The sequence below is a fragment of the Ancylobacter oerskovii genome (assembly GCF_018390555.1).
Taxonomy (GTDB): domain Bacteria; phylum Pseudomonadota; class Alphaproteobacteria; order Rhizobiales; family Xanthobacteraceae; genus Ancylobacter; species Ancylobacter oerskovii.
Window position 1 is genome coordinate 1 of sequence record NZ_JAHBGB010000041.1, and the last position, 226258, is coordinate 226258.

The following is a 226258-nucleotide window of genomic DNA, read 5'->3' on the forward strand; positions in this document are numbered from 1 at the left end:
GGAAGGGCGCCCTCGGCGTTTGCGCACCCACCCCGCACCCATCGGACAAAACGCCCCGAAGCCGTTCCCATCGGACACCCCATCGGACAGAGGGGAGGGCGTGCTCGGACGGCCCCGCCAAGATGGAATGCGCGCTCCCGAAATTAATATTTGCGAAACCCTTCTCTTAACGAATTGAAAATGATCGAGGCCGCCGGGTTTTTCTTTGCATGTCCCGGTCATGCTTAACGCGCTGTCAACCAAACCCGTCCTAGCTTGCCGTCATGACGCGCGGCGTATCCTGGTTTATCGTAGCCCCGCTCGTCCTTCTGGGGCTCTCCGCTTGCAAGTTCTCGCCGTTCGAACGGCGGGAACCCTGGCGCTCGGAGGCTGAAGAACGGTGTCTGGCGGAAGGCTCGGTGAAGCCTTCCGCCACCATCGTGCCCATGCGCGCCATCAACGGCGCCGGCACGTGCGGGATGGATCATCCCTTCAAGATCAGTGGCTTGAACCAGAGTACGGTCGAGGTGGCGCCCAAGGCGACGCTGGCCTGCCCGATGACCGCCTCGCTCGATCGCTGGGTCGCCGAGGACATCCAGCCGGCCGCCTATGCGTGGTTCGGCCAGCCGGTCGCCAAGATCAAGCAGATGTCGTCCTATTCCTGCCGCAACATGAACGGCGCGGCGACCGGCAAGGTTTCCGAGCATGCCTTCGGCAACGGCTTCGATGTCGGTGGCTTTGTACTTGCCGATGGCCGGGAAATACTGGTGAAGACCGGCTGGAAAGGCCGGGAGGACGAGCGCGGCTTCCTGCGCACGGTGCAGGCCACCGCCTGCCAGCGCTTCACCGTGGTGCTGGCGCCCGGCTCCAACATCTATCACTACGACCACATCCATGTGGACCTGATGCGCAGCGCCTCCGGCCGCTCGACCTGCAAGCCGGCGCCGGTGATGCCGACCCCGCCGAATCTGCCGGTCTACAAGGCTCCGCCCATGGCGGCGGTGCCGCCGCAAGCCAGCCCGGCCTCCTATCCGCCGCCGGCCGCGGCGCCCGGTTCGGCACCGGAATCGGAGGAGATGGACATGCCGGCGGGCGAGCCGATGGTGCTGTCGCCGCAGCCGCCCGCGTCGCAGCCCTCGGCGTCCTATCCCGGCCCGGGAGCGCCGCAGCCGCTTGCCCAACCGGGCTATCCCGCGCCGATCCAGCCCTATGGCGCGCCGGCCCAGCCCTATCCCCCGCCAAACAACTATCCCGCCCAAACCCGGCCGGCCCAAGCCTACCCGGCGCCGACCTATCCGGCTCAGGCCTATCCTGCCCAGGCGGCTCCGGCCTATCCGGCTCCGGCCGCGCCGCCGTCCCGCCCGGATGGCGTGCCGCTGCCGCCGGCCGGCATACCGATGGTGATGCGCTGGTTCGGGCTCGACCCGACGGCGACAGGCTCGATCTCGCCGACCAAGCGCGCCTATGCGCCGGAACGGCAGATCGCGACGCCGATCCCGCCGCCACCCGCCATTTCCGGCGAAGACTGACGCTCCGTCACCATCGGCCGGCTCACGCGGGAACGGCGGCGATGACGTAGTCGTGGCCGTGGGAAAGCCCCCCGGATGCGGCCAATAACCCCTCGGCTCGCTCGTGCAGACGAATGATGCGGGCTGCTAGCGCCTCGGCGGTGAGGCGGTCGTCGATCAGCCCGGCGAGCCGCCGGCTGTCCTCCAGCTGTCGATTCACCCAGGCCATGTCGTAGCTGTTGGGAAAGCGGCGGGCGAAGGTGATCCGCAATCCGACCTGTTCCAGCCGCTGCATCACCCATTCCGCCGGGTATTCGCGGTAGGGCGTCACGCCGGCCAGCAGGGCGCAGGCGTCGCGCAGCCGGCCGATGGCTTGCACAAGCGCCCCGGGTGCGTCGTCGGCGGGCGCGACGACGTAGGGATCGACGCCGATGACATAGATGCGCCGTCCCACGAGCGGGCGTAGCCGTGCGAAAAGATCGCTCTGGAAATACGGCGCGTAGCTCTCCACGGCGCCGAGAAGATACTCGGCCAGCACGGTATCGTGGCTTTCGCCGGCGAGGAGCGCCGGATCCTGCCAGTTGCCGAGCACCAATCGGTCCTGCGGCCGCCGGGCCACCACCGCGTCCCCGGCCAGCCGCAGATGCTCGGCATCGGCGCTGACGGCGGTCCATCGGGAGGAGGGCAGTGTACTGATCCAGCGTGCCGAGCGCACGCCGGTCCCGGCGTCCAGCACGGCACCCCATGGCTCGCCGCCCTGCACATGCTCGACGACGCCGAACATGTCGAGCCTTGCCGGCGCCGGGTTCGCGCTCATCTGTCGCCTGTTCCGGGTACAAAGTCTGATGGGGCGGCGCGCCTCACCGCGGTTCAGTCCAGCAGCGTGTCGAGGCCGCGCCTCACCCCGGTCCAGCCGGCGACCTTCCTGGCCGCCAGCAGGGTGCCCGCCACATAGGGGGCGGCCGAGGAGCCGGCATCGTGGCGGATGGTGAGCCGCTCGTCCGGGGCGCCGAAGATGGTCTCGACGCCCAGCACGAAGGAGGGCAGCCGCAGCGCATGCACCTGCACGCGGGTCGCGCCCTCGCCGAAGCTGCCGCCGCGGGTGGCGGGCACGCCGCTCACCTCCTCGATCGGCCGGCTGGTGGCGGGGCGGCGCACCCCGGCCAGGGTTTCGGCGAGCTCGCGGGCGGTGCCGGACGGGGCATCCGGCTTGCCGGCCGAGGCGTAGTCGATGATCTCGACGTCGGAGACGTATTTGGCGGCTTCCAGCGTGAAGCGCTTCAGCAGCGTGGCGGTGATGGAGAAGTTGCCGGCCGCCAGCACGCCGACCCCTTTCGCCCGCGCCAGGGCGTCGAGCTCGGCATAGTCGTCCGCACCGAGCCCGGAGGTGCCTATGACCACATGCCGGCCGGCGGCGATGGCGGCGGCCGCATTCGCCTTCACCACATTCGGCTTGGTGTAGTCGATCAGCACGTCGGAGGGGACGGCGAGCGCCTCCTCGATGGAGGCGAAGACGGGGGCGTCACCGATCGCCGTGCCGGCGGCGGAACGGGAGACGCCGGCCACGAGTGCGAGATCGGCGGTGGCGGCGATGGCCGGCGCAAGGGCGCGGCCGACCCAGCCGGTCGCGCCGGCGAGCAGGATCCTGACGGGCATGCGGAGAACTCCGAACAGCTCAGATTCCTGCCGAATACACCCCGCGCCGCAGCGGGGAAAGTGCCAGCCGGCCTGTAAGCCGGGTTCTGTAAGGCGGGATCGCTCCCGCGTGGCGGCCATTCCTCTGGGACGCCGATTGCTCGGCGCCTCTAGCAGTCAACCCGGGCGGCGATCCGAAGACGGACCTGAGACCGGCGAACCGGCCTCGTGCCACCCCTATACGACTTTGCTCCCGGTGGGGTTTGCCGTGCCGCTTCCGTTGCCGGCCGCGCGGTGGGCTCTTACCCCACCGTTTCACCCTTGCCGCGGACGCATCCGCGGCGGTTTGATTTCTGTGGCACTTTCCCTGGGGTCGCCCCCGCCGGACGTTATCCGGCACCGTGTCTTCGTGGAGCCCGGACTTTCCTCGGCGCCCTTGCGGACGACGCGGCCGCCCGGCCGGCTGGCGAGGGAGCAATGGGGGAGACGCGCACGCCCGTCAAGGCTCGACGCACAACCGGAACCGCCCGGCAGGCATGCGCACCGCCGTCCTCAGTTCGATGCCATGATGGTGCGGGCCTTGCTGCAATAGCTGACGGCGATGCTCGACATGCGGGTGGCGCCGTGTCCGCCCTGGTACCGCATCACCGTGCCGCAGGTGTCGCCGCCGGCGAGCCGATAGGCGCCGGCAAGGTAGCGCATGCCCCATTTTACGTTGGTCTCGGGATCGTAGAGGGCCTTGCGGGTGCCCTGGTAGCCCATGGCGCGCGCCGTGGGATGCTTGATCTGCATGAGGCCCACTTCGCCGGCGCTTCCGGTGACGCCGGGATTCCAGTTGCTCTCGATGCGCACGACGGCGCGGGCAAGAGCGATTGGAATACCGTTGGCCCGGGCTTCGCGATCCACGAGGGCGACGAAGGATGAATTGAAACTAGGCGCCTCGTCAAAGCTTTTCAAATCAGTGATCGGGCGGGCGGTGGCAATGTTTATGCCGGAGGTGAAGGCTAATAGAGTGAAAAATGCCGTACGCAACGTGAGACTATGACGGGCCATTCGCGATATCAGTCTTTCCAGGTCGATGAAGGAGACCGGGAAATGCGATGGAAAATCTGTTTCCAATGAGGCTTCAATTGTCCACGAATTGGGAAATAGCTGGGCACTCGCCAGCTCATCGTCGCGGCTGTGGCCGATGGGCAACGAAAGCGCATGATCGTGTCGCGACGGGGTACTCCCGGGCAAGATCATGTCCCGTGCGGTGTGATGATAGGGTCGAAATTTCAGCCGTCTGCCGTTGCGGAGGCATCCGGTCGCGAGGTGCAGAGGGCGTATAGCGTGGCAAGTGTGGAGACATCCGCCACACCATCGACACGCTGTCGCCGGAAATGGCGCTGGAAGGCGCGCACGACGGCTTCGGTCCTGTCGCAATAGATGCCGGTGAGGGGTATCTCGTAGCCGTAGAAGCCCAGCATGGCCTGCAGCGCCTCGATGGGCTGGCCCGATTCACCGCGCATGAAATAGCGGCCATCGCTGATCGGCTCCTCCTCGACCAGATGGCCGATGCCGGCGCGATGCAGGATCTCCCAAGGGAATTTCTCGCCGGGGTCCTGCTTGCGCAGCGGCGCGACGTCGGAATGCGCGAGCACGCGGGTCGCGGGGATGGCGAGGCGGGTGACGATGTCCTTGGCCAGCGCCGTCACCGCCTCGATCTGGCGAGGGTGGAAGGGCGGATAGCCGAAATCATGGCCGGGATTGACGATCTCGATGCCGACCGACAGCGAGTTGATGTCGGTTGCGCCGGCCCATGAGGAGGCACCGGCATGCCAGGCCCGGCGGGATTCCGGCACCAGCTGCACGATGCGCCCGTCTTCATGCACCACATAGTGGCAGGACACGCCCCGCTCGGGCGAGCGCAGCCACGCCACCGCCTCATCGGCACTCTGCATGCCAGTGTAATGCAGCACCAGCATGTCCGGGACCACGACGCCGAGACGCTCTCCATGATTGGGCGAGGCCAGCACCTCGGCGGCCAGCGGGGAGTCGGCGGGGAAGGTCGGGGCGGTGTCCATGCAGCGAGCTAACCAGCTCCTGCGGCCGGTTCAACCGATTCTTAAGGTTCAGAGAGCGTTAATCGCGGATCGAAACCGGGGGATTCGGCGCGTCGCGTCGCAGTCCCGATCAGCGTCCTGCCGATGTTCCATAGTGTTGCATGTCTGAACCTGCTTGCCTCCAGCCTCGCCGCGACGATCCGGCCTGTGCGGCCGGGCCGCGTCGGCGCATGCGCGCGGGGCGGCATGGGCGATCGACGGCCGGCCGGAGACGCATGATGCCGCCCTCCCGACCTTCCGACACGGGACCGGACGCCGCGGAGCGCCATATTCCGGTGCTGCTCGCCGAGGTGCTGGCGCATCTTTCGCCCAAGGACGGCGAGGTTCATGTCGACGGTACCTTCGGTGCCGGCGGCTATAGCCGTGCGATCCTCGATGCGGCCGATTGCCGGGTGATCGCCATCGACCGCGACCCGACCGCGGTGGCGGCGAGCGCGCCGCTAGTGCTGGCCTATCCCGGCCGGCTGGCGGTGACGCAGGATCGCTTCGGCAATCTCGACCAGGTCGCGGCCATGCTCGGTGCGCCGCAGGTCGATGGGGTCGTGCTCGACATCGGCGTTTCGTCCATGCAGCTCGACGAGGGCGAGCGCGGCTTTTCCTTCCGCCGCGACGGGCCGCTCGACATGCGGATGTCGGGGGAGGGGCCGTCGGCGGCGGACTATGTCGCTCGCCTGCCCGAGGCGGAGCTCGCCAATCTGATCTACCGCTTCGGCGAGGAGCGCCAGTCGCGCGGGATCGCCCGTGCCATCGTCAGGGCGCGGGAAGAGGCGCCGATCGTCCGCACACTGCAACTCGCCGACATCATCGCCAAGGTGGTGCGCTCGAAGCCGCACGAGCCGCATCCGGCGACCCGCAGCTTTCAGGCGCTGCGCATCGCGGTGAATGACGAACTCGGCGAACTCGCCCGCGCCCTGGCGGCGGCCGAGCGCGTTCTCAAGCCTGGAGGTCGGCTGGTGGTCGTCACCTTCCATTCGCTGGAAGACCGGATCGTGAAGAATTTCCTCAATGCCCGCGCCAAGCCGGCGGCCGGCTCGCGCCACCTGCCGGCGGTGGAGAGCCTCCCGCCGAGCTTTCGCCTCGTCGCGAGGGGGGCGGTGGAGCCGACCGAGGCCGAGAGCCGCGCCAATCCGCGGGCGCGCTCCGCCAAGCTCCGGGCCGCGTCGCGCACCGAGGTGCCCGCGCATGATGCGAGCGACCTCGATGCCCTGCTGCCTCCGCTTCCCGATTTCGACGCCCGCCACCGCCCGCACTGAGGACCGAGATACATGTTCCGCATCCTCAATCTTGTCTCGGTGATCGCGCTGCTGGCGGCGGCGGGCGCGGTCTATCACGTCAAATATTCCTCGGCCTTCGAAGCGCAGAAGATTGCCAAGCTGCGCGACGAGATCCGCTGGGAGCGCGATCGCATCGCCACGTTGAATGCCGAGTGGGCGCGGCGTACCGCTCCCGACCGCATCCAGTCGCTGGCCGAGCATCACCTCGACATGCAGCCGCTCGACGTTACCCGCATGGATATGCTGGCCAGCCTGCCTTCCAAGTCTGATCAGGCCGGGGATGCGCTGGGCGGCATGATCGAGGCGCTGGTCGACAGCCCGACCGGCGCGGCGATTCCGGCGAGCCAGGCCAAGCCCGCGACGCCCAAGCCGGCGGTGCGGGCGTCGGCGCCGCCGGTGGCGGCCGCACCGCGTCCCAATGCGCCGCTGCCGCTCTCCGCCGTCCCTGCGGCCGGGGCCCTGGCGCCGGCCGGCGCGCGGGTGCTGGGCTCGCCGCTTCCCCCGCCGTCCGCCCGCCCGATGGCGACGGCCCCGATGATGTCGCCGATGCCGCTGCTGCCGCCGGCAGCGGTCGGCCAGTAATCCAGTGGAGGTCGTCTGGTGTTCGCGTCCGGCCTTTCCAAGCTGCGCTTCCCCAAACTCCGGCTGCCCGCGTTGCGCCTGGCGCGAATGCGGCTTTCGAAGCCGAGGCTGGCCGCGCTCCCGGCGTGGCTGTTCCGGCTGCCGGGCCGCGCGCTGCGGGCCCTGATCGGCGTGGTACGCAGTGCGGCGCGGCGCGGTCGGCCCGAGGCGCACGCCGTCGCCCGCGCGCGCATCATCCTGTGCATGCTGGTGTTCGGCACCGTTTATATCGCCATTGGCGGGCGTCTCGCCATGTTCGCCTCCTCGCCGGACGGTGCGCTCAGTCGGCGCGGCATGGCCTCGGATGCGGTGGCTTCCGCCCGCCCCGACATTCTCGACCGCAATGGCCGCATCCTCGCCACCGATGTGAGATCGGCCTCGCTGTTCGGCGAGCCCAAGCGCCTGATCGACGTCGATGAGGCGGTCGAGGCGCTCTCCGCCGTGCTGCCTGATCTGAACACCGATGAAATGCGCCAGCGCCTGGACAGCAAGCGCGGCTTCGTCTGGCTGAAGCGCGACATCACCCCGATGCAGCAGCGCGAGATCTACAATCTCGGCCTGCCCGGCATCGGCTTCATGACCGAGAACCGGCGCATCTATCCGGGCGGCAATCTTGCCGCGCATGCGCTCGGCTCGGTCAATATCGACAATCAGGGCATTGCCGGCCTGGAGAAGTGGATCGACAGCCGTGGGCTGTCGGAACTGCACCTCGCCGGCTTCGCCACCGATCGCCAGCAGGAGCCGGTGGAACTCTCCATCGACCTGCGGGTACAGCACGTATTGCGCGACGAACTGAACGCCGCCTTCCTGAAGTTCAAGGCCAAGGCGGCGGCCGGCGTGATCACCGACGTGCGCACCGGCGAAGTCATCGCCATGGCGTCGCTGCCGGATTTCGATGCCAATGATCCGGCCAAGGCGCTGGATCCCAAGGCGCTGAACCGCCTCTCGACCGGCGTGTTCGAGATGGGGTCGACCTTCAAGGCCCTGACCTTCGCCATGGCGCTCGACAGCGGCAAGTTCAACCTCAACTCAACGCTGGATGCGCGCGGGGCGCTGTCGTTCGGGCGATTCAAGATCCACGATTATCACGCCGAAAACCGCGTGCTGACGCTGCCGGAGGTGTTCCTCGTCTCGTCCAATATCGGCACGGCGCGCATGGCGCTGACGCTCGGCGTCGACGCCCACAAGGCTTTCCTGAAGAAGATGGGCCAGCTCGACCGGCTGCGCACCGAGCTGCCGGAAAGCGCGGCGCCGCTGGTGCCGAAGCGCTGGGGCGACCTCAATACCGCGACCATCGCCTTCGGCCATGGCCTCGCCGTGGCGCCGATCCAGGTGCTGATGGCAGAGAATGCGCTGGTGAACGGTGGCTGGCTGATTCCGCCGACCTTCCTCAAGCGCACGCCGGAAGAGGCCGCGCAGATCGCCACCCGGGTGATCAAGCCCGAGACCAGCACCAAGATGCGCTATCTCATGCGGCTCAACGCCGAGAAGGGCTCGGCGAAGAAGGCCGACAGCCCCGGCTATTATGTCGGCGGCAAGACCGGCACCGCCGAGAAGGTGATCAACGGGCGCTACTCCAAGACGCGGCTGCTCACCTCCTTCATCTCCGCCTTCCCCATGGACGACCCGCAATATCTGATGCTGGTGATGCTCGATGAGCCGCAGGCGGTGGAAGGCACCTATGGCTATGCGACGGCCGGCTGGAACGCTGCGCCGACGACGGCGCGCATCATCCAGCGCGTCGCCCCGCTGCTCGGGATCATGCCGCGCAAGGAAGTGCCGCCGGTCGAGAGCATCCTCTCCTCCAACAGGGTGGCGCAGGTGCAGTGATGGGGACGGGCCGATTTCCCATGCGTGACGGGTGCGAAATCGGCTATGGCACCGAGCGGGGCGCGGTCGACCGGGCGGGCCGGCTCCGCCGCTGGTTTAGGCGCAGTCATTCGGGACAACGAGCATGACTGATCTTCCCCATTCGCCCTCGCCCCGGATCCGCACACTTGGAACGCTGGTCGGCGAGGATGCCGACTACGACGCCGCCGATCCGATGATGGACGTGGCCGAGCCGGTGCTCGACAGCCGCAAGGCACGCTGCGGCGACGTGTTCTTCGCGCTCGCCGGCGCCAAGGCGGACGGCATGGCCTTTGCGCGGGAAGCGGTTTCGCGGGGTGCGGCGGCCGTGGTCGGCGAGACGGAAAGGCCTTCCGAACTGCCGCCCGACGTCTCCTATGTGCGGGTCGGCAATGCGCGCCGGGCGGTGGCGCTCGCGGCGGCGAACGCGTTTCCCCACCAGCCGGCAACCATTGCAGCTATAACGGGTACCTCGGGCAAGACCTCGGTGGCTGCCTTCACCCGGCAGATCTGGCAGAGCCTCGGCCATGCGAGCGCCAGCCTCGGCACGCTCGGCGTCGTCGCGCCGTCCGGTGAGGTGTACGGTGCGCTCACCACGCCCGATCCGATCGCCCTGCACCGCACGCTGGACCATCTGGCGAGCGAGGGGGTGACGCATCTGTGCCTGGAGGCCTCCTCGCACGGGCTCGACCAGCACCGCCTGGACGGGGTGCGGCTCGCGGCCGGCGGCTTCACCAATCTCTCGCGCGACCATCTCGACTATCATCCGACCATGGAGGCCTATCTCGAGGCCAAGCTGCGGCTGTTCCACCATCTCGTTCCGCGCGGCGGCGGCGCGGCGGTGTGGGTCGACAGCACCGAGGGCAGCCATGTGGCGCAGATCGCCGCCGATAGCGGGCTGGACGTGATCGGCATCGGCACCTCCGGCGCCGGCATCGCGCTGCTGTCGCGCCGCGACGACGGGCTGGGGCAGGTGATCGAGGTGGAGGCGGACGGCGTGCGGCGCCAGCTCCGCCTGCCGCTGGTCGGGGCCTTCCAGGTGGCCAACGCGCTGGTGGCCGCCGGGCTGGTCGCCGCCACCGGCAGCGCCGTCGAGGAGGCGCTCGCTCCGCTGGAGCGGCTGGAAGGCGTGCCCGGCCGCCTGGAACTGGTCGGTACCAAGGCATCGTCCGCCGGCACCGCCGGCGTCTTCGTCGACTACGCCCACAAGCCGGACGCGCTGGCCAATGCGCTCGACGCCCTCCGGCCCTATGCGACAGGCCGGCTCATCGCCGTGTTCGGCTGCGGCGGCGACCGCGACAAGGGCAAGCGGCCGCTGATGGGAGCCATCGCCGCGGAGAAGGCGGACGTGGTCATCGTCACCGACGACAACCCGCGCAGCGAAGACCCGGCGACCATCCGCGCCGCCATTCTCGCCGCGGCCCCGGGCGCCCGCGAGATCGGCGACCGCGCCGAGGCGATCGCGGCGGCCATCGGCATGGCCGAAGCTGGGGACGTGGTGCTGATCGCCGGCAAGGGTCACGAAACCGGCCAAATCGTGGGCGACCGCACCTTGCCGTTCTCCGACCGCGAGGTTGCCCGGGCGGCGCTCGGCAATTTTGGGGGGTAGTCATGGACGGGCAGGGCAAAGGCGTCGACGGGGCGCCGCTATGGACGCCGCTGGCACTGGCGCAGGCGACCGGCGGCACGCTGCGCGGCGTCGCCCCCGACGCCGCGATAGGCGGCGTCTCGATCGATTCGCGGACGCTGCAGCCGGGGGACGCCTTCTTCGCCATCACCGGCGAGCGCGACGGCCATGACTTCGCCGCCGCTGCCGCCGGGCGCGGCGCCGCCCTGTGCGTGGTGGCAGCGGCCAGGCTCGGCGAGTTGCCGGCTGACATGCCGGCGCTGGTCGTCGAGGACGTGCTGAAGGCGCTGGAAGATGCCGGCCGAGCGGCGCGGGCCCGCTCGGGCGCGCGCATCGTCGCCGTCACCGGCTCGGTCGGCAAGACCACGACCAAGGAGGCGCTGCTGCTGGCCCTCGGCGCCGACGGGCCGACCCATGCTTCCGCCGCCTCCTACAATAATCACTGGGGTGTGCCGCTGTCGCTCGCCCGGCTGCCGGCGAGCGTCGCCTATGGCGTGTTCGAGCTGGGCATGAACCATCCGGGCGAGATCGCGCCGCTTTCGGCGATGGTGCGCCCGCATGTGGCGGTCATCACCACCGTCGAGCCGGTGCATATCGCCCAGTTTCCCAATGTCGAGGCCATCGCCGACGCCAAGGCGGAGATCTTCACCGGGGTCGAGCCGGGCGGGGCGGTGGTGCTGAACCGCGACAATCCGCATTTCGACCGGTTGGCGGCAGCGGCGCGTGCCGCCGGGATCGGGACGATCATCGGCTTCGGCCAGTCGGTGGCGGCACAGGCCCGCCTGCTCAGCGTCGCGCTGCAGCCGCAGAGCTCGACGGCGCTTGCCGACATCCTCGGCGAGACGGTGAGCTTCAAGATCGGCCTGCCCGGCCGCCATATCGTGCAGAACGCCCTCGCGGTGCTGGCGGCGGCCAAGCTGGCCGGCGCCGATCTCTGCCTCGCCGGGCTGGCGCTCGCCTCGCTCGGCCCGCCGCCGGGGCGGGGCGTGCGCACCGCGCTGGCCGTCAAGGGTGGCGCGGCGCTGCTGATCGACGAGAGCTACAACGCCAACCCGGCCTCGATGCGCGCCGCCCTGGCCGTGCTGGCCGGCACCCCGGTCGAAGGGCGCGGGCGCCGCATCGCGGTGCTCGGCGACATGCTGGAACTCGGGCCCACCGGCGAGGAGCTCCATCGCGGCCTCGCTCCCGAGGCGGGACGGGCGGATCTCGTCTTCTCCGCCGGGCCACTGATGCGGGCGCTGCACGAGGCGCTGCCGGAGAACCGGCGCGGCGCCTGGGCCCCCGATGCCGCGACGCTGCTGCCGCTGCTCGCCGAACGGCTGCGCGGCGGCGACGTGCTCATGGTCAAAGGATCGAACGGCAGCCGCATGGGGCCGCTGGTGCGTGCGCTCGCCGAGCGCTTTCCTGTTCAAGACGACGCCTCGGCGGAAGGGTGAACCGATGCTTCAATGGCTGGCCCAGTTCCAGGAGAGCGTCCCGGCGCTCAACGTGTTCCGCTACATCACCTTCCGCACCGGCGGGGCGATCATCACCGCGCTGCTGTTCGTGTTCATGTTCGGGCCGGCGATCATCGCGCTGCTGCGGCTGAAGCAGGGCAAGGGCCAGCCGATCCGCACCGACGGGCCGCAGTCGCATCTGCTCACCAAGAAGGGCACGCCCACCATGGGCGGGCTGATGATCTTCTCCGGGCTGATGGTGGCGACGCTGCTCTGGGCCAATCTCGCCAATCCCTATGTCTGGGTGGTGCTGTTCGTCACCATCAGCTTCGGGCTGATCGGCTTCTATGACGATTATCTCAAGGTGACCAAGCAGACCCATGCCGGCCTGTCTGGCCGGGCCCGCCTTGCCCTCGAATTCCTGATCGGCGGCATCGCGGCGGTGGTGATCATGCATGTCGGCCGCGAGCCGCTGTCCTCCTCGCTGGCCTTCCCGTTCTTCAAGGACCTGCTGATCGACCTGTCCTGGTTCTTCGTCATCTTCGGCGCCTTCGTCGTCGTCGCGGCCGGCAATGCGGTGAACCTCACCGACGGCCTCGACGGCCTCGCCATCGTCCCGGTGATGGTGGCGGCCGGCAGCTTCGGACTGATCTCCTATCTCTCGGGCAACGTGCTGTTCGCCGACTACCTGCAGATCCACTATGTCGCCGGCGTCGGCGAACTGGCGGTGATCTGCGGCGCGCTGATCGGCGCCGGCATCGGCTTCCTGTGGTTCAACGCCCCGCCGGCGCAGATCTTCATGGGCGACACCGGCTCGCTGGCGCTGGGCGGGCTGCTTGGCACCATTGCGGTGGCCACCAAGCACGAGATCGTGCTCGCCGTGATCGGTGGGCTGTTCGTGCTGGAGGCGGTGTCGGTGATCGTGCAGGTGATCTCGTTCAAGCTCACTGGCAAGCGCGTGTTCAAGATGGCGCCGATCCACCATCATTTCGAGCAACTGGGCTGGACCGAGCCGCAGATCGTGATCCGCTTCTGGATCATCGCGGTGGTGCTGGCGCTGATCGGGCTCTCGACGCTGAAGCTGCGGTGAGGGGTGCTCGACGCGAGCATCCTTCGAGGCTCGCTAGCGCTCGCACCCCAGGATGAGGCGGTTCCCGGGGATCAAAGCCGTCCATCCTCATGCCGGGGTGCCGCCGCAGGCGGCCTCGAAGCACGCGGGCGTTCAGCGCACCGCCAGCACCTTCTTCACATTGTCGGCGTGCACCTGCTCATAGGGGGCGAAATAGCCGAGCACGCCGTCGGCGAGGTCGCCGGCGATGAAGGTGGAGAGGTCCTGGTCGGCCAGCGCCATGTCGACGTGAAGCCGCAGCAGCTTCTTCACATAGCGGATGGTCGCGTCGATCAGCCCCTCGCCGTAGCCGCCGGCGGCGATGATGTCCGGCGCGCCGTGGTTCGGCAGGATGCGCGGATAGCCCCACGCCTTGATGCGTTCGAGCTCGCCGACATGGACGGCGAGCCGCTCCGGCTCGGCGACATAGGTGATCGGCTCCTCCAGCGTGTCGCCGGCCAGCATGAGGCCGAGCTCGGGCAGCAGCAGGATCAGCCCGTCATGGCTGTGGATCTCCGCCGGCTCCAGCTTCACCTGCAGCCGCCCGACCGTCAGCACGGCGGGGCCGGCGATGATGCGGTTGGGCATGACGAGCGGCCGGATCGGCGGTTCGCCGCCCTCCAGCGCCGCGCGATGGGCGACGAGGGCCTTTTCGGTCGCCTCGAGGGCGATGATCTCGCAATCGGCAAACACCTCGTTGCCGGCGACGTGATCGTCGTGCCAGTGGCTCAGCACCACGCGGATCGAGGTGACGCCGGCCTCCTCCAGTGTGCGGCGCATCAGCCGCGCATGGGTGAGCGAGATATGGGTGTCGTAGAGAAGGGCCTCGGACCCGTCGACCACCGCATAGACGCAGACGCCCAGCGCATAGGCGCCGTCGTCGAGCCAGTTGGGGGCCGCCGAATGCGCCCGCGCGCCGTCGATCCGCCCGTCATAGAAGGCATAGAGATGCGGGTGGGGGCGCAGCACCCGCAGGGTGGAGCCGAGCGGGAGCAGGGTCGGGCGGGAAGCGGGCATAAGCGGGATTCTCGCGGTGGCGGCGGACGGCGCGATCTTTCCATCCGGCGCGGAAATGCGCTAGCCAGAGATGCCCGATCCGGGTGCCCGCCGTCCCAAGATTCCGCCCATCCGAGGTCCCGCCTGCCATGATTCCCGTCACTACCTTCCGCGACCGCCGCGTCGCGCTGTTCGGTCTCGGCGGTTCCGGCCGCGCCACCGCCCACGCGTTGATTGCCGGCGGCGCCGATGTCATCGCCTGGGACGATGCCATCGCCTCGGTCGAGGCGGCGGACGACGAGGACATCCCGACCGGCGACCTCCGGGCGCTGGAATGGGGGACGGTGGACGCGCTGGTGCTGGCGCCCGGCGTGCCGCTGACCCATCCCAAGCCGCATTGGAGCGTCGAGCTGGCGAAGGCCGCCGGCGTCGAGGTGATCGGCGACATCGAGCTGTTCGTGCGCGAGCGGCGAGCACATGCGCCGGGCGCGCCGATGGTGGCGATCACCGGCACCAACGGCAAGTCGACCACCACGGCGCTGATCAACCATCTGTTCAAGGCGAGCGGCCGGGATGCGCAGATCGGCGGCAATTTCGGTCCGGCGATCCTGTCGCTCGATCCGCCGGCGCCCGGGCGGGTGCATGTGGTCGAGTGCTCCTCCTACCAGATCGACCTCTCCCCGACACTCGATGCCAGCGTCGGTATCCTGCTGAACCTCTCCCCCGATCATCTCGACCGCCATGGCGACATGGCGCATTACGCGGCGGTGAAGGAACGGCTCGTCGCTGGCGTGGAGCCGGGCGGCACGGCGGTGGTGGGCGTCGACGACGAGTGGAGCCGCGCCATCGCCGACCGGCTGGAAGCCGCCGGCCGCACGCTGGTGCGCCTCTCCGTGCTGCACGCGCTCGACGACGGCATCTGCCGCGATGGCGACACGCTCACGGTGCGCGAGGGCGGGCGGACCGTCTTCACCGTGCCGCTCGCCGGCATCGGCTCGCTGCGCGGCGCCCACAATGCGCAGAACGCCGCCGCCGCCTTTGCCGCCGCGCGGGCGCTGGGGCTGGCGCCGGAGGTGATCGTCGCCGGGCTGAAGAGCTTCCCCGGCCTCGCCCATCGCATGGAGGAGGTGCGGACCCTCGGCAAGGTGTTGTTCGTCAACGATTCCAAGGCAACCAATGCCGATGCGGCGGAGCGGGCGCTGCTCAGCTTCGAGGACATCTACTGGATCCTCGGTGGCAAGCCGAAGGCCGGCGGCATCGAGCCGCTCCGCCCGCTGTTTTCCCGCGTGCGCAAGGCCTATCTCATCGGCGAGGCGGCCGCGGAATTCGCGGCGACGCTCGGCGACGCGGTACCGTTCGAGATGTGCGGCACGCTGGAGAACGCGATACCGGCCGCCGCCCGCGACGCCACGGCGTCGGATGCGGGCCATCCGGTGGTGCTGCTGTCGCCGGCCTGCGCCAGCTTCGACCAGTTCCCGAATTTCGAGGTGCGCGGCGACCGCTTCCGCACGCTGGTGCGGGCGCTGCCGTCGGGCTGATCCGGCGCGATATCCTCCTCGCCATTCATTCTTTCGTTGGATTTCGGCGCCTGTGGCTGTCGGGCGCGCAGATTTCCGTTGACCGGCCGATGGCTGCATTCAAACTATGCATGCCTATACGGGCGGCAATTCGCGCCGCCCTGGGCCCGAAGGGGTAAGCGGGGCGCTCGCGCAGCGGCGGTCAGCCGACGCGACGGCTCCCAGAAGGGGAACTGCAGCGTCATGACCATGGAAAGCACGGGAAGTGCGTCCTCCGCCAATGCGGCGGCCGGCGTCACCTATACGACGGTCGACACCGCCTATTTCGAGGCGCGTGGGCTGAAGCGCTATGCCGGGGTGGCCTCGCTATGGGCGCTCGGCGTCGGCGCGGTGATCTCCGGCCATTTCTCGGGCTGGAATCTCGGCCTCGCCACCGGCGGCTGGGGCGGCATGTTCATTGCCGCCATCATCATCGCCATCATGTATCTCGGCCTCACCCTCTCCATCGCCGAGATGTCGGCGGCGCTGCCGCATACCGGGGCGGCCTATTCCTTCGCCCGCACCGCCATGGGGCCGTGGGGCGGCTTCATCACCGGCCTGTGCGAGAACGTGGAATATGTCGTCACCCCGGCGGTGGTGGTGTTCTTCATCGGCTCCTATCTCGGCTCGATCTTTGGCACGCCGCCGGAGTTCCAGCCGGTCTACTGGGTGTTCGGCTACATCGTCTTCGTCGGGCTGAACGTCGTCGGCGTCGAACTGTCCTTCAAGGTCACGCTGATCGTGACGCTGGCGGCGCTCGCCTGCCTCGTCGCCTTCTGGGTGAGCGCGCTGCCGAATGTCGATTTCTCGCGCTGGGCGCTGAACGTCGCCGCCGACGGCACCGAGCTGCCCGATGGCGGCGGGCCGTTCCTGCCCTTCGGCTTCTACGGCATCCTCGCCTCGCTGCCTTTCGCGGTGTGGCTGTTCCTCGCCATCGAGCAATTGCCGCTGGCGGCGGAGGAGTCCATCGACCCGAAGCGCGACCTGCCGCGCGGCATCATCCTCGGCATCTCCACGCTGATCGTCTCGGCCTTCATGATCCTGTGGCTGAACGCCTCGGTGGCCAACGGCACCTTCGCGCTCGGCAAGTCCGGCGAGCCGCTGCTCGACGGCTTCCGCGCCATCTATGGCGACGGCGCCGCCAAGGTGCTGGCGCTGATCGCGGTGATCGGGCTGATCGCCTCGTTCCACACCATCATCTACGCGCAGAGCCGGCAGATCTATTCGCTGTCGCGCGCCGGCTACTTTCCGCGCTGGATGTCGATCACCCACGGCACCCGCAAGACCCCGCATCTGGCCATGCTGGTCGGCGCGGTGGTGGCGCTGCTGCTGATGCTGGTGATCTGGTTCAGCGTCGGCGCCGAGCAGGGCGCCTCGGTGATCGGCGGCACGCTGCTCAACATGGCGGTGTTCGGCGCCATGCTGTCCTATGTGATGCAGGCATTGTCCTACATCCTGTTGCGCAAGAACGCGCCGCAGATCGAGCGGCCCTACAGGAGCCCGTTCGGCATCGTCGGCGCGGGGCTCACCATCCTCATCGCGCTGGTGACGCTGTTCTTCCAGCTGTCGGATCCGGTCTACCGCGCCGGGGTGATCGGCGTCGTCATCTGGTTCGCGCTCGGCATCGTCTATTTCGCGCTCGCCGGCCGCCACAAGCTGGTGCTGTCGCCGGAGGAGGAGTTCGCGCTCTCCAAGGGGCAGTCTGAATACAAGACCCACTGACGTCGCCGCTTCAGCCTGGTCTTGCAGAGCACCCTCATCCTGAGGTGCGAGCGTCAGCGAGCTTCGAAGGAGGCTCGGTGACATGCACCCGGATGCGGATCCTTCGAGGCCCGGCCTGCGGCCGGCTACCTCGGGATGAGGTCGATCCCGGTTGCCAGGGTATTGTCACCCGAGGCCCGGCCGGATGCTCCGGCCGGGCCTTTTGCCGGCACCGACGCGCTGCCGCATTAAGCCGGCGTCAACCTTAACTGTCCGATACTGGCCACTAGCGCGTTTGCGGAGTGGCGTTGATGATTTCGCGTGCCGAGAGGACCGTGGTCGGCGAATGGTGGTGGACGGTGGACCGTCTGCTTCTCGGGGCGCTGGCGGCGCTGATGATCATCGGCATCGTGCTGGCGCTGGCGGCGAGTCCGCCGGTCGCCGCCCGGCTCGGCATCGCCGACCCGTTCCATTTCGTGAACCGGCAGGTGATGTTCCTGCTGCCGGCGCTGATCGTGCTGATCGGCACCTCCTTCCTGTCGCCGAAGCACATCCGCCGCGTCTCGCTGGTGCTGTTCGTGGTGTTTCTCGGCCTCATCTTCGCGACGCTCGTGTTCGGGCCGGAAGTGAAGGGCGCGCGCCGCTGGCTCAATATCGGCCCGGTCGCCCTCCAGCCGTCGGAATTCATCAAGCCGAGCTTCGTCATCATCGCCGCCTGGCTGTTCTCCGAAAGCGTGCGGCGCCCGGAAATGCCCGGCCAGATCATGGCGGTGGCGCTGCTGGGCAGCGTCATCACGCCCCTGGTGCTGCAGCCGGACTTCGGCCAGACCATGCTGATCTCGCTGGTGTGGGGCGGGCTGTTCTTCCTCGCCGGCCTCAGGATGATCTGGGTGTTCGGCCTCGGCGGCGTCGGCGCCACCGGGCTGTTCCTCGCCTATCAGCTGGTGCCGCATGTGACGAAGCGCATCGACCGCTTCCTCGACCCGGAATCCGGCGACACCTACCAGATCGACCTCGCCACCGATTCCTTCCTCAATGGCGGCTGGTTCGGCCAGGGGCCGGGCGAGGGCACCTTCAAGAAGATGCTGCCGGACGGGCATACCGACTTCATCTTCTCGGTGGCGGCGGAAGAGTTCGGCGCGGTGCTGTGCCTGATGATCGCCGCCCTGTTCGCCTTCATCGTGCTGCGGGCGCTGACCCGGGCGATGCATGACGAGGACCCGTTCGTCCGCTTCGCGGTAGCCGGGCTCGCCATGCTGTTCGGCCTGCAGTCCTGCATCAACATGATGGTCAACCTGCACATGATGCCGGCCAAGGGCATGACGCTGCCCTTCGTCTCCTATGGCGGCTCCTCGCTGATCTCGCTGGCCTTCGGCATGGGCATGCTGCTGGCGCTGACCCGCCGCCGCCCGCGCAGCGCCACGCTGGCCGAGCTGGAGCGGTTCGGCACGCGCCTGGGATCGCCGGCCTCGCCGGCCCCGGCTTCCGCGTGAGGCCGCGACGATGGCCGGCGGATCGGGCGATGCGCCCCTCGTTCTTCTTGCCGCCGGGGGCACCGGCGGCCATCTGTTTCCCGCCGAGGCGCTGGCGAACGCGCTGAGCCGGCGCGGCATCGTCGTCGATCTCGCCACCGACGAGCGGGCGGCGCGCTATGCCGGGCATTTCCCCGCCCGGCAACTGCATGTGCTGCCCGCCGACACCATGCGCGGCCGCTCGCCGGTGGCGCTGGCGAAGACCGCGCTGGCGCTCGGCACCGGGCTGGTGAAGGGGCTCGCGCTGGTGCGGCGGCTGAAGCCGGCGGCGATCGTCGGCTTCGGCGGCTATCCCACCGTGCCGCCGCTGCTCGCCGGTGCCTTTGCCGGCCGGCCGACACTGATCCACGAGGCGAATGGCGTGATGGGGCGGGCGAACCGGCTGCTGGCGCCGCGCGTGACCGCCATCGCGCTCGGCTATCCCGATGCGGTCGCCGGCAATGCCGCGCTGGCCGCCAAGGCCCACCACACCGGCAACCCGGTGCGCCCGGCCGTGCAGGCCGCCGCCCGCGTGCCCTTCGAGCCGCCGGCGACGGATGGCGCGTTCCGGCTGCTGGTGTTCGGCGGCAGCCAGGGCGCGCGCATCATGAGCGAGATCGTGCCGCCGGCGGTGGAGAAGCTGGCGCCGGAGTTGCTCGCCCGGCTGCACCTCACCCAGCAATGCCGGCCGGAGGACATCGAGGCCACCCGCGTCGTCTATGACCGGCTCGGCGTCGCTGCGGAGCTGGCGCCGTTCTTCGACGACCTGCCGGCGCGCATGGCGCTGGCGCATCTGGTCGTCGCCCGTTCCGGCGCCTCGACGGTGGCCGAACTGAGCGTGATCGGCCGCCCCTCGGTGCTGGTGCCGCTGCCCGGCGCGCTCGACCAGGACCAGCTCGTGAACGCCACCGCGCTCGCGCGCGCCGGCGGGGCCGCGCTGATGCCGCAGGCCGAGTTCACGCCGGAGCGCTTCGCCGCCGAGCTCGCCCGGCTGATGGGCGATCCCGCCGGGCTGACGGCGATGGCGCAGGCCGCCCACGCCACCGGCCGCGCGGATGCCGACCAGCGCCTCGCCGACCTCGTCCTGCGAATCGCCAAGATCGATGTTTAGGGGCCGGGGATGACGGCGCGCCGCGCCTCGTCTAATCCTGCCCGCCGCCGGACGGCCGATCGCCGTCCGGCTGAAAAGGACATAGCCGCATGAAGCTTCCGCTCTCCCTCGGTCCCATCCATTTCGTCGGCATCGGCGGCATCGGCATGAGCGGCATCGCCGAGGTGCTGCACAATCTCGGCTATACGGTGCAGGGCTCCGACGTCGCCGAGAGCGCCAATGTGAAGCGCCTGACCGAGAAGGGCATCAAGGTTCATGTCGGCCATGCCGCGGAGAATCTCGACGGCGCCGAGGTGCTGGTGGTCTCCTCCGCCATCCGGCGCGACAATCCCGAGCTGGTCGCCGCCCGTGCCAAGCGGTTGCCGGTGGTGCGCCGGGCGGAGATGCTGGCCGAGCTGATGCGGCTGAAGAGCTGCGTCGCCATCGCCGGCACCCATGGCAAGACGACGACGACCTCGCTGGTCGCCACCCTTCTCGATGCCGCGAACCTCGACCCCACCGTGATTAATGGTGGAATCATAAATGCTTACGGCACCAATGCGCGGCTGGGGGACGGCGAGTGGATGGTGGTGGAGGCCGATGAGAGCGACGGCACCTTCCTGAAGCTGCCGGCCGAGGTGGCTGTTGTCACCAATATCGATCCCGAGCATCTCGACCATTTCGGCACCTTCGAGGCGGTGCAGCAGGCGTTCCGCAGCTTCGTCGAGAACGTGCCGTTCTACGGCTTCGCGGTGATGTGCATCGACCATCCGGTGGTGCAGGCGATGGTCGGGCGGGTCGAGGACCGGCGCGTCATCACCTATGGCGAAAACCCGCAAGCCGATGTTCGGATTGTGGAAATCGACCTGAAGGGTGGCCGCTCGCGCTTCACCGTGCAGTTCCGCGACCGCGAGGGCACGGCGGTGCACGAGCTGCGCGACCTCGTGCTGCCGATGCCGGGTCGGCACAACGCGCTGAACGCCACCGCCGCCATCGCGGTGGCGCGGGAGCTCGCGGCGAGCGACGAGCAGATCCGCGCGGCGCTGGCCGGTTTCGGCGGGGTGAAACGCCGCTTCACCAAGACCGGTGAGGTGAACGGTGTGACCATTTTCGACGATTACGGCCACCACCCGGTGGAGATCACTGCGGTGCTCCGCGCCGCCCGCGCGTCGACCGAGGGGCAGGTGATCGCGGTGGTGCAGCCGCACCGCTATACCCGGCTCCACTCCCTGTTCGACCAGTTCGCCACCTGCTTCAACGACGCCGACCATGTCATCGTCGCCGATGTCTATGCCGCCGGCGAGGCGCCGATCGCCGGGGTGGACCGCGACCATCTCGTCGAGGCGCTGCGGGCGCGCGGCCACCGCTCGGTGCAGCCGCTGCCGGGGCCGGAGGCGCTGGCGGACATGGTGAAGGCGCTGGCGCGGCCGGGCGACTATGTGGTCTGCCTCGGCGCCGGCAACATCACCCAATGGGCCTATGCGCTGCCGGGCCAGCTCGAGGCGAAGGACATCGACGCGTGAGCTTTCCCGACCTGACCGCCGACCTCGCCGCCCGGATGCCGGAGCTGCGTGGCCGGCTGCTGCCCAACCAGATGCTGGCGCCGCTCACCTGGTTCCGCGTCGGCGGGCCGGCACAGCTGCTGTTCACGCCGGCGGATCAAGAGGATCTCGCCTATTTCCTCGCCCGCCTGCCGGCGGAGGTGCCGGTGACGGTGATCGGGCTCGGCTCCAACCTCATCGTGCGCGACGGCGGGGTGGAGGGCGTGGTCATCCGGCTCGCCCGCGGCTTCTCCGACATCGTCGTGGAGGAAGGGCACCGGCTGCGCGTCGGGGCCGCCGTGCCGGACGTGAAGCTGGCCCGCGCGGCGGCGGATGCCGGCATTGCCGGGCTCGCCTTCTATCGCGGCATTCCCGGCGGCATGGGCGGCGCGCTGCGCATGAATGCCGGCGCCCATCACGGCGAGACCCGGGACCGGCTGGTCGAGGCGCGGGCGGTCGACCGGCAGGGACGGGCGCATGTGCTCTCCAATGCCGATTTCGGCTTCTCCTATCGCCATTCCGGCGCGCCGGCGGACTTCATCTTCACCAGCGCCCTGTTCCAGGGCGAGCCGGGCGAGCCGGCGGAGATCCTCGCCGAGATGGACCGCATCACCCAGGCGCGTGAGGCGTCCCAGCCCATTCGCGAGAAGACCGGCGGCTCGACCTTCAAGAACCCGCCGGGCCACAAGGCCTGGCAGCTCGTCGACGCCGCCGGCTGCCGCGGGCTCACCCGCGGCGGGGCGCAGGTGTCGCAGATGCACTGCAACTTCCTCATCAACACCGGCGGCGCCACCGCCGCCGAGATCGAGGGACTGGGCGAGGAGGTGCGCCGGCGGGTGAAGGAGAGCTCGGGGGTCGAGCTCGACTGGGAGATCAAGCGGATCGGCATGGCCGCCCCGGCCGCCGCTCCGACCGGCTAGGGCGCCCGCGGAGGCCGCGGCGCGCGGGATGGCCGCATCCCGAGGACGGTCATGCGCGGCGCTGCGCCGGTGCGCGGGCCGGCACTGCGAATCGCACCGGCGCACCGTGCCGGCGCGGCGCGAAACCGGCATGGCGGGGGTCGCGGGGGCCGGAGGCGAGGGGGCCGGGTGCCCGCCGGGCTTCGCCGGCGCCCGATGCCGGCGCCGGCGCGTTGAAAGTTAACGCATCGGCTTCAAAAGTTAACGCCTTCGAAGGGCGGCCCCGCCAGGGCGCGGCGGGCTTAACGCAACCTTAACGGCCGGGATCCGCCGGCGCGGCGGTGGACGAAGCGCCTCTGCCTGCTACAGAAATTCTCATTTGCCTAAGGTTCTGCGATTGCGGTGCAAAACCGGCCGCGCGCCATCGGGGTGCCGTCCAGGCGGCCAGAATTTTACCGAATATTTACCAAAAGGTACGGATGCTATCCCCCACGGCGCATCGCGCGCTCGGCTGTCGGGGCATCAGCACGTCGGACCTCCCGCATGATCACCGGACCGGAAACCGATCCGGCCGGATCTAGCGGAAGTCGGCACGCCGCCCCGGAAAGCCGGGAGACGTCGGTGCCCGGACTGGCAGCCCATGCGGGTCATTCGTTCGGCGAGCTTGTGAGATGGATGGTGGAGGACGCGTTGCTCGATCGCTGAATCCGGGTCGAAAGCCCGGATACGGCACGAGCGCGGCCAGGGCGGATCAGGAACGCGGCGGCACGGCGAATCGCGCGGCGCCGACTCGCATGGCGACCGCTGCCGGCCCGGCGGGCGGCGGGCGCACGCGATTCGCGAATCGGGCGATCATCGGCGGCAAGCGCCTGCTGGTCGGCTTCGCCGCCTCGCGGGCGGCGAGCTGCGGCGCCGGCACCTGGCTGGTGGCGGCGCTGTTCGCCGCGACCGGCGCCTACGGGCTGCAGGTCGGCGGGCACATGCCGCAGGCCGCCGAGACCGTGCGCGACATGGCCGACAGCGTCGCCAACATCGCCGGCTTCAAGATCAAGACCGTGAACCTTTCCGGCCAGAACCACGTCAGCCCCGGCGACATCCTCGCCACCGCCGGCGTGAAGCCGACCTCCTCGCTGCTGACGCTCGACGCCGAAGAGGCGCGGATGCGGCTGGAACAGCTGGCCTGGATCAAGCGCGCCACGGTGCAGAAGCTCTATCCCGACCGCCTCGACATCCAGGTGGTCGAGCGCGAGGGCTTCGCGCTGTGGCAGAAGGACGGCAAGATCAACGTCATCGCCCGCGACGGCACGGTGATCGCCCCCTATTCCGACGATGCGCGCTACATCCGACTGCCGATCGTGGTGGGCGACGGGGCGCAGAACCATGTCACCGAGATCGTCGAGGCGCTCGGCCTGGTGCCGGGCGTGCGCGACAAGGTGCGCGCCGCCATCCGCGTCGCCGACCGGCGCTGGACGCTGAAGATGCGCAACGGCATCGACGTGCGCCTGCCCGAGACCGGCATGGCCGAGGCGCTGCAGGAGCTGGCGGTGCTCGACCGCGACAAGCAGCTGCTCACCCGCGACGTGACCATCATCGACCTGCGCCTCGCCGACCGCGTGTCGGTGCGCCTGTCCGACGCCGCCTACGAGGCGCGCCAGCCCGACCCCAAGGCCAAGAAGAAGGCGCCCAACACATGAGCGTGCGCGCGCCCTACGACATCGTTCCCAAGATGCGCCCGCTGTCGCCGCGCCGTTCCGGCGTGGTCGGCGTGCTGGAGATCGGCACCTCCAAGATCGTCTGCCTGATCGCCCGCCTGAAGCCGCGCGATTCCTCGATGACGCTGCGCCGCCGCAGCCACGCCATCGAGGTGCTCGGCGTCGGCCATACCAGCGCCCACGGCATCAAGGGCGGCACCGTCGCCGACATGGAGCGCGCCGAGCACGCCATCCGCCGCGCGGTGGACGCCGCCGAGCGCATGGCCGGCGCGCAGATCGCCTCGGTCATCGTCTCGATGGCCGGCGGCCGGCTGGGCTCCGAGCATTTCAATGCCGAGATCGAGCTGCCGGAGCCGGCGGTCGCCGAAGGCGACATCCGCCGCGTGCTCGACGCCGCCTCGACCTTCGCGGTGGGCGACGGCCGCGCCGTGCTGCACGCGCTGCCGGTGAGCTACACCATCGACGGCGTGACCGGCATCGCCGAGCCGCGCGGCATGCTGGGGCGCCGCCTCGGCGTCGACCTGCACGTCATATCCGCCGACGCCTCGGCGGTGCGCAACCTGCTGCTCTGCGTCGAGCGCTGCCATCTCGGCGTCGAGGCGATGGTGGCGGCCCCCTATGCGGCGGCGCTTTCGGCGCTGGCCGACGACGAATCCGAGCTCGGCACGGTGCTGATCGACTTCGGCGCCGGCACCACCACCGTCGCGGTGGTGGTCAACGGCCATTGCGTGCATGTCGACGGCATTGCGGTGGGCGGCCAGCACATCACCAACGACGTCGCGCGCGGCCTCTCGACCCGCCTCGCCGATGCCGAGCGGCTGAAGAGCCTGCATGGCGGCGTGATCGCGGTGAGCGCCGACGAGCGCGAGATGCTCACCGTGCCGGCGATCTCCGAGGACCAGCGCGACCTGCCGCGCGCGGTGCCGAAGTCGCGGCTTCTGCAGATCATCCGCCCGCGGGTGGAGGAGATCGTCGAACTGATCCGCGACCGGCTGGTGGCCTCCGGCCACGCCGCCGATGCGGGCCGGCGCATCGTCCTCACCGGCGGCGCCAGCCAGCTCACCGGCCATGCCGAGCTGGTCGGCCAGATCCTCGGGCCGCAGATCGGCTCGCTGGTGCGGGTCGGCCGTCCGCTCGGCATCTCGCGGCTGCCGGAGGCGGTGCGCGGCGCCTCCTTCGCGGTGGCCGCCGGGCTGCTCGTCTATCCGCAGGTGGCCGGCCTCGAGCATTTCGAGGCGCGGCGCCGCCGCGTCTCCCATGCCGGTTCCGACGGGTATTTCTCCCGCGTCGGCCACTGGCTGAGGGAGGCGTTCTGACCATGATCCATTCAATCCGCGCCGGCGGAACCGGCACCACAGAAATCGAGTCGGGACGCGTGCCCGCCGGCGTTAGGGGACAGATTCAATGACCATCAACCTCCAGGTGCCTGATATCCGCGAGCTGCGCCCCCGGATCACCGTGTTCGGCGTCGGCGGCGCCGGCGGCAATGCCGTCAACAACATGATCACCGCCGGCCTGTCGGGCGTGGACTTCGTGGTGGCCAACACCGACGCGCAGGCGCTGGCGCTCTCCAAGGCCGAGCGCATCGTGCAGATGGGCGTCGCCGTCACCGAGGGCCTCGGCGCCGGCTCGCAGCCGGAAGTCGGCCGCGCGGCGGCGGAAGAGGCGCTGGACGAGATCCGCGACCACCTCGCCGGCGCGCACATGGCGTTCATCACCGCCGGCATGGGCGGCGGCACCGGCACCGGCGCGGCTCCCGTCATCGCCCGCGCGGCCCGCGAGCTCGGCATCCTCACCGTCGGCGTGGTGACCAAGCCCTTCCATTTCGAGGGCCAGCGCCGCATGCGCATCGGCGAGATGGGCATCGCCGAGCTGCAGAAGAGCGTCGACACCCTCATCATCATCCCGAACCAGAACCTGTTCCGGGTGGCCAACGAGAAGACCACCTTCGCCGACGCCTTCGCGATGGCCGACCAGGTGCTGTATTCCGGCGTCGCCTGCATCACCGACCTGATGGTGAAGGAAGGCCTGATCAACCTCGACTTCGCCGACGTCCGCGCCGTGATGCGCGAGATGGGCAAGGCGATGATGGGTACCGGCGAGGCCTCCGGCGAGAAGCGCGCGCTGCACGCCGCCGAAGCCGCCATCGCCAACCCGCTGCTCGACGAGGTGTCGATGCGCGGCGCCCGCGGCCTCCTGATCTCGATCACCGGCGGCCGTGACCTCACCCTGTTCGAGGTGGACGAGGCGGCGACCCGCATCCGCGAGGAAGTCGACCCGGACGCCAACATCATCCTCGGCGCCACCTTCGACGAGACGCTGGAAGGCATCATCCGCGTGTCGGTGGTCGCCACCGGCATCGACCCGGCGGTGATCCCCGAGCAGATCCCGCACAGCCTGTCCAACCTCGCCGACATCGGCGGGCGCCGCATGTCCAATGCCGGCCGCGCCGCCGTCGAGGCCCGCCGCGACGCCGCCCTGCGCTCGGTCGCCTCGGCGCTGAGCGAGGAGCCCAGCACGCACCAGCAGGCCTATGAGCCGACCTTCGCCGCGCCGAGCGCCGGCGAGCACGTCTATGCCGCCGAGACCGGCTATGCGCCGCAGGCGCCGATGCCGGCCGCCGCCATCGACGACGTCACCATCCGCCAGCTGCCGCCCAAGCCGCAGCTCTATGTCGAGCCGGAGCAGCCGCAGGCCGGCTCGTACGACTATGAGGACGAGACGCACGAGCCCTTCATCCCGCCGCAGGCCGAGCGTCCCGAGCAGCGCGCGCCCCGCATGCCGCGGGTCGAGGAACTGCCGATGCCGGCGCAGAACCAGATCCGCGCCGCCCGCGGCGAGCCGACCGAGCAGCAATATGCCGAGAAGAAGCGCATGACGCTGCTGCAGCGCCTCGCTCATGTCGGCCTCGGCCGCCGCGACGAGGAGGAAGAGGTCGATCCGCCGGCGGAGATGCGTCCGGTGGTGCGCCGCGCGCCGCAGCAGGGCTATGCCGAGGAGCGCCCGCTCGCCGAGCGCCGCCCCGAGGCGTCGGAGTTCGCCAAGCGCCCGGCGCCGCAGCGCCCGATGGACCAGCATGGCCGTCCGCAGCAGGCCGCTCGCCCGGCCGAGGACGACCATCTCGACATCCCCGCCTTCCTGCGTCGGCAGGGCTGAGGAGGCGGTAACGGGATCACGGTAACGATCTGTTACCCATACCGTGACGCAATGCAGCGCCCGGACCTCGCGGTCCGGGCGTTTGCATTTGATTTTAAGGGTTTATTTCCCATGGCCGTCCTATTGCAGAACGGTAACAGACGGTAAGCAAGCGTGATTTGGCATGCCAGGGACCGCTGACTATGTTGCAGTCAACAAGCGTCGTCCGTGGATTCGTGCCTGCACGGAAATCTGGCGGCCGATTGTGACAGTCTCAGGGTCTTGAGGAGAAGCGGGCCGCCCCGGCGTGCTTCTGGGATGACGGAATGAACGCAGTAAGCCAGACCACTCTTGCCGACAGCGTCGCCTTCAGCGGCGTTGGCGTTCATTCCGGCAAGGCGGCGCGCATGACCGTTGCTCCCGCCCCCGCCGATGCCGGCATCGTCTTCCACCGTGCCGACGCCGCCCGCTCGGTGCGCGTCTCCCGCGACGCGGTGCGCGGCAGCGACCTCGCCACCGTGCTGCGCGACGCCGACGGCCCGGCCGTCTCCACGGTCGAGCATCTTCTCGCCTGCTTCGCCGGCCTCGGCATCGACAATGCCCGCGTCGAGATCGACGGGCCGGAAGTGCCGATCCTCGACGGCAGCGCCGACGAGTTCGTCGCCGCCATCGATGAGGCCGGCATCGTCGAGACCGCCCATGCCCGCCGCTATCTCAAGGTGCTGAAGACCGTCCGCGTCGAGACCGAGAGCGGTTTCGGCGAGCTCTCGCCCTATGACATGGGCTTCCGGCTCGAGGTCGAGATCGACTTCGCCCACGCGGCCATCGGCCGCCAGCGCTATGCCGCCACCCTGTCGCCGGACGTGTTCCGCCGCGACCTGGCTCCCGCCCGCACCTTCGGCTTCCTCAGCGACGTGAACCGCCTCTGGGAAGCCGGCTATGCGCTCGGCGCCTCGCTGGAGAACACCATCTGCATCAGCGAGGACGGCGTGGTGAACGAGGGCGGGCTGCGCTGGTCCGACGAGTTCGTCCGCCACAAGGCGCTCGACGCCGTGGGCGACCTCTCGCTCGGCGGCCTGCCGATGCTGGCGCGCTACCGCTCCTATCGCGGCGGCCACAAGCTCAACTTCGCCGTGGTGGACGCGCTGCTCGCCGACCGCTCGGCCTATGAGATCGTCGAGGCCCGGCTGCCCAGCCGCCGTGCCCTGCGCGGCACCGCCGGCCTCGGCGTCGCGGTGGCGATGCCGGCCCACGCGCCGGAGCTCTGAAACGGCTCGGACCGGACGCCGGCCGCCGCCGGCGCCGCGGGATTCGCTGCGGACAGCTTGCCCTTGGCATCCCAGCCGCCATAATCCCGACGGAAAGCGGCGCTAGCGGCTAGACAGGGACTTGTGTGCCGGGCAGGGGCCGCGGCAGGGGGCGATGGCTCCCGGATCGGGATCGAAAGCTGATGCGTCTTCTCCATCTCGCCGGCCGCAACATGCCGGCGCCGCGAACCGTTCGTGTCGCCCGCCTGTTCGCGCTGGCCTTCGCCGCCCTCCCGATGGCCGGCTGCGCCAATCTCTTCGATACCAAGGAAGAAGAGCTGGTCGTGCCCGACGTGCCGGCCGAGCAGCGCTACAATGAGGGGCTCACCCTCATGCAGAAGGAAGATTACGCCGGGGCGCTGACGCGCTTCGAGGACGTCGACCGCCAGCACCCCTATTCGGAGTGGGCGCGCAAGTCGATGCTGATGATCGCCTACATCAATTATTCCCAGGGCAAGTATGACGAGTGCATCGGCGCCGCCAAGCGCTACCTCGCTTTGCATCCCGGCTCGCCCGACGCCGCCTACGCCTCCTATCTGGTGGCGGCCTCGAATTTCGACCTCATCCCCGACATCTCCCGCGACCAGACCCGCACCCAGCGGGCGATGGACGCGCTCGACGAGGTGGTGCGCAAATATCCCGATACGGAATATGCGGTCAGCGCCAAGAAGAAGCTGGAGGTCGCCCGCGACCAGCTCGCCGGCAAGGAGATGATGATCGGGCGCTACTATCTCGAGCAGCGCAACTATGCCGGCGCGATCAACCGCTTCAAGGTGGTGGTCACGCGCTACCAGACCACCCGCCACGCCGAGGAGGCGCTCTACCGCCTGACCGAGGCCTATATGGCGCTCGGCGTCGTCAACGAGGCGCAGACCTCGGCGGCGGTTCTCGGCTACAACTTCCCGGAAAGCAGCTGGTACAAGGACGCCTACAAGCTGGTCGAATCGCGTGGCGTCAACCCGCAGATGAACCAGCAGTCCTGGATCGCCAAGGCCTTCCAGGGCTTCAAGCTGGGCTCCTGACGCCCCGCCCGGCTTGCGGTTTCCCCCGGCGATTTCTCGCCGGACGGCGTGAACACAACGCGAAAATGCTCTAGAACCTGCCTTGCGCCGGCGGCCCGCTTCGCCGGCGGGATTCGCTTCGGAGCTGACGCATGCTCGCTGCCCTGGCGATCAGGGACATCGTCCTCATCGAACGGCTCGACCTCGCCTTCGAGCCCGGCCTCACCGTGCTGACCGGCGAGACCGGCGCCGGCAAGTCGATCCTGCTCGACGCCTTCACGCTGGCGCTGGGCGGGCGCGGCGACGGCTCGCTGGTGCGCCACGGCACCGGCCAGGGCCAGGTGACGGCGGAGTTCGACCTCGCCCTCGACCATCCCGTGCGGGCGCTGCTGGCCGAGGCCGGCATCGCCGACGACGGCGCGCTGGTGCTGCGCCGCATCCAATATGCCGACGGGCGCACCCGCGCCTTCGTCAACGACCAGTCGGTGAGCGCGCAGATGCTGCGGGCGCTCGGGGCGGCGCTGGTGGAGATCCACGGCCAGCACGCCGACCGGGCGCTGGTCGATCCCTCTTCGCACCGGGTGCTGCTCGACGCCTTCGGCGGGCTCGCCGGCGCGGCGGCGGAGGTCGGCGTGCTCTGGCGGCGCTGGCGCGGGCTCGTCGAGGAGGCGAAGGCCGAGCAGGCGCGGCTCGACGAGGCGGCGCGCGAGGCCGATTTCATCCGCCACGCCGTCGAGGAACTGCAGGCGCTCGCCGCCGAGCCCAGCGAGGAGGAGCGCCTCGCCACCCGCCGCACCGAGATGATGCGCTACGAGAAGATCGCCTCCGACCTTTCCGAGGCGCAGGAGGCGGTGGGCGGCGCGGGCTCGCCGGTGCCGGCGCTGGCGAGCGCGGTGCGCCGGCTGGAACGCCGCGCCGGCGAAGCGGAGGCGCTGGTGCGCCCGGCGGTCGAGGCGATCGACCAGGCCCTGGCGGCGCTGGACCTCGCCGGGACGCTGCTGGACGAGGCGCTGCGCGCGGCGGATTTCGACCCGCGCGAGCTGGAGCGCATCGAGGAGCGGCTGTTCACCCTGCGCGCCGCCGCCCGCAAATATCACTGCACGGTCGACGACCTGCCGCTGGTGGCCGCCCGCTATGCCGACACGCTCGACGCGCTCGACCATGGCGCGCAGGTGCTGGCGGAGCTGCAGCGCCGCGCCGCCGAGGCGGAGGGCGCCTATCGCGCCGCCGCCCGCGACCTTTCCGAGCGCCGCCGCCGTGCCGGCGCCGAGCTCGACGCGGCGGTGAATGCCGAGCTGCCGCCGCTGAAGCTGGAGCGGGCGCAGTTCTCCACCGACATCCAGACCGATGAGGGGCATGGCCAGGCCGACGGCTATGACCGCATCGAATTCTGGGTTCGCACCAATCCCGGCACCCGCCCCGGGCCGATGATGAAGGTGGCGTCCGGCGGCGAGCTCGCCCGCTTCCTGCTGGCGCTGAAGGTGGTGCTGGCCGACAAGGGCTCGGCGCCGACGCTGGTGTTCGACGAGATCGACACCGGGGTCGGCGGCGCGGTGGCGGATGCCATCGGCGCCCGGCTGGCCCGGCTGGGCGCGCGGGCGCAGGTGATCGCCGTCACCCATGCGCCGCAGGTGGCGGCGCGGGCGGGCCATCACTATCGCATCGCCAAGGAGATGACCGCCGAGCGCGACCGCGTCGCCACTCATGTCGCCCCGCTGGCGCCCGACCGCCGCCGCGAGGAGATCGCCCGCATGCTGTCGGGCGCCGAGATCACCGCCGAGGCCCGTGCCGCCGCCGAGCGGCTGCTGAAGGGCGCCGGCACCGCCAAATCGCCCGCATGAAGTCCCCCGCATGAGCACGCTTGCCGGTACCGATGTCGAGAAGCTGACCGCCGACGAGGCGGCCAAGGAACATGCCCGGCTCGGCGAGGAGATCGCCGGCCACGACCGGCGCTACTACCAGGACGACGCGCCGACCGTCTCCGACGCGGAATATGACGCGCTGCGCCGCCGCTACGAGGCGATCGAGGCGGCCTTTCCCGAATTGCGCGGCATGGACAGCCTGTCGGAGAAGGTGGGGGCGGCGCCGTCGGCGAAATTCGCCAAGATCCGCCATGCGGTGCCGATGCTGTCGCTCGGCAACGCCTTCGCCGACGAGGAGGTGGAGGAGTTCGTGGCGCGCATCCGCCGCTTCCTCGGCCTGGCGGCCGATGCCGACCTCGTCTTCACCGCCGAGCCGAAGATCGACGGGCTGAGCTGCTCGCTGCGCTACGAGAAGGGCACGCTCGTCTCCGCCGCCACGCGCGGCGACGGCTTCGAGGGCGAGGACGTCACCAATAATGTGCGGACGATCGCCGAGATCCCCGAGCGGCTTGCCGGCCGCGACATGTTCGAGATCCCCGACGTGTTCGAGGTGCGCGGCGAGGTCTATATGGGCCATGCCGAGTTCGCGGCGCTGAACCTGCGCCAGCAGGAAGCGGGCAAACCGCTCTTCGCCAATCCGCGCAACGCCGCCGCCGGCAGCCTGCGCCAGCTCGACCCGAAGATCACCGCCGCGCGGCCGCTGCGCTTCTTCGCCTATGCCTGGGGCGAGGTGACGGCGGGCGGGCTGCCGGCGGATACCCAATCCGGCGTCATCGCGGCGTTCGCGCGCTGGGGGCTGCCGACCAACAAGCTGACCGTGCGCTGCCGTTCGGCTGCCGAGCTGCTCGCGCATTACCGCCTGATCGGCGAACGGCGGGCCGAGCTCGGCTACGACATTGACGGCGTCGTCTACAAGGTGGACCGGCTCGATTACCAGAGCGAGCTCGGCTTCATCTCGCGCTCGCCGCGCTGGGCCATCGCGCACAAATTCCCGGCCGAGCGGGCGGTGACGCAGCTTCTCGGCATCGATATCCAGGTCGGGCGCACCGGCGCGCTGACCCCGGTCGCCAAGCTGGCGCCGATCACGGTGGGCGGCGTGGTGGTCTCGAACGCCTCGCTGCACAATGAGGACTACATCGCCGGCATAGGCGGCGACGGCGAGCCGATCCGCGGCATCGCCGACGGTCGGCCGATCGACATCCGCATCGGCGATTTCGTCACCATCCAGCGGGCCGGCGACGTCATCCCGCAGGTGGTGGACGTGGTGCTGGACCGGCGGCCGGCGGGGGCGACGCCCTACGCCTTCCCCCATCTCTGCCCGGCCTGCAACTCGCATGCGGTGCGGGAGGAGGGCGAATCGGTGCGTCGCTGCACCGGCGGGCTGATCTGCCCGGCGCAGGCGGTGGAGCGCATCCGCCATTTCGTCGCCCGCGACGCCCTCGATATCGAGGGGCTCGGCGACGAGAACGTGCAGACGCTGTTCGAGGCCGGGCTGCTGCGCACGCCGGCCGACATCTTCCGGCTGCACGCGCGGGCGGAGGAGGTGCGGGCGGCCTTCTATGCCCAGCGCGAGGAGCGTGCCCGCCAGCGCGAGATCGAGACCGGGCAGGCGCGCAAAAAGGTGCTCAGCGAGGAGGAGCGGCAGTTCCTCGGCGTCGACAAGCTGTTCGCCTCCATCGACGAGCGCCGGGAGGTGCCGCTGGCCCGCTTCGTCTATGCGCTCGGCATCCGCCATGTCGGCGAGGTGACGGCGAAGGCGCTGGCGCGAACCTATCGCAGCATCGAGGCGCTGCGCGCCGCGCTGGAAGCCGCCATACCGTCGGTTCCCGGCGAGGCGTGGTTCCGGCTGCTCGGCCTGCACTCGGTCGGCAAAACCAAGGCGGAGGCGCTGGTCGAGGCGATGGCCGGGGTCGATCCGGGGACGGACGCCGCCGAGGCGGTCCTGCGCGATGTGATCGCCCGCGCGCGGCTGAACGCGCCGCAGCGCGTGGCGGTGCGTGCCGCCTATGGCACCGATGCCGAAATTCTCGCCGCGCTCGACGACGCCCGCCGGCAGATGCCGGGCCCGGACTTCCTCAAGCTCGCCGCCGTGCCGGATGTCGGCGAGGTGGCGGCGACCTCGCTGTGCGAATTCCATGCGGAAGCGCATAATCGCGGCCTGCTCGACGAATTGCTGGCCGAGATCCGGGTGATCCCCGCCGAGGCGCCGCCGGCGGCTTCCGGCGCGGTGGCCGGCAAGACGGTGGTGTTCACCGGCGCCTTGGAGAAGATGACCCGCGACGGGGCCAAGGCGATGGCCGAGCGCCTGGGCGCCAAGGTCGCCGGCTCGGTATCCAGGAAGACCGATTATGTGATCGCCGGCGCCGATGCCGGCTCCAAGCTCGCCAAGGCGCGCGAGCTCGGCGTCGCCGTGCTCACCGAGGACGAATGGCTGGCCCTGGCCGGCGGCTGAGCCGCCGGTCCGTCCGCCGCCGGGATTCATCACACCGAGGAACTTGCCATGGCCGATACCGCGCTGCTGCTGATCGACATCCAGAACGACTATTTCCCCGGCGGCAAATATCCGCTGGCGGGCATCGAGGAGGCGGCGACCGAAGCCGCCCGCCTGCTGGAGGCGGCGCGTCGCCAGGGACACGGCGTGGTGCATGTGCGGCACGAGGACCCTTCGCCGGATGCCGGCTTCTTCGGCTATGGCACCACCGGCGCGCAGATCAATCCCGCCGTCAGCCCGCGAGAAGGCGAGCCGGTGGTGGTCAAGCGGAACGTCAACGCCTTCCTCGACACCGGCCTCGACGCCACCCTGAAGGCGCAGGGAACCTCCCGGCTCGTCATCGTCGGGGCGATGAGCCATATGTGCGTGGATGCGGCGACGCGGGCGGCGCTCGATCTCGGCTACGAGGTCACGGTGGCGCATGATGCCACGGCGACGCGCGACCTCGATTTCGGCGGCACCGAGGTGCCGGCGGCGAGCGTGCAAGCGGCCCTGATGGCGGCGCTGGAATTCGCCGGGGCCCGGCTGAAGCGCGGCGCCGACGTGGCACAGGACTGGGGCGCCTGAGGAAGCTTCGGTCGGGCTATGCCGGCCCCGGTTTTCCGCTCCGCCCCCTGATCAACCTCATCCGGAGGTGCCCGGCCACGGGCCGGGCCTCGAAGGATGATCGCCCGGGTATGGGGTGCGCTTCGCCGAGCATCCTTCGAGGCTCGCTGCGCTCGCACCTCAGGATGAGGGGGCTTCGGCAATGCGCGGCGTTGTCGCGCCGGCCCGGCGAAGGCTCCACAACCAAAAGAAGGGCCGCGGCGCGGGGGAAGCGCGGCGGCCCTTCTCTTTTGGAGCGGCGGCCCGGCAGGGGCGGAGCGCTCCAGCTACGCGGCATCTCCTTCGGACGGCCGGTGCGTCACACGCGACCGGTGAGCATCATCACGATGAGAATAACCAGAAGAATCGTGACAAGTCCGCTCGGGCCGTAGCCCCAGCTGCGGCTGTATCCCCAGCTGGGCAGTGCGCCGACCAGGATGAGGATCAGGATGATCAGAAGAATAGTGGTCATGGTGGCGTCTCCATCGCGTCCCGTAGACTTGAGCCGTTCGGTCGGGTTGCGGGAAGAACGCCACTCCTTCACGATGGTTCCATTGAACCGTCATGGACACTATCAGCCGGCCCGCCGCGATTGCGGGCGCATGGCGGCCGCGCGCGCGAGGCGGCCGTAACGCATTCCGTGAGGCCCGGACCCGTTCCGGCCCGGCGCGCCCGGGGGCCGCTCAGCCCTGCAGCGGCGCGGTGGCCTCGATGAGCCAGCCGGCGACCTCGGCCTCGCCCTCGACCAGCGGCCCGATCAGTTCGCGCACCCGGGCATGGTAGTCGTCGAGCCAGGCGATCTCCTCGTCGGTGAGCAGCACCGGGTCGATCACCCGCCGGTCGAACGGGGCGAAGGTGATGGTCTCGAAGCCGAGGAGCTCGCGCTCGCCGCCCGGCGGGGTCGGCTCGGGGCGCACCACGACGAGGTTCTCCAGCCGGATGCCGAAGGCGCCCTCCTTGTAGAAGCCGGGCTCGTCGGACAGCACCATGCCGGCCTCCAGCGGCACGGTGCCGAGCTTGGAAATGCGCGCCGGCCCCTCATGCACCGAGAGATAGGCGCCGACGCCGTGGCCGGTGCCGTGATCGAAATCCAGCCCGGCCGCCCACAGGAACTGGCGGGCGAAGGGATCGAGCTGGGCGCCCGACGTGCCCTTGGGGAACACGGCGCGGGCCACCGCGATATGGCCCTTGAGCACGCGGGTGTAGCGGTCGCGCATCTCGTCGCTGGGCGCGCCCACCGGTAGGGTGCGGGTGACGTCGGTGGTGCCGTCCTCATATTGCGCGCCGGAATCGATGACGAACAGCTCGCCGGGGTTGAGCCGGCGGTTGCTCGCCTCGCTGACCCGGTAGTGCGGCAGCGCGCCGTTCGGCCCGGCGCCGGCGATGGAGGGGAAGGACAGGTCCTTCAACAGGCCGGTGTCGCGCCGGAAGGTTTCCAGCGCGGCGACGCAGCCGATCTCGGTGAGCGCGCCGCCCGGTGCCTCGCGGTCGAACCAGGCGAGGAAGCGCACCAGCGCGGCGCCGTCGCGCAGATGCGCGGCCCGCATGCCGGCGAGCTCCGCCTCGTTCTTCGCCGCCTGCATCAGCGCGACCGGGCTCGCCCCGCGCGAGATCTTGCCGCCCGCCGCCTCGATGCGGCTGGCGAGCTGCGCCGGGGCGGTGGCCTGGTCGAGACGGATGGTGGCGCCGCCGGCCGCCGCCAGATCGAGCGCGCGTTCCAGCATCACCGGCTCGGCAATCTCGGCATGGGCGGCCAGCGCGTCGCGCACCGCGTTGGAGAGCTTGCGGGCGTCGACGAACAGCGTCGGGCGGCCCTCCTGCGGCACGATGGCCCAGGAAAGCGGCAGCGGGGTGAACGACACGTCGCCGCCGCGGATGTTGAAGGTCCAGGCGACGCCGTGCGGATCCGACAGCACGACGGCGTCGAGCTTCTCCGCCGCGAGCTTCTCGCGGATGCGGGCGAGCTTCGACGCGGTGGTCTCGCCGGCAAGGGCGGGGTCGCGCAGCGTGACCGGGGCCGTCGGGGCGGCGGGGCGATCCGCCCACACCGCATCGATCGGGTTGCCGTCCACCGCCACCAGCGCGGCCTCCGCGCCGGCCGCCGCCTTGCGCAGCCGCTCCAGCGTCTCGGACGTGACCAGCCACGGGTCATAGCCCAGCCGGGCGCCGGCCGGCAGATGCGCGGCGAGCCAGGCCTCCGGGGTCTGCTGCGCCAGCGGCACTACCGTATAGGCGGAGGGATCGGTCTGGGCGGCGGCCTGGATGGTGTAGCGCCCGTCCACCACCAGGGCGGCCTCGTCGCGCAGCACCAGGGCGATGCCGGCCGAGCCGGTGAAGCCGGTGAGCCAGGCGAGCCGCTCGTCGCAGGGCGGCACATATTCGTTCTGGTGGGCGTCGGAGCGCGGCACCACGAAGCCGTCCAGCCCGCGCCGGCCGAGTTCGGCGCGCAACAGCGCGAGATGGGCGGCGCCAAGCTCGGGCGCGGCGGAATCGGCGAAGGACTGGAACCGGGATTCGAACATGACTGCACTCTTCGGGAAAAAGGGGCGCAACGGCCGTCAGGCGCGGCTTTGCATGGCGCGGCCGGCGTCCCACAGCGATTTGGCGCCGAAGGCGATGAACATCAACCCGACCAGCCGGGTGATGAAGGTGCCGTGGCGCATGAAGACCCGCCGCACCGGCGCGAGCCCGGCCGCCCAGACCAGGATGATGTCGGCGGCGATGAAGCCGAGGAAGGCGGCGGCCATCAGCACCGGCGCGTCGCTCCAGGCGAGCGAGGTGGCGTAGCTGGCGGTCAGCGCCGTGTACATGGCCACCGACACCGGATAGGCCTTGGGGTTGGTGAGGCCGAACAGGATGCCGGTGACGAGCGGCCGGCCCGCCCCGATGGGCGCGCCGCCGCCGCCCTTCGAGGTGAGCGCCCTGATGCCGAGCCAGCACAGGTAAAGGCCGCAGGCGATGCCGAGCAGATCGAACAAAGTCGGCCCGAGCTGGTTGACCCCGATGATGGCGGCGAAGGCCAGCGTACCCCAGAACAGGTCGCCCACCAGGTGCCCGCTGACGAAGCGCACCCCGGCGGCGCGGCCCTGCGCGGCGGAGAGCGAGAACAGCGCCAGGAAGGCGGGACCCGGCATCAGCACGTAGAGCGCGCCGGCGAGCGCCGTCATCGTAAAAAGTCCGTAGGACATGTTCGGGAAACCGGCTGGACGAGGAGAGAGCTTTGCGCCAGCATCGGCCCGATCCCTTGGTACGTCAATCTGACCGCCCGGCAATGGAGCCTCGCCACATGACCCGGACGGCTTCGCGCCGGCTGGCGCTCGCCGCACTCGGCCTTGTCGCCGCGCTTTTCTCGGCGCCGGCGCCGGCGGCCGCGCAGCTGACGGTCGGCGTGCACCATGACAACCGGCCGTGGGAATTCCGGGACGCTTCGGGCAACTTCGTCGGCTTCGACATCGACATGATGGAGGCGCTCGGCGAAAGGCTGGGCGTGGCGGTGGAACTGCGGCCGCTGGGCTTCGGCCAGCTCTTCGAGGAGCTGGAGGCCGGCCGGCTCGACGCGGTGGCCTCCAGCATCACCGCCACCCCGGAACGGAGGCTGCGCTTCGACTTCACCCAGCCCTATTACCGCACCTCGCAGGCGGTGGTGGTGCTGAAGAGCGCCGGCATCAAGGACCTGGCGGGCCTGTCGGGGAAGATCGTGGCGACGACCCCGAACTCCACCAATGCGCGGTGGCTGGAGGCCAATAAGGGGCACCAGGCGATTCGCGCCATCCGCTATGTCGACGGGCTGGACGAGGCGCTGGCCCTGCTGCGCGGCGGCGAGGTGGCGGCCTATTTCGGCGACGAGCCGGCGCTGCTCTATGCGCTGCTCGGCAGCCGCGACCTCGCCGTCGTCGCGCGGCTGCCGACCCAGGAGGCCTACGCCATCATGCTCGGCAAGGGCTCGCGCTGGAAAGCGCGGCTCGACGACGCGCTGGCGGCGCTCAAGGCGAACGGCCAGATGGTGACCATCCACCGCAAATGGTTCGGCAATCGCCCGTCGGTGGATTCGCCGATCTACCGCATCCTGCCGCGGGATTGACCGCGGAACGCGCTTCGGTCTCGCCAAACGGGCATGCCGATGCCATTTTGTTCTCCTAATGAATCGCTGGCGCCGGGCGGGTGAAGGCAGAGAGAGCTTTCGCGGACCCGGCCGCCAGCTTATTGAGGCGCATGCGCCTTCCGATCGGCCGGACGACAAGACCGGCCGGAAACCGCCCTGATGACGAGAACGAGCGGGCCCTTGGCCGACCCCTGGAACCGACCCGACGACGACATTCCCTTCGACCTGCCGGCGCACACGCCCCGCCCCGGCGGCATCGCCGCGCGTGCTCGCGCCGCCGCCGTGCCGGGCCCGGCGCGCAGCGGCGCTCCCTATCTCGACGGGCTGAACCCCGAGCAGCGCGAGGCGGTGGAGGCCACCGAGGGCCCGGTGCTGGTGCTGGCCGGCGCCGGCACCGGCAAGACCCGCGTGCTGACCACCCGCATCGCGCATATCCTCTCGCTCGGCCTCGCCTGGCCCTCGCAGATCCTCGCCGTCACCTTCACCAACAAGGCGGCGCGCGAGATGAAGGAGCGCATCGGCGCCATGGTCGGCGAGCAGGTGGAGGGCATGCCGTGGCTCGGCACCTTCCACTCGATCGGCGTGCGCATGCTACGCCGGCATGCCGAGCTGGTGGGGCTGAAATCCGGCTTCACCATCCTCGACACCGACGACCAGATCCGCCTGCTCAAGCAGCTCCTGCAGGCCGAGCAGATCGACGAGAAGCGCTGGCCGGCGCGGCTGCTGGCCAACACCATCGACGGCTGGAAGAACCGGGGCCTGACGCCGGACATGGTGTCGGCCGGCGAGGGCGCGGCCTTCGCCAATGGCCGTGGGCAGAAGCTCTATGCCGACTACCAGGCGCGGCTGAAGGCGCTGAACGCCGTCGATTTCGGCGACCTGCTGCTGGAAGGCATCCGGTTGCTGCGCGAGAACCCGGACGTGCTGGCGGAATATCACAAGCGCTTCCGCTACATCCTGGTCGACGAGTACCAAGACACCAACGTTGCGCAATATCTCTGGCTGCGGCTGCTGGCGCAGGGCTCGAAGAACGTCTGCTGCGTCGGCGACGACGACCAGTCGATCTATGGCTGGCGCGGCGCCGAGGTCGACAACATCCTGCGCTTCGAGACGGACTTCCCCGGCGCCAAGGTGGTGCGGCTGGAGCGCAACTACCGCTCCACCGGCCACATCCTCGGCGCCGCCGCTCATCTGATCGCCCACAACGAGGGCCGCCTCGGCAAGACGCTGTTCTCCGAGGGCGAGAGCGGCGAGAAGGTGACGGTGACCGGCGCCTGGGACAGCCAGGAGGAGGCCCGCGCCATCGGCGAGGAGATCGAGGCGCTGCAGCATCGCGGCCACTCGCTCGCGCAGATGGCCATCCTGGTGCGCGCCTCGTTCCAGATGCGCGAATTCGAAGACCGCTTCGTCACCATGGGGCTGAACTACCGGGTGATCGGCGGCCCGCGCTTCTATGAGCGGGCGGAAATCCGCGACGCGCTGGCCTATCTGCGCGTCATCGCCTCGCCGGCCGACGATCTCGCCTTCGAGCGCATCGTCAACGTGCCCAAGCGCGGGCTCGGCGACGCGGCGCTGCGGCAGATCCACGACCACGCCCGCGCGGTGGGCGTGCCGCTGGTGGAGGCGGCGCGGCAGCTGGTCGGCTCGGAAGAGCTGAAGCCCAAGGTGCGGCTCACGCTGCGCGACCTCGTCGCCTCCTTCGACCGCTGGCGCGAGCAGATGCCCAATCTGCCGCAGAGCCAGCTCGCCGAGATCGTGCTGGACGAGAGCGGCTATACCGAGATGTGGCAGAAGGACCGCTCGGCCGACGCCGCCGGCCGGCTGGAGAACCTCAAGGAACTCGTGCGCTCCATGGAGCCGTTCGAGAACCTCGTCGGCTTCCTCGAGCATATCTCGCTGGTGATGGACACCGAGGGCTCGGGCGCCGGCGAGGCGGTGAGCATCATGACGCTGCATTCCGCCAAGGGGCTGGAATTCGACGTGGTGTTCCTGCCCGGCTGGGAGGAGGGGCTGTTCCCGCACCAGCGCGCGCTCGACGAGCAGGGCCGCGCCGGGCTGGAGGAGGAGCGGCGGCTCGCCTATGTCGGCGTTACCCGCGCGCGGCGGCTCGCCAAGGTGTTCTTCGCCTCCAACCGGCGCATCCATGGCTCCTGGCAATCCAGCGTGCCTAGCCGCTTCCTCGACGAATTGCCGGAAGCGCATGTCGAGGTGACGGAATCGCGCGGCGGCCATGGCTGGGGCGGGGCGACCAGCGCCGGGCGCTACGGCTATGGCCCGAGCCGCTTCGACGAGGCGCAGACCTTCGGCTCCACCTATTCGACGCCGGGCTGGCAGCGGGCGCAAAGCCACGCGCAGACCCATGCGCAGGCCGGCGGGGCCAGCCGCCGCGAGGGGCAGTTCGGCGGCTTCTCGGATGGCGGGTCGCGCTACAATGCCGGGCGCGGCGGCTATTCCGGCGGCGGGCGGGTCATCGAGGGCCAACTGGTGGCGAGCTCGACCGGCGGGCCGTCGCGCTTTCCCATCGGCACGCGGGTGTTCCACCAGAAATTCGGCTATGGCGAGGTCGTGGCGGCGGAGGGCAACAAGCTCACCGTGCAGTTCGACAAGGCCGGCGAGAAGCGGGTGCTGGATACCTATGTCGAGGGGGTGTGAGGGGCGAGGGCTCCCGCTCGCTCGCGGCCGCTCGCCTTCCGCCTCAAGGGGGCCTCATCCTGAGGTGCCCGCCGAGAGGCGGGCCTCGCAGGATGGTCGTTCGAGCGCGCTTTCGCGAGCATCCTTCGAGGCTCGCCGACGTTCGCATCTCAGGATGGGGCGCCCTTTGGGGTGAAACGGCCGAGGCCGTCAGGAGGCTGCTTCCCGATCGGCTATTCTCATCCGGCAGGAGATGCCTCGGAGCGGTGCCTTCCGCGGGGTACGAGCGACGGGACGCCGTCATCCACGTCCCGATGCTTCAGGCCGGACAGCGACACGGCCTATGAGCGCGCCTGCGATCTCTGACGCGCCTCTGGCCTTCCGGCGCGCGCTTTCGTAAACAGCGCGCATTCTCTCATCCGCGAGGCCGGTCATGCTCGAAGGACTTCCGCCCAACGGCGCGTCGCATGTGATGCGCGTCGACGCGCCCGAAAACGAGGCGCGGGCGATCGCCGAGTTTCTCGGCGAGAGCTTCGATCCCGCCGAGGTGGCGACGTCGGCCTTCGAGGTCGAGGATCGCGCCGAGGGTTCCGGCTGGGCGGTCGAGGTCTATTTCGCCGAGGAGCCGGACGAGGAGAGCGTGCGCGAGCTGATCGCCCTCGTCTCGCCCGACGCCGCGAAGGCGGCGAGCTTCTCCACGCTCGACAAGAAGGATTGGGTGGCCGCCTCGCTGGAGGGACTGGCGCCGGTGGCGATCGGCCGCTTCGTGGTGCATGGCTCGCATGATCGCGAGCGGATCGGCAGCGGCAGCACCATCGGCATCGAGATCGAAGCGGCGCTCGCCTTCGGCACCGGCCACCACGGCACCACCAAGGGCTGCCTTGCGGCGATCGCGGCCTATGGCAAGCGCGGCCGGCCGGCGCGGACGCTCGATGTCGGCACCGGGACGGGGGTGCTGGGCATGGGGGCGGCGCTGCTGTTCCGCACGCCGGTGCTGGCGAGCGACATCGACCGGGTGGCGGTGGCGACGGCGAAGGAGAACGCCCGTGCCAACCACGCGGCGCCCTTCGTCCGCTTCCTGCACGCCCCCGGGCTGGGCGCGGGGGCGTTCAAGGCCGCAGGGCCCTATGACCTCATCCTCGCCAACATCCTGCTGGCGCCGCTGAAGGGCATCGCCCGGCCGCTGCGCCCGCTGCTGGCGAAGGGCGGCACGGTGGTGCTGTCCGGCCTGCTGCCCTCGCACGCCAATGCGGCGCTGGCCGCCTATCGTGCGCAGGGGCTCCATCTCAAGCGTCGCCGCACCATCGAGGGATGGACGACGCTGGAGCTGACCGCCGATGCCGGACGGCCCCGGCGCTAGCGGGCCGATGGGGCCGGGCCGGCCGGCCGAGGTCAGTCGCGGGCGAAGAGCTCGAGCGCGGCGACCTGACGGGCATCGAACCGGGCGACATGGGCATGCCGGGCCAGCTCGAGGCGGGCCTGGGCGGTGCGGGCTTCGATCAGCCGGTCGAGCAGGCGGCCGAACACGCCGCGCGCGGAAGCGCCGGCCTCCGGCTGGCGGGCGGCGGGGTCGGTGTGGATCGCAGCAATGGCAAAAGACGCGGCCATGAGTTGTCTCCATCGGAGCAAGGGTTTATGCCGCGCAACATAAACCTTTTGCGTCGCACAAAAAGCGACGCGAACTCATGGCTGGCCTGCAATTCACGCAAGGCCAAAAGTCAGGCAGGAGCGGCCGGCGTCGCCGAGGGCGATCCGGCCGCGTGGCGCCTCAGGAGAGGCGGATCGGCATGTTGACCGGCCGGCCCAGCCCTTCGGGCAGCGGCAGGGCCCCATGCGCGGCGCGCATCAGGGCGAGACGCTCCAGCACCTCGTCCGGGAAGGGCGAGGGCCGGCGGCTGCCGGCTTCCACATGCACAGCCACCAGTTCGCAGGTCGCCGCGGTCCACCCCTCGCGGGCGTGGTGCATCTCCTGGAAGAGGTGCATGCGCTTCTCGTCGTAGTTGACGAGGCGCAGAGTGACCCGCACCTCGTGGCCCGCGCGCAGCTCGCGCAGGAAGCGCTGGTGCGATTCAACGGTGAAGAAGGAGGAGCTGCGGGTTTCCGCCCGATGCGGCCCGAGCCCGACCAGGAACACCGCCTCGTCGACCGCGCGGTCGAACAGAAGGCTGTAATAGGCTGTATTCAGCTGCCCGTCGTAATCGACCCAAGCGGGCTCGACCGCCATCGCGGACGAGACGAATGGGGCGAAGAACACGGGTTCGAAATCGATCCCGTCCAGCATGACACCATTCCCGACTCTATGGAGCGCTGCCGTCCTTGGCGAACGTCACATCCGCGCGCTGCCTTATTGACAAGCATTGTGCCGACTTTCCGTGCAATCGTCACCTATCGAAATGGCTTTAGAAGGGCGGAAATCGTGAGTTTCCGCGGAATCTGCAGTCGGTTTTGCGAATCACCCGCCGCGGACACCTCGCCGAGGGCGCCCGGAGGGTATATGGCTCGCCCGCGCGCGGCGCGGCAGGGCAGGACGAAGAGGAGGCGGAGATGGCCGAGGTGATGGAAGCGACGACGGTGGAGCGGGCGCCGGAGGCGGCGGTGGCGGCGGCAATCGCCAGCCTTTCGAAGCACTTCGGCGATCGTCTCTCGACCGGCCGGACGATCCGCGAACAGCACGCCAACACGCTCACCTGGCTCGGCAACCAGGCGCCGGACGCGGTGGTGTTCGCCGAGAGCGAGGAAGAGGTTCAAATCATCGTGCGCAGCTGTGCCGCGCAGGGGGTACCGGTGATCCCGTTCGGCACCGGTTCCTCGCTCGAAGGGCAGATCAACGCGCCGAGAGGGGGCATCTCCATCGACCTGTCGCGGATGAACCGCATCCTCGCCGTCAACATGGAGGACCTCGACTGCGTGGTGGAGCCCGGCGTCACCCGCAAGCAGCTCAACGAGCATCTGCGCGATCTCGGCCTGTTCTTCCCCATCGATCCCGGCGCCGACGCCTCGCTGGGCGGCATGGCCTCGACCCGCGCCTCCGGCACCAATGCGGTGCGCTACGGCACCATGAAGGACAATGTCATCTCGCTGAACGCGGTGCTGGCCAATGGCGAGGTGATCACCACCGCGCGGCGCGCCCGCAAGTCGGCGGCCGGCTACGACCTCACCCGGCTGTTCGTCGGCGCCGAGGGCACGCTCGGGGTGATCACCCGGCTGACGCTGAAGCTCTCCGGCCAGCCGGAGGCGATCTCCGCCGGCGTCTGCCCGTTCCCGACCATCCGCTCGGCCTGCGATGCGGTGATCGCCACCATCCAGTCGGGCCTGCCGGTGGCGCGCATCGAGCTGCTGGACGAGGTGCAGGTAAAGGCTTGCAACGCCTATTCCAAGCTCGACCTCGCCGAGCAGCCGACGCTGTTCGTGGAGTTCCACGGCACCGAGGCGGGCGTGCATGAGCAGGCCGAGCGCTTCGGCGAGATCGCGGCGGATTTCGGCGGCGGCACGTTCGCCTGGGCGACGCGGCCGGAGGACCGATCCAAATTGTGGCAGGCGCGGCACGACGCCTATTGGGCCTGCCTGCCGCTGAAGCCCGGCGCCAAGGCGCTGGCCACCGATGTCTGCGTGCCGATCTCCCGCCTCGCCGAATGCGTGGACGAGACCAAGCGCGACATCGAGGAGATGGGCATGGTGGCGCCGATCGTCGGCCATGTCGGGGACGGCAACTTCCACACGGTGACGCTGGTCGACATGGATGACGAGCAGGACGTCGCGCGGACCAAGGATTTCCTCTCCCGCATGGTGAAGCGGGCGCTGGCCATGGGCGGCACCGCCACCGGCGAGCACGGGGTCGGCCAGGGCAAGCGGAAATACATGGAGGCCGAGCACGGCGAGGCGACGCTCGGCGCCATGCGGGCGATCAAGCAGGCGCTCGACCCGCAGGATCTCATGAATCCCGGCAAGATCCTGCCCTGACGGGCCGGATCGCCGCCGGAAGCGACCGCACGCCCCACCATCGTGCTGTTGCATCGATGTGGAGAATGCAAATAACGTCAACCGTCTAAGATGATCCGGCAGCCGGGTTTCCCCGCAAGCGGCGGAAGGCCGGCGGTCGGTGGCGGAGGAACCGGGTGCAGAATTTCCTGCTCACGCTCGCGGGCGCGGTGATCCTGGCGATCGCCGCCGCCTTCGCCGCGCCCTATGTGGTTGACTGGACGCAATGGCGGGCGAGCTTCGAGGCACAGGCGGCGCGGGCCATCGGCGCGCCGGTGGTGATCCGCGGGCCGATCGAGGCCCGGTTGCTGCCGACCCCTTCCGTGGTGCTGCGCGACGTGTCGGTCGGGGTCGATGCCGGCGGCACCGGGCTGACCGTGCGCGAGCTGGCCGCCAGCCTGACGCTCGGCGAGCTGATGCGCGGGCGGATCGCGGTGCAGAACCTCACCCTCGACGAACCCAGCGGCCGGCTGGTGCTGGACGCCACCGGCCGGGTGGCGCAGCCGACCGGCATCGGCACCCCGGCCGATCTCGGCATCGCCGCCTTCACCATCAACCGGGGACGGCTGGAACTGGTCGACCGCGCCAGCGGCCGCATGCTGCGCCTCGACGACATCGCCGCGACCGGGGCGCTGACCAGCCTCGCCGGCCCCCTGAAGCTCGATGGCGAGGTGACGGCGGCCGGCGCGCGGCAGAAGCTGAAGCTCGGCCTTGCCGCCTTCGCGCCGGACGGCAGCTCGCGGTTGCGGCTGTCGTTGCAGCAGCTGGATTCGCCCTTCCTGATCGATGCCGACGGCATGCTGAGCCTGGCCGGCGGCCGGCCGGCCTTCGCCGGCAAGGCGAGCGTTTCCACCACGCCGGCGGCGCAGGCGGGATTGCCGGGGGCGGGAGCTTCCGCCACCCGGGCCGGCTGGAGCCTGAGCGGCACGGTCAACGCCACCCCGGCCGGGCTGGACGCGAAAGACCTGACGCTGGCGCTCGGCGCCTCGGAGCGGCCGGTGGAACTCGCCGGCAGCGGCCGCCTGACGACGATGCCGGCCAGCCAGGGCCGCCCCGGCGCGGCGCGGCTGGAACTGAGCCTTGCCGCGCGGCAGGTCGACCTCAACGCCGCTACCGGCGGGGCGCCGCCGCTCGCGGCGCTGAACGAGGTGGCCCGGGCGGTCGCCCCGCTGGCCGGGATCACCGCGGCGGGTACGCTCGAGCTTGCCGCCGACAGCGTCCTGCTGGCCGGCGCGGCGATGCGCGAGGTGAAGGCCGGGCTCGACTGGTCCGGCGGCGGCTGGGCGGTGCGCACGCTGGAGGCCAAGCTGCCCGGCGGGGCGCGCGCGCGGCTGGCCGGCAAGGTGGCGGGCGCCTTTCCGGGCCCGGCGCCGGCGCCGGGCGGCGAGCCGGCGCTGTTCACCGGCACCGTGGCGGCGAGCGCCGAGGACCTGCCGGCCTTCCTCGCCTGGGCGGTGCCGCAGGCGGACGGCCTCGCCGCGGGCCTGCCCGCCGGGGCGGCGAAACTCGACGCCGGCATCGCGCTCGGGGCCGACAAGGTGGAGCTTTCGGCGATGACGCTGGCGACCGGCGGGCTGACGCTCACTGGCTCCGGCTCCTATGCCTTCGCCGCCGACGGCCGCCGCGGCCGGGTGGATGCGGCCCTCGCCGGGCGCGGGGTCGATCTCGACCCGCTCATCGTTCCGGCGCGGCGCCTGATGGCGGCGGGCGGCGAGGCGCTGGACATCGGTCTCACCTTCTCCGGCCGTACCGTGCGGCTCGCCGGCGTGGAGGCGGCGGGCATCGATCTCGCGCTGGCGACCGGGGTGCAGGGCATCGACATCGAGCGGCTGGCGCTCGCCAATTTCGGCGGCATCGATCTCAAGGGCGCCGGCCGGGTGGCGGCGGTCGGCAATCCCGATGGCGAGCTGCGCGCGACGCTGACCGGCGGGCGGGCCGACGGCCTCGCGGCGCTGGCACGGCTGGCCGGCTTCGAGCCGGCGCAGGAGATGCTGGCGACGCTCGGTCCCGATCTCGCGCCGGTGAATGTCGAGGCGACGCTGGCCTCGGCGGGCGGGCGCATGGACCTCTCCGTGGCCGGCCGCCTCGGCGCCTATGTCGGCAAGGGCACGCTCGGCTTCGGCGGCGATCGGGCGGCGACCGGATCGGTGGGGCTGGACATCGCCGATGGCAGCGTCTTCCTCGGCCGGCTCGGCGTGCCCGGCGTGCGGCCGAAGCTGGGGCCGGCGCGGCTGGAACTGACCGCCGCTCCCGATATCGACGCGACATTCGCCTTCGCCGGCGCCCGCCTCGCCGCCGAGGGCAAGGTGGCGCGCGCGGAGGACGGGCGCCTGTCCCCCGATCTGGCGGTGAGGCTGGAGGAGGCCGATCTCGCGCGGCTGCTGCCCGACCTCGCGGCGGGCGGCGTGGCCAGCCTGCCGGCGCGGCTCGGCGCGCGGCTGACCCGCGACGGCGACGGCTACCGCCTCGCCGGGCTGACCGGCACCCTTGCCGGCACGCCGCTCTCGGGCGGCCTGGTCTACCGGCCGGGGGCGCCGGAGCCGGTGGAGGCCGATCTCTCGCTGCCGGAATGGCGGCTGACCACCGCGCTGGCGCTGGTCGCCGGCCGCTCGGCGGGCGAGGGACGCTGGCCGACGACCGGCTTCGCGCCGGCGCCGCTGGCCAAAGTGGCCGGGCGGGTGCGGCTCGACATCGCAAGGCTGGCGCTGCCGGGCGGGCTGGTTCTCGAGCGGGCCCGGCTGCGCGCGCGCCTCGGCAATGGCCGGGCGACGGTGGAGGACATTGCGGGCGCCCTGGCGGGCGGCGAGCTCGCCGGGCGGCTCGACCTGGCGCGGAGCGGCGCCACCGTGCGGGCGGATGGCAGCCTCACCCTGAAGGGAGCTTCCTCGGCGCCGCTGCTCGCCGCCGCGGGCGTGGCGCGTCCGGCCGCCCGCGGGAGCGTCGACCTGTCGCTGGACTTTACCGGCGCCGGCACCTCGCCGCGCGGCCTCGTCGCCAGCCTTGCCGGCCAGGGCAGCCTGGCGCTGGACGGGGTGGAGGTGGCCGCCACCTCGCCGGCCGCCCTGCAATATGTGATGCTCGCCACCGAGCGCGGCCTGCCGCCCGAGCCGCGCCGGGTGAACGAGCTGTTCGAGGAAGGGCTCGCCCGGGGCACGCTGCGGCTGCCACGGGTCGAGACCACGCTCGGCCTCGTCGCCGGGGTGGCGCGCAGCGGGGTGGCGCGGCTGGCCATAGGCGATCAGCGCTTCGCGCTGTCCGGCGGCTTCGACCTGGCGAGCTTCGGCATCGAGGCGCTGCTGGAAATCGAGGAGACCAAGGCCAGCACGGCCGTGGCGGGGGCTTCGGCGGGCGGCACGGCGGCGTTGCCGGCGGCGGCCATACGCTGGACCGGGCCGCTCACGGGGCCGGAACGGCGCACCGACGTCACCGCGCTCGTCGCCGCCATCAACATGCGGGCGCTGGAGCGCGAGACCCGGCGGCTGGAGGCGGAATATGGCCGCACGCCGCTGACCAATGCCGGCCATGCCACCGATGCGCCGGAGCGGGGCGCGCCGGAACGCGCGGCGCCCTCGATCTCGCTGCCGCCGATCCCGTCTCCGCCGGGAGCCCAGCCGCCGGCGGCACCGGCGCCGCAGCCGCAATCGAACCCGCTTCCGGCCCTGCAGGCGCCGCCGCAACGGCAGGTGCAGCGCGATGTCTCCCGGGAGCCGCCGCGCGAGGCGCGGCCCGAGGTCCCGTCCGGGGCGCCGCCGGCGTCCCCGCCGCCGTTCCAGATGCAGCCCGGCTCGCCGGCGCCGCCCTTGCCGCCGCCGGTGGACATCCCGCCGGATGCGCTGCTCAACCCGATCATGCAGCCGCCGCTGGCGCCCTAGCGCGGGTGGATGGCTCAGCCGGCGACGAACTCGTCGCGCGCATAGCCCTGCAGATAGAGCAGGGCGGTGAGGTCGGCATGATCGATGCGCACCTGTGCCGCCGCCGCCACCGCCGGCTTGGCGTGATAGGCGACGCCGAGCCCGGCCTCGCCGAGCATGGCGAGGTCGTTGGCGCCGTCGCCGACCGCCATGGTCTCGTGCGGCGCGAGGCCGAGCGCCTCGCGATTCTCGATGAGCGCCGCCAGCTTGGCCTCGCGGCCGAGGATGGGCTCGGCGACCGTGCCGGCGAAGCCGTCCGCCTCGACGATCAGCTCGTTGGCGCTGTCGGCGTCGAAGCCGATCATCGCGGCGACGCGGCGGGTGAACAGGGTGAAGCCGCCGGAGACCAGCAGGGTGCGGGCGCCGTTGGCCCGCATGGTGCGCACCAGCTCGGTGCCGCCGGGGGTGAGGCGGATGCGCTCGGCGATCACCTCGTCGACCACCGCGACCGGCAGGCCCTTCAGCAGCGCCACGCGCTCGCGCAGCGCCGGCTCGAAGGCGATCTCCCCGCGCATCGCCCGCTCGGTGATCGCGGCGACAGGTGCCTTCATGCCGGCGAAATCGGCCAGCTCGTCGATGCATTCCTGGCCGATCATGGTGGAATCCATGTCGGCGAGGAACAGCTTCTTGCGCCGGCCTTCGGCGGGCACGAGGGCGACGTCGACCGGCGCCGGGGCGAGGGCGGCACGCAGCGCCTCGATATCGGCGGCACCGGTGAAGCCGATCTCGGCGGCGATCCCCTCGGCCAGCACGCGCGGCGCCTGTGCGGCCGGCAGCCGCGCGGCGGCGGCGGCGATCAGCGCGGCATCGACGGCGGGCGCGGAGGGAGCGGAGACGAGGACGGCGTAATGGCTCGGCATGATCGGCTCGTTCTGGGGTTGCCGGCGGGCCGGCGCCGGGCAACAAGGCTGCGCGGAATGTATTGCGCGGGAGGAGAGGCGTGACGAAGACCGGCGGGCACGACGAGCAGGCCCGGCTGCCCATCCGGCCGCGCGCGGTGCTTATCGCAGGGCCGACGGCGAGCGGCAAGTCGGCGCTGGCGCTCGATCTCGCCGAGCGCACCGGCGGCGTGGTGATCAATGCCGATTCCATGCAGGTCTATGCCGATCTGCGCGTGCTTTCCGCCCGGCCGAGCCCGGAGGAGGAGGCGCGCGCGCCGCACCGGCTCTACGGCCATGTCGACGGAGCGGCGGATTATTCGGTGGCGCATTGGGTGGAGGATGCGCGGCGGGCGATCGGTGCGGCCGAGGCCGAGGGACGGCTGCCGATCCTGATCGGCGGCACCGGGCTCTATTTCAAGGCGCTGACGCAAGGCCTGTCGCCCATGCCGCCGGTGTCGGACGAGGTGAAGGCGCTGGTGCGCGGGCGCGGGGAAGACGCGGCCGCGCTTCATGCCCGGCTGTCGCGCATCGATCCGCTCACCGCCGCCCGGCTGCGGCCGAGCGACACCCAGCGGCTCACCCGCGCCGTCGAGGTGTTCGAGGCGACCGGCCGGCCGCTGGCGCACTGGCAAAACGAGGCGACGGAGCCGCCGGTGCTGCGGCCGGAGGACGTGTTCGGCCTGTTCCTCGCCACCGACCGCGCGGCGCTGCGTCAGCGGATCGCCGCCCGTTTCCGGCAGATGATGGAGCAGGGCGCGCTGGAGGAGGTGCGGGTGCTGGCGGCGCGTCGCCTGCCGGCCGACCGCACCATCCTTAAGGCGCATGGCGTGCCCTGGCTCGTGCGCCACCTCGCCGGGGAGATCTCGCGCGAGGAGGCGATGGAGGGCGGCATCGCCGATACGCGGCGCTATGCCAAGCGGCAGGAGACCTGGTTCCGCCACCAGATGGACGGCTTCGCCTGGCAGGGCCCGGACGAGGCCCGGCACACCCTGGCCGCGCGTTTCGGCCGCGGCTGAGTCGGCCGGGGGCCGGGTTTTTGGGGCCGGGCGGTGGATGTGCCGCCCGGTGCGCCCCTTCAGAGATCGAGGTCCGACAGGCCGGGATGATCGGCCGGGCGGGGGCCGGAGCGGTCCCAGTGGAACTTGCGGTCGGCCGCGCGGATCGGCAGGTCGTTGATGCAGGCATAGCGCCGCACCATCAGGCCGTTCTCGTTGAATTCCCAATTCTCGTTTCCGTAGGAACGGAACCAGTTGCCGGAATCGTCGTGCCATTCATAGGCGAAGCGCACGGCGATGCGGTCGTCGGTGAAGGCCCAGAGTTCCTTGATCAGCCGGTAGTCGAGCTCCTTCGCCCATTTGCGGGTGAGGAACGCGACGATCTCCTCGCGGCCATTGATGAATTCGGCGCGGTTGCGCCATTTGCTGTCCGGGGAATAGACCAGCGAGACCCGCTGCGGATCGCAGGAATTCCAGCCATCCTCGGCGCCGCGCACCTTCTTGATGGCGCTCTCGCGGGTGAAGGGCGGCAGCGGCGGGCGTTGCTCGGTCATGGCGTGTTCCTCTCTCGGGCCGCGGACGATCGGGCGGCGATTGGTTGCAATGTAGCCGGCGGCCGCGGGGCGTGTACCGGGTTCGCCCGGCATTCGGCGGGAATCTACGCCGTCCCGGAGGCCCGCACCCGCCGCGCCGGCAGGGGGCGCAGGCGCAGCGCCACCTCGCTCGCCAACGCTACCGCGAGGCCGAGGCCGGCTACCCACCAGGCGGGCCGGATGGAATAGCCGAAGGCGAGATTGGCGGTGAGCACCCGCACGGGATCGATGCCGGTGGCGGCAAGGTACCAGCCGGCCTCGACGAGCGCGGTGGCGAGACCGGCGCCGAGGGCGAGCAGGACCAGCGGGGCGAGGCCGGTGCCGTATCCGTAGCGCTGCAGCACGCGCCAGCCCATCAGCCAGAGGAAGAAGCCGGCCATCAGCGTCGGCTCGGTGACGTCGAGCTTCTGCTGCATGAAGAAATGCAGGATGGCGAGCGCGGTGATCGGGTAGGCGAGCGCATGCAGCCGCCGCCAGCGCTCGGCGCCGAGGCGGGCGATGGCGCCGTCCCAGGAGGTCGCCGACAGGGCGAGCAGGCCGAGCAGCGCCACGAAGCCGATGGTGAGGTAGATGCGCAGCACGATCTCCCGCACCACCACCGACAGCGCGCCCATGTCGAGGCAGTAGAGGCCGAAATGCACCGCCACCAGCGCGGCGGCGCCGAGGCCGAGGGTGCGGCGGGCATGAAGGAGCTTCGGCCAGTTGAACAGCCGGCGCGCCGGGGTGACGGCGAGGGTGATCAGCAGCAGCCGCACCGCCCAGTCGCCGAGGAAGCGCAGGGTCTCGACCAGCGGGCGGGCGCCGAGGGCGGGGCCGCCGCCCAGCGCCCCCGAGGCGCCGCCGCCGAGGGCACCCGCGGCACCCGGGCCAAGGCCGGGCGCTCCCAATCCCGGGCCGCCCAATCCCGGAGCGCCGAGCCCGAGCGGATCGGTCGCGGCGAGGTCGCCGCGGATGATGCGGATGGCGAGCAGCGCGAAGGGCAGCAGCACCAGCAGGAGGGCGGCGATCTTCTCCGGGCTCCAGACACCCGGACGTTCGCGGAGGAAGGACATGGTGGCTCTCGGAGGTGAGGCTCGATGGCGTAATGTCTACAGTTACGCGCCCCATTCCGTCTTCATTTCAGCACGGCGTCGCACGTCTTCGTGAGGAGCGGCGAGCTTTCCGCACCCGCCGCCTGCAGCGGCGAGCCTCCGTGGGCTTGTTCGGGCGGGCAAGCCTGTGGGGCGCTTTGCTGCCCCGAGGCTTCCCCGGGCTGCCGCGTCAGTCGAACACCCGCGTCACATGGCCCATCTTGCGGCCGGGGCGGGCTTCCGCCTTGCCGTAGAGGCTGAGCATGGCGCCGGGCTCGGCCAGCACGGCGGGCCAGCCATCGGCCTCGTCGCCGATGAGATTGGTCATCTCGACGCGGGCGCCGAGCCGCTGCTTGGCGCCGAGCGGCCAGCCGGCAATGGCGCGCACATGCTGCTCGAACTGGCTGGTCTGGGCGCCCCCCAGCGTCCAGTGGCCGGAATTGTGCACCCGCGGGGCGATCTCGTTGACGACCAGCCGCTCGGCCTCGCCCGTGCCGACCACGAACAATTCGACCGCGAACACGCCGACATAGCCGAGCGCGTCGCCGATGCGACGGGCGATGTCGTCGGCCGCCGTCACCGAGGCGGCGCCGAGCGCGGCGGGGACGGTGGATTTGTGCAGGATGTGGTGGCGGTGCTCATTCTCGGTCACCTCATAGGCGGCCACCGTGCCGTCCTGCGCCCGGGCGGCGACCACCGACACCTCGCGCTCGAACGGCACGAAGCCTTCGAGCACCGCCGGATGCCGGCCGATGGTCTTGAACGCGGCGGCGGCGTCGTCGCCCGCGCGGATCATCACCTGGCCCTTGCCGTCATAGCCGAAGCGGCGGGTCTTCAGCACCGCCGGCCGGTCGATGCGGGCGAGCGCTTCCTCGAGCCCCGCCTCGTCGTCGATGGCCGCGAAGGGAGCGACCTCGATGCCGAGGGAGGCGACGAAGCTCTTCTCCGCAAGCCGGTCCTGGGTGATGCCGAGCGCCCTGGCGCCGGGATGCACCGGCACGAACTGCGCGAGGTGCTCGGCGGTTGCCACCGGCACGTTCTCGAACTCGTAGGTGACGACGTCGACGGCGCGGGCGAAGCGCTCCAGCGCCGCGAGGTCGTCATAGGCCGCCTGGGTGTGGGCGTCCGCCACCTGGAAGGCCGGGCTGCCGTCCTCCGGGGCATAGATATGCGCCTTCAGCCCCAGCGGGGCGGCGGCGAGGGCGATCATGCGGGCGAGCTGGCCGCCGCCGAGAATGCCGATGGTGGAGCCGGGCTTGAGCATCAGGCGGGCTCGCTGGAGGTCGGCTCGAAGGCGACCGAGGCGGTGCGGGCGGCGCGCCAGGCGGCGAGGCGGACCGACAGCGCCTCGTCGGACAGCGCCAGCACGGCGGCGGCGAGCAGGGCGGCGTTCACCGCCCCGGCCTTGCCGATGGCGAGGGTGCCGACGGGAATGCCGGCGGGCATCTGCACGATGGAATAGAGGCTGTCGACGCCCGACAGCGCCTTGGATTCCACCGGCACGCCGAGCACGGGCAGCGTGGTCAGCGACGCGACCATGCCGGGCAGATGGGCGGCGCCACCGGCGCCGGCGATGATCGCCTTGTAGCCCGATGCCTTGGCGCCCTTCGCGAAATCGAACATCCGCTCGGGGGTGCGGTGGGCGGAAACGATGCGGCAATCATGGGCGATGCCGAGCTCGTCCAGCGTCTGGGCGGCGTGGCGCATGGTCTCCCAGTCGGACTGGCTGCCCATGATGATGGCGATCGGCCGCGCATCGGCGGTCGTGACGGCGGACATGTACGGCCCTTCCCCCGGAAAAAGAAGGCGCGGATTATAGGAATCCGCCCCCGCGCGGCAAGGGGAAACCGCCCGTCGCCCGCGCGGGGCGGTGGAGGGATCCGGCACGAGGCGCGCGGGCGCGACACATGCTTAACACCGCCTTTACCGCGCGTGCCCACAGTGGCGCCGGCACACCGTTCCGCTCATCCGCGATGTGGCGCCCCGGAGACGGCTTCCGGCGCATCGATCTTTTTGTCGGCTTTGTGAGTTGAACGGTTAAGCTAAATGGCGAGAACAGGAGCGGGATACGCCCCTGTTCGGGTGACGCGAGGAGCGCAGAGCATGATGTCCGGGCGTATGGGTGGCGGCGCAAGATCCCGTCTCGCGGCGATGGCGCGCACCCTGCTGGCGGGTGCCGCGATATGGGTGGCCTTCCAGGCACCCGGCAGCCTCTCCGGCGGCGGCGTCGCCCTGGCGCAGGAGCGGGCGGGCGCCAGCGTCGAGCAGGGCATGCGGATCCAGTCGGGCATCCGCACCTCCGGCGTGCGGGCCGGCAACGGCACCGGCGATGTGGGGCGCGCCTTCGATCCGATCGCCGTGGGCATGCGCCGCACCGGGCAGGGCGCGTCGCTGCTGGCGGCGCTGAACGGCGATCCCGCCCCCTTTGACATGAACACGTTGCGCGGCCAGCCGCCGGCGGTCGAGGCCGTTCCCGCCGCGGAGCCTCCGGCCCAGCCGGCGGCCGCCCAGCCGGCGACACCCGCGGCCACGGATACGGCGCCGGCCGTCGGTGCCGGGGCGCCCGCCATGGGAGCCGGCACGCCCGGTGCCGCGCAGCCTGCCGCCGCGACGCCGGCGGCGGCGACCAATGTCTCGGCGACCGAGCCGGGCGCCTCCTCGGTGGTGGCGGCACGCATCGGCGAACTGCTCGCCGGACCGCAGGCGCGCTTCGGCGTGAAGCCGAACGAGCGCGAGGCGCTGGCGGCCTTCTATGCGGCGCGCCAGTACCAGCCGGTGTTCACCGCCGGCACGGCATGGTCGTCGCTCGGCACCGCGGTGCAGCAGCAAGTCGCCAATTCCTGGCAGGACGGGCTGCAGCCGGCCGATTACGAGGTGCCGGCGCTTTCCGCGCATCCGGGCGAGGTCGAGCTGGCCGAGGCCGAGCTCAAGCTCGCCTCGGCTCTGATGCTCTATGCCCGCCACGTACAGAGCGGGCGCTTCGATCCCAAGCGCATCTCGGCGAATGTCGATCCCTCGCCGACGGTGCCGGACCCGAACGCGGTGCTGGCCGGCGTGAGCGGCGCGGCCGATCCGCGCGCGGCGCTCGCCGCCTTCGCCCCGCAATATGACGAATACCGGCTGCTGAAGATGCAGCTCGCCGGCCTGGAGGGCGAGCGGCACGGGGTGGCGCCGCCGCATGTGCCGGCCGGCCCGACGCTGCGCCCCGGCGACGAGGATCCGCGCGTGCCGGCGCTGCGTGCCCGGCTCGGCCTGGTCGGCACGCCGGAGGACACTCTCTACGACCCGGACCTCGTGGAGGCGGTGCGCGCGTTCCAGCGCTCGGCCGGCGAGCGTCCCGACGGCGCCGTCGGCCCGGTGACGCTGGCGGCGCTGAACGGCGCCGGCGAGGACCGCACCGCCGACATCATCGCCAATATGGAGCGCTGGCGCTGGCTGCCGCACGAGGTGGCGCCCACCTATGTCATCGTCAACATTCCCGAATACATGGTGCGCATCGTCGTCGACGAGCAGACCATCCACGAGACGCGGGTGATCGTCGGCAAGCCGGAAAACCAGACGCCGGTGATGACCGAGAACATGCAGTACACGGTGTTCAACCCGTCCTGGAACGTGCCGCCGGGCATCATGCGCAACGAGATGCTGCCCAAGCTGCGCTCGGATCCCTATGCGCTGGCGCGGCAGGGCATCGACGTGGTGCGCAATGGCCGCGTCATCGATCCCGGCACGGTGGACTGGAGCCGCGGCTCGCAGGGCTATTCCTTCCGCCAGCCGCCCGGCGAGCGCAACGCGCTCGGCAACATGAAGTTCATGTTCCCCAACAAGCACTCGGTCTATCTGCACGACACGCCGAACCGCACGCTGTTCGCCCGCGACCAGCGGGCCCTGAGCCATGGCTGCGTGCGCGTGCACGAGCCGATGAAGTTCGCAGAGGTGCTGTTCTCGCTCGGCCTGCCCGGCGAGGGCTGGAACCAGCAGCGCATCTCCAAGCTGATCGGCGGCAAGGAGCGCTACCTCAACCTGAAGCAGCGCTTCCCGGTGCACCTCGCCTATTTCACCACCTATGTGGATGGCGAGGGACGGCTGGTGACGCGCCCGGACCTCTACGGCACCAACGCCGCCACCAAGGCGATTCTCGGCATTGGCGGCGCCGCCCAGGTGGCCGATGGCGGCAATGCGCCGCGCCGCCGCTGAGGTAATATTCGACGGTAGATCTGTGCCTGCTTGAACACGGAGGGCAGAAAAGTGGCCCTCCCGGGGTCGATTTGACGCATTTTTGTTGATGCGGCACTCTTTCGCCACAGTCGCTTCCTAGCCAGAGGGCCAATGAGTGCGGGGGTTGGGCCGTAAACGCGCCCTTAACCAAACCTGACAAGACTATGTTCACCATGTCCGATCCGGCGGCGACGCCGGCTCGTCTCAAGGAAACGTTCGCTTATCGGGTTTGGGGTTCGTGAGCATCCATCAACGCTTCCATCGCATCCGACTGCCGCGTCTTCCGTCATCCCGCCTTGTGAAGGCGGCGGCGCTGGCCGCCATGGTGACGGTATGCGGCACCGACATGCTGCAGGACGCCGTGGCGAATGGCGACACCCGCACGCTGACGCTGCATCACGTCCATTCCGGCGAGAGCGCCACCGTCACCTTCAAGCGCAACGGCCGCTACGATCCGGCTGCCTTGAAGCAGCTCAACGTCCTGCTGCAGGACTGGCGGCGCAAGCAGCCGACCAACATGGACCCGCAGCTGTTCGACATCGTGTGGGAGGTGTACCGCGAGACCGGCGCCACCCAGCCGATCCAGGTGATCGGCGGCTACCGCTCCCCCGAGACCAACGCCATGCTGCGCGCCCGCTCCCGCGGCGTCGCCCAGACCAGCCTGCACATGCAGGGCAAGGCGATGGACTTCTATATTCCCGGCGTGCCGCTGGCCAAGATCCGCGAGGCGGGCCTGCGCCTGCAGCGCGGCGGCGTCGGCTTCTACCCGACCTCCGGCTCGCCCTTCGTGCATCTCGACACCGGCGGCGTCCGCCACTGGCCGCGCATGAGCCGGCCGGAGCTCGCCCGCGTGTTCCCCAACGGCAAGACCGTGCATGTGCCGACCGACGGCAAGCCGATGTCCGGCTATGCGCTGGCGCTGGCCGAGGTCGAATCGCGCGGCAAGGAGCCGGGCGGGGCGGGTGCCGCCCTTGCCGGCCTCGGCGGCGGCAACAACCCGAAGCCGAAGAACCTGTTCGCGGCGCTGTTCGGCAAGAAGGATCCCGAGGAAGAGGCGGACGAGGCGCCGGCCGCGGTCGCCGCGGCGCCGGCCAAACCTGCTCCTGCCGCTCCCGCCGCCCCGGCGCCCGCGCCGGCCGCCGCTCCGGTGACGGTCGCCGCCGCCGCGCCGGCCGAGATCCCGCTGCCGCAGCCGGCGCCGCAGGCCCGCACGGTCGCACAGCCGCCTGAGGCCCCGGCGAATATACCCTTTGCGGTGGCTTCGGCCGCGCCGACCCCCGCCGTGCCGTTGCCCGCCGCGCGGCCGAGCGACGCGCCCAAGGCCGGCACCGTCGTCGCCTCGCTCGGGCCGGTGCCGCTGCCGACCGCGCGTCCTGCCGAGGCGGGACGCCTGCCCGAACTCTTCGTCAATGACGGCGGCGACGGCCAGGGACCGGCGCTCGCCTATGCGTCTGCCACCGCCGGGGTGTTCCCCTCCGGCCGGCTGCAGCCGGGCCGCGCGGCGCAGCCGGCGCAGGTTCCCGGCGTGAACGCGCCCGTTGCCGCCGCGCCCGTGCCGCATGCGCCGGCGCGCACCGCCGCCGCGGTACCGAAGGCCGCCGCGTCCTACACGCCGGAGATGCAGGCGGAGATTCGCGGCCTGTTCCTCAGCCCGACCGTGGCGACGCATGTGGTGATGCGCACGCCGGAGCTTCGCCGCTTCGCCGCCTTCGTCGCGCCGCCGCGCCAGGTGGTGGCGGCGGGCTTCGGCAAGGACGGCTCCAACGGCCTCTCCACCAACCGCTTCAGCGGCGCGGCGGTGGTGGCGGTGCCGGTCATCGCGGTGATCGACGGCCCGGCGCCGCTCGCCCGCAAGCTCTGACGCGCGGCGGCGGCCTGCGGCGTCGTCCTTGGCCGTTGGTCTCGCAGCCACGAGGACCTTCGATCACGAAAACGGCCCCGGCTTGTGCAAGCCGGGGCCGTTTTCATTGATGCCGGTCGTTCCGGCCGGTGCGCAACGGCGCTGGCGACAAGCAGGTGGCCCCGCCGTCCCGCTCAGCTCCCGACCATGCCCAGCGCCTGCAGATAGAGGTCGACGATCGCCTCGTGCTCGGCGCGCTGGTCGGCGTCCTGCTTGCGGATCTTCAGGATCTCGCGCAGCGCCTTGACGTCGAAGCCGGTGCCCTTGGCCTCGGCGAACACGTCCTTGATGTCCTCGGAAATGGTCTTCTTCTCCTCCTCGAGACGCTCGATGCGCTCGATGAAGGACTTCAGCTGCTCCTTGGCAAAGCCGGCGGCGGCATCGGAGAGGGGCTGGTCGTTGGGAATGTCGGACATGGTTTCTCCCGCCGGAGCGATCCGGCTCGTCGGGTGATCAAAATCGGGGGGCGATCAGGAGCGGATGCGTCCGCCGGCGTCAAGTTCGACGGTGGAAGGAACCGGCGGCTGCGCCCGCTATCCACCGCCATGCACAGGCCGGCCGCTTCCGGCGCGGTTAGTGGCCGGGGCCCTTGAAGGCGGCCTTCTGCCCGGGGCTGGCCTCGGCCTGGTGGGTTGCCTTCCATTCCTCATAGGGCATGCCGTAGACGATCTCGCGGCTCTGGTCCTTGGTCAGCTCCACCCCGCGCTCGGTCGCGGCGTCGAGATACCAGTTGGCGAGGCAGTTGCGGCAGAAGCCGGCGAGATTCATCAGGTCGATGTTCTGCACGTCGGTGCGCTCGCGCAGATGGCGGACGAGCCGGCGGAAGGCGGCGGCCTCCAGCTCGGTGCGGGTGGCCGCGTCGGGCGCGGGCGTGTCGTCGGACATGGGAGCCTCCGGTCGGGTTCTTCGCCGCGTCAGGCGGCGGTCGGTTCGGAAAGGTCGAGCGGCGCCACCGGCCCGGTGCGCGAGCCGAAGAAGCGCCGCTCATGCAGACCGGGCGCGGCGAGAATGCCGGGCAGGAGCCGCGCCAGCCGGTCCGCCCAGGCGATCTGGCCGGCGAGATCGGCGATCAGGTCCTGGCGGATCTCGATCAGCGCATGCGCAAGGCCGGTGGCGGTGCCGTGGCGATAGAGGCAGTCATTCTTCAGCGCGCCGTCATAGGGCTCGTTGTCGCCGACGATGAGGTCGCCCTCGGCTTCCAGCCCGTCGATCAGCGGGCGGGCGAGGCGAGGGTCGGCGTCCCATAGCAGCGCGACGTGCCAGGGGCGCGGCGAGCCGCGCCAGACCGGCGTGAAGGAATGCACGGAAAAGATCGCCGGCACCGTGCCGGTGGCGGTCATGCGGGCGATCTCGCCGGCGACGGCGCGGTGATAGGGGCGGTGGAAGCGGTCGAGACGGGAGGCGACCTCATCGGCGTCGGCATGGCGGTTGCCGGGCACGACGGCGCCGTCCGACAGCTTCATCACCAGCGTCGGGTCGTCCTCGCCGCGATTGGGATCGATCAGCAGCCGCGAAAAATGCGACAGCACCGCCGGGCAGCCCAGCGCGCTCGCCAGCGCCCGCGTCACCCCGGCGGCGCCGATATCGTAGCCGATGTGGCGCTCCAGCTCGGCGGGAGGCAGGCCGAGCGTGCCGTAGCGCGCCGGCAGGGCGTTGGAGGCATGGTCGCAGATCAGCAGCAGGCCGGCCGCGGCATTGCCGTCGATGCGCTCGAAGGTGTGGAAATCGTCGTCGCCCCCGCGAGGCTCGGCGGAGGGAAGGGCATCGGGAGGATCGGGCCGGCGCATAATGTCCCTATGCTACGAAAGTGGCGGCGAGGCTAGTGACGAGCGGGCTCTGGTGCCATAGGAATACGCCCGTTTCGCGTCGCGCGGGAACCGGATTCGACCGATCCGCGCGCAAGAATGAAAGCTCGGCAGGGCAAGGGTCAGGGGTTGCAATGACGGACGGATCGGCGCGCGCGTTTCTCGACAGGCTGTTCTCCGCGGCGGTGGCCGCTGCCCATCCTTCCACCTGCCTGCCGCCGGCGCTGCCGCCGCCGCCTGCCCATGGCCGGCTGATCCTGCTCGCCGCCGGCAAGGCCGCCGGTTCGATGCTGGAGGTGGCCGAGCGCTATTATCTCGACGAGAAGGACTTCGATCCCGCCCGTCTCGCCGGCATCGGCGTCGCCCGCCACGGCTATGGCCGCCCGACCCGGCTGCTGGAGATGGTGGAGGCCGGCCATCCGGTACCGGACGCCGCCGGGCTCGCCGGTGCGCAGAAGGCGATCGACCTCGCCGCCTCGGCGACCGCCGACGATCTGGTGCTGGTGCTGCTCTCGGGCGGCGCCTCGGCCAACTGGATCGCGCCGGCCTATGGCGTCGAACTCGACGACAAGCGGGCGCTGACCAAGGCGCTGCTGCGCTCCGGCGCCAACATCACCGAGATCAACACCGTGCGTAAGCACCTCTCGCGCATCAAGGGCGGGCGTCTCGCCGCGCTGGCCCAGCCGGCGCATGTGGTGACGCTGTCGATCTCCGACGTGCCGGGCGACGATCCGGCGGTGATCGGCTCCGGCCCGACCGTGCCCGATCCCTCGACGCTGGCCGAGGCGCGCGACGTGCTGGCCCGCTACCGCATCGATCCGCCGCCCTCGATCGCCGTGGCGCTGCGCGACACCGCGAACGAATCGCCCAAGCCCGGCGACGCGGCCTTCGCCAATGCCGAATACCACCTCATCTCCCGGCCGGCGGACTCATTCGTCGCCACCGAGAAGCTGGTGCGCGAGGCCGGCTACGAGCCGGTGCTGCTCGGCGACAATCTCGAGGGCGAGGCCCGCGAGGTGGCGGCGGCGCAGGCGGCGAAGGCCAAGGAGCTGAAGGCGGCCGGCCGCAAGGCGGTGCTGATGTCCGGCGGCGAGCTCACCGTCACCATGCGCGGCAACGGCCGGGGCGGCCCGAACCAGGAGTTCGCGCTGGCACTGGCGGTGGCGCTCGGCGGCGAGGCGAACATCTATGCGGTGGCCGGCGACACCGACGGTACCGATGGCGGCGGCGGCGACGCCACCGATCCGGCCGGCGCCTATGTGCTGCCCGATACGCTGAAGCGGGCGGCGGCGGCCGGTCTCGATCCTGCCGCCTTTCTCGCCAATAACGATTCGACGGGCTTCTTCGAGGCGATCGGCGACCTGCTGTCGCCGGGGCCCACCTGCACCAACGTCAATGATTTCCGTGCCGTTCTCGTCGATCCCTGACCTGCGAAAGCCGCGCCGGAGCGCGCGGCCGCTGCTGGCTGCGCTTGCGGTGCTTCCGGTGCTCGCGGCGCTGGTTCCGACGCCGGCGGCAGCGGATTTCCGCCTGTGCAACCGTTCGGGCAGCCGGGTCGGCATCGCGCTCGGCTACAAGGACGGAGAGGCCTGGGCGACCGAGGGCTGGTGGAACCTCGCCCCCAAAAGCTGCGAGACGCTGCTGCGCGGCGATCTGGTGGCGCGCTTCTATTATGTCTATGCCGTAGATTACGACCAGGGCGGGGAATGGGCCGGCAAGGCCTTCATGTGCACCCGCGACAAAGAATTCACCATTCGCGGCATCGAGAACTGCCTGGCGCGCGGCTTCGACCGCACCGGCTTCTTCGAGGTGGACACGCAGGAACAGAAAAGCTGGACGGTGCAGCTGACCGAAGGCGCTCAGAAGCCGACCGCCCAGGCCGGCGGCGCGGCGGGCGCACCGCCCCTGCCGCCGCAGAAGGCGCCCTAGAAGCGGGCGGCTCGCGCCCCCCGCGGCCTCGCATGAAAATCGATGATGGCGGTCATGCCGGGCGTCGGCGCCCGGCCCGGGAATTCATGGGTCCGCACGGCGTCCCGATTCCTCGCGCCTGCTCGCCTTCAAGAACCCCAGCCGCCGACCGGGCCTTGCAGATGGTTCTTCCCGCCAAGCCGCGAGGCCGTTCGGCCCCGCCGCATCCGTGTCGGCGGGTAGGCGTGCGCGCCGAGGAGGCACGGGATCGGGAAGCGTGACCCGCATCTCCGACCCGGGAGGCCGAGCGGCGATGTGGGGGAACGGGAGGGCCATCCGCGCGTTCGGCGGCGCGCCGACAGGGATGACGATGTGGGGCCACCGCTCTCCTCACCCGAACGCCGCCGATGCCGGGACGTCGGGTGTCGGGCATCGGTGGAGAGCTAGTGGGGCGCGAGGGGTATCCGGGGCGCATCGAGGAGCGCTTGCCCCGCCCCTCTCCCTGACAGGAAGAGGGGCCTGTTACTCCGGCGCGATGCCGTGACCGGGCAGGAACCGGAAAGGCAAGGCGGAACCTGCCCGCCCGCGCCGTGAGGTGGGACGCTCTCAGTCCACCGGCAGGGCGGTGAAACGCACTTGGCCGTCGGCGTCGGCGACCATCAAAAGCGCCGAGCGGCGGCCTTCCTTCTTGAGCGCCGCGATGCGGTTCTCCACATCCTTCGGGGTGGCGGTCGCCTCCTGGTTCACCTCGACGATGAGGTTGCCGGCGACGAGGCCGCGATCGGCGGCTGGGGTGTTGGGTTCCACCGCGACGACGACCACGCCCTTGGCGTCGTCCTTCAGCTTGAACCTGGTGCGCAGCTCGGGCGTGAGTCCGGCGATCTCCAGCCCCATCAGCTTGGTGGTGGCGGTGGCGTCGGGGGCCGGCTTGTCCGGCGTGGCGGGCGCCTCGGTATCGGCGGGCTTGTCGCTCTCGTCGAGGCGGCCGACGGTGAGCTTCAGCGTCTCCTCCTTGCCCTTGCGGACCACCACCACCTCGACCTCCTTGTCGACCGGGGTGTCGGCGACGACGATCGGCAGGGAGCGCATGTCCTTCACGTCCTTGCCGTCGAACTTGACGATGACGTCGCCGGCCTTGATGCCGCCCTTGGCGGCGGGGCCGTCCTCCGTCACCGAGCCGACGAGGGCGCCGCGCGCCTTGCCGAGCGACAGGCTTTCGGCGATCTCGTCGGTCACCTGCTGGATGCGCACGCCGATCCAGCCGCGCCGCGTCTCGCCGAACTCCTTCAGCTGCGCGATCACCGGCACGGCGGTGTTGGCCGGCACCGCGAAGCCGATGCCGATCGAGCCGCCCGACGGCGAGATGATCGCGGTGTTGATGCCGACGACGTTGCCGTCCATGTCGAACAGCGGGCCGCCGGAATTGCCGCGGTTGATGGCGGCGTCGGTCTGCAGGAAGTTGTCGTAGGGGCCGGAATTGATGTCGCGCTTCAGCGCCGAGATGACGCCGACCGTCAGCGTGCCGCCGAGCCCGAACGGGTTGCCGATCGCCATCACCCAGTCGCCGACGCGCAGCACGTCGGAATCGCCGAACTTCACCGAGGTGAGCGTCTTGCCTTCCGGCGGGGTGATCTTGAGCAGGGCGAGGTCGACCTTGGTGTCGCGCCCGACCAGTTCCGCCTTGATCTTCGAGCCGTCGGCGAAATTGGCGTAGATCTCGTCGGCGTCGGCGATCACATGGTTGTTGGTGACGATGAAGCCGGCCGGATCGATGACGAAGCCCGAGCCGAGGGAGGACACGCGCCGCGGGCGCCCGCCATTCTCCTCGCCCTGCTGCTGCCGGCGCTTGAAGAATTCCTCGAAGAATTCCTCGAAGGGCGAGCCGGGCGGCAGTTCCGGCGTCGGCACGCTGCGCGAGGCCGCCACGGTCTGCGAGGTGGAGATGTTGACCACCGCGTCCATCACCCGCGCGGCGGTGTCGGCGACCGTGTCCGGTCCCTTGGTGGCGGCGGCCGTGGCCGGGGCGGCCGCACCGAACAGCAGCGACAGGCCGAGCAGGGCGGCGAGCGGCAGGCTGGCGAGAGCGGCGCCTCGATGGGATGCGGTCATGGTGCCTCCTTAGCGTCCCGACGGGATCGGACCTTCCGCCGCGGCGCGGAACGGGTCCCTATCGGCGAACGCTTAACCGGGGGCGGGCGCGATGCAAGCCAAAACCGCGCGAGCCAAAACCGCACGCGTCAAAGCCGCGCCGTAGGGGCGGAGAAGCAGGATGCCGGATGCGGCGCGCGCATCCGGCGAGGGGATCAGCCGCGGATGAACCAGATCACCAACAGGCCGACGACCGCGCCGACCAGGCCGGCGATGCGCATCGGCATCTCCGGCGCCTTGTCGATGGCCTCCATGGCGCGGCGTACCGCGCCCGGAGCGGCTGCGAGCATCAATCCCTCGATGACCAGCACGAGGCCGAGGGCGACGATGAGGTCGGACATCGTCGCCCGGACTCAGTTGGCCGGCGCCGCGGGGGCGGCCGGCGCCGGCGCTGCCGGGTTGGGCGCGTTGAAGAAGCGGAAGAAATCCGAGGTCGGAGAGACGACCATGCGGGTGTCGGTGTTCTTCATCGCTTCCTCATAGGCCTGCATCGAGCGGTAGAAGTCGAAGAAGCCCTTATCCTGCCCATAGGCCTGCGCGAAGATCTCGTTGCGCTGGGCCTCGCCCTCGCCGCGCAGCTTGTCGGCGGCGGCGTTGGCCTCGGCGGTGATGATCGTCGAGTCGCGGTCGGCGCGGGCGCGGATGGTCTGCGCCTGCTCGCCGCCCTGGGCGCGGATCTCCGAGGCCTCGCGCTGGCGCTCGGTTTGCATGCGCTGGAACACCGCCTGGCTGTTGGCCTCCGGCAGGTCGGCGCGGCGGATGCGCACGTCGATGACGTTGATGCCGAAATTGGCCGCCTCGCGGTTCACCTGGTCGCGGATGCGGGTCATCAGCGTCTCGCGCTCGTCGCGCACCACCTGGGTGAAGGTCGATTCGCCGAGCACCCGGCGCAGCGACGAGTTGAGGATGGTGGCGAGGCGGGAATTGGCGCCCTCCACCGTGCCCACCGCCTGGTAGAAGCGCAGCGGGTTGGTGATGCGGTAGCGGGCGAAGGCGTCGACCACGAGGCGCTTCTGGTCGGCGGCGATCACTTCCTGCGAGGGATTCTCCAGGTCGAGGATGCGCTTGTCGATCAGGATCACGCTGTCGACCAGCGGGATCTTGGCGTTGAGGCCGGGCGTCTCGATGACGCGGATGGGTTCGCCGAAGCGCAGCACCAGCGCCTGCTGGGTCTGGTAGACGGTGAACAGCGCCGAGAACAGCGCGATGGCGGCGATCGCCGCCACGACGGCGATGACGAGACCGAGGCTGTTTCTCATTTCGCGGCTCCCTGCGCGGCCTGTCCCTGCGTGGCCTGGGTCGTCGGACGGGGCGAGGCCTGGCGCGACTCAAGGGCGCCGAGCGGCAGGTAGGGCACGACGCCCTGGCCGCCGGCACCGTTGGCCTGCGTATCGAGGATCACCTTGTCCATGCCGGCGAAGACGCGTTCCATGGTTTCGAGATAGAGGCGCTGGCGGGTCACGTCCGGCGCCTTCTGGTATTCGGCGAGCACGCTGAGGAAGCGCGAGGCCTGGCCGCGCGCTTCGATGATGGCGCGCTCCTTGTAGCCCTGCGCGCCCTGGGTGATGCGGGCGGCGTCGCCTCGGGCCTCGGGCACCACGCGGTTGGCGTAGGCCTGGGCCTCGTTCTGCAGGCGCTCGGCATCGGCGCGGGCGGCCTGCACGTCGCGGAAGGCGTCGATGACCTGCTGCGGCGGATCGACCTTCTGCAGCTGCACCTGGGTGACGAGGATGCCGGACTGGTATTCGTCGAGCGTCCGCTGCATCAGCTCATGCACCGCCGTCTCGATGGTCTGGCGGGCGCCGGTGAGGATCGGCTGGATGTTGGTGCGGCCGACCACCTCGCGCATGGCGCTTTCCGCCACCGCCTTGATGGTGCCTTCCGGGTTCTGGACGTTGAACAGGAAGTTGGCGGCGCCGATGTCCTCGGTCGAGCCGGGCGCGGCGGGCTTCACCATCCAGAACACCGCGAAGTCGACGTCGACGATGTTCTCGTCGCCGGTGAGCATCAGGCTCTCCTCCGGCACGTCGCGCATGGCGGTGCCGCGGCGCGGATCATCGCCGGAGCGGATGCCGATATCGATGCGGTTGACGCGGGTGACCTGCGGGGTCAGCACGGTCTCGATCGGGTAGGGGAGGTGGTAGTTCAGGCCGGGATTGGAGGTGGAGACGAACTTGCCGAAGCGCAGCACCACGCCCTGCTCGTCGGGCTCGACCCGGTAGAAGCCGGAGAGCAGCCACACGATCACCGCGATCGCCACGATGGCGAGGATGCCCTTGCCGCTGCCGAAGCCGCCGGGCACCACGGTGCGCAGCTTTTCCTGGCCGCGCCGGATCAGATCTTCGAGATCGGGAGAATTCGGGCCCGGCGATTGCGGGCCATTGCCCCAGGGACCACGCGGACCACCACCCCATGGTCCGCCGCTCTGGTTCTTCCACGGCATACGTGCCAACTCCCGTTTGCGTGCCCGATGGGTCCAGGCTCGCGAACGCAGAACCGTCAGACGCTATCGTGCTGAAAAGGACCCGCGTCCGTGCATGTGAAGACGCGACGACGGCGGTTATAGGTGACGCTGCACCGTGATACAACGCGCCGTCGCGTACGCAGATATGGGATGGCGGGATTGTTACGCAACGTTAGGACGGGAGGCGGCGCTGCGTTCGCTGGCGTCCGGGGCTTCGCGCCGCGCCGGCGCCGCGCGGTAATGGGCGAGCACGAAGAGGCGGATAGCCGAGGACAGGTTGCCCTGGTTCCGGCCGGAATCGATCGACGCGACGATGTCGGACAGCGTGCTGCGCTTTTCGGCGGCGATTTCCTTCAGCGCGTCCCAGAACTGGTCCTCGAGGCTGACGCTCGTCTTGTGTCCGGCAATGACGATCGACCGCTTCACCACGGGGCTCTTCATGTTTCGTCCTCTCGAATTCGCTTATGCCCATCCAAGGCCGCGTCGTTCCTGCGCCTGGCGTCGGCATCGGCGTTCTTCTGCGCCTTTGACACGCCAAACGCCAAACGCCGCTCCGCGGCGGTTTGTTCCGCGGCCTCGCGGGCTTTTTTCTTGCGGTAACGGTGCAGGTTCACGAGGTCGGCCATGCTGTCCTTCCACCGATCCGCATGGCCGCGTGGCGGGGCTGGCGGCCTTCGTGCCGCGTCCCGGTTCGGGCCATGAGGGGCCACGCTGAGTAAAAGGCGATTCTACATGAAACAGTCAGCGGAAAAACAGCCAGGACTATTGTAGAGGCAAGCAAGACACTCCCTATAGCGTCGACGTGTGGCGGAACTCTGTTCGCGTTGCCTTTCCCGTCGCGATGCCGGCCTGCCCGGCGGAAATCCCCGCCGGCGGCATGTTCACGTCTTCGTGAAAGGGGGCGGCCGCAACGGAGGGCGCGCGCCATGGCGGGGCGGGCGCAAACCCGTCCGAGGTCGCATTTGCCGCCCGGCGCGCGCGTGCTAAACCGGCGCCGCGTCGCGATCCGCCGCCATTTGGGCGACGGTGCCGGCCGGCGCAGGTAGCGCCCGATCCGAAAGGTTTCCCCATGACGACGACCCGTATCGAAACCGATACTTTCGGCCCCATCGACGTCGAGAGCGACAAGTATTGGGGCGCGCAGGCGCAGCGCTCGCTCGGCAATTTCAAGATCGGCTGGGAGAAGCAGCCGCTGCCGGTCGTCCGTGCGCTGGGTATCGTCAAGCGCGCGGCGGCGGAGACCAATCTCGAGCTCGGCCGGCTGGATCCCGCGCTCGCCAAGGCGATCATCGCCGCGGCGCAGGAAGTGATCGAGGGCAAGCTCGACGCGCATTTCCCGCTCGCCGTCTGGCAGACCGGCTCGGGCACCCAGTCGAACATGAACGCCAACGAGGTGATCTCCAACCGCGCCATCGAGATGCTGGGCGGCGAGATGGGCTCGAAGAAGCCGGTGCATCCCAACGACCACGTCAATATGAGCCAGTCGTCCAACGACACCTACCCGACGGCGATGCACATCGCCTGCGCGGAGGAGATCGTGCACCGCCTGCTGCCGGCGCTCTCGAGCCTGCGCAACGCGCTGAACGACAAGGCGCATCAGTGGAAGGACATCATCAAGATCGGCCGCACCCATACCCAGGATGCGACGCCGCTGACGCTGGGCCAGGAATTCTCCGGCTACACCGCCCAGGTGGAGAACGGCATTGCCCGCATCGAATCCACCCTGCCGGCGCTGATGCAGCTCGCCCAGGGCGGCACCGCGGTCGGCACCGGGCTCAATGCGCCGATCGGCTTCGCCGAGAAGGTGGCCGAGCACATCGCCGCCATCACCGGGCTGCCCTTCACCACCGCGCCGAACAAGTTCGAGGCGCTGGCTGCCCATGACGCCATGGTGTTCTCGCACGGGGCGATCAACACGGTGGCGGCCTCGCTGTTCAAGATCGCCAACGACATCCGCCTGCTCGGTTCCGGCCCGCGCTCGGGTCTCGGCGAATTGTCGCTGCCGGAGAACGAGCCCGGTTCCTCGATCATGCCGGGCAAGGTGAACCCCACCCAGTGCGAGGCGATGACCCAGGTCTGCGTGCAGATCTTCGGCAACAACGCCGCGCTCACCTTCGCCGGCAGCCAGGGCCATTTCGAGCTCAACGTCTACAACCCGGTGATGGCCTACAACTTCCTGCAGTCGGTGCGGCTGATGGCGGATGCGGCGACGAGCTTCACCGATCATTGCGTCGTCGGCATCGAGGCCCGCGAGGACAACATCAAGGCGGCGCTGGAGCGGTCGCTGATGCTGGTCACCGCGCTGGCCCCGAAGATCGGCTACGACAACGCCGCCAAGATCGCCAAGACCGCGCACAAGAACGGCACCACGCTGCGCGAGGAAGCGGTGGGCGGCGGCTACGTCACCAATGAAGAGTTCGATGCTGTCGTGCGCCCGGAGAAGATGATCTCGCCGGGCTGATCCGTTCATCTGCTGTTCATCTGACTGAATGAGCTGTTCATATAAGTAAACGAATAGTCTTCGTTCCACATTACCGAAGTTTCATTTGAGGCTTCGGGTCATTCGCGTCAACATCGGCCTCATCGAAATGGAGATGAGGCCGATGAAACGCACCATCCTCGCCGCTACCGCCGCCGCGCTGCTGGCCAGCGCCACTTTCGGCATCGCCGCGCCGAACTGGCGTGCCGGCGGTCCCGAGCGTCCTTCCCCCGAGCAGATGGCCGAAAACGCCGCCGCCATGTCGGATGCGCGCATCGCCGCGCTGAAGGCCGGGCTGAAGCTCACCCCCGAGCAGGAAAAGCTGTGGCCGGCGCTGGAGACGGCGCTGGGCGACTATTCCAAGCAGCGCATCGAGGCGCGCAAGGAATGGCGCGAAAAGCGCGAGGCCCAGCGCGCCCAGCGGGGCCCCGGCGCTCCCGGCCCGCAGGCCGATGCCGGCGCGCCTCCGCCGCCGCCGCCGGGCGGTGCCGCACCGCAGGCGAATGCCGGCAATCCCCCGCCGCCTCCCGGCGCCGACTCGGCCGCTCCCGACCGCGACTTCGTGAGCCGGCTGGAACAGCGGGCGGATCGCATGGTGGCGCGCGGCACCGCGCTCAAGCAACTCGCCGAGGCGGCCGCACCGCTGTACCAGAGCCTGGACGACGCGCAGAAGCACCGCTTCAACGTGCTGTTCCGCGAGGCGCAGGGTGAACGCATGGCGGAATGGCGCCATGACCGGCATCACGGCCCGCAGCGCGGCCACGGATGGGAGCGCGGCGAGCGTCGCGACTTCGGCCGCCCGCCGCATGGCGGCCCCGCCGGCGGCCCCGGCCTGCCTCCCGGCGGCTCGGATGCCGGCCCGCAGCGGCTCTGAGGCTGCACGATTCTTCCGATTGGATCCGGGTTCTCCCCCCGACACACTTGCCGCCGGCCTCGCGCCGGCGGCTTTTTCATGTGCCGGCCAGTGCCTTCAGCGCCTCGCCGCTGACGGATTGCAGCGTCCATTCCGATTTCGGCGTGGCGCCGAGCGCGCGGTAGACGCGCAGGGCCGGCTCGTTCCAGTTCAGCACCGACCATTCGAAGCGGCCGAGCCCTTCTTCGACGCAGCGTCCGGCCAGCCGCCGCATCAGGGCCTTGGCGATGCCGCGACCGCGGAAGTCGGGTCGCACGAACAGGTCTTCCAGATAGATGCCGTGGCGGCCGACGAAGCTCGAGAAGCTGTAGAACCACAGCGTGAACCCGGCCGGCGCCGCGTCCCATTCGGCGATGTCGCAAAACACCCGCGGATGCGGGCCGAACAGCGCTGCCGCGATGGCGGCCTCGTCCGCCTCGACCTCGTGCAGCAGCCGCTCATAGGCGGCGAGCTCGCGGATCAGCGAATGGACGAGGGCGGCGTCTTCCGGCCGTGCCGGACGAATGGCGAGGCTCATGACCGGCCGGCTCCGCGTCGCGAGGTCAGACCGCCACCGGCGCCTTGATGGCGGGATGGGGGTCGTAGCCCTCGATGGCGATATCCTCGAAGCGGAACGCGAAGAGATCGGTCACCGCCGGGTTCAGCTTCAGCACCGGCAGCGGGCGCGGCGCGCGCGAGAGCTGCTCGTGCGCCTGCTCGACATGGTTGGAATAGAGGTGCAGGTCGCCGAAGGAATGCACGAAATCGCCCGGCTTCAGCCCGGTGACCTGCGCCACCATGTGGGTGAGCAGCGCATAGGAGGCGATGTTGAACGGCACGCCGAGAAAGGCGTCGGCCGAGCGCTGGTAGAGCTGGCAGGACAATTTGCCGTCCAGCACGTAGAACTGGAACAGGCAGTGGCAGGGCGGCAGCGCCATCTGCGGCACGTCGGCCGGGTTCCAGGCCGAGACGATCAGCCGGCGCGAATCCGGGTTGCGGCGAATCTCGGCGACCACCTGCGCGATCTGGTCGATCACCCCGCCCCTGCCGTCCGGCCAGGAGCGCCATTGATGGCCGTAGACCGGGCCGAGATCGCCCTTCTCGTCCGCCCACTCATCCCAGATCGAGACGCCGTTGGCCTTGAGATAGGCGATGTTGGTGTCGCCGGCGAGGAACCACAGCAGCTCGTGGACTATCGACTTCAGGTGCAGCTTCTTGGTGGTGACCAGCGGAAAGCCCTCCGCGAGGTCGAACCGCATCTGATGGCCGAACACCGAGAGCGTTCCGGTGCCGGTGCGGTCTTCCTTGCGCGTGCCTTCGGCGAGAAGACGTTCGAGGAGCTCGTGATATTGCCGCATGTCGCGCCGCCTTCGGCTGTCGGGAGGCCGCCACTATAACAGCCTGCCCCCGGCAGCGCATGCGTCTGCCGGGGGCGAAACATCTAGATGATGTGGATAGATCGGGCGTCAGTCGCAATAGGTGTGCTGACGCAGCAGGCCGTCATCGTTCTCCACCTCGAGGGTACGGCACATGCGTCCACTCGGGCTGATGCGCACGCTGCTGGGATCGACGCGGGCGTCGTCGAAATTGGAGCGCACGCGGATGGCGGGGTAGGGCGCCGGCTCGGGCTGCGGCACCACCACGCGCTGGCGCGGCACCACCACCATGTTGCTGGCGGTATCGTCGACGATCACCCGGCCGTGCGGGCCGAGCACATAGGGATTGGACCCGTAGCGGTCATAGACGACCACCGGCTCGGGTTCGTAGACGGGTGCCGGTCCATAGGTCGGCGCGTCGCTGCGGGTCACATAGGTCTGCGCGGAAGCGGGCGTGGCGGCGAAGGCGCCGAGGGCCAGTGCGGCGGCGAGGCCGCCGGCGGCGAAACGGGTGAAGGTCATCCTTTCAACTCCTGTCTGTCCCCCCATGGACGTCCCCAGGGCTGAGAGGCAAACGGGCGAGCGCGCCGGTCGTTCCCATCGCGGCTCATTTCCTCTTGGCCTCGCGCCGGGCGACAACGGGTCGCAGCGGTAATCCGGGGAACCCCGCCGCTCCGCCGGGGTTATTGTGGAGAGCGCGCCGCGGGCGCCGACTCAAAGGTCGGGCGCCGCCGCGGGAGGGGGAGACGAGCCATGAGCATCCACGGACCGGAAGACCTGAAGATCGCCCTTCACCGGGCGCGCGTGCATCTGAGCCTTCTGGAGGGCGACCCGACGCATCCGCTGGATCTGTCGGTGGTCGGCGCCCGTTCCGGCACGCTGCTGATCCTGCGCGGCGACGAGGAGCTTCGCAGCGCCCATTCCGACGCGACGCTCAGCTACGCGCTGATGCGCGACCTGATGATGGCGGCCCTGCAGGCGCGGATCGAGGAACTGGCGGAACGGCTGGGCATCGGCGCGGGCGACATCCCGCTCGACAAGCTGCAATATGGCGACCAGACCGAGGCCTGAGCGGATCCGAGGCGGATTGCGCGCAAGCCCCCCTTTCAACGTCGGGCGGCTCCGCCTATATTCCTTTCGCCGGCGCAAGCCGGATATGGCGATAAACGGCCATCGGAATAAACCCTTCGGACCCGGGGGCAGTACCCGGCGCCTCCACCAGAGCCCAGCGTTCCCGCTGGGTTGCGGCGGGGGCGAAACAGGATCGACGAGGGCGTAAAGGGTGGGCTTTCGCTCGGCATGGTACCGCCGTCATCGGACCAAACATATAGTTGCCAACGACAACTATGCTCCGGTTGCTCAGGCCGCGTGAGCGGTTTGATCTCTGGGAAATAAGTCCTTGCGGGTAGCACTGTAAGGCGGGGTTCGGAGGCACCTGGCAACAGAAGCCTCCACTCACTCTCTCTGTGCGCCTGCCTGTTCAAATTTCGCCTTCATGTCCGGCGCGGGCTGGCAAGGACGGCCGGAATCGGGTTCATTGCCGTCATGACCGTCGACCTTATCCGCTACGATCTGCTGGTGCAGGACGCCCTGCGCGCCGTCGTCCGCCGCGTGCTGACCGATGTCGCGCGCGATGGCCTGCCGGGCGACCACCATCTCTATATTTCCTTCGATACGCAGGCGCCCGGCGTGCGGCTGTCGGCGCGGCTGAAGGAGCGCTATCCCGAGGAGATGACGATCGTCCTCCAGCACCAGTTCTGGGACCTCGTGGTCACCGAGCTGTTCTTCGAGGTCGGCCTGTCCTTCAACGGCATTCCCGAGCGCCTGCACATCCCGTTCGACGCGCTCAAGGGCTTCTTCGATCCGTCGGTGAAGTTCGGCCTGCAGTTCGAGCCGCCGTCGGAGGACGCCGCCGCACCCGAGGCGACGGAGGGTGCCGAGGTGACCAGCCTTTCGGATATCCGCCCGGCGGATCGCGAGACGTCCAAGGCGCCGGTTCCGGCCGCGCGCCCGCAGCCGCGCACCGCCCCCGCCGCCGCGAGCGAGCCAGCCAAGGCCGACGCGGCCGGTACCGCCGCCAAGGACAAGCCTTCGCCGGCGCCGAAGCCCGCGGCCGGCGCGGAAGCGCCGAAGGCCGGCGAGGCCAAGTCTACCGGCAGCAAGCCTGCCGCGTCCAAGGCCGGCGAAGCGGCGCCGTCCGGCGCCAAGGCCGGCGAGGCCGCCCCGGACGAGGCGAAGGAAGGCGGCGCGCAGGTGGTGCGGCTCGACGCCTTCCGCAAGAAGTGAACGCAGCCAGCCTGCCGGTGGGGCTCGGCCGCCGCCGCATGTCGCCCGATCGGGGAGCGGCGGTTTCATGAGTGACGATTACGACGTGCTGGTGGTCGGGGCCGGTGCCGCCGGCCTTGCGGCCGGGGCGCGGCTGCACCGGGCGGGTGCCCGGGTGCGGGTGCTGGAGGCGGCGGCCCGCACCGGCGGACGCGCCTTCACCGATACTGCGACCTTCGGCGTCGCCTGGGACCGCGGCTGCCACTGGCTGCATTCGGCGTCGGTCAATCCCCTGCGCACCGCGGCCGACGAGCTCGGCCTCGGCTATCTCGCGCGCGGCACCCGGCAGGCCCGTGACACCCATCTCGGCAATCGCTGGGCCGACGAAGCCGAACGCCACGCCATCTGGGAAGCGATCGACGGCACCTTCGCGGCGGTGAAGGCGGCGGGCGAGGCCGGCCGCGACATCGCCGCCGCCGATTGCCTCGATGCCGCAGATCCCTGGCTGCGGCTTTCCCGCCACTGGCTGACGCTGATGTCCGCCGCCGAGCCCGAGCGCATCTCCACGCTCGATTATGCCGCCTATTCCGATACGTCGGAGAACTATCCGGTCGTGCACGGCTACGGGGCGCTGGTGCAGGCGGTGGCCGCGCGGGCGGCTCCCGGGCTCGATATCCTCACCTCCTGCCCGGTCGAGGCGGTGGACTGGTCCGGCGCCGGCGTGACGGTGACCACCCCGCGCGGCACGCTCGCCGCGGGGCATGTCATCCTCGCCGTGCCGACCGGCGTGCTGGCCAGGGGGGCGATCCGCTTCCGTCCCGGCTTGCCGGTGGAGCTGGAGGAGGCCTTCGCGGCCCTGCCGCTCGGGGCGGCGGAGAAAGTGGCCTTCCTGTTCGACCGCGACGTGTTCGGCCTGCCGCCGACCACCTATGTCGACACGCTGGATCTGCGCGATCCCGCGCGCAAGCCGATCAACTTCACCCTGAACCCGTTCGGGGCGCCGATGGCGATCGGCCAGCTCGGCGGCGCCAATGCCGCCGCTCTCGTCGCCGCCGGGCCGCAGGCGATGGTCGACTTTGCCCTTGCGGCGCTGGTAGACGCCTTCGGCGCCGGGATCCGGGCGCGGGTGAAGGGAGCAGCCACCACCGGCTGGGTGGCCGACCCGCTGATCGGCGGCGCCTATAGCTGCGCGCTGCCGGGCCTCGCGCCCCTGCGCGCGCGCCTGTCGCCGGAGCATGTCGCGCCGCTCATGGGCGGGCGGGTGCTGTTCGCCGGTGAGGCGGTCTCCGCCCATGCCTATTCCACCGCGCATGGCGCGCATCTCACCGGACTGGCCGCCGCCGATGCGGTACTCGCCACGCGGAAGGGAGCGGCGGCATGAGCACCGATCTGGTGGTGATCGCGGCGCTGGGCGCCAACGGGGTGATCGGGCGCGGCGCCGAGCTGCCCTGGCGGCTTTCCGGCGACCTGAAGCGCTTCCGCGCCATCACCTGGGGCAAGCCGATTCTGATGGGGCGGCGCACCTTCGATTCCATCGGCAAGCCGCTGCCGGGGCGCACCAGCATCGTCATCAGCCGCGACACCGCCTTCCTGCCGGCCTCGGAAACGGTGCATGTGGTGCCCTCGCTCGAGGCGGCGCTCGACATGGGCGTGCGCGAGGCGGAGCGGATGGGCGTCGACGAGATGGCGGTGATCGGCGGCGCGCAGATCTATGCGCAGGCGCTGCCGCTGGCGGCGCGGCTGCGGCTCACCGAGGTGCATGGCGAGCCGGCGGGCGACGTGTTCTTCCCGGATGTCGACCGTGCGGCCTGGCGGGAGATCGGCCGCGAGGGGCCGTTCCAGACCGAGAAGGACGAATACGCCTTCAGCTTCGTGGATTACGTGCGGGCCTGAGCTTCGGCGTGCCGGCCGGGCCCGGCCTCAGATCGGCCGGCCCTCGACGGAGATCGACAGCGTCTTCTCCATTTCCTCGGCCTGCTCGAATTGCGGGTAGATGTCGCGCGCCTTGCGTACCGCTTCCAGCGCGCGCTTCTCGTCGCCGAGGTCCTTGGCGATCAGCGCGATGCCCATCCAGGCCGCATAGTGGCGCGGCTCGCGGGTGACCACCTGCCGGAGATCGGCGAGGGCATCGGCATAGTCCTCCTGCAGATAGAACACCGTCGCGCGCCGGTTCCAGGCGTCGAGATGGTCGGGATCGACGGTGAGGATGCCGTCGAGCAACTGGACGGCGAGGTCGTAATCCTTGGCCTGGGCGGCGGTGGCGGCCCGGCTCATCAGCAGGTCGACGGTGTCGCTGCCGGAAGGCGTCAGCGCGATGTCGATGCGGTCGGCGATGTCCTTGGCGGCGTCCTGCGTCGGTGCCGCCTTCAGCGCCGCGAACAGTGCATCGAGGCGCTTGTCGCGGTCGGGCTCGGTCGCCACGGAATTGGCCGGCTTCTGCTCGGGCCCCGGCTCGACCTTGGCCGCTGGCGGCACGGTCTCATGCGGCACAACCTCTTGCGGCGTGGTCTGCGCCAGCGCGGCGAGCGGCGAAAAGGCGAGGATCAGGACAGCAAAAAAGGCGCGCATGCCCCGAGTGTCGGGAAACATGGCGCCTTCGTCAATCGCCGGCACCGCGGCGCCGCAAAACGTGAAGGCGGCGCCGGGGAATGCGATGGCGGAAACGTCTCAGCCCTGGCGGGCCTTGAAGCGCTTCTGGGTCTTGTTGATGATGTAGACGCGGCCCTTGCGGCGCACCAGACGGTTGTCGCGGTGACGGCCGAGCAGCGACTTGAGCGAGTTACGGATCTTCATAATATTTCACCTTCGGATCGAGTGCGCCTGCGCATGAGACGGCGCCTCCATGGCCGCGCCCCGTCCGCCAGCTTGAATTCGAGGCCCGGCTGATAGCGGAGCCATGGGGTCTTTGTCAATCGGGTGAAGGCTTTTGATCCCCATCGGCCTGCGCCTTGCCGATGCGGCCGAGATGGGTCAGCCCGAAACCGCCGGGATATTTCAGGCCGTAGCCGAGCGCGCGGTCGATGCCGACATGCGCGATCCAGATCAATGCCACCGCCACCGGCCGTTCCCGGCCGAGCGCCAGGCCCGTGCCGGCGAGCAGCGCCGGGAGCAGGTAGGAATGGGCGGCATTGTAGAAGACGGCCCCGGCGCGCGGCCCGGCGAGATAGGCGAGCAGGCTGAGGTCGGGGGCGAGGAGGAGCGCCGCGAACATTCCCCAGCCCGCATCCATGTGCCGGTAGGCGAGGAGGGCCGCCGCGGCGATGGCGAGGCCCTCGAGCCGCAGCACGAGGCGGGGCGCGCCGGTGGCGGCTCCCGCCGAATCGACCGGGCGGGTCCCTCGACGCTGGCCCGGTCCGGCGCTCATCGGCCGGCCTTGTAGGGCGCCATGCCGGCGCGGGCCAGTTCGTCGGCGCGCTCGTTCATCGGGTCGCCGGCATGGCCCTTCACCCAGTGCCAGCGGATCTCGTGGGTGCCGAGCGCGGCGTCGAGCCGCTCCCAGAGGTCGACATTCTTCACCGGCTTCCGGTCCGCCGTCCGCCAGCCGTTCTTCTTCCAGCCGTGGATCCACTTGGTGACGCCGTTGCGCAGATATTCGCTGTCGGTGTGCAGGTCGACCGTGCAGGGGCGCTTCAGCGCCTCCAGCGCCGAGATCGCCGCCATCAGCTCCATGCGGTTGTTGGTGGTCGGCGATTCGCCGCCGGAGAGCTCGCGCGCATGCTCGCCATAGCGCAAGATCGCCCCCCAGCCGCCGGGGCCGGGATTGCCGGAGCAGGCGCCGTCGGTCCACACCTCGACGCCGCCGGCCGGGCGGCTCTCCTCGTCGGCGAAGATGCGGGCGGTGCCGGGCGCGGCCTTCACGACGCCACCCCGTAATCGGCGGGGCTCGTCACCGAGCGGTGGAAACGCAGCTTGCGCAGATATTCCTTGGGGTCGTGCGGGCGCACCAGCGCGCCGGGCGGCACGTTGAGCCAGTCGACGAGGCGGGTGAGCAAGAAGCGCAGCGCCGCGCCGCGGCACAGCATCGGCAGGGCGGCGATCTCTTGGTCCGATAGCGGCCGCACCGTCCGGTAGGCGGCGAGCAGCGCCCGTCCCTTGGTCTGGTTGTAGGCGCCGTCCGGCTCGAAGCACCAGGCGTTGAGGCAGATGGCGACGTCATAGGCGAGCAGGTCGTTGCAGGCGAAATAGAAGTCGATCAGCCCGGTGAGTTCCTCGCCGGTGAAGAACACGTTGTCGGGGAACAGGTCGGCATGGATGACGCCCGCCGGCAGGCCGCTCGGCCACGCGGGCTCCAGCACGGAGAGCTCGTCGGCGATCAGCGCCGAAAGCCCCGGCGCCACCGTGTCGGCGCGGTCCTTCGCCTGCTCGTAGAGCGGCCGCCAGCCGGGGACGGAGAGCGCGTTCACGCGGGAGGAGGCGGTGAAGTCGGCACCCGCCCTGTGCAGTCCGGCGAGGGCGGTGCCGAGCGCGGCGCAATTGGCGACGCTCGGGCGGCGCACTGAGGTGCCGTAGAGAAAGGTGGCGATCAGCGCCGGCCGGCCGGCCAGCGTGCCGAGCGCCACGCCCTCGCGGTTCTTTACCGGCTGCGGGCAATCGATGCCGCGCGCGGCGAGATGCTGCATCAGCCCGATGAAGAAGGGCAGGTCGGCCGGGTTCACCCGCTTCTCGTACAAGGTGAGGATGAAGCTGCCGGCCTCGGTCTGCAGGAGGAAGTTGGAATTCTCCACCCCTTCGGCGATGCCCTTGAAGGCGCGCAACCGGCCGAGATCATAGGTGGAGAGGAAGGCTTCGAGCTGTTCCGGCGAGACGTCGGTATAGACGGCCATGGAGGGGCGGACCTTGAGTGGCGGAATGCGGCGGCGGGATTCGGCGGCGGCGGTTCGGTGAGCGGGCAGGCGCGGGCCCGGCTATTCGGCGGCGGCGCCGGGCGCGTCGGGGCGCAGCTGCCGGGGCAGGGGGAAGAACACGTCCTCCTGCACGGTATGCACGGTCTCGACCCTGACGTCGAAGCGCTCGGCGAAGGCGTCGATGATCTCCTCGACGAGGATCTCCGGCGCCGAGGCGCCCGCCGTCACCGCCAGCGAGGAAATGGTGCCGAACATGTCCCAGTCGATCTCGCCGGCCCGCTGCACGAGGACGGCGATGCGGCAGCCGGCGCGCTCGGCCGCCTCGCGCAGGCGCTGCGAATTGGAGGAGTTGGGCGCGCCGACCACGATCATCGCGTCCACCTCCGGCGCCACCTTCTTCACCGCTTCCTGGCGGTTGGTGGTGGCGTAGCAGATGTCTTCCTTGTGCGGCGCCGTCATCGCCGGGAAGCGGGCGCGCAGGATGTCGACGATCTCGGCGGTGTCGTCGATCGAGAGGGTGGTCTGCGTCGTATAGGCGAGGTTCTGCGGATCGCGCGGCGTGAAGTGTCGCGCCTGTTCGGCGGTCTCGACCAGCGTCACCGCGCCCTCGGGCAGTTGCCCCATGGTGCCGATCACCTCCGGGTGGCCGGCATGGCCGATCAGCACCACCTCGCGTCCCTTCTTGAAGTGGACCGTCGCCTCGCGGTGCACCTTGGTCACCAGCGGGCAGGTGGCGTCGATGGCGTAGAAGTTGCGCCGCGCCGCGTCTTCCGGCACCGACTTCGCCACCCCGTGGGCGGAGAAGATCACCGGCGCGGTGGTGGCTTCCGGTATCTCGTCCAGTTCCTCGACGAAGATCGCGCCCTTCGCCTTCAGTCCCTCGACGACATATTTGTTGTGCACGATCTCGTGGCGCACATAGACCGGGGGCCCGTAGAGCGCCAGCGCCCGCTCCACCGCGTCGATCGCCCGCACCACGCCGGCGCAGAAGCCGCGCGGCGCGCAGAGCAGGACGCGCAGCGGGGGCTTTTCGGCAGTCGAGGCGGTCGGGCTCATCGCAGCTTCCGTCAGAGGGCCGCTGCGCCGGAGCATGGCGACGAGGCAGCCGTGAATTTCAAACCTTAAATGTGACTTTCGATCAGAAAGTGAAATTCACCTCACCTCATGGGTGGCGTGGCACGCAGTGTCAAGCGGCCCCGGCCGCCTCGCCGAAGCCGGGGGCCGGGCGGCAGGGCACCGCACCGGCGCGATGCGGTGTCTTTGGGTTTGCACGCGCGGGCCGGCGGGCCTATATTCATCACATCCCGGTCATCGCGAGACGGTCCGAGGCTCCGCCCCCGAGGGGGTGGCGGAGCGAGCGAGAGCCCGTACGTCCCGCATTCGCTGGCCGCAAGCCATTCAAGGAGCGCCCCATGGCGAACGCCCCTCTTATGCCGAAGGCCACCGCCGTGTGGCTGGTGGAAAACACCGCGCTGACGTTCGATCAGATCGCCGATTTCTGCAAGCTGCATGTGCTTGAGGTGAAGGGCATCGCCGATGGCGAGGTCGCGCAGGGCATCAAGGGCCTCGATCCGGTTTCCTCGGGCCAGCTGTCGCGCGAGGAGATCGAGCGGGCGGAGAAGAACCCGAACTACCGCCTGAAGCTGCTCGAATCCAAGGTGCGGCTGCCGGAGCCGAAGCGCCGCCGCGGCCCGCGCTACACCCCGGTCTCCAAGCGCCAGGACCGGCCGAACGCCATCCTCTGGCTGCTGCGCAACCACCCGGAGCTGAAGGACAGCCAGGTGATGCGGCTGGTCGGCACCACCAAGACCACCATCGAGTCGATCAAGGAGCGCACCCACTGGAATGCGCAGAACCTGACGCCGATGGACCCGGTGACGCTGGGCCTGTGCTCGCAGATCGACCTCGACATCGAGGTGCAGCGCTCCTCCAAGGACCGTCCGGCGGCGCTCGCCGAGGGCGGCGGCGCGACGCTGCTGCCGGCGGAGGTCACCACCTCCGGCGCGCCGCTCGACGAGCCCTATTCCCCGTCGCGCAAGCCGAAGGAAGAGGCGCTCGATCTCGAGACGGTGTTCGCCAAGCTCGGTGGCTCGCGCAAGAGCGAGGCCGGCGAGGAGGAGTGATCCTCGCCGCATCGGCAGAAACGATGAAAAAGGGGCGCTTCGGCGCCCCTTGCTTTTGGCGGGTGCTCAGGCGGCGCTCGGCTTGGCGCCGCGCTTGGCGTGGCCGCCTGCTTGGCCACCCGCGTGACTGCCCGTCTGGCCGGCGGCATGGCCGCGCTGCTTCAGCACCGCGGCGATCTCGTCCAGCACTGCGGGATCGTCGATGGTGGCCGGCATGTTCCACGGCGTGGCGTCGGCGATCTTCTTCATGGTGCCGCGCAGGATCTTGCCGGAGCGGGTCTTGGGCAGCCGGGCGACGGCGATGGCGATGCGGAACGCCGCTACCGGGCCGATGCGCTCGCGCACCAGGGCGACGATCTCGCCCTCGATGGCGGCCGGCGGGCGATCGACGCCGGATTTCAGCACCACGAAGCCGCAGGGCACCTCGCCCTTCAGCTCGTCCTGCACGCCGATCACCGCGCATTCGGCGACATCCGGGTGCGAGGCCAGCACCTCCTCCATGCCGCCGGTGGACAGGCGGTGGCCGGCGACATTGATGATGTCGTCGGTGCGGCCCATGATGAAGAGCTGTCCGTCGGCGTCGCGGAAGCCGGCATCCGCCGTCTTGTAGTAGCCGGGAAACTCCGCGAGGTAGCTCTCGACGAAGCGCTGGTCCTGCCGCCACAGCGTCGGCAGGCAGCCGGGCGGCAGTGGCAGCTTGATGGCGATCGAGCCCATCTTGCCGTCGGCGACCTCATGGCCCCCCTCGTCGAGTATGTCGATGCGGTAGCCGGGCATCGGCACGCCGGTCGAGCCGGGCTTCACCGGCAGCAGGCCGAGTCCCATCGGATTGCCGGCGATGGCCCAGCCGGTCTCGGTCTGCCACCAATGATCGACCACCGGCACCCCGAGCTTCTCGCCCGCCCATATCACCGTATCGGGATCCGCGCGCTCGCCGGCGAGGAACAGCGCCCGCAGGCTGGAGAGATCGTAGCCGCCGATCAGCCGGCCCCTGGGATCCTCTTTCTTGATCGCGCGCAGCGCGGTCGGGGCGGTGAACAGCACCGAGACGTTGTAGTCCTCGACCACCCGCCAGAAGGCGCCGGCATCGGGCGTGCCCACCGGCTTGCCCTCGTAGAGCACGGTGGTGCAGCCGGTGAGCAGCGGCGCGTAGACGATGTAGGAATGGCCGACCACCCAGCCGATGTCGGAGGCGGACCAGAACACCTCGCCGGGCTTCGCGCCGTAGAGGCCTTCCATCGACCAGCGCAGCGCCACCATGTAGCCGCCGGTGTCGCGGACGACCCCCTTCGGCTTGCCGGTGGTGCCGGAGGTGTAGAGGATGTAGAGCGGATCGGTGGCGCCCATCGGCACGCAGTCGACCCCGCGCCCGCCGGCGGCCGCCTTCTCGCGCAGGCTCGCCCAGTCGTGATCGCGCCCGGGGACGAGCTCGGCCTCCATTTGCGGGCGCTGCAGGATGACGCAGGCGTCCGGCCGGTGCTTCGCCATGGCGAGCGCCTGGTCGAGCAGCGGCTTGTAGGCGACGAAACGGGTCGGCTCGACGCCGCAGGAGGCGGAAAGCACGACTTTCGGCTGCGCATCGTCGATGCGGCTCGCCAGTTCCGCCGCGGCGAAGCCGCCGAACACCACCGAATGCACGGCGCCGATGCGGGCGCAGGCCAGCATGGCGATCACCGCCTCCGGTACCATCGGCATGTAGATGACCACGCGGTCGCCCTTCTCGATGCCGAGGTCGCGCAGCATGGCGCCGAGGGTGCGGGTCTCGGCCATGAGCTCGGCATAGGTGACGGTGCGCTGGCTGCCGGTCACCGGGCTGTCATAGAGAATGGCGGGCTGCAGGCCGCGCCCGGCGTCGACATGCCGGTCCACCGCATTGTGACAGACATTGGCGAGGCCGCCGACGAACCAGCGCCCATAGGCGCCGAGGGCGGGATCGAACACCTGCCGCGGCGGGGCGATCCAGTCGATGGCCTTGGCCGCCTTGCCCCAGAAGCTTTCGGGATCGCTCGTCGCGGCGTCATAGGCGGCACTGTAGCCGGAACGGGTCATATTCGGCGTCTCCCTGAACCGATGATGTTTTTCTTCAAGGAAACCGACGGCGGGTTTCGCCTGCAAGAACGCTCAAATGCTTACGACCTTGGTCGAGCCGCTTGGGTCGGGCCGCTTGCCGTCCCGGGCGGGGCGGGAAACGCGAACCGCCGGCCCGAGGGCCGGCGGCGAAAGACGCTGTACCTTCCACTCATCGATCCACAGCGCTTGAGCCTGCGGTATGTGGGTCCGGGTCCGAACCCGCTCTACGTCGGCCTGTCGGGCTGTGACCGGTTAATGCACCGTCTTCAACCGGGTGATTTCGTCCTTGAGGTGCAGCTTTCGCCGCTTCAATTCGGCAATTCTCTCTTCGCTTGATGCGGGGTGGGCCATTTCGGCCTTCAGTTCCTTGTCGAGCGCCTGGTGGCGCCTTTCGAGTTCCGCGACATGCGCCTGCATGGACATGGACTGTGATCTCCCTGTCTGGATAGGAACGTCATCAGTCTGTCACCGAAGATCGGCGCTGTCGACGAATCGATGCGCTGCGGCGCAGCATGTGCGTGCGGTGCAAAACGGGGGGTATGATCGCCGGCACGCGCGGGCCGGCATATTGCGGCCGGGGGCAAGCCCAGTGATAATCGCGCCGCCCGCCACGGCGCGGGGTTGAGCGAATCGGGTTGCGGGTCGGCGTTTTGGCACAGATGACGACGGATGAGGAACGCGAGCTGCAGGCGCTCCTCGAGCGTCTGCGGCAGGAGCATCGCGATCTCGACAGTGCGATCGAGGCGCTGCAGTCCATTCCGGGCTGCGACCAGCTTCAGCTTGCGCGGCTGAAGAAGCGCAAGCTGTCGCTCAAGGACCGCATCGGCTTCGTCGAGGACCAGATCCTGCCGGATATCATCGCCTGAGCCGTCGCCCCGGCAGCGTCGCCGCCGGGGCCGGTTCTCAGAACTGCGTCAGCAGCACGTCGGCATTGGTGGTGTCGGCCTTGCTCGGCACCGGCTCGACATTGAGGATCAGCACCTCGCCGTCGTCGACCAGCATCGAATAGCGCTTGGAGCGCAGGCCGAGCCCGGCGGCCGAGGCGTCGAAGTCGAGGCCCAGCGCCTTGGCGAACTCGCCATTGCCGTCGGAGAGGAACAGGATCTTGCCGTCGGCCCCGGAGGCCTTCTCCCAGGCTTCCAGCACGAACGGATCGTTGACCGCGGTCACGGCGATGGTGGTCACGCCCTTGGCGAAGAACTCGTCGGCGCGGGCGATGAAGCTCGGCAGGTGGTTCTTGTGGCAGGTCGGGGTGAAGGCGCCCGGCACGGCGAACAGCACGACCTTCTTGTTCTTGAAGACTTCCTCGGTGGACTTCGGCACGGGGCCGTCCGCGGTGGCGACGCGGAAGGTGGCGCTCGGCAGGGTGTCGCCGACCTTGATCGTCATGGGGAATTCCTTTCAACGGGCGTCAAATGATATGGCTGCCACGCGGAGCCATTCTGGCGCGGCCCCGGCACGGCGCCGGTAGCATAATCGGTTCCCGCCGGACGGAAAGCGTTTTCAGGGCGTGGAAAGCGGCGCCGTCACCTCGACCGCCGGCGCCGGCCCGGCACCGCTGCGGCCATCGACCAGGGTGAAGCGCAGCGGGACGTCGGCGAGGCTCGCCCCCTTCGGCACGCCGTCGACCGGCAGCACGAAGACGGTGCGGCCGTCGCGGCCGGCCTCCCGCTCGGGCAGCGGCAGCGCCCAGTCCTCGGTCGGGCCTTCGACGAACAGGTCGCCGGCCGCGGGATCGGCGAGACGGGCGGTCACCCGGATGCGGGCTGCATCGCCCGTGCCTTCGAGCCGGGCCTCCTCGATGGCCGGCGCGCCGGAAGCGGCGAGCGCGGCGGGGCGGGGCACCTGCGCCGCCGCCGTCTCCAGCTCCTGCGGCGTCGGGCCGGCGCCCCCGGCGGGAATGTCGAGCGCGAGGCTGGCGCTTGCCGGCTGGCAGACGGTGGAGCATACCGCGAAATCGAGCGCGAGGTCGAGCCGCACCGGCCGCGCCGGGTCCTTCGGCACCACCTTCAGGGGCAGCACCACGTCGCGCTTGTAGCCGATGGAGGTGGCGCCGCCTTCGTCGAAGCGGGCCGGCGCCGGCCAGTCGACCTCGACACGGTCGACATTGTCGGAATCGCTCCAGTCGAAATGCGGCGGGATGCCGGCGTCGCCCGGGTAGCGCCAATAGGTCTTCCAGCCGGGCGCCAGCCGGATCTCGACGCCGGCGCGATGGGCGTCGCCCTCGCGCGCGCCGGCGATCAGCCGCACCGCGGTTCCCTCCGGCGCCGACCACGGCGATTCGACCTCCGCGGTCGCGGGCAGCGACAGGGCGGCCACGACGGGAGCGGCGAGCAGCGGGGCGGCGAGGCGGAAGCGGGCGATCATGTCCAGCCCGATAGCCTGTCGCGGCAGCGGGGGAAAGCGGCAGCGCCCGCAATTTCGTGTGAGCCCCCGGCGGGAGGGCGGTGTCGGTCGCTGTGGCGGGCTTGAAAAAGCGCGGGTGGGGGCTAGGCTTCCCCTCATGTGGATCGGACAGACGGACAAAGGCGGCGATGACCGTGCCTCGGGCCCCAGCTTCCTCGACGGGCAGCTGCTGGTGGCGATGCCCGGCATGCGCGACGAGCGCTTCGCCCGCGCGGTGATCTATATGTGCGCCCATTCGCCGGAGGGGGCGATGGGCATCATCGTCAACCAGCCGGCCAGCCACATCAGCTTCCGCGATCTGCTCGTGCAGCTCGACGTGGTGCCGGAGGAGGAGCGCATCCACCTGCCGCGCGGCGCCGGCGAGGTGACGGTGCTGAAGGGCGGGCCGGTGGAGACCGGGCGCGGCTTCGTGCTGCACTCCTCGGATTTCTTCATCCAGGATTCGACGCTGACCATCGACAGCGGCATCTGCCTCACCGCGACCCTCGACATATTGAAGGCCATCGCCGCCGGCGGCGGACCGCACGATGCGGTGCTGGCGCTCGGCTATGCCGGCTGGGCGGCGGGGCAGCTCGAGAACGAGATCCAGCAGAATGGCTGGCTCAACTGCCCGGCCGACGCCTCGCTGGTGTTCGGCACTGACGCGGCCGGCAAATATGAGCGGGCCCTGCGCAAGCTCGGCATCGATCCCGGCATGCTCTCCGCCGAGGCCGGCCACGCCTGACGTTCTGTCCGCGCGCCCCCGCCGGAAGGCGGCTCGCGCACGTCTTCCGCGCATGTCCCCACCCATGGTCGCGCCGGTGGCCTCGTCGCAGGCGGCCGCGTGCCGTGATGGCCCCGACCGGTGGAATATCCGTCGGGAGCCGGCCGGTCAGGAGGCCTTGGCGGGAGCGGGGCCGGCCGGCCGGGACGGCTCGGTCGGCGGCGGGGCGGGCGGAGCCGCCGCCGGGCGTGCCGCTGCGGGGCGCGGCTGCGGCGACGCCGCCGGCCGGGCGGCGACCGGGCTCGCCGGGGCCGGCTTGTCGGCGGGCTTTTCCCCGGCCTTCGCTTCCGGCTTGCCGCCGCCGCGGCGCAGCAGGCGGCCGCGCTCCAGTAGCGAGGTGGGCGAGGCGTCGGGCTGCAGCAGCCGGCGCGCTTCCTCCGCCGTCATGGTCTCGCCGAACAGCGGCCCCAGTCCGAAGCGGCAGCCGAGCTTGGCGAGTGCGGCGGCGGTGGGCTCGGATTCCACGCCTTCCGCCACGATCTCCATGCCGAGATCGTGCGCCATGGTGACGATGGTGCGCAGGATGACCGGCCGCTGCGCCTTGTTGCCGTTGCGGCCCAGGGCTTTGACGAAGGTGCGGTCCACCTTGATGGTGTCGAAGGGGAAGCGCTGGAGATAGGCGAGCGAGGAATAGCCGGTGCCGAAATCGTCCAGCGTCAGCCCGGCGCCCAGCTCGCGCATGCGCAAGAGGATCTGCGCGGCATATTCCGGGTTTTCCATCGCCAGCGTCTCGGAGAGCTCCAGCTTCAGCGTGCCGGGCGCCACCACGTTGCGGGCGAGGATGGCCTTGAGGTCCTGCAGCAGGTCGTGCCGCAGCATCTGCCGCGAGGAAATATCGACGGTGACGAAGATCGGCTCGCCGCGCATCGCCCGCTGCCAGGCGCCGAGCTGGCGGGCCGCCGCATCGAGCACGAACAGGCCGATGTCGACGCTGAGGCCGCTATCCTCGGCCAGCGTCATGAAGTCGTCCGGCCCGAGCGTGCCGAGCGTGGGATGCTGCCAGCGCGTCGAGGCCTCGAAGCCGGCGAGCGCCCGGCTGTTCAGGTCCATGACCGGCCGGTAGACGACGCCGATCTCGCCCTTTTCCAGCGCGCTGCGCAGGTCGCTCTCCAGCGTCAGCCGGTCGAGCTTCTGGGTGCGCATGGAGGGGCGGAACACCTCGATGCGGTCGCCGCCGACGCGCTTGGCGAAGTACATCGCCAGCTCGGCATCCTTCAGCATTTCCTGCGGCGTGCGCTTCTGCTCGTCGGCGAGCAGCAGGCCGATGGAGGCGGTGATGAAGATCTCGCGGTCGCCGAAGGTGATCGGCGCGCGCAAGGTGCGCCGCAGCGTGTCGGCGAAGGCGGTGACGCGCTCGGGGTCCTTCTCGCTCATCAGGATCAGCGCGAAATGATCGCCACCGAGACGGGCGAGGGTGTCCTGCTGCTTGGCGAGGCGCATCAGCCGGCGCGCTACGGTGAGCAGGATGGAATCGCCGGCCGGCATGCCGAGGCTGGCGTTCACCTGCTTGAAGCGGTCGAGGTCGACCAGCATGATGGTCGGCTTCAGCGTGTCGTCCGAGCGGGAGAAGGACAGCGCCGAGTTCAGGCGATCGAGGAACAGCTCGCGATTGGGCAGGCCGGTGAGGTTGTCGTGCACGGCGTCGTGCAGCATCCGCTCCTCGGCGGTGCGGCTGTCGGTGACGTCGGAGAGCGTGCCGATGCAGCGCACCACCTCGCCGTCGGTGCCGACCACCGGCCGGGCGCGCAGGTTGAACCACAGATAGTGGCCGTCCTTGCTGCGCAGGCGGAAATCCTGGTCGATGCGCCCGCGCCGCTGGTCGAGCAGGCCGTCGAGGGTGGCGCGGAAGCGGTCGCGGTCGGCGGGATGGATGATCTCCAGCCAGCCGGTCGCCTCGGTGTCGAGCGCCCCCGCCTTCAGGCCCAGCAGCTGTTCGGCCTCGGGGCTGACATGGATGCGGTCGGCATCGACATCCCAGTCCCAGACGATGTCGCCGGAGCCGGCCACGGCGAGCGCCCGGCGCTCCAGCTCCTGCGCGCTGCCGGCCACCGAGCCGATGCCGGCGAAGGCGTGCTGCATCACCGTGAAGCCGATCAGCATGACGATCAGCACCAGGCCGCCGAGCAGCGCCGGGGCGACGAGGTCGTTGCCGATGCGCCCGGACACCGCCATGCCGGCGGTGATCACCCACACCATCAGCAGGAACAGCGTGGGGATGATCAGCACCGCGCGGTCGTAGCGGTGCAGCGACAGCCACACTACCACCGCGAAGCCCATCACCGAAACCACCAGCAGCGAGGGGCGGGCGATGCCGGCGGCGGCCGAGGGGTCGAGCAGCGCCAGCCCCACCAGCGCGACCAGGAACACCAGCCAGCCGGCGGTGATGTGCATGTAGCGCACATGCCAGCGGTTGAGGTTGAGATAGGCGAACAGGAACACCACCAGCGTGGCGGCGAGGATCGCCTCGCCGGCGGCGCGCCAGAATTGCTGGGCCAGCGGCGAGATGCCGAACACCTTCGACCAGAAGCCGAAATCGAGGCCGATATAGCCCAGCACCGCCCAGGCCAGCAGCGCGGCGGCCGGGAACATGGCGCTGCCCTTCACCACGAACAGGATGGTGAGGAACAAAGCGAGCAGGCCGGCAATGCCGATCACGATGCCGTTATAGAGGGTGAAGGAGTTGACCTTGTCCTTGAAGGTCTCCGGCTCCCACAGCTGCAGCTGCGGCAGGTTGCCGTCGGCGAGCTCGGCGACCAGCGTCACCGTGGTGCCGGGGTCGAGGGTGACGAGATAGACGTCGGCGTCCGAGGCGCTCTGCAGCTCCGGGCGGAAGCCCTGGCTGGGCGTCAGGTTGAGGATGCGCCGGTTGCCGAGGTCCGGCCAGAACACGCCGGAGCCGACCATGCGGTAATGCGGCGCCACGATCAGCCGGTCGACCTGCTCGTCGGTATTGTTGGCGAGGGCGAACACCGCCCATTTGCTGCCCTGGGCCGTCGGGGCGACGGCGCGCACCTCGAAGCGGCGCACGATGCCGTCGGCGCCCGGCACGGTGGAGACCGGGATGCTGTCGCCCTCGGTGTCGTGCCGTTCGATGGCGGGGGCGAGGTCGATCACCGGCGCGTCGAGCCGGATCGCCACCGCGTCGAGCGCATGCGCCATGCCCGGCATCAGCGTCGCCGCCGGCAGCAGCGCCAGCAGCAGCACGATGAGCGTATGGACGAGGGCCTGGGGCAGCAGTCGACGGGCAAGGACCAAAAACGGACTCTCCTGAGACGGCGCGGCGCGCCCTGCGAGCGCGGCGCGCCACGATGAGTAACGGCGCGAGACGGCGGGGGCAAGGCACGCTGGGGAAACCGGTCCCGCGCGTCCGTCCCGCCGGTTCCCTCAGCCCGAGGGGCCGCCCGCCCATTTGCGCAGGATCGCTTCCGCCTTCTGCCGCTCCTGCGGCGTCAGCGAGGCGATCAGCTTGTCGAGCTCGGCATCCTTCGCGCCGCCCTGCGACTGCGCGACCTTGTACCAGGCGGCGGCGAGCGGCTTGTCCTGCCCGACGCCGCGCCCGCTGGAGAGCATGCGCGCATAGCGGTTCTGGGCGATGGCGTTGCCGGCCAGCGCCGCCTTGCGGAACAGGGTGGCGGCACGCTCCTCGTCCTTGGGCATGCCGAAGCCGTTGAACACCGCAATGGCGTATTCGGTGGTGGCGACGACATGGCCGACCTCGTCGGCCCGCCGCAGCAGGCGCGCCGATTCGATGGCGTCGCGCGGCACGCCGCGGCCCTCGCGATAGAGGATGGCGAGGGCGTAGAGCGCGTCCGGCTCGTCCTTGTCCGCCGCCTTGCGGAACCAGTCGGCCGCCTTTGCCGGGTCCTTCGGCGCCGCCTCGCCCTCCAGATAGAGCAGGCCGAGATTATAGGCGGCGGGCGCGCTGCCCTTCTCGGCCGCCTCGCGCAGCTGCGGCACCGCCTCGCCCTTGAGCTGGGCGTTGTTGCCGGCTTCCTTGAGCTTCAGCGAGGCGATGGCGAACAGGGCGTCGGCATTGCCCCTGCTGGCGGCGGCCTCGTACCACTGGCGGGCGGCCGCCTTGTCCTCGAACACGCCGTAGCCCTGGGAGAGGATCTGCCCCGCCAGCACCATGGCGACCGGATCCTGGGCGGTGTTCGCCCGCTCGACCGCCAGCTTCAGCGCCGTGGCATAGTCGCCGCGCTGGAAGGCGCCATAGGCGGCGTCGAGCGGCGGACCGTTCTTGTCCGGTGCCGGCGCCGCAGCCGGTTGCTGCTGCTGCGGTGCCTGTGCGTGAGCGGGGCCGGCGGCGAGGGCGAGCGCCGCCACGGCCGCGAGGGCGGCGTGCCGCGCCCGCATCAGAACGCTCCCGCCGGCGCGAGCCGATCGGCGAGGGCGCGCGCGCCGTTCTCCGGGTCGTCGAGCAGCAGGTTGTCGACGGCGATGAAGTCGGCACCGACGGCCACCAGCACCTCGACCTCCTCCAGCGTGCGGGCATAGGCGACGCAGGGAGTCTCGAAGATCTCCGCCCACCACTGCGCCCGCTCGCGCGTGGTCTCGAAGGGCGAGCGGCGTCCCTGCGGGTCCGGTTCGCCGAACATCACGTAGTCGGCACCGCTCTCGCCGGCGCTCATGGCGTCGTGGCGGGTCCGAAGGTCGCCGACGCCGGCGATGCCGTCCGGCCGCATGGCGGCGAGCGCGCCCTTCAGCGCGGCGATGCCGGCGGCATGCACGCCATCCGCCTTTGTCGCGGCGACCAGTGCCGCATTGCCGTCGATGAGGCAGGCGGCGCCGGCCTCCTGGCCGGCGGCGACGAGGTCGCGCAGTCCGCTCGCGCCCGCCTCGCCGGGGCGGATCAGTACCGCGGCGAGATCGGCATGGGCGGTGACGTCGCGCAGCTGCGCCAGCAGCGGGCCGGGCTCGCCGGCGAGCGGCGGCAACAGCAGGTAAAGGCGCGGGGCGGGCGGAGCGGTGATGGTGTCGGATCGGGCCATGTTCGAGCCATGTCGCAGGATGGCGGCGAAAGCACGGCCGAAACGCGCGTCCCGGCCGGAGCCGAGTCCTAAAACAGTTCCGCGGAATTTGAAATGACTTCCCCCGGGCGGGCCGTCCCGATGCGGGCCGTCGCCGGCGCGGCGAGGGCTGATTCACCTTTGCGTATATAGACTTGTCATACTGCGCTTTTCCGTCGCCGCTGGGCTTGGGCGATGCTAAGCAAAGGGCAGCCGCACCTGCCGCACGGCGCCGGTCCATTGCCGGGAGCGTCCGTGGTCACGGCCCAATGCCGGTGGAGGAAACATGTCCGTCCCTTCGTCCCGTGCCTTTCGCGTCCCCCCGGTCGCGCTGCTGGCGCTTGCCGGCGGCCTTGCCGCGCTTCCGGCGGCGGTCGTCGCGCAGACCGCGCCGCCCGCCAGCCAGGCCCAGTCCCCCACGGCGGCCGTCGGCCTGTCCTGGCCGCGCAGCGTGACCATCGGCAGCGACGCCCTCGCCATCTACCAGCCGCTGGTCGAGAGCTGGGACGGCGACCGCATCAGCGGCCGCGCCGCCGTCGCCTATGGTCCTTCCTCGGGAACGCCGACCTACGGCATCGCGCATTTCACCGCCCGCGTCGCGGTCGACAAGCCGGCGCGGCTGGCGCAGCTGTCCAACATCTCCGTCACCAGCGTCGACGTGCCGACCAAGCCGGACCTCGACAGCCGCATCCTCTCGGCATTGCAGGCGCGCATCCCGGCCGAGGGCCTGACGGTGGCGCTCGACCATCTGCTGACCAGCTACGCCGCCAACAAGCAGCTCACCAAGGAGATGGAGCAGCCGGTCGAGAACACCGCGCCGAAGCTGCTGTTCGTCGACAAGCCGACCTTGCTGGTGCAGGTCGCCGGTTCGCCGGTGCTGCGGGCGGTGAACGGGGCGCAGGGCTTCCAGCGGGTCATCAACGCCCATCCGCTGCTGCTCGCGGACGGATCGGGCAATTTCTACCTGCAGGCGGCGGATTACTGGTACGAGGCCAAGGCGATCGAGGGGCCGTGGGCGGTGCTGGCCCAGCCTTCCGACGCGCTGCAGGCCGCCGGCTCGATGGCCAATTACGCGCAGCAGGCGGAAAGCCTGCTGCCGGCCGACGGCAAGAAGCCGCCGCAGCCGCCGGCGATCATCGTCTCCACCGCGCCGGCCGAGCTCGTCGTCACCGCCGGCGCCCCCACCATGGAGCCGGTGGGCGGCACCTCGCTGCTGCGCATGTCCAATGCCGACCATGCGGTGATCATGGACCCGGACAGCAACGCCTATTACGTGCTGGTTTCCGGCCGCTGGTTCCGCGGCGCCAGCCTCCAGGGTCCCTGGAGCTTCGTGGCGGGCGGCCAGCTGCCGGCGCAGTTCAAGAGCATCTCGGCCACCGATCCGGTGGCGAACGCGCTGGTCGCGGTGCCCGGCACGCCGCAGGCGAAGGAGGCGGTGATCTCCACCCTGGTGCCGCAGACCGCCAGCGTGGCGCGCACCACCCAGCTGACCATCCAGTATGACGGCGGCAGCCCGAAATTCGTGCCGATCCGGGGCACCGAGCTCAATTATGCCGAGAACACCCGCACCCCGGTGATCCAGCTCGACGCCACCCGCTACTACGCGCTGTTCCAGGGCGCCTGGTTCGTGGCGGCGGCGCCGACCGGCCCGTGGGTGATCACCGACGTGGTGCCGGCGGCGATCTACACCATCCCGGTCTCCTCGCCGCTGCATTACGTGACCTATGTCCGCGTCTACGCCTCGACCTCGGACGCGGTGACGGTCGGCTACACGCCCGGCTATCTCGGCGTGGTGGTGGCGCCGGGCGGCACCGTGGTCTACGGCACCGGCTATAGCTGCGTCGGCTATGTCGGCACCTACTGGTATGGCTGCCCGGACACCTATGGCTACAACGCCGCCTTCGCCTGGACCGAGGGCTTCGCCTTCGGCTTCGCCGCCGGCTATGCCTGGGGCGCCATGTCGCCGTGGTGGGGTCCCTATTGGGGCGTCGGGCCGTGGGGCGGGCCCTGGGCGGGCGTGAACGTCAACCAGACCAACATCTATGGCCGCTGGGGCGGCAGCGCTACCGTCACCCATGCCTGGGGCTACAATCCCTGGACCGGCAATGAATGGGCGGCCAACCGGTTCAACGGCGTCACCGCCCGCGGCACCGACTTCGCCGGCCGCTCGGGCGGCGCCTTCAATCCGTGGAACGGCAATTTCGCCGGCGGCCGCGAGGGCGGCTACTACAACCCGCACACCGGCGCCTTCGGCGGCGCCCGTGCCGGCGCGGTGGGCAACAGCTACACCGGCAATTTCGCCGCCGGCCGCCAGTCGGCGGGCTATAATCCCTCGACCGGCATCGGCCATGCCTCCGAGACCGGAGTCACCCGCGACAACGGGAAGGGGAACGTCGACAGCCGCGGCGTCGCCGGCAACGTCCATTCCGGCAATGCCGTCGCCTGGAACAACGGCCACGTCTACACCGACCATGACGGTTCCATCCACCAGTACTCGGACGGCAACTGGCAGCATCAGGCCTCCGACGGCAGCTGGCAGCGCGACACCGACGCCGGCCAGATCGGCCGGCTGAACGATCAGCGCCAGTTCCAGGGCTGGGGCGACCAGCGCGTCGACGACTTCGCCCGCGCCGGCGGCTGGGGCGGCGGCGATTTCGATCGCGGCGGCTTCGGTGGTGGCGGCTTCGACCGTGGCGGCTTTGGCGGCGGCGGTTTCGGCGGCGGTGGCTTCGACCGCGGCGGGTTCGGGGGAGGCGGCTTCGGCGGCTTCCATGGCGGCGGGTTCGGCGGCTTCCGCCGCTGAACGCGGATGCCTTTCCTTCCTCTCCCGCCCGAACTCGACGGGGTCTCTCGCTGATGACGTCATGCCCGGGCGCGTCCCGGGCATCCACGTCTGTCTTCGAACGCCGCCGCTGTCTTCGAACGCCGCCGCTCCGGTTGGGCCGAAAGGCGTGGATGGCCGGACCAGGTCCGGCCATGACGTCGCTCTGCCTTCCCCGGCGAAACCGCGACGCGCATGACGGTCGAGCGGCCGGCGGCGTCCTGTCGCGTCGAACTGCGATCTGCCCGTCTTCCCCCCGCTGGGGAGAGGGAGAGCCCCATCGCGGACCGGCCTCTGTCTTCACGAGCGATCTGGCAACGCCGGTCCCGCCGAATCCCCCAAGCGTCCCCCAAACGAAAACGCCGCCCCGAAGGGCGGCGTCCTGTCGCGATGCGTGGGGAAGACGGCGATCAGGCCGCCTTCTTCTCCTCGTCGGCGGCCCATTTACCCAGCGCGGCCAGATAGTTCATCTTGGCGCGGTGGGTGAAGGCGGCCTGGCCGGCGGCGACGTTCTCGGCCTTGCCCGACCACGCCTTCTGCGGCGCCGCCTGCAACGCGCGGCCATAGGAGAAGGTGAGGTTCCACGGCAGGTTGCCGATCTTGATCATCGCGTCGAGATGGCCGGTGGCCGCCTCGTCCGACTGGCCGCCGGAGAGGAAGGCGATGCCCGGCACGGCGGAGGGCACGCAGTTCTTCAGGCAGCGGATGGTCTTCTCCGCCACTTCCTCATAGGAGACCTGCTTGGGCGACTTCATGCCCGGCACGATCATGTTCGGCTTCAGCACCATGCCCTCGAGGCGGATGCGGGCATAGAACAGCTGCTGGAATACTTCCTTCAGCACCCATTCGGTGACGTCGTAGCAGCGGTCGATGTCGTGGTCGCCGTCCATCAGCACTTCCGGCTCGACGATCGGCACGATGTTGGCCTCCTGGCACAGCGCCGCATAGCGGGCGAGCGCCTGGGCGTTGGCGAGGATCGAGGTGTAGCTCGGAATATGCGGCCCGATGTCGATCACCGCGCGCCACTTCGCGAAGCGGGCGCCGAGGTCGTAATATTCCTTCAGGCGGCCGCCGAGGCCGTCGAGGCCCTCGGTGATGGTCTCGCCCGGGGCGCCCGGCTGCGGCTTGGCGCCGGCGTCGACCTTGATGCCGGGGATGGAGCCGGCCTTCTGGATCAGCTCGACCAGCGGCGTGCCGTCTTTGGCCTTCTGCCGGATGGTCTCGTCGAACAGGATGACGCCGGAGATGTACTTGGTCATCGCCTCGTCGGAGCGGAACAGCATCTCGCGATAGTCGCGGCGATTGTCGAAGGTGGATTCGACGCCGATGGCGTCGAAACGCTTCTTGATGGTGCTGGAGCTTTCATCCGCGGCAAGGATGCCCTTGCCGTTCGCGCACATCTTATACGCTACCTCGTCGAGGCTGGTCGTCATTCGTCTGTCTCCCGCAAAACGAACTCATGAAAATATCGCCGGCCGAAACCCGCGCGGCCGATCGGCGACGGTTATAGCATCGGCATCCGGCCTGTCCGCGCCTTGTCGCGCGCGACCGACTGCCGATGCGGCAGTTGGAGCAGGTTCCGCAGGGTTGAACGAGCCCTGCGACGCGAACCGGCCCCAGCATCGTGAAACTAGGCCGCCTTGTTGTCGATCAAGGGTGATCGGGGAGGCTCTAGTGGCTTTCAGGCCGGGCGCTGCCGCCCGACCCGACTATACGCCGGGACAATGCACCGGCGTGGTTAACGAAAGGCCGAACCCGCCTCAGCGCCGCAGCGCCTCGACGCCGGGCAGCGGCTTGCCTTCCAGCCATTCGAGGAAGGCGCCACCGGCGGTCGAGACATAGGTGAAGCCTTCGGCCGCGCCGGCATGGTTGAGCGCCGCCACCGTGTCGCCGCCGCCGGCCACCGAGAGCAGCTTGCCCTCGCCGGTCAGCGCCGCCGCCGCCTTGGCCACCGCCACGGTGGCGGCATCGAAGGGGGCGAGCTCGAAGGCGCCGAACGGGCCGTTCCACACCACGGTCCTGGCGGTCTTCAGCTTGGCGACGACGTTCGCCACCGAGGCCGGGCCGGCATCGAGGATCATCTCGTCGGCCGCCACGCCGTCGACGCCGACCGTGCGGTTGTCGGCATGCGCCTTGAATTCCCTGGCCACCACCGCGTCGACCGGCAGCACGATCTCGCAGCCGGCGGCCGCCGCCTTCTCGACGATCTCACGGGCGGTGTCGGCGAGGTCCTTCTCGCACAGCGACTTGCCGACATCCTTGCCCTGCGCGAACAGGAAGGTGTTGGCCATGCCGCCGCCGATGACCAGAAGGTCGACCTTGGCGACGAGATTGCCGAGCAGTTCCAGCTTCGACGACACCTTGGCGCCGCCGACCACCGCCATCACCGGGCGCTCGGGAGCTTCCAGTGCCTTGGCCAGCGCCTCGATCTCCACCTGCATGCAGCGTCCGGCATAGGCGGGGAGCAGGTGCGCCAGCCCTTCGGTCGAGGCATGGGCGCGGTGCGCGGTGGCGAAGGCGTCGTTGACGTAGAGGTCGCCCAGCTTCGCCAGCTCGGCGACGAAGTCGGGGTCGTTCTTCTCCTCGCGCGAGTCGAAGCGGGTGTTCTCCAGGAGCAGCACCCCGCCGGGCGCGAGCTTGGCGACCGCCGCCTCGGCCACCGCGCCGATGGTGGCGGGGGCGAAGGCGACCGGGCGGCCGAGGCGGGAGGCGACCTCGCCGGCGATCGGCTCCAGCGACAGCGTGGGATCGGCCCCCTTCGGCCGGCCGAAATGGGCGAGCAGGATCACCTTGCCGCCCTTGTCGGCGATTTCGCGGATGGTGGGCAGCACGGCCTGGATGCGGGTGTCGTCGGTGACGCGGCCGGCATCCGTGGGCACGTTGAGGTCGACGCGGACCAGCACGCGCTTATTGGCGACGTCGGCGTCGTCGAGGGTACGGAAGGCGGAGGGAGCGGTCATTGGCGTTCTGTCCGGCTCTGGCGCTTCGGCCTGGTTGCTGGCTCCCGGCGGGGCGCCGGGTTGTGGTGCCGCAAGGGCAATCGGGAGGCGCCCGCGCGCGCCCGCAAACGAAACGGCCGGGCGTCTCGCGACGACCCGGCCGGTTTGGCGTCAGATCAGCTTGCCGAGGGCGACCGCCGTGTCGGACATGCGGTTCGAGAAGCCCCACTCATTGTCGTACCAGGACAGCACCCGGACGAAATTGCCTTCCAGCACCTTGGTCTGGTCGAGGTGGAAGATCGAGGAGTGCGGGTCGTGGTTGAAGTCGGAGGAGACGTTGGGCTGGTCGGTGTAGCCGAGGATGCCCTTGAGCGGGCCGTCGGCGGCCGCCTTGATCGCCGCGTTGATCTCGTCCTTCGTCACCTTCTTCTTGGCGACGAACTTGAAGTCCACCACGGAGACGTTCGGGGTCGGCACGCGGATCGAGGTGCCGTCCAGCTTGCCGGCGAGGTCGGGCAGCACCAGGCCCACCGCCTTGGCGGCGCCGGTGGTGGTCGGGATCATCGACAGCGCCGCGGCGCGGGCGCGGTAGAGATCCTTGTGCATGGTGTCGAGCGTCGGCTGGTCGCCGGTATAGGAATGAATGGTGGTCATGAAGCCGTGGTCGATGCCCACGGCGTCGTTGAGCACCTTGGCGACCGGCGCCAGGCAGTTGGTGGTGCACGACGCGTTGGAGACGACCAGATGATCCTTGGTCAGCTTGTCGTGGTTCACGCCGTAGACCACGGTGAGGTCGGCGCCCTCGGCGGGGGCCGAGACCACCACGCGCTTGGCGCCGGCGGTCAGATGGGCGGCGGCCTTGTCGCGGGCGGTGAAGATGCCCGTGCATTCCAGCGCCACGTCGACGCCGAGCGCGGCATGCGGCAGCTCGGCCGGGTTGCGCACGGCGGTGACCTTGATCGGGCCGCGGCCGACGTCGATGGTGTCGCCGTCGACCGTCACCGTGCCGGGGAAGCGGCCATGCACGCTGTCGAAGCGCATCAGGTGGGCATTGGTCTCGACCGGGCCGAGATCGTTGATGGCGACCACCTCGATATCGGTGCGGCCCGATTCGATGATGGCGCGCAGCACGTTGCGGCCGATGCGTCCGAAGCCGTTGATGGCAACCTTGAGCGTCATGCGTCTACCCCCGAGTAATTGCTTCCTATTCAAACGAGCAGAAGGCTCATAGCGCGCCCAACCTTACGACACCAGACGCCTCCGCCGTCGTTATGGCTTGGGCGCAGGGCTCGCGACCGCCGCATGCGTCAAAGTCATGACTTCACTCATGACTTTGACGTGCGGCTAATCGTCGATCCGCGTGCTTCGGCCTGCGTTTCAGCCCTTCTTGAGCCGGGCCTTGGCGGTGGCGGCGACGTTCTCGGCGGTGATGCCGAAATGGGCGAACACCTTGGGGGCCGGGCCGGAGGCGCCGAAGCCGCTCATGCCGACGAAGGCGGCGTCGGAGCCGACGATGGCGTCCCAGCCCTGGCGGATCGCCGCCTCGACCGCGACCTTCACCGGCGCGGTGCCGATCACCTGCTTGCGGGTCTCTTCCGGCTGGTTGAGGAACAGTTCGAAGCTCGGCACCGAGACCACGCGGGTCGGGATGCCCTCGGCCTCGAGGATCTCGCGGGCGCTCGCGCAGAGCGAGACTTCCGAGCCGGAGGCGAACAGCGACACCTGCGCGTCGTCCGAGGCGGGGACGATCTCATAGGCGCCGCGCGAGGTCAGGCAGCGCTCGGTGCCGGCGTCGGTGCGCATCAGCGGCAGGTTCTGCCGGGTCAGCGCCAGCACGGCCGGGCCGTCCTTGTGCTCGAGGGCGAGCTTCCAGGCTTCCGCCGTCTCCACCGTGTCGCAGGGGCGGAACACGGTGAGGTTGGGGATGGCGCGCAGCGCGGCCAGCTGCTCCACCGGCTGGTGGGTGGGGCCGTCCTCGCCGACGCCGATCGAATCGTGGGTGAACACGTAGACTACGCGGATGCCCATCAGCGCCGCGAGGCGGATCGAGGGGCGGCAATAATCGGCGAACACCAGGAAGGTGCCGGCATAGGGAATGAAGCCGCCATGCAGGGCGATGCCGTTCAGCGCCGCCGCCATGCCATGCTCGCGGATGCCCCAGTTGACGTAGCGGCCGTCATATTTCGGCGGCTCGACATAGACCGAGGTGGCCTTGGTCTTGGTGTTGTTGGAATGGGTGAGGTCGGCCGAGCCGCCCACCATCTCCGGCAGCGCCGCGGTGAGCGCCTCCAGCACGATCTCGGAGGATTTGCGGGTGGCGACCGGGGTCTTGTCGGCCTGGGCCTTGGCGATGATGCCGGCGGCCACCTCGGCGAACTTGGCGGGCAGCTCGCCGCGCACCCGGCGCTCGAACTCGCCGCGCGTGTCGTGGTCGGTGCCCTTCAGCCGCTCGCCCCACGCCTTGTGGGCCTGGCGCGAGCGCAGCCCGGCGAGGCGCCAGGCGTCGAGCACGTCGGTGGGGATCACGAAGGGCTCCGCCTCCCAGCCGAGGGCGGCGCGGGTGGCGGCGATCTCCTCGGCGCCCAGCGGCGCGCCGTGCACGCCGTTCGAGCCGGCCTTGTTCGGGGCGCCGAAGCCGATGGTGGTGCGGCAGGCGATCAGCGAGGGCTTGTCGGAGGTCCTGGCGCGCTCGAGGGCGGCGAGGATGGCCTCGGGGTCGTGGCCGTCGATGCGGGTGGCGTTCCAGCCGGAGGCCTCGAAGCGGGCGAGCTGGTCGGTGGCCACCGAGAGCGAGGTCGGCCCGTCGATGGTGATGTGGTTGTCGTCCCACAGCACGATCAGCTTGTTCAGCTTCTGGCGGCCGGCGATCTCGATCGCCTCCTCCGAGATGCCTTCCATCAGGCAGCCGTCGCCGGCGATGACATAGGTGTGGTGGTCGACGAGGTCGCTGCCGAACTGGGCAGCCAGCATGCGCTCGGCGAGCGCGAAGCCCACGGCGTTGGCGATGCCCTGGCCGAGCGGGCCGGTGGTGGTCTCCACGCCGACCGTGTGGCCGTATTCCGGGTGGCCGGGGGTCTTGGAGCCGAGCTGGCGGAAATTCTTGATGTCCTCGATGCTCATGCCCTCATAGCCGGTGAGGTAGAGCAGCGAATAGATGAGCATCGAGCCGTGGCCGGCCGAGAGGATGAAGCGGTCGCGGTCCGGCCAGTGCGGGTCGGTCGGATCGTATTTCAGCACCTTGCCGAACAGCACCGTGGCGACGTCCGCCATGCCCATCGGCATGCCGGGGTGACCGGATTTGGCGGCCTCGACGGCGTCCATCGAGAGGAACCGGATGGCGTTGGCCATGCGATCGTGCTTTTCACGGGTCGACATGAGGTCTGGTGACTCCAGGGGTGCGTGTTTGGCGCGTGTGCGTTCGGGTGCGAGGCGGCGTCGGGGCATGCCGCGTCGTGGCGGCGATCGGCGTTCCGCGTGCGGTCGCCCCGGCCTGGCCGGGGCCTGCCGCACTGCGGCATGGACGGCGCGAGTGATAGCATCACGGTCCATCCTGTCAAAGGGCGGGCCGGTTGGGAACCGCTTCCGCCGGTTGACGCCCGGCGCGGGGCGGGACCAATCTAGTCGAATCACGCCTTTGGCGCATTCGTGGAGCGAGCCAGCATGACCGATCCGGCCCCGGTGGACGCCGCCGCGCGGCGCTTCAACGCCGCCATGGAGGCGCTGGAGGCGGCGGTGGAGCGGCGGCTCGAGGTCGAGCGCCAGGAAGCGGCGCTGGCCGAGCAGATCCATGTGCTGGGCGCCGACCGCTCGCGCCTCGCCGCCCAGCTCGACGGGGCGCAGGCGCGGGCCGAGCGGCTGATGGGGGCGAGCGACGAGGTCGCCCGCCGGCTCGGCGGCGCCATGGAAACCATCCGCGCGGTGCTCGCCGCGCAAGACCGCATCCACGAGCGCTGAGGGGCGGCGTCATGGCTCATGTCACCGTCACCATTGCCGGACGCGCCTATCGCATGGCCTGCGACGACGGCCAGGAGGAGCATCTCTCGCGCCTCGGCCAAGAGGTCGATGCCCGCATCGACGATCTGCGCAAGGCGTTCGGCGAGATCGGCGACCAGCGGCTCAGCGTCATGGCGGCGATCACCCTGGCCGACGAGCTCAGCGAACTGCGCCGCCGCCACCGGGCGGTCGAGCAGGAGCTGGCGTCGGAGCGGGCGCGGCTCGCGGTCGCCACCCAGCGCTCGGAGCTCGCCGAACGCACCGTGTCGGACGCCTTCACCAAGGCCGCCGAACGCATGGAGCGCCTCGCCCGCGAGCTCGGCACCAGCCCGTCCTCGGATATCGGCATGGGCTGAAGCGCCGGCCGGCGGGAAGGGCGCCGGCGGCCCTGCGGGGCGGCGCGCACTTGACGTACCCGCCCGCGACGGGCAGAGGAACGGGACACTCGCATCAGTCCCGCCAGTCGCTGTCGGGCGCCGGCGCCTGTCGCCGCCGCGCCCGTCCCCAGCCGGAACCGCCCGATGATCCGCTCTCCCCTGATGACCGTCATGGTCGCCGCCGTGCGCAAGGCCGGCCGCTCCCTCGTCCGCGACTTCGGCGAGGTCGAGAACCTGCAGGTCTCGCTGAAGGGCCCGGCCAACTTCGTCTCCAACGCCGACCGCAAGGCCGAGCGCATCCTGCACGAGGAGCTCTCCAAGGCGCGCCCGGCCTTCGGCTTCACCATGGAGGAGGGCGGCGAGCGCGAGGGCACCGACACGTCGCATCGCTGGATCATCGATCCGCTCGACGGCACCACCAATTTCCTGCACGGCATCCCGCTGTTCTGCGTCTCGGTGGCGCTGGCGCGCGACGGCGTGCCGGTGGCCGGCGTCATCTTCAATCCGGTCACCGACGAATTGTTCATCGCCGAGAAGGGCGCCGGCGCCTTCATGAACGACCGGCGCATCCGCGTCGCCGCCCGCCGGGCGCTGGCCGACAGCGTCATCTGCTGCGGCGTGCCGCATATGGGGCGCGGCGACCTCGCCGGCTTCGGGCGCGAATATGCCGCGCTCGCCCCGCGCGTCGCCGGCCTGCGCCGCACCGGCACCGCGGCGCTGGACCTCGCCTGGGTGGCGGCCGGCCGCTTCGACGGCTTCTGGGAGCGCAACCTGTCGGCCTGGGACATGGCGGCCGGCATCATCCTGGTGCGCGAGGCCGGCGGCTACGTCTCCGATCTCGAGGATGGCGACAAGATGCTGGCCAAGGGCGACATCGTCGCCGGCAATGAGAGCATCCGCCGCGATCTTCTCGCCGTGCTGCGCAAGGCCTGACAAATCCGCGCATTATCCCGCGAATTCCGTAGCAGCGCGTTCCATTTCGGGCGCGCTGTGGCATAGTCCGGGCCGTGATTTCGGCGGCCGCCTTCCCTTGCGTGCCGCCGCGCGCAGGAGACGGCTACCGCCCATGGACGCGAACGACCCCTACCTCAAGCTGTCTTCGCCCCGCATCTTCCTGGTGCGGATGTTCGTGTTCCTGCTTCTGTGCGCGGCGCTGGCCGCGGTGCTGCACGAGCACATCTGGCGGGCCTTCCTCTACAATCCCGGGCTGAACGGCGTCATCTTCGGCGTGCTGGCCATCGGCATCCTCTTCGCCTTCCGCCAGGTGGTCCGGCTGCTGCCGGAGGTCGCGTGGGTGAACGCGTTCCGCCTGATCGAGCCCGGCATCGAGGTGCGCCGCAGCCCGGTGCTGCTGGCGCCGATGGCGGCGCTGCTCGGCGATCGCGTCGGGCGCATGGCGATCTCGCAGATGACCATGCGCAGCATCATGGAATCGATCGGCACCCGCCTCGACGAGGGCCGCGACCTCCTGCGCTACCTCACCGGGCTCCTGGTCTTCCTCGGCCTGCTCGGCACCTTCTGGGGCCTGATCGAGACGGTGAGCTCGATCGGCGGGGTGATCGCCTCGCTGGATGTCGGGCCGAATTCCGGCTCGGTGTTCGACGCGATGAAGACCGGCCTCGCCGCGCCGCTCTCCGGCATGGGCATCTCCTTCTCGTCCTCGCTGTTCGGCCTCGCCGGCTCGCTGGTGCTCGGCTTCCTCGACCTGCAGGCCGGGCAGGCGCAGAACCGCTTCTACACCGATCTCGAGGACTGGCTCGCCACCACGGTTGATGATCTCGACCTCGACAAGGTGAAGCCGGTGCCGGTTCCCGCGCCGCTCCCCGCGTCCCCGGCGCCGGCCACGCCGCTCGGCCCGGTGCCGCTGCCGCCGCCGTCGGCCTTCCTGTCGCAGGGCCTTTCCCAACTCGACCTCAACCAGCTCACCGAGGCGGTCGCCAAGCTGGACCGCACCATGACCGAGGCCGGCTCGCAGCGCGTCACCACCGCCATGGCGCATCTCGCCGAAAGCCTGCAGGGGCTGGTGCAGCACATGCGCTCGGAGCAGCAGATGGTGCGTGACTGGGTCGAGGCGCAGGCGGAGCAGCAGAAGGACATCAAGAAGCTTCTGGAACGCCTCGCCCGCGAGAGCGATCGCGAGCGGGCCTGAGGAGGCTCACATGGCGCTGGGACGCTCCCGCGGTCGCGATCGGACCATCGATTACTGGCCCGGCTTCGTCGACGCCCTGTCGACGCTGCTGCTGGTCTTCATCTTCCTTTTGTCGGTCTTCGTGCTGGCGCAGTTCTTCCTCACCCAGGAGATCTCCGGCCGCGACGACGCGCTGGCGCGGCTGCAGGCGCAGATCCGCGCGCTCACCGACCAGCTCTCGCTGGAGCGCGCCGGCCAGGACGAGGCCTCCTCGCAGATCGGCAGCCTGCGCGCCAGCCTCGCGGCGCTGGAGAAGGAGCGTTCCGATCTGCTCGATGCCGTCGAGGCAGGGGCCTCGGCGCCGGCGGAGCTGTCCGCCGCCCAGGGCCAGAACGCCGAATTGAACCGCCAGCTGGCGCGCGAGAAGGACGCCACCGCCGACGCCGCCCAGCAGATCGCCCTGCTCAACCAGCAGATCGCGGCGCTGCGCAAGCAGGTGGCGGCGCTCGACGAGGCGCTGAACATCGCCGAGAAGAAGGACAGCGAGAGCCAGGCCCGCCTCACCGATCTCGGCCGCCGGCTCAATCTCGCGCTGGCGCAGCGGGTGCAGGAGCTGACCCGCTACCGCTCGGAATTCTTCGGCCGGCTCAACGCCATCCTCGGCAACCGGCCGGGCATCCGGGTGGTCGGCGACCGCTTCGTGTTCCAGTCGGAGATCTTCTTCGACCGCGCCTCCGCCTCGCTGCGCCCGGAATCGCTGCCGGCGCTGGACCAGATCGCCGCGGCGCTGATCCAGCTGGAGAAGGAGATCCCCTCCGATCTCGCCTGGGTGCTGCGCGTCGACGGTCACACCGACGACCGGCCGATCCAGACGCCGCAATTTCCTTCCAACTGGGAATTGTCGGCGGCGCGCGCCATCGCGGTGGTGCAGTATCTGGCCGGCAAGGGAGTGTCGCCGGCGCATCTGGTGGCCGCCGGCTTCGGCGAGTACCAGCCGCTGGACGGCACCGACAGCGACGAGGCGCGCAACCGCAACCGCCGCATCGAGCTCAAGCTGACGGAGCGCTGAGATGGGCCAGGGGGCGGGGATCGGGACGCCCACCCCCGGCGCGCCGGCGCTGCGTGCCTTCGGCTGGGAGCAGATGCCGGCGCTCGCCGACCTCTGGGTCGAGAGCTGGCAGGAAGCGATGCCGGAGATCGACTTCGAGGCGCGGCGCGGCTGGCTGTGCCAGCGCGTCGGCCGGCTGGTGGAGGCCGGCGCGCGGGTGGAAACCGCGGTGGACGGGCAGGGGCGGGCGCTGGGCTTCGTCACGGTGGAGCCGGCCACCGGCTATGTCGACCAGCTGGTGGTGCATCCCGACCATTGGGGGCGCGGCATTGCGCGGGCGCTGATCGAGGCGGCCGCCGCGATCTCGCCCGCCGGCCTGACGCTGGACGTCAACGAGGAGAACGAGCGGGCGGTCCGCTTCTACGCGACGCTGGGCTTCGTGACGATCGCGCGCGGCACCAACCCGACGTCCGGCCGCCCGACGCTGCGGATGGAGCGGCGCGCCACCTCTCCCGGCGGCTGACGGCTCAGATCGGCGAGGCTTCCGCCACCCGCGCCGTCGGCGCGCCTTCGCCGAATTGCAGCGCCGCCAGGCGGGCATAGAGCCCGCCCTTGGCCACCAGCTCGGCATGGCGGCCCTCCTCGACGATCCGCCCCTGCTCCATGACGAGGATGCGGTCGGCCGACAGCACGGTGGCGAGCCGGTGGGCGATCACCAGCGTGGTGCGCCCCTGCATGGAGCGGTCGAGCGCCTGCTGCACCAGCGTCTCGCTCTCGGCGTCGAGCGCCGAGGTGGCCTCGTCGAGCAGCAGGATCGGCGCCTGCCGCAGGATGGCGCGGGCGATGGCGATGCGCTGGCGCTGGCCGCCGGACAGCGTCACGCCGCGCTCGCCGACCGGCGTGTCCCAGCGCTCCGGCAGGCGCTCGATGAATTCGTCGGCGCGCGCGAGGCGCCCGGCTTCCTCCACCTCGGCGTCGGTGGCCTCCGGGCGGCCGAGGCGGATATTGTCGCGGATCGAGGCGGCGAAGATGGCGACGTCCTGCGGCACCAGCGCGAGGCGGGCGCGCACCTCCCGCGGGTCCGCCGCGGCGATGTCGACGCCGTCGATCTCGATATGGCCCTGCGAGGGATCGTAGTAGCGCAGCAGCAGCTGGAACAGCGTGCTCTTGCCGCCGCCGGAGGGGCCGACGATGGCGACCCGCTCGCCGGGCCGCACCGAGAAGGAGATGCCCGCGAGCGCCGGTATGTCCGGCCGCGTCGGATAGGCGAAGCCGACATCGGCGAAGCGCACCGCGCCGGTCGGCGGCAGCGGCAGGGCGAGCGGGGTGGCGGGCGGGGCGACCTCGGGCGTCTCCGCCAGCAGCTCGGCGATGCGCTCGGTGGCGCCGGCGGCCTGGGAGATCTCGCCCCACACCTCGCCGAGCTGGCCGAGCCCGCTGGCCGCCAATACCGCATAGAGCACGAACTGGCCGAGCGTGCCGGCGCTCATGGTGCCGGCCAGCACGGCGTTGGCGCCGGCCCAGAGGATGCCGACCACCGAGGCGAAGATGAGGAAGATGGCGACGCAGGTGAGCAGCGCGCGGGCGCGGATGGCGTCGCGCGCCGCATCGAAGGCGTGCTCGACCGCGCCGTCGAAACGGCCCTTCGCCGCGTCCTCGGCGGTGTTGGCCTGCAGGGTGCGCATGGCGCCGACCGCCTCGGCGGCATAGGCGGAGGCGCCGGCGAGCGTGTCCTGCGCCTCGCGCGAGCGCTTGCGCACCCCGCGCCCGGAGCCGAGCAGCACCACCACGATCACCGGGATGGCGACCAGCAGGATCACCGACAGCCAGGGGCTGGTGAACACCATCATCGCCGCCGCGCCGATGAACAGCAGGATGTTGCGCAGGGCGACGGAGGCGGAGGCGCCGACCGCCGATTTGATCTGGGTGGTGTCGGCGGTCAGCCGCGAGACGATCTCGCCGGCGCGGGCGCCGTCGTAGAAGGCGCCGTCGAGCTTCAGCAGATGCGCGAACACCGCGGCGCGCAGATCGGCGACGATGCGCTCGCCGAGCGTCATCACCAAGTAGTAGCGCATGGCCGAGGCGGCGGCGAGCACCGCCACCACGCCGATCATGACGAGGAAATACTGCCGGATGAAGCCGGCATGGTCGGCGTCGAAGCCGAAGTCGATCATCCGCCGTACCGCGACCGGCACCACCAGCGTCGCCACCGTGGCGACGGCGAGGGCGGCGAGGGCGGCGCAGGCCCGGCCCTTGTAGCGGCGCACATGCGGCCACAGCGCCTTCAGCGGCGACAGGTCGGCGCGGCGCCGGCGGCGGGCGGTGTCAGCGGTCGTCGGCTCGACTTGTGTCACGCTCAGGTCTCGGTTATAGACCCGCACGGATTTCCGGCAGGATCGTTTTTGAAGATCGCCGCGTGGCTCCCTCAAGGGGCCGGCCCCGCGGCGGCGAGGATGCAACCCATGAAGAGCGACATCCATCCCGACTACCACTTCGTCAAGGTGGTGATGACGGACGGCACCGAGTACACGACCCGTACGACCTGGGGCAAGGAGGGGGACACCCTCCAGCTCGACATCGACCCCAAGGTCCACCCCGCCTGGACCGGCGGCTCGCAGCAGCTGCTCGATCGCGGCGGCCGCGTGTCGAAGTTCCAGAAGAAGTTCGCCGGTTTCCTCAAGCCCTGATCGGCCCGGAAACCGTCGCGCCTCGCGACGACGAATACCCGAAACCCCCGTGCCGCGCACGGGGGTTTTGTTTTGCGGTCATGGCTTTAGACAATTGGCTGCGGTTCGGCGGGCCGCGGCGAGGCCGGGCGGGGACCGAGCCGTGAGAGGCGCGCGCCTCAGGAGCGTTCGAAGGCGGAACGCAGCCGGCCGATCTGGCCGGCCACGGCATTGGCCGGGCCCTCGCCGGGCGCGCGGGCCCGCAGGGCCGCGTCGAGCTGCCGCACCCGCCGCTCGAGGTCGTGGCTCTCCGCGATGAGCGTCGCCAGCGGCGGCGGCAGCCGCGGGTCCGGCGCCGCCGTCGCGTCCGTCCCGAGATCGACCTTGCCGGCCTCGCGGCGCGCGGTCTCGGCGCTCATGTCGCCGTCGCCCACCGCCTTCTGCAGCAGCAGCCAGGAGGTGAGGTTCATCAGCCGCGTCGACAGCCGCCGGCTTTCCTCGGCATAGGTGGCCTGGGCGCGGCGCTCCAGCGCGGCGCAGGCGGCGCGGCCGGGGCCGTCGAGATAATCGGCGGTGGCCTCGATCAGCGCGATGCCCTCGGCGAACAGCGCCGCGAAGGCGGGGGAGGCGACCCGCCGCTCGGCGAGGTTCACCAGTCGCGGGTCGGCGGCGGGCAGGGGGAAGCCGGCGCGGGCCTCGGGAGAGGGCGCGTCGGCCGGCATGCCGCCGTCCGCCGGTCCTTCGCCGCCCCGTCCGCCGAAACCCGGCCTGCCCGGCGTCCGCTTCGCCATGTCCGTCACTCCACGCCGGCGCGGCCGTTCCGCCGCGCCCGATTCGCCCGCCCTGCCCGTGATCCCGGGTGATGATGTCGCGCGTGCCGGGCCGGCTGTCCAGTCGCGTGCGGCGGACGGCGGCGATGTCCCCGCAACCCACCATGGGGATGCAGGTCCAAAAAAGAGCCGCCCGCGGGCGGCTCGATAGGTGAAGACAGGGAGGCGTCAAACAGAGTGACAGGTGCCACTCGCGTCCAGGAGCTGGACTGTCCCCGATAATGCTTCGGAAAGCTTAACGCGGCGTTAACCGATGGCCGGCGGCCGGCGGGGCACCGGCCGGGCCTCCTTACCGCTTGAAGAACGCGTCCGCCGCCGCCCGCGAGGAGCGCTTGCCGTCGAGCGAGGCGCGCAGCCGCACGATCTCGGCTTCCAGCAGCGCGATGCGCTCCTCGATCTCCGCCTCCGACAGGGTGGAGAGATCGGTGCCGACTTCGTGGGCGGCGGGCGGCGTTGCCGGGCGGAGGCTGAAGGGATCGTCCTCGATCATGTCGGGTCTCCTCGCTGGCGATGGCAGGGCCATCCTGGGCTATCTATTGCGCGACGGGCTCGGTTGCCAGTGCGGGCGCCATGACTTAACCAGACCGCTCGACCGGTTGTCCGCCCGCCGGAACCTCGTTCCGTCCGGCCCTGAACTGCGAGGATATCTCCGTGAGCGACCTGCCCGCCACCATGACCGCCATCGGCCTGCCGACCCCCGGCGGCCCCGAAGCCCTGGTGCCGGAGACCCGGCCGGTTCCGGCGCCCGGCGTCGGCGAGATCCTGGTCCGCGTGGCCGCCGCCGGCGTGAACCGTCCCGACGTCATGCAGCGCAAGGGCCTGTATCCGCCGCCGCCCGGCGCCTCCGACATTCCCGGCCTGGAGATCGCCGGCGAGGTGGTGGCACTCGGCGCGGGCGTGACGAGCTGGCGCCTCGGCGACAAGGTGTGCGCCCTGGTGTCCGGCGGCGGCTATGCGCAATATTGCCTGGCGCAGGCGGATGCGGCGCTTCCCGTTCCCGCCGGCCTCTCCATGACCGAGGCGGCGGCGCTGCCGGAGACCTTCTTCACCGTCTGGACCAATGTGTTCGATCTCGCCGGGCTGAAGGCGGGCGAGAACTTCCTCGTCCATGGCGGCACTTCGGGCATCGGCACCACGGCGATCCAGCTCGCCAAGGCCCATGGTGCCACCGTCTTCGCCACCGCCGGCAGCGCCGAGAAGTGCAAGGTGTGCCTCGATCTCGGGGCCGACGTCGCCATCGACTACAAGACCGAGGACTTCGTCGCGGTCATCAAGGAGAAGACCGGCGGCCGGGGCGTCAACGTCATCCTCGACATGGTCGGCGGCTCCTACATCGCCCGCAATTACGAGGCGGCGGCGCCGCTCGGGCGCATCGTGCAGATCGCCTTCATGGAGGGCTCGAAGGTGCAGATCGACTTCATGCGGCTGATGCTGAAGCGGCTGTCGCATATGGGCTCGACGCTGCGCTCGCGGCCGAACGCCGAGAAGGCCGCTCTCGCCGCCTCGCTGCGCGCCAGGGTGTGGCCGCTGATCGAGGCCGGCAAGGTGAAGCCGGTGCTGGACCAGACCTTCCCGCTGGAGAAGGCCAGCGCCGCCCATACCCGCATGGAGACCAGCCTGCACATCGGCAAGATCATGCTGGAGGTGTGAGGAGCGGCACGCCGGGTGTTTCCCGGGGCATGTCCCGCCCGAGCGCCCGGCTCCCTCTCCCCCGAAGCCGAATGCTTTCGGTCGGAACCCCGCTCGGCCACAGCCAAGTTCGGACGGGGAGAGGAGCGATGGGCTCCGAGGCAGCGCAAGCTTGCCACCTCTCCGACCCGCTGCGCGTGCCACTCCGGGCGCTTTCTGGGTATCCCGCCCGAGCGACCGGCTCCCTCTCCCCGTCGGGGAGAGGGGTGGGGTGAGGGGCCTTCCTGGCTTCCCGATCGCCAGAGCCCCTCACCGACCCGCTGCGCCGGCCACCTCTCCCCAACGGGGAGAGGAAGGGAAAAGAGCCGCCGTCAGCGGTTCCACCATGGCGCACCGGGACCCCGGCGGAGAGAACAGAGCCTTCCTCTCCCCGCCCGAACCCGGCTGTTGCGGAGTTCGGGCCCCGGGTGGTCGAAACCGAAGGCATTCGGTTTTGACGGAGAGGACCGGGGTGAAGGGTCTTCTACGCTTCCCGATGTCGTCCCCCTCTCCGACCCGCTGCGCATGCCACTCCGGGCGCTTTCCGGGTATCCCGCCCGAGCGACCGGCTCCCTCTCCCCGTCGGGGAGAGGGGTGGGGTGAGGGGTCTTCCTGGGAGGAAAAGAAAAGAGCCATCCGCCGGCATCGGGCGCTCTTCCGGCCCGGCTTCGTCCCCGGCCCGCATGACGCGAGCGGGATAACCCCTCGACCCCTCTTTAAATCCCCGCCGTGCCGTCCTAGATTTGTCATGCGGGGCTGCGAGGTTCGTCAGGAGAACATATTCCCCGGGGCCTTATCGATCTCAAAGGGAGCTGTCCCTGACCAGACCCCTGGGTCTGGACACACGGCGCCCACCTACGTTGTAGGTTCCCGGGATCGATTTCCAACGGCCATCGCGGCTCCGCGCTGATCATCATGACCGCTGCTTCGACACTTCCCGATAAACCTACCCTGCGCGCTGCCGCGCTCGCCCGACGGGCGAGCCTGGAACCGCGCCTGCATGCCGCGGCGTCCGCCCGGGCGGCGGCGCATGCGCTGTCGTGGCTCGGCGACGTCCAGGGCGAGGTGGTGGCGCTGTTCGCGCCGATCGGCTCTGAGATCGATACCGGCCCGCTGGCGGCCGGCCTGCGCGCCGCCGGCGCGAGGCTGGCCCTGCCGGTGGTGGTCGACATGAAGTCGCCGCTGCTGTTCCGGCTGTGGCAGGCCGGGGTGCCGCTCGTCGACGGCGCCGGTCCCGGCCGGCTGACCATTCCCGTGCCGCCGGAGAGCGCGCCGCTGGTGATACCCGACGTGCTGGTGGTGCCGCTCGCCGCCTATGACCCCAGCGGCCACCGGCTCGGCTATGGCGGCGGCTATTACGACCGCACGCTGGCGGCTCTGCGGCGGGCCAAGCGCATCGAGGCGCTGGGCTACGCCTTCGCGGTGCAGGAGCTTCCCTGCCTTCCCGCCGAGCCGCATGATGAGCGGCTCGACGCCGTCGTCACCGACGCCGGCATCATCACGGTGACGGCGGAGGACTAGGCTTGCGCATTCTCTTTCTCGGCGACGTGGTGGGCCGCGTCGGGCGTCAGGTCGTGCTCGACGAGCTTCCCCGCCTGCGCAAGGCGTGGTCGCTCGACTGCGTGGTGGTGAACGGCGAGAACGCCGCCGGCGGCTTCGGCATCACCGAGAGCATCTATGAGGAGTTCCTCGCCGCCGGGGCGGATGCCGTCACGCTCGGCAACCATGCCTTCGACCAGCGCGAGGCGCTGGTCTTCATCGAGCGTGCCCCGCGCCTCATCCGGCCGATCAACTATCCCGCCGGCACGCCGGGGCGCGGCGCCGCCCTCGTGGAGACCGCCTCCGGTGCCCGCGTGCTGGTCGTCAACGTCATGGGCCGCGCCTTCATGGACCCGATGGACGATCCTTTTCTCGCCATCGACCGCGAGCTCGAGGCCGCCCCGCTCGGCCTCGTCTGCGACGCCGCCATCGTCGATTTCCACGCCGAGACCACCAGCGAGAAGCAGGCCTTCGGCCATTGGTGCGACGGGCGGGCCAGCCTCGTCATCGGCACCCACACCCATGTGCCGACCGCCGATCACCGCATCCTGCCGGGCGGCACCGCCTACATGACCGATGTCGGCATGTGCGGCGCCTATGACGGGGTGATCGGCATGGACAAGGAGGAGCCGCTGCGCCGCTTCACCCGCAAGATCGGCTCCTCGCGCTTCGAGCCGGCCACCGGGCCCGGCACGCTGTCGGGCCTCGCCGTCGAGACCGATGCCGAGGGCCGGGCGGTGAAGGTCGCGCCGGTGCGCATCGGCGGCCTGCTGGAGCCGGTGGCGCCCGCCTTCTGGTAGGCTGCGTGCCCGAACCTGCCGCGACCACGATCCGGCAGACACGGAGATGATCGTGCTTTCCCGTCTTGTCCTCGCCACCGTCCTGATCCTCGGCCTCCTGCCCGGCGCCCGCGCCGCCGACCGGGAGGTCGGCCTGCGCCGGCTCGCGGCGGCGGTGGGCGAGCGCGGCGCCACGGTGGCGGTCGATCTGTGGTACCCGGCCGGGGCCGGCGGCGAGCCGGTGCGGCAGGGCGCGACGCCGGTCTTCGAAGGGGTGGCGGCCTTGCGCAACGCCCCCGCCGCCGAGGGGCGGTTCCCGGTGGTGCTGCTCGCCCATGGCGGCCTGCGCTCCAATCCCGATCTCGCCGGATGGATCGCCGCCGGCCTTGCCGCGCAGGGCGCCATCGTGGTGATGCCGCGCTCGCCCGCCGCCCGGCCGGGGCCGGGCGCCCTCGACGAGGCGCGGCTGCGGCCGGCGGATCTGCGCGCGGCGCTCGATGCGGTGGAGACCGACCCCGACGTCGCGGCGCATCGCGCCTCCGGCCGGGTGGTGGCGGTCGGCTTCTTCCTCGGCGGCACCTCGGCCCTGGCCCTGGCTGGCGCCCGGCTCGACGCGCAGGCCTATCGCCGCTCCTGCGATCCGCCGGCGGCCGGGCCGGATTGCAGCTGGTTCGCCGCCCAGGGCCTCGATCTCCACGCCGCCATCGACGACCGGGTGGGAGACCCCGCCCGGGACCCGCGCATCGCCGCGGTCATCGCCGTCGATCCCGAGCTCACTGGCAGCCTGGCGCCGGCGAGCCTGAAGGAGATCGCGGTGCCCGTCACCCTGGTCCGGCTCGGCCCGGCGACGGGGGCCGCGCTCGCGGACGTGCCGGAGGACGCGCTGGCGGGGATACCGGCGCTGCGCCGCGTCGGCATTGCCGGCGCCACGCCCTTCGCCGCCTTCGGCCGCTGCACGCCGCGCGGCGCGGCGCTGCTGGTGGAGGAGGGCGAGGACGACGCCATCTGCCGCGAGGGGGCGGGGCTCTCGCGCGCCGAGTTGCAGGCGGGGATGGCGCGATTGATCGGCGCGGCGGTGGCGTCGGCGCCGTGAGGGCCGGCACCGGCTTTACGCGCGCCCATGCTCTCGCCTATAAGCCGGCCACACGTTTTTCGGGAATTTCTGACGCAGGGGCGGCTCCGGGCGGCTCCGCGCGAGGTGGAGGCGGCCATGGCCGGGCATTCGCAGTTCAAGAACATCATGCACCGCAAGGGCAAGCAGGACGCGGTGCGCTCCAAGCTGTTCTCCAAGCTGGCGCGTGAAATCACCGTCGCCGCCAAGCTCGGCCTGCCCGACCCCAACATGAATCCGCGCCTGCGCGCCGCCATCCTCGCGGCCCGCGCGGAAAACATGCCGAAGGACAATATCGACCGCGCCATCAAGAAGGCGGCCGGCGGCGATGCCGAGAACTATGACGAGATCCGCTACGAGGGCTACGGCCCCGGCGGCGTCGCGGTCATCGTCGAGGCGCTGACCGACAACCGCAACCGCACCGCCTCGGAAGTGCGCTCCTACTTCACCAAGTCCGGCGGCTCGCTGGCGGAGACGGGTGCGGTGTCCTTCATGTTCGACCGCGTCGGCGTCATCGAGTTCGATGCGGCGAAGGCGTCGGAGGACGCGATGATGGAAGCCGCCATCGAGGCCGGCGCCGACGACGTCTCCTCCTCCGAGGACGGCCACGAGGTGGTGTGCTCGATCGAGAACCTGCACGAGGTGGCCCGCGCGCTGGAAGCCAAGTTCGGCGAGCCGCGCAAGTCCGGCCTGGTCTGGCGGCCGCAGAACACGGTGGCGGTGGACGACGAGGTGGCGGAGAAGCTGATCCGTCTCGTCGACAACCTCAACGACAATGACGACGTGCAGAACGTCTACGCCAATTTCGAGATCTCCGAGGCGATGATCGCCAAGATGAGCGCATAAGCGCTCATCTTCACGGGGCCTCCCTGAGCGCATAAGCGCTCATCTTCACGAGGATATTGCCGAGCGCATAAGCGCTCATCCTCGCTGGCGCCCCGCTAGACGCCTCGGCGCTTATCCCGCCGCCAGATGGCACCACCTTCCTTTCCCTCTCCCCATTGGGGAGAGGTGGCCCGCGCAGCGGGTCGGCAAGGGGCTCTAGCGGTCGGGAAGCCGGGAAGACCCTTCACCCCACTCCTCTCCGCCCGAACTCGGCTGTTACCGAGTTTGGCTCCGAAGAGCCGCCGCCGGAAACATCCGGCCTCGGCGGAGAGTGAGCCGGTTGCACGGGGAGGGCGGGTGTTCGGATTGGCCTTGTGGCTTCCGAAATGACGGCCGGGTTCCGCTTCTTTCCCTCTCCCCGTTGGGGAGAGGTGGCCCGCGCAGCGGGTCGGTGAGGGGGCCTGGCGGTCGGGAAGCCGGGAAGACCCCTCTTCCCACGGGGAGGAAGCGGGCGGCGTGCCCGTTCCTATGGCCGCAGCAGCGGGTCGAGCAGCGGCACGCTCGCCACCGCCGAGAGCGCGATCACCCAATAGGCGATCAGCCGGAACTGCCGGTCGTTCGCCAGCCGGAAGCCGCGCGCGCCGGCCACGAGCCCCAGCGCATAGGTGGGGCCGAGCACCAGCGACAGCTTCAGCACCTCGGCGGTGACGAGGCCGCGGCTGACATAGGCGGTGCCGGAGGCGAGGGTGGTAAGCGCGAAGAAGGCGAACAGGTTCGCCCGCACCAGCGCCGCGTTCTGCCCGGTGCCGAGCCAGTACACCACCACCGGCGGCCCCGACAGCTGCGCCGCGCCGCCCAGCATCCCCGACAGCGCGCCGATGCCGAGCTTGGCGGCGAGCGAGTGCGGCGCCTGCCAGCCGCGACCGAGGATGAGCAGCATCAGCAGCGCCACCGCCAGCGTCGCGATGGCCCAGCGCAGCACCACCGGGTCGATCTCCTCCAGCAGCCAGACGCCGAGCGGCACCGCCGCCACCGCGCCGAGCCCGAGCGGCGCCACCTGCCGCCAGATGCAGGCGCGCATCGCCTGCAGCACCATCGGCAGGGTCAGCACGGTGTCGATGACCAGCAAGGTGGGGGCCGCCAGCTTCGGGCTGAAGACGGCGCCGACCAGCGGCATGAAGATCAGCGCGCCACCGAAGCCGGAAAAGCCGCGCGTGGCGCCGGCGATCAGGGCGGTGGCGATGGCCCACAGGAGGGCGGCGTCGAAGGACATGAGCGCACCGATGGGGGGCTTGCCGCGCAGGAGGCGCCGGCGAGCGCGAAACGACGCCCGTGGCGCGTTGCTGCCTTGCTAGCCGCGGCCATGGCGCGGGTCAATCGCCGTTTCTTGTCGTTTCGCAGCTTCTATCACATTTGGTGAAGCACCCTATCGGCAAAACTCATTTGTCGATGACGGCCCGCGCCCCCACATTGACCCCCGAAAACAGGAGCGCGCCGGATCGGATCGCGGCGCGACCACTCGGGATCTTGTCATGAGCCTTTCTGAAAGCTGCGCGTCGGCGGAGGCTGACGCCGCCCGCGCCGCTTCCGAGCGTGCCGACCGGCTGGTCGGGGCCGCTCTCGCCTTGTTCGCCGTCGCCATCTGGGGCGGCTGGATCGTGTCCACCCGCCATGCCGTGGCCGGGCATCTGACGCCGTCGGCGGTCGGCTGGCTGCGCTTCGTGGTGCCGGCGGTGGTGCTGGCGCCGTGGTGGCTGAAGATCGGGCTGTGGCCGCGCGGGCGGGTGGTGCCGTTCCTGTTCTGCTTCATGGGGTCGGGCGCCATCTTCTTCCTGGTGGTGGCCAACGCCATGCGCTTCGTGCCGGCGGCCGATGTCGGGCCGCTGCTGCCGGGCACCATGCCGCTGATCGTGGCGGTGATCTCGGTGCTGGCGCTGAAGGAGCGGCTGGGCTGGATGCGGGCGGCCGGCTTCGTCTGCATCGCGCTCGGCGTCGTCACGCTGGGCGGGCGCGGGCTGCTCAATTCGGCTGATGGGGCCTGGCGCGGCCATCTGCTCCTGCTCACCGGCGCCGCGCTGTGGGCCGGCTACACGCTGGCCTTCCGCCGCACCGGCATGGACGCGAAGGAGCTTGTGGGGCTGATCGGGCTCTGGTCGGCGATCATCCTCACCCCGGTCGGCCTCCCGGGAGCGGTCGCGGCGATACAGGCCGGCCACGGGGCCGAGGTGCTGCAGCTGGTGCTGGTTCAGGGCGTCGGCTCGGGCGTGGTGGCGCTGGTGGCCTTCGGCATGGCGATCGAGAAGCTCGGCTCCTCGCGCGCGGCGGCCTTCACCGGCCTCGTCCCGGCGCTGGCGGCCGGGCTCGCGGTGCCGCTGCTGGGCGAGCATCCCGACACGGCGGCGGTCATCGGCATCCTCGCCACCGGCACCGGCGTGGTGCTGGCCAGCGGCGCGCTGGCACCCTCGCGCCGGGCCTGACATCCGGGTTCCCCGCTCCGTGCTCCCCATGGCCGGCCGGGCCGGCCATGGGCGGCGAGGCGGAGCCTAGTCGTTCACGACGTGCCAGACGCCGTTCTTGCCGTCGCCCGTCTTGTCGCCTGCTTTCTTGTCGCCGACGAAATAATAGAGCGGCTTGCCGTCATAGGCCCATTGCAGGGCGCCGTCCTTGCGCGGCACCAGCGTCCAGCCCGCCTTCATGGCGTCGCCCTGCTTGCCGAGATAGGGCGGCCAGTTGGCGGCGCAGGCATCGTAGCAGGCGGACATGCCGCCGGTGTCCTTGTCGAAGACATACAGGGTCTTGCCGCCGGTGCCGGTGAGCATGCCGGCGGCGAGCGCCGGACCGGCGAGCAGCAAGAGGCCGGCCGCGGGGCCGGTAAGGCGGGCGAGACGGGTGTTCATGGCGTTCCTCCGGTGACTGGGGTCTGCGGTGCCCCTTCATCCCGCGTTAACCATGCGCCCCGCCTGTGGCGAAATCACGGGCTTTCTCTCGTCCCGGAGACTGGCCGTTCGTCGTTTGTTCGGGTACTTCCTGAGGCATGGCGCCTGCTCCGATTCGCATTCTCGGCCTCGACCCCGGCCTCCGCCGCACCGGCTGGGGGGTGATCGAGGCCGCCGGCACGCGGCTTTCCTTCGTCGCCTGCGGCACCGTGCTGCCGCCGGAGGAGGGCACGCTCGCCGAGCGGCTCGCCGTGCTGCATCGCGAGCTCGTCGCCGTCCTCGCCGCCTTCACGCCCGACGAGGCGGCGGTGGAAGAGACCTTCGTGAACGTGAACCCCGCCTCGACGCTCAAGCTCGGCCAGGCGCGCGGCGTGGTGCTGCTGACCCCGGCGCTTGCCGGCGTGCCGGTGGCCGAATATGCCGCGCTCTTGGTCAAGAAGACGGTGGTGGGCGCCGGGCGGGCGGAGAAGGCGCAGATCCGCATGATGATGAAGGTGCTGCTGCCGCAGGCGGATTTCGAGACCGACGACGCCGCGGACGCGCTTGCCGTCGCCGTCACCCATGCCCAGCATAGGGGCGCGGCGGCGTTGCGCGCGTCGTTCGAGAAGCGGGTAGGGGCCAGGGTGGCGGCGCGATGATCGGCAAGCTCAAGGGTCTGGTGGATTCCTGCGAAGACGATCACGTCATCCTCGACGTGCAGGGCGTTGGCTATCTCGTCCACTGCTCGGGCCGCACGCTGCAGGCGCTGCCGTCGCCCGGCGAGGCGGCGACCTTGTTCATCGAGACCTTCGTGCGCGAGGACATGATCCGCCTCTACGGTTTCCAGTCGCCGGCGGAGAAGGCGTGGTTCCTGCTGTTGCAGAACGTGCAGGGGGTCGGCGCCAAGGTGGCGCTCAACGTGCTCTCGGTACTCTCGCCTTCCGAGCTCGCCAATGCGGTGGCGCTCGGCGATAGGGCGATGGTGGCGCGGGCCAACGGGGTGGGCCCGAAGGTCGCCGCCCGCATCGTCGCCGAATTGAAGGACAAGGCCCCCGGCTTCGCCGATGTCGACCCCGCGGTCGCCAGCCTCGCCGGGCAGGTGGAATCCCGCTCCGCCCCGGCGCCGGTGGCGGATGCCGTCTCGGCGCTGGTGAACCTCGGCTACGCGCAGGTCCAGGCGAGCGCCGCGGTGGCGGCGGCGGTCCGCGAGGCGGGGGAGGGGGCCGATACCGCCCGGCTGATCCGGCTCGGGCTGAAGGAACTCGCCCGATGAAGCTCCCTCGCTGCACTCACCGTACATCCGGGGCGGCCATTCGGCCTGATCATACGCCTCATCGTACCGCCCGGATGCGAGGTTTCCGATGAGCGCGAAGCGGCTGGTGGCCCCCGACAAGCGCGAGGAAGACCTCGCGGAAGCCACGCTGCGCCCGCAGATGCTGGCGGAGTTCGTGGGGCAGGAGCAGGCGCGCGCCAATCTCGATATCTTCATCAAGGCCGCCAAGGCGCGCGGCGAGGCGCTCGACCACGTCCTGTTCGTCGGCCCGCCGGGATTGGGAAAAACCACGCTGGCTCAGATAGTTGCGCGCGAACTGGGCGTCGGTTTCCGCTCGACTTCCGGCCCGGTCATCGCCAAGGCCGGCGACCTCGCGGCGCTGCTCACCAATCTCGAGGAACGCGACGTCCTGTTCATCGACGAGATTCACCGGCTCAACCCGGCGGTGGAGGAAATCCTCTATCCGGCGATGGAAGACTACGAGCTCGATCTCATCATCGGCGAGGGGCCGGCGGCCCGTTCGGTAAAGATTTCGCTGTCCAAGTTCACGCTGGTCGGGGCGACAACCCGCTCGGGTCTTCTCACGACACCTTTGCGGGATCGCTTCGGTATCCCCATCCGCCTGAATTTCTACACGATCGACGAGCTCGAACTCGTGGTTTCACGCGGTGCGCGGGTGCTCGGCATCCCGATCTCGAAGGACGGCGCCCGCGAGATCGCCCGCCGTGCGCGCGGCACGCCGCGCATCGCCGGGCGGCTGCTGCGCCGGGTGCGGGACTTCGCGCTGGTGGCCGGCAAGGAGATCATCGACCGCGCCGCGGCCGACCACGCGCTCGGCCATCTGGAGGTCGACGCCCTCGGCCTCGACCAGATGGATCGGCGCTATCTCACTGTGATCGCTATGAATTATGGCGGAGGGCCGGTCGGTGTCGAGACCATCGCGGCAGCGCTTTCCGAGCCGCGCGACGCCATCGAGGAGATCATCGAGCCCTATCTGGTGCAGCAGGGCTTCGTGCAGCGCACCCCGCGCGGGCGGGTGCTGACCGCCCATGCCTTCAAGCATCTGGGCCTCGCGGTGCCCACCTCCGTCACCCAAATGCCCCTCTTCGACGAGGGCGAGGGTGAATAGGTCGTGACGCCGCCACGTTGCTAATGTAATTCACATTCACATGAGCTGGACCCGCAACGGCGAGACGCGTTCCTATCATCACGGCAACCTGCGGGAAGCCCTGATGCAGGCGACGCTCGACCTGATCGCCGAAAAGGGCATCGCCGGCGTCACCTTCGCCGAGGCGGCGCGCCGCGCGGGCGTGAGCGCCGCCGCGCCCTACCGGCATTTCCGCGACCGCGACGAACTCATTGCCGCCGTCGCCACCGCCGGCTTCGATCGCTTCGCCGAGGTGCTGAAGGCGTCCTGGCAGGAGGGACGGCCCTCGCCCGCTGCCGCCTATGAGCGGATGGGGCGGGCCTATCTCGATTTCGCGCGCCAGCACGCGGCCCATTACATCGCCATGTTCGAATCCGGCGTGCCGCTGGAGGCGCATGAAGAACTGCAGCTGGCCGGCTCCCGCGCCTTCGCCGTGCTGCGCGAGGCGGCGGAAGTTCTGGTGGCGCACATGCCGGTGGCGGGCCGTCCGCCGGCGCTGATGGTGGCGCTGCACACCTGGTCGCTGGCGCATGGCGTCGCCTCGCTGTTCTGTCGCGCCGACGGTGCCCGCCGCAAGCTGCCCATGACCCCGGACGAGCTGCTGGAAGCCGGCTTCCTCGTTTATCTGAAGGGTCTAGGCGCGCCTTCCGACTGATCGCTGACGCCGCGGCATTGACAAAAGCCACCGGTGCGGCCATATATGTAAATGTATTTAACATTAACCGGGACGGCAGCCATGGAGCTCGCTTACAAGCTCGACAGTTACGGCAAACCGGCCTGGATCGCGCTGACGGTGCTGGGCTTCATGGCTTGGTGGCCGCTCGGTCTCGCGATCCTGGCCTTTACCATCGGGAGTGGACGTATGGGTTGTGGTGGACGGCGCGGCTTCGCGCGCTGGCAGGAAGAGGGCGGCGACGCCTTCCGCAGCGCCTTCGGGCGCTGGGGTCGGGGCGCGTCGTCGAGCGGCAACCGTGCCTTCGACGAATATCGCGAGGAGACGCTGCGTCGCCTCGAGGAGGAGCAGAAGGACTTCCGCGGCTTCCTCGATCGCCTGCGCCAGGCCAAGGACAAGGCGGAGTTCGACCAGTTCATGGCCGAGCGTCGCCGCCCGGCCCCGCAGGCTCCCGAGCCGTCGGCGGACGGCACCACCGGGAACTGATCCCGCTTTCTTCGCATCTGCGTGAAGTTTGGCCGCGCCCTTTGTTCACAAGGGGCGCGGTCTCGTCTATGAGGGCGGCATGAGCGGACAAGAACCTCGCGTGCAAGATCCCCGCGCCCCCCATCTGGATCCCCGCGATCTGGCGGCCGATCCGTTTCTCCACCTTGCCGGGCGCCTGGTGCCGGGCGGGCATGTGCTGCCGGTGCGCGTCTATTACGAGGACACCGATTTCTCCGGCATCGTCTATCATGCCAACTACCTGAAATTCATGGAGCGGGCGCGCTCCGACCATCTGCGCCTCATCGGCGTGGTGCAGGGCGAGCTGTTCGGCGAGGCACTGGCCGAGGCTCCCGGCTTCGCCTTCGTCGTGCGCTCCATGCAGCTCGATTTCCAGCGTCCGGCCCGCATCGACGATGTGTTGGAGATTCACACCAGCCCCATCGAGGTTGCCGGCGCGTCGATCACTCTTCTTCAAAAAGTGATGTGCCGCGGCGCGCTGCTCGTCGAGGGGCGGGTGAAGGTCGCGTTCGTGTCCCAGGGACGGGCGCGCCGCATCCCGGACGCCTTGCGTGCCGCCATGCGCGCGGCCCAGGAGGAGGGAGCGCCCGGCTGAGCCGCCGGTGTTGCGGTGCCGCAACGCTAACGCGGCATTAACCCTAGCAAGTGCTTAATCAGCGCGGCGTGAGACGTCGCGCGCCCAAGTTTCGACGGATTCGCCGTCGAACAGGGGTGGGCAGATGGACGAGAAGCTCCGGCTCCTGTCGGGGGCGTTCCATCTTCGTCGTTTAATCCGCCGTGGCGTCTGTGCGTGGTGCGTGCCGTCCGTCCGAGTGGGCGGGCGGGCTCTGGTGCTTGAGGTTGAGATCACATGAATCCTGCTGACGTGGCGCAAACGGCCATGGCCGCCCCGAGCGCCGATCTTTCGCTGATCGGGCTGTTCCTTCAGGCACATTTCATCGTCAAGCTGGTCATGGCCGGGCTGGTGCTCGCCTCGGTCTGGGTCTGGGCGATCATCATCGACAAGACCATCCTGTTCGGCCGGATGAAGCGGCAGATGGACCGGTTCGAGCAGACCTTCTGGTCCGGCCAGAGCCTGGAGGAGCTGTATCGCTCGCTGTCCTCGCGCCCGAACCATGCCATGGCGGCGATCTTCGTGGCGGCGATGCGGGAGTGGAAGCGGTCCTATGAGGGCGGCGCGCGCTCCTTCGCCGGGCTGACGCAGCGCCTCGACAAGGTGATGGACGTCACGCTCGCCCGCGAGGTGGAGCGGCTGGAGGCGCGGCTGCTGGTGCTGGCGACGGTCGGCTCCGCCGGCCCCTTCATCGGCCTGTTCGGCACGGTGTGGGGCATCATGACCAGCTTCCAGTCGATCGCCGCATCGAAGAACACCAGCCTCGCCGTGGTGGCGCCCGGCATCGCCGAGGCCCTTTTCGCAACGGCAATCGGCCTTATCGCCGCCATCCCGGCGACGATTTTCTACAACAAGTTCGTGTCACAGGTGAACCGGCTGGCGCTGAGGCTGGAGGGCTTCTCTGATGAGTTCTCCGCCATCCTGTCGCGCCAGATCGACGAACGGGGCTGACGCGAATGGGTATGTCGGGAGGCGGAGGCGGAGGCTGGCAGTCGCGGCGCGCGCGTCGTCGCGGCGGCGGTGGCGCCGTCATGTCCGAGATCAACGTCACGCCGATGGTCGACGTGATGCTGGTGCTGCTCATCATCTTCATGGTCGCGGCGCCGATGCTCACCGTCGGCGTGCCGCTCGACCTGCCGCAGACGCAGGCGCAGGCGGTGTCGCAGGACAAGGAGCCGCTGGTCATCTCGATCAACAACGAAGGCAAGGTCTTCCTGCAGGACAGCGAGATCCCGGTCGACGAACTGGTGCCGAAGCTGCAGGCGATCGCCAAGGCCGGCTATGAGGAGCGCATCTTCGTGCGCGGCGACAAGACGGTCGACTATGGCGCGGTGATGAAGGTGATGGGTCGCCTGTCGGGCGCCGGCTTCAAGCGCGTCGCCCTGGTCTCCGAAGTCGAGCAGGGGAGCTGAGCGGCATGCGCGCGGGTCTCGTCTCTTCGGCTGCCCTTCATATCGGCATCATCGGCTTCATGGCCATTTCCTTCGCGTCTCCGAGCCCCTACGAGACGATGCAGGAATCCATGCCGATCGACATCGTCTCCGATTCGGAGCTGTCGAAGATGATGGCCGGCAAGAAGGATGCCCCGAAGGCCGAGGCCCCCAAGCCGGTGGTCGAGAAGATCGACAAGCCCAAGCAGGCGGAGAACCTAGAGGCCAAGGTCTCCGAGAAGCCGGAGATCCAGGCGGCGAAGGAGGCTGCGGCCCCGCCGCCTCCGCCTCCGCCGCCGCAGGCGAAACCCGAACCGGCACCCCAGCAGCAGGCCGAGGCGAAGCCGCCCGAGCCCAAGCCGGCGCCCGCGCAACCCCAGGCGAAGCCCGAGCCGGCGCCGCCGAAGGACGCGGAATCGCTGGCGGCCAAGCCGCCGGAGCCGAAGAAGGAGGAGCCGAAGCCGGCGCAGACCGCCCAGGCCGCTCCGCCTCCGCCGCCGGCACCGCCCAAGAAACCGAAGGACATTCCGCCCAAGGTGGTGCAGGCGCCGCCGAAGGAGCAACGGGACTTCAATCCCAACCAGATCGCCGCGCTGCTGAACAAGCAGGATTCCCGCCGCCAGGCGTCGCTCGGCGACACGATGAACTCGATGGCCTCGCTCGGGGCGACGCGCGGCGATGCCAATTCGCTCTCGCAGACCGAAATCGATGCGCTGCGCGCCTATATCCGCCAGTTCTGGTCGCTGCCGGCCGGCGGCGTGGATGTCGAGCGGATTACCGTGTCGATCCGCTTCATCCTCGGGCCCGACCGGCGGCTGATGGGAGCCCCGCAGCTGGTGGAAGTCCAGGGCGCGGGCAATCCCTACGCCAAGATCGTCCAGGAAACGGCGATGCGGGCGGTCAACCTCGCCGCGCATCAGGACAATCCGTTCCCGATGCTGCGGCCGGAAAAATATGAAACCTGGCGGGACCTTACGGTCGATTTCAATCCGTCGATGCTGAACTACTGATGGGACCGTTCGTCCGAGGTCGAGATCTGATGATGACGTACAAGAATCGGGAAGGTGGCGGCCTGATCGGTCGGAGAACCGTGGTGGCCGGAATGGCGGCCCTCGGAGGAGGGCTGCTCCTCCCCGGCCGCGGCAACGCGGCGCTGCGGCTCGACGTCACCTCCGGCTCGGTGCAACCCCTGCCCATCGCGATCACCGACTTCGTCGGCGGCGGCAGCGCGCAGGACGCCGAGGCAGGCAAGGGTGTCACCCAGATCATCACCGCCGATCTGCGTCGCTCCGGCCTCTTCGCGCCGATCGATCCCAATGCCTTTGTCGAGAAGATCACCAACCCGGACGCCTCGCCGCGCTTCCAGGACTGGCGGGTGATCAATTCGCAGGCGCTGGTGACGGGGCGCATGACCCGCCAGCCCGATGGCCGGGTGAAGGCTGAGTTCCGCCTGTGGGACGTGTTCGCCGGCCAGCAGCTGATCGGCCAGCAATATTTCACCCAGCCGGAGAACTGGCGTCGCGTCGCCCATATCATCGCCGACGCCATCTATGAGCGCCTGACCGGCGAAAAGGGCTATTTCGACACCCGCATCGTCTTCGTGGACGAGAGCGGGGCGAAGGAGAAGCGCATCAAGCGCCTCGCCATCATGGACCAGGACGGGGCCAACGTGACCTACCTGACCCGTGGCGACGACCTGGTGCTGACCCCGCGCTTCTCGCCGACCAGCCAGGAAATCACCTATATGAGCTATGGGCGCGGCGAGCCGCGGGTCTATCTGCTCAATATCGAGAACGGCCAGCGCGAGGTGGTCGGCAATTTCCCGAATATGAGCTTCTCGCCGCGCTTCGCGCCGGATGGGCAGCGGGTGATCCTGTCGCTGCAGCAGGGCGGCAATTCCAACATCTTCGTCATGGACCTGCGTTCCAAGGCGACGATGCGGCTCACCGACACCTCGGCGATCGATACCGCGCCCTGCTATTCGCCCGACGGCTCGCAGATCTGCTTCGAGAGCGACCGCGGCGGCACGTCGCAGATCTACGTGATGAACCCGGACGGCTCGAACCAGCACCGCATCTCCTTCGGCGAAGGGCGCTACTCGACGCCGGTGTGGTCGCCGCGCGGCGATGTCATCGCCTTCACCAAGCAGGGGGGAGGGCATTTCGCCATCGGCGTGATGCGTCCCGACGGATCCGGCGAGCGTATCCTCACCGAGGGCTATCACAATGAAGGCCCGACCTTCGCGCCCAATGGCCGGGTGATCATGTTCTTCCGCGATCCCGCCGGGGCGGCGGGGCCGCAGCTCTATTCGGTCGATATCACCGGCTATAACGAGCAGCGCATTCCGACTCCGAGCTATGCCTCGGATCCGGCGTGGTCGCCCCTGCGCTCCTGATCGGCGTCGGGGCGCTGGCGGCGGCGTTAGGCTTTGGGTAACCATAATCGGCGGTTTCGACGATCCGTCCGTTTTTGTCGTTTCGAGCAAGGTTTCGTAAAGGTTGACGGAACCTTCGATTAACCAGATGAGTGCTAGATCGGGTGCGCCCCGGTCGTGGGGATTGAGGAGTTGAGCGGAATGATCCGTATGTTGCGCCATATCGGCGGGGCGCGCGTGGCCCTTGTCGTCGGTCTTGCTATGCTTGCGGCCGCCTGCGCCAAAAATCCGATGGACGGCCAGGGGGCCGGCATGGGCCAGCTCGGCTCGGCGCCGGCCGGCAGCCCGCAGGAGTTCATCGTGTCGGTCGGCGACCGCGTGTTCTTCGAAAGCGACCAGTCCGATCTGTCGCCGCAGGCCCGCGCCACGCTGGACAAGCAGGCCCAGTGGCTGCAGGCCTATGGCCGCTACACCTTCACCATCGAAGGCCACGCCGACGAGCGCGGCACGCGCGAGTACAACATCGCCCTCGGCGCCCGCCGCGCCCAGAGCGTGCGCGACTATCTCGCGAGCCGCGGCATCGACGGCAACCGCATGCGCACCATTTCCTACGGCAAGGAGCGCCCGGTGGCCGTCTGCAACGACATCTCCTGCTGGTCGCAGAACCGCCGCGCCGTCACCGTGCTGAACGCCGCGGGTTCGTGATCCCGGGGATCGTTCGGCCCTGTTTTCAAGCCCGGTCGGTGCATGGCTCCGGCCGGGTTTGTTTTGTGTGCGGGGCTGACGGCAGGTCAAACTTTGGACGCGATCGAGCCAGTATGTTCAAATGGTTCGGCGCGGCGCATCCGCCCCGCGCCGCCTGACATCAAGGCCTGAATTCATCGCCATGACCCTGTTCGCCGCGCGCCTGCCCGCCGCCCGTCTGTCCGTCGCCCTTGCCTGTGCCGCCCTGCTGATGGCAGTGCCGGCCGCCGATACCGCCTTCGCCCAGGCGGACAATAATTTCTTCGGCAACATCTTTCGTCCGCCCGGGCAGGTCCGCCCGAACAATCAGCCGGCCCAGCCGGCGGAAGCGCCCGATGACGCCACTACGGTGCGCGTCGACCGCATCGAGAACCAGCTGCGGCAGATGACGGGCATGATCGAGCAGCTCCAGTATCGCAACCAGCAGCTGGAAGCGCAGGTCCGGCATCTGCAGGAGCAGCTCGACATGCGCATGGGCGGTGGCGGTGGCGGTGCGCCGGCGCGTGCGCCGACGCCCGACGCGTCCGGTCCCGCGGCCCCGTCGTCGCAGCCGGGCCGGCGCTCCGACGCCTTCGATCCTTCGCAGCAGCCGGCGGCACCGGGGGCGCCGCGTCCGTTGGGCACCGGGCCGTCCGCCGCGTCGAGCGGCGGGGCGCCGATGGATCTCGGCACCCTGTCCGGGGCGGTGGCGGGAGGAGGCGGGCCGTCGGCCACGCTGCCGCCTTCCAACAGTCCCAAGGACCTCTACGAGCTCGGCGTCGGCTATATGCAGCGGCAGGACTACGCGCTCGCCTCGCAGACCTTCAAGAGCTTCGTGCAGCAATACCCGAACGACCGGCTGTTGCCGGACGTCTATTTCGGGCTTGGCGAGGCGGATTATTCGCGTCAGTCCTACAAGGAGGCCGCGCAAAGCTTCCTGAAGGTCTCCGCCGATTATCCCAACGCGGTAAAGGCTCCCGACGCGCTGCTGCGCCTTGGCCAGTCGCTGGCGGCGATCGGTGAGAAGGATGCCGCCTGCGCCACGCTGAACGCCGTCAACAACAAATACCCGCGTGCATCCGCCTCCGTTAAGCAGGGGGTGGAGCGGGAGCAGAAGCGTGCCGGCTGCTGACGGCACGCCAGCGGTCGATACGTCTTCCCGTCGCCTGTGGGATGCCGACCGGTTGGCCTCCCTGTTCGCGGCCTTTCTCCCCCATCGCGCCGTGCTTCTCGCCGTCTCGGGCGGGCCGGATTCGACCGCGCTCATGCTGTTGGCGCAGCAATGGCGCGTGGCGATGGCGGAGGGGCCGGTTCTGCATGTCGCCAGCGTGGATCATGGATTGCGGCGGGAGGCGGCCGGAGAAGCCGCGGCGGTCGGCCTCCTGGCCGCACGCCTCGGCTTGTCGCATGTCGTCCTGCCGCTCGACAGGCCGCTCAGCCGCAGCGGCATACAAGAGGCCGCACGCGACGCCCGCTATGCGGCGCTGGTGCGTCACGCGCAGGCTGTCGGCGCCGCGGCCATCGCCACCGGCCACACGCTCGATGACCAGGCGGAGACCGTGCTGTTCCGGCTGATGCGCGGCTCGGGCCTTTCCGGCCTTGCGGGCATGCCGGCCGAGCGACTCATGCCGGGGGAGGTCGCGCTGCTGCGGCCCCTGCTCGGCCTGCGCAAGGCGGAACTGGTGGCGGCGTGCCGGCAGGCCGATGCCGGTTTTGTCGAGGATCCATCCAATCGGGATCCGCGCTTCACCCGCGCCCGGCTGCGCCTGCTGTTGCCGCAGCTCGAGCGGGAAGGGCTCGGCGCCGAGAGGCTGGCGCGCCTCGCCGCCCGCGTTGCCCGTGCCGATGCGGCGCTGGAGGCCATGGCGGACCAGGCTGCCGACGCGGTGCTGGAGATCTTGCCGGCGGGGGTGTTCCGCTTGTCGCGCCCGGATTTCACCTTGTTGCCCGCCGAGATCGGTCTGCGCCTATTGGGGCGGGCAATCCGGGCCAGCGGCACGGAAGGTGTGCCGGAACTGGGCAAGCTCGAGGCCTTGCTCGACTGGATCGCGAAGGGAGGTATCGGCGCCCGCACCTTGTCGGGAGCGCTTTTGCGGGCGACGCCAACCGTGCTCGCCATCGCCAAGGCGCCGCCCCGTCGGCGTCGCGCTGTGGGTGCTGACGTGAATTTGCGTGACGGATCCGAGACGGTTTGAGCGGTGCATCTTGGCAAGGATCAAGGCCGGACCTAAATTACGATACGATAAAGGGAGGGCCGCCAGCGCCGGCGGCACCCAGCGCCGGGCGTAATCCGGCGCCGAAAGGACCATGATGAACGCCAATATTCGGAATTTCGCCCTCTGGGTGATCATCGTTCTCCTGCTGCTGGCGCTCTTCTCGCTGTTCCAGAATCCGGCGCAGCGTCAGGCCGCGAACGACATCAGCTTCTCCCAGCTCCTCAACGAGGTGGATCAGGGCCGCGTACGCGACGTCGTCATCCAGGGACCGGAGATCACCGGCACCTTCACCGACGGGCGCACGTTCCAGACCTATTCGCCCAACGATCCCTCGCTGGTGCAGCGCCTCTACGGCAAGGGCGTGTCGATCACGGCGAAGCCGCTGACCGACAATGTGCCGTGGTTCGTCAGCCTGCTGATTTCCTGGCTGCCCTTCATCGCGCTGATCGGCGTGTGGATCTTCCTGTCCCGCCAGATGCAGGGCGCCGGCGGCAAGGCGATGGGCTTCGGCAAGAGCCGCGCCAAGCTGCTCACCGAGGCGCATGGGCGCGTCACCTTCGAGGACGTGGCCGGCATCGACGAGGCCAAGAGCGACCTCACCGAGATCGTGGAGTTCCTGCGCGATCCGCAGAAGTTCCAGCGCCTCGGCGGCCGCATTCCGCGCGGCGTGCTGCTGGTCGGCCCGCCCGGTACCGGCAAGACGCTGCTCGCCCGCGCCATCGCCGGTGAGGCGAACGTGCCGTTCTTCACCATTTCCGGCTCGGACTTCGTCGAGATGTTCGTCGGCGTCGGCGCCTCCCGCGTGCGCGACATGTTCGAGCAGGCGAAGAAGAACGCTCCCTGCATCATCTTCATCGACGAGATCGACGCGGTCGGCCGCCATCGCGGCGCCGGCCTCGGCGGCGGCAATGACGAGCGCGAGCAGACGCTGAACCAACTGCTGGTCGAGATGGACGGCTTCGAGGCCAATGAGGGTATCATCCTCATCGCCGCGACCAACCGCCCGGACGTGCTCGACCCGGCGCTGCTGCGTCCCGGCCGCTTCGACCGCCAGGTCATCGTGCCGAACCCGGACGTGGTCGGCCGCGAGCAGATCCTCAAGGTGCATGCCCGCAAGATCCCGGTGGCGCCGGACGTGAACCTCAAGGTGATCGCCCGCGGTACCCCCGGCTTCTCCGGCGCCGACCTCGCGAATCTCTGCAACGAGGCCGCGCTCATGGCCGCCCGGCGCAACAAGCGCATGGTGACGATGAGTGACTTCGAGGACGCCAAGGACAAGGTGATGATGGGTGCCGAGCGCCGCTCGCTCGTCATGACCGAGGACGAGAAGCTGCTCACCGCCTATCACGAGGGTGGCCACGCCATCGTCGCGCTCAACGTGCCGGCCACCGATCCGGTGCACAAGGCGACGATCATCCCGCGCGGCCGTGCCCTCGGCATGGTCATGCAGCTGCCGGAGCGCGACAAGCTCTCCATGAGCTACGAGCAGATGACCTCGCGCCTTGCCATCATGATGGGCGGCCGCGTGGCGGAAGAGCTGATCTTCGGCCATGACAAGGTCACTTCCGGCGCCGCCTCCGACATCGAGCAGGCCACCCGCCTCGCCCGCATGATGGTCACGCGCTGGGGCTTTTCCGACAAGCTCGGCCAGGTCGCCTATGGCGAGAACAATGACGAGGTGTTCCTCGGCATGTCGATGCAGCGCCAGCAGAACGTCTCCGAGGCGACGGCGCAGACCATCGACAGCGAAGTCCGTCGCCTTGTCGACGAGGGCTATGCCGAGGCGACGCGCATCCTGACCGAGCAAAAGGAGCAGCTCGAAACCCTCGCGCGGGGCCTTCTGGAATACGAGACCCTGTCGGGCGACGAGATCGTCAACCTGCTCGACGGTCATCCGCCGGTGCGCGACACCACCGTCGAGCCGGCGAATGTGCGGGGCTCGGTGGTGCCGAGCGCCGGCAAGAACCGCCCTCCGCGGCCGGATGCCGGCATGGAGCCGCAGCCGCAGGCCTGACCGGCTCTTCGACGCGACTGAAAACCCCGGCCTCGTGCCGGGGTTTTTGTTTGCGGCTCTTGTCGCCGGGACCCATGGCGGCCGCACCTGCCCTTATGGCATGATCATTGTATCCAGTTTTTGCGAAGACGGCACGCAATCGGGCGGGCCGGGAGGAGCGGAGGAACTGGCATGACCGAGAAGGTGCATCCCGTCGACGAAATGCTGCCCTGGCCGCGTCTCGCGACGCTGGGGCTGCAGCATGTGCTGGTTATGTATGCCGGTGCCGTCGCGGTGCCGCTGATCATCGGGCGCGCCCTCAAACTGCCGCCGACCGACGTGGCCTTCCTCATCAGCGCGGATCTGTTCGCCTGCGGCATCGCCACGCTGATCCAGAGCCTCGGCTTTCGCGGCGTCGGCATAAGACTGCCGGTGATGATGGGCGTCACCTTCGCCTCGGTGGGGCCGATGCTCTCCATGGCCGCCGCGCCGGAGATCGGCCTGCTCGGCATCTACGGCTCGGTGATCGTCGCCGGCCTGTTCGGCATTCTGATCGCTCCCTTCATCAGCCGGTTGCTGCCGCTGTTTCCGCCGGTGGTGACCGGCACCATCATCATGGTGATCGGCATCTCGCTGATGCGGGTCGGCATCAACTGGGCGGGTGGCGGCTTGCCGACGCTGACAAGGATGGTCGACGGCGAGGCTGGCAGCTTCGCCAATCCGAATTACGGCCAGTTGCCGGGATTGGGCATCGCCTTGTTCGTGCTGCTGGTCATTCTCGCGCTCACCAAATGGGGCAAGGGCTTCGTCGCCAATGTCGCGGTGCTGCTCGGCATCGTCGCGGGCTGCGTGCTGGCCACGCTGCTGGGAGTGATGAACTTCGACAAGGTGGTGGCCGCCCCCTGGTTCGACATCGTCATGCCGTTTCATTTCGGCACGCCGAGCTTCCATCTGGTGCCGGCCTTGACCATGTGCCTCGTCATGATCGTGGTGATGATCGAGTCGGTCGGCATGTTCCTCGCCCTCGCCGACATGACCGGACGTCGCATCGATCGCGCGGCGCTTACCGCCGGCCTGCGCGCGGATGGCGTCGGCACGCTGATCGGCGGCCTTTTCAACACCTTTCCCTACACTTCCTTTTCGCAGAATGTCGGCCTGGTCGGCGTTACCGGCATGCGTTCGCGTTTCGTCACCGCCGCCGGCGGGGTGATCATGCTGGTGCTCGGCCTGCTGCCGAAGATGGCGTCGATCGTCGAATCGGTGCCGGCGGTGGTGCTGGGTGGTGCCGGCCTCGTCATGTTCGGCATGGTGGCGGCGACCGGCGCGCGGATTCTCGCGACCGTCGATTTCCGTACCAACCGCTTCAATCTCTATGTGGTGGCGATCTCGGTCGGGTTCGGCATGATCCCGCTGGTGGCGCCGAACTTCTTCAAGCAGTTGCCGCATGCGCTGCATCCGCTGCTGGAATCCGGCATCCTGCTGGCGGCCATCGTCGCGGTGCTGCTCAACGCCTTCTTCAATGGCGTGCGCAATGCGAAACAGGCGGAGCAAGAAGTCGCCCGTGCCGCGGCGGCGGCGGAACATGCCTGAAAGCCGCCGCAATGCGGGTATTTGTCAGCGAAAGAAACGCTTACACTTTGTGAAGCCTCTTCGGCCATGTTGAATGCTACATGGAAGCAAGGAAGGGCGCGCGTAGGCGGGTCCCTCTACGCATGTTTGACGGAAGCGCGCTCAAGTCGCGCGCTTTCCGACCGGCCGGAGATCTTCGATGACGCGCAAATATTTCGGAACGGACGGCATTCGCGGCCGGGCGAACGGCGTCATTACTCCCGAACTCGCCTTGCGCGTCGGCATGGCGGCGGGACTGGTGTTTCAGCGCGGCGAGCACCGCCACCGCGTGGTGATCGGCAAGGACACCCGCCTGTCCGGCTACATGATCGAGAACGCTCTGGTGGCCGGCTTCACTTCCGTGGGCATGGATGTGCTGCTGCTCGGCCCGATGCCGACGCCGGCGGTCGCCATGCTGACCCATTCGATGCGGGCCGATCTCGGCGTGATGATCTCGGCTTCGCACAACCCCTTTGACGATAACGGGATCAAGCTGTTCGGGCCGGACGGCTACAAGCTTTCCGACGTTATCGAGGCCGAGATCGAGGAACTCCTCGACGGCGACATGTCGGCCAGGCTCGCCGCGCCGACCAAGATCGGCCGCGCCAAGCGGGTCGAGAGCGTGCATGCCCGCTATATCGAATTCGCCAAGCGCACGCTGCCGCGGAACCAGAGCTTCGACGGCATTCGCGTGGTGGTGGACTGCGCCAATGGCGCGGCCTATCGCGTCGCGCCCGAAGCGCTGTGGGAACTCGGCTGCGACGTGGTGACCATCGGCGATCAGCCGGACGGCTTCAACATCAATCGCGAAGTCGGTTCCACCTCGCCCGAGGCGCTGATGGCCAAGGTGCGGGAGGTGCGCGCCGATATCGGCATCGCGCTCGACGGCGACGCCGACCGGGTGCTGATCGTCGACGAGAAGGGGCATCTCGTCGATGGCGACCAGCTGATGGCGGTGGTGGCCGAGAGCTTCATGCAGGACGGTCGGCTGTCGCGTAACGGCGTCGTGGCGACCGTGATGTCCAATCTCGGCCTGGAGCGCTATTTCCAGTCGCTCGGCCTCTCCCTGGAGCGCACGGCGGTCGGCGACCGCTATGTGCTGGAACATATGCGCGCGCACGGCTTCAATGTCGGTGGCGAGCAGTCGGGACACATCATCCTGTCGGACTATTCCACCACCGGCGACGGGCTGGTGGCGGCGCTGCAGGTTCTGGCGGTGGTGCAGCGGTTCGGACGTCCCGTGTCCGAGGTGTGCCATCGTTTCGATCCGCTGCCGCAGATCCTCAAGAATGTCCGCTACAGGGCGGGCAAGCCGCTGGAGACCGACAGCGTGCGCCAGGCGATCGCCGCCGCCGAGCTCAAACTCAACAGCCATGGCCGGCTGCTGATCCGTCCGTCCGGCACCGAGCCGGTCATCCGGGTGATGGGCGAGGGGGACGATCGCGACCTCGTCGAGGCGGTGGTGAACGACGTCGTCGAGGCGGTCGCGGCCGCCGCCTGAGCGCTGCGGGCCCCGCGTAGGGCGGCCCGCATTCCTCAGTGGTTCGCGCGGCGCAGGAGCCCGCGATAGATCTCGTCATCGTCGCACAGACCGGCGAGCCGGCCGAGATTGTCGACCAGCAGGATCGGCAATGTGGTGTGCTGCTTCAGCTCGATGGCGGCCTTCAGCCTGAGGTCGACGGGAGCGACGATGCCGTCGCAGAGGCGGGCTTCTTCCTCGTCGATGCGGCCGGCGTCGCCATCGGCCATGGCAAGCCGTCCCTCGCGGCCATCGAGCTCAAGCCCGACGGGACGATCCTGTTCGTCGACCCGCACGCAGATGCGGCCGGGACCATCCAGCATCACCTTCGTCCCGTTGCGCGGCAGGGACGCCGCCGGACGCATCACCGCCGTGCCGCGCAGCACGTTCAGCGGGTTCATGTGCTTCACGAATTCGGCGACATAGGCGTTGGCGGGGCGCAGGAGGATATCTTCCGCCGTTCCGGCCTGCACGATGCGCCCGCCTTCCATGATGGCGATCTTGTTGCCGAGCTTCAGTGCCTCGTCGAGATCGTGGCTGACGAAGACGATGGTCTTGTGGATGCGCCGCTGCAGGTCGAGCAATTCGTCCTGCAGCTTGTCGCGGATCAGCGGATCGAGCGCCGAGAACGGCTCGTCCATCAGCAGGATGTCGGCATCGGTGGCAAAGGCGCGGGCAAGGCCGACACGCTGCTGCATACCGCCGGAAAGCTCATGCGTGTATTTGCCGGCCCAGTTGGTCAAGCCGACCATGGCGAGCTTTTCGTCGACGATACGATTGCGCTCGGCGACGCTCATGCCGCGCAGTTCCAGCCCGAAGCCGACATTGTCGCGCACCGTGCGCCAGGGCAGCAGGCCGAATTGCTGGAACACCATCGAGACGGTGTGCATGCGCAATTCGCGCAGCGTCCGGTCGTCGCAATGAGCGACGTCGACCGGCTGGCCGCGGTGCTCGACGATCACCTCGCCGCGGGCTACCTCGTTCAGCCGGTTCACCGCGCGCAGGATGGTCGATTTGCCGGAGCCGGACAGGCCCATCAGCACGCAGATCTCGCCGCGCTCCACGGCGAGATCGACGCCGGCGGCGCCGAGTACCGCGCCGGTCCGGGTGAGGATCTCCTCGCGCGTGCGGCCTTCGTCGATGAGCTTGAGCGCGCCTTTCTGGTCGGCGCCGAAGACGATGTCGACATGACGGAATTCGACGGCGGGCATGGCGATCCTCCTAGCCCTTGCGCCGCGGCGTCGGCCGCTTGAACACGCGATCCAGCACGATGGCGAGCACGACGATGGCGAGCCCGGCCTCGAAGCCCATGGCGATGTTGACCGAGTTCAGCGCCCGCACCACCGGCTTGCCGAGGCCGTCGGCGCCGACGAGGGCGGCGATCACCACCATGGAAAGGCTCAGCATGATGCATTGGGTGATGCCGGCCATGATGGTCGGCAGCGCATAAGGCAGCTCGATCTTGAACAGCATCTGCGTACGGGTGGCGCCGAAGGCCTTGCCGGCCTCGTAGAGGTTGGCCGGTACCGAGGAGATGCCGAGATGGGTGAGGCGGATCGGGGCCGGAATGGCGAAGATCACGGTGGAGATCAGCCCCGGCACCACTCCCAGCCCGAACAGCACCAGCGTCGGGATGAGATAGACGAAGGTGGGAATCGTCTGCATCAGGTCCAGCACCGGATGGAGCGCCGCATAGAGCCATGGGCGGTGCGCGGCGGCAATCCCGATCGGCACCCCCACCACCACGCAGACCAGCGTGGCGCAGAGCACCAGCGACAGCGTTTCCATCGTCGCCTGCCAATAGCCGAGATTGGCGACCAGCAGCAGCGCGCCAAGAATGAACACCACCAGCCCGACCGAGCGGTGCACCAGCCAGGCGGCAAGCGCGAACAAGGCGATCAACAGCAGCGGCGGCACGAAGAGCAGCGCGCTGGTCAGGCCGGCGATCAGCGCCCCAAGCACCAGCGAAATGAAGTCGAACACGCTCTGCCCATGTTCGGTGAGCAGGTCTACGGCGTTCTTCAGCCAGAGGCCGAGTGGAATCTTGTGCGCGGTTAGCCAGTCAAACATCGGCATTTCCCTAGCGGCAAGAATTGCGGGCGGCCCCGCTCATGGCGAAGAGGTGGACGGCTGGGCGTTCTTCGAGGCCAGTTGCGCTGACCCTGACCGGTCTTTCCTTGCCCCTTCCCCTTAGGGAGAGGTGGCTCGCGCCGCGGGTCGGTGGGGGAGCGACATCGGGAAGCGTCGCAGACCCCTCATCCCGCCTCTCTCCCGACGGAGGGAGGGAGCAGGCGTCCTCTCCCGTCGGCGCGAGCCGCTAATCGAACGGCGCCGGGCTCAGAGGCCGACGCTTTTCTTCACCGCCGGTACCGCCGGCTGGCCGTCTAGGGTGGTCACGCCGGCAAGCCAGGCCTCCCAGGTGGCGGGATTGTCCTTCAGCCACTTCTTGGCGGCGGCGCCGGGTTCCGTGCCGTCGAACAGGATGTAGCCCATCACCACATTCTCGTCCCCGAGCGAGAACTTCAGGTTCTTGATCAGCGTGCCGACATTCGGGCATTCGGCAGCGTATCCAGCGCGGGTGTTGGTATAGACGGTGGCGCCGCCATAGTTCGCACCGAAGACGTCGTCGCCGCCATCGAGATATTTCAGGGCGAACTTGGAGTTCATCGGGTGCGGCTCCCAGCCGAGGAAGACGACGGCTTCCTTTCGCTTGGCCGCGCGCTCCACCTGCGCCAGCATGCCCTGCTCGCTGGATTCGACGAGATCGAAGCCCTTCAGGCCGAACTTGTCGTCCTTGATCATGTCGAGGATCAGCCGGTTGCCGTCATTGCCCGGCTCGATGCCGTAGATCTTGCCGCCGAGCTTGTCCTTGAACTTGGCGATGTCGGCGAAGGACTTCAGTCCCTCGTCATAGAGATAGGCGGGAACCGCCAGGGTGTACTTGGCGCCCTCGAGGTTGACGCCGATGACGTCCACCGTCTTGTCGTCGCGATAGGGCTTGAGGTCGGCTTCCATGGTCGGCATCCAGTTGCCGAGGAAGACGTCGATGTCCTTGGTCTGCATCGACTTGTAGGTGACAGGCACCGACAATACCTGCGTCTTCGGCGCGTAGCCCAGCGCTTCCAGTATCGCGGAGGTGATGGCGGTGGTGGCGGTGATGTCGGTCCAGCCGACATCGGCGAATTTGACCGCCTTGCAGGCGGCCGGCTCGGCGGCCTGTGCCCCCTGCCAGGCGGCCGGGGTGGCAAGTACGGTCAGGCCGAGAAGCACGGTGGCGAAAGTGGAGAGGCTGCGCATCGTTCGCTGTTCCCATTATGTCAAGGAACTGGCTCCGCAGTCTGCCGCTCGTCGGTTGGCGCGCGCATGGAGAGCGGCGCGAAGGGCGGCATGCTCGACGGTCCAGCGTCTTGCTTCCGGCAGTCTAGCCGGAAGGAGTGGTCTATGCATCCCGGCCGCTTGCGGCTCTTTTGAATGATAATTCAATAACGAATTCGTCCGTTTGTCATGCGCAATTTTTCGACTCCGAAATCTTGTCGTTGAACGCGATTTCAGCAAGGATGACGCGAGCCTTCCGCAGCGCGTCGCCGTCTGGCCTCGATAGGCGCCGGGGGTTCGACAGCATAGGCTGGCTCGGCTATTGTATGTCTGATCAATAATCGATCCGACGGAGGCTTCCATGGACAATCCCGCCCGCCAGGATGAAGGCGTTACCGCCGGTGGACGTCGGCGGGAGAGCGAGGAAGTCCGTCGTCAGCAGCTTATCGAGGCCACCATCGATTCGCTTGCGGAGATCGGCTTCAATGCGTCGACCCTGGCGCAGATCGCCGGCCGGGCCGGCGTCTCTCCCGGGCTCGTCGCCCATTATTTCGGCGACAAGGACGGGTTGCTGGAGGCGACGCTGCGCTTCCTTGCCGCACGGGTGGCGCGGGGAAGCGCCATGCGCCTCGCCGAGGCGTCCTCCGCGCGCGAGCGGGTGGGCGCGGTGATCGAGGCCAATCTGGCGCCGGAGGAATTCGGCAAGCCCAGCAGCAGCGTCTGGCTCGCCTTCTGGGGGCAGGCGCTGCATTCCGAGCGGCTGCGGCGCGTGCAGAAGGTCTACCAGTCCCGAATGCGGTCCAATCTGCGCCATGCCTTGCGGCCGCTGGTGCAGGAGGGCGAGGCCGACCGGGCGGCCATCGCCGTGGCGGCGATCATCGACGGTCTCTGGCTGCGGTCCACCCTGTCGGCCACCGGCGAGACGGATTCCGCCTCGGCCCGTGCCATTGCCTCCGCTTTCGTCGATGCGCAGATCGCCGCCGCGCCCCGATCAACGCCGGCGCCGGCCCTGCGGCGTGCCAGCCGTTTCGAGACGGTCAACCCGGCGACCGGCGAGGTGCTGGCGGAAATCGCCATTGACGGCGCCGCCGAGGTCGACGCGGCGGTCGCGGCGGCGACGCAGGGTCAGCGGGCCTGGGCGGCCATGACCGGCGCCGAGCGCGGGCGCATCCTCAAGCGCGTCGCCGACCTGCTGCGCAGCCGGAATGACGAGCTCGCCCGGCTGGAGACGCAGGACACCGGCAAGCCGATCCAGGAGACCAGCGTCGTCGACGTCGCCTCCGGCGCCGACTGCATCGAATACTATGCGGGCCTTGCCGCCACGCTGTCGGGCGAGCATGTCGATCTCGGCCCCGGCGCCTTCGGCTATACAAGGCGCGAGCCGCTCGGCGTGGTCGCCGGCATCGGCGCCTGGAACTATCCCCTGCAGATCGTCTGCTGGAAATCGGCGCCGGCGCTCGCCTGCGGCAATGCGATGATCTTCAAGCCAGCCGAGCTGACCCCGCTCACCGCTGTGAAGCTCGCCGGGATCATGCGCGAGGCCGGCGTGCCGGACGGCGTGTTCCAGGTCGTGCAGGGCTTCGCCGAGACCGGCCGGTTGCTCACCCGCCATCCCGGCATCGCCAAGGTGTCGCTCACCGGCGAGGTCGGCACCGGCAAGAAGGTGATGGCGGATGCGAGCTCGACGCTGAAGCAGGTGACGCTGGAGCTCGGCGGCAAGTCGCCGCTGATCGTGTTCGAGGATGCCGATCTCGACGATGCCGTCTCCGGCGCGCTGCTGGCCAATTTCTATTCCGCCGGCGAGGTGTGCTCCAACGGCACCCGCGTCTTCGTCCATGAGAGCGTGCGCGCGGCCTTCCTGGAGAAGCTGGTCGCCCGCGTCGAGAAGATGGTGGTCGGCGATCCGCTCGATCCGGCGACGCAAGTGGGCGCGCTGATCTCCGGCCCGCATATGGAGAAGGTGCTCTCCTATATCGCCCGGGGCCGCGCCGGCGGGGCAAGGCTGCTCGCCGGTGGCCACCGGGTGACGGAAGGCGGGCTCGATCGCGGCTTCTTCGTCTCCCCGACGGTGTTCGACGGCTGCCGCGACGACATGGCGATCGTGCGCGAGGAGATCTTCGGCCCGGTGATGGCGGTGCTGTCCTTCACCGACGAGGCGGAGGTGATCGCGCGGGCCAACGACACGCCATTCGGCCTGGCGGCCGGGGTGTTCACCCGCGACCTCGCCCGCGCCCACCGGGTGATCGCCCGGCTGGAGGCCGGCACCTGCTGGATCAACCACTACAATGTCACGCCCATCGAATTGCCGTTCGGCGGGGTGAAGCAGTCCGGCCTCGGGCGGGAGAACGGCAAGGCGGCCATCGAGCACTACACGCAGCTCAAGAGCGTCTACGTCAATCTCGGTTCGGTCGAGGCTCCCTACTGATGGCCACCGCGCGCGAAGGCTTCGACCAGGAGTTCGACTACGTCATCGTCGGCGCCGGCTCGGCCGGTTGCGTGCTGGCCGACCGGCTGACCGCCGACGGGACGAGCCGGGTGCTGGTGCTGGAATATGGCGGCTCGGACCGCTCGATCTTCATCCAGATGCCGAGCGCGCTCTCCATTCCGATGAACAAGGCGCGCTACAACTGGATGTATGAGAGCGAGCCGGAGCCCGGCCTCGGCGGCCGGCGCCTGCATTGCCCGCGCGGCAAGGTGCTGGGCGGCTCCTCCTCGATCAACGGCCTCGTCTATGTCCGCGGCAATCCTGCCGATTTCGACCGCTGGCAGGAGGAGGGCGCGCAGGGCTGGTCCTATGCCGACGTGCTGCCCTATTTCCGGCGCGCCGAGAGCCGCCAGGAGGGGGGCGACGAATATCGCGGCAGCGACGGGCCGCTCGCTACCCGCTACGGCACCCTCGCCAATCCGCTGCACCACGCTTTCATCGAAGCGGCGCGGCAGGCCGGCTATCCCGTCACCGACGACATAAACGGCCATGCCCAGGAAGGCTTCGGCCGCATGGACATGACGGTGAAGGACGGCGTGCGCTGGTCGGCGGCCAACGCCTATCTGCGTCCCGCGATGAAGCGGGCCAATCTCAGGGTCGACACCCATGCGCGGGTGACGCGCGTGCTGTTCGAGGGAAGGCGCGCCGTCGGCGTCGCCTATGAGCAGGGCGGCGTGCGCCGGCGGGTGCGGGCGGCGCGCGAGGTGATCCTCTCCGGCGGGCCGATCAACTCGCCGCAGCTGCTGAAGCTCTCCGGCATCGGGCCGGCCGATGAGCTCAAGGGCCTCGGCCTCGAGGTGGTCGCGCACCGGCCGGGGGTGGGCGAGAACCTGCAGGACCATCTGGAGTTCTATTTCCAGGTCGCCTGCAAGCAGCCGATCACCCTCTATTCCTCCATGGGACTCGCCGCCCGCGCCGGCATCGGCCTGCGCTGGCTGCTGCGCAAGGACGGGCTCGGGGCCACCAATCATTTTGAGAGCTGTGGCTTCATCCGCTCGCGGGCGGGCGTCGCCTATCCCGACATCCAGTACCATTTCCTGCCGCTGGCGGTGACCTATGACGGCCAGGGCCTCGCTTCCGAGCACGGCTTCCAGGCGCATGTCGGGCCGATGCGCTCGAAGAGCCGCGGCTGGGTGCGGCTGCGCTCCGCCGATCCCGCCGACAAGCCGCGCATCTTCTTCAATTACATGAGCGATCCCGACGACTGGACGGAAATGCGCGCCTGCGTGCGGCTGACGCGCGAGATTTTCGCCCAGAAAGCCTTCGATCCCTATCGCGGGCGGGAGATCCAGCCGGGGGCCGATGTGGTGGACGATGAGGCCATCGACGCCTTCATCCGCGACAAGGTGGAGAGCGCCTTCCATCCATCCTGCACCTGCAAGATGGGCGCGGCCTCCGACCCGATGGCGGTGGTCGACCCGCAGGCGCGGGTGATCGGCGTCGAGGGGCTCCGGGTGGTGGATTCCTCGATCATGCCCTCGGTGACGACGGGTAATCTCAACGCCCCCACCATCATGCTCGCCGAGAAGGCGGCCGACGGGATTCTCGGCCGGCCGGCGCTTGCCCCTTCCAACGCGCCCTATTACCGGGCGTCGGACTGGCAGCACGCGCAGCGCTGATCTCAATCGCGGCCGGGCGCCGGCTTCAGGACGCCGAGGGCGCGCAGATGCTCGAGGATCGCCCGCGCGGCCTCCTCGGGCGTGGGATCGACCATGACCCGCCCGCCCGGGCCGGCGGATTGCGTCGCCGCCTTCAGCCGCTCGGCGGCGCTGGCGCCGGCGGCGGCCGAGGCGATGAGCCGGGGCCGCGGACGATAGGGGCGTTCTTCGAGGGCCGTTCCGTCCTGTGGGGCGTCGATACCTGGCGCGTCCTCGACATGCCCGCTGCGGGCCATGCCGATGGCGAAGCTGGCTGCCACTGGCGCCGCCGGATGCACGGTGACGAGCGCCGGCAGCTTCACCCGCCAGCGCCGGCGGGCGCCCTTGGGCAGCGCCTGGACCGCCTCCAGCACGCCGTCCGCCACCGTCAGCGCCACGACATCGGGAACCAGCGGCCAGCCGAGCGCCTCGGCGAGCTGATAGGGCACGAGCCCGGTCTGTGCCCCGGCACCGGCGCGGCGGCCGGCGAGCACCAGATCGGGTGCGGCGGCGGCGATGGCAGCGGCGAGGCTCGGCAGCGGGTCGTCGCCCTCCGGCAGGCGGCGATGCTCCAGCCGGGCGAGGCCATGGCCGAGCGCGGTGCGCGCCGCCGCGGCATCGGGGCCGGCATATAGCCCGGCGACCTCTTCGGTTAGGCCGCGGGCGAGGGCGATCGCCTGCAATTCGGTCCCTGCCGGCGCGGGTCGGCCGGAGACCGGATGGCGGCCGTCGGACAGGAGCACCAGCGCCTTCATTCCTCGCCCTCCGCCGTCAGGAGCGCGATCAGGGCCGGCATCACCTGCTGCGCGTCGGCGATGATGGCGAGGCCGGCGCGCTCGACCATAGCGGCGTGCAGATCGGTGTTGACCGCCACCACATGTTCACAGCGGGCGACGCCCTGAAGATGCTGCGGCGCGCCGGAAATGCCGAGCGCGAAATAGCAGCTGGCCTCCAGCACGGTGCCGGAAGCGCCGACCTGCGCCGCGCGCGGCATCAGCCCGGCGTCGCACACCATGCGGCTCGCTCCCGGCGTCGCGCCGAGCGCGCGGGCGAGCGCGCGGAACAGCTCGAAATCGGTGATGCCGTTGCCGGCCGAGATCACGAAATCAGCCTCCGCCAGCGGCAGCGCGTCGGCGGCGACCGGCAGGTCCTCTATCGAGAGAATGCCAGTGTGCGGGGCATCGGCGCGGCCTTCGGGAGCCGCAATGGCGCGCGCCTCATGGGGAGCACCGGCATGCGGCAGATGCGCATCCGGCGCGAGGGTGACGAGGCGGGGCGGGGCTCCACGCTGCTCGATGCGGCGATTGGCGGCCGGGCGGGTGGCGAGCCGGGCGGTCAGGCTCTCGGCGCCGGCGAACAGCGCTTCGCCGGTCTTCGCGGCGAGCCGGCGGGCAAGGTCGCCGCCGCCGGCACTTTCAGGCAGCAGCATATGACGTGGTTGCAGCGCCGCGAGGGCGATGGCGAGGGCGGCCGCGCGTGCCGATGGATCACCGCTTTCCGCGTCCAGCGCGACGATGCGGTCGGCGCCGGCGGCGCCGAGGCCGTCAATCTGGCCGAAGCTCAGCACCAGCACCGCGCCGCCGCCGGCATCGGCCAGCGTGCGGGCAGCGCCGAGGAGCTGCCGGTCGAGCGGGGCGAGGCGGCCGCCGGGCGCATCGGGCACCACCGTGACGAGATAGGCGGGATCGTCGACGATACGGATCGTCGGCGCCGCCACCGCGGCGGTGTCGATCGTCGGCAGGGCAAGGGGACCCGCGCGGCCGGTGCGGTCAAGCCGGAGCCGCGTGGTGCCGGCTACGCGCAGGGCATCGATTTCCCGACGCGGATCGCGCCGCAGGCGTCCCGACGTCGGTGGTGCATCGAGCCGCCAGCGCGGCCGTCCGCTGCCGGCGAGGCGGCGGGCCTCGCGCTCCTCGCGCGGGTCGCGGCGCGTCCGGCTCATCGGGGCGCTCCCTGCGGCACGGCGGCCTCGACGGCGGCAAGCACCAGCTCGGCGAGGTCGCGCACCTCGGCGACGTCGCCGGTGACGCCCTCCAGCATCGCCGCGCATTGCGGGCAGGCCACGGCGACGGTCTTGGCCCCGGTCGCCCTTGCCTGTGCCATGCGGATATCCGGGATGCGCCGCTCGCCGGCGATGTCGCTCACCGGCGCGCCTCCCCCCCCGCCGCAGCACATGGAGCGCTTGCCGTGCCGCTCCATCTCCACCCGCTCCAGCCCCAGCCGGTCGAGCAGGCGGCGCGGCGCATCGGTCTCGCCATTGTAGCGGCCGAGATAGCAGGGATCGTGATAGGTGAGCCGTCCGTCCGGCGCCGCTGCGAGCGCGAGCCGGCCATCGGCGGCGAGTTCGTCGAGCAGGGCGCTGTGATGGACCACCTCGTAATGCCCGCCAAAGGCCGGATATTCGTTGCGCAGCACATGCAGGGCGTGCGGGTCGGCGGTGAGGATGCGGTTGAAGCGGTAGCGCCCCAGCGTCGCGATGTTGGCGCGGGCGAGGTCGGCGAAGGTCGCCTCGTCGCCGAGGCGGCGGGCGAGATCGCCGCAATCGCGTTCCTCCGGCCCCAGCACCGCATAGTCGATGCCGGCGCGGCGCAGGAGTTCGACCAGCGCCCGCAGGGTGCGGCCATGGCGCAGCTCATAGGCGCCCGAGCCCAGCCACAGCAGCACGTCGCAGCTGCCCTTCTCGGCGATGAGCGGCAGCGGCAGGCCGGCGGCAAAATCGGTGCGGGCGGCGAGCGCCCGGCCGCCGGGCTCCTCGGCATAACGACTCTCGCTGAGCGGGGCGATGGCCCCCGCCGGCACCGCGGCGAGCTCCATAGTCTGGAAGCGCCGGAGATCGACGATGGCGTCGACATGCTCGATCATCATCGGGCATTCCTCGACGCAGGCGCGGCAGGTGGTGCAGGACCAGATCGTATCCGGGTGGATCAGTGCCCCCGCGCCGACGATCGGCCGTTCCGGCCCACTGACGCCCGCCACCGGCCGGGCCTGCGGATAGTCGCTGCCCCGATAGGCGGGCGGCGCGTCCTTGAAACTGCCGGCGAGGTCCTGGATCAGCCGCTTCGGGTTGAGCGGCTGACCGGCGGCGAAGGCGGGACACGCCACCTCGCAGCGGCCGCACTGGATGCAGGCATCGAAGCCGAGCAGCCGGTTCCACGCGAAGTCCGCCGGCACTGCCACGCCGAGGCGCGGCGCGTCGAGATCGGCCGGGATCAGCGCCGTCGCGCGTTCACCCTCGAAGCGGCCGGGACGCGGATGGGCGGCGAGATGGAGCGCGCCGGCAAAGGCATGGCGCATCGGCCCGTCCGCCAGCAGGCGCACGAGGCCGAAACCGCCGAGAGACGCGACGACGAGGCCCAGCCAGCCGAGCGGACCCGTCAGGTCGAGCACAGCGTCCAGCGCCACCAGCAGCGCGCCGCCGAAATAGCCGACGAGCAGCAGCGGCAGGCGCTGGAAGGCGCCGCCCGACAGCCGCGCCGGCCTGGTGGGATAGCGGCGCCGGCCGACCATTCCGCCGCCGGCGAGCGCGACGAGGAAGGCGATGGCGGCGAGGGCCCAGAGCCACCGCGAGCCGGCGAGCGGCGGCACGAGGCCGAGCACCGCCAGCGCCGAGCCGGCAAGGAGGCCGCCGGCCGCCAGTGCGTGCATGCGGGCCGCATAGGGATCGCGCGCCACGACGTGATGGACGTCGACCAGATAGCGCTTCGGGATGGCGGCGAGGCCCGCCCACCAGTCGACGCTGGCCGGTCGCCCGACGTGCCAGCGCCGCGCCACCCGCACGGCCTCGACCGCCAGCAGGATGGCGAGCGCGACGATGACCAGGCTCAGGGCGGAGGCGGCGTTCATGGGCGTCCGTCACTCGATCGCGGCGCCGGGCGCGGCGTCACGGGTCTCTAGAGGTCCTTGCACAGGCGCAGCGCGTCATAGATCGCCGCATGGATGTTGCGGCCGGTCCAGGCGTCGCCGATGCGATAGAGGGCGTAGCCGTTCGCGCCGGTCCAGCGCTGCGGGCGGCCGGCGACCAGCGCGTCGAGATCGGTCTCGCCATCGTTCACCGAGCCCGCCCGCAGCGACTGGAACAGCCCCTCCACCGGCAGCGTGCCGTAGTCGACCACCACATGGTCGACGACACGCTCCTCCTCGGCGTCGGTCATGGTGTTGCGCAGCGCGGCGACGAGCCGGTTGCCCTCGGGATAGATCTCGATCAGCTCCATGTTCGGCGAGAGGATCACCCCGGCCTTGTAGAGCTCGCGCAGGTGGATCGGCTTGTTGGTGGTGCCGACCTCCTGGCCGATCTGCAGATCATGCGTCGCCATCTCGACGAGGCAACCCTTGCGCGCCAGCACTTCGGCGGTGGAGGCGGCGTTGTGGCCGCCGATCTCGTCATAGAGCAGCACGCTGCCGGAGGGCTCGACGCGGCCGGCGAGCACGTCCCATGTCGTCACCGCCCGTTCGGCGCCCTTGACGAAGCCGGTATGGGCGAGGCCGCCGGTGGCGAGGATCACCACGTCGGGCTGCTCGGCGAGGATCAGCGCGTCGGTCGCCTCGGTGCCGAGGCGGATGTCGACGCCCTTCTTCTGCACCTGCGCAGCGAGCCAGCGCGGGATGCCGGAGAGCGCCTCGCGCCAGGTGGCGCGGGCGGCGATGTTGATCTGGCCGCCCGGCTTGTCGTCCTTCTCGAACAGCACCACGCTGTGGCCGCGCTCGGCGGCGACCCGCGCCGCCTCCAGCCCGCCCGGGCCGGCGCCGACCACCACCACCTTGCGGGCCTTGTCCGCCTTGGCGATGACGTGCGGCATGGTGGCTTCGCGCCCGGTCGCCGCGTTCTGGATGCACAGCGCGTCGCCGCCGACATAGATGCGGTCGATGCAGTAGCCGGCGCCGACGCATTGGCGGATATCGTCGTCGCGGCCCTCGATCAGCTTGCGCATCAGATGGGGGTCGGCGATGTGGGCGCGGGTCATCGCCACCATGTCGACATGGCCTTCGGCGACCGCGCGGGCGCCGGTGGCGAGGTCGGTGACGCGCTGGGCATGGAACACCGGCACCTCGACCTCGCGCTTGATGGCGCTGGGCAGGAACAGGAACGGCGCCACCGGGAACGACATGTTGGGCAGCGAGACGGCGTGGCTCATCTCGTCGCGCGCCTGGCCGCCGATGACGTTGACGAAGTCGACGAGGCCGTCTTTCGCGTAAGTGGCGGCGATCTCCAGGCAATCCTGCTGCGACAGCCCGTCGGCGAGCATCTCGTCGCCGGACATGCGGATGCCGATCACATAGTCACCGCCGGTCGCCTCGCGCATCGCTTCCAGCACCTCGCGGCCGAAGCGCATGCGGTTCTCGAGGCTGCCGCCATATTCGTCGTCGCGATGGTTGACGGAAGGGCTCCAGAACTGGTCGATCAGGTGGCCATGGGCGGCGGAAACCTCGCAGCCGTCGAGCCCGCCCTCCTTGCAGCGCCGCGCGGCTTGCGCGAAGGCGCGCACCACCCGGCTTATGTCGTTCTTGTCCATGGCGCGCGGAATGGTGCGCGAGGCCGGCTCGCGCCGCGCCGAGGCGGAGATGGTCGGCAGCCAGTGTTCGGTGTCCCATTTGGTGCGCCGGCCCATATGGGTGAGCTGGATCATCAGCTTGGCACCATGGGCATGCACCCGCTCGGCGAATTGCTGGAAGTAGGGGATCACGCTGTCGTCGGCGACGGAGATCTGTGCCCATGGCGTCGCCGGGCTGTCGAGCGCCACCGAGGAGGAGCCGCCGAACATGGTGAGGCCGATGCCGCCCTTGGCCTTCTCGGCATGATAGAGCTGGTAGCGCTCCTGCGGCTTGCCGTCCTTGCCATAGCCGGGGGCATGCGAGGTCGACATCACCCGGTTGCGAATGGTCAGGCCCTTGATGGTCAAGGGTTTGAGCAAGGCCTCGGCATTGGGGATCATGTGGCGGCGCGCGCTCCTCACACCGGTCCATTGGACGATCGTGCCACGATAGGTCGCGTCCGGCTATGGCGGACAGAAGATTTTCGCCATGCCGCTGGAAGCGTTGCGACGAGGGCCCCGGAGGGCCGTCACCGTATCAGCCGCAGGAGGGCGGTGGGGCCGGCGAGCAGCAGGATGAGGATCGCCAGCGGCACGCAAAAGACGAAACCGACATATTTGAAGCCGAGGGCGCCGACGATGCCGCCGGCGAAGAACAGCATCACGAACATCGTCAGCAGCTTCAGCTTCTCGCGGTCGGCATAGATCAGCGGCAAGCCGGGCTGCCGCCGGCGATTATGGTTGAGATAGAACAACTTGCCGAGTTCGATGCCGAGATCGGTGACGACGCCGGTCATGTGGGTGGTGCGGATCTTGGCGCCGGAAAGCTTGGTGACGGTGGCGTTCTGCAAGCCCATGATGAAGCACAGCACGGCCACCGCGGCGACCAGCGCGAGCGGCGAGCGGTGGGCGAGGTTGCCGAGCACGCCGAAGGCGAGCAGCAGAAAAGCCTCCAGAGTCAACGGGATGGCATATTCCCGCCCGGCCTGGTGCAGGCGCGCCCAATTGACCAGCGCCGCCGAGGTGGCGGCACCGAGCACGAAGGGCAGCAGCGCGCCGACGCCGGCGACGACCAGGCCGGAAGCGCCGATCACCGCATTGTCGGCCATGGCCGAGATGATGCCGGACATGTGCGAGGTATACTGCCCGACCGCCAGGAGGCCGCCGGCATTGGTGGCGCCGGCCACGAAGGTCATGGCGAGGCCGAGCCGGGCATCGGCGAGCGGCGTGCGCTCGGAGGCCAGCATGCCGGCGGCGAAATGCGAATAGCGGTGGGCCAGCCGCTGCTGGTCCGTGGAGGTTTCGGGCGCGGTCATCGGCAATCAGCGCGGCGGGGCCGCGTCCATCGGCAGGCGGGAAGGCGGCGGTGGAACTCCCTCAACGCCTTGACTTAATGCCTTTGCCGCCTCCGCGCCACAGCTATTGCGGCATCAGGAGCCGGTCCGTTCGGCGCGCGGCGGGCGGCCGAAATGGCGGGCATAGGCGGTGGAGAAATGCGCCGCCGAGCGGAAGCCGCAGGCAAGGCCGACATCGGTGACCGGCAGCGTCGACAGACGGAGCAATTCGCGCGCGCGATCAAGGCGCAAGCCGAGATGGTAGGCGGTCGGCGTCACCCCGAGATGCTGGCGGAACAACCGTTCGAGCTGGCGCGGCGATACCTCGATGTGCCGGGCGATGGCGGCAATGCCGGGCGGATTCTCGAGCGTCGCCTGCATCAGGCGCACGGCGCGGGCGAGAGAGGGGTCGGGCAGCGGCGGACGGGGGCGGGCGGAGGGGCGGCGAGCCAGCGTGCCGGGCTCCAGGATGAACTGTTCCGCCACCCGGTCGGCGACATCGCGGCCGCAGCGGGCGGCGATCAGGGCAAGCATCATGCGCATCGGGGCGACGCCGCCGGTGCAGGTGAGGCGATCACCATCGATGACGAAGGGGGCTTCGATGAAGTCAACATGCTGGAATTCCTCGCGAATGGCGGCGAGGTTCTCCCAGTGGATGGCGCAGCGGCGGTGGTCGAGCAGGCCGGCCTCGGCCAGCACGAAGCTGCCCGTGCAGAGAGCGCCGAGCGCGATGCCGCGCCGCGCATGACGCCGCAGCATGTCGGCGACCGCCGGCAAGGCGGCGTGGCGGATGTCGATGCCGCCGCAGACCAGCAGCAGGTCGACCTCCTTCGCGGCGGCCAGCGGGCGCGAGGGAGAGAGGGTGAGGCCGTTGCTGGCCGCCGCCGGCCGCGTATCGGAGGTCAGGATCTCCCAGGAATAACTCTCTGATTCCGAAACGTAATTCGCCATCCGCAACGCTTCGAGCGCGTTGACGGTCGCCACCATGGAATGGTTGGGCAGGGTGAGGAACCCCACCGAGGAGATGCTGGCGAGATCGGGAGCCGGGCGCATGCGATCATTTCCTGAAGCGTCCCGCGCCAAGCGGGCTGCTGTCAAAAATCCCATTCCTCGACATGCGGAAGCAAGAAAGCCGCCGCAAAAATGTCCTGACGGTCGACATCAATAGGCAGGTTCATATCGTTCGTGTGGGATATTGTCATGTCATTGTCTTCCTTGGGTTTTCGGAGCTGGGCGCGGCGTGCGGCGCTGCCGTTCGGATTCGCCCTGGCGGTGACCGCCGGTAGCACGGTATTGATGCGCGCGGCGATTTCCACCAGCGAGGAACCGGCTTCGCAGCCCGTGGCGCGGGTGATCCTGCCGCCGCCGGCCGAATCCGCCCCGGCCGCCCATGGCGGCCATCCGGCGCCGACCTATGTCCGCGCCATCGAGTCGGATGCGGTATATGCGCCGCCGAAATCGGAAAAAACCGTTTCGACTCATAAGGTTGAGGGTGCCGTGCCGTCGGCGGCCGTTGCGGCGCTGCCTCAGGGCGTGGAGCGTTTCGACCGGTGTTCCGGGGAGTGCGACAGCCGCGATCCGCTGATCGAGCGCGCCAGCTACCCCCAGGGCGCGCCGGCACCGGCCTACGAGGTGGTGGGCACCCCGGCGCCGCAGGAAGACAACGCCTTGTTTTCGCTGCCGAAATGGGAAGACGGCGTGGAGATGGTCGACAGGGCCAAGGCGGCGGTGGTGTCCGCGGGCACGGAGGCGGCGGGCACGCTGAAGAAGGCCGTCGACGGCGCCTCGGATTTTGCCACCGGCCTCGTGCGACCGGGCTCCGCCTCGGTGCAGTGAGGTGTACGATCGGGCCGATCTGTCCGGTCCGACCGGCCTTCACGCGCGGTGAGGCCGATCGGAGGCCGGATCAGCGATCCACCACCAGGTCGGAGGTCGGCTTCGAGCAGCAGAGCAGCGCCATGCCGGCATCGATCTCGCGCTGGCGGATGCCGCCGCCATGCTTCATGTCGACGGTGCCGGAGGTGAGCTTCGACTTGCAGGTGCCGCACAGTCCCTTCGAGCAGGAGGAGGGCAGGCGCACCCCGTTGCGGCGGGCGGCATCGAGCACGAACATGTCCGACCGGACCTCGATGCTGCGGTTCTGCTTGGCGAAGGTGACGGTGTAGGTGGCGACCTGCGGCTCGGCGGCGTGCGCCTCCCCTGCCGCCTCCGTCTCGACCACCTCGGCGGCGACGTCCGGCTCGGCCCTGGCGAGCTCCGCGAAGTCGAAGCTCTCCTCGTGGTGGCGGGCCATGTCGAAGCCGGTACCCTTCAGCATCTCGCGGACCGCCGCCATGAAGGGCGAGGGGCCGCAGACGAAGATCTCCCTTTCCTTGTAGTCGGGCGCGACGTGGTTGAGCAGGCCGAGATTCAGCCGGCCGCGCAAGCCGTGCCACGGCTCGAACGGGCTGTCGGCCTCGCAGATCGGCGCGAAGCGGAAATGGCCGGGCTGGTTGCGGGCCATCAGCTCCAGCTCGTCGCGGAAGATGATGTCCACCGGCGAGCGGGCGGCGTGCACGAAGACGATGTCGCGCGGCTCGGCGAGGTCGTGGAACGAGCGGGCCATCGACATCAAGGGGGTGATGCCGGAGCCGCCGGACAGGAACAGATAGCGCGGCGAAGGGCCGGGCGTGCCCTGCGCGAAGCAGGAGAAGTCGCCCATCGGCCCGACGGCGCGGATCACCGATCCCACCTTGATATGGTCATGCAGGAAATTCGACACCGGGCCGCCGGGCACCCGCTTCACGGTGATGGAGAGGGTGTGCGGGCGGGTGGGCGTCGAGGAGAGCGTATAGCAGCGGTGGATGGTCTCGCCGCCGACCTCCAGCTCCAGCGTGACGAACTGGCCGGGGGCGTAGCGGAAGACGCAGGGGCTGCGCGGGGCGAGCACGAAGGTCTTCACATCCGGCGTCTCGTCGCGCACCGCGCGCACCACCAGCGCGTCATCGGCCTCCGGGTCCCATTGCGGGAGCGAGGCGGCGAGGCGCGGGGCCGCGGGATCGGGCGAGGACGTATGGGTCGGGGCGCTCATATGTCGATTGTCCTGAAGCGACCTCATCCTGAGGTGCGAGCGAAGCGAGCCTCGAGGGAGGCTAGTCTCGGGGGTCTTCCGTTTCAGCATCCTTCGATGCCGCCTCCGGCGGCACCTCGGGATGAGGGCGTCTTGTGAACTGCGCGGCTTCCTCTCCCCATTGGGGAGAGGAAAGGTGCCGGTCCTGGCCGCCGGGTGGGAGATCTCCGGCGGAGTAGCCCCCTCTCCCCATTGGGGAGAGGGAGGAAAGATTTAACTCCGCCTTGCGGGACGTCATGGCCGGGCTTGTCCCGGCCATCCACGTCGTCGTTCCCATCGGAGCTCCCGTTCCAAGGCGTGGATCCCCGGACCAGGTCCGGGGATGACGGCGTTCCGGTTCGGGGCGGCCAGGATGAGGCGGGCGGGGTCGGGAGGACGGATGGGCGGCTCCCACCACCTCACCGCCCGATATGGTCCTGCATCCGGCCGACATACCAGTTGCAGAACTTGTCCACGAGCATCTCGGTATGCGGGGAATAGGGGCCGGGCTCGTAGGCCGGCGAGCGGGCGCCTTCCTGGCAATAGCCGACCAGGGTCGAGTCCTGGTCGTTGGTGGCGTCCCACACCGCGACGAGGTTCTCGACGTCGTAGTCGACGCCCTCCACCGCGTCCTTGTGCACCAGCCATTTGGTGCGCAGCAGCGAGCGCTCGGCATCGAGCGGCAGCACCGAGAACACCACCGCGTGGTCGGACATGAAATGGTGCCAGGAGTTCGGCTGCGTCCAGAAATGCAGCGCGCCGTGCCGGGGATCGTTGATCTTGCCGAGCAGCTTCCGGCACGCCGCCTTGGTGTCGCCGGTGTGGCTCTCGCCGTCGCCGGCCAGCGGCAGCCGCTCGGTGCGGAAGCCGGTGATCATGTCGTCGAGATGCTCCATCATCGTCGAGGGGAAGCCGCAGCTCTCCCATTCGCGATGCGAGGAGGTGATGAGCCGGGCGTAGTCCTCGGCCTCCTTGCGGCCGTGCTCGTCGAGCTCCTCCGGCGCGAAGCCGAAGCCATAGGCGAAGAGCGGCACGGTGAGCTCGGGATGGTTGCCCGCGCAGTGATAGCACTCGCGGTTGTTCTCCATGGTGAGCTTCCAGTTGCCGGGCTCGATGATGTCCTTCTCGAAGGCTACCTTGGCGTTCTTCAGGTCGTGCGGGGCGAGATAGGGCGCCATCTTCGCCGCCATCACGTCGAAATCCGCCGGCGGGTCGTCGGACAGGCAGATGAAGATCAGCCCTTCCAGCGAGCGCACATGCACCGGCTTCAGCCCGTGGCAGCCGGGATCGAAATCCCCGCCCATATGCTCGGCGAACAGGAGCTTGCCGTCGAGGCCGTAGGTCCAGGAATGATAGCGGCAGACGAGGTTGCCGACCGTGGTCTTGTAATCCAGCACCAGCCGGGCGCCGCGGTGGCGGCACACATTGTGGAAGGCGCAGACATTCATGTCGTCGTCGCGGGCGATGATCACCGAGGCGGTGCCGATCTCCACCGTCATGGCGTCGCCGGCCTCGGGGATGTCCGGCTCGACGCCGACGAAGATCCAGTGATGGCCGAAAATGATGTCGAGATCGGCCTTGAAAATCTCCGGGCTGGTGTAGAAGGGAGCCTCGAGGCTGTGGCCGGGCTTGCGCCGGCGCAGCAGGGCTTTCAGCGGCGTATCGGTGGAATCGAGCATCGCAACTCTCCCTCGCAACCTGCGCCCCGGGCCGCCTCCGGCCCGGCGCCGGCGGCGTGGCTTCCGGCGCATGTTCCCGGTTGCTGGATTGGAATTGTTCGACCAAGCGGGCGGCGTGACTTTCACATTTGCGACGCGGCTTTTCCTTGGAGCGACATTTGCCGGCAGCATGGCGGGCAGGGTGAGCTTTTGGGCAGGCGCCGGCCGGGCAAGGCACGCCGCTCGCGCGATCACGGAGACGGCCGCATGAACACCCCGCTCGAATCCTGGCTGTTCTGGGCGGTGCTGTCGGCGGGCTTCGCGGCGCTGACCGCCATCTTCGGCAAGGTGGGCGTGGAGAATGTCGGCGCCGACTTCGCCACCTTCATCCGCACGCTGGTGATCCTCGCCGCCATCAGCCTGATCCTCACCGCCTCCGGCGGCTGGCAGGGGATCGGCACGATAAGCCCGCGCAGCGGCCTGTTCCTGGTGCTGTCGGGGCTGGCCACCGGGCTGAGCTGGGTGTGCTATTTCCGCGCGCTCAGGATCGGCGACGCGGCGCGGGTGGCGCCGGTCGACAAGCTCTCGGTGGTGCTGGTGGCGGTGTTCGGGGTGATCTTCCTCGGCGAGAAGCTCTCCGGGCCCAACTGGCTGGGCATCGCGCTCATCGCCGCCGGGGCGGTGCTGGTCGCCTATAAGGGCTGAGCGCCGCCGGTGGCGGCCGGCGCGTTCACCGCACCCGCTCGATCAGCTCCATGGCGGCGTGCGGGTTGCGCAGCTTGTGGCCGCTGATGACGAACAGGAAGGTCTCGCGCGGGACGACCGGCGCCGGCTCGGCGACGAGCCAGTTGCCGAGATCCGGTGGGGTGCGCCCTGCCGCCCAATGGCGGGCGCGGGCGGCCCAGCTGTCGAGCTCGGCCTCGGAATAGCCCTTCGGATGGTCCTCGCGCGTGCCCATGATGCGGGCATAGACGAAGGGGGCGGTGAGATCGGCGATCAGCGGATGCTCGCTGTCGCCGGCGATGACGATGCCGACGCCGTGCTCGCGGGCCAGAGCGACGAAGTCCTTGTTGGCGAAGCTCTCGTGGCGCACCTCGACGACGTGGCTGAGGGCGCGGCCTTCATGGGTCTTCGGCAGCAGCGCGAGGAAGGCGGCGAAGTCGTCGGGGTCGAACTTCTTGGTGCCCATGAACTGCCAGTTGATCGGGCCGAGCTTGTCCTTCAGCTCGGTGATGCCGCTGGTGACGAACTTCTCGATGGAGGAGCCGGCTTCGGCGAGCACGCGGCGATTGGTGGCGAAGCGCGGGCCCTTCAGCGCGAAGACGAAGCCCTCCGGCGTCTCGTCGTGCCATTTGGCGAAGCTTTCCGGCTTCTGCGAGCCGTAATAGGTGCCGTTGACCTCGATGGCGGTGAGCTTGCCGGCGGCATATTCCAGCTCGCGCTTCTGGGCGAGGCCGTCGGGATAGAAGCTGCCGCGCCAGGGCTCGAAGGTCCAGCCGCCGATGCCGATGCGGATGGGGGCCGGTGTCGTCATCGCGTCCTCCTCGCGTGGGGAGGGCGATCCTAGGGCAGAGGGAGGGCGGTGGAAATCCGAAACGGACGCGCGGGACGGATCAGTCCCCGGAAGGGACGGTGTTGGCGACGAGGAGATCGGCGGCGACGCTGCGGGCGATGACGAGCCGCGCATTGGGCAGGTCGTTGCCTTCCAGCTTGGCCGCGAGGCGGGCGTCGTCATAGCCGAAGCCGCGCCAGCGGGCGGCGAGCCGTGCTTCCAGCACGTCGAGCGGCACGTCCAGCATCACGGTGAGGTCGAAGCGGGGGCGCAGCCCCGCCCAGGCGGGATCGTCGAGCAGCAGGTAATTACCCTCGACCAGGATGAGGCGCGCCTCCGGCCCGATGGCGCGGGCGCCGGCGCGGGCGATCTCCAGCTCGCGGTCGAACACCGGCACCACCACCTCGCTTCCGTCGTCGCGGCGCAGGCGGTCGAGCAGGACGGCGAGGCCGTCGACGTCGAAGGTGTGCGGCGCGCCCTTGCGGGCGAGGTGGCCGCGGGCCTCGAGCAGCCGGTCGTCGAAATGGAACCCGTCCATCGGCAGGATCTGCGCGAGGCCAGGGGCGGCACGGTCGAGGCGCTCCTTCAGCGCCTCGGCGAAGCTGCTCTTGCCGGCGCCCGGCGCGCCGACGATCCCCACCATGGTGCGGGGGCCGCGCTGGCGGGCGAGCAGCGCCTGCGCCAGGCCGGCGAGGGTGGTGCGGGCGGGGGCGCTCATCTCAATCGAACAGGCGCTGGCCGGCGAGGCTGGAGGCGACCGGAGCGGTGTCCGCCATGGCGGTGCTCACCCGCGCATCGGTGGGGGTGAAGCCGTGCAGCGCCTTGAACTGGCGGGAGAAATGCGCGCAGTCCGAGAAGCCGGATTCGAGCGCGATATCGGTGATGGAGCGACCGGTGGTGTCGAGCAGGAAACGGGCATAGCGCAGCCGCATCAGCCGGTAGAACTCCGCCGGGCGACGGCCCATCACCGTCTGGAACAGCCGCTCGAGCTGGCGGGTGGACAAATGCAGCCGCCGGGCGACGTCGGCGATGGGCAGCGGGTCGGCCATGTTCTGCTCCATCAGCAGCAAGGCGCGGCGCACGCGGTCGTCGGCGACGAGATCGGCGATCGGCGGGTGCGGCTGCGCCTGGTTGCCGGGGCGGGCGCGGTCGAGCAGCAGGACGTGGCGGCTCTTCTGGGCCAGCGAGCGGCCGAGATGCTTCTCGATCAGCGCGGTGGCGAGATCGGCGGTGCCACCGCCGCCGGCGCAGGTGATGCGGTCGCCGTCGATGACATAGAGCCGGTCGGCCACCGGGTGATGGTGCGGGAACTCATCGAGGAAGTCCTGGTAGTGATACCAGGAGACGCAGCAGCGCCGGCCGGTCATCAGCCCGGCGCGGGCGAGCACGAAGGAGCCGGTGCACACCCCGACCAGCGGCACGCCGGCCTTCGCCGCGCGCTTGAGATAGGCGACCGCCTCGTCGTCGAGCTGGGCGCCGGTGTGCAGCAGGCCGCCCACCACCACGATGTAGGAGAACTGCGCCGGATCGACGAAGGGCCCGGCGGGGGCGATGGTGACGCCGCAGCTGGCGCGGATCGGCTCGCTGCGCGAGGCCATGATGCGCCAGCGGCAATGGATGGGGCGCGAGCGGTCGCCCTCGTCGGCGGCGAGGCGCAGCTGGTCGACCAGCAGCGAGAAGGCCGACAGGGTGAAATTGTCGGTGAGGATGAAGCCGACATTCAGCACGGGCTGACCGGGGACCTTCGCGGGGGGGAGGGGTGTGTGCTCGCTCATGCCGGTCGCAATGCAGGTTTCGCGCCGGAGAATAGCAGAGATTGCCGGATCGTGGCGATGGGCACGGGGAGTTGTCGTCCGCCGCCCCCTCCTGGCCGGGAGGGGGCAGGGCAGATCTCCCTCAGGCGAGCTCGCGCCGCGCCTCCTCCAGCAGGCCCCAGACATAGGGGGCGAAGGAGCGCCAGACCTCGAGGCGGAACCGCTCCGGGGCCTCGCGCAGCAGCACGATCTCGGCCTTGGCGAACACCGTGCGGGTCGACATGCCCACCGGGAAGGCGGCGGTGTCGAGATCGAGCGGGCAGCCCTGGTTCAGCACATAAGCGGCGCGCGGGCCTTCCAGCGCGATGCCGAGCGAACGGTCGGAGACGTCGACCAGCGCATGCGGCAGGCCGGCGAGCGCGGTTTCCAGATCGGCGAACAGGGCGGCGGGATCGGCCTCCTCGGCGAGCAGCAGCCACTCGTCCGGCCCCAGCCAGGCGGCGAGGCGGGTGCCCGAGCGGGTGAAGCGGCAGGCCGTCCGCGGCAGATCGACGCCGAAGGCGGCCCCGGCCGGGCCGATGGCCGCCTCGCGGCCGCGAAAGGCGAGGCGGGTGCAGGGCGGGATCGCCGACAGGCGGGCGGCGGCGATATCGGGAACGGCGGCGGCGAGGGCGCCGAGCGGGAACAGGAGGTCAGACATCGAGGCGGGCTCCTTCCGCGTCGTAGAAGACCGGGTCGACCACCTCGACCGGGATGGCACCCTTCGGCATGGGCACCTGCAGGGTCTGGCCGAGGCGGGCGCGCCCGCCCTTGACCATGGCCAGCGCGATGGAGCGGCCGAGGGTGGCGCTCATATAGGAGGAGGTGACGTGGCCGAGCATCGGCACCGGCACCGGCGCGTTGGGGCTGGCGACCACCTGCGCGCCTTCCTCCAGCACCACGGCGGGGTCCCTGGTCAGGAGGCCGACCAGCTGCTTGCGGTCCGGCAGGAAGAAGGCGGCGCGGTTGAGCGAGCGCTTGCCGACGAAATCCTTCTTCGCCTTGCCGACCGCCCAGCCGAGATTGACGTCGTCCGGGCCAGCCGTGCCGTCGGTTTCCTGGCCGACGATGATGTAGCCCTTCTCGGCGCGCAGCACATGCATGGTCTCGGTGCCGTAGGGCGTGATGCCGAACGGCTCGCCGGCCTTGAAGATGGCTTCCCACACCGCGCGGCCATAAGCGGCCGGCACGTTGACCTCGAAGCCGAGCTCGCCGGCGAAGGACAGGCGGAACAGCCGCGTCGGCACGCCGGCGATGCGGCCTTCGGCGACGCTCATATTCGGCATCGCCTCCCTGGACAGGTCGATGCCCTCGACCAGCGCGGCGAGCACCTCGCGGGACTTCGGCCCCTGCACGGCGATGACAGCCCATTGCTCGGTGGTGGAGGTGAGCCACACGTCGAGATCGGGCCACTCGGTCTGGAGATAGTCCTCCATATGGGCGAGCACGCGGGCGGCGCCGCCGGTGGTGGTGGTGACGTGGAAGCGGTCGGAGCTGAGGCGGCCGACCACGCCGTCATCCATCACGAAGCCGTCCTCGCGCAGCATGACGCCGTAGCGCAGCCGGCCGGGGGCGAGCTTGGTCCAGGCATTGGTGTAGATGCGGTTCATGAACTCGGCGGCGTCGGGGCCGACCACCTCGATCTTGCCCAGCGTCGAGGCGTCGAAGATGCCGACACTCGAACGCACCGCCTTGCACTCGCGGGCGACGGCGGCGTGCATGTCTTCCCCGCGATTGGGGAAGTAGAGTGCGCGCTTCCACAGCGAGACCGGCTCGAACACCGCCCCGCGCGCTTCCGCCCAGCCATGGATGGGGGTGACGCGGACGGGATCGAACAGGTCGCCGCGCGCGGTGCCGGCGAAGATGCCGAAGGTGGTGGGGGTGAAGGGCGGGCGGAAGGTGGTGAGGCCGATCTTCGGCACGCTGGTTCCGAGCTGCTCCGACACGATGCCCAGCGCATTCATGTTGGAGGTCTTGCCCTGGTCGGTCGCCATGCCCGTGGTGGTGTAGCGCTTCACATGCTCGATGGAGCGCATGCCCTCGCGGGTGGCGAGCGCGATGTCCTTGGCGGTGACGTCGTTCTGCCAGTCGACGAAGGCCTTGGCGAAGGCCGGGTTGCGGCCGTGCGGGACGGCGCCGATGAAGCCGTCGGCGCCGGTCTCCGTCGCCACCACGCCGAAGGCGCGGCTGCCGGTGGCGGCGGTGCCGGCGGCCGAGCTTTTCAGGGCCTCGGCGGCGGCCTGTTCGCCGGCATGGTAGCCGTCGGCCAGCGCCGCGGCGAGGCCGTAGCGGCCGCGGCAGGCGCCGGCGGAACGCTCGCGCTCGGCTGACTGGCCGGGCAGATAGGCGCCCAGCGTCTCGTCCCAGGCCAGCTTGCCGCGCGATTGCGAGAACAGGTGCACCGAGGGCGTGAGGCCGCCGGACATCAGCACCGTGTCGCAGGCGACGGTCTCGTTCAGGCCGACCTTGCCGTTCTTCACCTTGGCGAGCTGCGCCGCCTTCACCCGCAACCGGCCGGCGGTGCCGGTGACGACGGTGGAGGGCCGCACATCGATGCCGGCGGCCAGCGCGCGGGCCGGCCAGTCGCCTTCCGGCGCGGCGCGCAGATCGGCGATGGCGGCGATGGCGACGCCGCCGGCCGCGAGCTCGAGCGCGGCGCGGTAGCCATGGTCGCCGGCGGTGAAGACCACCGCCCGCTCGCCGGGCTTCACGCCGTAGCGGGCGAGGTAGGTACGGGCTGAATCGGCCAGCATCACGCCGGGGCGGTCGTTTTCCGGGAACACCAGCGGGCGCTCCAGCGCGCCGGCGGCGATCACCACCTCCTTCGCCCGCACCTGCCAGAGCCGCTCGCGCGGCAGGCGCGGATCCGGGTCGGCGAGATGATCGGTGACGCGCTCGGCGAGCGCGATCATGTTGTGCGGGAAATAGCCGAAGGCGGTAGTGCGCGGCATCACCGTCACCCCGGCCGCCGCCAGCTCGGCCAGGGCGTCGGCCAGCCATTGCGTAGCCGGCTTGGTATCGACCATGGCGTCGGCCGCGGCCAGCAGCGAGCCGCCGGGCTCGGCCTGCTCGTCGACCAGGATGGTGCGGGCGCCGGCGGCCGAGGCGGCGAGCGCCGCGGCGATGCCGGCCGGGCCGGCGCCGATCACCAGCACGTCGCAATGGGCGTAGTGCTGGGTGTAGCGGTCCGGGTCGGGCAGGGTCGGCGCCTTGCCGAGGCCGGCCATGGCGCGGATCTTCGGCTCGTAGAGGCGCTTCCAGGCGCCCGCCGGCCACATGAAGGTCTTGTAGTAGAAGCCGGCCGGCAGGAAGGGCGCGAACAGGTCGTTCACCGCGCCGGCGTCGCGGGCGAGCGAGGGCCAGCGGTTCTGGCTCTCGGCGGCGAGCCCGTCATAGAGCTCCACCTGGGTGGCGCGCAGGTTCGGCGTGACGCGGGCGGCATCGCGCCTCACCTCGACGAGGGCGTTCGGCTCGTCGGAGCCGGCCGAGAGGAGGCCGCGCGGGCGGTGATACTTGAACGAGCGGCCGAGGAGATGCACGCCGTTCGCCAGCAGCGCCGAGGCGAGGGTGTCGCCGGCATAGCCGGGATAGTTCTGCCCGTCGAAGCGGAAGGTGAGCGGCGTGGCGCGGTCGATGCGTCCGCCGGACGGGGTGCGGAAGGGGGCGGTCATGGCCACAACTCCGAGGGTAGGTGTACCTCTCCCCGGTGGGGAGAGGTCGCCGCGCAGCGGCGGGTGAGGGGGAACGACATCGGGAAGCCAAGAAGTCCCCTCACCCCAACCCTCTCCATCGAAATCGGATGTATCCGATTTCGACCATTCCAGAGGCCGAACTCGGCAACAGCCGAGTTCGGTGCGGGGAGAGGGGGAAAGAGGCTGCTCATTTCGCTTCCCGTTCGGCATCGGGCCACGCCGGACTGGAAGGCGTGGATGGTCGGGCCGAGCCAGGTTGTGACGGCGTTTGTCGGCGCAGGAGAAGCCGAAAGGTGTCGAGCGTCGCTCATTTCGCCTCTCCCTCGACATCGGGGCGGGGTTCGCCGGCCTTGTAGGTGGTGACGAAGAAGTCGCTCACCGTGTCGCGCAGCGCGTTGAAGAAGCGGCCGCAGCCATGGACGTGGCGCCAGCGTTCGGCGTGGCGGCCCTTCGGATTGGTGCGGTTGTAGAGGAAATCCGCCCATTCCTGGTCGGACAGCGCGGAGGGATCGGCCGGGCGGGCGACATGCGCCTCGCCGCCATAGGCGAACTCGATTTCCGGGCGTTCGCCACACCAGGGGCAGGTGATGATCAGCATCAGCAGGCTCCCGCGCTGTTCGGCTCCCGCATCCCGCGAGGCTCGCGGCGCGAGCCCCTCGGGATGAGGTGGTTCGGGTTTGAAAAAGGAACCTCGTCCCGAGGCGCCCGGCGGCTCGCCGGGCCTCGAAGGAGGGTCATGGGAGAGCATGCCATCCTCGCCTCCTCAGTGCGCCACCGCCGCCGCCGCCGCCTCGTCGATGAGGAAGCCGTCACGGAAGCGCTCGATGGTGAAGGGGGCGTTGATCGGGTGTGGCTCGTCCTTCGCGATGGTGTGGGCGAAGACGTGGCCCGAGCCCGGCGTGGCCTTGAAGCCGCCGGTGCCCCAGCCGCAATTCACGTAGAGGCCGGGAACCGGGGTCTTGGCGATGATCGGCGAGCGGTCCGGCGTCACGTCGACGATGCCGCCCCAGTTGCGCAGCATGCGCAGCCGCCGGAACTGCGGGACCAGTTCGCAGATGGCGTCCAGCGTGTGGGTGGTGACGTGCAGGGCGCCGCGCTGCGAATAGGAGGTGTAGGCGTCGGTGCCGGCGCCGATCACCATCTCGCCCTTGTCCGACTGCGAGATATAGGCGTGGATGGTGTTGGACATGACGACGGTCGGGAAGGCGGGCTTCACCGGCTCGGAGACCAGCGCCTGCAACGGGTAGCTCTCCAGCGGCATGCGTACCCCGGCCATCGCCATCACCACCGAGCTGTGGCCGGCGGCGGAGACGCCGACCTTCTTCGCCCGGATGAAGCCCTTGGACGTCTCGACGCCCTCGACGGCACCGGACGGGCCGCGGCGGATGCCGGTGACCTCGCAGTTCTGGATGATGTCGACGCCGCGGGAATCCGCCGCGCGGGCGAAGCCCCAGGCCACCGCATCGTGCCGGGCGGTGCCGCCGCGCCGCTGCAGGGCGCCGCCGAGGATCGGGTAGCGCATCGAGGTGATGTTGAGCGGCGGGCAGAACGCCTTCACCTCTTCCGGCGACAGCCATTCATTGTCGACGCCGTTGAGGCGGTTCGAATGGACGTGGCGCTTGAAGCTCTGCACGTCGTGATGATTATGCGCCAGCATCAGGACGCCGCGCGCCGAATACATCACGTTGTAGTTGAGATCGGCGGAGAGGCCTTCCCACAGCTTCACCGCGTGCTCGTAGAGGGCGGCGCTCTCGTCGAACAGGTAGTTCGAGCGCACGATGGTGGTGTTGCGGCCGGTATTGCCGCCGCCCAGCCAGCCGCGCTCGATCACCGCGACATTGTGTATGCCGTGCTCCTTGGCGAGATAATAGGCACAGGCGAGGCCGTGGCCGCCGGCGCCGACGATGATCACGTCGTATTCCGCCTTGGGTTCGGGCGTGCGCCATTGCGGCTGCCAGCCCTTGTGGCCCCCGAAGGCGCGACGGATGAGATTGAGGCCGGAGAAGGTCTGCATGGGATCGTCCTCGCCCGGAATGAGCGCGATGACCGCCATGCTGTACCGATGCCGCCGCCGGAGCGAGCATCTTTTGGGCGCTGACGTTGAACGGATGCGACATGGGAAAAACGACGCCCGGAAACGGGTGCCCGATGGCGGCCGCCTTCATGCCGTCAATGTGATCTGCGCTACTGCCGCCGCGGGGAAGGCGGCCGGGCATCACCTTGCGGAAGCCATGTTCGGACCCTACCTCGCTCCCGACGCAGAAGGAAACCGAGCATGTTCGACCCCCGCAGTTTCGACGCCAAGCGCCTCCTCGACCAGTTCCTCAGCCCGCAGCAGCCGGCGGGCGGGCAGGTGCCGGCGCGGACCGGGCAGCCGGGCGGCGGCAGTCCGCTCGACGGCATTCTCGGCCAGCTGGGCTCGCTCGCCGGCAGCTTCGGCGGCAGCAAGCCGGCCGCCCGCAGCCCGAACGGCTTCGGCGGCACGCATCCCCCCGGAGCCCGGCCGGCCGGCGTGCGCGACGCCCAGCCCAAGGATACCCAGGATGCCCAGCCGCGCGAGCCGCAGCCGCGCGACGCCGGAGACCTGATGGGCCGGGCCAAGGACTATCTCGGCACCAATGGCGGCTCGCTGGCCTCCGGCGCGGCGGCCGGGGCGCTGGTCTCGCTGGTGCTCGGCTCCAAGAGCGGGCGCAAGATGGCCGGCAATGCGGTGGCGCTGGGCGGCCTCGCCCTTGTCGGCACGCTCGCCTACAAGGCCTACAACAACTACCGCAACGGCGAGGCGCCGCAGCAGACCACCGCCGATGTCGCCCGCAACCCGGTGCCGACCCCGGCGCAGCTGCCGCCGCCCAACTCGCCCTTCAACCCGTCGCAGACCTCGGACACGCAGCTGCCGCTGACGCTGCTGCGCACCATGATCGCCGCCTCGCTGGCCGACGGGCATATCGACGATGCCGAGCGCGTCGCCATCGCTGCCAAGCTGAACGAGAGCGGGGTCGCCGATCTGGGCGAGACCGAGCGCTTCCTCTCCGACGAGCTGGCCAATCCGGCGAGCGTCGAGACGCTGGCCCGCACCGTGACCTCCGAGGAGGAGGCGGCGGAGGTCTATATGGCGGCGCTGCTCGCCATCGACCCGGATTCGACCTCGGAACGCGCCTTCCTCGCCCGGCTGGCGCTGGCGCTGCAGCTCGACCCGGCGCTGACGCCGCATCTGGAATCCGCCGCCCGCGCCGCCCGGCAGGGCTGAGGGAGCCATCGCCCGTGAGGCCGGCTTCGGCCGACGCTCATGGGCAGCGCGCCCTGGCAACGCCTCACGGGCAACGCTTCGTTAAGGTTAATCGACGCTTAAGCAATCGCGGCGAGACTGCGCTCCAACTTTTGATTCCGGCGGCCGGACGCCGGAGGAGTGCAGGAGCGGTTCGCATGGGTATCGATCGGCGATGGAGGCAGGGCCTCGCGGCTCTCGGGCTGGCGACGGGGCTGGCGGCCGGGCTTGCCCTGCCGCTCGCCGGTGTCGCGCAGGCCGCCGATCCCGTCGCCGCCGATCCCGCCGCCGTGGATGACCTCTCCGCCGACGACCTGCTGGCCAAGGCGCCGCAGATCGAGGAAAGCCGCTTCTGGTATCTGCGCGTCGATGCCGGCTATGTCTTCAACGAGACGCCGGACGGCGTCGGCGGCGGCGGGCTCGACGATGCCGCGCTGGTCGGCCTTGGCATTGGCGGGCGCTTTTCCGACTGGCTGCGGCTCGACCTGACCGCCGACTACCGCATCCGGGCGGACTACGCCCTCGGCGGGGTTTCTGGCGACTATGGCGTCGCCACCCTGCTCGCCAATGCCTATGTCGATCTCGGCAGCTGGAACGCGCTCACGCCCTATATCGGCGCCGGCATCGGGCTCGGCTATGCCGACCTCGACGCGCCGGGCTACGGCTCCGGCTGGGGGCTGGCCTGGGCGGCGATGGGCGGCGTCGCCATCGACCTCGCGCCGAACTGGCAGCTCGACCTCGGCTATCGCTATCTCGCGCTGGAGAACATCGATCTCGGCGGCGGCCTGCCCGATATCGACCAGGCCGCGCACGAAATCCGCATCGGCCTGCGCGTGGCGATCGACTAGAGCCGTTCCGGCGAACTCCGGTTCACCGGAAAGGATCCAGGTTCTTGTTTGGACGCGTTTTCTTCACGCGAACCGGATCCCACTCCGCTCGAAAACGCTCTAGCCGGCCGGCGACGGATCGGCCGGGCCGGCGGTGCGCCGCATGCGATGGAGGATGCGGTCGCCCAGGAAGACCTGGTGCACCGCCACCATGGCGACGTGCCCGGCGATGAAGGCCAGCAGCGCCCAGGCCAGCGGGCCGTGCAGCGCATTGGCCGGCGCCATCAGCCACTCGATCTTGGTATCGGAGGGGGCGAAGAGCTCGACGCCGAACGGCGCATAGCCGCGCCCCGAGCCGTAGAGCCGCGCCAGCGCCAGCGCCGGCACGACGACCATCAGCGCGTAGAGGCCGGCATGGCCGAGGCGGGCGGCAAGCCCGAGCAGCCCGCCGTCATAGGGCGGGCGATGCCGGCGATTGGCGAGCGCCCAGCCGAGCCGCACCACGACGAGAAGCAGCAGCAGCACGCCGAGGGTGGTGTGGCTGCCGACGAAGAAGCTGACCACCGGCGTGCGGCCGAGCGTGGCGCGCAGGATCATGCCGAGGAACTGCCAGGCGAAGAGCAGCGCCATGCCCCAATGCAGCGCGCGGCTGACGGTGCCGTAGCGCAGGGCGTTGTCGGTCAGGGTCGGCTGGTCGGCGGCGGGCATCGGGGCAGCAGGCATGAGGTCTCCGGCGGATATGAACGACGCCTTACTAGCGTTCCCGCGCGCGCCGCGAAATCACCCGGAGAACACGATGCGGTGTGATGGAACCGCAGCGGCGGTCCGCCCGTTGTCTCGCCGGCGCCGTGGGCGCCGTCGTCAAAAGGGGATCGCGGCCAAGGCCGGATCAGGGCCGGCGCCGTCGCAAAAGGGAGCTGAGACGTTCCATGGAAGATACACAGATCGGATGGATCGCCGCCATCATCATCGGCGGTGTCGCGGGCTGGATCGCCTCCGGGGTGATGAAGAGCGACACCGGAATTTTCGTGAACATCGTGCTCGGGATCATCGGCGCCGCCGTGGCGAGCTTCCTGTTCAGCTTCCTGGGCGTGAGCTTCGGCGGCTGGCTCGGCTATCTGGTGGCCGGGATCGTCGGCGCCTGCATCCTCATCTGGGGCGTGCGGGCGGTACGGGGATCGTCCGCGGCGTGATGCAACGCAGCATCGCGGCGTGACGGCGCGCCGCACGTCCCGGCGTCGATCGAGGTATTCAGGTGTAGTGCAGATCGATCGACGCCTTGGCGAGGCTCGATTCGCCCGGCGCCGGAGCGGCGCCGGGTGATTCGCGGCGACGCCGCGAATCCGGTTCGATTATTGAAGCTTATTTTGCGCGGCCGCCCAGGCCGGCCCTTCGCCCGCTTCCACATGCAGGACGGGAGTGACCTGCTGCGCGGCGATTTCCGCAAGGTAATTGATGGCGCTGCGGATCTGCGGGATCAGCATCGATATGTCTCGCTTGATGAGGCAAAGGTCGATGCCGACTTCCTCGAGCGCCAGAAGATGCGATTTCTTCAGCGGGCGCTCGCCCTTTTCCATTTCCACATAAGCCTGCGGCGGCAAGCCAAGACGATCCGCCAACGTTTCCTGGCTCAGGCCCCAATTCAGGCGCATGGCGACGAGATCATTTGCGTTCATCTGCCTATTTCCCGTGCGTCGAAAATGGCCGGTCGACAAGCTCCCGGATTCGAATACAGGACGGCTTACCTCTTCGTGAACGGGCGCAAGATCTTCCGATTTCCGGTTCGGAGAAATAACTCCGGCCGGAATCGCAACGATCTTGTCCAAAAAGAGGCGCAAACCTGATGTCGAGAACCAGGAAAGCTGCGTCATTTGCTGCCCTCACGTCATTCCGATATCCCCAACAAGTGCGGGGATATGAATCTAACTATGGAATAAATGTCATATCCAGTTTTTTGTTCCAATTGCGGCGCGAATACGTATTGCGTTGCGTCAAGGAACGCTCACTTTCGCGTTTGCAGTGCGGGATCGCCTGCGTGCCGTCGCGGGGCGCGGCGCCGGGCCGGCGTCGTGCCCCGCGGGCTGTCGAGGCTTACGCCGCGGCGGCCGGCTCCTGCGCCGCCGCGCGTCCGGCAAGCCGGGTGCGCAGGGCGGGGGGCAGCTGGCGGGCCGACTTCACGCGCGGCAGGTCGAGCTCGTCGATCGCCGGGGCCTCGCTGCCGTACAGCGCCTCATATTCCGCGTGATTGTCGAAGCGGCGGCGGGTGACGTTGTCGACGAAGGTCTCCGCCGGCATGCCCTCGGCGAGGATGAGGGCGTGGTCCGCCAGCTCGATGTGGAAATAGGTGAAGCGCGCCTCCGGCCGCTCGACGCGGCTGACCGTCGAGCCGTTGACGAGGGCGCCGGCCTGCACCAGCAGGCCGTCGATCAGCAGCGCGTGATCCGGCGACAGGAAGAGGTCGCGCGCCGGCAGGTTGTCGCCGAGCGCGCCGGCGGCGACGCGGATCGGGTAGGCGGTGAAGGGATCGGCGAACATGGCGATCACGCTCTGGCGGCCGATCCAGCGCACCGGCCGCGCCCGGCCGTCGGCGCCGAGCACGAGATCGCCGATGACGAGGTCCTCGACCACCCGGAACCCTTCGGGCGTCGCGATCCGCGTGCCGGCGAGGAAGCAGGCATAGCCGACGGTGCCGGTGGACGGATCGAGGATGAGATCGGCGGGGTTGAAGTTGCCGGACACGGTGACCGAGGAGAGCACGCCGCCCCAGCTGGCGATCGACTGGATGGTGACGCTGCCGTCGTCGTTCGTCACCGTGTTGAAGGAGGCGATGTCGTCATCGGCGAAATGCAGCTGGTCGCCGCTTCCGAAGCCCTGGATGTCCAGGCCGGAAACCTGCGCCGGCAGGTTCACGGTGCCATCGCCGCTGCCGCTGAAGACGATCGTCGACCCGTTGATGCCACCGCCGCCGCCGCCACCGATGCTGAAGGTCAGCGTGGACGAGCCCTCGACCTCGAAGGTGACGTCGGAGCCGCCGGTCCAGCCGGTGTTGTCGAAGGTCGCCCCGCCGGTGACCTTGATCAGCGAATGGCTGCCGGCATCGAGGTAGTCGGTGCTGACCGTTGCGCCATCGATGACCAGCGTCGAGCCGCTGCCGAGGAACACGCCTCCATAGGACGCATCGCTATCAACCGTCGTGGTCGCGCCGTTCCCAACATTCAAATCCGCCATCGGCCTGGCTCTCCTTGCTGTGAAATCCGACGGCGTGGGTGGCAATTTTGCGATTAAAACGCAATGAAATTAGTAAAAAATTAGAACTAATTATTATGAATCTCTCGGATTTTTGAACGAAAAAGGTATTATGATGGGTGTTATCCCCTCCGCTTGAGGGGGGCATCCGCTCGACGGGATGGAGCCGGCGCGACTCACATGGCCGCCCGGTGGGCGGGGGGGGCACGCCGACGCGGCGTTGCCGGCGTCAATTCCGCACAGCTTCCGGCCGCTTGTGTTTCGCCGGTCGGTGGCGTATTTCCTCGCTCGGGCTACCCCTCCCCAACGAGGGGCACCCATCTGGAAGGATGGTTCATCATGACGACTGCTGCGAAGCCGGCTGCGACGCCGGCCAATCCCAATTTCTCGTCCGGCCCCTGCGCCAAGCGCCCCGGCTGGAACCTTCAGGCCCTGTCCGACGCGCCGCTCGGCCGCTCGCACCGCGCCAAGGTCGGCAAGGCGAAGCTGAAGCTCGCCATCGACCTCACCCGCGAGATCCTCGACATTCCCGCCGATTACCGCATCGGCATCGTCCCGGCCTCCGACACCGGCGCGGTGGAGATGGCGCTATGGTCGCTGCTCGGCGCCCGCCCGGTCGACGTGCTGACCTGGGAAAGCTTCGGCGAGGGCTGGGCCACCGACATCGTCAAGCAGCTGAAGCTGAAGGACGCCCGCACCCTCAAGGCCGGCTACGGCGCGCTGCCGAACCTCGCCGAGGTGAATTTCGACCACGACGTGGTGTTCACCTGGAACGGCACCACCTCCGGCGTGCGGGTGCCGAACGCCGACTGGATCAAGGCCGACCGCACCGGGCTGACCATCTGCGACGCCACCTCGGCGGCCTTCGCGCAGGATCTCGACTGGAGCAAGCTCGATGTCGTGACCTTCTCCTGGCAGAAGGTGCTGGGCGGCGAGGGCGGCCACGGCATGCTGATCCTCTCCCCGCGCGCGGTGGAGCGGCTGGAGAGCTACGTGCCGGCCTGGCCGCTGCCGAAGATCTTCCGCATGACCAAGGGCGGCAAGCTGATCGAGGGCATCTTCGAGGGCGAGACCATCAACACCCCGTCCATGCTGTGCGTCGAGGACTATCTCGATGCGCTGAACTGGGCGAAGGCGCTCGGCGGCGGCAAGGGCCTGCGCGCCCGCTCCGACGCCAATTTCAAGGTGCTGGCCGACTGGGTGGCTGGGACGCCGTGGGTAGACTTCCTCGCCACGGACGCGGCGACCCGCTCCAACACCTCGGTGTGCCTGGTGGTCGCCGACCCGGAAGTGACGGCGCTCGCCCCCGACGCGCAGGCGGCCTTCGCCAAGGCGATCGCCGGCGCGCTGGAGAAGGCCAAGGTCGCCTACGACATCGGCGCCTATCGCGATGCCCCCGCGGGCCTGCGCATCTGGGCCGGCGCCACCGTCGAGGCCTCCGACCTCGCGGCGCTGACCCCCTGGCTCGACTGGGCCTATGAGGAAGCCAAGGCCGGCCTGAAGCAGGCGGCCTGACGCCCTTGCGCTGACCCTTCCCGCCCTTGGCGCGAGGGGACGGCGAGGGGCAGGCGGCCCGGCATTCGGCGGCGCATGTTCTCCCGGCATGGGCCGCCCTGCGCGCCGGACATTCGTGTCTTCGTGGCCGTATACCCGACGAACGCTCGTCGTCCCCTCCCGCCAATGGCGGGACGGGTTCTGCTCTCCCGCCCGACGGCGGGCCCGACACCCCCTTTGCGAACAGGATGAGGCCGATGGCTCCCCGCGTTCTGATTTCCGACGCCCTTTCCCCCGCCGCCGTGCAGATCTTCAAGGATCGCGGCATCGAGGTCGATTTCCAGCCGAACCTCGGCAAGGACAAGGACAAGCTCGCCGAGATCATCGGCGACTATGACGGCCTCGCCATCCGCTCGGCCACCAAGGTGACGCCGAAGATCCTCGAGAAGGCGGCCCGGCTGAAGGTGGTCGGCCGCGCCGGCATCGGCGTCGACAATGTCGACATCCCCGCCTCCACCGCCCGCGGCGTGATCGTGATGAACACACCGTTCGGCAATTCCATCACCACTGCCGAGCACGCCATCGCGATGATGTTCGCGCTGGCGCGCGAGATCCCGGCCGCCGACGCCTCCACCCAGGCCGGCAAATGGGAGAAGAACCGCTTCATGGGCGTCGAGCTGACCGCCAAGACGCTCGGCATCATCGGCTGCGGCAATATCGGCTCCATCGTCGCCGACCGCGCGCTGGGCCTGAAGATGAAGGTGGTGGCCTTCGATCCGTTCCTCTCGCCGGAGCGGGCGCTCGACCTCGGGGTGGAGAAGGTGGAGCTGGACGAGCTGCTGGCCCGCGCGGACGTGATCACCCTGCACACGCCGCTGACCGACAAGACCCGCAACGTGCTCTCCGCCGAGGCGCTGGCCAAGACCAAGAAGGGCGTGCGCATCGTCAACTGCGCCCGCGGCGGCCTCGTCGACGAGGCGGCACTGGCGGAGGCGCTGAAGAGCGGCCAGGTCGGCGGCGCCGCCTTCGACGTGTTCGTCACCGAGCCGGCCACCGAGAACCCGCTGTTCGGCCTGCCCAATGTGATCTGCACCCCGCATCTCGGCGCCTCCACCACCGAGGCGCAGGAGAATGTGGCGCTGCAGGTCGCCGAGCAGATGAGCGACTACCTGCTGCGCGGCGCCATCTCCAACGCGGTGAACTTCCCCTCGATCACCGCGGAAGAGGCTCCGAAGCTGAAGCCGTTCATCGAGCTCGCCGAGAAGCTGGGCTCCTTCGCCGGCCAGCTCACCGACACCGACATCAAGACCGTGCGCCTGACCTATGAGGGCGCGGTGGCGGAGCTGAAGATCAAGGCGCTGACCTCGGCGGCGGTGGCCGGCCTGTTGCGCCCGGCGCTCGCCGACGTCAACGTCGTCTCCGCCCCGAGCGTCGCCAAGGAGCGCGGCATCGTGGTGGAGGAGGTGACGCGCGAGGTGGCGGGCGATTTCGAGAGCCTGATCACCCTGACCGTGGTGACCGACAAGATGGAGCGTTCGGTCTCCGGCACCGTCTTCGCCGACGGGCGGCCACGCATCGTCGACATCAAGGGCATCAAGGTGGATGCGGAGTTCGCCCCCTCGATGATCTACGTGACCAATGAGGACAAGCCGGGCTTCGTCGGCCGCTTCGCCAGCCTGCTCGGCGAGGCGGGGGTGAACATCGCCACCTTCGCGCTCGGCCGCGACCGCCAGGGCGGCGACGCCATCGCCCTCGTCGAAATCGACGGGCGGGCGCCCGACGAGGTGCTCGCCAAGGTGCAGGCGCTGCCGCATGTGAAGCAGGCCAAGCCGCTGGCGTTCTGACGCCTTCCGCCTTCGGGCGCGCGGGGCCGGACGTTCCGGCTCCGCAAGGTCCGCCGGACCGGATCATCCGGGCGGGCGCCGCCGTCCCGCGCGGGCGGCGAGCCTCGCCTCAGAAGCGCCAGCCCATGAACAGGAAGGGGACGTTGCCCGGCGCGTCCCCGAAGGAGTTGGACGGCAGCGGCGGAATGTAGCTGGCAAACAGGTCCAGCCGCTTGAACAGCCGCAGGTTGAGAAGCGGCAAGATGTAGGGAATCGGCGCGCCGTCCCAGATGTCGTGGCGCATGGTGATGCCGGCCGCGTAGCCGAAGGACCAGGACAGGTTCTCGACGCTGGCGAAGGTCCAGGTGCGGCCATAGCCGAGCGCGACCTCGGGCCGGCGGTTGCTGTCCGCGAACACCATGCCGAACAGGATGTCGGACTTGACGGGCGCCACCGTCGAAGCCGGGTCTCCGTCATAGTGGTCGAAATAACGCGCATAGCCGCCACCCCAGGCCAGGTCGTTGAGATCCTTGCCGGAATCGTAGGTGGAAGAATCGTGCCAGGTGAAGCCGGTGATCAGGATCTCGTTGTGCCCCTGATGCACAAGGGCTTCGAAATCGGGAAACAGGGCGGTGACAAGATCTTCGGCCGAGGAACTCGAAATTCCTCCGAAGACAAGCAAGGCCGCGAGTCCTGGGCGAAGCCAGGCTTGTATATTTTGCGCCATGCACCTGCAGCCCCCCGGCCAGTGGGCTGACTATATTCAGGCGGATTCGTTTTGTCAGCAGGTATTACGCTGGGGAATGCCGGTTGCTGCCTGAGGCGAATGTAGCCGGGCAGCGAGGCGGGAGCCGCCTTTCTCCGTGCCAATGGCGGAGACGGCCGTTGCCAAGCGGACCGGCGCGGCCGGCCCGCTTCGTCGCCAGGCGAGAGGAGGGCTCAGCCCGCGAATGCCGCCCGGTACAGCTTCGACGCCGCCCGGGAGAGCTCGACGATGCGGCCCCAGTCGCCGGCGGCGATGGCGTCGTTCGGGCACACCCAGGAGCCGCCCACCGCCAGGATGTTGGGCTGCGACAGGTATTTGCCGACATTGTCCGGGCCGATGCCCCCGGTGGGGCAGAAGCGCAGGTCCGGCAGCGGCGCGGCGAGCGACTTGATGAGGTTCGAGCCGCCGACCGCCTCGGCGGGGAACAGCTTCAGCACCGAGAACCCCATGGCGGCGAGCGTCATCGCCTCCGAGGCGGTGGCGCAGCCGGGCAGCACCGGCACCGGCGCCTCGGCGAAGGCCTCCAGCAGGGCCGGGGTGACGCCGGGCGAGACCAGGAAGCGGGCGCCGGCGGCGATCGACTTCTCGACGAGATCCGGCCGGGTGACGGTGCCGGCCCCGACCACGGCGTCCGGCACTTCCGCGGCGATGGCCGCCATCGCCTCCAGCGCCGCCGGGGTGCGCAGCGTGACCTCGATCAGCGGCAGGCCGCCCTCGACCAGCGCGCGGGCGAGCTTCACCCCCGCCGTGACGCTGGGCACGGTGACGACGGGAACGACCGGCGCGCGGGCGAGCAGGAACGAGGGATCGGGAAGCGACATGGCGGAAATCCTTCAGCGACTATCCTGGGCCGGATCGACGGCCGGCGACAATATGACCGGACATGCCGGGAAACGTGGCGCCAATCAACCGCCCCCGGCGCCGAATGTCGAGAGCCGATCCGCGGTACGGCGCGGTTTCCCGTCGCCGGGCGCGCGGGAGGCGCGGCCCAGCGGCGGCACCGACCTTGCAAGCCGGCCATCGCGCTGCAAACCTGCCGCCTCCGCTTCCGACCGCGAGACCCCGCATGCCGCCGATCTTCAGCCATGACCAGCCCTATCCCCGCGACCTGATCGGCTATGGCCGCCATGTGCCGGACCCTCGCTGGCCGGGCGCGGCGCGGGTCTGCGTGCAGTTCGTGGTGAATTACGAGGAGGGCGGCGAGAACTGCATCCTGCACGGCGACGCGGCCTCCGAGGCGTTCCTGTCCGAGATCGTCGGCGCCCAGCCCTGGCCGGGCCAGCGGCACATGAACATGGAGTCGATCTACGAATATGGCGCCCGCGCCGGCTTCTGGCGCCTGTGGCGGCTGTTCACCCGCCGCAATTTGCCGGTGACGGTGTTCGGGGTCGCCACCGCGCTCGCCCGCAACCCGGAAGTGGTGGCGGCGATGAAGGAGGCGGACTGGGAGATCGCCAGCCACGGGCTGCGCTGGATCGACTATCGCGACCATTCCCACGCGGCGGAGAAGGCTGATTTCGATGCCGCCATCGCCCTGCACACGCAGGCGACCGGCGAGCGGCCGCTCGGCTGGTACACCGGGCGCACCTCCGTGCATACGCGGGCGATCACCATGGAGGAGGGCGGCTTCCTCTATGATTCCGATGCCTATGCCGACGACCTGCCCTATTGGGTGGAAGGGCCGAAGGGGCCGCATCTGACCATTCCCTACACGCTCGACGCCAACGACATGCGCTTCGCGGTGGCGGGCGGCTTCAATTCTGGCGACCAGTTCTTCGCCTATCTGCGCGACAGCTTCGACGCGCTCCATGCCGAGGGAGCCGAAGCGCCGAAGATGATGTCGGTGGGGCTGCATTGCCGCCTCGTGGGGCGGCCGGGCCGGATCGTGGCGCTGGAGCGCTTCCTCGACCACATCGCCCGCCACGACCGCGTATGGGTGGCGCGGCGGATCGACATCGCCCGCCACTGGCACGCCGAACACCCGGCGACATGAAGGAGACGACGATGATCCGTACCCTGCCTGCCGCGGCCGGCCTCGCCCTGCTTGCCGCCGGCCCGGCATTGGCCGACACGCTCGCCATCCCGTTGCCCAAAGGCGCGACGGTGCAGACCATTCAGGCCGCCTATCGCTGCGCCGATGGCAGCCGGCTCGCCGTGAGCTACTACAACGCCCCGCCGGTGGCGCTGGCGAGCCTGACGGTGGGCGGCGAATTCGTGGTGCTGGCCAATGTGCTCTCCGGCTCCGGCGCCCGCTATGCCGGCGGGCGCTTCATCTGGTGGAGCAAGGGCCGGGACGGCGACCTCTACGATCTCACCAAGGGCGAGAAGGCGCCGCCGCTGCACTGCCAGGGGGAGGCGGGCTGACGCCGGCGCACCGCCGCTCAATCGCGGGAGGTGAGATGGGCCGGGAGATGGCGCTGCACCACCAGGACCAGCAGCGCCGTCGACCAGCCGAACATCAATATGCCGTTCGCCGAGGCCAGCGGCCCGAGCAGGCGGGTCTCGACGATCCGCTGCGAGCCGCCATAGCCGAGCGTCGTGTAATTGACGAAGGCCGAGTAGTAGGCGTCCTCGGAAACGGGCGCGAGACCCAGCGTATCGAAGAGCAGGCCCCACAGCCCGACCTCCAGGACATGGGCGGCCAGCATCACCAGATAGGTGGTGACCAGCGCGACGGCGAGGCGCAGGTGGCCGCGGCCGCGCATGACGTGATGAAACGGATTCATCAGGGCGACGAGCAACTGGGTACCGGCGAGGTGGATCAGCATGGCGACGAGGCTGACCGCGAGACCGAGGAAAAGATCGCTTATCATGGATATGCCGCTTGGATGGAACGGTAGGCAGGGGAGCCGAGTCGGTGAGTGACGGCCTAGATATTCGTGCCATGCGGCGGCAAGAAATCCACCTCGCTCTCGAATGGGCGGCGGGCGAAGGATGGAATCCGGGCCTCGCCGACGCACCGGCCTTCGGCGCCATCGATCCGCAGGGCTTCCTCGTCGCCGAGAAGGACGGGATGCCGGCGGCGGTGATCTCGGTGGTGAACTATGACGAGGCCTTCGCCTTTCTCGGCTTCTACATCGTGCGGCCCGACCTGCGCGGGCAGGGTATCGGCTTCCGGCTGTGGCAGGCCGGCCTCGCCCATGCCGGGCCGCGGAGCGTCGGGCTGGACGGGGTGGTGGCGCAGCAGGCCAATTATGCGAAGCAGGGCTTCGCCTTCTCCCATCGCAACATCCGTTTCCGCAGGCAAGCCGGCGGGCCGGCGGCCGGCGCATCCGGCGGCGGTCTCGATCTGCGCGAGGTTCTCGACCTGCGCGAGGTTCCGTTCGAGGCGGTTCTTGCCGAGGATGCGCGGGTGTTCCCCGCGCCGCGCGGGGAGTTTCTGAGGGCGTGGCTGGACACGCCGGGCCATGCCGGGCGTGCGCTGCTGCGCGCCGGCCGGCTGGCCGGCTGGGGCGTGATCCGGCCGGCGCGCACGGGATTCAAGATCGGGCCGCTCAACGCCGAGGATCCAGCGGCGGCCGAGGCGGTGCTCGCCGCGCTGCTGGCGGCGGCGGAGGGCGGCGACGTGTTCCTCGACGTGCCCGAGCCCAATGCGGCGGCGGTGGCGCTGGCCCGGCGGCACGGCTTCACGCCGGTGTTCGAGACCGCGCGCATGTATCGCGGGCCGGTGCGGCCGGTGGCGCTGGAGCGGGTCTACGGGGTGACGAGCTTCGAGCTCGGCTGATCATTCCGGCGGGGGCGGTGCGCTCCGCCGTCCCCACAGGGTGGCGATGGCGATACCGGCCAGCACCAGCGCGTAGCCCACGGCGTGATAGAGCCGGAAGGCCTCGCCGAGAAAGGCGATGGCCAGCACCGAGCCGAACACCGGCATGAGGTGGAAGAACGGTGCCGCCCGGTTCGGCCCCACGAGATGCACGCCGCGGATGAAGCAGAGATAGGCCAGCACCGAGGGAAACAGGCCGACATAGACCACGACCGCCAGCGTCTTCAGATCGGCATGGAAGGGCACGCCCTCCATCCGCTCCCAGACGAAGAACGGCACCAGCATCAGGCTGCCCAGCAGGGTGGTGACGGTGAGGAAGCCGAGCGGGCTCATGCCCGGGCGTCGCGCCAGCAGCGCCGAATAGACGCCATAGACCACCATGGCGGCGAGCGCCCACAGGTCGCCGACATTGAAGTCGATATGCAGCGCCACCGCCGGATCGCCGCGGCTGATGATGACGAACACGCCGAGCAGCGACAGCAATATGCCGGCGAACTGGCCGAACGAGAGATGCTCGCGGTTGATGATCAGCGACCAGAAGGCGATCATCAGCGGGCCGGTGGACTGGATCAGCAGCGCATTGATCGCCGGCGTGTATTGCAGCCCCCAATACATCATGGTGTTGAAGGCGGCGATGCCGGTGAGCGACAGCACCAGCACCACGACAACATGGCCGCGCAGCAGCGGCCATTCGCGCCGGATATGCGGCCAGGCGAAGGGCATCAGGATCGCCGAGGCGATGACCCAGCGCAGGAAGGCGAGGCCGATCGGCGGCACATGGCCGGCGGCAAGGCGGCCCAGCACGATGTTGCCGGCCCAGAACAAGCTCGTCAGCGACAGGAGCAGATAGGGCGCGTCATAGAGCCGGCGGAACATGGCGGAACCGGAATGCCTGCGAAACGGGCATTCGATCTAGAGGCTTTTGCGATGTTTTGGAATTACCGGATCGATGAGAAGATGTTTTCGCTGTCATCGAGGCCGCTGATGGATGCGGGTGAATCCCCCGATTGGATCCCCCCGATCCCGCGGGGAGGAGGCCGGACGGGCCAGCCCCGGCCGTGCCCTGCGGTCGCGCTGGGCGCTTTTGTCGCGCGCTCAGCCGGCGAGGAAGGCGGCGCGGGTCGACCACGGATCGGCGACGGTGAAGCCGCCCGGCAGATCCTCGCTCGCCTCTCCCGCGGCGGCGAGGCGGGCGCGCAGGGCGGCGATCTCCGCCTCCGGCAGGATCACCTCGTAGCGTACCAGCCCGACCGAGCCTTCCGGCGCCGGGCCGCCGCGCCGGCTCTGCCACACATTGAGGCCGAGATGGTGGTGGTAGCCGCCGGCGCTGACGAACAGCGCGCCGGGATAGCTCTCGGTGGTGACGGCGAAGCCGAGCCGCCCGACATAGAAGCGGCGGGCGGCGTCGATCTCGCCGACCTGCAGATGCACATGGCCCATGACGGTGGCGGCCGGCATCGGCTGCTCGACCGGCACCAGCGCCGGGGCTTCGGCAAGCAGGCGGTGGAGATCGAGCGGCTCGGTCGCCATGGCGACGCTGCCCTCCCGCCAGCGCCATTCGCCGCGCGGGCGGTCGCGATAGACCTCGATGCCGTTGCCGTCCGGGTCGTCGAAATAGAGCGCCTCGCTGACGAGATGGTCGGAGGCGCCGATGGGAACGCGGTAGGCGGCCAGGCGGCGCAGCACCACGGCCAGCGCCGGGCGGTCCGGCACCAATATGGCGAGGTGGAACAGGCCGGTGGTGCCGCGCGGGCGCGGCGTCGCGCCGGGAGCGACCTCCAGCTCGACCAGCGCGCGGCCGCCGGCGCCGAGGCGAATCGCGCCGTCGGCCGCGGTGCCTAGCGGCGTGAGGCCGACCACGTCGCGGTAGAAGGCCGCCGAGCGGGCGCCGTCGCGCACCCTGAGGCGCACCGCGCCCATGCGCAGCACGGCGGGGAGGGCGGGAGCGGCGGTCCCGGCGGTGGGGGCGGCGGTCGGCGCGGCGGTCGGCGCGGTCATGGGCGGGCCTCGGGGAAAGCTGAGGGTGGGGCATCCGACGGGGAAGGCCTGCGTGCTTCGAGGCTCGCCTTGCTCGCACCTCGCCATGAGGGCGGTCTCTTGCGAGGCGATGCCTCTGCTCGAGCGACCATCCTCATGCCGGGTGCCCGGCGCCGCCGGGGCCCGAAGCACGCAGGACCTTCCCGCATGGGATCGGTCGCCTGGAAAGTCGCCCTGCGCGGGCGCGGTTGCAAGCCGCAGCTGCTTGCAGGACTGCAAGGTCGTGCTGTCATTTCCCGCCGGTCCCGCCGCCGGGGCGGCCTGCGAAAGCGCGGCGCAGGCGAGTTTGTACAGAGTCCAAAGTCGGACATGTCCTTGCCTCCACCCGACCGATCCCGTAAGAGGTGGGCACCCCGGCCGGATCGCTTCGCCGGGTTTCCTTTCGTGCGCGCCGGTGCTTCTTGCGCCTTCAGGCGCGCCGCAATCAGGAGCTCGGCTCGTGGCGAATGTGGTCGTCGTCGGATCCCAGTGGGGCGACGAGGGTAAAGGCAAGATCGTCGATTGGCTCAGCGAGCAGGCGGACGTCGTGGTCCGCTTCCAGGGCGGCCACAATGCCGGCCATACGCTGGTGGTCGGCAACAAGACCTACAAGCTCTCGCTGCTGCCCTCCGGCCTGGTGCGCGGGGCGCGCCTCTCGGTGATCGGCAACGGCGTGGTGCTGGACCCGCAGGCGCTGATCGACGAAATCGGCCGCATCCGCGACCAGGGCGTCGATGTGACGCCGGAGCGGTTGCGCATCGCCGAGAACGTCACCCTCATCCTGCCGCTGCACCGCGAGCTCGACGCCATCCGCGAGAACGCCGCCGCCGCCGGCACCAAGATCGGCACCACCAAGCGCGGCATCGGCCCGGCCTATGAGGACAAGGTCGGCCGGCGCGCCATCCGGCTGATGGACCTCGCCTTCCCCGATACGCTCGGCGGCAAGATCGAGCGGCTGCTCACCCATCACAATGCGCTGCGCCGCGGCCTCGGGCTGGAGGCGGTGGACGGCGAGGCGCTGAAGGCCGAGCTGCTGGCGCTGGCGCCAAAGGTGCTGCCCTATATGGACCGCACCTGGGCGCTGCTCGACGATGAGCGCCGGCACGGCTCCAAGATCCTGTTCGAGGGCGCGCAGGGCGCGCTGCTCGACGTCGACCACGGCACCTATCCCTTCGTCACCTCCTCCAACACGGTGGCGGCGCAGGCGGCGACCGGCTCCGGCCTCGGGCCGGGGGCGATCGGCTATGTGCTCGGTATCACCAAGGCCTACACCACCCGCGTCGGCGAGGGGCCGTTCCCGAGCGAGCTCGAGGACGAGATCGGCCGCCGCATCGGCGAGCGCGGCCATGAATTCGGCACCGTGACCGGCCGGCCGCGCCGCTGCGGCTGGTTCGACGCGGTGCTGGTGCGCCAGACCGTGCGCACCTCTGGCATCAACGGCATCGCGCTGACCAAGCTCGACGTGCTCGACGGCTTCGAGGAGCTGAAGGTGTGCACCCGCTACCGGCTCGACGGGCAGGAGATCGACTATCTCCCCGCCGGCCAGGATGCGCAGGCGCGCGTGGAGCCGATCTACGAGACCATCGAGGGCTGGCGGGAATCGACCGCCGGCGCCCGCTCCTGGGCCGAACTGCCGGCCGAGGCGGTGAAATATGTGCGTCGTATCGAAGAACTGATCGGGTGCCCGGTGGCGCTGCTGTCCACCAGCCCCGAGCGCGATGATACAATCCTCGTGCAGAATCCCTTCGAGGCCTGAGACCCCGTACAGGTGATCCCTTAGCGTATGGCTGATTATTACCCGCTTCTGGCCCGCGCCATCGAACAGCAGCCCAACAAGGGCCGCGAGGCGCGCGAGGTGATCTATGCCCGCGCGCGCAAGGCGCTGCTGGTGCAGCTGAACGGCGCCAATCCCCCCATGCCGGAGGAGGATATCGCCCGCCAGAAGGATTTCCTGGAAGCGGCGATCCGCCGGGTGGAAGCCGATCACGGCGGCCGCGAGGCCGAACCGGCGCCGGCCGCCGCCACGCCGGCGTCCGCCGCTCCGAAGCCCGAGGCGCCCAAGCCCGCCTCCGCCCCCGCCCCCGCCACATCGCGGCCGGCCGAGCCCGAAGCCGCTGCGCCGAAGCCCGCCGCGCCGTCTTTCATCCCGCAGTCCCAGGATGTCGGCAAGGATCGCCTGGCGACGGATCGCCCCGCAACCGGGCCGTCCGGTCCTGCGGCGGGCTCGCCTGTCGCCGCGGGCGAAGGCGAGGGGGAGGCGGACGAGCTGTGGGCCGGGATCGAGCGGCCGCCGGTGCTTGACGAGGATGAGGCCGACGCCCGCGCCGAGCTGCCGGACGAGGCGTCCCGCAAGGGGCGCACGCGCCTGATCATCGGTGCCGCGGCGGCGCTGGTGCTGCTGCTCGCCATCGGCGGCGGGCTGTACAGCCAGCGCGACCGGCTGGCCGGGCTGATGCAGGGCGGATCCTCGCCGAGCGCGCCGTCCCAGCAGGCCGCACAGGCGCCGGCCGGCGCTCCGGCGCCGGAAGCGGCGGCCAAATCCACCGACCGCGTGGCGCAGGCGCCCTCCACGGCACCGACGCAGCAGCCGGCCGCCCCGCCGCCGGCCGTCCAGAGCGCGCCGCGCGCGATGCTGCTGGAGGAGGCGACCGGCGCCGGCCAGGGCCTGCAGCAATTCGTCGGCAAGGTCGACTGGAGCACCGAGACCTTCCAGCCGGGCACCGGCCAGCCGCAGGATGTCGGCATCAAGGCGGTGATCGACATACCGGACCGGAACTTCAAGGCGACGATGACCATCCGTCGCAACCCGGATCCCAATATCCCGGCCTCGCATATCGTCGAGGTGCAGTTCCAGCTGCCGTCCGATTTCGACTACGGCAATGTGGCGAGCGTGCCGGGCATGCAGGCCATGGCCTCCGAAGGCGCACAGGGAGCCCCGCTGCGCGGCCTCGCCGTGCGTGTGGCGCCGGGCTATTTCCTCATCGGCCTGCTCTCCGGCGAGCGCGAGCAGCAGTATAATCTGAGCATGATGTTCAGCCGCGGATTCCTGAACGTGCCGGTGGTGTTCGAGAACGGGCGGCGTGCCATTCTGGTGGTGGAGAAGGGGGCGAGCGGCGAGGAAGCCTTCCGCACCGCCTTCAGCGCCTGGGGGCTGCTGCGCCCCTCGCAGCAGCCGCAGCCGCAGCAGCCGAACGGCAACTGACACGGCGCGACGGGTCTGCCGGGCTCGTCGCTCACTTTCTTTTTTCGCGACTTTTCAACCTTCCGCAGCGTCCTTGCGGGCGGAAGCGGCCAGCCATGCGCCGGTCGCATGGGCAGGATGTGGCATCTGGTATACCAGATACAAAATGCCGGACTTAACTTGTGCTCCGACACTGTTTCACGGAGGCACACATGTTCGACGCGGTTCTCCCGGTCCTGCCGGTTCTGGTCATCGCCCACGCCTGGATGACGATGCTGGTCGCCCGCACGCTTTCGGCCGAGGCCGAGCTGGCCACGCTGCCGCCGGAAGCCTACCCGATCTGACGCCCTGCCGGCCGGCGCGGATCTTTCAATTGCCGGCCTGCAGAGGCCAGATCTCGACGACGCCGTGCGCGACGGCGCAGGGCGTGAGCGATACCAGGCGGATGGCCTGCGCCATGTCGTCGGCTTCGATCACCGCAAAGCCGGCGACCGGCAGCGGCGACGACATGAAGGCGCCGTCCGTGGCTTCCAGTCGCGTCGCCTCCGGGTTGCGCAACTGCACGGGGGCGCCGGCTATGCCCATCAGCGCGCCGTCGCGGCGCAGCTTTTCGTCATGAGCATGTGCGACGTCGCGCAGGGCCGGCGCGATACGCTCGTAACCCGCGCGGTCGCCATATCCGATCGTCACGAATAGCGGCATGGCCTGTTCCTCCTGTCGCCCCCGGCGCGCTCCCACGAGGACGTCGCGGGCCATAAGGGAGAATGGCCGAGACCCCGCGAGGGTTCCGCATCGGGCAATCGACCTCACACCGTATGGCCGCCTCATGGCGCCGCTCGCCGATGTCGACCGGGCCGCACATGATCACCCGCATGAAAAAGCCCCGCTCCGGGAGACCGGAGCGGGGCTTCGACGTTTCAGGCCGTCGGCCGGATCGGCCGATCAGGCGGCGGCGCGCTTGTTCAGCACGTCGACCAGCGTCTTGCCGAGGCGCGCGGGGGAGGGGGAGACCACGATGCCGGCCTCTTCCATCGCCGCGATCTTGTCCTCGGCGCCGCCCTTGCCGCCGGAGATGATGGCGCCGGCATGGCCCATGCGGCGGCCGGGAGGGGCGGTGCGGCCGGCGATGAAGCCGACCATCGGCTTCTTGCGGCCGCGCTTGGCCTCGTCCTTGAGGAACTGCGCGGCTTCCTCTTCCGCCGAGCCGCCGATCTCGCCGATCATCACGATCGACTCGGTGGCGTCGTCGGCAAGGAACAGTTCGAGCACGTCGATGAACTCGGTGCCCTTCACCGGGTCGCCGCCGATGCCGACCGCGGTGGTCTGGCCGAGGCCTTCCTGCGAGGTCTGGAACACCGCCTCATAGGTCAGCGTGCCCGACCGCGAGACGATGCCGACATTGCCCTTCTTGAAGATGTTGGCCGGCATGATGCCGATCTTCGATTCGCCGGCGGTGACGATGCCCGGGCAGTTCGGGCCGACGAGGCGCGACTTGGAGCCGTCGAGCGCGCGGCGCACCTTCACCATGTCGAGCACCGGAATGCCTTCGGTGATGCAGACGATGAGCGGGATCTCCGCCGCGATCGCCTCGCAGATGGCGTCGGCCGCGCCCGGCGGCGGCACGTAGATCACCGAGGCGTCGGCGCCGGTCTTCTCCCTGGCCTCGGCGACGGTGTCGAACACCGGCAGGCCGAGATGGGTGGAGCCGCCCTTGCCCGGGGAGGTGCCGCCGACCACCTTCGAGCCATAGGCCAGCGCCTGCTCGGAGTGGAAGGTGCCGTTCTTGCCCGTGAAGCCCTGGGTGATGATCTTGGTGTTGCTATTGATGAGTACCGACATCACGCAGCCTCCTTCACCGCCTTGACGATCTTCTGGGCGGCGTCGTCGAGATCGTCCGCCGGGATGACGTTCAGCCCGCTCTCGCGGATGATCGCCTTGCCTTCCTCGACATTGGTGCCTTCGAGGCGCACCACCAGGGGCACTTCGAGGCCGACCGTCTTCACCGCCGCGAGCACGCCGCGGGCGATGACGTCGCACTTCATGATGCCGCCGAAGATGTTGACCAGGATGCCCTTCACCTGCGGATCGGCGGTGATGATCTTGAACGCCGCCGTCACCTTTTCCTCGGTGGCGCCGCCGCCGACGTCCAGGAAGTTGGCGGGGGATTCCCCGTAGAGCTTGATGATGTCCAGCGTCGCCATGGCGAGGCCGGCGCCGTTCACCATGCAGCCGATGGTGCCGTCGAGGGCGATATAGGCGAGGTCGTACTTCGACGCCTCGATCTCCTTGGCGTCCTCCTCGGTCTCGTCGCGCAGGGCGAGCACGTCCGGGTGACGGTAGAGCGAGTTGGAATCGAAGGAGATCTTGGCGTCGAGGCACTTCAGCTCGCCGCCCTTGGTGACCACCAGCGGGTTGATCTCCAGCATCGCCATGTCCTTGGCGACGAAGGCCTTGTAAAGTTTGTCAACCAGGCTGCCCGCCTGCTTGGCGAGGTCGCCGGTGAGGCCGAGCGCCTGGGCGACGGTGCGGCCGTGATGCGGCATGACGCCGGTCGCCGGGTCGATCGAGAAGGTGTGGATCTTCTCGGGGGTCGAGTGGGCGACTTCCTCGATGTCCATGCCGCCTTCGGTGGAGACCACGAAGGCGATGCGCGAGGTGGCGCGGTCGACAAGGGCGGAGAGGTAGAACTCCTTGTCGATGTCGGAGCCTTCCTCGATATAGACGCGGTTGACCTGCTTGCCGGCCGGGCCGGTCTGGATGGTCACCAGCGTCTTGCCGAGGATCTGCTTGGCATTGGCGGCCGCATCGGCGGCGGACTTGACGACGCGCACGCCGCCCTTCTCGCCCGCCTCGGCTTCCTTGAACTTGCCCTTGCCGCGGCCGCCGGCGTGGATCTGGCTCTTCACGACCCACACCGGGCCGGCGATCTTCGCCGCCGCGGCATCGGCCTCGCCGGCGGTCAGGACCGCAACGCCGCTCGGCACCGGGACTCCGAATTCGCGGAGCACTCCCTTGGCCTGATATTCATGGATGTTCATAAATCCCGCTCCTCCACAACCGGACGGCCGGGAGCGCCGACAAGCGCTCCCGTCGATTGGCGTATCCGTTTTCCCTATTACGCGCTGCGGCGCAAGGACGCTACTGCACGAAAGTGTTGCTGAGGGTGCCGATGCCCTCAATCGTGATCTCCACCGTGTTGGTGGGATTCTTCATGGTGCCGACACCGAGCGAGGTGCCGCAGCAGATGACGTCGCCGGGGTTGAGCGTCATGTCGTGCGAGATGCGGCTCACCAGCTGGCGCGCGGAGAACACCATGTCGCTGATCGGGTAGCGCTGGCGCTCGTCGCCATTGAGGACGGTGCGCACCACCAGCGTCGCGGGATCGACATCGGTGGCGACGACCGGGCCGAACGGGCCGAAGCCGTCGAAGCTCTTGGCCCGCACCCACTGGGCGAAGGTGGCGTCCTTGTTGATGATGTCGGCGGCGGTGATGTCGTTGACGCAGGTATAGCCGAAGATGTGCGCCCCGGCCTCTTCCTCGGAGACATTGGTCGCGGTCTTGCCGATGACGATGCCGAGCTCGCCCTCATAGACCACCTTGCCGTCATAGCTCGCCGGGCGGCGCACTTCCGCGCCGGGCTCGGTGAGGCAGGAGCCGGCCTTCAGCAGGTAGAGCGGATCGGCGGGGACGGGGGAGTTCAGCTTCGCCGCCAGGGCGTGGAAATTGTTCCACAAGGCGATGATCTTGGTGGGAACCGTCGGGGTGAGCAGCTTCACCGAGGCGAGAGCGAGGCTCTCGCCCGTCGGCTGCGCGCCGTCGAACATGTTGCCGGTGTGGACGGCGATGCTTTCGCCCTCGAGCGTGCCGAAACCGGCGACGCCCGAGCGCTCGAAACGAACCCAATGTGCCATTTACGCGGGACTCAGTTGTAGCAGCCGGCGATCTGGGCGCGCTGACGCACCAGAGCCAGCACGATGTCGATGGTCGGGGTCGGGATGCCGGCGAGGCGTCCCATCTCCTGCACCACGGTGACGAGCGGATCGATCTCCATGGCGCGCGAGCGCTCGAGATCCTGCAGCATCGAGGTCTTGTGGGCACCGACCGCGCCGGCGCCGTCGATGCGGCGCTCGACACCGACGCGGAAGTTCACGCCGGACTGCACGGCGATCTCCTGCGCCTCCAGCATCATCGCCTTGGCGACGGCGCGGGTGCCCGGATCACCGGCGATGGTGTCGAGGGTGGCGTGGGTGAGCGCGCTGATCGGGTTGAAGCAGAGATTGCCCCACAGCTTCAGCCACAGCTCGTCGCGGATGTTCGGCATCACCGGGGCCCGCAGGCCGCCGGCCGCGAAGGCTTCCGACAGCTTGGTCACGCGCTCGGAGATCTCGCCCGAGGGCTCGCCGAGCGGGAACTTGTCGCCATAGACGTGCTGGATGACGCCCGGCGCCACCACTTCGGTCGCCGGATAGACGATGCAGCCGATGGCGCGCTCGGGACGCAGGCCCTTCCACTGCTTGCCGCCGGGATCGACGCTTTCCAGCGTGGTGCCCTCGAGCTGGTCGCCGTGCTTGTAATAGTACCAGTAGGGCACGCCGTTGACCGCGGTGACCACGGCGGTGTCGTTGCCCAGCAGCGGCTGCATGGCATCGACCACGCCCGGGACCGAATGACCCTTCAGCGCGACGATGACGTAATCCTGCACGCCGAGATCGGCCGGATTGTCCGAGCAGGGAATGTGCTCGACCCGCTCCTCGCCATCGATGAGCAGCTTGAGGCCGTTGGCCTTCATGGCTTCGAGATGCGGACCACGCGCGACCAGGCTGACATCGACGCCCGCGCGCTTGAGCTGCACGCCGACATAACCACCGATGGCGCCGGCACCATAAATGCAGACCTTCATTGGGCTCCCTCCATTGTCCGCTTCGACCCCCGTACGTCGCGGACGTCATTATCTGGTATTTTGTATGCCATGATTGGGCACACTACGACTTTCGTCAAGGCTCATTTTGCCCCCGCGCGAAAACGTCGCGCCTGCCGTTACGTCGGTTGTCGCCGAGGCAGGGGCAGTTTCCCGGCATTGATTCAAGTTAAGCGCGACGGTGGTGTATTGTCTACCGTGTAAAGCGTTGTAAATCGCAGAACAATTGTCTCTGTCTGCCATCAAAAGACTGCCCCGGCAGCGGAGTTCCACTACCGGGGCAGCAATGCTTACTCATTTGACGGCGCATGTCCGATCGGGAAAACGGACCGGCCGATGCGAAAAGACGATCACGCGTCGGGGGCGACGGTGTGGTTGGCGAGCAGCTCGAGCGCCTTCACCAGCGCCGAGTGATCGAGCGCCGCGCCGCCATGCGCCGCCACCGAGGAGAACAGCTGCTGCGCCAGCGCCGTCGACGGCAGCGACATCTGCATCTGCCGCGCGCCGTTCAGCGCCAGGTTCAGGTCCTTCTGGTGCAGCTCGATGCGGAAGCCGGGATTGAAGGTCCGCTTCACCATGCGCTCGCCATGCACCTCGAGGATGCGCGAATTGGCGAAGCCGCCCATCAGCGCCTGGCGCACCTTGGCCGGATCCGCGCCGGCCTTCGAGGCGAACAACAGCGCCTCGCCGACCGCGAGGATGTTGAGCGCCACGATGATCTGGTTCGCCACCTTGGTGGTCTGGCCGTCGCCATTGCCGCCGACCAACGTGATGTTCTTGCCCATCTTCTCGAACAGCGGCTTCACCGTCTCGAAGGCCGTCTCCGGGCCGCCGACCATGATGGTGAGCGAGGCGGCCTTGGCGCCGACCTCGCCGCCCGACACCGGGGCGTCGAGATAGTCGCAGCCGAGAGCGTTGATCTTCTTGGCGTATTCCTTGGTCTCCACCGGGGCGATGGAGGACATGTCGACGACGATCTTGCCCGGGGTCAGGCCGGCGGCGATACCGCCCTCGCCGAACAGCGCCGCGCCGACATGCGGGGTATCGGGCACCATGGTGATGACGATGTCGGCCTGCCTGGCCACCTCGGTGGCGTTGGCGCAGGCGACGCCGCCCTTGCCGGTCAGCTCCGCCGGCACCGGCTTGATGTCGTAGAGATACAGCGTGTGGCCGGCATCGATCAGGTGCCCCGCCATCGGCGCGCCCATGATACCCAGACCGACAAATCCTACCTTAGCCATTGTTCTTTTCCTCGCGTCCTAGACTTCGAATGAGGGATGATCAGGCGGCGCCGCTGAGAGCGGAGATCCAGCCCAGCCCGGCGGCGGTGTCGCCCTTCGGCTTGTATTCGCAGCCGACCCAGCCGGTGTAGCCGATGGCGTCGAGATGCTTGAACAGGAAGCCGTAATTGATCTCGCCGGTGCCGGGCTCGTTGCGGCCGGGATTGTCGGCGAGCTGGATATGCGCGATCTGCGGCAGATTGGCCTCGATGGTGCGGGCGAGATCGCCCTCCATGATCTGCATGTGATAGATGTCGTACTGGATGAAGAGGTTGTCGGAGCTGACTTCCTCGATGATCGCCTTGGCCTGCTTGGTGTAGTTCAGGAAGAAGCCGGGAATGTCGCGGGTGTTGATCGGCTCGATCAGCAGCTTGAGCCCGGCGTCCTTGATGCGCGGCGCGGCATATTTCAGGTTGTTCACGAAGGTGTTGTGCAGGATCTCGCGATCGGCCCCGGCGGGCACGATGCCGGCGAGGATGTTCACCTGCGGGCAGCCCAGCGCGGTGGCGTAGGCGATCGCCTTGTCGACGCCGTCGCGGAACTCGTCGACGCGCTCCGGCAGGATGGCGATGCCGCGCTCGCCGGCGCCCCAATTGCCGGCCGGCAGATTGTGCAGCACCTGGCTGAGATTGTTGGCCTTCAGCTTCGCGACCAGTTCCTCCACCGGGAAATCATAGGGGAACAGGTATTCGACGCCGGTGAAGCCGGCCGCGGCGGCCTTCTCGAAGCGATCGAGAAAGGGCACCTCGTTGAAGAGCATGGTGAGATTGGCGGCAAAACGGGGCATGGACCGCTCCTAGGCAGGGACAGGATTTTTTGGGCTCTTGTCGATCGGTGGATCGTCCGGTCGATAAGAAAGCGTTTTCGTTTCAGATATTTGACGCGCCTCATCGAAGAGACGCCGCCGGGGCGGGTGGAGGCGCGACGGCCTCCACCGGAGCTTCACGGGACGACATACGCCCCAAGGCGAAGGCTCACGCGTTTTCCTTGGCGCTTTCCAGCGGCAGGTCGAGCACTTCCTCGAACTCGTTGACCGCGTCGATCTCCAGGCCCATGGCGATGTTGGTGACGCGCTCGAGGATGAACTCCATCACCACCGGCACCTGGTGCTCCTTCATCAGCGCCTTGGCGCGGGTGAAGGCGTCCTTGAACTCGTTGGGCGAGGAGACGCGCACCGCCTTGCAGCCGAGACCTTCCGCCACCGCGACGTGATCGACGCCGTAGCCGGCATTTTCCTCGGCATTGATGTTGTCGAAGGCCAGCGAGACCTCGAAATCCATGTTGAAGCCGCGCTGGGCCTGACGGATCAGGCCCAGATAGGAGTTGTTCACGACGACATGGATGTAGGGCAGCTTGTGCTGGGCGCCGACCGCGAGCTCCTCGATGAGGAACTGAAAGTCGTAGTCGCCCGACAGCGCCACGATCTCGGCATCCGGGTCGGCCGCGCGCACGCCGAGCGCCGCCGGCAGCGTCCAGCCGAGCGGGCCGGCCTGGCCGCAATTGATCCAGTTGCGCGGCTTGTAGACGTGCAGCATCTGCGCGCCGGCGATCTGGCTGAGGCCGATGGTGGAGACGTAGCGGGTATCGCGCCCGAACGCCTCGTTCATCTCCTCATAGACGCGCTGCGGCTTGAGCGGCACGTTGTCGAAATGCGTCTTGCGCAGCATGGTCTTCTTGCGGTCGAGGCATTCCTTGGCCCAGGCCGAACGGTCCTTCAGCTTGCCGGCGGCCTTGTACTCCTTGGCCACCTCGATGAAGAGCTCCAGCGCCGCCTTGGCGTCCGACACGATGCCGAGATCCGGGCCGAAGACGCGGCCGATCTGGGTCGGCTCGATGTCGACATGGATGAAGGTGCGGCCCTTGGTGTAGACGTCGACCGAGCCGGTGTGGCGGTTCGCCCAGCGATTGCCGATGCCGAACACGAAGTCCGAGGCCAGCATGTTGGCATTACCGTAGCGGTGCGAGGTCTGCAGGCCGCACATGCCGGCCATCAGGTCGTGATCGTCGGCGATGGTGCCCCAGCCCATCAGGGTGGGGATGACCGGCACGCCGGTGAGCTCGGCGAACTCGACCAGCAGGTCGGAGGCATCGGCATTGATGACGCCGCCGCCGGAGATGATGAGCGGCTTCTCGGCCGCGTTCAGCATCTCGATGGCCTTCTCGGCCTGCTTGCGCGTGGCCTTCGGCTTGTAGACCTCCAGCGGCGCGTAGGTGTCCTCGTCGAACTCGATCTCGGCCAGCTGGACGTCGATCGGCAGGTCGATGAGCACCGGGCCGGGACGGCCGGAGCGCATGATGTGGAAGGCCTGCTGGAACACCATCGGCACCAGCGCCGGCTCGCGGACCATGACCGCCCACTTGGCGACCGGCTTGGCGATGGATTCGATGTCGACCGCCTGGAAGTCCTCCTTGTAGAGGCGCGCGCGGGGGGCCTGGCCGGTGATGCACAGGATCGGGATCGAATCCGCGGCGGCCGAATAGAGGCCGGTGATCATGTCGGTGCCGGCCGGGCCGGAGGTGCCGATGCACACGCCGATATTGCCGGCCTTGGCGCGGGTGTAGCCCTCGGCCATGTGCGAGGCGGCCTCGACGTGGCGGGCGAGGACGTGGCGCATCTTCCCGTGGGCGCGCATGGCGGAATAGAGCGGATTGATCGCCGCCCCCGGCACGCCGAAAGCGGTGGTCACGCCTTCCTTCTCGAGAACCCGGATCGCAGCATCGACGGCACGCATCTTGGCCATGGCATTTCCTCCTCGCCGCCTTCTGGCGGCATGACAGGCGACCCGTCCGGCGCGCCTCGCCCTGCCGATGCAGGGCAGGCAGCGGAGCGCCGACGGGTCGGTTGGTGTCGGTCCCTTTTCAACCCCGTCGCGGATGATGCTGCAGGGCAGCATTATTCCGCGCTGCGGAATGAATTTCCGAAATCGCGGAAAACATGCCATGGGTCTCCCATTTCCGCAATACGGGATATATTTCTGATTTGCGAAAAAAGAGAAGTTGCGCCTTTATGGTGCTGCGACCTTTGGGAAAGGCGGCTGGCGCCGCGCCGTCGCCTGCGGAGGGATGAGATGACCGAGGCCGTAACCAGCATTCGACGCCGCGGACGCCCTTCCTCCTCGGGGGCGACGGAGAGCGGCGGCGAGGTGCAGTCGCTCGACCGCGCCATCTCGCTTCTGGAGGTGCTGGCGCTCTCCGACGGCATGACGCTGAGCGAACTCGCCCGCCGCGCCGAGCTGCCGACCTCCACCGTGCATCGCCTGCTCGCCACGCTGGACCGTCGCGGCCTGGTGGGCAACGACCCGGCGACCGGGCAGTGGATGGTGGGGCTCGGCCTGTTCCGCATCGGCTCGGCCTATCTGCGCATCCGCAAGCTGCCGGAAATCTCCCGCCTGCTGCTGCGCGAACTGTCCGGCGGGGTGGGGGAGACGGTCAATCTCTCGATGATCGACGGGCCGCATCTGATCTGCGTCGCGCAGGTGGAAAGCCATGCCGCCGTGCGGGCGTTCTTCCGCATCGGCGGCGCGCTGCCGATCCATGCTTCCGGCGGCGGCAAGGCGATCCTCGCGGCGATGAACCCGGAGGCCCGGCGGGCCTGGCTCGGGGGCGACCAGTTGCAGCGCTTCACCGAGCACACCCATGTGAGCCGGCGCGCCTTGCAGGGCGATCTCGCCGAGATCGCCGAGCGCGGCTTCTCCATCGACGACGAGGAGCATACGCCGGGCATGCGCTGCGTTGCCGCCGCGGTGCTCGACGAATGGCAGGAGCCGGTGGGGGCGATCTCGATCTCCGCGCCGACGGTGCGCATGCCGCCCGAGCGGATTCTCGACCTCGGCGCCCGCGTGCGCGAGGCCGCCCGGCGGCTGACGCAGCGCTATTCGGGATCCTGATGAAATTTTGCCGATATCGGCGTGAAATTTTATCGATTCGCGTCACACGTTGAGGTTGTCTTTGCGGCAACCATAGGTATGTTCGTGCTGTCATCACTCAGCAAAGTATTGCCTGATGCAGCTCTGGCGCGTGCCCGATCCCCAAATCTTCGATGAGGTACCCGAGTGGCGGATGGACCTGCATCTCGCCCGTGGAGGAGCGGGAGGCGAGGTCTATCTGGTGATCGGCGGGCTGGTGGCGGTGAAGGCCGAGGAACTCGGCACGCCCGTCGAGCCGGTCGAGGGCATGGCCTATTTCCGCTCGCCCTGGTTGCACTCCGATTGCCCGCGGCGGCTGGAGCTCTTCGAGGAGTGGCTGGACTATCTCTGGCCGGTCCCGAAGCTGGCGCCGGTCCGGTCCATGGGCTCCCTGCCGATGCTGGAATTGCAGGGCGCCGCGGCGCCGGCATCGAGGCTTCCCGAGGCGCTGTCGGCGCCGGCGGTGCTCGCGGGCGCGCTGCTGCCGTCGCAGGAATCGGTCGCGACCTTGCCCTTCGCCACCCGCAGCGGTGCGACGACCATCGTGCATCGCTGGGAGGCGTTCCCCGCAAGCCGGCGCTGCCGGGCCGGCGGATCGCTCATCGCGCCCAACAGTTTCGCGGCGCCGGAACTGGAAAGGCCGTTCGTGCCCAGCGGATTCGCCGCCGTCGCGCGGCAGCGCTCGCCGTCGCCGCTGCCGGCCTGCTTCCTCTACACGCTGGAGCCGTCTGCGGCGTCGGTGATGGAATGCGGCGTCCCGGTGCTGGCTTCCGCCCCGGCCGGCGGCGGGGTCGAACTGCGCTTTCCCCATAGGACGCCGACGCGTGCGCCGATCGCGGAACCTGCGGTGCTGCCGCCGCTGTAGGCGGGCATCGGCAGTTGCCGCCGGGTGGCCTGCACGAAAAAGCCGGGAAGAAAAAAGTTGGCCGGCGCCCCGCTCTCCGGGTGCGCCGGCCTCAGTCGCCTAGGAGGAACCGAACGTCAGGTGGCTGTCCCGCCCGGATTGATCATCCGGCCGATGCAGTCGCCAGAGCGTTCCGCTCCGGGAGGCTCGTGGGCCGCGGGGCGTCGAATGCGCCGCCGGGCCAATCCTCATATCGAACCGGGGCAAGCGCCCCGACCGGGACCCGCGGCGTGGCCGCGGGTCGTGACGCGACGGATCAGACCGCCTTGGCGTCGTGCAGGGCGGAAATCTCTTCCTGCGAGTAGCCGAGGTCGGCGAGCACTTCGTTGGTGTGCTGGCCGAGCAGCGGCGAGGCGGTCACTTCGACCTCGACGTCCGAGAATTTGATCGGCGAGCCGACGGTCAGGTACTTGCCGAGCTTCGGGTGCTCCACCTCGACCACGGTGCCGCTCTTGCGCAGCGACGGGTCGTTGGCGATCTCCTTCATCGACAGCACCGGCGCGCAGGGAATGTCGAACTTGCGCAGGATGTCGATGGCCTCGAACTTGGTCTTGTCGGCGAGCCAGCCCTCGATGAAGGCGAAGATGTCGAAGATCTTGTCCTGGCGGGCCTCGGCGGTGTTGTAGGCCGGATCATCGATCCACTCGGGCTTGTTCAGCGCCTTGCAGATCGGCGCCCAGGCGTGACCCTGCACCGTGAAGTAGATGTAGGCGTTCGGGTCGGTCTCCCAGCCCTTGCACTTCAGCACCCAGCCCGGCTGGCCGCCGCCGCCGGCATTGCCGCCGCGCGGAACCACGTCCGAGAACTCGCCATGCGGGTACTGGGGATACTCTTCCAGGTAGCCGAGGGCGTCGAGGCGCTGCTGGTCGCGCAGCTTCACGCGGCAGAGGTTCAGCACCGAATCCTGCATGGAGACGGCGACCTTCTGGCCCTTGCCGGTCTTGTTCTTCCCATGCAGCGCCGTGAGGATGCCGATGGCGAGATGCATGCCGGTGTTCGAATCGCCGAGCGCGGCGGCCGACACGGTCGGCGGGCCATCCCAGAAGCCGGTGGTGGAGGCGGCGCCGCCGGCGCACTGCGCGACGTTCTCGTACACCTTCAGGTCTTCATAGGCGTGGCCTTCCGAGAAGCCCTTCACCGAGGCGAGGATCATGCCCGGGTTGAGCTCCTGGATGTGCGCCCAGGTGAAGCCCATGCGATCGAGCGCGCCGGGGCCGAAATTCTCGACCATGACGTCCGATTCTTTGATGAGCTTGGTCAGCACTTCCTTGCCCTGCTGGGTCTTGGTGTCCAGCGTCAGGGAGCGCTTGTTGGAGTTCAGCATGGTGAAGTACAGCGCGTCGGCGTCCTTCACATGGCGAAGCTGGCTGCGCGTGACGTCGCCCGCACCGGGGCGCTCAACCTTGATCACGTCGGCGCCGAACCAGGCGAGAAGCTGGGTGCAGGCGGGACCCGCCTGGACGTGGGTGAAATCGATGATCTTAATACCTTCAAGCGGCTTAGACATCGTTGTCGACTTCCCTTTATTCGGTTTCGTTCGGCACGACGGCTCTCCCGAGCGTGCCGTAGAATAGGCTCCTACCCGCGCAGGTATCAGGAGCTTCCGTCTCCCCGTCTTCCGCCGGCAGGACCGGCGAAACACGTCCCAGGTGGTGCTTCGACATCGAACGGGCGGATGGCCGACCATTCACGACTTCTTCTCGCCACCTTAGGTCTTGCCGCGCGGGCCGCGGCATTGCCGCCGCAACCCGCGCAATTCCTTCGTGCGCGCCTATTCGGCTGCCTGCCGCACCGGCTCGCCCACCGCGCCGGAGGACTTGACGCTGTCGATGCGGTCGGCATCGAAGCCGAGCACCTGCGCCAGAATCTCCTCGGTGTGCTCGCCGAGCAGCGGCGAACGCTCCACCGGCACGTCGTTGTCCGACAGCTTGATCGGGTTGCCGACGGTCAGGTAGGCGCCGCGCGTGGGGTGATCGACCTCCACCAGCGTGCCGGTCTCGTAGAGCGAGCGATCCTCGGCGATCTCCTTCATGGAGAGCACCGGCCCGCAGGGGATGTCGTACTGGTTGAGGATCTCCATCGCCTCGAACTTGGTGTGGGCCATGGTCCACGCCTCGATGCGGGTGAAGATCTCGTTCAGATGCGGCAGCCGGGCCGCCGGCGTCGCGTAGTTCGGGTCGGTCTTCCAGTCGGGCTCGTGGATGACGTCGCAGATCTTGGCCCAGACCGGCGCCTGGGTGATGAAGTAGATATAGGCGTTGGGATCGGTCTCCCAGCCCTTGCAGCGCAGGATGCGCCCGGGCTGGCCGCCGCCGGAATCGTTGCCCGCGCGCGGCGTGGCATCGCCGAACGGGATGCCTTCGCCGAACTGGCTGTATTCGCGCAGCGGGCCGCGATCGAGGCGCTGCTGGTCGCGCAGCTTCACGCGGCAGAAATTCAGCACCGCGTCCTGCATGGCGCACAGCACCTTCTGGCCGCGGCCGGTCAGGGTGCGCTGGTAGAGCGCGGTGACGATGCCGAGCGCGAGATGCAGGCCGGTGCCGGAATCGCCGATCTGCGCCGCGGTGACGAGGGGAAGGCCGTCGCGGAAACCGGTGGTCGAGGCCGAGCCGCCGGTGCACTGGGCGACGTTTTCATAGACCTTGCAGTCCTCGAACGGGCCGGGGCCGAAGCCCTTCACCGAGGCGAGGATGATGCGGGGATTGAGTTCCTGGATGCGCTCCCAGGTGAAGCCCATGCGGTCGAGCGCGCCGGGAGCGAAATTCTCCACCATCACGTCGCAGATCTTCACCAGTTCCTCAAGGACCTTCTTGCCCTCGGGATTCTTGGTGTCGAGCGTGATCGAACGCTTGTTCGAATTCAGCATGGTGAAATAGAGGCTGTCAGCATTCGGGACATCGCGCAGCTGCGCGCGCGTCACGTCGCCTTCGCCGGGACGCTCCACCTTGATGACGTCGGCGCCGAACCAGGCCAGCAGCTGCGTGCAGGTCGGGCCGGATTGAACATGGGTGAAATCGAGGATTCGGACGCCGTCCAGTGCCTTGCCCATGAGGTTCCCTCTCCAAATATGGTGCCCGGCTTTTGCGCCGATGCTGTCGTTTTTTGGGGGAGGCGAAGGGCGGCCGAAGGGTGAAATCCCTCGGCCGCCCATCGTCCAACTCGTGTCGTCACCCTTCGAGCCAGGGCCCGCTTGGCTCGAAGGGCGTTGGTCGTGTCAGCTCTTCTTCTTGACGACGCTCTGCGGGTTGAGGCTGCCGATGTTGCCGCTCTCGCTGCCCGCCGCCGGGTCGATGACGGCGTTGATCAGGGTCGGACGACCGGAATTCATCGCCTCGTCGACGAAACGCTTCAGCTCGTCCGGCGTGGTGGCGTTGTAGCCGACGCCGCCGAAGGCCTCCATCATCTTGTCGTAGCGCGAGTCCTTGACGAAGACGGTGGTGCCGGGATCGCGGCCGGTCGGGTCGGTGTCGAGGCCGCGATAGATGCCGTTATTGTTGAACACCACGATGCAGACCGGCAGGTTGTAGCGGCAGATCGTCTCCACCTCCATGCCGGAGAAGCCGAAGGCCGAGTCGCCCTCGACCGCCAGCACCGGCTTGCCGGTTTCCACCGCCGCCGCGACGGCGAAGCCCATGCCGATGCCCATCACGCCCCAGGTGCCGACGTCCAGGCGCTTGCGCGGCTGGTACATGTCGATGACGCCGCGGGCGAGGTCGAGCGTGTTGGCGCCTTCGTTGACCAGGATGGCGTCGGGACGCTCCTTGATCACCTGCTTCAGCGCGCCGAGCGCCGAGTGGAAGTCCATCGGGGTGGAGTTCTTGAGCAGGCGCTGGGACATCTTGGCGATGTTGACTTCCTTGCGCGCCTTGATGTCGCCGAGCCACGCGTCGGACGGGGCGGTCCAGCCGGACTTGATGCCCTCGTTCAGCGCGCCGATCACCGAGCCGATGTCGCCGACCAGCGGAGCGACGATCTCGACGTTGGAGTCCATCTCCTTCGGCTCGATGTCGATCTGGATGAACTTCTTCGGGGCGTCGCCCCAGGTCTTGCCCTTGCCGTGCGACAGCAGCCAGTTCAGGCGGGCGCCGACGAGCAGGACGACGTCCGAATCCTTCAGGACGGTGGAGCGCGCCGCGCCGGCATTGAGCGGATGGGTGTCGGGCAGCAGGCCCTTGGCCATCGACATCGGCAGGAAGGGGATGCCGGTGGTCTCGATGAAGGAGCGGATCTCCTCGTCGGCCTGGGCATAGGCGGCGCCCTTGCCGAGGATGATCAGCGGCTTCTTGGCCGACTTCAGCACCTCGAGCGCACGCTCGATGGCCGACGGGGCGGGCAGCTGCTCGGGAGCGGCGTCGATGACCTTCACCAGCGACTTGGCGCCGGCTTCGGCGTCCATGACCTGAGAGAACAGCTTGGCCGGCAGGTCGAGATAGACGCCGCCCGGACGGCCGGACACCGCGGCGCGGATCGCGCGGGCGACACCGATGCCGATGTCGGCGGCGTGCAGCACGCGGAAGGCGGCCTTGCAGAGCGGCTTGGCGATGGCGAGCTGGTCCATCTCCTCGTAGTCGCCCTGCTGCAGGTCGACGATCTCACGCTCGGACGAGCCGGAGATGAGGATCATCGGGAAGCAGTTGGTGGTGGCGTTGGCCAGGGCGGTCAGGCCGTTGAGGAAGCCGGGAGCCGAGACGGTGAGGCAGATGCCGGGCTTCTTGGTGAGGAAGCCGGCGATGGCGGCGGCGTTGCCGGCGTTCTGCTCGTGGCGGAACGACACCACCCGGATGCCTTCGGCCTGCGCCATGCGGCCGAGATCGGTGATCGGGATGCCCGGGACGCCGTAGATGGTCTCGATGCCGTTGAGTTTGAGCGCATCGATGACGAGGTGGAAGCCGTCGGTCAGCTCCACTTCGGTCTCGGCGGCGGAATTCGTGTCAATCACTTGTGCTACTGCGGACATCCTGCTTCCTCCCGGAATCTTGTCTGCACCGTTTTTGAAGATCATCGCCAGAGTGTCAGGCCCGCCGGACCCGGAGCCGGCCGGGGCATGACGGAAACGCAGGCCGCGCCATCCCGGCGGCCGCTCCGCAGGCGGTTCGCCGCCGGCGCATCCGCCGACATGCTTTCCGCTCGCTTTCCATCCATACCCATGCCTTCACGTCCCAGATCGTCGACATGTCCCGTCGGCGAACCGCCGAGGCGGTCCGCCGCTCTAGTCAAGGTTCACGTGGCTCTCGACATGCCTCGCCAGCCGGAGCGTGTGGTCTCGGACCAAACGCTCGGCGCGGTCTGCGTCCCGCGCCTCGATTGCCTGGATGATTTCGAGATGATCGGACGCCGAACGTTGCGCCCGGTCCATCTCGAAGATCGTGCGGTGACGGATGGCCCGAACGTGGAAGAACAGGTTGTCCGTCATCGCCGCGAGTAGAGAGGAGCCGCTCAGCCGGATCAGCGCCTGGTGGAACGCGATATTCGCGGTCGAATATTCGTCGCACCGCTCGCGCTCGATCCGGTTCAGGTCGAACTCCTTGAAAAAGGCCCTCAATTCGGCGATCGCCTCGTCGCTCGCGCGGGAGGTTGCGAGGCGAGCCGCCATGCTCTCCAGCGCCGCCCAGGCCTCGATCATCTCGATGATCTCGGCCTTGGTGCGGCGCACCACCAGAATGCCTCGCCTCGGCACGGCCCTGAGCAGGCCTTCCTGCTCCAGCATCGCCACCGCCTCGCGGATCGGCGTGCGGCTTGCGCCAAGGCGCTCGGAAATGTCTCGCTCGTCGAGCAGCATCGGCTCGTCCGAGCCGTAGATGTTCATGTTGGTGATGGCTTCCTTCAGAGCGGCATAGGCCCTGCTCTTGAAGCTCTCCTTCGCCGGCAGACGCTCAATGGCGAGGCCATTGTCGCCGTTCTGCCACCTCTTGTTCAAAGCTGCCTTACTCACGAAAAAATCCTCACCGGGACGAGCCCGCCGCGGATTTCTTCGAAATTTGGCATACCAAATACCAGCATGTCAATCGGCGATCCCGGTGTCCGCGGAGACCGCGGCGTTTCTCGTCCCAAAGCCATTATCGTTGATGGATCAGCCTTCTATGAGGCTTTGGCATCCAGCGTTCCATCATTGCGTATGCAATATACCACGACGGAAGTCGCATGGCGAGAGCGGCTGAACACTTTGCCGTCCCGAGGGGCAAAATGTTCCTCCCGACACGGGCGGCAGGCCGGAAACGATGCGGTTGCTGGATTTTCGGATCGTCGAGGTGCCCGGCGCGCGGGCCGGGGCGGCCGGGGCGGCGGCTTCACGAAGCCGAGAGCGTACCCGGCGTAAGCTCCTGTCCCAGCGGCAGATTCGCCTCCGCGGACGCGTCCTGGCGGGCCGGCGGCGGTGTGGCGATCCGGCCGGCAGGGGAGGGGCGGTGGCGACGGGTCAGGTCAGGAACTTGCCGTGCTTTTCCACATGGGCCGCCAGCCCGAGGGTGTGCTCGCGCACCAGCCGTTCCGCCAGGTCGGCGTCGCGGGCGACCAGCGCGGCGATGATCGCCTGGTGCTCCTGCAGCGAGCGCTCGGCCCGATTCTCCTGGCGCATCGACACCGCGCGGATGCCGCGGATGTGGATGAACAGATTCGCTGTCATCTCGCCGATCATCTCGCAGCCCGACAGCCGGATGACGGTCTGGTGGAAGCGGATATTGGCGTCGGAATACTCGTTCATATGGTCGGCCGGCGCCTCGGCTTCGAAGTCGTGGAACACGTCGCGCAGCTCGGCGAGGTCGCGGTCGCTCGCGCGGACCGCCGCCAGCCGCGCCGCCATGCTCTCCAGCGCCGCCCAGACGATGATCATGTCGATGATCTCGCGCTTGGACTTGCGCACCACGAAGATGCCCCGGCGCGGCACCGAGCGCACGAAGCCCTCCTGCTCCAGCACGGTGAGCGCCTCGCGGATGGGCGTGCGACTGACCCCGAGGTCCTGCGACAGCTGCCGCTCGTCGAGCCGGATCTCGTTGTCCTGCCCGTACAGGTCCATCTCGGTGATCGCCTTCTTGATGGCGTCATAGGCGAGGGCGCGCAGGCTGGTATTGGCGGCGAGGGGCGCGATGTTCAGGCGTGCTTGTGTCTCGGCGGCTTCCACGGCGGCTTCCTCGTCCTCGTTTATGCGTCCGCCCCTGACAGGGCGGGGCGGCATCGGTGTCGAGACCGCTGCCGGGCGCGCGAATCCTCCAGAAAGGCGGTCGCGCTGGATCATCGTATACCACAGACCAGGGATGCAATCCTCACTTCGGCCGTGCGCAGGGAAGGAGAGGGCGGCCGCGCGTTCAGCGGCCCTAAAGTTGACGTTAAGTAATTACGTTAGGGAAAGTGACGTTGCGTCATTCCCCAGAGAATTTTTTCTGCATTGCTGGTATGCAAAATTTTGCATAACCAAAAATTCGTAGTATACGTGCTTCCGATCCGTCATCTGACGTGGCGTCAAACGCCCTGACAATACGGAAGCAACCAATAACAAGACGGTGTTCAGCCGAGGCATTACGTTTGGAAACGTTCGAGGAAGCCATGACAACTCCCGTTACGTCATCTTTGAGTAAGACGCGCTGGCTGCAGCTCGTGTTCGGCGTGATCTGCATGTGCATGATCGCCAACATGCAGTACGGCTGGACGTTCTTCGTGAACCCGATCCAGGAGCGTCACGGCTGGGATCGGGCCGCCATCCAGGTGGCCTTCTCCATCTTCATCGTCACCGAGACCTGGCTGGTGCCGGTCGAAGGCTGGTTCGTGGACAAGTACGGCCCGCGCGTCGTGGTGCTGTTCGGCGGCATCATGTGCGGCCTCGCCTGGGTCATTAACGCCTATGCGGTCACGCTGACCATGCTCTATCTCGGTGCGGCCGTGGGCGGCATCGGCGCCGGCGCGGTCTACGGCACCTGCGTCGGCAACTCGCTGAAGTGGTTCCCGGATCGTCGCGGCCTCGCCGCCGGCATCACCGCCGCCGGCTTCGGCGCCGGCTCGGCGCTGACCGTCATCCCGATCCAGAACATGATCAAGAATCAGGGCTATGAGGCGGCGTTCCTCTATTTCGGCATCGGCCAGGGCATCGTCATCACCGTGCTCGCCCTGTTCCTGATGGCGCCGAAGAAGGAGCAGATCGCTGCCTTCGCCGTGAACGTCGCCTCCAAGGTCGCCCAGACCGCCCGCGACTTCTCGCCCAAGGAGATGCTCTCCACCCCGCTGTTCTGGGTGATGTACGCAATGTTCGTCATGATGGCCGCCGGCGGCCTGATGGCGACCGCCCAGCTCGGCCCGATCGCCAAGGACTTCGGCATCGCTGACATCCCGGTCAGCCTGATCGGCATCACCCTGCCGGCGCTCACCTTCGCCGCCGCCATCGACCGCGTGCTGAACGGCCTGACCCGTCCGTTCTTCGGCTGGGTGTCGGACCATATCGGCCGCGAGAACACCATGTTCCTCGCCTTCGCCATCGAGGGCGTCGGCATCTACGCTCTGTCGGTGTTCGGCTCCAACCCGGTGCTGTTCGTGATCCTGACCGGCCTCGTCTTCTTCGCCTGGGGCGAGATCTACTCGCTGTTCCCGGCGATGTGCGGCGACGCCTTCGGCACCAAGTTCGCCACCACCAATGCCGGCCTGCTCTACACCGCCAAGGGTACCGCCGCGCTGATCGTGCCGTTCACCAGCATCCTGACCACGGTGACCGGCAGCTGGCACGCGGTGTTCGTGACCGCCGCCGCGCTGAACATCATCGCCGCCATCATGGCGCTGGTGATCCTCAAGCCGCTGCGCCGCTCGCATGCCGAGGCGGCCAAGGCCGCCAAGCTGGGGGCCGTCGCCGCGGAGTGATCCGCTGCCGCCGATCCTTTCTCCTTCCTGCCAGGGCGCACCGCGAGGTGCGCCCTTTTTGTTTGTGCTGTCGACGTCGCTCTCGGGAATGATTCCAAGTTGACGATAGGGAAATTTTCGAACGCCTCGCCGTCAGATATGGATTTCCTATAAGGATAATTACGTTGAGTTTAGGTTCTTGTTTGATATCTATAAATCTATCTGACCTAAAGTGAGCGACATTAATTGTAATTATATTTGAGTACAATTCGCATATATCAAAATTTATGTCATGACATTTGAATCTAATATCAAGTGTATATGAAGATATACATACATTATCGTCTGGTTCATACGTGCGACATAAGTGTGAAAAGGAGATTGGCATACATAATATTGTGGATTAGGATATGCCTCCAATCGGGCGTGTCCGATACCTTGCGTAAGCCCGTGGCGAGTGCGCCCGGCTGCCCTGGCAGGGGCGCGATCGAAGATCATTCGCCGCGAGGCGATGCCGCGGGAGGAGCGAAGAGCCCGCTCGCGGCCAAGCAGAAGAGCCGGCGCCCGTTGTCGAGACGGAGCGACCGCAAAAGCCGGTCAACGGCGAGTTGGTTTGGGAGAGGAGAACGTCCGATGGGCATGTTCACGGCAATGGAGCCCCACGGTTCGGTGCCGACCGCGCGTCGTCGCTCGTCGCGCAGGTAAGGCAGGCTTCTCTCCGACATCTCGTCTCATCCTGAAATGCATCGGTGCCCGACGGTCGCCGCCCTTTCCCGGGCGTGCGTGCCCGGCGGACAGAGGTTCAGCTCGTCGTCCCGGCCGTCCGGGGCGTCCAAAAACACAAAGCCGGCGCCTGCCGGCACCCGAAGCGGAAGAAATCGTTCAAGGAGAATTTGATGGCTACCCCAACCACTGCGGCCCTCGGGCCGGGTCAGGATTTTTCCGAAGGCAGGCGCTGGCTCCAGCTGATCGTCGGCATCGTCTGCATGGTGGCGACCGCCAACATCCAGTACGCCTGGACCCTGTTCGTTCCCGAAATCCAGAAGACCTTCGGCTGGGAACGCGCCTCGATCCAGATCGCCTTCACCATCTTCGTGCTGGTGCAGACCTGGCTGGCGCCGATCGAAGGCTACTTCATCGACAAGTTCGGCCCGCGCGTGATGGTCGCCTTCGGCGCGATCATGATCGGCACCGCCTGGGTGCTCAACTCGCAGGCGGTTAGCCTGACCGGCTTCTATGTCGGCGCGGCGGTCGGCGGCATCGGTGTGGGCTGCATCTACGCCACCTGCATCAACAACGCGCTGAAGTGGTTCCCGGATCGCCGCGGTCTCGCGGTCGGCCTCACGGCGGGCGGCTTCGGCGCCGGCTCGGCCGCCACCATCCTGCCGATCGCCTCGATGATCGAGAGCGCCGGCTTCCAGGAAACCTTCTTCTTCTTCGGCCTGCTGCAGGGCGGTCTCGCCTTCGTCGCGGCCTGGTTCCTCCAGTCGCCGAAGGCCGGCCAGGTCAAGGCGTCCGAGAAGCTGTCCCAGAGCCGTCGCGACTACACGCTGAAGGAAGCGCTGAACACCAAGCTGTTCTGGCTGATGCTCCTCATGTTCACCTGCGTCGTCACCGGCGGCATGATGGCGGTGGCCCAGCTCGGCGTCATCGCGCAGGACCTCGGCGTGAAGGAGTTCAAGGTCAACCTGTACTTCTTCACCATGGCCGCCCTGCCGCTCGCCCTGATGCTCGACCGCATCATGAACGGCATCTCGCGTCCGCTGTTCGGCTGGATCTCCGACCATATCGGCCGTGAGAAGACCATGGTGATCGCCTTCTCCCTCGAAGGCATCGGCATCATCGCGCTCGGCTATTTCGGCCACAATCCGTGGGCGTTCCTGATCCTGTCCGGCGTGGTGTTCCTGGCCTGGGGCGAAGTCTACTCCCTGTTCTCGGCGCTGGCCGGCGACGCCTTCGGCACCAAGCACATCGGCAAGATCTACGGCGTGCTCTATTGCGCCAAGGGCATCGGCGCCCTGTTCGTGCCGATCGGCAACATCCTGATGGAAGCCACCGGCACCTGGTCGAGCGTGCTCTACACCGTGGCCGCCATGGACCTGTTCGCCGCCTTCCTCGCGGTGACCCTGCTGCCGAAGACGCTGGCGAACCACGTCGCCAAGTCCACCACCGGTCCGGTGGTGACCTCGGGCACCGCGTCGGCGCACGCCTGATCCTAACTCCGGCGCGGGAGCGCCTCGGCAATCCCGCGCCGCCTACCACGCGACGGCAGGGCCTCCTTCGGGAGGCCCTTTTCGTTTGCGGGCGTCTCAGCCCGCCGGCGGCAGGCGGAGGGCACGCCGGGCGATGACCTCGACCTTGTCGCTGGCGGCGCGACCCATCGCCATCACGTCGGCAAGGCTGAACCAGCCGGTCTCCAGCGCGTCGTCGGCGGCTTCGCCTTCGCCGGACTGCCAGCGACAGCCGACCGCGATCATCGCGAAATGGTGCGCGAGGGCACCCGCTGCGTCGTCCTCGATGAAATCGAGCACGTCGATGAGTTCCGGCGAATCGGCCGCGATGCCGGTTTCCTCCATGAGCTCGCGCAGCGCCGCCTCGCGGAACGGCTCGCCCCATTCGATACGCCCGCCCGGATAGCCCCAGCGGCCCTGGTCGGGCGGATTGGCGCGGCGCACAAGGAGGATTTTCTCGTCGCGGACGACGACGGCGAGCACGGCGGCCACGGGGCGGACGGTCGTCACGATGAAGCCTCACCTCCGGTGGGAGCGGTCCATCCCTTCTCCGACGGCGTCCCTGCCGGGTCAACCGCCGTGCCGGCTCCGCATGCCTGCCCGTGCCATGCCTCGGATGCGGCTCGGTCGGGGGAAGGCGAGGGATGCTGTCAATGACGGGGCGCGCATGTATGTTGCCTCGCCGCGCCGCCGCTGCCCCCTGCTGATTTCCGATTCGTCCTTGCACCGTCCGCCCGCACCGAAGAGGCTTCCATGCGTCGCTCCGCCCATCCGCGCCGTCCGTCGAACCGTCTTTCCGCCGCCCTGCTCGCGACGGCACTCGCGGCGTTTCCCGGCGCGGCCTTCGCGCAGGCCAGTTGCGGCAATAACGGCGCGGGTTTCGACCAGTGGCTGGCCGGCTTCAGGCAGCAGGCGGTGGCGCAAGGCGTCTCGCCGCGTACGGTGGCGGCGGCGCTGAACGGCATCACCTACGACGCCAACATCGTCGGCACCGATCGTGGGCAGAAGGTGTTCGCGCAGAGCTTCTTCCAGTTCTCCGATCGCATGGTCGCCAATTATCGCATCCAGCAGGGGCGGGCGCTGATCCAGAAGAATCAGGCGCTGTTCAACCGCATCGAGCAGCAATTCGGGGTGCCGGGCGCGGTGCTGGTGGCGTTCTGGGGGCTGGAGACCGATTTCGGCGCCTTCATGGGAGACAAGCCGAGCCTGCGCTCCATCGCGACGCTGGCCTGGGACTGCCGGCGCGCCGACATGTTCCGCACCCAGCTGCTCTCGGCGCTCAAGATCATCGACCGTGGCGATCTGACGCCGCAGACCATGCGCGGCCCCTGGGCGGGCGAGCTCGGGCAGTTCCAGTTCCTGCCCGACCATTATTTCAACTATGGCGTGGATTTCGACGGCGACGGCCGGGTCGACCTGATCCGCTCGACGCCGGACGCGCTGGCTTCGGCGGCGAACTACATCAAGTCGCTGGGCTGGCAGCGTGGCCAGCCCTGGCTGGAGGAGGTGCGCGTGCCCTCCAACCTGCCGTGGGAGCAGACCGACCTGTCGACCAAGCTGTCGCGGGCGCAATGGGCGCGCTTCGGCGTCACGCGGGCGAATGGCTCGGCGCTGCCGTCGGACAACCTTCAGGCCTCGGTGCTGCTGCCGATGGGGCGGCTGGGGCCGGCCTTCCTCGCCTATCCCAATTTCGACGTCTTCACCGAGTGGAACAACTCGCTCACCTACGCCACCTCGGCCGCCTATCTCGCCACCCGCGTCGCCGGCGCGCCGGCCTTCAATCGCGGGCAGGGCAAGGCTATACCGGTGCTGTCGCAGGGCCAGATTGTGGAGCTGCAGCGGCTGCTCAATGCGCGCGGCCATCATGTCGGACGGGTCGACGGCATCGTCGGCGCCTCGACGCGGCAGGCGGTGAAGGTGGAGCAGCAGCGGCTCGGCCTGCCGGCCGATGCCTATCCGACGCCGGAACTGCTCGGGGCGCTGAAGGCGGGGCGCTGAGCAGGGGCAGGGGAGGCCGGGTCAAAGCACCGGGATGCCGGCATGCTTGGCCTTGGCCTCCGGCTCGACATGGATGTTGACGAAGAGGTCGTGCACGTCGCGGCGCAACGCCTCCTCGATGCGGTCGCAGATGGCGTGCGCCTCGCTCACCGGCATCTCGCCGGGCACCACCAGATGGAAATCGACGAAGGTCAGCCGGCCGGCCTGGCGGGTGCGCAGGTCATGCGCCTCGATGGCGCCGACCGCCTCCTCGGCGATGCGCATGCGGATGCGCGCCAGGATGTCGCTCGGCACCGCCTGGTCCATCAGCCCGCCGATGCTCTCCTTCAGCACGCCGTAGCCGGACCACAGGATGTTCACCGCCACCAGGGCGGCGAGCACGAGGTCGGCCTTCTCATAGCCGCTGACCATGGCCAGCGCGATGCCGGCCAGCACGGCCCCGGAGGACACCACGTCGGTCAGCAGGTGCTTGCCGTCGGCCACCAGCGCCGGCGAACGCAGTCGGCGCCCCTGCCGGATCAGCACCCAGCACCATGCCGCGTTGAGGACGCCGGCAAGGGCGTTGGCGCCGAGGCCGCTCGGCGACGGATCCAGCGCATGCGGTTCCTGCCAGGCGAAATAGACCTCGCGGAAGATCGACAGCGCAGCGACCACGATGAGCACGCCGACGATGACGGCCGAGAAATACTCGGCCTTGGCATAGCCATAGGGATGCGCGGCATCGGCCGGCCGGGCGCTGACCTTCAGCGCGATCAGCGCGGCGATGGCGGTGCTGACATTGACCAGGCTTTCCAGCGCGTCGGAGTAGAGCGCGATGCTGCCGGTCAGCCGATAGGCGAGATATTTCAGGCCGAGCACCACGACGCTGACGACCACGCTGCCGGCCGCCAGCCGCAAGGACTGTTCCATCCGCCCATTCCACTCCGATGACGCCTGCGCGCCGGGGTCGTCCGATTAGACAGTCAGCAAGCGAAAATCAAGCCATGACAAGGGTTTGCAACTGGTTCGCAGGAGCAGTCGCAAGCCTGGCGCCGTCATGTGACGGGCTTGCGCCCTGAACCGTCTCGGATCGTCGCGTCACATGCCGGGCGTCAGGCGTGGGCGGTGCGCGGCAGGATGGCGCCGCGATGCTGGATCACGCGGCCGGCAAGCGCATGGCCGGCTTCGGCCGCGACGGTCGGCGGCTTGCCCTCGAGGCGGGCGGCGAGATAGGCGGCGTTGAAGCTGTCGCCGGCGGCCGTGGTGTCGACGGGAGTGACCGGCTCGGGAATGGCAACCAGCTGGGAATTGCCGCCGGACACCACCAGCGCTCCCTCGGCACCGTTCTTCACCACGATCTCGCCGACGCCGAAGGTGGCGAGCCGCTCGGCGGTGGCGGCCGGCGAGCCGTCGTTCCACAGCATCGCCTCGTCCTCGAAGGTGGGAAGGGCGAGGGTGGAACGCTTCAGCGCCTGGGCATAGACCGTGCGGGCGCGGGCGACGTCGCCGCGCCAGTTGCGCGGGCGGTAATTGCCGTCGAACACCACCTTGGCGCCGCGCTCGCGGGCGAATTCCAGCGTCGCCAGCAGCCGCCCGAGCCCGGTATTGGAGTAGATGGAGAGGGTGATGCCGGAAAGATACACCACCTGCGCCTCCATGATGGCCTCGGCGACGCGCTCCCAGCCGGGCAGCTCGAACAGCTCGCGCGCCGGGGCGTTGTCGCGCCAGTAGCTGAAGGTGCGCTCGCCGAAGGTGTCGGTGTCGATCACATAGAGGCCCGGCATGCGGCCGGGCGCGCGCAGGATCTGGCCGGTGTCGATATTCTCCGCCTCGGCGGCGGCGACGATCTGCTCGGAATAGCGATCGTCGCCGAGCGCGGTGGCATAGGCCACCTCGACGCCGGCACGGGCGAGGTAGACGGCGGTGTTGAACGTGTCGCCGCCGATGCCGAGGCCATAGCGGGCATCCGCGCCGCGCGAGAACTCGACCATCACCTCGCCGATCGACACAACCTTCGCCATCAGGCTCCTCCTGCTGCTGCGGGCGCCATGCCGGCCCCTTCGATTCGCGCGCAGGTTCGCCTCATTCGGCGGCCGCGGCAACCCGCGGCGCCGGATGAAAGGCGCATGGAGGCCCGGGAAGCGCCGGCAGCCCGCGCGTCAGCCGGGGCGGGCCGAGGCGAGGAAATCGCCCATGCGCTCCAGCGCCCGGCGGATATTCTCCGCCGAGTTGGCGTAGGAAAGACGGATATAGCCCTCGCCATGCACGCCGAAATCTGGCCCGCCAATGGTGGCGACGCCGGCGGTTTCCAGCAGGGCGTTGGCCAGCGCCTTTGCCGAGGCCCAGCCGGTGCCGGAGACGTTGGGGAAGGCATAGAAGGCGCCCTTGGGCGTGGCGCAGGAGACGCCCGGCAGGGCGTTCAGCCCGTCGACCACCAGCCGGCGGCGGGCGTCGAACTCGGCGACCATCGCGCTCACGCAGTCCTGCGGGCCGGTCAGTGCCGCGAGCGCGCCGAACTGCGCCGGGGCATTGACGCAGGACCAGGCATTGACGCTGAGCTTGCGCACCGCCTCGAACAGGGCCGGCGGCCACAGCGCCCAGCCCATGCGCCAGCCGGTCATCGCATAGGTCTTCGACCAGCCGTTGAGCAGGATCAGCCGGTCGCGGATCTCGGGATAGGCGAGCAGGGTGGTGTGCTCCTCGCCATCGAACAGGAACTGGTCGTAGATCTCGTCGGAGAGGATGGCGACATGCGGGTGGCGCGCCAGACCTTCGACCAGCGCGTCGATCTCCGCCTTCGGGGTGACGCCGCCGGTGGGGTTGGCCGGCGAGTTGAGAATGAGCAGGCGGGTGCGCGGCGTGATCAGCGCCAGCGTCTCCTCCGCCGAGAAGGCGAAGCCGTTCTCCTCGCGGATCGGCACCGGCACCGGGGTGGCGCCGGTGAACTCGATCATGGAGCGGTAGATCGGGAAGCCGGGATCGGGATAGAGGATTTCCGCCCCCGGCTCGCCCAGCATCAATATGGCGGCGAACATCGTCACCTTGCCGCCGGGCACGATGACCACCCGGCCGGGATCGATCTGCGTCCCGTGGCGGCGATGGATGTCGGCGGCCACCGCCTCGCGCAGCGGCGCGATGCCGATGGAGGGCGTGTAGCCGTGCTCGCCGTCGCGCAACGCCTTGATCGCCGCTTCCACGATATGGTCGGGCGTACGGAAATCCGGCTGGCCGATGCCGAGATTGACGATGTCGCGGCCCTGCGCGGCGAGCGCGGCGGCGCGGGCGAGCACCGCGAAGGCGTTCTCCTCGCCGATGCGATCGAAGGCCGACACGGGGCGGATGGATGAGAAGGGGGATGTCACGGGATCAATCTGCGTTGGTGGCGTTTTCGAGCGTCTCGGCTGTAAAGTTCTTGTTGTTTCGGCATTGGTGTCACATGAACGATGGGTCGTTCAAGTGCGCCCTCCGCAGCTCTCTTGCCGCGCCATGGCGTCGGCCGCAGGAACTCCGATGAGCCGTGAAGCCTCCGACCTGCCGCTCGGCGGGTTTGTCGATGTGAAGCCAGCGCCGCGGCCGGAGCGGGTAACGCTCACCGGCCGGCATGTTGATGTCGTGCCGTTCGACGTCGCCCGCCATGCCCGCTCGCTCTACGAGCGCTCGCACGGGCCGGAGAAGGAGGTGCTGTGGGCCTATCTCTTCCCGCCGCCCTTCGAGAGCTTCGAAAGCTTCGAGGCCTACTACGCCGCGGCGGCGCAGAAGGACGATCCGCTGCTCTACGCCATCATCGACAAGGCGAGCGGCGAGGCGGTGGGGCACGCCACCCTGATGCGCATCGATCCCGCCAACCGGGTGATCGAGGTCGGCAACATCCTCTACACGCCGGCGCTGATGCGTACCCCGGGCGGCACCGAGGCGATGGCGCTGATGGCGCGCTATGTCTTCGACGAGCTCGGCTATCGCCGCTACGAGTGGAAGTGCAACGCGCTGAACGCACCCTCGCGCCGCGCGGCGCTGCGCTACGGCTTTTCGTTCGAGGGCATCTTCCACCAGCATATGATCGTGAAGGGCCGCAACCGCGACACCGCCTGGTTCGCCATGCTGGACGCGTCATGGCCGCAGCGCGCCCATGCCTTCGACCATTGGCTGGCGCCGGAGAATTTCAACGCCGCCGGCCGGCAGCGCGTCCCGCTCGGGGTCCTCAATCGCGAGGCCCTGGAGGCGGGCGGCACGGTGCTGCGCCGCGCCGGCCTCGCCGACATCGAGGCGGTGGAGGAGGTGCAGCGGCGCGCCTATGCCAAGAACCGCATCCTGCTCGGCGTCGAGCCGGTGCCGCTGCTGTGGGATTACCGTCAGGTGTTCCGCGAGCGCGAAGTGTGGGTGGTCGACGGCGACGACGCCCTGGCCGCCGTGCTGATTCTCGAACCGCGGACGGATGATTTCCTCATCGACAGCCTCGCCATCGCGCCGATGACGCAGGGGAGCGGGCTCGGCAACAGGCTGCTCGCCGCCGCCGAGGCGCGGGCGCGGGCGCTGGGGCACGGCGTCGTGCGCCTCTATACCGGCGAGCCGCTCGCCGCCAACATCAACTGGTATCGTCGCAAGGGCTACTCGATCGAGCGGGTGGAGCAGATGCCCGACCGGCGTCTGGTCCATATGGCGAAGACGCTCGGCTGAGCTATTCCTCGCCGGATCGAGCCTGCCTCACCTCCTTGTTTCCTTGCACGCGGCGCCGGATCGCTTACATTCGCCGGTGATGGACAGCCGTATGAAAACGGCGACGAATCTGGACTTGCCTGCGATGAGCTATGTGGAAGCGGCCGCCGCGCCGTTGAGGAAGACCGGCCAGATCCGCCTGCATGGGCCGGAAGGCTTCGAGGGCATGCGCCGGGCCGGGCGGCTGGCCGCCGAGGCGCTCGACCTCGTGCACGAGATGGTCGCACCGGGGGTGAGCACCGAGGCGATCGACAATCTCGTCTTCGAATTCGCCATGGACAATGGCGCCATGCCGGCGACGCTGATGTATCGCGGCTATCGCAAGTCGACCTGCACCTCGATCAACCATGTCGTCTGCCACGGCATTCCCAACGAGAAGCCGCTGCGCGAGGGCGACATCGTCAATGTCGACGTCACGCTGATCTATGACGGCTGGTACGGCGATTCCAGCCGCATGTACCCGGTCGGCGAAATTCCCCGCCGGGCTGAGCGATTGCTCGAAGTGACCTATGAATCGATGATGCGCGGTATCGAGGCCATCAAGCCGGGCGGGCATGTCGGTGACATCGGCGCGGCGATCCAGGACTATGTCGAACCGCTGCATATGAGCGTGGTGCGCGACTTCTGCGGCCATGGCGTCGGCCAGCTTTTCCATGACGAGCCGAACATCGTGCATGTCGGTCGCCGGGGAGAGGGGCCGGAACTGCTGCCGGGCATGATCTTCACCGTCGAGCCGATGATCAATCTCGGCCGGCCGCATGTGAAGGTGCTCTCGGATGGCTGGACGGCGGTGACGCGCGACCGCGCGCTGTCGGCCCAGTTCGAGCATTCGGTGGGTGTCACCGAGACCGGGGTGGAAATCTTCACCCTGTCGCCGAAGGGCTATCACAAGCCGATCTTCGGCGGCTGACCGGGCCGGGGCGGCGGATGAATCCGAAGCCGGGGCTTCAGGAGATGCCGACGACCGAGCCCCTGTTGCCGGACAATCCCCACGGGGAACGGGCCGGGCTGGCGGAGGCGGCCCCTCACTTCACCGGCCATCGCGAACGGCTGCGCGAACGCTTTCGCACCGGCGGGGCCGCGGCGCTGCCGGACTATGAGCTCCTCGAGCTGGTCCTGTTCCGCGCCGTGCCGCGTGCCGACGTGAAGCCGCTCGCCAAGAAGCTGGTGGAGCGCTTCGGCTCCTTCGCCGAGGCGATCGCCGCGCCCCCCGCAAGGCTGCGCGAGGTGAAGGGCGTCGGCGAGGCGATCATCACCGAGTTCAAGCTGATCGGCGCCGCGGTGGAGCGGGTGACTGCGGCGCAGATGCGCGCCCGCCCGGTGCTTTCCTCCTGGAGCGCGGTGATCGCCCATTGTCGCGCCTCGATGGCCTATGTCGATCGCGAGCAGTTCCGGGTGCTGTTTCTCGACAAGCGCAACCAGCTGATCCTCGACGAAGTGCAGCAGAGCGGCACGGTGGACCATACGCCGGTCTATCCGCGCGAGGTGGTGAAGCGGGCGCTGGAAGTGTCGGCGAGCGCCATCATCCTCGTGCACAACCACCCGAGCGGGGATCCCACCCCATCGAGCGCCGACATCCAGATGACGCGCACCATCATCGATGTCGCCAAGCCGATGGGCATCGAGGTGCACGATCACATCATCGTCGGCAAGGACGGCCATGCCAGCCTCAAGGGCCTGCGGCTGATCTAGCTCCGCCTCAGAAACCGGTCAGCGGCAGCGCCAGGGGAAGCAGCGCCAGCCCGGTGCCGATGAGCGCGACGTCGAGCAGGAGGCAGGCGCCGATCACCAGAGGGGCCGGGGTTGGGCGCTGGGCGAAGAGGGTGGCGCCGACGAACAGTACGATCAGTCCAGCGAGGATGGGGACGAGCGCGAGAGCGGGATTCATGGATGTGCACTCCCGGCGGCCTCGCCGCCATAGCCGCCGTGAGGAACGGCCTTGCCGCCATGGCCGCCGTGAGGAGCGGCCCTGCCGCCATAGCCGCCGTGAGGGGCGGTCTCGCCGCCATAGCCGGCATGAGGAGCGGCCTTGCCGCGGAACACCCAATAGGCATGGGCCTGATAGGCGAGCACCACCGGAAGGATGATCGCCAGCCCGACGGCAATGAACGCAAGGGTTTGCGGATCGGCCGCGCCGTCCCAGACAGTGACGTGGCGCGGTACCACGTAAGGCCAGAGGCTCACGACCAGGCCGACGAGGCCGAGGGCGAATACAACCAGCGACAGCACGAAGGTGCGCGGCTCGGCGCCGTCCCAGATGCCGCGCCAGATGGCCGCGAGGATCGCCAGCGTGGCGAGCGGCACCGGCGCCAGCATGAGCAGGTTCGGCAAGGCGAACCAGCGGGCCGCCACCTCGGGCACCGTGATCGCGCTCCACAGGCTGACCAGCGCCATCATGACGGCGGTGAGGATCAGCGCGGCATGGGCGATCTCGCGGGCGAAAACCTGAGTGGCGCCAACGGTTTTCCAGATGAGCCAGCCGGCGCCGATCAGCGCGTAGCCGCCGACGAGGCCGACGCCGCACAACAGGCCGAGAAGCGAGAAGAAGCTGAACGGACCGCCGGAGAACATGCCGTCCTGCATCGGGACGCCACCGATCAGGCCGCCGAGAATCAGGCCCTGGCAAAGGGTGGCGAGGAGGGAGCCGGCGAAGAAGGCGATGTCCCACAGGAAGCGGAATCGCGTCGCCTGCAGGCGGAACTCGAAGGCGATGCCGCGGAAGATCAGCGCGAACAGCATGAACATGATCGGCAGATAAAACGCAGGCAGAAGAACGTAGTAGCCGGCGGGGAAGGCGGCGATGAGTAGCGTGCCGCCCATCACCAGCCAGGTTTCGTTGGCGTCCCACACCGGCTCGATGGAGGCCATCATCGCGTCGCGGTCGGCGTCGCGGGGGGCGGCGAGGAAGAGGATGCCGACCCCGAGATCGAGGCCGTCGGCCAGCACGTAGACGGTGACGCAGAAGGCGGCGACGGCGGCGAAGACGAGCGGGACGTGGGGGCCCTGCATGAGCTCGATCATGGGTCAGGCTCCCGCCTGCTCGAGGGTGCCGGCGGCCGGCGACGAGGATGAAAAGGAGGCCGATGCGGTGGCCGATGCGGCCGACAGGCCGACATTGGTGCGATCGAGGCCGGGACGCTCGCGGGTGGGCAGCGAGGTATCGGCCGGTCCCTTCAGCGCGGTGCGGCCGGCGAACCAGAGGAAGCTCAGCAGCAGCAGGTTGTAGACGGCGAAGAAGATGAGGAGGCTGGTGGTCACCGCCCCGGCGGTGACGGGGGCCACCGCCTCGGCGGTGCGCAGGTGGCCATAGATGATCCAGGGCTGGCGGCCCGCTTCCGTCACCGTCCAGCCGGCGAGCACGCCGAGGAAGCCGAGCGGGGTGGTGCCCATGGCGAGGAGATGGAACCAGCGGGCGTGGAAGAGGCGCCCACGCAGCCGCAGCACCAGGCCGGTGACGGCGGTGGCCAGCAAGGCGAGGCCGATGCCCACCATGATGCGGAAGGCGAAGAACACCACCGGCACGTTCGGCTGGTCGGCCGGCGGCACCGTCTTCAGGCCCGCGACCTCGCCGTCCCAGCTATGGGTGAGGTAGAGGCTGGCGAGGTGGGGGATGTCGAGGGCGTAGAGGTTCTTCTGCTCGGCCATGTCCGGCCAGGCGATGACGGTCATCGCCGGACCCCTGGTGGTGTCCCACAGGCCCTCCATGGCGGCGAGCTTCACCGGCTGGTGCTCCAGCGTGTTGCGGCCGTGCAGGTCCCCCAGCGCGATCTGGGTGGGCGCGAGGACGAGTGCCAGCCACATCGCCATCGAGAAGGCGGCGCGCGAGGCGACGAGGTGCTGGCGCCGCCAGATGTGGAAGGCCGAGACGCCCGCCACCACGAAGGCGCCGGTGAGGAAGCTGGCGCAGACCATATGGGCGAGGCGATAGGGGAAGGAGGCGGTGAAGATCGCCTGCCACCAATCGGTGACATGGAAGATGCCGTCGGCATCCGCCACCGCCCCGGCCGGGGTCTGCATCCAGCTATTGGCGGCGATGATCCAGGTGGCGCTGAACAGCGCGCCGGAGGAGACCATCAGGCAGGAAAACAGGTGCATGCCCTTCGACACCCGCCCTTCGCCGAACAGCATGATGCCGATGAAGCCCGCCTCCAGGAAGAAGGCGGTGAGCGTCTCGTACATGAACATCGGGCCGAGCACGTTCGACACCGAGCGGGAGAAGCCGGCCCAGTTGGTGCCGATCTCGTAGCTGAGCACGATGCCGGTGATGACGCCCATGCCGAAGCTGAGGGCGAAGAGGCGCATCCAGAAGCGCAGCAGGTCGTGATAGACGGGCTTGCCGGTGCGCCACCACAGGAAGCTGAGCAGGGTGCAGAACCAGGCGAGGCCGATGGACAGCGTCGGCCACAGGATGTGGAAGCCGATGGTGAAGGCGAATTGCGCCCGGGCGAGCTCGACGGCGTCCATCCTCAGCGCGCTCCCTGCAGGGCGGACTTCACCAGGCGGACCGGCACGCCCTTGTAGGACGGGGTGAAGCTCTGCGGATCATGCGCATAGAGCGGCACCAGGGGATTCATCTCCGGGTAGTAGGCGGCGCAGCCGCCATCCGGGAACGCATAGGGCACCACGCGGAAGCCGCGCACGGCACGCTCCACGCCATCGGTCGCCACGGTGACGATGTCGACGCGGTCGTCGGCCTTCAGGCCGCGCTTCGCGATCTCCCCTTCATTGAGGAAGATCACGTCGCGCTGGTTGTAGACGCCGCGATAGCGATCCGAATTCGAATAGAGCGTGGTGTTGTACTGGTCGTGGCTGCGCACCGAGGTGAGCCACAGCGCCGCCTCGTCATGGATGGTGAGGTCCTCGCAGAGGCCGTCGACGACGAGGAAATTCGCCTTGCCGGAGGCCGTCGCCCAGATGCGCTCGCGGGCCAGCGAGGTGAGGTGGAAGCCGCCCGGCTCCCTGATGCGGGCATTGTAGCCGGCGAAGATCGGGAACACCGCCTCGATGTCCTCGCGGATCAGCGCGTAGTCGCCGGCGAGCTTTTCCCACGCCACCTTCGAACGGGCGCCGAGCGTGGCGCGGGCCATGCCGGCGATGATGGCCGGCTCGCTGCGCAGATGCTCGGAGGCCGGCGGGCGCACGCCGGCGGAGGCGTGCACCATCGACATGGAATCCTCCACCGTGACCGATTGCGGGCCGGTGGCCTGGAGATCGATCTCGGTGCGGCCGAGGCAGGGCAGGATCAGCGCGTCCTTGCCGTGCACGAGATGGCTGCGGTTGAGCTTGGTGGCGATGTGGACGGTGAGGTCGAGCCGGCGCATCGCCGCCTGCGTCGCCTCCCAATCCGGGATGGCGGCGGCGAAATTGCCGCCGAGGCCGATGAACACCTTGGATTCGCCGCGTAGCATGGCTTCCAGCGCGGTGACGACGTTGTGGCCGTGCTTGCGCGGCGGCGCGAAGCCGAAGCGGGCCTCGATGCGGTCCAGCAACTCGTCGCCGGGGATCTCGGTGATGCCGACCGTGCGGTCGCCCTGCACGTTGGAATGGCCGCGCACCGGGCACATGCCGCTGCCCTCGCGGCCGATATTGCCCTTGAGCAGGGCGAGATTGGTGAGCTGCTGGACGTTGTGCGCGCCGTGGCGGTGCTGGGTGATGCCCATGCCGTAGACGAAGATGGTGCGCTCGGCGCTCATATAGGCGCGGGCTGCCGCTTCGATATCACCGCGGGACAGCCCCGATTTGCGCTCGATATCCTCCCATTGCGTCGCCACGAGATCGGCGATGAGCGCCTCGACGCCGACCGTGTGGCCGCGGATGAAGTCCCAGTCGAGCACCGGGGCGGCCTCGGCGCGCCGGGCGGCGGCATCGGCCTCGACCAGGCATTTCATCATGCCCTTGATCACCGCGACGTCGCCGCCGACCTTCACCTGGAACAGGCGGGAGGAGATCGGCGTCGAGGTGAGCGTCGCCATCTCGATCGGGTTCTGCGGCGCCTGGAAGCGCTGCAGCGCCCGCTCCGGCAGCGGGTTGAACGACATGATGGTGGCGCCGCGCCGCGAGGCGTTGCGCAGGTCGGTCATCATGCGCGGCGAATTGGTGCCGGGGTTCTGGCCGAAGATGAAGATGCAGTCGGCCTTCTCGAAATCCTCCAGCAGCACCGTGCCCTTGCCGACGCCGATCGACTGCGGCAGGCCGACGCTGGTGGCCTCGTGGCACATGTTGGAGCAATCGGGGAAATTGTTGGTGCCGAACTCGCGGGCGAACAGCTGGTAGAGGAAGGCGGCCTCGTTGGAGGCACGGCCGGAGGTGTAGAACTCCGCCATGTTCGGATCGGGCAGGGCGTCGAGATGGCGGGCGACGAGGGCGAAGGCCTCCTCCCAGCTCACCGGCTCGTATTTGTCGCCGACGGAATCGTAGCGCATCGGGTGGGTGAGGCGCCCTTCCATCTCGAGCTCGAAATCGGACATCTGCTCGAGTTCGCTCACGGTGTGGGCGGCGAAGAAGTCCGGCGTGCAGCGCTTCGCCGTGGCCTCCCAGGCGACCGCCTTGCCGCCGTTCTCGCAATATTCGAAGGGCGAGGTGTGCTTGGGGTCGGCCCAGCCGCAGCCCGGGCAATCGAAGCCGCCCGGCTGGTTCATGTGCGACAGCAGTTCCATGCCCGATAGCGGGATGTCCTGTTCCACGAGCGCGGTGCCCATGGCCTTGAGCGCTCCCCAGCCGCCGGCGGGGCTGTGATAGGGGCGAATGGATTTCGCGATACCCATGGCGGGCTCCCGTCAGACGGCGGAGGGGAAGGGGTTCAGTTGCGGCCGCGCTGGGCGCTGCGCCACTGGTGCGGGGTGTCGCCGACGAAGCGGCGGAACACGGTGGTGAAGTGTGCCTGGGTCTGGAAGCCGACATCGAGCGCGATGGCGACCAGCGAGTCGCGGGTCTCCAGCATCAGCGCCTGCGCCTTCTCGATGCGCCGGCGCAGCAGGAATTCGTGCGGGCGCAGGCCGGTGGCGATGCGGAACTGGGCGGCGAAATGCATGCGGCTGAGGCCGGCGGCATCGGCCATGCCGGCGAGGGTGACGCTCTCGGCGAGATTGTCGTCGATATAGGCGAGGGCCTTCTTCAGCCGCCACTTCGGCAGGCCGGACCGGGGACGGCGCGGGGACGGCGCGGTTTCGGGATCTCTCTCGCGGGGCTCCGGCGCATCGCCGGGGCGGACGCTGAGGGCGCGGGTGACGATGGCGAGGCGCAGCGCATCGGCATAGACGCCGCCGAATTCGTCGGCGCCGTGCTCGGCGGCTTCCAGCGCCTGCGACAGGCGGCGGATGACCGGATCGTCAGTGCCGGCGACCGCCGGGCCGGCGAGGCCCAGCGCGGCGGGCAGGTGGCTGCCGGCGACGCGCAGATGCAGGGTGCCGTCGCGGGCGGCGGCGGGCTCGACCACCGGGGCCAGGGTGCCGGGGAAGGCGCTCGCGGCGGAGATGGCGAGGACGAGGTCGATATGGCCGAGACGGACGGACAGGCTGTCGGGAGCCGCCGGCGGCGCGACCGGCGCGACCGGGCGGGGGGCGTCGAAGGGCACGGACAGGATCTCGACGGCGCGGGCAGGAGAGACGCTGCCTTCGGCAGGCGGGGAAACGTGGAACGACATGGCCGGAACTCCCTCTGGAATAGGGCGGAGCGTCAGCCCGGCGTCCCCGCGATGGGATCCCGTTGAGGAAGGAGCCTGAGATTGCCCGACCGCACGAAGATGTCCCATCGCCGTTTCTGGATGCGTCCAGGCATCGGCTGGCGATGGGAAGAGAATAGGCGCGGGGCGAATTCGCTCCATTCTACGTGGGTTTGGCCGGCTATATGAAGAGTTTGCCGCCCCCATACCTTGGTATGGGCCGCACTCGCCCGGGGCGGTGGACCGGGCGGTGGAACGGCAAGCCGGCGGCGTTCCCGAAAGAATTCGCCTCCGGGCGGGCGCAGGCAGGCAGCTGGTTTCGCTGTCGAGGGAGGACCGGACATGCCGGGCTCGCGCCACCGCCGCGGATGGGTGCTGTCGTCGCTGCTTCTGGCCGGCCTCGCGGCCGGCTACGGGATATTCCGCTTCGAGGCCCGCCCGCCCGCCGCCGCGCCGGCCGCGGCGCCGGTGCCGGTGGAGACGGCGCGGGCCGGGCGGCGCGACGTGCCGGTGTTCCTCACCGGCATCGGCACGGTGGAGCCGTTCAACACCGTGACCGTGCGCTCGCGCGTCGACGGCGAGCTGCAGCAGGTGCTGTTCAGGGAAGGCCAGGACGTCCGAAAAGGCGACCTCCTGGCGGTGATCGACCCGCGCACCTTCGAGGCGGCGCTGCAGGAGGCGCAGGCGAAGCTGCAGCAGGACGAGGCCTCGCTCGCCAATGCCCGGCTGATCCTCGACCGCGACGCGCAGCTCGGCAAGGACGCCTTCGCCAGCACGCAGGCGGTGGACAACCAGCGGAGCGCGGTGCAGCAGCTCGAAGCGCAGATCGCCCAGGACCAGGCGGCGATCTCCACCGCGCAGACGCAGCTCTCCTATACGCGCATCGCCGCGCCCATCGACGGGCGCGCCGGGCTGCGGCTGGTGGACGAGGGCAACATCGTGCATGCGAGCGACGTGGGCGGCCTCGTCGTGCTCAACCAGCTGCACCCGATCTCGGTGATCTCGACGCTGCCGCAGGCCGACGTGCCGGCGATCCGCGCCGCGCTGGACAAGGGGGCGACGCCGGCGCAGGCGATGTCGCGGGAGGGCGGGCAGGAGGCGGGCGGGCAATGGCTCGCCACCGGCACGGTGGAGCTGATCGACAACAAGATCGACCCGCAGAGCGGCACGCTGCAGGTGAAATCGGTGTTCGCCAATGCCGACGATGCGCTGTGGCCGGGCCAGTTCGTCGAACTGCGGCTGCAGGTGAAGACGCTGCCCGGGGTCGTCACCGTGCCGGCGGATGCGGTGCAGCGCGGGCCCGCGGGCGCGTTCGTCTTCGTGGTCGGGGCCGATGGCCGCGTAACGACGGCACCGGTGACGGTGGGGCCGATCGCCGACGGCATCGCGGTGATCGAAAAGGGGATCGAGCCCGGCCAGACGGTAGTGGTGCATGGCCAGTACCGCCTCGCGCCCGGCACCGCGGTGACGGAAGCGGCCGCCGGGACGGGAGGCTGATCATGGCGTCCTCCCCGGTCTCGCTCTCCTCCTGGTTCGTCCGCCATCCCATCGGCACCTCGCTGCTGATGGCGGGGCTGCTGATGCTCGGCGCGGTGGCCTTTCCGCGCCTGCCGGTGGCGCCGCTGCCGGAGGTGGACTTCCCGACGCTGTCGGTCTCCACCCAATTGCCCGGCGCCAGCCCGGAGATCATCGCCTCCTCCGTGACGCAGCCGCTGGAGCGGCAATTCGGCGAGATTCCGGGCCTGGCGCAGATGACCTCGATCTCGACGCTGGGCAATTCCTCGATCACGCTGCAATTCGATCTCGACGTCGACATCAACGCGGCGGCGCAGGACGTGCAGACGGCGATCAACGCCGCCGGCGGGCAATTGCCGACCGACCTGCCGGCACCGCCGACCTATCGCAAGGTGAACCCGGCCGACCCGCCAATCCTGGTGCTGGCGCTGACCTCCGGGACGCTGCCGATCACGCAGGTGGACGACTTCGCCGAGAACGTGCTGGAGCAGCATGTCAGCCAGATCGGCGGCGTCGGGCAGGTGCTGATCTACGGCCAGCAGAAGCCTTCGGTGCGTATCCAGGTCGATCCGGCGAAGCTGGCCAATCTCGGCCTGTCGCTGGAGGACATCAGGCAGGCCATCGTCTCGCTGACGGTGAACGATCCCAAGGGCACGGTGCAGGGGCGACAGCGCACCTTCACCCTGTTCGACAACGACCAATTGACCTCGGCCGGGCCATGGCGCGACGCCATCCTCGCCTGGCGCGACGGCGCGCCGGTGCGGGTGCGCGACATCGGCACCGCCGTCGACGCGCCGGAGAACGACCAGCTGGCCGCTTGGTCGAACGGTGAGCCGGCTATCATCATTCCCGTGTTCAAACTGCCGGGCGCCAACGTCATCGACACGGTGGAGGCGATCAAGGCACAGCTGCCGGGGCTGATGGCCACCGCGCCCGCCGGAATCACGCTGTCGATCGTCAGCGACCGCACCGGCACCATCCGCGCCTCGGTGGAGGATGTGGAGAAGACGCTGATCATCACCGTGGTGCTGGTGGTGGCGGTGATCTTCGTGTTCCTGCGCAACCTGTGGGCGACGGTGATCCCGTCCATCGCGGTGCCGCTCGCCATCATCGGCACCTTCGCGGCGATGTACGCGCTCGGCTACAGCCTCGACAACCTGTCGCTGATGGGGCTGTCCATCGCGGTGGGCTTCGTGGTCGACGACGCCATCGTCATGCTCGAGAACATCGAGCGGCACCTGGAGATGGGCAAGACGCCGCTCGAGGCGGCGCTCGACGGCTCGGCGGAGATCGGCTTCACCATATTGTCGATCAGCCTGTCGCTGATCGCGGTGTTCATCCCGCTCTTGCTGATGGGCGGGCTGGTGGGGCGGCTGTTCCGCGAATTCGCGGTGACGGTGACGATCACCATCGCGATCTCCGCCTTCGTGTCGCTGACGCTGACCCCGATGCTGTGCGCGCTGTTCCTGCGGCCGAAGGGCAAGGAGCAGGCGCATGGGCGGCTCTATCTGTGGTCCGAACGCGGCTTCGACGCCTTGCTGGCGGGGTATGCCCGCACGCTCGACCTCGCGCTCGACCATCGGCGCGCGACGCTGGCCGTGTTCGCGGCGGCGGTGGCCGCGACCGGGGTGCTGTTCTACGAAATCCCCAAGGGCTTCTTCCCGCTGCAAGACACCGGGCTGATCATCGGCGTATCGGAGGCGGCGCAGGACATCTCCTTTTCGCAGATGGTCCGGCACCAGCTGGAGCTCGGCAGGATCGTCGCCGCCGACCCGGATGTCGCCACCGTCGGCATGGGGGTCGGCGCCGGCGCCGGCCAGACGGTGAACAATGGCCGCATGTTCATCACGCTGAAGCCGCGCGACGCGCGCACGGCCTCGGTGTTCGAGATCATCGACCGGCTCAATGCCCGGCTCGCCAAGGTGGAGGGCGCGGCGCTGTTCCTGCAGGCGGCGCAGGACCTCAATGTCGGCGGCCGGGTGTCGCGCACGCAGTTCCAGTACACGCTGCAGGACGGCAATATCGACGAGCTCAACGAATGGGCGCCGAAGATGCTGGCCAAGCTGCGGACGCTGCCGCAGCTGAACAGCCTCGCCAGCGACCAGCAGGCCGGCGGGGCGACGCTGACGCTCGCCATCGACCGCGACCAGGCGTCACGGCTCGGCATCAGCCCGGCCGATATCGACAACACCCTCTACGACGCCTTCGGCCAGCGGCAGGTGACGCAGTACTTCACCCAGCTGAATTCCTATCACGTCATATTGGAGCTGGAGCCGGCGCTGCAGAACTCGCCGCACGCGCTGGACGGGATCTACCTGACCTCGCCGCTGACCGGCGCCAGGGTGCCGCTCTCGGTGCTGGCGAAATGGACCAGCGAGCCGACGAGCTTCCTGTCGATCAACCACCAGTCGCAATTCCCCTCGGTGACGCTGTCCTTCAACCTCGCGCCCGGCGTGGCGCTGGGCGAGGCGGTGGCGGCGATCCACCAGGCGGAGGCCGAGATCGGCAAGCCGGCGACGCTGACCGGCAGCTTCCAGGGCAATGCGCAGGCCTTCCAGGCCTCGCTGGCGAGCGAGCCGGCGCTGGTGCTGGCGGCGCTCGTCGTCATCTACATCATCCTCGGCGTGCTCTATGAGAGCTATGTCCACCCGCTGACCATCCTCTCGACGCTGCCCTCGGCGGGGCTCGGGGCGCTGGCGATGCTGTGGCTGTCCGGCTTCGACTTCTCGATCATCGCGCTGATCGGCGTCATCCTCTTGATCGGCATCGTGAAGAAGAACGGCATCATGATCGTCGACTTCGCCATTGCCCGGGAGCGGGGCGAGGGGGGCGTGCGGATGCCGGCGCATGACGCGATCCGCGAGGCGTGCCTGCTGCGCTTCCGGCCGATCCTGATGACCACCTTCGCCGCGCTGCTGGCCGGCGTGCCGCTGGTGATCGGCCACGGCACCGGCTCGGAGCTGCGCCAGCCGCTCGGCATCGCCATCGTCGGCGGGTTGGCGGTGAGCCAGCTGCTGACCCTCTACACCACCCCGGTGATCTATCTCGCGCTTGACGGGCTGCGGACACGCCTCGCCCGGCGGCGCGACGTGCCGGCGACATAGCGAGGAGCCTATTCATGCGCATCATCATTGCCGGCGGTTCGGTCGGCGGGCTGTTCGTTTCCGAGCTGCTGCGCCGGGACGGGCACGACGTCACCCTTCTCGAGCGCTCGGCGCTGGGGCTCGAGGGGCGCGGCGCCGGCCTCGTCGCCCAGAGCGAGGTGTTCGACATGCTGCGCGAGGCCGGGGTCGCGCATCTCGCGACCTTCGGCGTCGTGGCGCGCGAGCGCATTCATCTCGACCGCGCCGGCGCCATCGTACACCGGCAGGCGACGCCGCAGACGCAGCTTTCCTGGGACCGGCTGTTCCGCACCTTCCGCGAGCGGGTGCCGGAGGGGGGCTATGTCGGCGGCCGGGCGGTGACGGGCGTGACGCAGGAGGCGCGGCGCGCGCGGGTGCATCTCGCCGATGGCGGGGTGGAGGAGGCGGATCTCGTCATCGCCGCCGACGGGCTGGGCTCGACCTTGCGCGAGGCGGTGGCCGGGCCGGGCGCGCAGCCCGCCTATGCCGGCTATGTCGCCTGGCGCGGGCTGGTGCCGGAGGCGGCCATGCCGCCCGAGGCGGCGGCGACGCTGTTCGAGCGCTTCGCTTTCCACGACATGCCGGGCTCGCAGGCATTGGGCTATCTGGTGCCCGGGGCGGACGGGGCGATCGAGCGCGGGCGGCGGCGCTACAACTGGGTCTGGTACCGGCGCTACACGCCGGAGGAACTGGCGGGCGTGCTCACCGACGCGGAAGGGCAGCGCCACGACTTCTCGCTGGCGCCGGGGCAGATGGCGCCGGCGGCGGCCGACGCCCTGCGCGCCGATGCCGCCCGGCTGCTGCCGCCGGCCTTCGCGGCGGCGGTGGCGGCGGAGCCGCGCCCCTTCGTGCAGGCGATCTTCGACTACGAGGCGCCGCGCCTCGTCGCCGGCCGTCTCGCCCTGACCGGCGACGCCGCCTTCGTCGCCCGGCCGCACACCGCCATGGGCGTCGCCAAGGCGGCGGGCGACGCCTTCGCCCTGCGCGACGCGCTGGCCGGGCAGCCGGACCTCGCCGGCGCGCTGGCGGCCTATGAGCGGGCGCGCCTGCCGCATGGGCGGGCAGTGGTGGAATATGGCCGGCGGCTCGGCGCCTTCCTCGGCTGAGGCCGGGGCTCAGCCCCAGTAATGGCGCGGGCTGAGCGGCCCGCGCGGCGCCTGGCCGAGCAGGGCGACGACGAGGAGTCCGGCCAGCGCGCCCCAGTAGCAGAGCTGGAAGCCGTCAATATAGGCGAGCACGTTCGCCTCCCGCGCCACCACGGCGGCGAGGCTGGCGACGCCGCGCGCGCTGGCCTGCTGCGCCGAGGCGCCGGCATCGGCGAAGGGCGCGGTGAAGCCATGCAGCGCGTCCGTCACCTTCGGGCTCGCCGCGGAGACGTGCAGGCCGAGCAGATAGGAATGCAACTGCTCGCGATGGCGCAGGAAGGTCATCATGATGCTGATGCCGGTCTCGGCGCCGCCGAGGCGCAGCACCTGGATATAGGCGCCGACCGCGGTGGCCTGCTTCGGATCGGAATTGGTGAGCAGATAGACCACCGCCGCCAGGAAGGTGAAGCCCTGGCCCACCGACTGGATGAGCAGCATCGGCAGGAAGCTCCAGGGCGACCATTCATGGGTGATCTGGGTGCCCATATGCGCGGCGATGGCGAAGGCGAGGAAGCCGATCAGGAGGCTGAGCCGCGCATCGAACAGGCGGATCATGACCACCGCGATCGGCATGATCACCAAGAGCGGCAGCGCGACGCCGACGAAGATCGGCCCGCCGATCTCCTCCGGCCGCAGGCCGATCACGTTGGACAGGAAATTGGGCACCAGCAGGCTGTTCGACATGCTGGCGAGGTTGAAGCAGAGGATGACGAGGAAGCCGAGCAGGATGTTGCGCTTGGCGATGACCCGGTGGCTGGCCCAGGGCGCCTTCACCAGCATCTCGTTGGCGAAGAAGCCGAGATGCAGCACGATGCCGGCCAGCAGCAGGGTGAGGATCAGCCCCGATTGCAGCCAGTCCAGCCGGTTGCCCTGGTCGAGCGCCACATAGATGAGCGCCCAGCTGGAGCCGAGCAGCGCCATGCCGCCCCAGTCGGCGCGCTGCAGCAGGGCGAAGTCGACCTTCTCCACCGGCGAGCCGAGGCGCACGAGGATGCCGATGAGCGGCGCGAGGAAGACGTCCTGCCAATAGACCCACTGCCAGGACAGGTGGATCTCGTAGAAGCCGACGATGGCGACGCCGGCGCTCTGCGAGAAGGCGAGGCGGAAGGCGTAGACGGCCAGCGCCGGCACCCACCATTTCAGCGGCAGGTTGCGGAAGATGATCATGATCGTCGCCGGGATGAACACCCCGAGCAGGAAGCCGCGCAGCCCGTGCAGCAGCGCCAGCGTCTCCCAGTTGCGCACCTCCGGGATGATCATCGACACCACCGCATAGGCGAGGCTGGGCCAGAACAGCACCCGGCCGACGCCGAAGGTGGCCGCCAGCCAGGCGACGGCCGGGGCGATGAAGATCTGCGGCGCGGTGGCGATGGTGGACAGCCAGGCGCCCTGGTCGAAGCTGAGCCCGAAGGCGCCGCGCAGATCCGGCAGGCCGATGGAGAACAGCCGCGTGTCGAAGCCGACGAGGAAGGAGCCGAGCAGTACCGCGGCGGCGGCGAGCGCCGGCCGGCCATAGGGCCGGCTCTGCGCCGGGGCGGGAGGGGCGGCGGCGAGGGCGGCCATGGCCGTCACTTCGCCGCGTCGATATGGATCGCCGCCTCGACCGACATGCCGGCGCGCAGCCTGCCGGTCAGCGCCTGCCCCGGCTCGATGGCGATGCGCACCGGGATGCGCTGCACCACCTTGGTGAAGTTGCCGGTGGCGTTGTCGGGCGGCAGCAGCGCGAACACCGAGCCGCTGGCCGGCGAGACCCGCTCCACCTCGCCGCGCAGCGTCTGGCCGGGGAAGGTGTCGACGGTGATGTCGACCTTCTGGCCCGGCGCGACATGGGTGAGCTGGGTCTCCTTGAAATTGGCGATGACGTAGACATTGGGGATCGGCACGGCGGCGATCAGGTTGGTGCCGATGTTCACGTAATCGCCGACCTGCACGAGGCGGGTGCCGACGATGCCGTCGAAGGGGGCGCTCACCTGCGTGTAGCCGAGCTTGAGGTCGGCGGTCTTCAGATTGGCGTTGGCGGCGTCGAGATTGGCGCGCAGCGTGCCCTCCTGCCCGGTGAGCACGTCGAGCTGGCGCTTCTGTGCCTCGATGGCCGCCTGCGCCGAGCGGACGTCGGCCTGCGCCTTGGCCAGATTGGCGGTGGCCTGCTGCAGCTTCTGCTCGGTGCCGGCGATGCCGCCCTGCACCAGGGTCTGCTGGCGGGTGAACTCCTCGCTCATCTCCACCTCGGCGGCCTGGGCGGAGACGAGCTGCGCCTCGGCCTGGCTGATCACCGCCCGCTGGAGTTCCTCCTGGTTGCGCAGATTGGTGAGCGCCGCCTGCGCACCCTCCACCGCCGCCTGCGCGCCGTCGCGGGCGGCCTGGTAATCGGCGGGGTCGATCTCGACCAGGGGCTGGCCGGCCTTCACCGCCTGATAGTCGTCGACCAGCACCTTCAGCACGTTGCCGCTGATGCGGGCGCTGAGCGTCGAGACATCGGCATGCACATAGGCGTCGTCGGTATATTGCACCGGCCGGTCGCTGGCCCACTGGCTCCAGCGGCCATTGGCATAGACGAGCAGGCCGCCCAGCGCCAGGATCGCCACCAGCGGGATCAGCAGGCGGCGCAGGCTGGCGGCGAGCGAGAAGGGCGCCTCGTCCCCCGGCGAGGCCGGGCCGGTGGCGGCGGCAGGATCGGGGGGCGTCTTGGCGAGCATGGTCACGGGGGCCTTCCCTTCGGGCGGACGCATCGCCGCCGGCCCGACGATCCTGACGGCCCGGGCGGCGACGCGCTTCTCAAAATCCATTCCGCGCCGTCACGGGCGTGTGGACCCGAAACGGCGCGGAACCGAGAATGTCACCCGGCACGGCGGCGGGCCAGAGCCGCGAGCTGCAGCGCGGTCGCCACCGCCGAGAGGCCGATGCCGAGGGCGCAGACCGCGGCCCAGCCGCCGGCGTTCCAGGCGAGGCTCGCCGTGGCGGAGCCGAGGGCGCCGCCGAGGAACATCGCCCCCATCAGCACGGTGTTCAGCCGGGCCCGCGCGGCGGGGCGCAGCGAGAACACGATGTGCTGGTTGGAGACCAGCGCGCTCTGTATGCCGAAATCGAGCAGGATCACCCCCACCACCAGCCCGGCCAGCGAGCCCCAGGCACCGAAGACGAACCACGAGACCAGCGTCACGACGGCCCCCAGCATCACCGCCTGCGAGGCGCCGCGCCTGTCGGCGAAGCGGCCGGCCAGCGGCGCGGCGAGGATGCCGACCGCGCCGACGAGGCCGAACAGGCCGGCAATATCGGCGCCGAGGCCGAAGCGGGGCTCCTCCAGCCGGAAGGCGAGCACGGTCCAGAAGACCGTGAAGGCGGCGAACAGGGCGGCCTGCGTCAGCGCCGCCAGCCGCAGCGCCGGGAACTCGTTCCACAGATGCGCGATGGAATGCAGCAGCCGGCCGTAAGGCAGGGTGGAATCCGGTCGGCTGTGCGGCAGGACGAGCGCCATCAGCCCGGCGGCGGCGAGCGCCATCGGCACGGCGAGCCAGAACATCTCGCGCCAGCCGCCATGGGTGGCGACGAAGCCGGCGAGGGTGCGGCTGAACAGGATGCCGGTGAGCAGGCCGGCCATGACGGTGCCGACCGTGGCACCCCGCTTTTCCGGCGCGGCGAGATGGGCGGCGAGCGGCACGATCTGCTGCGCCACCGTGGCGGCCAGCCCTACCGCCAGCGAGGCCAGCACGATCGTCGCGCCGGTGGGGGCGATGGCGGCGAGCACCAGCGCCGCCGCCAGCGCCACGAACTGCGCCACGATCAGCCGGCGCCGCTCGACGAGATCGCCGAGCGGGACCAGGAGGAACAGGCCGACGGCATAGCCGAGCTGCGTCGCGGTGGGGATCGCGGCGGTGGCGGGGCCGGGCAGCTCCTGCTCGATGATCGCGAGCATGGGCTGGTTGTAGTAGATGTTGGCGACGGCGAGGCCGGCGGCCGCCGCCATGGCGAAGGTGGTGGCATGGCCGAGGGCGGCCGGCGCGTGCACGCCTTCGCCGTGCACGCTGTCTTGCGTGGTCATGATATCTCTCCTGCGGCCGACAGGCGCGCGCATGGCGCGGAACGGTCCGGCGTCGGTCGCCTCTGTCGGGTGTCGATCGGCCGGCATCGCGTGGCCGGTATCGGTTGCGCTGAAGATAATCCTTCGCGACATCCGTTATAGTGTCTTGCAGTGATGCACGATTGTATCGGATTCTGATGCAATGGATTTCGACGCCCTGGCCCTATTGGTGGAGATCGCTTCGGCGGGGAGCCTCGCCGGCGCGGCCCGGCGGTTGCGGCTGTCGCCGATGAGCGCGACGCGGCTGCTGGCCGGGCTGGAGAAGGAGCTCGGCGTGCGGCTGGTGCATCGCACCACGCGGGCGCTGTCGCTGACCGATGACGGCCTCTCCTTCCTCCCCCATGCCGAGGCGCTGCTGGAGGAGCGCGCCGCGGCGCTCGCCAGCCTGCGCGGCCGGCAGGGCGGGGCCAGCGGCCTGCTGCGGCTCAGCGCCTCGCTCGCCTTCGGCCGGCAGGTGGTGG

General features: G+C 69.4%; 197 protein-coding genes, 3 other RNA genes and 1 pseudogene (1 of these 201 cut by a window edge). 99 read left to right on the forward strand and 102 right to left on the reverse strand.

Translation table 11 applies throughout. The features are described from left to right. The first annotated feature begins 263 nt into the window (after positions 1–263). The gene (locus tag KHC19_RS18680; protein ID WP_213354270.1) at positions 264–1508 is read left to right on the forward strand and encodes an extensin-like domain-containing protein; all 1245 of its coding nucleotides are present in this window, start codon (positions 264–266) and stop codon (positions 1506–1508) included. 22 nt (positions 1509–1530) lie between these two features. On the opposite strand, the gene KHC19_RS18685 is transcribed toward KHC19_RS18680, so the two are convergent. From KHC19_RS18685 to KHC19_RS18705, 5 genes are all read right to left on the reverse strand, one after another. Continuing rightward, on the reverse strand, positions 1531–2304 hold the full coding sequence (locus KHC19_RS18685) for a hypothetical protein (protein WP_213354271.1): 774 nt from the start codon (positions 2302–2304) through the stop codon (positions 1531–1533). 53 nt (positions 2305–2357) lie between these two features. After that, positions 2358–3143, reverse strand: a complete 786-nt coding sequence (gene dapB / locus KHC19_RS18690) for a 4-hydroxy-tetrahydrodipicolinate reductase (RefSeq protein WP_213354273.1) — start codon at positions 3141–3143, stop codon at positions 2358–2360. 59 nt (positions 3144–3202) lie between these two features. Continuing rightward, positions 3203–3589, reverse strand: an RNA gene (rnpB, locus tag KHC19_RS18695) — RNase P RNA component class A. A gap of 85 nt (positions 3590–3674) precedes the next feature. Continuing rightward, positions 3675–4361: a lytic transglycosylase domain-containing protein gene (locus KHC19_RS18700; protein WP_246549160.1), complete on the reverse strand. Its 687-nt coding sequence runs from the start codon at positions 4359–4361 to the stop codon at positions 3675–3677. A gap of 38 nt (positions 4362–4399) precedes the next feature. After that, positions 4400–5188, reverse strand: a complete 789-nt coding sequence (locus KHC19_RS18705) for an N-acetylmuramoyl-L-alanine amidase (protein ID WP_213354275.1) — start codon at positions 5186–5188, stop codon at positions 4400–4402. 257 nt (positions 5189–5445) lie between these two features. Between KHC19_RS18705 and rsmH the strand changes: the two genes are divergently transcribed. The 6 genes from rsmH to mraY all read left to right on the forward strand — a co-directional run bounded on the left by rsmH (position 5446) and on the right by mraY (position 13123). After that, positions 5446–6480, forward strand: a complete 1035-nt coding sequence (rsmH, locus tag KHC19_RS18710; protein WP_213355120.1) for a 16S rRNA (cytosine(1402)-N(4))-methyltransferase RsmH — start codon at positions 5446–5448, stop codon at positions 6478–6480. Positions 6481–6492: 12 nt separating this feature from the next. Next, positions 6493–7083, forward strand: a complete 591-nt coding sequence (gene ftsL / locus KHC19_RS18715) for a cell division protein FtsL (RefSeq protein ID WP_246549162.1) — start codon at positions 6493–6495, stop codon at positions 7081–7083. A gap of 87 nt (positions 7084–7170) precedes the next feature. After that, positions 7171–8952, forward strand: coding sequence for a peptidoglycan D,D-transpeptidase FtsI family protein (locus KHC19_RS18720; protein ID WP_213355122.1), 1782 nt, complete (start codon positions 7171–7173; stop codon positions 8950–8952). 124 nt (positions 8953–9076) lie between these two features. Next, complete coding sequence (locus KHC19_RS18725; protein ID WP_213354277.1) at positions 9077–10579, forward strand: UDP-N-acetylmuramoyl-L-alanyl-D-glutamate--2,6-diaminopimelate ligase; 1503 nt, start codon at positions 9077–9079, stop codon at positions 10577–10579. 2 nt (positions 10580–10581) lie between these two features. Beyond that, positions 10582–12033, forward strand: a complete 1452-nt coding sequence (locus tag KHC19_RS18730) for a UDP-N-acetylmuramoylalanyl-D-glutamyl-2,6-diaminopimelate--D-alanyl-D-alanine ligase (RefSeq protein WP_213354279.1) — start codon at positions 10582–10584, stop codon at positions 12031–12033. 4 nt (positions 12034–12037) lie between these two features. Then, entirely contained in the window at positions 12038–13123 is a 1086-nt protein-coding gene (gene mraY / locus KHC19_RS18735) for a phospho-N-acetylmuramoyl-pentapeptide-transferase (RefSeq protein ID WP_213354281.1), read from the forward strand. Between the two features lie 132 nt (positions 13124–13255). Here mraY and KHC19_RS18740 read toward each other — a convergent pair whose 3' ends face one another. Beyond that, positions 13256–14158: an MBL fold metallo-hydrolase gene (locus KHC19_RS18740; protein ID WP_213354283.1), complete on the reverse strand. Its 903-nt coding sequence runs from the start codon at positions 14156–14158 to the stop codon at positions 13256–13258. Between the two features lie 128 nt (positions 14159–14286). Here KHC19_RS18740 and murD point away from each other — a divergent pair, with 128 nt between their 5' ends. The 14 genes from murD (at position 14287) to KHC19_RS18810 (ending at position 34510) form a co-directional block, all read left to right on the forward strand. Beyond that, a complete protein-coding gene (gene murD, locus KHC19_RS18745) occupies positions 14287–15675 on the forward strand; it encodes a UDP-N-acetylmuramoyl-L-alanine--D-glutamate ligase (RefSeq protein WP_213354285.1) in 1389 nt (462 codons plus the stop codon). A gap of 222 nt (positions 15676–15897) precedes the next feature. Beyond that, entirely contained in the window at positions 15898–17415 is a 1518-nt protein-coding gene (locus tag KHC19_RS18750) for an amino acid permease (RefSeq protein ID WP_213354292.1), read from the forward strand. A gap of 290 nt (positions 17416–17705) precedes the next feature. Next, entirely contained in the window at positions 17706–18887 is a 1182-nt protein-coding gene (ftsW, locus tag KHC19_RS18755; RefSeq protein ID WP_213354294.1) for a putative lipid II flippase FtsW, read from the forward strand. Positions 18888–18897: 10 nt separating this feature from the next. Further along, on the forward strand, positions 18898–20016 hold the full coding sequence (gene murG / locus KHC19_RS18760) for an undecaprenyldiphospho-muramoylpentapeptide beta-N-acetylglucosaminyltransferase (RefSeq protein WP_213354296.1): 1119 nt from the start codon (positions 18898–18900) through the stop codon (positions 20014–20016). 89 nt (positions 20017–20105) lie between these two features. Then, the gene (gene murC / locus KHC19_RS18765) at positions 20106–21518 is read left to right on the forward strand and encodes a UDP-N-acetylmuramate--L-alanine ligase (protein WP_213354298.1); all 1413 of its coding nucleotides are present in this window, start codon (positions 20106–20108) and stop codon (positions 21516–21518) included. After that, positions 21515–22456, forward strand: coding sequence for a UDP-N-acetylmuramate dehydrogenase (gene murB, locus KHC19_RS18770; RefSeq protein WP_213354300.1), 942 nt, complete (start codon positions 21515–21517; stop codon positions 22454–22456). Before murC ends, murB begins: the two co-directional genes overlap by 4 nt. 773 nt (positions 22457–23229) lie before the next feature. Continuing rightward, a complete protein-coding gene (locus KHC19_RS18775) occupies positions 23230–24129 on the forward strand; it encodes a cell division protein FtsQ/DivIB (RefSeq protein WP_213354301.1) in 900 nt (299 codons plus the stop codon). Continuing rightward, positions 24126–25463, forward strand: coding sequence for a cell division protein FtsA (gene ftsA, locus KHC19_RS18780; RefSeq protein ID WP_246549164.1), 1338 nt, complete (start codon positions 24126–24128; stop codon positions 25461–25463). The genes KHC19_RS18775 and ftsA overlap by 4 nt, the downstream gene beginning before the upstream one ends. A gap of 88 nt (positions 25464–25551) precedes the next feature. Next, positions 25552–27303, forward strand: coding sequence for a cell division protein FtsZ (ftsZ, locus tag KHC19_RS18785; RefSeq protein ID WP_213354303.1), 1752 nt, complete (start codon positions 25552–25554; stop codon positions 27301–27303). Positions 27304–27608: 305 nt separating this feature from the next. Then, positions 27609–28550: a UDP-3-O-acyl-N-acetylglucosamine deacetylase gene (gene lpxC / locus KHC19_RS18790; RefSeq protein ID WP_213354305.1), complete on the forward strand. Its 942-nt coding sequence runs from the start codon at positions 27609–27611 to the stop codon at positions 28548–28550. Between the two features lie 212 nt (positions 28551–28762). Then, positions 28763–29611: an outer membrane protein assembly factor BamD gene (locus KHC19_RS18795; protein ID WP_281418584.1), complete on the forward strand. Its 849-nt coding sequence runs from the start codon at positions 28763–28765 to the stop codon at positions 29609–29611. Positions 29612–29742: 131 nt separating this feature from the next. Further along, entirely contained in the window at positions 29743–31431 is a 1689-nt protein-coding gene (recN, locus tag KHC19_RS18800) for a DNA repair protein RecN (RefSeq protein WP_213354308.1), read from the forward strand. A gap of 10 nt (positions 31432–31441) precedes the next feature. After that, a complete protein-coding gene (ligA, locus tag KHC19_RS18805; protein ID WP_213354310.1) occupies positions 31442–33904 on the forward strand; it encodes an NAD-dependent DNA ligase LigA in 2463 nt (820 codons plus the stop codon). A 48-nt stretch (positions 33905–33952) separates the two neighbouring features. Then, the gene (locus tag KHC19_RS18810; RefSeq protein WP_213354311.1) at positions 33953–34510 is read left to right on the forward strand and encodes a cysteine hydrolase family protein; all 558 of its coding nucleotides are present in this window, start codon (positions 33953–33955) and stop codon (positions 34508–34510) included. Between the two features lie 337 nt (positions 34511–34847). Here KHC19_RS18810 and KHC19_RS18815 read toward each other — a convergent pair whose 3' ends face one another. The 3 genes from KHC19_RS18815 to KHC19_RS18825 all read right to left on the reverse strand — a co-directional run bounded on the left by KHC19_RS18815 (position 34848) and on the right by KHC19_RS18825 (position 37716). Continuing rightward, complete coding sequence (locus tag KHC19_RS18815; protein WP_144344112.1) at positions 34848–35000, reverse strand: DUF3309 domain-containing protein; 153 nt, start codon at positions 34998–35000, stop codon at positions 34848–34850. A 211-nt stretch (positions 35001–35211) separates the two neighbouring features. Continuing rightward, on the reverse strand, positions 35212–37050 hold the full coding sequence (locus KHC19_RS18820) for an aminopeptidase P family protein (protein ID WP_213354312.1): 1839 nt from the start codon (positions 37048–37050) through the stop codon (positions 35212–35214). 36 nt (positions 37051–37086) lie between these two features. After that, positions 37087–37716, reverse strand: a complete 630-nt coding sequence (locus tag KHC19_RS18825) for a LysE family translocator (protein ID WP_213354313.1) — start codon at positions 37714–37716, stop codon at positions 37087–37089. Positions 37717–37814: 98 nt separating this feature from the next. Here KHC19_RS18825 and KHC19_RS18830 point away from each other — a divergent pair, with 98 nt between their 5' ends. The 3 genes from KHC19_RS18830 (at position 37815) to KHC19_RS18840 (ending at position 42621) form a co-directional block, all read left to right on the forward strand. Continuing rightward, the gene (locus tag KHC19_RS18830) at positions 37815–38609 is read left to right on the forward strand and encodes an ABC transporter substrate-binding protein (protein ID WP_213354314.1); all 795 of its coding nucleotides are present in this window, start codon (positions 37815–37817) and stop codon (positions 38607–38609) included. Between the two features lie 201 nt (positions 38610–38810). After that, complete coding sequence (locus KHC19_RS18835; RefSeq protein ID WP_465252701.1) at positions 38811–41282, forward strand: ATP-dependent helicase; 2472 nt, start codon at positions 38811–38813, stop codon at positions 41280–41282. Between the two features lie 412 nt (positions 41283–41694). After that, complete coding sequence (locus KHC19_RS18840) at positions 41695–42621, forward strand: 50S ribosomal protein L11 methyltransferase (RefSeq protein ID WP_213354318.1); 927 nt, start codon at positions 41695–41697, stop codon at positions 42619–42621. 32 nt (positions 42622–42653) lie between these two features. Here KHC19_RS18840 and KHC19_RS18845 read toward each other — a convergent pair whose 3' ends face one another. Then, positions 42654–42869: a hypothetical protein gene (locus KHC19_RS18845; protein WP_213354320.1), complete on the reverse strand. Its 216-nt coding sequence runs from the start codon at positions 42867–42869 to the stop codon at positions 42654–42656. Positions 42870–43029: 160 nt separating this feature from the next. Beyond that, the gene (locus tag KHC19_RS18850) at positions 43030–43542 is read right to left on the reverse strand and encodes a thioesterase family protein (RefSeq protein WP_213354327.1); all 513 of its coding nucleotides are present in this window, start codon (positions 43540–43542) and stop codon (positions 43030–43032) included. A 263-nt stretch (positions 43543–43805) separates the two neighbouring features. Between KHC19_RS18850 and KHC19_RS18855 the strand changes: the two genes are divergently transcribed. Together KHC19_RS18855 and KHC19_RS18860 are read left to right on the forward strand one after the other, a co-directional pair. Continuing rightward, a complete protein-coding gene (locus KHC19_RS18855; protein WP_378295564.1) occupies positions 43806–45221 on the forward strand; it encodes an FAD-binding oxidoreductase in 1416 nt (471 codons plus the stop codon). Between the two features lie 155 nt (positions 45222–45376). After that, positions 45377–49111: an AsmA family protein gene (locus tag KHC19_RS18860; RefSeq protein ID WP_213354329.1), complete on the forward strand. Its 3735-nt coding sequence runs from the start codon at positions 45377–45379 to the stop codon at positions 49109–49111. A gap of 14 nt (positions 49112–49125) precedes the next feature. Here the strand turns inward: KHC19_RS18860 and serB are convergent, their stop codons facing one another. Beyond that, positions 49126–50010, reverse strand: a complete 885-nt coding sequence (serB, locus tag KHC19_RS18865) for a phosphoserine phosphatase SerB (protein ID WP_213354331.1) — start codon at positions 50008–50010, stop codon at positions 49126–49128. Between the two features lie 80 nt (positions 50011–50090). Here serB and miaA point away from each other — a divergent pair, with 80 nt between their 5' ends. Continuing rightward, positions 50091–51047, forward strand: a complete 957-nt coding sequence (gene miaA, locus KHC19_RS18870; RefSeq protein WP_343207755.1) for a tRNA (adenosine(37)-N6)-dimethylallyltransferase MiaA — start codon at positions 50091–50093, stop codon at positions 51045–51047. A 59-nt stretch (positions 51048–51106) separates the two neighbouring features. On the opposite strand, the gene KHC19_RS18875 is transcribed toward miaA, so the two are convergent. From KHC19_RS18875 to purE, 4 genes are all read right to left on the reverse strand, one after another. After that, on the reverse strand, positions 51107–51580 hold the full coding sequence (locus tag KHC19_RS18875) for a nuclear transport factor 2 family protein (RefSeq protein WP_213354333.1): 474 nt from the start codon (positions 51578–51580) through the stop codon (positions 51107–51109). A 104-nt stretch (positions 51581–51684) separates the two neighbouring features. Then, positions 51685–52671: a protein-methionine-sulfoxide reductase heme-binding subunit MsrQ gene (locus tag KHC19_RS18880; RefSeq protein ID WP_213354335.1), complete on the reverse strand. Its 987-nt coding sequence runs from the start codon at positions 52669–52671 to the stop codon at positions 51685–51687. A 208-nt stretch (positions 52672–52879) separates the two neighbouring features. Then, a complete protein-coding gene (locus KHC19_RS18885) occupies positions 52880–53953 on the reverse strand; it encodes a 5-(carboxyamino)imidazole ribonucleotide synthase (RefSeq protein ID WP_213354336.1) in 1074 nt (357 codons plus the stop codon). Beyond that, positions 53953–54468: a 5-(carboxyamino)imidazole ribonucleotide mutase gene (gene purE / locus KHC19_RS18890; protein ID WP_213354338.1), complete on the reverse strand. Its 516-nt coding sequence runs from the start codon at positions 54466–54468 to the stop codon at positions 53953–53955. The genes KHC19_RS18885 and purE overlap by 1 nt, the downstream gene beginning before the upstream one ends. Before the next feature lie 324 nt (positions 54469–54792). Here purE and KHC19_RS18895 point away from each other — a divergent pair, with 324 nt between their 5' ends. Together KHC19_RS18895 and mepK are read left to right on the forward strand one after the other, a co-directional pair. Further along, positions 54793–56883 carry a L,D-transpeptidase family protein gene (locus KHC19_RS18895; protein ID WP_246549172.1) on the forward strand — a complete coding sequence of 697 codons (2091 nt, stop codon included), beginning with the start codon at positions 54793–54795 and terminating at the stop codon, positions 56881–56883. 259 nt (positions 56884–57142) lie between these two features. Beyond that, positions 57143–58765, forward strand: coding sequence for a peptidoglycan L,D-endopeptidase MepK (gene mepK, locus KHC19_RS18900; protein ID WP_343207757.1), 1623 nt, complete (start codon positions 57143–57145; stop codon positions 58763–58765). 173 nt (positions 58766–58938) lie between these two features. Here mepK and KHC19_RS18905 read toward each other — a convergent pair whose 3' ends face one another. The 3 genes from KHC19_RS18905 to KHC19_RS18915 form a co-directional block, all read right to left on the reverse strand. Further along, the gene (locus KHC19_RS18905) at positions 58939–59220 is read right to left on the reverse strand and encodes a DUF2312 domain-containing protein (RefSeq protein WP_213354340.1); all 282 of its coding nucleotides are present in this window, start codon (positions 59218–59220) and stop codon (positions 58939–58941) included. Positions 59221–59377: 157 nt separating this feature from the next. After that, the gene (locus tag KHC19_RS18910; protein ID WP_213354342.1) at positions 59378–59689 is read right to left on the reverse strand and encodes a DUF1244 domain-containing protein; all 312 of its coding nucleotides are present in this window, start codon (positions 59687–59689) and stop codon (positions 59378–59380) included. Between the two features lie 29 nt (positions 59690–59718). Beyond that, positions 59719–60591, reverse strand: a complete 873-nt coding sequence (locus tag KHC19_RS18915) for an N-formylglutamate amidohydrolase (protein ID WP_213354344.1) — start codon at positions 60589–60591, stop codon at positions 59719–59721. A gap of 152 nt (positions 60592–60743) precedes the next feature. On the opposite strand from KHC19_RS18915, the gene KHC19_RS18920 reads away from it, so the two are divergent. After that, positions 60744–62036: a glycerate kinase type-2 family protein gene (locus KHC19_RS18920; protein ID WP_213354346.1), complete on the forward strand. Its 1293-nt coding sequence runs from the start codon at positions 60744–60746 to the stop codon at positions 62034–62036. Further along, positions 62005–62538: a DUF1036 domain-containing protein gene (locus KHC19_RS18925; RefSeq protein ID WP_213354348.1), complete on the forward strand. Its 534-nt coding sequence runs from the start codon at positions 62005–62007 to the stop codon at positions 62536–62538. The genes KHC19_RS18920 and KHC19_RS18925 overlap by 32 nt, the downstream gene beginning before the upstream one ends. 585 nt (positions 62539–63123) lie before the next feature. Here KHC19_RS18925 and KHC19_RS18930 read toward each other — a convergent pair. The 6 genes from KHC19_RS18930 to KHC19_RS18955 form a co-directional block, all read right to left on the reverse strand. Beyond that, positions 63124–64626, reverse strand: a complete 1503-nt coding sequence (locus KHC19_RS18930; RefSeq protein WP_213354350.1) for a Do family serine endopeptidase — start codon at positions 64624–64626, stop codon at positions 63124–63126. 194 nt (positions 64627–64820) lie between these two features. Next, a complete protein-coding gene (locus KHC19_RS18935) occupies positions 64821–65006 on the reverse strand; it encodes a DUF2065 domain-containing protein (RefSeq protein ID WP_213354352.1) in 186 nt (61 codons plus the stop codon). 12 nt (positions 65007–65018) lie between these two features. Next, entirely contained in the window at positions 65019–65924 is a 906-nt protein-coding gene (gene hflC, locus KHC19_RS18940) for a protease modulator HflC (protein WP_213354354.1), read from the reverse strand. After that, a complete protein-coding gene (gene hflK / locus KHC19_RS18945) occupies positions 65921–67108 on the reverse strand; it encodes an FtsH protease activity modulator HflK (RefSeq protein ID WP_213354355.1) in 1188 nt (395 codons plus the stop codon). Before hflK ends, hflC begins: the two co-directional genes overlap by 4 nt. A gap of 183 nt (positions 67109–67291) precedes the next feature. Next, positions 67292–67570, reverse strand: coding sequence for a ribbon-helix-helix domain-containing protein (locus KHC19_RS18950; RefSeq protein WP_213354357.1), 279 nt, complete (start codon positions 67568–67570; stop codon positions 67292–67294). Continuing rightward, complete coding sequence (locus KHC19_RS18955) at positions 67567–67755, reverse strand: DUF4169 family protein (RefSeq protein ID WP_213354359.1); 189 nt, start codon at positions 67753–67755, stop codon at positions 67567–67569. The genes KHC19_RS18950 and KHC19_RS18955 overlap by 4 nt, the downstream gene beginning before the upstream one ends. Before the next feature lie 443 nt (positions 67756–68198). On the opposite strand from KHC19_RS18955, the gene fumC reads away from it, so the two are divergent. Continuing rightward, positions 68199–69590 carry a class II fumarate hydratase gene (gene fumC, locus KHC19_RS18960; protein WP_213354361.1) on the forward strand — a complete coding sequence of 464 codons (1392 nt, stop codon included), beginning with the start codon at positions 68199–68201 and terminating at the stop codon, positions 69588–69590. Between the two features lie 142 nt (positions 69591–69732). Next, positions 69733–70482: a Spy/CpxP family protein refolding chaperone gene (locus KHC19_RS18965; protein ID WP_213354362.1), complete on the forward strand. Its 750-nt coding sequence runs from the start codon at positions 69733–69735 to the stop codon at positions 70480–70482. 76 nt (positions 70483–70558) lie between these two features. Here the strand turns inward: KHC19_RS18965 and KHC19_RS18970 are convergent, their stop codons facing one another. From KHC19_RS18970 to KHC19_RS18980, 3 genes are all read right to left on the reverse strand, one after another. After that, the gene (locus KHC19_RS18970; RefSeq protein WP_213354364.1) at positions 70559–71038 is read right to left on the reverse strand and encodes a GNAT family N-acetyltransferase; all 480 of its coding nucleotides are present in this window, start codon (positions 71036–71038) and stop codon (positions 70559–70561) included. Positions 71039–71063: 25 nt separating this feature from the next. Then, complete coding sequence (locus tag KHC19_RS18975; protein ID WP_213354366.1) at positions 71064–71858, reverse strand: thymidylate synthase; 795 nt, start codon at positions 71856–71858, stop codon at positions 71064–71066. Between the two features lie 108 nt (positions 71859–71966). Beyond that, complete coding sequence (locus tag KHC19_RS18980; protein WP_213354368.1) at positions 71967–72398, reverse strand: hypothetical protein; 432 nt, start codon at positions 72396–72398, stop codon at positions 71967–71969. A 231-nt stretch (positions 72399–72629) separates the two neighbouring features. Between KHC19_RS18980 and KHC19_RS18985 the strand changes: the two genes are divergently transcribed. The 5 genes from KHC19_RS18985 (at position 72630) to KHC19_RS19005 (ending at position 76034) form a co-directional block, all read left to right on the forward strand. Beyond that, entirely contained in the window at positions 72630–72947 is a 318-nt protein-coding gene (locus KHC19_RS18985) for a hypothetical protein (protein ID WP_213354369.1), read from the forward strand. A gap of 29 nt (positions 72948–72976) precedes the next feature. Further along, positions 72977–73332, forward strand: a transfer-messenger RNA (tmRNA) gene (gene ssrA / locus KHC19_RS18990). A gap of 89 nt (positions 73333–73421) precedes the next feature. Next, positions 73422–74162, forward strand: coding sequence for a ClpXP protease specificity-enhancing factor SspB (locus KHC19_RS18995; protein WP_213354370.1), 741 nt, complete (start codon positions 73422–73424; stop codon positions 74160–74162). Positions 74163–74229: 67 nt separating this feature from the next. Further along, positions 74230–75522: a flavin monoamine oxidase family protein gene (locus KHC19_RS19000; RefSeq protein WP_213354371.1), complete on the forward strand. Its 1293-nt coding sequence runs from the start codon at positions 74230–74232 to the stop codon at positions 75520–75522. Then, on the forward strand, positions 75519–76034 hold the full coding sequence (locus KHC19_RS19005) for a dihydrofolate reductase (RefSeq protein ID WP_213354372.1): 516 nt from the start codon (positions 75519–75521) through the stop codon (positions 76032–76034). The genes KHC19_RS19000 and KHC19_RS19005 overlap by 4 nt, the downstream gene beginning before the upstream one ends. A gap of 27 nt (positions 76035–76061) precedes the next feature. On the opposite strand, the gene KHC19_RS19010 is transcribed toward KHC19_RS19005, so the two are convergent. From KHC19_RS19010 to ispH, 6 genes are all read right to left on the reverse strand, one after another. After that, positions 76062–76730 (reverse strand): tetratricopeptide repeat protein, encoded by a 669-nt coding sequence (locus KHC19_RS19010; RefSeq protein WP_246549174.1) that lies wholly within the window; start codon positions 76728–76730, stop codon positions 76062–76064. 78 nt (positions 76731–76808) lie between these two features. Beyond that, positions 76809–76934 carry a type B 50S ribosomal protein L36 gene (ykgO, locus tag KHC19_RS19015; RefSeq protein WP_013167868.1) on the reverse strand — a complete coding sequence of 42 codons (126 nt, stop codon included), beginning with the start codon at positions 76932–76934 and terminating at the stop codon, positions 76809–76811. Positions 76935–77049: 115 nt separating this feature from the next. After that, positions 77050–77505 (reverse strand): DUF4260 domain-containing protein, encoded by a 456-nt coding sequence (locus KHC19_RS19020; RefSeq protein ID WP_213354374.1) that lies wholly within the window; start codon positions 77503–77505, stop codon positions 77050–77052. Beyond that, positions 77502–77999, reverse strand: a complete 498-nt coding sequence (rnhA, locus tag KHC19_RS19025; protein WP_213354375.1) for a ribonuclease HI — start codon at positions 77997–77999, stop codon at positions 77502–77504. The genes KHC19_RS19020 and rnhA overlap by 4 nt, the downstream gene beginning before the upstream one ends. Beyond that, positions 77996–78964 carry a homoserine kinase gene (locus tag KHC19_RS19030; RefSeq protein ID WP_213354377.1) on the reverse strand — a complete coding sequence of 323 codons (969 nt, stop codon included), beginning with the start codon at positions 78962–78964 and terminating at the stop codon, positions 77996–77998. The genes rnhA and KHC19_RS19030 overlap by 4 nt, the downstream gene beginning before the upstream one ends. An 81-nt stretch (positions 78965–79045) precedes the next feature. Beyond that, positions 79046–80041 (reverse strand): 4-hydroxy-3-methylbut-2-enyl diphosphate reductase, encoded by a 996-nt coding sequence (gene ispH, locus KHC19_RS19035; RefSeq protein ID WP_213354379.1) that lies wholly within the window; start codon positions 80039–80041, stop codon positions 79046–79048. 356 nt (positions 80042–80397) lie between these two features. Here ispH and KHC19_RS19040 point away from each other — a divergent pair, with 356 nt between their 5' ends. Beyond that, the gene (locus KHC19_RS19040) at positions 80398–81108 is read left to right on the forward strand and encodes a DUF1013 domain-containing protein (protein ID WP_213354381.1); all 711 of its coding nucleotides are present in this window, start codon (positions 80398–80400) and stop codon (positions 81106–81108) included. Positions 81109–81174: 66 nt separating this feature from the next. Here the strand turns inward: KHC19_RS19040 and KHC19_RS19045 are convergent, their stop codons facing one another. Both KHC19_RS19045 and KHC19_RS19050 read right to left on the reverse strand, forming a co-directional pair. Beyond that, positions 81175–83157 carry a propionyl-CoA synthetase gene (locus KHC19_RS19045; protein WP_213354383.1) on the reverse strand — a complete coding sequence of 661 codons (1983 nt, stop codon included), beginning with the start codon at positions 83155–83157 and terminating at the stop codon, positions 81175–81177. Between the two features lie 273 nt (positions 83158–83430). Next, positions 83431–83601, reverse strand: a complete 171-nt coding sequence (locus KHC19_RS19050) for a YdcH family protein (protein ID WP_213354385.1) — start codon at positions 83599–83601, stop codon at positions 83431–83433. A gap of 236 nt (positions 83602–83837) precedes the next feature. Here KHC19_RS19050 and KHC19_RS19055 point away from each other — a divergent pair, with 236 nt between their 5' ends. Then, positions 83838–84044, forward strand: coding sequence for a YdcH family protein (locus KHC19_RS19055; protein ID WP_213354386.1), 207 nt, complete (start codon positions 83838–83840; stop codon positions 84042–84044). 37 nt (positions 84045–84081) lie between these two features. Here KHC19_RS19055 and KHC19_RS19060 read toward each other — a convergent pair whose 3' ends face one another. Continuing rightward, positions 84082–84567, reverse strand: coding sequence for a peroxiredoxin (locus KHC19_RS19060; RefSeq protein WP_213354388.1), 486 nt, complete (start codon positions 84565–84567; stop codon positions 84082–84084). 114 nt (positions 84568–84681) lie between these two features. Beyond that, complete coding sequence (locus tag KHC19_RS19065) at positions 84682–85545, reverse strand: protein-disulfide reductase DsbD domain-containing protein (RefSeq protein ID WP_213354390.1); 864 nt, start codon at positions 85543–85545, stop codon at positions 84682–84684. Between the two features lie 136 nt (positions 85546–85681). On the opposite strand from KHC19_RS19065, the gene KHC19_RS19070 reads away from it, so the two are divergent. After that, on the forward strand, positions 85682–86308 hold the full coding sequence (locus KHC19_RS19070; protein ID WP_213354392.1) for a YqgE/AlgH family protein: 627 nt from the start codon (positions 85682–85684) through the stop codon (positions 86306–86308). Positions 86309–86455: 147 nt separating this feature from the next. On the opposite strand, the gene KHC19_RS19075 is transcribed toward KHC19_RS19070, so the two are convergent. The 3 genes from KHC19_RS19075 to KHC19_RS19085 all read right to left on the reverse strand — a co-directional run bounded on the left by KHC19_RS19075 (position 86456) and on the right by KHC19_RS19085 (position 91338). Then, positions 86456–89515 (reverse strand): EAL domain-containing protein, encoded by a 3060-nt coding sequence (locus KHC19_RS19075; RefSeq protein WP_213355137.1) that lies wholly within the window; start codon positions 89513–89515, stop codon positions 86456–86458. 216 nt (positions 89516–89731) lie between these two features. Continuing rightward, complete coding sequence (locus KHC19_RS19080; RefSeq protein ID WP_213354394.1) at positions 89732–90703, reverse strand: tetratricopeptide repeat protein; 972 nt, start codon at positions 90701–90703, stop codon at positions 89732–89734. Further along, positions 90703–91338, reverse strand: coding sequence for a thiamine phosphate synthase (locus KHC19_RS19085; RefSeq protein ID WP_213354396.1), 636 nt, complete (start codon positions 91336–91338; stop codon positions 90703–90705). Before KHC19_RS19085 ends, KHC19_RS19080 begins: the two co-directional genes overlap by 1 nt. A 304-nt stretch (positions 91339–91642) precedes the next feature. On the opposite strand from KHC19_RS19085, the gene KHC19_RS19090 reads away from it, so the two are divergent. Beyond that, positions 91643–94159: a carbohydrate-binding family V/XII gene (locus KHC19_RS19090; RefSeq protein WP_213354398.1), complete on the forward strand. Its 2517-nt coding sequence runs from the start codon at positions 91643–91645 to the stop codon at positions 94157–94159. A gap of 428 nt (positions 94160–94587) precedes the next feature. Here KHC19_RS19090 and KHC19_RS19095 read toward each other — a convergent pair whose 3' ends face one another. The 4 genes from KHC19_RS19095 to tkt form a co-directional block, all read right to left on the reverse strand. Continuing rightward, on the reverse strand, positions 94588–95610 hold the full coding sequence (locus KHC19_RS19095) for a class I fructose-bisphosphate aldolase (protein ID WP_213354400.1): 1023 nt from the start codon (positions 95608–95610) through the stop codon (positions 94588–94590). A gap of 327 nt (positions 95611–95937) precedes the next feature. Continuing rightward, on the reverse strand, positions 95938–97137 hold the full coding sequence (locus KHC19_RS19100) for a phosphoglycerate kinase (RefSeq protein WP_213354402.1): 1200 nt from the start codon (positions 97135–97137) through the stop codon (positions 95938–95940). 150 nt (positions 97138–97287) lie between these two features. Next, positions 97288–98295 (reverse strand): type I glyceraldehyde-3-phosphate dehydrogenase, encoded by a 1008-nt coding sequence (gene gap / locus KHC19_RS19105; protein WP_213354404.1) that lies wholly within the window; start codon positions 98293–98295, stop codon positions 97288–97290. Between the two features lie 198 nt (positions 98296–98493). After that, positions 98494–100491 carry a transketolase gene (gene tkt, locus KHC19_RS19110; RefSeq protein ID WP_213354406.1) on the reverse strand — a complete coding sequence of 666 codons (1998 nt, stop codon included), beginning with the start codon at positions 100489–100491 and terminating at the stop codon, positions 98494–98496. A 285-nt stretch (positions 100492–100776) separates the two neighbouring features. Between tkt and KHC19_RS19115 the strand changes: the two genes are divergently transcribed. From KHC19_RS19115 to KHC19_RS19140, 6 genes are all read left to right on the forward strand, one after another. Further along, the gene (locus tag KHC19_RS19115) at positions 100777–101070 is read left to right on the forward strand and encodes a DUF4164 domain-containing protein (RefSeq protein WP_213354408.1); all 294 of its coding nucleotides are present in this window, start codon (positions 100777–100779) and stop codon (positions 101068–101070) included. 11 nt (positions 101071–101081) lie between these two features. After that, a complete protein-coding gene (locus KHC19_RS19120; RefSeq protein WP_213354409.1) occupies positions 101082–101465 on the forward strand; it encodes a cell division protein ZapA in 384 nt (127 codons plus the stop codon). A 165-nt stretch (positions 101466–101630) separates the two neighbouring features. After that, positions 101631–102419 (forward strand): inositol monophosphatase family protein, encoded by a 789-nt coding sequence (locus tag KHC19_RS19125; RefSeq protein WP_213354411.1) that lies wholly within the window; start codon positions 101631–101633, stop codon positions 102417–102419. 133 nt (positions 102420–102552) lie between these two features. Beyond that, the gene (locus KHC19_RS19130) at positions 102553–103635 is read left to right on the forward strand and encodes a MotA/TolQ/ExbB proton channel family protein (protein ID WP_213354413.1); all 1083 of its coding nucleotides are present in this window, start codon (positions 102553–102555) and stop codon (positions 103633–103635) included. Between the two features lie 10 nt (positions 103636–103645). Further along, positions 103646–104683 (forward strand): peptidoglycan -binding protein, encoded by a 1038-nt coding sequence (locus KHC19_RS19135; RefSeq protein ID WP_213354415.1) that lies wholly within the window; start codon positions 103646–103648, stop codon positions 104681–104683. Position 104684: 1 nt separating this feature from the next. Further along, the gene (locus KHC19_RS19140; RefSeq protein WP_213354417.1) at positions 104685–105185 is read left to right on the forward strand and encodes a GNAT family N-acetyltransferase; all 501 of its coding nucleotides are present in this window, start codon (positions 104685–104687) and stop codon (positions 105183–105185) included. Between the two features lie 4 nt (positions 105186–105189). Here the strand turns inward: KHC19_RS19140 and KHC19_RS19145 are convergent, their stop codons facing one another. Next, the gene (locus KHC19_RS19145) at positions 105190–107022 is read right to left on the reverse strand and encodes an ABC transporter transmembrane domain-containing protein (RefSeq protein WP_378297054.1); all 1833 of its coding nucleotides are present in this window, start codon (positions 107020–107022) and stop codon (positions 105190–105192) included. 102 nt (positions 107023–107124) lie between these two features. Here KHC19_RS19145 and rpmE point away from each other — a divergent pair, with 102 nt between their 5' ends. Continuing rightward, positions 107125–107349, forward strand: a complete 225-nt coding sequence (gene rpmE / locus KHC19_RS19150; RefSeq protein WP_213354421.1) for a 50S ribosomal protein L31 — start codon at positions 107125–107127, stop codon at positions 107347–107349. Positions 107350–107507: 158 nt separating this feature from the next. Here the strand turns inward: rpmE and KHC19_RS19155 are convergent, their stop codons facing one another. Further along, the gene (locus KHC19_RS19155) at positions 107508–108119 is read right to left on the reverse strand and encodes a DUF1465 family protein (RefSeq protein ID WP_246549176.1); all 612 of its coding nucleotides are present in this window, start codon (positions 108117–108119) and stop codon (positions 107508–107510) included. Between the two features lie 328 nt (positions 108120–108447). Beyond that, positions 108448–108648: a DUF1192 domain-containing protein gene (locus tag KHC19_RS19160; protein WP_213354423.1), complete on the reverse strand. Its 201-nt coding sequence runs from the start codon at positions 108646–108648 to the stop codon at positions 108448–108450. A gap of 161 nt (positions 108649–108809) precedes the next feature. Between KHC19_RS19160 and KHC19_RS19165 the strand changes: the two genes are divergently transcribed. From KHC19_RS19165 to KHC19_RS19190, 6 genes are all read left to right on the forward strand, one after another. Further along, positions 108810–109808 (forward strand): NAD(P)H-quinone oxidoreductase, encoded by a 999-nt coding sequence (locus KHC19_RS19165; RefSeq protein ID WP_213354425.1) that lies wholly within the window; start codon positions 108810–108812, stop codon positions 109806–109808. Positions 109809–110576: 768 nt separating this feature from the next. After that, positions 110577–110732, forward strand: a non-coding RNA gene (gene ssrS / locus KHC19_RS19170) — 6S RNA. Positions 110733–110741: 9 nt separating this feature from the next. Continuing rightward, entirely contained in the window at positions 110742–111347 is a 606-nt protein-coding gene (locus KHC19_RS19175; protein WP_213354427.1) for a 5-formyltetrahydrofolate cyclo-ligase, read from the forward strand. A 2-nt stretch (positions 111348–111349) separates the two neighbouring features. Beyond that, on the forward strand, positions 111350–112165 hold the full coding sequence (locus KHC19_RS19180; RefSeq protein WP_213354429.1) for a TIGR00282 family metallophosphoesterase: 816 nt from the start codon (positions 111350–111352) through the stop codon (positions 112163–112165). Between the two features lie 52 nt (positions 112166–112217). After that, the gene (locus KHC19_RS19185) at positions 112218–113237 is read left to right on the forward strand and encodes an alpha/beta hydrolase family protein (protein ID WP_213354431.1); all 1020 of its coding nucleotides are present in this window, start codon (positions 112218–112220) and stop codon (positions 113235–113237) included. Between the two features lie 117 nt (positions 113238–113354). Continuing rightward, a complete protein-coding gene (locus tag KHC19_RS19190; protein WP_213354432.1) occupies positions 113355–114101 on the forward strand; it encodes a YebC/PmpR family DNA-binding transcriptional regulator in 747 nt (248 codons plus the stop codon). Positions 114102–114606: 505 nt separating this feature from the next. Here the strand turns inward: KHC19_RS19190 and KHC19_RS19195 are convergent. Then, on the reverse strand, positions 114607–115353 hold the full coding sequence (locus KHC19_RS19195; RefSeq protein ID WP_213354434.1) for a sulfite exporter TauE/SafE family protein: 747 nt from the start codon (positions 115351–115353) through the stop codon (positions 114607–114609). A 259-nt stretch (positions 115354–115612) separates the two neighbouring features. On the opposite strand from KHC19_RS19195, the gene KHC19_RS19200 reads away from it, so the two are divergent. Beyond that, complete coding sequence (locus KHC19_RS19200) at positions 115613–116557, forward strand: DMT family transporter (protein WP_213354436.1); 945 nt, start codon at positions 115613–115615, stop codon at positions 116555–116557. Between the two features lie 66 nt (positions 116558–116623). On the opposite strand, the gene KHC19_RS19205 is transcribed toward KHC19_RS19200, so the two are convergent. After that, positions 116624–116977: a COG4315 family predicted lipoprotein gene (locus KHC19_RS19205; RefSeq protein ID WP_213354438.1), complete on the reverse strand. Its 354-nt coding sequence runs from the start codon at positions 116975–116977 to the stop codon at positions 116624–116626. Between the two features lie 137 nt (positions 116978–117114). Between KHC19_RS19205 and ruvC the strand changes: the two genes are divergently transcribed. The 16 genes from ruvC to glmM all read left to right on the forward strand — a co-directional run bounded on the left by ruvC (position 117115) and on the right by glmM (position 133050). Then, complete coding sequence (gene ruvC, locus KHC19_RS19210) at positions 117115–117654, forward strand: crossover junction endodeoxyribonuclease RuvC (RefSeq protein ID WP_213354439.1); 540 nt, start codon at positions 117115–117117, stop codon at positions 117652–117654. Next, positions 117651–118268, forward strand: coding sequence for a Holliday junction branch migration protein RuvA (gene ruvA, locus KHC19_RS19215; RefSeq protein ID WP_213354447.1), 618 nt, complete (start codon positions 117651–117653; stop codon positions 118266–118268). Before ruvC ends, ruvA begins: the two co-directional genes overlap by 4 nt. 88 nt (positions 118269–118356) lie before the next feature. Next, positions 118357–119397, forward strand: a complete 1041-nt coding sequence (ruvB, locus tag KHC19_RS19220; protein ID WP_213354449.1) for a Holliday junction branch migration DNA helicase RuvB — start codon at positions 118357–118359, stop codon at positions 119395–119397. Positions 119398–119437: 40 nt separating this feature from the next. Beyond that, on the forward strand, positions 119438–120070 hold the full coding sequence (locus tag KHC19_RS19225; RefSeq protein WP_213354459.1) for a TetR/AcrR family transcriptional regulator: 633 nt from the start codon (positions 119438–119440) through the stop codon (positions 120068–120070). Positions 120071–120151: 81 nt separating this feature from the next. Beyond that, on the forward strand, positions 120152–120574 hold the full coding sequence (locus KHC19_RS19230) for a DUF2852 domain-containing protein (RefSeq protein ID WP_213354461.1): 423 nt from the start codon (positions 120152–120154) through the stop codon (positions 120572–120574). A 100-nt stretch (positions 120575–120674) separates the two neighbouring features. Then, positions 120675–121187 carry a tol-pal system-associated acyl-CoA thioesterase gene (gene ybgC / locus KHC19_RS19235; RefSeq protein WP_378295563.1) on the forward strand — a complete coding sequence of 171 codons (513 nt, stop codon included), beginning with the start codon at positions 120675–120677 and terminating at the stop codon, positions 121185–121187. A gap of 255 nt (positions 121188–121442) precedes the next feature. Next, positions 121443–122156 carry a protein TolQ gene (gene tolQ, locus KHC19_RS19240; RefSeq protein ID WP_213354465.1) on the forward strand — a complete coding sequence of 238 codons (714 nt, stop codon included), beginning with the start codon at positions 121443–121445 and terminating at the stop codon, positions 122154–122156. A 5-nt stretch (positions 122157–122161) separates the two neighbouring features. Further along, positions 122162–122617, forward strand: coding sequence for a protein TolR (gene tolR / locus KHC19_RS19245; RefSeq protein WP_213354467.1), 456 nt, complete (start codon positions 122162–122164; stop codon positions 122615–122617). A 5-nt stretch (positions 122618–122622) separates the two neighbouring features. Further along, complete coding sequence (locus KHC19_RS19250; protein WP_213354469.1) at positions 122623–123645, forward strand: cell envelope biogenesis protein TolA; 1023 nt, start codon at positions 122623–122625, stop codon at positions 123643–123645. A gap of 92 nt (positions 123646–123737) precedes the next feature. Next, entirely contained in the window at positions 123738–125030 is a 1293-nt protein-coding gene (tolB, locus tag KHC19_RS19255; RefSeq protein WP_213355142.1) for a Tol-Pal system beta propeller repeat protein TolB, read from the forward strand. 180 nt (positions 125031–125210) lie between these two features. After that, positions 125211–125714 (forward strand): peptidoglycan-associated lipoprotein Pal, encoded by a 504-nt coding sequence (pal, locus tag KHC19_RS19260; RefSeq protein ID WP_213354471.1) that lies wholly within the window; start codon positions 125211–125213, stop codon positions 125712–125714. Between the two features lie 181 nt (positions 125715–125895). Further along, entirely contained in the window at positions 125896–126864 is a 969-nt protein-coding gene (gene ybgF / locus KHC19_RS19265; RefSeq protein WP_213354473.1) for a tol-pal system protein YbgF, read from the forward strand. Further along, the gene (tilS, locus tag KHC19_RS19270) at positions 126851–127927 is read left to right on the forward strand and encodes a tRNA lysidine(34) synthetase TilS (RefSeq protein ID WP_213354475.1); all 1077 of its coding nucleotides are present in this window, start codon (positions 126851–126853) and stop codon (positions 127925–127927) included. Before ybgF ends, tilS begins: the two co-directional genes overlap by 14 nt. Before the next feature lie 115 nt (positions 127928–128042). Next, the gene (ftsH, locus tag KHC19_RS19275) at positions 128043–129962 is read left to right on the forward strand and encodes an ATP-dependent zinc metalloprotease FtsH (RefSeq protein ID WP_213355147.1); all 1920 of its coding nucleotides are present in this window, start codon (positions 128043–128045) and stop codon (positions 129960–129962) included. 171 nt (positions 129963–130133) lie between these two features. Continuing rightward, on the forward strand, positions 130134–131531 hold the full coding sequence (locus KHC19_RS19280) for a nucleobase:cation symporter-2 family protein (RefSeq protein WP_213354477.1): 1398 nt from the start codon (positions 130134–130136) through the stop codon (positions 131529–131531). A 178-nt stretch (positions 131532–131709) separates the two neighbouring features. Then, positions 131710–133050, forward strand: coding sequence for a phosphoglucosamine mutase (gene glmM / locus KHC19_RS19285; protein ID WP_213354484.1), 1341 nt, complete (start codon positions 131710–131712; stop codon positions 133048–133050). A gap of 35 nt (positions 133051–133085) precedes the next feature. Here the strand turns inward: glmM and choV are convergent, their stop codons facing one another. The 3 genes from choV to KHC19_RS19300 form a co-directional block, all read right to left on the reverse strand. After that, positions 133086–134279, reverse strand: coding sequence for a choline ABC transporter ATP-binding protein (choV, locus tag KHC19_RS19290; RefSeq protein WP_213354486.1), 1194 nt, complete (start codon positions 134277–134279; stop codon positions 133086–133088). A 10-nt stretch (positions 134280–134289) separates the two neighbouring features. Then, entirely contained in the window at positions 134290–135138 is an 849-nt protein-coding gene (gene choW, locus KHC19_RS19295; protein WP_213354488.1) for a choline ABC transporter permease subunit, read from the reverse strand. A 267-nt stretch (positions 135139–135405) separates the two neighbouring features. Continuing rightward, positions 135406–136365 carry a choline ABC transporter substrate-binding protein gene (locus KHC19_RS19300; RefSeq protein ID WP_213354490.1) on the reverse strand — a complete coding sequence of 320 codons (960 nt, stop codon included), beginning with the start codon at positions 136363–136365 and terminating at the stop codon, positions 135406–135408. Positions 136366–136744: 379 nt separating this feature from the next. Between KHC19_RS19300 and betB the strand changes: the two genes are divergently transcribed. After that, positions 136745–138808, forward strand: a complete 2064-nt coding sequence (gene betB, locus KHC19_RS19305) for a betaine-aldehyde dehydrogenase (protein ID WP_213354492.1) — start codon at positions 136745–136747, stop codon at positions 138806–138808. Next, positions 138808–140487 (forward strand): choline dehydrogenase, encoded by a 1680-nt coding sequence (gene betA, locus KHC19_RS19310; RefSeq protein ID WP_213354494.1) that lies wholly within the window; start codon positions 138808–138810, stop codon positions 140485–140487. The genes betB and betA overlap by 1 nt, the downstream gene beginning before the upstream one ends. 2 nt (positions 140488–140489) lie before the next feature. Here the strand turns inward: betA and KHC19_RS19315 are convergent, their stop codons facing one another. The 7 genes from KHC19_RS19315 to KHC19_RS19345 all read right to left on the reverse strand — a co-directional run bounded on the left by KHC19_RS19315 (position 140490) and on the right by KHC19_RS19345 (position 148683). Next, positions 140490–141260, reverse strand: a complete 771-nt coding sequence (locus KHC19_RS19315; RefSeq protein WP_213354496.1) for an electron transfer flavoprotein subunit beta — start codon at positions 141258–141260, stop codon at positions 140490–140492. Beyond that, positions 141257–142447 (reverse strand): electron transfer flavoprotein subunit alpha/FixB family protein, encoded by a 1191-nt coding sequence (locus KHC19_RS19320; protein WP_213354498.1) that lies wholly within the window; start codon positions 142445–142447, stop codon positions 141257–141259. The genes KHC19_RS19315 and KHC19_RS19320 overlap by 4 nt, the downstream gene beginning before the upstream one ends. Continuing rightward, positions 142444–144348 (reverse strand): (Fe-S)-binding protein, encoded by a 1905-nt coding sequence (locus KHC19_RS19325; RefSeq protein WP_213354500.1) that lies wholly within the window; start codon positions 144346–144348, stop codon positions 142444–142446. Before KHC19_RS19325 ends, KHC19_RS19320 begins: the two co-directional genes overlap by 4 nt. A 47-nt stretch (positions 144349–144395) precedes the next feature. Further along, a complete protein-coding gene (locus KHC19_RS19330) occupies positions 144396–146435 on the reverse strand; it encodes an NADH:flavin oxidoreductase (RefSeq protein WP_213354502.1) in 2040 nt (679 codons plus the stop codon). A 128-nt stretch (positions 146436–146563) separates the two neighbouring features. Beyond that, on the reverse strand, positions 146564–147349 hold the full coding sequence (locus tag KHC19_RS19335; RefSeq protein ID WP_213354504.1) for a YoaK family protein: 786 nt from the start codon (positions 147347–147349) through the stop codon (positions 146564–146566). 114 nt (positions 147350–147463) lie between these two features. Further along, on the reverse strand, positions 147464–148420 hold the full coding sequence (locus tag KHC19_RS19340; RefSeq protein WP_213354511.1) for a GlxA family transcriptional regulator: 957 nt from the start codon (positions 148418–148420) through the stop codon (positions 147464–147466). 41 nt (positions 148421–148461) lie between these two features. Beyond that, the gene (locus KHC19_RS19345; protein WP_213354513.1) at positions 148462–148683 is read right to left on the reverse strand and encodes a hypothetical protein; all 222 of its coding nucleotides are present in this window, start codon (positions 148681–148683) and stop codon (positions 148462–148464) included. On the opposite strand from KHC19_RS19345, the gene KHC19_RS19350 reads away from it, so the two are divergent. Further along, positions 148664–149203 carry a hypothetical protein gene (locus tag KHC19_RS19350; RefSeq protein ID WP_213354515.1) on the forward strand — a complete coding sequence of 180 codons (540 nt, stop codon included), beginning with the start codon at positions 148664–148666 and terminating at the stop codon, positions 149201–149203. The genes KHC19_RS19345 and KHC19_RS19350 overlap by 20 nt on opposite strands. A 70-nt stretch (positions 149204–149273) precedes the next feature. Here the strand turns inward: KHC19_RS19350 and KHC19_RS19355 are convergent, their stop codons facing one another. Beyond that, positions 149274–150437 (reverse strand): FAD-binding oxidoreductase, encoded by a 1164-nt coding sequence (locus tag KHC19_RS19355; RefSeq protein WP_213354517.1) that lies wholly within the window; start codon positions 150435–150437, stop codon positions 149274–149276. 437 nt (positions 150438–150874) lie between these two features. Then, positions 150875–152134: an aromatic ring-hydroxylating oxygenase subunit alpha gene (locus tag KHC19_RS19360; protein ID WP_213354524.1), complete on the reverse strand. Its 1260-nt coding sequence runs from the start codon at positions 152132–152134 to the stop codon at positions 150875–150877. Between the two features lie 246 nt (positions 152135–152380). Here KHC19_RS19360 and KHC19_RS19365 point away from each other — a divergent pair, with 246 nt between their 5' ends. Next, positions 152381–152818, forward strand: a complete 438-nt coding sequence (locus tag KHC19_RS19365; RefSeq protein WP_213354526.1) for an EamA family transporter — start codon at positions 152381–152383, stop codon at positions 152816–152818. A 25-nt stretch (positions 152819–152843) separates the two neighbouring features. Here KHC19_RS19365 and KHC19_RS19370 read toward each other — a convergent pair whose 3' ends face one another. The 7 genes from KHC19_RS19370 to KHC19_RS19400 all read right to left on the reverse strand — a co-directional run bounded on the left by KHC19_RS19370 (position 152844) and on the right by KHC19_RS19400 (position 161164). Further along, entirely contained in the window at positions 152844–153647 is an 804-nt protein-coding gene (locus KHC19_RS19370) for a DUF72 domain-containing protein (protein WP_213354530.1), read from the reverse strand. Between the two features lie 79 nt (positions 153648–153726). Beyond that, entirely contained in the window at positions 153727–154383 is a 657-nt protein-coding gene (locus tag KHC19_RS19375) for a nucleoside/nucleotide kinase family protein (protein ID WP_213354532.1), read from the reverse strand. 1 nt (position 154384) lies between these two features. Beyond that, positions 154385–155440, reverse strand: coding sequence for a GlxA family transcriptional regulator (locus KHC19_RS19380; protein ID WP_213354534.1), 1056 nt, complete (start codon positions 155438–155440; stop codon positions 154385–154387). A gap of 121 nt (positions 155441–155561) precedes the next feature. Continuing rightward, complete coding sequence (locus KHC19_RS19385) at positions 155562–156119, reverse strand: sarcosine oxidase subunit gamma (protein ID WP_213354536.1); 558 nt, start codon at positions 156117–156119, stop codon at positions 155562–155564. Beyond that, a complete protein-coding gene (locus KHC19_RS19390) occupies positions 156112–159129 on the reverse strand; it encodes a sarcosine oxidase subunit alpha family protein (RefSeq protein WP_213354538.1) in 3018 nt (1005 codons plus the stop codon). The genes KHC19_RS19385 and KHC19_RS19390 overlap by 8 nt, the downstream gene beginning before the upstream one ends. Before the next feature lie 328 nt (positions 159130–159457). After that, entirely contained in the window at positions 159458–159748 is a 291-nt protein-coding gene (locus KHC19_RS19395) for a sarcosine oxidase subunit delta (RefSeq protein ID WP_213354540.1), read from the reverse strand. 165 nt (positions 159749–159913) lie between these two features. After that, positions 159914–161164, reverse strand: coding sequence for a sarcosine oxidase subunit beta family protein (locus tag KHC19_RS19400; RefSeq protein ID WP_213355148.1), 1251 nt, complete (start codon positions 161162–161164; stop codon positions 159914–159916). 261 nt (positions 161165–161425) lie between these two features. Between KHC19_RS19400 and KHC19_RS19405 the strand changes: the two genes are divergently transcribed. Together KHC19_RS19405 and KHC19_RS19410 are read left to right on the forward strand one after the other, a co-directional pair. Continuing rightward, positions 161426–162397 carry a tellurite resistance TerB family protein gene (locus KHC19_RS19405; RefSeq protein WP_213354542.1) on the forward strand — a complete coding sequence of 324 codons (972 nt, stop codon included), beginning with the start codon at positions 161426–161428 and terminating at the stop codon, positions 162395–162397. A 176-nt stretch (positions 162398–162573) separates the two neighbouring features. Continuing rightward, positions 162574–163263: an outer membrane protein gene (locus KHC19_RS19410; RefSeq protein WP_213354544.1), complete on the forward strand. Its 690-nt coding sequence runs from the start codon at positions 162574–162576 to the stop codon at positions 163261–163263. A 99-nt stretch (positions 163264–163362) separates the two neighbouring features. On the opposite strand, the gene KHC19_RS19415 is transcribed toward KHC19_RS19410, so the two are convergent. Continuing rightward, on the reverse strand, positions 163363–163965 hold the full coding sequence (locus KHC19_RS19415; protein ID WP_246549178.1) for a cytochrome b: 603 nt from the start codon (positions 163963–163965) through the stop codon (positions 163363–163365). Positions 163966–164171: 206 nt separating this feature from the next. On the opposite strand from KHC19_RS19415, the gene KHC19_RS19420 reads away from it, so the two are divergent. Next, positions 164172–164435: a GlsB/YeaQ/YmgE family stress response membrane protein gene (locus KHC19_RS19420; protein WP_213354546.1), complete on the forward strand. Its 264-nt coding sequence runs from the start codon at positions 164172–164174 to the stop codon at positions 164433–164435. A 159-nt stretch (positions 164436–164594) separates the two neighbouring features. On the opposite strand, the gene KHC19_RS19425 is transcribed toward KHC19_RS19420, so the two are convergent. Both KHC19_RS19425 and KHC19_RS19430 read right to left on the reverse strand, forming a co-directional pair. After that, a complete protein-coding gene (locus tag KHC19_RS19425) occupies positions 164595–165113 on the reverse strand; it encodes a helix-turn-helix domain-containing protein (RefSeq protein WP_213354548.1) in 519 nt (172 codons plus the stop codon). A gap of 220 nt (positions 165114–165333) precedes the next feature. Next, on the reverse strand, positions 165334–166470 hold the full coding sequence (locus tag KHC19_RS19430; RefSeq protein WP_213354550.1) for a Hint domain-containing protein: 1137 nt from the start codon (positions 166468–166470) through the stop codon (positions 165334–165336). Positions 166471–166827: 357 nt separating this feature from the next. On the opposite strand from KHC19_RS19430, the gene KHC19_RS19435 reads away from it, so the two are divergent. Continuing rightward, the gene (locus KHC19_RS19435; RefSeq protein WP_213354552.1) at positions 166828–168003 is read left to right on the forward strand and encodes a phosphoserine transaminase; all 1176 of its coding nucleotides are present in this window, start codon (positions 166828–166830) and stop codon (positions 168001–168003) included. Between the two features lie 236 nt (positions 168004–168239). Continuing rightward, entirely contained in the window at positions 168240–169826 is a 1587-nt protein-coding gene (gene serA, locus KHC19_RS19440) for a phosphoglycerate dehydrogenase (protein ID WP_213354554.1), read from the forward strand. Positions 169827–169935: 109 nt separating this feature from the next. On the opposite strand, the gene KHC19_RS19445 is transcribed toward serA, so the two are convergent. Both KHC19_RS19445 and eda read right to left on the reverse strand, forming a co-directional pair. Beyond that, the gene (locus tag KHC19_RS19445) at positions 169936–170487 is read right to left on the reverse strand and encodes a hypothetical protein (RefSeq protein ID WP_213354556.1); all 552 of its coding nucleotides are present in this window, start codon (positions 170485–170487) and stop codon (positions 169936–169938) included. 257 nt (positions 170488–170744) lie between these two features. Beyond that, complete coding sequence (eda, locus tag KHC19_RS19450) at positions 170745–171392, reverse strand: bifunctional 4-hydroxy-2-oxoglutarate aldolase/2-dehydro-3-deoxy-phosphogluconate aldolase (RefSeq protein ID WP_213354557.1); 648 nt, start codon at positions 171390–171392, stop codon at positions 170745–170747. 245 nt (positions 171393–171637) lie between these two features. Here eda and puuE point away from each other — a divergent pair. Both puuE and KHC19_RS19460 read left to right on the forward strand, forming a co-directional pair. After that, a pseudogene (puuE, locus tag KHC19_RS19455) lies at positions 171638–172558 on the forward strand (allantoinase PuuE); the annotation flags it as partial. 17 nt (positions 172559–172575) lie between these two features. Beyond that, entirely contained in the window at positions 172576–172935 is a 360-nt protein-coding gene (locus KHC19_RS19460) for an MliC family protein (RefSeq protein ID WP_213354561.1), read from the forward strand. Positions 172936–172952: 17 nt separating this feature from the next. Here the strand turns inward: KHC19_RS19460 and KHC19_RS19465 are convergent, their stop codons facing one another. Then, positions 172953–173384 carry a two pore domain potassium channel family protein gene (locus KHC19_RS19465; RefSeq protein ID WP_213354563.1) on the reverse strand — a complete coding sequence of 144 codons (432 nt, stop codon included), beginning with the start codon at positions 173382–173384 and terminating at the stop codon, positions 172953–172955. A 71-nt stretch (positions 173385–173455) separates the two neighbouring features. Here KHC19_RS19465 and KHC19_RS19470 point away from each other — a divergent pair, with 71 nt between their 5' ends. Further along, a complete protein-coding gene (locus KHC19_RS19470) occupies positions 173456–174295 on the forward strand; it encodes a GNAT family N-acetyltransferase (RefSeq protein ID WP_213354565.1) in 840 nt (279 codons plus the stop codon). Here KHC19_RS19470 and KHC19_RS19475 read toward each other — a convergent pair whose 3' ends face one another. Next, on the reverse strand, positions 174296–175210 hold the full coding sequence (locus KHC19_RS19475; protein ID WP_213354567.1) for a DMT family transporter: 915 nt from the start codon (positions 175208–175210) through the stop codon (positions 174296–174298). A 219-nt stretch (positions 175211–175429) separates the two neighbouring features. Further along, the gene (locus KHC19_RS19480; RefSeq protein ID WP_213354568.1) at positions 175430–176332 is read right to left on the reverse strand and encodes a VOC family protein; all 903 of its coding nucleotides are present in this window, start codon (positions 176330–176332) and stop codon (positions 175430–175432) included. A 478-nt stretch (positions 176333–176810) separates the two neighbouring features. Between KHC19_RS19480 and KHC19_RS19485 the strand changes: the two genes are divergently transcribed. From KHC19_RS19485 to KHC19_RS26245, 3 genes are all read left to right on the forward strand, one after another. After that, on the forward strand, positions 176811–178106 hold the full coding sequence (locus tag KHC19_RS19485) for an adenylosuccinate synthase (protein ID WP_213354574.1): 1296 nt from the start codon (positions 176811–176813) through the stop codon (positions 178104–178106). A gap of 27 nt (positions 178107–178133) precedes the next feature. Beyond that, on the forward strand, positions 178134–179552 hold the full coding sequence (locus KHC19_RS19490) for a hypothetical protein (protein WP_213354577.1): 1419 nt from the start codon (positions 178134–178136) through the stop codon (positions 179550–179552). A gap of 191 nt (positions 179553–179743) precedes the next feature. Then, positions 179744–179875: a hypothetical protein gene (locus KHC19_RS26245; RefSeq protein ID WP_281418579.1), complete on the forward strand. Its 132-nt coding sequence runs from the start codon at positions 179744–179746 to the stop codon at positions 179873–179875. 25 nt (positions 179876–179900) lie between these two features. On the opposite strand, the gene KHC19_RS19495 is transcribed toward KHC19_RS26245, so the two are convergent. From KHC19_RS19495 to gcl, 8 genes are all read right to left on the reverse strand, one after another. Continuing rightward, positions 179901–180287, reverse strand: coding sequence for a YciI family protein (locus KHC19_RS19495; protein WP_246549184.1), 387 nt, complete (start codon positions 180285–180287; stop codon positions 179901–179903). 186 nt (positions 180288–180473) lie between these two features. After that, entirely contained in the window at positions 180474–181370 is an 897-nt protein-coding gene (sucD, locus tag KHC19_RS19500) for a succinate--CoA ligase subunit alpha (protein ID WP_213354580.1), read from the reverse strand. Further along, entirely contained in the window at positions 181370–182569 is a 1200-nt protein-coding gene (gene sucC / locus KHC19_RS19505) for an ADP-forming succinate--CoA ligase subunit beta (RefSeq protein ID WP_213354582.1), read from the reverse strand. The genes sucD and sucC overlap by 1 nt, the downstream gene beginning before the upstream one ends. 100 nt (positions 182570–182669) lie before the next feature. Continuing rightward, entirely contained in the window at positions 182670–183443 is a 774-nt protein-coding gene (locus KHC19_RS19510; protein WP_213354584.1) for a fumarylacetoacetate hydrolase family protein, read from the reverse strand. A gap of 11 nt (positions 183444–183454) precedes the next feature. Then, entirely contained in the window at positions 183455–184432 is a 978-nt protein-coding gene (locus KHC19_RS19515; protein WP_213354586.1) for a 2-dehydropantoate 2-reductase, read from the reverse strand. 368 nt (positions 184433–184800) lie between these two features. Further along, a complete protein-coding gene (locus KHC19_RS19520) occupies positions 184801–185691 on the reverse strand; it encodes a 2-hydroxy-3-oxopropionate reductase (protein ID WP_213354587.1) in 891 nt (296 codons plus the stop codon). 40 nt (positions 185692–185731) lie between these two features. After that, positions 185732–186517 (reverse strand): 2-oxo-tetronate isomerase, encoded by a 786-nt coding sequence (gene otnI, locus KHC19_RS19525; RefSeq protein WP_213354589.1) that lies wholly within the window; start codon positions 186515–186517, stop codon positions 185732–185734. Positions 186518–186704: 187 nt separating this feature from the next. Next, a complete protein-coding gene (gene gcl / locus KHC19_RS19530; RefSeq protein ID WP_213354591.1) occupies positions 186705–188471 on the reverse strand; it encodes a glyoxylate carboligase in 1767 nt (588 codons plus the stop codon). A 327-nt stretch (positions 188472–188798) separates the two neighbouring features. Here gcl and KHC19_RS19535 point away from each other — a divergent pair, with 327 nt between their 5' ends. Next, positions 188799–189617, forward strand: a complete 819-nt coding sequence (locus tag KHC19_RS19535; RefSeq protein WP_213354593.1) for an IclR family transcriptional regulator — start codon at positions 188799–188801, stop codon at positions 189615–189617. 115 nt (positions 189618–189732) lie between these two features. Then, complete coding sequence (locus KHC19_RS19540) at positions 189733–190500, forward strand: hypothetical protein (protein ID WP_213354595.1); 768 nt, start codon at positions 189733–189735, stop codon at positions 190498–190500. Between the two features lie 295 nt (positions 190501–190795). Here KHC19_RS19540 and frc (KHC19_RS19545) read toward each other — a convergent pair whose 3' ends face one another. The 5 genes from frc (KHC19_RS19545) to KHC19_RS19565 all read right to left on the reverse strand — a co-directional run bounded on the left by frc (KHC19_RS19545) (position 190796) and on the right by KHC19_RS19565 (position 197656). Next, complete coding sequence (frc, locus tag KHC19_RS19545) at positions 190796–192046, reverse strand: formyl-CoA transferase (RefSeq protein WP_213354597.1); 1251 nt, start codon at positions 192044–192046, stop codon at positions 190796–190798. Positions 192047–192310: 264 nt separating this feature from the next. Then, complete coding sequence (gene frc, locus KHC19_RS19550) at positions 192311–193588, reverse strand: formyl-CoA transferase (protein ID WP_213354598.1); 1278 nt, start codon at positions 193586–193588, stop codon at positions 192311–192313. Between the two features lie 165 nt (positions 193589–193753). Then, positions 193754–195496 (reverse strand): oxalyl-CoA decarboxylase, encoded by a 1743-nt coding sequence (gene oxc / locus KHC19_RS19555; protein ID WP_213354599.1) that lies wholly within the window; start codon positions 195494–195496, stop codon positions 193754–193756. A 252-nt stretch (positions 195497–195748) separates the two neighbouring features. After that, positions 195749–196456: a GntR family transcriptional regulator gene (locus tag KHC19_RS19560; RefSeq protein WP_213355155.1), complete on the reverse strand. Its 708-nt coding sequence runs from the start codon at positions 196454–196456 to the stop codon at positions 195749–195751. A 498-nt stretch (positions 196457–196954) separates the two neighbouring features. Next, the gene (locus KHC19_RS19565) at positions 196955–197656 is read right to left on the reverse strand and encodes a GntR family transcriptional regulator (RefSeq protein ID WP_343207762.1); all 702 of its coding nucleotides are present in this window, start codon (positions 197654–197656) and stop codon (positions 196955–196957) included. 422 nt (positions 197657–198078) lie between these two features. Between KHC19_RS19565 and oxlT (KHC19_RS19570) the strand changes: the two genes are divergently transcribed. Together oxlT (KHC19_RS19570) and oxlT (KHC19_RS19575) are read left to right on the forward strand one after the other, a co-directional pair. Beyond that, positions 198079–199377 (forward strand): oxalate/formate MFS antiporter, encoded by a 1299-nt coding sequence (gene oxlT / locus KHC19_RS19570; RefSeq protein WP_213354603.1) that lies wholly within the window; start codon positions 198079–198081, stop codon positions 199375–199377. Positions 199378–200252: 875 nt separating this feature from the next. Next, positions 200253–201569, forward strand: a complete 1317-nt coding sequence (oxlT, locus tag KHC19_RS19575) for an oxalate/formate MFS antiporter (protein WP_213354605.1) — start codon at positions 200253–200255, stop codon at positions 201567–201569. A 96-nt stretch (positions 201570–201665) separates the two neighbouring features. On the opposite strand, the gene KHC19_RS19580 is transcribed toward oxlT (KHC19_RS19575), so the two are convergent. Continuing rightward, positions 201666–202097: an NUDIX hydrolase gene (locus KHC19_RS19580; RefSeq protein WP_213354607.1), complete on the reverse strand. Its 432-nt coding sequence runs from the start codon at positions 202095–202097 to the stop codon at positions 201666–201668. A 243-nt stretch (positions 202098–202340) separates the two neighbouring features. Between KHC19_RS19580 and KHC19_RS19585 the strand changes: the two genes are divergently transcribed. Further along, positions 202341–203585 (forward strand): lytic murein transglycosylase, encoded by a 1245-nt coding sequence (locus tag KHC19_RS19585; RefSeq protein ID WP_213354609.1) that lies wholly within the window; start codon positions 202341–202343, stop codon positions 203583–203585. A 21-nt stretch (positions 203586–203606) separates the two neighbouring features. Here the strand turns inward: KHC19_RS19585 and KHC19_RS19590 are convergent, their stop codons facing one another. From KHC19_RS19590 to KHC19_RS19600, 3 genes are all read right to left on the reverse strand, one after another. Then, the gene (locus KHC19_RS19590; RefSeq protein ID WP_213354616.1) at positions 203607–204494 is read right to left on the reverse strand and encodes a cation diffusion facilitator family transporter; all 888 of its coding nucleotides are present in this window, start codon (positions 204492–204494) and stop codon (positions 203607–203609) included. Positions 204495–204676: 182 nt separating this feature from the next. Further along, positions 204677–205585 (reverse strand): sugar kinase, encoded by a 909-nt coding sequence (locus KHC19_RS19595; RefSeq protein ID WP_213354618.1) that lies wholly within the window; start codon positions 205583–205585, stop codon positions 204677–204679. A 138-nt stretch (positions 205586–205723) separates the two neighbouring features. Beyond that, positions 205724–206905 carry a pyridoxal phosphate-dependent aminotransferase gene (locus tag KHC19_RS19600; RefSeq protein WP_213355157.1) on the reverse strand — a complete coding sequence of 394 codons (1182 nt, stop codon included), beginning with the start codon at positions 206903–206905 and terminating at the stop codon, positions 205724–205726. Positions 206906–207074: 169 nt separating this feature from the next. Here KHC19_RS19600 and KHC19_RS19605 point away from each other — a divergent pair, with 169 nt between their 5' ends. The 3 genes from KHC19_RS19605 to radC all read left to right on the forward strand — a co-directional run bounded on the left by KHC19_RS19605 (position 207075) and on the right by radC (position 209969). After that, positions 207075–208238 carry a GNAT family N-acetyltransferase gene (locus KHC19_RS19605; RefSeq protein WP_213354620.1) on the forward strand — a complete coding sequence of 388 codons (1164 nt, stop codon included), beginning with the start codon at positions 207075–207077 and terminating at the stop codon, positions 208236–208238. 124 nt (positions 208239–208362) lie between these two features. Further along, a complete protein-coding gene (gene map / locus KHC19_RS19610; protein WP_213354627.1) occupies positions 208363–209187 on the forward strand; it encodes a type I methionyl aminopeptidase in 825 nt (274 codons plus the stop codon). 44 nt (positions 209188–209231) lie between these two features. Next, a complete protein-coding gene (gene radC, locus KHC19_RS19615; RefSeq protein WP_213354629.1) occupies positions 209232–209969 on the forward strand; it encodes a RadC family protein in 738 nt (245 codons plus the stop codon). 7 nt (positions 209970–209976) lie between these two features. Here radC and KHC19_RS19620 read toward each other — a convergent pair whose 3' ends face one another. Genes KHC19_RS19620 through KHC19_RS19640 form a run of 5 tightly spaced genes read right to left on the reverse strand, consistent with a single transcriptional unit; the run spans position 209977 to position 215919 of the window. Beyond that, positions 209977–210165 (reverse strand): hypothetical protein, encoded by a 189-nt coding sequence (locus KHC19_RS19620; protein WP_213354630.1) that lies wholly within the window; start codon positions 210163–210165, stop codon positions 209977–209979. Further along, entirely contained in the window at positions 210162–211298 is a 1137-nt protein-coding gene (gene cydB, locus KHC19_RS19625) for a cytochrome d ubiquinol oxidase subunit II (RefSeq protein ID WP_213354632.1), read from the reverse strand. Before cydB ends, KHC19_RS19620 begins: the two co-directional genes overlap by 4 nt. A 3-nt stretch (positions 211299–211301) precedes the next feature. Then, positions 211302–212741, reverse strand: coding sequence for a cytochrome ubiquinol oxidase subunit I (locus tag KHC19_RS19630; protein WP_213354634.1), 1440 nt, complete (start codon positions 212739–212741; stop codon positions 211302–211304). 2 nt (positions 212742–212743) lie between these two features. Continuing rightward, positions 212744–215041 carry an FdhF/YdeP family oxidoreductase gene (locus KHC19_RS19635; protein WP_213354636.1) on the reverse strand — a complete coding sequence of 766 codons (2298 nt, stop codon included), beginning with the start codon at positions 215039–215041 and terminating at the stop codon, positions 212744–212746. 35 nt (positions 215042–215076) lie between these two features. Further along, positions 215077–215919 carry a helix-turn-helix domain-containing protein gene (locus KHC19_RS19640; protein ID WP_213354638.1) on the reverse strand — a complete coding sequence of 281 codons (843 nt, stop codon included), beginning with the start codon at positions 215917–215919 and terminating at the stop codon, positions 215077–215079. A gap of 360 nt (positions 215920–216279) precedes the next feature. Between KHC19_RS19640 and KHC19_RS19645 the strand changes: the two genes are divergently transcribed. From KHC19_RS19645 to KHC19_RS19655, 3 genes are read left to right on the forward strand one after another with little or no spacing between them, the layout of a single operon-like run. Beyond that, complete coding sequence (locus tag KHC19_RS19645; protein ID WP_213354640.1) at positions 216280–217434, forward strand: efflux RND transporter periplasmic adaptor subunit; 1155 nt, start codon at positions 216280–216282, stop codon at positions 217432–217434. A 2-nt stretch (positions 217435–217436) separates the two neighbouring features. Further along, entirely contained in the window at positions 217437–220556 is a 3120-nt protein-coding gene (locus tag KHC19_RS19650) for an efflux RND transporter permease subunit (protein ID WP_213354641.1), read from the forward strand. A gap of 14 nt (positions 220557–220570) precedes the next feature. Then, positions 220571–221680 carry an FAD binding domain-containing protein gene (locus KHC19_RS19655; protein ID WP_213354642.1) on the forward strand — a complete coding sequence of 370 codons (1110 nt, stop codon included), beginning with the start codon at positions 220571–220573 and terminating at the stop codon, positions 221678–221680. A 9-nt stretch (positions 221681–221689) separates the two neighbouring features. On the opposite strand, the gene KHC19_RS19660 is transcribed toward KHC19_RS19655, so the two are convergent. The 3 genes from KHC19_RS19660 to KHC19_RS19670 form a co-directional block, all read right to left on the reverse strand. Next, positions 221690–223282, reverse strand: coding sequence for an MFS transporter (locus KHC19_RS19660; protein WP_213354643.1), 1593 nt, complete (start codon positions 223280–223282; stop codon positions 221690–221692). Positions 223283–223287: 5 nt separating this feature from the next. After that, positions 223288–224415 carry an HlyD family secretion protein gene (locus tag KHC19_RS19665; RefSeq protein WP_213355158.1) on the reverse strand — a complete coding sequence of 376 codons (1128 nt, stop codon included), beginning with the start codon at positions 224413–224415 and terminating at the stop codon, positions 223288–223290. A gap of 140 nt (positions 224416–224555) precedes the next feature. Continuing rightward, positions 224556–225758, reverse strand: coding sequence for an MFS transporter (locus KHC19_RS19670; protein WP_213354645.1), 1203 nt, complete (start codon positions 225756–225758; stop codon positions 224556–224558). Positions 225759–225939: 181 nt separating this feature from the next. Between KHC19_RS19670 and KHC19_RS19675 the strand changes: the two genes are divergently transcribed. Next, a protein-coding gene (locus tag KHC19_RS19675) for a LysR family transcriptional regulator (RefSeq protein ID WP_213354647.1) crosses the window boundary here: on the forward strand, positions 225940–226258 show its beginning. It continues 593 nt past the right edge of the window; only the first 319 of its 912 coding nucleotides appear in the window; it begins with the start codon at positions 225940–225942; its stop codon lies beyond the right edge, outside the window.

What these genes read in the sequence shown, in the direction of transcription:
- KHC19_RS18680 (WP_213354270.1), top strand. Translation starts at nt 264, where the DNA reads ATGACGCGCGGCGTATCCTGGTTTATCGTAGCCCCGCTCGTCCTTCTG.
- KHC19_RS18685 (WP_213354271.1), bottom strand. Translation starts at nt 2,304, where the DNA reads ATGAGCGCGAACCCGGCGCCGGCAAGGCTCGACATGTTCGGCGTCGTC.
- dapB (WP_213354273.1), bottom strand. Translation starts at nt 3,143, where the DNA reads ATGCCCGTCAGGATCCTGCTCGCCGGCGCGACCGGCTGGGTCGGCCGC.
- KHC19_RS18705 (WP_213354275.1), bottom strand. Translation starts at nt 5,188, where the DNA reads ATGGACACCGCCCCGACCTTCCCCGCCGACTCCCCGCTGGCCGCCGAG.
- rsmH (WP_213355120.1), top strand. Translation starts at nt 5,446, where the DNA reads ATGCCGCCCTCCCGACCTTCCGACACGGGACCGGACGCCGCGGAGCGC.
- ftsL (WP_246549162.1), top strand. Translation starts at nt 6,493, where the DNA reads ATGTTCCGCATCCTCAATCTTGTCTCGGTGATCGCGCTGCTGGCGGCG.
- KHC19_RS18720 (WP_213355122.1), top strand. Translation starts at nt 7,171, where the DNA reads ATGCGGCTTTCGAAGCCGAGGCTGGCCGCGCTCCCGGCGTGGCTGTTC.
- KHC19_RS18725 (WP_213354277.1), top strand. Translation starts at nt 9,077, where the DNA reads ATGACTGATCTTCCCCATTCGCCCTCGCCCCGGATCCGCACACTTGGA.
- KHC19_RS18730 (WP_213354279.1), top strand. Translation starts at nt 10,582, where the DNA reads ATGGACGGGCAGGGCAAAGGCGTCGACGGGGCGCCGCTATGGACGCCG.
- mraY (WP_213354281.1), top strand. Translation starts at nt 12,038, where the DNA reads ATGCTTCAATGGCTGGCCCAGTTCCAGGAGAGCGTCCCGGCGCTCAAC.
- KHC19_RS18740 (WP_213354283.1), bottom strand. Translation starts at nt 14,158, where the DNA reads ATGCCCGCTTCCCGCCCGACCCTGCTCCCGCTCGGCTCCACCCTGCGG.
- murD (WP_213354285.1), top strand. Translation starts at nt 14,287, where the DNA reads ATGATTCCCGTCACTACCTTCCGCGACCGCCGCGTCGCGCTGTTCGGT.
- KHC19_RS18750 (WP_213354292.1), top strand. Translation starts at nt 15,898, where the DNA reads ATGACCATGGAAAGCACGGGAAGTGCGTCCTCCGCCAATGCGGCGGCC.
- ftsW (WP_213354294.1), top strand. Translation starts at nt 17,706, where the DNA reads ATGATTTCGCGTGCCGAGAGGACCGTGGTCGGCGAATGGTGGTGGACG.
- murG (WP_213354296.1), top strand. Translation starts at nt 18,898, where the DNA reads ATGGCCGGCGGATCGGGCGATGCGCCCCTCGTTCTTCTTGCCGCCGGG.
- murC (WP_213354298.1), top strand. Translation starts at nt 20,106, where the DNA reads ATGAAGCTTCCGCTCTCCCTCGGTCCCATCCATTTCGTCGGCATCGGC.
- KHC19_RS18775 (WP_213354301.1), top strand. Translation starts at nt 23,230, where the DNA reads ATGGCGACCGCTGCCGGCCCGGCGGGCGGCGGGCGCACGCGATTCGCG.
- ftsA (WP_246549164.1), top strand. Translation starts at nt 24,126, where the DNA reads ATGAGCGTGCGCGCGCCCTACGACATCGTTCCCAAGATGCGCCCGCTG.
- ftsZ (WP_213354303.1), top strand. Translation starts at nt 25,552, where the DNA reads ATGACCATCAACCTCCAGGTGCCTGATATCCGCGAGCTGCGCCCCCGG.
- lpxC (WP_213354305.1), top strand. Translation starts at nt 27,609, where the DNA reads ATGAACGCAGTAAGCCAGACCACTCTTGCCGACAGCGTCGCCTTCAGC.
- KHC19_RS18795 (WP_281418584.1), top strand. Translation starts at nt 28,763, where the DNA reads ATGCCGGCGCCGCGAACCGTTCGTGTCGCCCGCCTGTTCGCGCTGGCC.
- recN (WP_213354308.1), top strand. Translation starts at nt 29,743, where the DNA reads ATGCTCGCTGCCCTGGCGATCAGGGACATCGTCCTCATCGAACGGCTC.
- ligA (WP_213354310.1), top strand. Translation starts at nt 31,442, where the DNA reads ATGAGCACGCTTGCCGGTACCGATGTCGAGAAGCTGACCGCCGACGAG.
- KHC19_RS18810 (WP_213354311.1), top strand. Translation starts at nt 33,953, where the DNA reads ATGGCCGATACCGCGCTGCTGCTGATCGACATCCAGAACGACTATTTC.
- KHC19_RS18815 (WP_144344112.1), bottom strand. Translation starts at nt 35,000, where the DNA reads ATGACCACTATTCTTCTGATCATCCTGATCCTCATCCTGGTCGGCGCA.
- KHC19_RS18820 (WP_213354312.1), bottom strand. Translation starts at nt 37,050, where the DNA reads ATGTTCGAATCCCGGTTCCAGTCCTTCGCCGATTCCGCCGCGCCCGAG.
- KHC19_RS18825 (WP_213354313.1), bottom strand. Translation starts at nt 37,716, where the DNA reads ATGTCCTACGGACTTTTTACGATGACGGCGCTCGCCGGCGCGCTCTAC.
- KHC19_RS18830 (WP_213354314.1), top strand. Translation starts at nt 37,815, where the DNA reads ATGACCCGGACGGCTTCGCGCCGGCTGGCGCTCGCCGCACTCGGCCTT.
- KHC19_RS18840 (WP_213354318.1), top strand. Translation starts at nt 41,695, where the DNA reads ATGCTCGAAGGACTTCCGCCCAACGGCGCGTCGCATGTGATGCGCGTC.
- KHC19_RS18845 (WP_213354320.1), bottom strand. Translation starts at nt 42,869, where the DNA reads ATGGCCGCGTCTTTTGCCATTGCTGCGATCCACACCGACCCCGCCGCC.
- KHC19_RS18850 (WP_213354327.1), bottom strand. Translation starts at nt 43,542, where the DNA reads ATGCTGGACGGGATCGATTTCGAACCCGTGTTCTTCGCCCCATTCGTC.
- KHC19_RS18855 (WP_378295564.1), top strand. Translation starts at nt 43,806, where the DNA reads ATGGCCGAGGTGATGGAAGCGACGACGGTGGAGCGGGCGCCGGAGGCG.
- serB (WP_213354331.1), bottom strand. Translation starts at nt 50,010, where the DNA reads ATGCCGAGCCATTACGCCGTCCTCGTCTCCGCTCCCTCCGCGCCCGCC.
- KHC19_RS18875 (WP_213354333.1), bottom strand. Translation starts at nt 51,580, where the DNA reads ATGACCGAGCAACGCCCGCCGCTGCCGCCCTTCACCCGCGAGAGCGCC.
- KHC19_RS18880 (WP_213354335.1), bottom strand. Translation starts at nt 52,671, where the DNA reads ATGTCCTTCCTCCGCGAACGTCCGGGTGTCTGGAGCCCGGAGAAGATC.
- KHC19_RS18885 (WP_213354336.1), bottom strand. Translation starts at nt 53,953, where the DNA reads ATGCTCAAGCCCGGCTCCACCATCGGCATTCTCGGCGGCGGCCAGCTC.
- purE (WP_213354338.1), bottom strand. Translation starts at nt 54,468, where the DNA reads ATGTCCGCCGTCACGACCGCCGATGCGCGGCCGATCGCCATCATCATG.
- KHC19_RS18895 (WP_246549172.1), top strand. Translation starts at nt 54,793, where the DNA reads ATGATGTCCGGGCGTATGGGTGGCGGCGCAAGATCCCGTCTCGCGGCG.
- KHC19_RS18905 (WP_213354340.1), bottom strand. Translation starts at nt 59,220, where the DNA reads ATGTCCGACATTCCCAACGACCAGCCCCTCTCCGATGCCGCCGCCGGC.
- KHC19_RS18910 (WP_213354342.1), bottom strand. Translation starts at nt 59,689, where the DNA reads ATGTCCGACGACACGCCCGCGCCCGACGCGGCCACCCGCACCGAGCTG.
- KHC19_RS18915 (WP_213354344.1), bottom strand. Translation starts at nt 60,591, where the DNA reads ATGCGCCGGCCCGATCCTCCCGATGCCCTTCCCTCCGCCGAGCCTCGC.
- KHC19_RS18920 (WP_213354346.1), top strand. Translation starts at nt 60,744, where the DNA reads ATGACGGACGGATCGGCGCGCGCGTTTCTCGACAGGCTGTTCTCCGCG.
- KHC19_RS18925 (WP_213354348.1), top strand. Translation starts at nt 62,005, where the DNA reads ATGATTTCCGTGCCGTTCTCGTCGATCCCTGACCTGCGAAAGCCGCGC.
- KHC19_RS18930 (WP_213354350.1), bottom strand. Translation starts at nt 64,626, where the DNA reads ATGACCGCATCCCATCGAGGCGCCGCTCTCGCCAGCCTGCCGCTCGCC.
- KHC19_RS18935 (WP_213354352.1), bottom strand. Translation starts at nt 65,006, where the DNA reads ATGTCCGACCTCATCGTCGCCCTCGGCCTCGTGCTGGTCATCGAGGGA.
- hflC (WP_213354354.1), bottom strand. Translation starts at nt 65,924, where the DNA reads ATGAGAAACAGCCTCGGTCTCGTCATCGCCGTCGTGGCGGCGATCGCC.
- hflK (WP_213354355.1), bottom strand. Translation starts at nt 67,108, where the DNA reads ATGCCGTGGAAGAACCAGAGCGGCGGACCATGGGGTGGTGGTCCGCGT.
- KHC19_RS18950 (WP_213354357.1), bottom strand. Translation starts at nt 67,570, where the DNA reads ATGAAGAGCCCCGTGGTGAAGCGGTCGATCGTCATTGCCGGACACAAG.
- KHC19_RS18955 (WP_213354359.1), bottom strand. Translation starts at nt 67,755, where the DNA reads ATGGCCGACCTCGTGAACCTGCACCGTTACCGCAAGAAAAAAGCCCGC.
- fumC (WP_213354361.1), top strand. Translation starts at nt 68,199, where the DNA reads ATGACGACGACCCGTATCGAAACCGATACTTTCGGCCCCATCGACGTC.
- KHC19_RS18965 (WP_213354362.1), top strand. Translation starts at nt 69,733, where the DNA reads ATGAAACGCACCATCCTCGCCGCTACCGCCGCCGCGCTGCTGGCCAGC.
- KHC19_RS18970 (WP_213354364.1), bottom strand. Translation starts at nt 71,038, where the DNA reads ATGAGCCTCGCCATTCGTCCGGCACGGCCGGAAGACGCCGCCCTCGTC.
- KHC19_RS18975 (WP_213354366.1), bottom strand. Translation starts at nt 71,858, where the DNA reads ATGCGGCAATATCACGAGCTCCTCGAACGTCTTCTCGCCGAAGGCACG.
- KHC19_RS18980 (WP_213354368.1), bottom strand. Translation starts at nt 72,398, where the DNA reads ATGACCTTCACCCGTTTCGCCGCCGGCGGCCTCGCCGCCGCACTGGCC.
- KHC19_RS18985 (WP_213354369.1), top strand. Translation starts at nt 72,630, where the DNA reads ATGAGCATCCACGGACCGGAAGACCTGAAGATCGCCCTTCACCGGGCG.
- KHC19_RS18995 (WP_213354370.1), top strand. Translation starts at nt 73,422, where the DNA reads ATGACCGTCGACCTTATCCGCTACGATCTGCTGGTGCAGGACGCCCTG.
- KHC19_RS19000 (WP_213354371.1), top strand. Translation starts at nt 74,230, where the DNA reads ATGAGTGACGATTACGACGTGCTGGTGGTCGGGGCCGGTGCCGCCGGC.
- KHC19_RS19005 (WP_213354372.1), top strand. Translation starts at nt 75,519, where the DNA reads ATGAGCACCGATCTGGTGGTGATCGCGGCGCTGGGCGCCAACGGGGTG.
- KHC19_RS19010 (WP_246549174.1), bottom strand. Translation starts at nt 76,730, where the DNA reads ATGTTTCCCGACACTCGGGGCATGCGCGCCTTTTTTGCTGTCCTGATC.
- ykgO (WP_013167868.1), bottom strand. Translation starts at nt 76,934, where the DNA reads ATGAAGATCCGTAACTCGCTCAAGTCGCTGCTCGGCCGTCACCGCGAC.
- KHC19_RS19020 (WP_213354374.1), bottom strand. Translation starts at nt 77,505, where the DNA reads ATGAGCGCCGGACCGGGCCAGCGTCGAGGGACCCGCCCGGTCGATTCG.
- KHC19_RS19030 (WP_213354377.1), bottom strand. Translation starts at nt 78,964, where the DNA reads ATGGCCGTCTATACCGACGTCTCGCCGGAACAGCTCGAAGCCTTCCTC.
- ispH (WP_213354379.1), bottom strand. Translation starts at nt 80,041, where the DNA reads ATGAGCCCGACCGCCTCGACTGCCGAAAAGCCCCCGCTGCGCGTCCTG.
- KHC19_RS19040 (WP_213354381.1), top strand. Translation starts at nt 80,398, where the DNA reads ATGGCGAACGCCCCTCTTATGCCGAAGGCCACCGCCGTGTGGCTGGTG.
- KHC19_RS19045 (WP_213354383.1), bottom strand. Translation starts at nt 83,157, where the DNA reads ATGACCCGTTCCGGCTACAGTGCCGCCTATGACGCCGCGACGAGCGAT.
- KHC19_RS19050 (WP_213354385.1), bottom strand. Translation starts at nt 83,601, where the DNA reads ATGTCCATGCAGGCGCATGTCGCGGAACTCGAAAGGCGCCACCAGGCG.
- KHC19_RS19055 (WP_213354386.1), top strand. Translation starts at nt 83,838, where the DNA reads ATGACGACGGATGAGGAACGCGAGCTGCAGGCGCTCCTCGAGCGTCTG.
- KHC19_RS19060 (WP_213354388.1), bottom strand. Translation starts at nt 84,567, where the DNA reads ATGACGATCAAGGTCGGCGACACCCTGCCGAGCGCCACCTTCCGCGTC.
- KHC19_RS19065 (WP_213354390.1), bottom strand. Translation starts at nt 85,545, where the DNA reads ATGATCGCCCGCTTCCGCCTCGCCGCCCCGCTGCTCGCCGCTCCCGTC.
- KHC19_RS19070 (WP_213354392.1), top strand. Translation starts at nt 85,682, where the DNA reads ATGTGGATCGGACAGACGGACAAAGGCGGCGATGACCGTGCCTCGGGC.
- KHC19_RS19075 (WP_213355137.1), bottom strand. Translation starts at nt 89,515, where the DNA reads ATGCCGGGCATGGCGCATGCGCTCGACGCGGTGGCGATCCGGCTCGAC.
- KHC19_RS19080 (WP_213354394.1), bottom strand. Translation starts at nt 90,703, where the DNA reads ATGCGGGCGCGGCACGCCGCCCTCGCGGCCGTGGCGGCGCTCGCCCTC.
- KHC19_RS19085 (WP_213354396.1), bottom strand. Translation starts at nt 91,338, where the DNA reads ATGGCCCGATCCGACACCATCACCGCTCCGCCCGCCCCGCGCCTTTAC.
- KHC19_RS19090 (WP_213354398.1), top strand. Translation starts at nt 91,643, where the DNA reads ATGTCCGTCCCTTCGTCCCGTGCCTTTCGCGTCCCCCCGGTCGCGCTG.
- KHC19_RS19095 (WP_213354400.1), bottom strand. Translation starts at nt 95,610, where the DNA reads ATGACGACCAGCCTCGACGAGGTAGCGTATAAGATGTGCGCGAACGGC.
- KHC19_RS19100 (WP_213354402.1), bottom strand. Translation starts at nt 97,137, where the DNA reads ATGACCGCTCCCTCCGCCTTCCGTACCCTCGACGACGCCGACGTCGCC.
- gap (WP_213354404.1), bottom strand. Translation starts at nt 98,295, where the DNA reads ATGACGCTCAAGGTTGCCATCAACGGCTTCGGACGCATCGGCCGCAAC.
- tkt (WP_213354406.1), bottom strand. Translation starts at nt 100,491, where the DNA reads ATGTCGACCCGTGAAAAGCACGATCGCATGGCCAACGCCATCCGGTTC.
- KHC19_RS19115 (WP_213354408.1), top strand. Translation starts at nt 100,777, where the DNA reads ATGACCGATCCGGCCCCGGTGGACGCCGCCGCGCGGCGCTTCAACGCC.
- KHC19_RS19120 (WP_213354409.1), top strand. Translation starts at nt 101,082, where the DNA reads ATGGCTCATGTCACCGTCACCATTGCCGGACGCGCCTATCGCATGGCC.
- KHC19_RS19125 (WP_213354411.1), top strand. Translation starts at nt 101,631, where the DNA reads ATGATCCGCTCTCCCCTGATGACCGTCATGGTCGCCGCCGTGCGCAAG.
- KHC19_RS19130 (WP_213354413.1), top strand. Translation starts at nt 102,553, where the DNA reads ATGGACGCGAACGACCCCTACCTCAAGCTGTCTTCGCCCCGCATCTTC.
- KHC19_RS19135 (WP_213354415.1), top strand. Translation starts at nt 103,646, where the DNA reads ATGGCGCTGGGACGCTCCCGCGGTCGCGATCGGACCATCGATTACTGG.
- KHC19_RS19140 (WP_213354417.1), top strand. Translation starts at nt 104,685, where the DNA reads ATGGGCCAGGGGGCGGGGATCGGGACGCCCACCCCCGGCGCGCCGGCG.
- rpmE (WP_213354421.1), top strand. Translation starts at nt 107,125, where the DNA reads ATGAAGAGCGACATCCATCCCGACTACCACTTCGTCAAGGTGGTGATG.
- KHC19_RS19155 (WP_246549176.1), bottom strand. Translation starts at nt 108,119, where the DNA reads ATGGCGAAGCGGACGCCGGGCAGGCCGGGTTTCGGCGGACGGGGCGGC.
- KHC19_RS19160 (WP_213354423.1), bottom strand. Translation starts at nt 108,648, where the DNA reads ATGATCGAGGACGATCCCTTCAGCCTCCGCCCGGCAACGCCGCCCGCC.
- KHC19_RS19175 (WP_213354427.1), top strand. Translation starts at nt 110,742, where the DNA reads ATGACCGCTGCTTCGACACTTCCCGATAAACCTACCCTGCGCGCTGCC.
- KHC19_RS19190 (WP_213354432.1), top strand. Translation starts at nt 113,355, where the DNA reads ATGGCCGGGCATTCGCAGTTCAAGAACATCATGCACCGCAAGGGCAAG.
- KHC19_RS19195 (WP_213354434.1), bottom strand. Translation starts at nt 115,353, where the DNA reads ATGTCCTTCGACGCCGCCCTCCTGTGGGCCATCGCCACCGCCCTGATC.
- KHC19_RS19200 (WP_213354436.1), top strand. Translation starts at nt 115,613, where the DNA reads ATGAGCCTTTCTGAAAGCTGCGCGTCGGCGGAGGCTGACGCCGCCCGC.
- KHC19_RS19205 (WP_213354438.1), bottom strand. Translation starts at nt 116,977, where the DNA reads ATGAACACCCGTCTCGCCCGCCTTACCGGCCCCGCGGCCGGCCTCTTG.
- ruvC (WP_213354439.1), top strand. Translation starts at nt 117,115, where the DNA reads ATGGCGCCTGCTCCGATTCGCATTCTCGGCCTCGACCCCGGCCTCCGC.
- ruvA (WP_213354447.1), top strand. Translation starts at nt 117,651, where the DNA reads ATGATCGGCAAGCTCAAGGGTCTGGTGGATTCCTGCGAAGACGATCAC.
- ruvB (WP_213354449.1), top strand. Translation starts at nt 118,357, where the DNA reads ATGAGCGCGAAGCGGCTGGTGGCCCCCGACAAGCGCGAGGAAGACCTC.
- KHC19_RS19225 (WP_213354459.1), top strand. Translation starts at nt 119,438, where the DNA reads ATGAGCTGGACCCGCAACGGCGAGACGCGTTCCTATCATCACGGCAAC.
- KHC19_RS19230 (WP_213354461.1), top strand. Translation starts at nt 120,152, where the DNA reads ATGGAGCTCGCTTACAAGCTCGACAGTTACGGCAAACCGGCCTGGATC.
- tolQ (WP_213354465.1), top strand. Translation starts at nt 121,443, where the DNA reads ATGAATCCTGCTGACGTGGCGCAAACGGCCATGGCCGCCCCGAGCGCC.
- tolR (WP_213354467.1), top strand. Translation starts at nt 122,162, where the DNA reads ATGGGTATGTCGGGAGGCGGAGGCGGAGGCTGGCAGTCGCGGCGCGCG.
- KHC19_RS19250 (WP_213354469.1), top strand. Translation starts at nt 122,623, where the DNA reads ATGCGCGCGGGTCTCGTCTCTTCGGCTGCCCTTCATATCGGCATCATC.
- tolB (WP_213355142.1), top strand. Translation starts at nt 123,738, where the DNA reads ATGGCGGCCCTCGGAGGAGGGCTGCTCCTCCCCGGCCGCGGCAACGCG.
- pal (WP_213354471.1), top strand. Translation starts at nt 125,211, where the DNA reads ATGATCCGTATGTTGCGCCATATCGGCGGGGCGCGCGTGGCCCTTGTC.
- ybgF (WP_213354473.1), top strand. Translation starts at nt 125,896, where the DNA reads ATGACCCTGTTCGCCGCGCGCCTGCCCGCCGCCCGTCTGTCCGTCGCC.
- ftsH (WP_213355147.1), top strand. Translation starts at nt 128,043, where the DNA reads ATGAACGCCAATATTCGGAATTTCGCCCTCTGGGTGATCATCGTTCTC.
- KHC19_RS19280 (WP_213354477.1), top strand. Translation starts at nt 130,134, where the DNA reads ATGACCGAGAAGGTGCATCCCGTCGACGAAATGCTGCCCTGGCCGCGT.
- glmM (WP_213354484.1), top strand. Translation starts at nt 131,710, where the DNA reads ATGACGCGCAAATATTTCGGAACGGACGGCATTCGCGGCCGGGCGAAC.
- choV (WP_213354486.1), bottom strand. Translation starts at nt 134,279, where the DNA reads ATGCCCGCCGTCGAATTCCGTCATGTCGACATCGTCTTCGGCGCCGAC.
- choW (WP_213354488.1), bottom strand. Translation starts at nt 135,138, where the DNA reads ATGTTTGACTGGCTAACCGCGCACAAGATTCCACTCGGCCTCTGGCTG.
- KHC19_RS19300 (WP_213354490.1), bottom strand. Translation starts at nt 136,365, where the DNA reads ATGCGCAGCCTCTCCACTTTCGCCACCGTGCTTCTCGGCCTGACCGTA.
- betB (WP_213354492.1), top strand. Translation starts at nt 136,745, where the DNA reads ATGGACAATCCCGCCCGCCAGGATGAAGGCGTTACCGCCGGTGGACGT.
- betA (WP_213354494.1), top strand. Translation starts at nt 138,808, where the DNA reads ATGGCCACCGCGCGCGAAGGCTTCGACCAGGAGTTCGACTACGTCATC.
- KHC19_RS19315 (WP_213354496.1), bottom strand. Translation starts at nt 141,260, where the DNA reads ATGAAGGCGCTGGTGCTCCTGTCCGACGGCCGCCATCCGGTCTCCGGC.
- KHC19_RS19320 (WP_213354498.1), bottom strand. Translation starts at nt 142,447, where the DNA reads ATGAGCCGGACGCGCCGCGACCCGCGCGAGGAGCGCGAGGCCCGCCGC.
- KHC19_RS19325 (WP_213354500.1), bottom strand. Translation starts at nt 144,348, where the DNA reads ATGAACGCCGCCTCCGCCCTGAGCCTGGTCATCGTCGCGCTCGCCATC.
- KHC19_RS19330 (WP_213354502.1), bottom strand. Translation starts at nt 146,435, where the DNA reads ATGATCCCCAATGCCGAGGCCTTGCTCAAACCCTTGACCATCAAGGGC.
- KHC19_RS19335 (WP_213354504.1), bottom strand. Translation starts at nt 147,349, where the DNA reads ATGACCGCGCCCGAAACCTCCACGGACCAGCAGCGGCTGGCCCACCGC.
- KHC19_RS19340 (WP_213354511.1), bottom strand. Translation starts at nt 148,420, where the DNA reads ATGCGCCCGGCTCCCGATCTCGCCAGCATCTCCTCGGTGGGGTTCCTC.
- KHC19_RS19350 (WP_213354515.1), top strand. Translation starts at nt 148,664, where the DNA reads ATGCGCGCGGCGATTTCCACCAGCGAGGAACCGGCTTCGCAGCCCGTG.
- KHC19_RS19355 (WP_213354517.1), bottom strand. Translation starts at nt 150,437, where the DNA reads ATGAGCGCCCCGACCCATACGTCCTCGCCCGATCCCGCGGCCCCGCGC.
- KHC19_RS19360 (WP_213354524.1), bottom strand. Translation starts at nt 152,134, where the DNA reads ATGCTCGATTCCACCGATACGCCGCTGAAAGCCCTGCTGCGCCGGCGC.
- KHC19_RS19365 (WP_213354526.1), top strand. Translation starts at nt 152,381, where the DNA reads ATGAACACCCCGCTCGAATCCTGGCTGTTCTGGGCGGTGCTGTCGGCG.
- KHC19_RS19370 (WP_213354530.1), bottom strand. Translation starts at nt 153,647, where the DNA reads ATGACGACACCGGCCCCCATCCGCATCGGCATCGGCGGCTGGACCTTC.
- KHC19_RS19375 (WP_213354532.1), bottom strand. Translation starts at nt 154,383, where the DNA reads ATGAGCGCCCCCGCCCGCACCACCCTCGCCGGCCTGGCGCAGGCGCTG.
- KHC19_RS19380 (WP_213354534.1), bottom strand. Translation starts at nt 155,440, where the DNA reads ATGAGCGAGCACACACCCCTCCCCCCCGCGAAGGTCCCCGGTCAGCCC.
- KHC19_RS19385 (WP_213354536.1), bottom strand. Translation starts at nt 156,119, where the DNA reads ATGTCTGACCTCCTGTTCCCGCTCGGCGCCCTCGCCGCCGCCGTTCCC.
- KHC19_RS19390 (WP_213354538.1), bottom strand. Translation starts at nt 159,129, where the DNA reads ATGACCGCCCCCTTCCGCACCCCGTCCGGCGGACGCATCGACCGCGCC.
- KHC19_RS19395 (WP_213354540.1), bottom strand. Translation starts at nt 159,748, where the DNA reads ATGCTGATCATCACCTGCCCCTGGTGTGGCGAACGCCCGGAAATCGAG.
- KHC19_RS19400 (WP_213355148.1), bottom strand. Translation starts at nt 161,164, where the DNA reads ATGCAGACCTTCTCCGGCCTCAATCTCATCCGTCGCGCCTTCGGGGGC.
- KHC19_RS19405 (WP_213354542.1), top strand. Translation starts at nt 161,426, where the DNA reads ATGTTCGACCCCCGCAGTTTCGACGCCAAGCGCCTCCTCGACCAGTTC.
- KHC19_RS19410 (WP_213354544.1), top strand. Translation starts at nt 162,574, where the DNA reads ATGGGTATCGATCGGCGATGGAGGCAGGGCCTCGCGGCTCTCGGGCTG.
- KHC19_RS19415 (WP_246549178.1), bottom strand. Translation starts at nt 163,965, where the DNA reads ATGCCTGCTGCCCCGATGCCCGCCGCCGACCAGCCGACCCTGACCGAC.
- KHC19_RS19420 (WP_213354546.1), top strand. Translation starts at nt 164,172, where the DNA reads ATGGAAGATACACAGATCGGATGGATCGCCGCCATCATCATCGGCGGT.
- KHC19_RS19425 (WP_213354548.1), bottom strand. Translation starts at nt 165,113, where the DNA reads ATGACGCAGCTTTCCTGGTTCTCGACATCAGGTTTGCGCCTCTTTTTG.
- KHC19_RS19430 (WP_213354550.1), bottom strand. Translation starts at nt 166,470, where the DNA reads ATGGCGGATTTGAATGTTGGGAACGGCGCGACCACGACGGTTGATAGC.
- KHC19_RS19435 (WP_213354552.1), top strand. Translation starts at nt 166,828, where the DNA reads ATGACGACTGCTGCGAAGCCGGCTGCGACGCCGGCCAATCCCAATTTC.
- serA (WP_213354554.1), top strand. Translation starts at nt 168,240, where the DNA reads ATGGCTCCCCGCGTTCTGATTTCCGACGCCCTTTCCCCCGCCGCCGTG.
- eda (WP_213354557.1), bottom strand. Translation starts at nt 171,392, where the DNA reads ATGTCGCTTCCCGATCCCTCGTTCCTGCTCGCCCGCGCGCCGGTCGTT.
- KHC19_RS19460 (WP_213354561.1), top strand. Translation starts at nt 172,576, where the DNA reads ATGATCCGTACCCTGCCTGCCGCGGCCGGCCTCGCCCTGCTTGCCGCC.
- KHC19_RS19465 (WP_213354563.1), bottom strand. Translation starts at nt 173,384, where the DNA reads ATGATAAGCGATCTTTTCCTCGGTCTCGCGGTCAGCCTCGTCGCCATG.
- KHC19_RS19470 (WP_213354565.1), top strand. Translation starts at nt 173,456, where the DNA reads ATGCGGCGGCAAGAAATCCACCTCGCTCTCGAATGGGCGGCGGGCGAA.
- KHC19_RS19475 (WP_213354567.1), bottom strand. Translation starts at nt 175,210, where the DNA reads ATGTTCCGCCGGCTCTATGACGCGCCCTATCTGCTCCTGTCGCTGACG.
- KHC19_RS19480 (WP_213354568.1), bottom strand. Translation starts at nt 176,332, where the DNA reads ATGACCGCGCCGACCGCCGCGCCGACCGCCGCCCCCACCGCCGGGACC.
- KHC19_RS19490 (WP_213354577.1), top strand. Translation starts at nt 178,134, where the DNA reads ATGGCTGATTATTACCCGCTTCTGGCCCGCGCCATCGAACAGCAGCCC.
- KHC19_RS26245 (WP_281418579.1), top strand. Translation starts at nt 179,744, where the DNA reads ATGTTCGACGCGGTTCTCCCGGTCCTGCCGGTTCTGGTCATCGCCCAC.
- KHC19_RS19495 (WP_246549184.1), bottom strand. Translation starts at nt 180,287, where the DNA reads ATGGCCCGCGACGTCCTCGTGGGAGCGCGCCGGGGGCGACAGGAGGAA.
- sucD (WP_213354580.1), bottom strand. Translation starts at nt 181,370, where the DNA reads ATGTCGGTACTCATCAATAGCAACACCAAGATCATCACCCAGGGCTTC.
- sucC (WP_213354582.1), bottom strand. Translation starts at nt 182,569, where the DNA reads ATGAACATCCATGAATATCAGGCCAAGGGAGTGCTCCGCGAATTCGGA.
- KHC19_RS19510 (WP_213354584.1), bottom strand. Translation starts at nt 183,443, where the DNA reads ATGGCACATTGGGTTCGTTTCGAGCGCTCGGGCGTCGCCGGTTTCGGC.
- KHC19_RS19515 (WP_213354586.1), bottom strand. Translation starts at nt 184,432, where the DNA reads ATGAAGGTCTGCATTTATGGTGCCGGCGCCATCGGTGGTTATGTCGGC.
- KHC19_RS19520 (WP_213354587.1), bottom strand. Translation starts at nt 185,691, where the DNA reads ATGGCTAAGGTAGGATTTGTCGGTCTGGGTATCATGGGCGCGCCGATG.
- otnI (WP_213354589.1), bottom strand. Translation starts at nt 186,517, where the DNA reads ATGCCCCGTTTTGCCGCCAATCTCACCATGCTCTTCAACGAGGTGCCC.
- gcl (WP_213354591.1), bottom strand. Translation starts at nt 188,471, where the DNA reads ATGGCCAAGATGCGTGCCGTCGATGCTGCGATCCGGGTTCTCGAGAAG.
- KHC19_RS19535 (WP_213354593.1), top strand. Translation starts at nt 188,799, where the DNA reads ATGACCGAGGCCGTAACCAGCATTCGACGCCGCGGACGCCCTTCCTCC.
- KHC19_RS19540 (WP_213354595.1), top strand. Translation starts at nt 189,733, where the DNA reads ATGCAGCTCTGGCGCGTGCCCGATCCCCAAATCTTCGATGAGGTACCC.
- frc (WP_213354597.1), bottom strand. Translation starts at nt 192,046, where the DNA reads ATGTCTAAGCCGCTTGAAGGTATTAAGATCATCGATTTCACCCACGTC.
- frc (WP_213354598.1), bottom strand. Translation starts at nt 193,588, where the DNA reads ATGGGCAAGGCACTGGACGGCGTCCGAATCCTCGATTTCACCCATGTT.
- oxc (WP_213354599.1), bottom strand. Translation starts at nt 195,496, where the DNA reads ATGTCCGCAGTAGCACAAGTGATTGACACGAATTCCGCCGCCGAGACC.
- oxlT (WP_213354603.1), top strand. Translation starts at nt 198,079, where the DNA reads ATGACAACTCCCGTTACGTCATCTTTGAGTAAGACGCGCTGGCTGCAG.
- oxlT (WP_213354605.1), top strand. Translation starts at nt 200,253, where the DNA reads ATGGCTACCCCAACCACTGCGGCCCTCGGGCCGGGTCAGGATTTTTCC.
- KHC19_RS19585 (WP_213354609.1), top strand. Translation starts at nt 202,341, where the DNA reads ATGCGTCGCTCCGCCCATCCGCGCCGTCCGTCGAACCGTCTTTCCGCC.
- KHC19_RS19590 (WP_213354616.1), bottom strand. Translation starts at nt 204,494, where the DNA reads ATGGAACAGTCCTTGCGGCTGGCGGCCGGCAGCGTGGTCGTCAGCGTC.
- KHC19_RS19595 (WP_213354618.1), bottom strand. Translation starts at nt 205,585, where the DNA reads ATGGCGAAGGTTGTGTCGATCGGCGAGGTGATGGTCGAGTTCTCGCGC.
- KHC19_RS19605 (WP_213354620.1), top strand. Translation starts at nt 207,075, where the DNA reads ATGAGCCGTGAAGCCTCCGACCTGCCGCTCGGCGGGTTTGTCGATGTG.
- map (WP_213354627.1), top strand. Translation starts at nt 208,363, where the DNA reads ATGAGCTATGTGGAAGCGGCCGCCGCGCCGTTGAGGAAGACCGGCCAG.
- radC (WP_213354629.1), top strand. Translation starts at nt 209,232, where the DNA reads ATGCCGACGACCGAGCCCCTGTTGCCGGACAATCCCCACGGGGAACGG.
- KHC19_RS19620 (WP_213354630.1), bottom strand. Translation starts at nt 210,165, where the DNA reads ATGAATCCCGCTCTCGCGCTCGTCCCCATCCTCGCTGGACTGATCGTA.
- cydB (WP_213354632.1), bottom strand. Translation starts at nt 211,298, where the DNA reads ATGATCGAGCTCATGCAGGGCCCCCACGTCCCGCTCGTCTTCGCCGCC.
- KHC19_RS19630 (WP_213354634.1), bottom strand. Translation starts at nt 212,741, where the DNA reads ATGGACGCCGTCGAGCTCGCCCGGGCGCAATTCGCCTTCACCATCGGC.
- KHC19_RS19635 (WP_213354636.1), bottom strand. Translation starts at nt 215,041, where the DNA reads ATGGGTATCGCGAAATCCATTCGCCCCTATCACAGCCCCGCCGGCGGC.
- KHC19_RS19640 (WP_213354638.1), bottom strand. Translation starts at nt 215,919, where the DNA reads ATGTCGTTCCACGTTTCCCCGCCTGCCGAAGGCAGCGTCTCTCCTGCC.
- KHC19_RS19645 (WP_213354640.1), top strand. Translation starts at nt 216,280, where the DNA reads ATGCCGGGCTCGCGCCACCGCCGCGGATGGGTGCTGTCGTCGCTGCTT.
- KHC19_RS19650 (WP_213354641.1), top strand. Translation starts at nt 217,437, where the DNA reads ATGGCGTCCTCCCCGGTCTCGCTCTCCTCCTGGTTCGTCCGCCATCCC.
- KHC19_RS19655 (WP_213354642.1), top strand. Translation starts at nt 220,571, where the DNA reads ATGCGCATCATCATTGCCGGCGGTTCGGTCGGCGGGCTGTTCGTTTCC.
- KHC19_RS19660 (WP_213354643.1), bottom strand. Translation starts at nt 223,282, where the DNA reads ATGGCCGCCCTCGCCGCCGCCCCTCCCGCCCCGGCGCAGAGCCGGCCC.
- KHC19_RS19665 (WP_213355158.1), bottom strand. Translation starts at nt 224,415, where the DNA reads ATGCTCGCCAAGACGCCCCCCGATCCTGCCGCCGCCACCGGCCCGGCC.
- KHC19_RS19670 (WP_213354645.1), bottom strand. Translation starts at nt 225,758, where the DNA reads ATGACCACGCAAGACAGCGTGCACGGCGAAGGCGTGCACGCGCCGGCC.